The following is a 224,513-nucleotide window of genomic DNA, read 5'->3' as shown; positions in this document are numbered from 1 at the left end:
CGGCCGCTCCGTCCGGCCGCGAGCTTCCCGTGAGCAATGGCGCGTTCGACCACCACGTCCACCATGAGTGGACTCGCACGCGCCCGTGGCTCCGCACGGACATCAAGGAGCGCATCCGCGCCCTGCGCTCCCGGCTGGAGCCCTCCGAGCAGCGGTTGCTGGAGCTGCGCATCGACCGGCGGATGTCCTGGACGGACGTGGCGAGGCAGCTGGCGGAACCGGACGAGCCGATGACGCCCGAGGCGCTCGCCCGTCGTGCCGCCGTGCTGCGCCAGCAGTTCCAGCGCGTCAAGGCCCGGCTCCGCGCCCTCGCGCGCGAGGCCGAGCTGCTCTCCCGCGAGTCCACTCCCGCCTGAAGACGCCGTCACATCCGGCCCGGCGTGACTCTCTCCTCACAGGGTTCACGCAACGCGGAGAGGGGAATGGCCGGAGACCCAGGTCCAAGAACGGGATTGCCACCCAACCTGCGCCCCTTCGCGCGCAGCACGCGCTTCCGGCTGCTGGGGCGCATGGGCGAAGGCGGCATGGGCACCGTCTACCGCGTGCATGACCGCGAGCTGCGGCGAGACGTGGCCCTCAAGGTGATGCGCCAGTCGGGGCCCTCCGCGCTCCTCGCCCTGAAGCGCGAGTTCCGCTCCCGCGCCGGGCTCAGCCATCCGCACCTCGTCCAGTTCCACGACCTCCTCGTCGGTGACGACTACTGCTGCTTCAGCATGGAGCTGGTCGAAGGCCGGGACTTCCTCGGCTGGGTCCGGCCCGAGTTGTCCCGCGCGAAGCGGCTACCCCCCGCGCCACACGAGGCCGGCGTCGTGCTGTCGGAGCTCTCCCCGCTGCTTCCCGAGGCCGCGCCGCGCCTGCGTACCGCGCTCGTGCAGCTCGTCCGCGGTCTTCAGGCCCTCCACGCGTCCGGGCTCGTCCACCGCGACATCAAGCCGTCCAACGTGCTCGTCTCGCCCGAGGGGCGCGTCGTCATCGTCGACTTCGGCCTGGCCACGGAGCTGCTGGCGGGGCCGCTGGCGCGGGTTGGCTCCTCCGCCGCGGGCACGCTGCCGTACATGGCCCCCGAGCAGCTCCAGGGCGGGCCGCTCACCCCGGCCTCGGACCTGTATGCCGTGGGGCTCGTGCTGTACGAGGCGCTCACCGGCTTCCGCCCCTTCCGTAACGAGACGGCCTACTTCCTGACGGGAGACACGGAGCTGCTGCTGGAGCGCAGGCGCGCCGAGCCGCCGCCCGACCCCCGCCAGCTCGCTCCGGGCATCCCGGACGACCTGGCCGAGCTGGCGCTGGCGCTGCTGTCCCTCGCGCCCGGCGCGCGGCCGGACGCCGGTGCGCTCCTGTCCCGGCTGTCGAGGGAGCTGTTTCCCGCCGACGCGCGGCCCTGGGAGGCGGACGCGCTCTTCGGTCCCCCCAAGGCGTCCTTCGTGGGCAGGACCGCCGAGCTGGCCATCCTGGACGACGCGCTCCGGGCCGTTACGCGCCGGGGGCAGCAGCTCACCGTGCACGTCCACGGCCCCTCCGGCATCGGCAAGTCCACGTTGGTGCGGGAGTTCCTCCGGCGCCAGGGCACGCCGCTCGTCCTCAAGGGGCGCTGCCATCCGCGCGAGGTCGTCGCCTACTTGTCGCTGGACCCCATCGTGGACGCGCTGGCCGCGCACCTCTCCACGCTCCGGGGCGAGGCCGTGGAGGCGCTCGTCCCGGAGCACGCCTACGCGCTGGTGCGCCTGTTCCCCGTGCTGGGACGGGTGCCCGCGCTGCGCGGCGCCCCGGTGCCCGACTCGCTCCCCGCCGACTTCGAGCTGAGTCGCCTGGGCGCCGAGGCCCTGAGGGAGCTGCTCTCCCGCCTCGCACGCACGGGCCCGCTGGTGGTGTGGATTGATGACGCGCACTGGGGAGATGCCGACTCGGCGCGGCTGCTGGAGCAGTTGCTTCGCGAGCCCGCGCCGCCCTCGTTCCTCCTCGTGCTCACCCGGCGTGATGGGGCCGACGGCGTCCAGGCGCCGACAGTCGGCGCGAGCCTGCCCGCGTCCCGCGTCCGCGACGTGCCCCTGGGGCCGCTGACGACGGGCGAGGCGAAGGTGCTCGCGCGGCAGTTGCTGGAAGGCACGCACGTGAGCGCGGAGGACCTGCGCTGCCTGGCGGGGCAGGCCGGAGGCAGCCCGTTCGTCGTGGGCGAGGTGGCCCGGTACCTCACGGCCGCCGTCAGCCGGGGCGCGGCGCTCGACGTCACCGCGCCGCTCGACATCCAGCGCGTCCTGGCCGAGCGGCTCCGCGCGCTTCCTCCCGCGCAGCGCGCCCTGGTGGAGGTGGCCTCCGTGGCCGGAGTGCCCGTGCCGCGCGACGTGCTGCTGGCCGGCGCGGGGATGGACGTGGGAGGCCGCCCGCTGGTCTCCGCGCTCTGCGATGCGTCGCTGCTGCGGCTGGGCGGCGGAGAGCACGCGGCGACCGTGACGACGTACCACGACCGCACCCGCGAGGCGGCGCTCGTGCTGCTGGGAGGCGCGTCGCGCGCGCGGCGGCACCAGGGGCTGGCCGAGGCGCTGGAGAAGTCCGGCTCCAGCGACTGGGAGTTGCTCATGTCCCAGTGGGACGGCGCGGGCGAGCCGCGGCGCGCGGGGCACTACGCGGTGCGCGCCGCCGACCGTGCCGCCCATGCCCTGGCCTTCGAGCATGCCGCGCGGCTCTACGCCCGGGCACTCATGCTGCTGGGCGCGGAGGCGGACCGGCCGACGCTCCTGGCGCGACAGGCCGACGCGCTCGCCAACCTGGGGCGGCGGGAGGACGCGGCGGCGCGGTACCTGGAGGCCGCGGACGCGCTCGGCGGTGGAGACGCCGAGCGCGTGCGCACCCTGAAGCGCCACGCGGCCGAGCAGTCCATCCAGTGCGGCCGGGTCCAGGAGGGCTGGCGGCTGCTGCTCTCCGTCCTCGCGGAGCTGGGGGTGTCCGTGCCCCGCGGCCGGAAGCACGCGCTGCTGTCGGCCACCTGGCAGCGGCTCCGCTTCCTCCAGACGCACCGGGAGCCGGAGGCCCGCGCCACCAGCCAGGTGCCCGCCGGGGAGCGTCCCGTGCTGGACGCCCTGTGGACGGCGGCGTGCAGCTTCGCGCAGGTGGACCACGTGCTCGCGGATGCGTTCCGCGTGCGGTACCTGCGACGCGTCCTGGAGCTGGGGGACGCCTCCTCCGTGTGCCGGGCGCTGTCCTGCGAGGCCGCCATGGAGGCGCACCTCAAGGGCGGCTGGATGGACCGCCACTGCCGGAAGCTCATGGCCCAGGCGGAGCGCCTGGCGCGATGGACGGGACGCGCCTGCGACGAGGGCTGGACGTTGCTGGCCCGCTCCATCCACGCCTTCACGCAGGGCCGGTGGCTGGACGCGGTGACCACGTGCGAGCGGGGCGAGACGCTCCTGCGCGAGCGGTGCACCGGCGTCACGTGGGAGCTGGACATGTTCGCCGCCTACCACCATGGCGCGCTGGCGATGCGCGGCGAGCTGGCGCGGCTCGGCGAGCGGCTGGGGTGGTGGCTGGAGGACTCCACGCGGCGAGGGGACGTCTTCGGCATCATCGAGAGCTGTCTGGGCGACTGCGTCCTCCCATGGCTCGCACGCGGCGAGGGCGCGCGGGCCTGGGCGCTCGCGCGGGTGGCGCTGGAGTCGCTGGAGCAGGGCTTCTCGGCCACGGGGGACGAGGCGTGTGCGTACCGCGTGGGGCACTCGCACCGCGTGAGCTACTGCCTGCTCCTGGCCCACGTCCACACCGCCCTGTACGAGGGCCACCCCTGGACGGCCTGGCGGGAGGTGCAGTCGCGTTGGGACGGCCTGTACCGCGCCACGCCGTCGCTGCGCTTCTACGACGCGCACTCGCGGCACGCGCGGGCCCGCGCCGCCCTCGCGGCGGCGGAGCAGCTGGAGGCGCGGCGGTCTCCTCCGACGGAGGTGGAGGCGCGCTGGACGCGGCGCGCGTTGCTGGCGGACGCAAGAGACCAGGCCCGCCGCATCGGCGGGGACCCGCTGGCGATGGCGGAGCCCCTGGCCTCGCTGGTGCGCGCGGGGGTGGCCCGGCTGGAAGGCGACGCGGACGCGGCGCGGACACTGCTGGTCCAGGCCCTGGAAGGCTTCAGTGCGGCGGACATGGCGCTCCACCGGGAGGCCGCGCGGTACGCCCTGGGCGCGCTCCAGGGCGGGCCGGAGGGCGCGCTCTACCAGCAGCAGGCGGAGGCGTGGATGCGCGAGCAGGGCGCGGTGGACCCGCGAGCACTGGCCGCCACGCTGGCGCCCGGCCTGGGGCTCGGGCCCCGCTGAGCGGGGCTCAAGGCTGGGGCCCGGGAGGCGTGGACAGCGTGCCCAGCAGCTCGCGCACCCGCTCCAGGAAGGCCCGCAGGGCCTCCGCGCCGCCGCCCGGAGGCTGGAGGGACGCGAGGAACGGCAGGGCCAGGGGCTCCAGGTGCAGCACGTCCCAGACGTGCGGCAGGCCCGCGGCGAAGAGTCGCGCATCCAGCTCGCGCAGTGGCTCCATCTCCGGCAGCTCGTACTTCTCCGGGTCCCAGATGCGGCAGTACTCGCCCACGGGCGTCACCCGGAACTCCGGTGAGCCGGTCAGCGTTCCCTGCCCGCTGTACTCCGGCACCGGGGGGACCGACGCGGGCCCGGCCAGGTCCCTGGCCCGCGCTTCTGCGGGCTGCTTGTAGGTCAGGTAGTGGTCGATGATGGCGTTGACGGCATGGCGCGCGGACTCATTCGCGGACTCCATGGTGGTCATCCGCGTGAAGGTCTTGAGGTACGTGCCGGCGAAGAGGAGCCGGTCCCAGTGCACCGGGTAGCCGCCATGCGGGGCCTGCCACACGCCCTGGGGAAGTCGCTGCTCCACCAGTGTCTCGGGCCCGAGCGGGTTCCACGGCTCCGTGCCGGGCCGGCGCTCCCAGTCGCCCATGATGGGGATGAGGTAGGGCGCCCGGTTCTCCACGGGGCGCTCCTTGCCCGTGGCCTCGTCGCGCCCGAAGCGGATGTACCGGTCCAGGTGGTACCAGGACGGCTCCGGCAGCATGAACCCGAACTGGCGGGCCTGGGGCAGCGGGGATTGGTGCTGCTCGGTGGCCTGGCGAATCTGCCGCCACACCTCCCGGGCAATCTCGTAGCGGGAGCAGTCCGAGGGACTCTTCTGCCCCGGCTCATTCACATACCAGTTGCCGATGTCCACGCTGAGCACCGCGGCGAAGCCGTCGCGCTCGAGCGCGGGCGGCGTGGCCCAGTACTGCTGGCTGTTGATGGCGGACAGGCCCCAGGGCGCATCGAGGAAGTAGAGGTAGCCCTCGGAGAGGCGCACGGAGGAGGGGAAGAAGAACTGGATGCCGGTGAGCGTCTGGAAGCGGTCCCAGGGCACGTGGCCGGGCAGCACGCCGAGGGGGCGGGGCTGAGCGGGCTCGGCGCCGCGCGGGTTGGGCGGAATCTGGCTGGTGAAGCCGCGCAGCCCTTCGATGACGCCGATGGGCGGCAGGTCCTTCGTCACCTGCTCCGCCGTCACGGCGTCGGTGGCCACGAGGTAGTAGTCCACCGGCTCCAGGGCGCCGAACCTGCCGGGGCCGATGCTGTCCTCTTCCTCCTCCTGAAGGTCCCCGTATCGAATCCAGGCCACGAGGCGGCCCTCGTCGCCGAGCTCGAACCGCGACAGCTTCGCCTCGCGGAACAGGACTCCGAGCGACTCCTCCAGGTAGCGGCGCCAGGGGCGGAACCAGGCCGCCGTCGTGGGCCCGTTGAGGGTGCCGTCCGTCTTGGGCAGCGGCAGCACGTTGTTGAGGTAGAGCTGCGCGAGCGTGTTGCCATTGGTGCGCGCATCCCCCCACATGCCATCGAACGCGGCGAGCACGCGCGGAGCGAACTGCATGTCGCGCTTGAAGGCGGGGCTGTACACGAAGCGGCGCGCGCCCGTCTTCGGCTCGTAGCCCTCCAGGTACTCCCACCAGGAGACGTTCTCGAAGTCGGCCTTCCGGCGCTCGGAGCAGGTGCTCATGTAGCGCCAGATGCGCAGGGTGAACTGGAGCATGTCCGAGAGGGGGTAGCCGGAGGACACGAGGTCCTTCAGGTCCTGGAGCATCTCCACGGCACGGGTGGAGGGCGCGCGGCGCAGGAAGCGGATGCGGCGGCCCTGCGCGGCGATGCCATAGAAGCTGGAGGGGATGAGGTTGTCGAAGACGCGGCGGCCGGTAGGGCGGCCCTCGTCATCGAGGAGGGGCGTCTCCACCATGGTGGAGAAGAGGTGGCGGTAGTACGAGGGGAAGAAGCGGAAGCCGTGCTCGCCGGGCAGGTAGTGCACCACCTCCAGCAGCAGCTCGTCCCTGTCGGCCAGCGGTGGGAGGGGCGCCTCCAGCTCCCGGGCGAACTGCTCCTCCTCCTCCCCCACGATGAGGACGCGCTCGCGCGACAGATGGGGCGAGGCCCGCTCCTCCGAGGTGATGGCGTGATGGAGGAACTCCTTCAGCGCGCCCGCCCTGTCGCGGCGCTCGATGTAGCGCCGCCAGTCCGGCGAGCCGAAGTCCCCGAAGCCCGGGGGCTGCGGGATGCGGATGTGGAGGAAGCCGGGCGACGGGCCGTTGAAGAAGCCGCACCCCATGACGAACTCCTGCACCTGGCCCTGGTTCGCGATTTCCGCTCCCTCTTCGGGAGGGGCGCCCGGGGTGAAGGCGTAGCGGAGCTGGTACCTGGGATTGAAGGCGAAGGCGCCCTCACGGGGGAAGTTTCCCAGGGCGCCCTTGGCCGCGCGCACGAGCTGCGAGCGGGCCAGGCCCCCCACCGCGGGTCCGCTCGCGCGCCGTCCCGACTCGTCGTACTCGCGCGCGGGCTCGTAGACGCACACCCGGAAGCCCCGGCGAGCGAGCTCATGCGCGGCCGTCAGCCCGGTGATGCCCGCGCCGTAGATGTGGACGCGCCCGGGGCTCTCGAGTCCGACGGGCGGGGCAACGGGGTCCTGGTCCTCTGGCTCTCCAGTCATGCGGCGCTCCTTCCCGTCAGACGATGTCCACCATCGCCTCCAGGGGCCCGCGGACCCGTTCCAGCAAACGAGCGCGGGGCCCTGGCGTCGTCCGCCGGCTCAGTCGTCGTGAGCCGCGGCGTTACCGCATCCCCGACGCGCTGGCCTTGAGCAGGGCCTCCAGCCCCTCGCGCACCTTGCGCAGCAGCTCCAGCAGGGGCTCGGCTCCGCCGGCGGTGTCGAGCGACGGGATGAAGGGCATCGCGAGCGGCTCCAGGCGCAGCACGTCCCAGACGTGGGGCATGCCCATGGCGAAGAGCTTCGCGTCCAGCTCGCGCAGGGGCGCCAGCTCCGCGAGCTCGTGCTGTTCGGGGTCCCAGATGCGGCAGTACTCGCCAATGGGCGTCATCCGGAACTCGGGCGGGCCCTTGATGACGTCCCGGTCGTCGATGGGCCTCACGGGCGCCCGCGCCCCGGGGGCCTGCTCCGGGTTCGCCAGGCCATTCCAGTACAGGTAGTGGTCGATGATGGCGTTGACGGCATGGCGAGCGGACTCGTTCGCCGCCTCCATGGTCGTCATGCGGGTGAAGGTCTTCAGATACGTGCCCGCGAAGACGAGCCGCTCCCAGTGCACCAGGTAGCCCCCGTGCGGCGCCTGCCACACGTTGGCGTGTCGTTGCGGCTGCTCCGTGAGGGGCAGCGGCCGGAGCGGGTTCCAGGGCTCGGGGCCGGGCCTGTTGTCCCAGTCGCCCATGATGGGGATGAGGTAGGGGGCGCGGTTCTTGTAGGGCCGCTCCACGCCCGTGTCGGTGCTGAACTGGATGAAGCGGTCCAGGCAGTACCAGGCGGGGTCCGGGAGGGCGAAGTCGTAAGGGGCCGAGTTGGGCAGGGGCTTCTGGTGCAGCTCGGTGGCCTTGCGAATCTGCCGCCACACCTCGTGGGCAATCTCGTGGCGGGAGCAGTCGGCGGGGCTCAGCTGGCCCTCCAGGAACCAGTTGCCGATGTCCACGCTGAGCATGGCACCGAAGCCGTTGCGGTCGAACGTGGGCGGAGTGACCCAGTACTGCTGGCTGTTGATGGCGGACAGGGCCCAGGGCGCATCGAGGAAGTAGAGGTAGCCCTCCGCGAGCCGGAAGGAGGCGGGGAAGAAGAACTGGATGCCGGTGAGCGTCTGGAAGCGGTCCCAGGGCACGAGTCCGGGGAACTCTTCATCCCCGCGGGGCCGAGGCTCACCGGACTCCCGAGGCTTGACGGGGACCTTCGTGGTGAAGCCCTGCAGCCCCGCGATGACGCCGATGGGGTCCAGGCACTTCGTCAAGCGCTCCGCGGCCGCCGCATCGGTGGCGACGATGTAGTAGTCCACCTCTTCGACCGGAGCCGGTTCGTCGGGCCCCAGGCCCACCTCCGGGTTGGAGACCTTCACGTCAGGCTCCGGGTTGCGCCCTCCCTTCCTCGTCCAGAAGGGCGTGAGCCGTTCGGTGTCCTTGTCAAACGTGAGCTCGGTCAGCTCGCCCGCGTGGAACTCGACCTTGAGGTACTCGCGGAGGTAGCGCCGCCACGGGCGGAACCAGGCCTGGGTGGTGGGCCCGTTGAGGGTGCCGTCCGTCTTGGGCAGCGGCAGCAGGTTGTTGAGGTAGAGCTGGACGAGCGTGTTGCCGTTGGTACGCGCATCGCCGCATTGGCTGTCGAAGGCGGCCAGCACGCGGGGCGCGAACTGCATGTCGCGCTTGAAGGCCTCGCTGTACGTGTAGCGGCTCGCGCCCGTCTTCGGGTCGTAGCCCTCCAGGTACTCCCACCAGGAGACCTTCTCGTAGTCGGCCTTCCGGCGCTCGGAGCAGGTGGACATGTAGCGCCACAGGCGCAGGGTGAACTGGAGGGTATCCGAGGCCGGATAGCCGGAGTCGGCGAGGTCCTTCAACTCCTGGAGCACCTCCACGGGGCGGGTGGAGGGTGCGCGGCGCAGGAAGCGGATGCGGCGGCCCTGGGCGGCGATGCCGTAGAAGCTGGAGGGGACGAGGTTGTCGAAGACGCTGCGGCCGGTGGGCCGGCCCTCATCGTCGAGGAGGGGCGTCTCCATCATCGTGGAGAAGAGGTGGCGGTAGTACGAAGGGAAGAAGCGGAAGCCGTGCTCGCCGGGCAGGAAGTGCATCAGCTCCAGCCACACCCCCTCCTTGTCGGCCACGGGTGAGAGGGGCGTCGCGGCCCCGATGTTCTCGAGCTCCCGGGCCTCCCTCGGGCCCAGCAGGATGACGCGGGCGGGGGCGAGCTTCACCTGCCCCTCGAAGGGGTCCCCCGTCAGGAACCTGCGCAGCGCCCGCGCGTTGCGCAGGCGCCGCTTGCCTCCTTCGCTGTCCTCGTTCTCGTCGGGGGCTGAAGGGACACGGAGGTGGAGTACGCCCTGACCTTCGCCGCGGTTGAAGAAGCCGCAAGCGTTCAAGAAGCTCTTCACCCACCCTTTGACGGACTTGGGGACCCTGCTCGATTCCTCGCCCGCGTCGAAGTCCGGGGGGTACTCGAGGAAGACGCGGCTGTCCTCGTGCGTGCCCGCGTCCCTCCCGACGAAGTTGCCTCGGGCCCCCCAGTCCACGCGGAGGAACTGGGTGCGCGCGAGTCCCCCCACGGCCATGCGGCGCTCCACGGGAAGCGGAAGCCCCTCCAGCTGGCCCGTCTCGTCGCACTCCTGGGCGGGCTCGATGACGCGCACCCGGAAGCCCCTCAGGGCCAGCTCATGGGCCGCGGTCAGTCCGGTGATGCCCCCGCCATAGATGTGGACGCGGCCAATGCCCTTCCAGGCGGGGGGATTCTCATAGGTATTGCCAGTCTCCGGCGTGGCGGTGGACTCAGGCTTCATGGGACTCACCTCGCAGTGGGGGACGGGAAGCAACGCCCTCGCGGCACACCGCGCGCAGCCGCGCGAGCAGCGAGGGGAACGAGGGGCAGCGCACCGCCCCATGCACGTAGGTGACGAGCCCCTCGTGCAGCGCCATCAGCGCGGCGAGCGGACCCACCACCTCCAGCGCATCCGTGAGCACGGCCCGGGTGAGTGACAGCCGCGCGTCCAGCACGTCCGCGAGCACGCCCCGGCCCGTCACCAGCAGGGCCTGCGCCGCCGGGCCGGTGGGCTCCACCCGCGCGCTGCCCGGCGCGAAGCCGAGGAAGAAGCGCTCCGCCCCCACGCACACCTCCACGGTGTGTCCCTGGAGCTGCTCGCACATGAGGGCGTGCTGCGCCGGCTGCTCGCGCGCGAGCGCCGCGAAGGACTCCGCGAGGAGCCGCCCCACCGGCCCCTCAGTCCCGGATGAGCTCATGGACACCGGTCGCCTCCAGCTCGAAGGGTTCTCCGCCCACGCACCCGTGCGACACCACGCGGCCGCTGAGCTCGTTGAGCACGGACACGGTGCGGGGCTCGCGCTCGCCCGGGGTGATGACCTGGGCCAGCTCCTCCGCGGCGAAGCGCAGGTGGAAGGTGTCGCCGCCTTGGGCCACCGACAGCTCCATGCTCGCGGGGACGTCGCACGCCAGGCCGGGGGTGAGCAGCGCCATCTCCGGGGGCACCATGAGTCGCCGCGCCGGCTGGAAGTGGCCCTGGTGGAGGACGCGGATGTCCCTGTCCCGGAAGGTGCGCACCGCGCCGCCGCTCCTCCAGAGGAAGAGGGACTGGTAGCGCACGCTCGTCCTGCGCCGGTCCATCATCCGGGCGAAGACGGCGCTCCACGGATGGGCGGCGTCGGCCGGCAGCGCGTGCGCCCACTCCCAGGAGAAGTCCCCGCCCCAGCGGAAGTGGCCCCAGTTGTGGTCGTGGTACGCGGGCGCGCCGTCCACGCGGTGCGTCCTGCTTCCGAGGGTGACGGTGCCCCGCGCCTCCAGCCGGGGGACGACGACCCACGACAGGTGCTCCCCCGGGGCGAGCGGGTGGTTGGTGAAGAGCAGCGGCCGCAGGGTGGGGACCAGCTCCAGCTCGGCCGACAGCGCGTGCTCCCGCAGGCAGACGGCGAGCAGGTAGCGGCCCTGCTCGAAGCGCAGCGTGTTGGCGCCGAAGCGCGCGTCGATGCGGCCGGGGAGGACGTGCACCTCGGACTCGGGGAAGCGCTCCATGCCGCCCACCCACGCGTCGCTCCGGGCGAGCATCGTGAGCCGTGCCACCTCCGCGCGCCGCGGGTCGGCGGCCCACGGGTCGTCCTGGAGGCTGAAGTTGATGAGCAGGTGCGCCGCGCCGGCATTCACGAGGAAGTACTGCCACTCCTTGTGTCCGCCCCGGCCACCGAGCCGCGCGGGCGAGCGCCGGAAGTAGTCGAGCCGGGGCAGCAGCTCCGCGAGCTCTGCCTGCAGCGTGCCATGCGGGTCCTGGCGCCGCATGGTCAGCGCAGCAGCTCCCGGAGTCCCGGCAGCGGAGCGGACGGCGCTTCCGGACACGAGTCCTCGGTGGAGGCGGTCCGAGGCCCGCCGGGCGACGTCGTGCCGGCGCCGACGGCGGGAGCCTCCGCGGTTGGGACGACACGTGGAGCGGTCCGGGGGCCTGCGTCGCGCATGGGCGTGAGCACGGAGCGCAGGTGTCCACGAAACGCGATGAGCCCGAGCACCAGGGACAGGAAGCGCTCTTCTCGGGCGTCGATGTCCCGCCCCACCTCGGGCTCCGGGCATGCGGGGGACGCACCCGGCGGGGGCAGCAGGGCGTCCAGCCGCCGCAGGGCGGAGACGAGCCCCAGCAGCAGGAGCACGGGCAGGTTCTCGTCGCAGTAGTCGTCACGGACTTCATCGAGGCTCGCCATCCCGGGGCTCACCTCCAGGGGGGAAAGAGGACTCGGGCCGCGCGGCGGCGAGGTTGGGGGATTCGGCACCGCGCAGCAGCGCGTCCAGCCACGCCGAGGGCAGGACGGTGTTGGGGTCCTCCTCCAGCATGTCCAGCCCGAGCGCCCCCCACAGCTCGCTGGCATGGCGGATGAGCGGAGACGCGGCGAGCGCGGTGGCCTGGCTGCGTCCCTCCGGCGTGGCCGCGAAGCGCCGTCCCTCGGCCACCAGGGCGGAGAAGGCCGCCTGCGCCGCGACGGGGTGCTGGAGCAGCAGCCGCCGCGCCCGGTGCAGCAGCGCGACGACCTCGCCGGCGTGCGCAGGCGCCCCGGCGTCATCCACCGGCGGCGGCCCTCCGGGCGCCATCCCCGCGCCCGGGGAGAGTGTGCCCTGGAGGACCAGGTGGTGGATGCGATGCAGCTCCTCCCAGATGAAGGACCGCACCCGGAGCGGGTCCAGCGCGTTGGGCGTCAGCGGCGTGCCCAGCAGCAGTCGCAGCAGCTCGTCCATGAGTCCTCCCTCCGCATCACCGGACGCGCGCCAGCACGTAGGCCACCAGCGAGTCGAGCAGCCGGCGGTGCGCGGAGTCGGGCAGCCACTCGCGGCAGGCCTCCAGCCTCCGCTCCGCGTCCTCCGCCCACTGGCGGGCCACGCCCTGGGCATGCTCCAGGCTGCCCTGGCGCTCGATGAGTGACAGCAGCAGGCGCACGTCGGCCTCCGTCTTCACCGGGCCCCGGACCTCATGGGCGCGCAGGGCCTCGCGCAGCCGGGCCTCGCCATGGGGCGTCACCGCCCCTTCCTCCACCAGCCGCGACAGCAGCGCCTCGAGCGAACCGCCGGAGCCTTCCGATGAAGTGGCCTCCGGCTCGTCCGGGCGGGGCAGGCGGAGGATGCGCGCCACCTCCTGCCGCTCCGCCTCGGAGGCGCCGCGCAGCATGTGCAGCAGCATGAGCGTGCGCTTGCCCTCCCAGAGGTCCCCGGCGATTTCCTTGCCGTAGTCGGACTCCTGGCCGCGCAGGTTGAGGACGTCGTCCTGAATCTGGAAGGCGATGCCCAGCGAGCGCGCGAAGCCCGCGAGCGCGTCGATGTGCTCCTGCGGCGCCCGGGCGGTGATGGCACCCACGGTGACGGGGGTGATGAAGCTGTACCAGGCCGTCTTCTGCTCCACCATCCGGACATAGTCGTCATCCGTGACGTCGAGCACGCCGTGGCGAATCCACTCCAGCTCCAGCGCCTGGCCCTCCACCGACTCGCGCGTCATCCGCGCCACCGCCTGGAGGATGCGCAGGGCCGGCCCCAGCCCGAGCACCGCCACGTTGTCGAGCAGCGGCTGCAGCGCGAGGGCCAGCATGGCGTCCCCCACGTTGACGGCGATGGGCAGCCCATGGGTGCGGTGGAGCGTGGGGCCGCCGCGACGCATGAGCGAGCCATCCTCGATGTCGTCGTGGATGAGGAAGGCGTTGTGGAACAGCTCCAGCACCGCCGCCGAGCGCACCACCGCGTCCAGCTTTCCGCCCAGCGCGCGGCAGGAGGCGATGCACAGCGCCGGCCTCAGTCCCTTGGCCTCACGCAGTGGGTAGTCGAGCATCAGCGCGTAGAGCGGAGACGCCTCGCGCTGCCCGGCGGGGATGATGCGCTGGATTTCCTGGAGGGCGAGGACGCGGCAGTCCTCGAGGTAGCCCAGCAGCTCCGCCGACCCCATGAGCACCTCTCCCCGCTCGTTTCGAGGGAGGCGGAGGGTGCCACCTTGTCTCGCGGCGTGGAGCAGTCCCCGGGTAGGGAGGGCTGTCTGGAACTGCTCAGGACGTCAGGGGTGGGACGGGGTGGGGGGCGCACTTCGGGAGGAGCCGCCAGCCCTGGCGGCCCCTCCTCACCGGTGCTTCAGCTCGCGGCCGGCGGAGTCGCGGCCGGCTGCGAGGACTCCTGCACCGTGGCCTGGGCCACGGCCGCGTTGGTGGGCGCCTGGGCGGCCTGGGCCGCCACCTGCGTCAGCAGCCCCGTCATCCGCCGCGCGAAGCGGTTCGGGTCGGAGATGGTGCTGCCCTCGGTGAGCAGCGCCTGGTCGTGGAGCAACTCAATCCACTCCGCCACCTGCGCCGCGTCCGGCTGACGCTCCATCACCGCCTTGAGGTGGGCAATCACGGGGTGGTTCGGATTCACCTCCATGATGCGCTTCACGCGCGGCATGCCCATGCCCTTGCCCCGCTGCTGGAGCAGCCGCTCCAGGTACGCCGGTGAGCCGCCCTCCGGCACCACCAGGCACACCGGCGAGTCCGTCAGCCGGTCCGACACGCGCACCTCGCGCACGGAGTCCTTGAGGACGTCCTTCATCCTCGTGGTGAGCGTCTTCAGCCCCTCCGCGTGCTGCTCCTGCTCCTTCTTCTGCTCGTCGGTGGCCTGCAGCTTCAGGTCCGACGTGAGCGCGGAGACGAGCGGCTTGCTCTGGAACTCGCGCAGGCCCTGCGCGGCCCACTCGTCCACCGGGTCCGTCATGTACAGCACTTCGTAGCCGCGGCTCTTCAGCGCCTCCAGGTGCGGGCTGTCCGCCACCGCCTGCCGGGACTCGCCGTAGATGTAATAGATGGCCTCCTGGCCCTCCTTCATCCGCGACACGTAGTCCGCCAGCGAGGTGAGCCCTTCCTCGCGCGAGCTCTCGTAGCGCAGCAGGCCGCCCAGCTTGTCCTTGTGCTCGGCCTCGGTGGCCAGGCCCTCCTTCACCACCGTGCCGAAGGCCTTCCAGAACTCGCGGTAGTCGTCCGGCTTGTCCTTGGCCAGCTTCTCCAGCAGGTCCACCGACTTCTTCACCACGTGCTTGCGGATGGCGCGCACCACCTGCGAGTCCTGCAACAGCTCGCGCGACACGTTGAGCGGCAGGTCATCCGAGTCGATGACGCCGCGCACGAAGCGCAGCCACTGCGGCACCAGCTCCTCGCAGCGGTCCATGATGAAGACGCGCTTGACGAACAGCCGCACCCCGCGCTGCTGCTGCGCGTTCAGGTCGAACGGCGGGTGCTTGGGCACGAAGAGCAGGCCGGTGAACTGCTGGTTGCCGTCCGCGCGGAAGTGCGTCCACGCCAGCGGCGCCTCCCAGTCGTGCGTCAGGTGCTTGTAGAACTCCTGGTACTGCTCGTCCGTGATTTCGGACTTGGAGCGCTGCCACAGGGCGCTGGCCTTGTTGACGACCTCCAGCGCGACTTCCGTCTTCGCGTCGTCCCCCGTCCCGGTGGTCTTCTTCACCTGGAGCTTGATGGGGTGGCCCACGTAGTCCGAGTACTGCGTAATCAGCGTGCGGAGGCGGTACTCCTCCAGGAACTCCTTCTGGTCCTCCTTGAGGTGGAGGGTAATGGCGGTGCCGCGCGTGGCGCGCTCGGCCTTCTCCACGGTGAAGGAGCCCTTGGCGTCCGACGCCCACTTCCACGCCGGCATGTCCCGGCCGGGGGCGCGGCTGACCACCTCCACGTGGTCCGCGACGAGGTACGCGCTGTAGAAGCCCACGCCGAACTGGCCGATGAGTTGCACGTCCTTCTGGCCGCGCTGGGACAGGGCCTCCAGGAACTCGCGCGAGCCGGAGTGGGCGATGGTGCCCAGGTTCTTCACCAGCTCGTCATGCGTCATGCCGATGCCGGTGTCCTCGATGGTGAGGGTGCCCTTCTCGGCGTCGGGGATGATGCGCAGCTCCAGGGCCGGCTCGTCCGCGAGCAGCTCGGGCTCCGTAATCGAGCGGAAGCGCAGCTTGTCGAGCGCGTCGGACGCGTTCGACACCAGCTCACGAAGGAAGATCTCCTTGTGGCTGTAGAGCGAGTTGATGACCAGGCTGAGGAGCTGGTTGATTTCCGCCTGGAAGGCGTGGGTTTCCCTCTGGGGGGAGTTCTCGACAGTCATGTGGAAAGGCCTCCAGCGCCCCCGTGGAGCGCGAGCGTCGCTTCCCCATAACCATGGAAATGGGCGTGTCGAGGGCGGAAGCCCGGAGGCAGGCCGGCCAGCCAGGCCGGCGGACGCCTCCGGGTCTCCTCCTACCCGTGGTTACGGGGTGGCGTGGATGTGCTGGTAGTTGTAACCGAAGTTGTTGTCCCAGTACGTCTGCCCGTTCACCTCGTAGCGGACGTAGAAGAGCAGCACGTTGCCGGAGATGCCCGGGATGTGGGCCTGCCAGCGCTCGACGCCCTGGGCGTTGGGGCTCTGGATGTAGGAGTAGCCGTAGGTATAGCCGCTGACGTACGAGGCGGCGGCCTCGTGCGAGGTGGCCCAGCCGTCCGTGGTGTACACCACCGTCACGTTCTTCGTGTAGGCGAGGTTCTTCACGTCGATGCTGACGTCCAGCTCCCCGGTGTCCCGCCAGAAGCTGGCGTCCACGAGGACGTTGGTGCGCAGCAGCGGGCCGTCATTCCGGCCGAGGTGGTAGTTGGCGCCGCCGTTGTTGTCCCAGTAGGACACGCCGCCCACGACGAAGCGCGGGACGAACTCCAGGTCGCGGCTGGGCTGCGGGTCGGTGCCCCAGCTGGCGTACTGCTTCGTCACCTTCCACAGCTCGAAGCCCGTGCCCGCGGGGCCCACGTAGTAGGCGGGGAGGTCCACCCAGGAGCCGTCCGGCTGCTTCTGGTGGACGTAGACGAACTTCTCGTAGGCCAGGTTCTTCACCACCAGCGTGTAGCTGACGTCCTGCCAGGACTGCCCGTAGCGGCTGCCCACGGTGCTGACGGCCTTGAGCAGGCGGACCTCGTCCGCGGCGAGGGCAGGGGTGGAGGTGAAGCCGAGGGCCAGCGCGGCCACGAGGGCCAGCAGGGCGCGCCAGCGGGGCGCGGCAGCGGGGGGAGTCGTCATCATGGTGGGGGTTCCTCGCGAGCCCGGGCGCGGGGGCCGGGCACAGGGGGCCTGGGTCATCCAGGCCCGCGCATGTTGGCAGCCCGCTCCGACCTCCGTCGCGTCGCGCCGGGTCAAACCGTTTCGTTGGAATCTTCCAGCTCGCGGGCCAGCCTCGCTTCGTACCTTCGAACGCAGACGCCCACGAACCTCCGGAACCTCTGGATGCCGGGCACCGAGGTGAGGGGTGTCAGGTCTACCGTCTCCAGACGGGGACGGAGCGCACTCGCGAGCTTGCGAGGCTCGACGCCGAGCAACTCCGCCAGGACTCGTCGTGGCTGCATCCGGGCGCGCGCGAGTTGCTCTGGCGTGGGCTCGCGGCCGACGAGCTGGCGGATGATGTCCGGGTCGCGGAAGAGCAACCCCTCCGGCGGCGTCCTCAGGAAAAACACGCGTAGCAGCGAAGCCAGGCCTGAGTGTTTCAGGAAGCCGTAGACGCGGAGCTTGTCGCGCTCCCGTTGATTCGGGCTAGGCTTCCTGGAAGGTCCTATCACCAGGGCAATATCCAGTTCGTTCGTCAGGCGTGAGCCGGCCTCGGTGACGGCACCGTCCCAGCCACCCCCGTTCTTCATCCGGACTCTTGCCGCGAGCTCGGGCCCGAGCAGCTTCTTCAGCACGAGCACTGCGGTGTTGCTCGAGGTGATGACATGCGGAATCACGAGAAGTCCTCCTTCCGGAGCCAGTAGCTCAAATCGCCACGCTCGACTGCCTTGCGCCATTTGATGCGGAGGGCCGCTCGCATTCCGTGCTGAAGCGCAAGGTCGATGTCCGAGCCCTGCCACAGCAGGAGGTTCCGGATGGGGTGGACGCTCACGGCCTCAACCACCGACAGCGAGACCTTGCTGCTGCTGAAGAGAATGCCCACGGCGCCACCGGGGCGACGTTGAAGTTGGAGCGCCAGCTTCGCGATGGGCTCGAAGCCGATGGACTCGGCGTGGTCCTTCGTCTCAACGATGCAGGCCAGTCCATCGGAGTAGATGGCCCCGTCCAACTGCTCGGTGTCGTTGACGTAGGGCCACACGACCCGGGCTCGCTCCAACTGGAAGGCGCGCAGCAGCATGAATTCGAGCGCCCTTCCAGGTGGCCAGTCCTCCAGCGCCTCCCGGGCCTTCACCCGCTCCCACAACACACGAATCTCGACCGGTCCCATCCCCTGCACCCTCCTCGCGTACTCCTTCTCGACCCCCACGCCGCCACCTCCTCTATACAACCTGTGAGGTAGATGAGTCTAGGTACTACCCCTGACATTCCCCGGGTCCGTGGTCAGCCCCTCCAACAGCAATCCCCCTGCCACCCACCCACCACTCGCCACACGGCGGACTGGGAGGGGGCGCGGCGTTGGAGTAGGGAAGGGGCCATGAACCGTACCCTCCTGTCCCTCGTCGGCGCGGCGCTGCTGTCGGGCGCCGCCACCGCCGCGGAGAAGACTCCCGCGCGCGTCCCGGATGCCACCGAGCTGCAGCGCCAGACGGCGCGCTTCGCCCCCGTGGAGCTCAAGGTCGACCTCAAGGCCCTGCCCGACGCCGAGAAGCGCGCCCTGGGCAAGCTCGTCCAGGCCTCGAAGTTGCTCGACGTCCTCTTCCTGCGCCAGCGCTGGGCCGGCAACGAGACGCTGCTGCTGGACCTGCTCCACGACGACTCGCCCCTGGGCCGCGCGCGCCTGCACGCGTTCCTCCTCGACAAGGGACCCTGGAGCAGCCTCGACGAGGCGCGGCCCTTCATCCCCGGCGCGCCGCCCAAGCCGGACTCCGCCAACTTCTACCCGGCCGGCGCCACCAAGGCCGAGGTGGAGGCGTGGATCAAGTCGCTCCCCGAGGCGAAGCAGCACGAGGCCACCGGCTTCTACACCACCATCCGCCGCGGCCCGGACGGCAAGTTCATCACCGTCCCCTACAGCGTCGAGTACCAGGGCGAGCTGGCCCAGGCCGCCACGCTGCTGCGCGAGGCCGCCGCCCTCACGAAGCAGCCCACGCTCAAGGCCTTCCTCACCGCCCGCGCGGACGCCTTCCTCTCCAACGACTACTACGCCAGCGAGGTGGCCTGGATGCAGCTCGACGCCACCATCGAGCCCACCATCGGGCCCTACGAGGTCTACGAGGACAACTGGTTCAACTACAAGGCCGCCTTCGAGTCCTTCCTCGGCCTGCGCGACGAGGTGGAGACGCAGAAGCTGGCGAAGTTCAGCGGCCAGCTCCAGGGCCTGGAGAACGCGCTGCCCATCGACGCGAAGATGCGCAACCCGAAGCTTGGCGCGCTGGCGCCCATCCGCGTCGTCAACAGCCTCTTCTCCTCCGGTGACGCCAACCGCGGCGTCCAGACGGCCGCCTACAACCTCCCCAACGACGAGCGCGTGACGGAGAAGATGGGCTCCAAGCGCGTCATGCTGAAGAACGTCCAGGAGGCCAAGTTCGAGCGCGTGCTCCTGCCCATCGCCAAGGTGGCGCTCACCGCGAAGGACCAGCAGGACGTGTCCTTCGACGCCTTCTTCACGCACATCCTCATGCACGAGCTGATGCACGGCCTGGGCCCGCACAACATCACCGTGGACGGCAAGCAGACCACGGTGCGCCAGGCGCTCCAGGTGGCCTCCAGCGCGCTCGAGGAGGCCAAGGCGGACATCTCCGGCCTGTGGGCGCTGCAGCAGCTGGTGGACAAGGGCGTCATCGACAAGTCGCTGGAGCGCACCATGTACACGACGTTCCTCGCCTCCGCGTTCCGCTCCATCCGCTTCGGCGTGGACGAGGCGCACGGCAAGGGCATTGCCCTCCAGCTCAACCACTTCCTCGACACCGGCGCGGTGAAGGTGAACGCGGATGGCACCTTCGCGGTGGTGCCGGAGAAGATGCGCGCGTCCGTCACCGCGCTGACGAAGCAGCTCATGGAGGTGCAGGGGCGGGGAGACCGCAAGGCGGCCGAGCTGCTGCTGGCGAAGATGGGCGTCGTGCGCCCCTCCGTGCAGAAGGTGCTGGAGCGTCTCAAGGACGTGCCGGTGGACATCGAGCCGCGCTACGTCACCGCCGAGGAGCTGGCGCGCGAGGCGACCTCCTCGTCCGATACCGCCGTGCGGAAGTAGCCACCGGCCGCCGCCCCGTCCGCCGCGCGCCGCTTTTCCATGCGCGGCGGACAGGGCATGGCCAGTTAGCAGGAGAGATGCAGACTCCAGCCCGCCACTCCCGTCCGGCACCGCCCGACCCCTGGGGCGTCGTCCTCGCGCTGTGCATCCTGGGCGCGTGGGCGGGGCACCTCGTCTGGCTCTTCCTGGCGCCCGGGCTGCCGTGGGACGCCCCGCTCACCTGGCTGCACATCGCCCTGCAGGCCTGGCTGTGCACCGGTCTCTTCATCACCGGGCATGACGCCATGCACGGCACCGTGTCCCGCCACCGCTGGGTGAACGAGGCCGTGGGCACGGTCGCCTGCTTCCTCTTCGCGGGGCTGTCGTACCGCCGGCTCGTCGTGAATCACCGCGCGCACCATGCGCAGCCGACGGGCCACGACGACCCGGACTTCTCCACCCGCACCCAGTCCTTCCTGCCGTGGCTGGGCACCTTCATGGTCCGCTACACCACGCTGCCGCAACTGGGCGTCATGGCGGCGAAGTTCAACGTCTTCGTCTTCCTGGGTGTGTCGCAGCCGCGCATCTTCGGCTTCTGGGTGGTGCCCGCGCTGCTGGGCACGCTGCAGCTCTTCTACTTCGGAACCTACCTGCCGCACCGCCGCCCGGACACGCCGGACATGACGCCCCACCATGCGCGCACCCAGTCGCGCAACCACCTGTGGGCCATGCTGTCCTGCTACTTCTTCGGCTACCACTGGGAGCACCACGAGTCGCCCGGCACGCCCTGGTGGCGGCTGTGGCGGCTGAAGGACGCCCGGGCCCGCGAGGCCGCGCTGGACGCGCGGGGTAACCGAAGGGACGGGTCAGCCGTTATACAGGGGCCATGAGCGACAAGCCGCCCGCCGAGCCCCCCAGCTCCGAAGTCACGCCCGAGGCGCTCTACCTGCGCCGCCGCGAGTTCCTGAAGAATGCCGGCCTCTTCGCGGGCACGGCCGCCGCCGTGGCCGGGGGCCTGTACCTGCTGGGCCGCAAGCAGACGCGGCCCATGGACGCCTTCGTCCCCGACGCGGGCCTGATGGAGCTGCCGGTGGCGAAGGCGAAGGGCCCGTACGACACCGACGAGCCGCGCACCCCGTACGAGGACGTCACCACCTACAACAACTTCTACGAGTTCGGCCTGGACAAGAACGACCCGGCCCGCTTCGCGCACACGCTCAAGACCCGGCCCTGGACGGTCGTCATCGACGGCGAGGTCCACAAGCCGCAGACGGTGGATATCGACCAGCTCACCTCGTGGTTCCCGCTGGAGGAGCGCGTCTACCGCATGCGCTGCGTGGAGGCCTGGTCCATGGTGATTCCGTGGCTGGGCTTCCCGCTGGGGGAACTGCTCAAGCGCGTGGAGCCCACCAGCCAGGCGAAGTACGTGGCCTTCACCACGCTGCAGGACTCGGAGCAGATGCCCGGCCAGCGGCGCGGCACCCTGGACTGGCCCTACGTGGAGGGCCTGCGCCTGGATGAAGCCCAGCACCCGCTGACGCTGATGGCGATGGGCCTCTACGGGCGGCAGCTGCCCAACCAGAACGGCGCTCCGCTGCGGCTGGTGGTGCCCTGGAAGTACGGCTTCAAGGGCATCAAGTCCATCGTCCGCATCTCCCTCACCCGCGAGGAGCCGCCCACCACCTGGAACCTCGCCGCGCCGGAGGAGTACGGCTTCTACGCCAACGTGAATCCCGACGTGTCCCACCCGCGCTGGAGCCAGGCCTCGGAGCGCCGCATCGGTGGCGACCTCGAGCGCCGTCCCACGCTGCCCTTCAACGGCTACGCGGACCAGGTGGCGCACCTCTACGCGGGCATGGACCTGCGGAAGAACTACTGAGCCGTTTCCGAGCCTCAGCGAGCCCCCGTCATGGCCTCACCTCCGCACCCCTGGCTCAACCCCGCCCTCACCGTGGGCGGCCTCGCTCCGTTGATGATGCTGGCCGTGCAGGGCCCCCAGGGCGCCCTGGGCCCCAACGCCGTGGAGGCCGCGCTCAACCAGACGGGGCTCCTCGCGCTGGTGCTGCTGCTGGCGTCGCTGGCCTGCACGCCGCTGCGGCTCGTCTTCAAGTGGACGTGGCCCGCGCGCATCCGCCGCACCCTGGGCCTGCTGGCCTTCACCTACGCGGCGTCGCACTTCCTCGTGTACGCGGTGTTGGATCAGGGTCTGAAGCTGGGCGCGATTCTGGAGGACATCGGCAAGCGCCCCTTCATCACCGTGGGCTTCACCGCCCTGATGCTGCTGGTGCCGCTGGCCGTGACGTCCACGAACAAGTGGGTGCGCCGGCTGGGCTTCCCCCGCTGGCAGCGCCTGCACCGGCTGGCCTACGTGGCCGCGGTGCTGGGCGTGGTGCACTTCGTGTGGCGCGTGAAGAAGGACCTCACCGAGCCGCTCTTGTACGCCGCCGTGCTGGCGCTCCTCCTCGCCATCCGAGGCGCCGAGGCGCTGCGAAAGCGCCGGGCCCGTGCCGCGGTGGCGGCTCGGAGCGCGGCGTCGTAGGCGCTGGCGCGGTCGATGCGAAAGCGCAGGGCCCGTGCCGCGGTGGCGGCCTGACGCGGAAGGCGGAAACGAAAACGCCGGACCCCTGCCGCGGTGGCGGCCCGGAGCCCGGCGTCGGGTGCCGCTGGCGCGGCGGGGACTACTTGCGCGGCAGCGGGAGGATGGTGTCCACCAGCGTCATCAGCTGCGCGCAGCTCACCGGCTTGCGGACGAAGGCGCTGATGCCGGCCTTCTGCCCGAGGGCGCGGACCTCCGCCACGTTCGGGTCGCCCGTCATCATCAGGATGGGGACCTTGGACAGCTTGGCGTTGGTGCTCGCGCGAATCTGCGCCGCGAAGTCCGCGCCGTTCATCCCGTCCATGTGGAAGTCGGTGAGGATGAGGTCCACCGGGCCTGACTCGGCCACCTTCAGTCCCTCTTCGGCGGACTCCGCCTCCAGGAACTCGAAGTTGCGGGCCATCAGGTAGATCTTCAGCAGCGTCCGGATGGAGCGGCTGTCGTCCACCAGGAGGACGCGCTGGGGCGCGGCGCCCGCGGCCGGACGAGTCCCCAGAGGTCGGGTCGTCTCCGACGTGGAGCGGTTGGGTACGGGCTCTGGAGAGGGGAGGGTTCCGGCCTTCATCGGATCATCAACCTCAGGTGGGGCTGTTCCCCTGGAAACTTTGTCATGTTGACGGAAGGAGGGGCCGAAGTCAAAGCCGGGAATCTCATGGGACTTCCAGGACGAAGGCCTGGCTTGCCTCTGCGGGGAGTCGTACTTCAGCGGCGATGACGGGGTCCAGTTCATTGGGGACCCGCCACGTCTGGCCGGTGGATTGGATCAGCACCAGGGTATAGCGCCCCTTGGGCATCTCCCTGAGGGGGGCGGGCGCCGCGGCATTGCTGGCGTCCAGCGCCAGCGGCCGCACCACCACCTGCAATTCCTGAATCGGGACGGGCGTCATGCGCGGGTTGCCCTGCTCATCCGTGAGGGCGGCGATGGGGCCGTCCGGGATCAGCCCGGCGGCGAGCACCACGAGGCATGGCTTGCCGTCCAGGGTGCTGTCCGCGTGGACGCAGGGCTCGCTGCCGACGTCGAGCACGCCGTTGCGGTCCAGGTCGTTGTCCTCCAGGAGGCCGGGCGCGGGGCCCGCCAGCTTGCGCACCACCACGCGCGGCCAGAGGTCGGGCACGCCGTCCTTGTTGGCGTCGTCCGGCGCGCCGTCGCGGTTGGCGTCCACGTAGCTGACCATGAAGGCGGGCGGGCGCTGGTCCACCACGTTGCCCTGGAAGGCTATTGGCTGCAGCCTCAGCACCTTGTTGCCGGAGCCCATCGTCCGGTCGCCCTGCACCACCTGGAAGGCGGGCCGGTCCAGCGGCACGCGGGCCGAGTCGGAGAAGCTCACCGAGACGCCCGTGAGGGGCTGGGGCAGGCCTTCCTCGTCCGCCTTGACCTCCAGCGTGAGGGGCGCGCCCGTGCTGGGGTCCACCGCGGCGCCGCCCACGTCGCCCTCGTTGGGCTCGCTGGTGACGCCGTACCAGGGGTTGAAGTCCGGGCGGTGGCAGGGCTGCGTCGCGGTGGTGCCGCAGGTGTCCGCGTCGATGAAGCCGCGCAGCGTGTAGCGCCCCGCCGGCACCAGGCTGAAGGTAAAGGGCGCGGTGAAGGGCCCGGGCAGGTTGCCACCCAGCGCGGGGCCGAAGAGCTGCTCCGAGGGGATGACGGTGAAGGCGATGGGGCGGCCGGTGCCCTGCGGCGGGGGCGGCCGCTCCGCGTCGTAGAGGAACACGATGGCGTTGCCCCGCGCGCGGGACTGCACCACGAGGCTGCCCTCGATGCGGGCGGTGTGGGTGTTCTGCCGGCCGTCCGCGGTGGGGACGATGGGCGGCGCCTCGCAGCCCAGGCCGATGAAGGAGGTGAGGGCGAGGCCGCCGAGGGCCTTCGTCCAGGACAGGAGGGGGCGGCTCATGGAGTCACCGTCAGCGTCGCATAGACGCGCCGCTCGATGCGATTGCCGAAGGGGTGCTGCGAGTGCGCGCCGGCCAGGTGGCTGCCCACCAGCGCCACGTCCACGGTGTCCTTCACCGCCTGGTAGCCCACTCGCGCATTCACGACGGTGTAGGCCGTCAGGGGGTTGGACAGCAGCTGGATGCTCGTGGGGTCCGCCGCGGCGGGCTCACGCTCGATCCAGGTGCTGGCCGAGGTGAAGGCCGCATCCACGCCGAACTCCAGGTCCGCCTTGGTGCGGTAGGTGACACCGGCATACAGCTTGAGCTGGGGAGCCTGGCTACACGGGCCGCACTGGGCCTTCTCCTCGATGTCGGACGTCACGTTCTGGAAGGCGGCGCTCGCCTTGAGGCCGAGGCCGTCCACGGGGGCCATGTTGGCGCCCACCTCCACGCCGCGCGCGGTGTAGACGGCGTCCTCGTTCTGGAAGAACGAGCGGCCGAGCAGGTACGAGCCGGTGCCCGCGTCGTAGGACTCCTCCGGGCTCAGTCGCGTCACGGCGGACAGGCCGATGAGGTCCCTCACCGTGTTCTGGTAGAGGGCCACGTCCCAGTCCACGCCCAGCGTCGGGGCCTCGCCGCGCCAGCCCAGCTCGAAGGCGGTGAGGCGCTCGGCGCGCAGCTCCCTGTTGCCGGTGGTGAGCGCGCTGGCGCCGTTGACGCCCGGCACGGGCACGGGGATGCGGGTGTAGGACTCCAGGAACGTCGGCTCGCGGAAGGCGGACGCCGCGCTGGCGCGGAAGGCCTGGCCCTCGAAGGGGATGAACAGCGCGGAGATGCGCGGCGAGTGCGCCAGGCCCGGCGAGCCCTTGTCCAGCAGCGGGTGCCGGTCCACGCGGTAGCTGGCGACGAGCCGCAGGGGCTCCACCAGCCGCCACTCGTCCTGCACGAAGGCGGCGGCGTGAATCTCCTGGCGCAGCGGTCCCAGGTAGTTCCAGCCCACGCGCTTGAGGCGGCCCTCCACGCCCACGTTGAGCTGGTGCTCGCCGCCCAATTGGAAGGCGCGCGCGAAGAGCAGCTCCGCGTTGAAGAGGTTGGAGCTGAGGCTGGTGCCCAGCGAGCGCTGGCCAATGGCCTCGTACTGCGGCCCCGCGTCACCGGAGATGTGGTTCCAGAACGTCTTCAGCTTGAGCGGCCCCAGCTCCACGTCGCCCTTGGCGTACGCGTTGAGGCCGTCCATGAAGTAGTTGCGCAGGAGGCCCAGCGGATAGATTTCCGTGTTGTAGCGGTGCACGCCGCCGGACAGGCCCACCTTGCGGTCGTCGGCAAAGGTGTAGATGGCGGACAGCGTGCCGCGCGCGCCGCGCATGCCGATGTCCGGGTCCGGGTCCTTCAGCTCCATGTCCGGCCGGCCGCTGGCGAAGTCGCGGCTCCACTTGTCCGCCTGCGAGTACGCCACCGCCGCGCGGTAGCTCAGCGCGCCGGACTTGCCGTGGCTGAGGAACGAGCCCGCCGCGGTGTTGCCGGTGCCGCCAGTGACGGAGAAGCGCGCGCGAGGGCCGGTGCCGGGGGCCTGGGTGATGATGTTGATGACGCCCAGCATGGCGTTGGCGCCGTACAGCGCGCTGCCAGGGCCGCGGATGACCTCGATGCGCTCGATTTCCTCCAGGCCGATGGGGATGGAGGACCAGAGCGTCAGGCCGAGGAAGTCCTGGTACTCGGTGCGACCGTCCACCAGCACCAGCACCTTGTTGGCGATGCGCTGATTGAAGCCGCGCAGGGACACGTTGGCGCTGCCCACGCCCAGCGACATGACGTCCGCGCCGGGCACGCGCCGCAAGAGGTCCGGCAGGTTGGTGGCGCCGGACAGGCGGATGTCCTCGGCGGTGATGACGGTGGTGGCGTTGGGCGCCTCCAGCGAGGACTGGGCACGGCGGCTCGCCGTCACCACGCGCTCCTCGTACGGCACCGCGCCCTCGTCCGCGGCGGCGGCCGAGGCGTCGGCTTTACCCGCCGGGCCCGACGCGACGGTGGTGGGGGCGGGGGCCGCGGCGGGAGCGCCGCCGGTGGGCATGGACTCGGCGCGCTCGATGGCCTTCTCCAGCCGCTCCAGGAGCACGCCCAGCTGCTGCTGCGCCTGGATGCTGGCGGGCGGCGGCGGCATGGGCAGCGCGGACTTGTCGTCCGGCGGGGTGGACGCGGTGGCTTCGCCGGCCTTCAGCTTCTGCTCGAGGACGGCGATGGTGGTGGTCACCGTCGCCGCGTCCGGCGGGTTGCTGGCGAGGTAGCGCTGGTACGCGTCCAGCGCCTCGGTGAGACGGCCGGCGTCGTGGTACGCGCGGGCGATGTTGTAGAGGACGTTGGGGTGCGGCTTGATGGCGTAGGCGGCTTCCAGCTCGGCGATGCCCTCGTCGAATTGCTTCTGGGCAATCAGGCTCATTCCGTTGCGGAAGTGACGGCGCGCTTCCAGACGCGCGTCCGCCAGAGCCTCACTCGCGCAGAGACACAACGCGAGGAGGCCCGCACGTTTCAGGGCTGAGGGGGTTTTCACTGGTACGGGTCGTCCTTGTAGGTCGACGAGCCGGAGGCCTTGCCGGGCTTCGTGCTCGTCTTCTTCTTGGGCTGGAGCTTCTGGAGGAAGCGCGCCTCGGGGCCTTCACCCTCGGCGGTGACCCTGACGGGCTGGTAGCCCGCGAGGCTGAAGGTCAGCTCCGCGCTGGCCTTGCCGCCGTCGCCCGGGGGCACCTCGAGGTTCAGGGGCGTCTCGCCCACGTCCTTCCCACGGTACGTCACACGCGCGCCGCTCGGCTCGCTGGCGATCAGGAACCGCACCGGCTTGATGGAGAGCTCGGCCAGGGCCAGCTCGTCGTCGTCGTCGCCGAGCGTGGAGGGCGCCGCGGCCGCGGCGCCCGCCGAGGGACGCGGGGCGGCGGGAGCCTCCGACGGGGACTGCGCCAGGGCGGAAGGCGGGAGCGGCTGCGGGGGGGAGGGGCGAAACGCGATGAAGGCGGCTGCGCCGACGCCCAGCAGCAGCGAGCCCACGAACAGGCCGATGGCCAGCGGGCGCCGGCTCGGCCCGGACTCCTCCTCCACGGAGATGTCCAGCGCCATGGTGCTGGGGCCGGAGCCGGAGGAGCTGATGGGGCCGCTGATGGGGCCGCTGCCGGTGCCCGTCAGGCGCGAGCCGCTGAAGACGCCGCTGACGCCAATGGACGAGGCCACGCGGCGCATGGCGTCCATCACCTCGTCCATGGACTGGTAGCGCTCCGCCGGCACCTTGGCGAGGCACTTCATCACCAGGGCCTCCACCTCGGCGGGCACGCCATGGCTGGGCCAGATGGAGCCGAAGGCGGGCGGCGGCTCGTTGATGTGCTTCACGATGACGTCGATGCTCTGCGACGCGAGGAAGGGCGGGCGGCCCATCAGCATCTGATAGAGCACCACGCCCATGCTGTACACGTCGCTGCGCGGGTCGGCGACGTTGCGCGCCTGCTCCGGCGCCATGTACTGCGGCGAGCCGAGGATGATGCCGGCCTGGGTGAGCGAGGTGTCCTGTTGAAGGGCGCCCGCGTCGCCGATGAAGGACTTCACGAGGCCGAAGTCCAGCACCTTCACCACGTCATGGTCCGTCTCCTGGTTGAGGACCATGACGTTGGCGGGCTTGAGGTCGCGGTGGATGAGGCCGACCTTGTGGGCCTCGCGCAGCGAGCGCGCCACCTGCTGCGTGATGTTGAGCGCGCGCGCCCACGGCAGCGGGCCCACCTGGGTGAGGAGCTGGCTGAGCGTCAGCCCCTCCAGGTACTCCATGGCGATGTAGTAGATGCCGTCGTCCGTCTTGCCGTAGTCGATGACGGTGACGGTGTTCGGGTGGCGCAGCTTCGCGGTGACGCTGGCCTCCAGGAAGAAGCGCTTCTGGAACCCGGGGTCCTTGCCCTCGCCATACTGCGGGTTGAGCACCTTGAGGGCGACCAGCCGGTCCAGCGGCGCCTGGATGGCCTTGTAGACGCGGCCCATGCCGCCGGCACCGAGGGTCTCCAGGATGCGGAAGCGCTCGTTGAGGACCCGGCCCAGCAGCGGATCCTCCAGCTCGGGCGGGGCGCCATTCGTCGGGGCGTTGCTTTCGATCATGGTTGCCCCCGCCGACCGGGATGGCACGCGACGCTCCGGTCGTACATGCCCGTCGATGCTAGCACTGCAATCCTCCACTGCCCAAGCGACCTGCCGGGTTGGCGCAGTGCGGCAATGGCCGAGATTCCGGCCCGGGAGGCGCAACGTCGGGCAGCGGACACCTCGGGGGGGACGTGCACGTGGCGACGTGGCGCGGGACTGGAGCCTGCCTGCCTGTCCTCCTGCCTACGGACGCACCGGGAGGGGCGCGTTAGGGTGCTCTCCATGAACGCGCGATTGTCCGAGCTGCTCTCCTCCGCGCCGCCATATCCCCGACGGGTGGTGTGCATGACGGAGGAAACGACGGAGGTGCTCTACCGTATTGGCGCGGGGGACCTGGTGGTGGGGGTGTCCGGCTTCACGGTGCGGCCGCCGGAGGCGCGCAAGAAGCCGCGCGTGTCCTCGTTCCTGGACGCGAACTTCGAGCGCATCCTCGACCTGAAGCCGGACCTGGTGCTGGGGTTCTCCGACCTGCAGGCGGACCTCGGCCGCGAGCTGTGCAAGCGCGGCGTGCCCGTGTACCTGTTCAACCAGCGCTCCATCGCGGAGATATTGCAGTCGGTGCGGCTGACGGGCGCGCTGGTGGGCCGGGCGGAGGACGCGGCGCGGCTGGCGGACGAGCTGACGGCGAACCTGGAGCGCCATGCGGAAGCCGCGGACCGGCTGCCGCGCCGGCCGCGCATCTTCTTCGAGGAGTGGCACGAGCCGCTCATCTCCAGCATCCGCTGGGTGTCGGAGCTGGTGGAGCTGGTGGGCGGCGAGGACGTGTGCCGTGAGTCGCGCGCGTCGCACGGCGCGAAGGGGCGCATCTTCGAGCCGGAGGAGGTGGCGAAGCGCAACCCTGACGCCGTCATCGCGAGCTGGTGCGGGCGCAAGGCGAAGCGCGAGAAGATTGCCTCCCGCCCGGGCTGGGCGGAGGTGACGGCGGTGGTGGAGGACCAGCTCTACGAGGTGAAGAGCAGCGTCATCCTCCAGCCGGGGCCCGCCGCGCTGTCGGACGGCGTGGCGCAGCTCGCGCGAATCGTGGCGGCGGTGGCGCGCGGTGAGAAGCTGCCGGAGCTGCGGAAGGGCGACCTGCGGTCCGCGGCGTGACGGCGGGCGAGGCGTCCACGGCCCGCCGTCTTCCGGGGCGCGCTGTCTGCCCGGTCCGCCCCTGGGTCACCTCGCTCGCCTCCCGGGGCGTGCTGTCCGCCCGGTCCGCTCCTGGGTCACCTCGCTCGCCTCCCGGGGCGTGCCGTCTGCCCGGTCCGGCCCCGAGCCACCTCTTTCCCTCTGTGCATCGCGGCGTGAGGTGGGGCCGCGCCGTTCGAGGTTGTCGCTGGCGGCAGACGCGGCCCGTGCCAGGATGCGCCCGTGCCCCTCCCGTTGCTCGCCCTCCTCGCGCCACTCGCCGTGGTCTCAGCCCAGACGCCCCCGGCACCCGCGTCTTCCGAGCCGGCCGTCGCGGCGCCGGCCCGCGCCGTTCCAGAGGAGCAGGAGGACTCTTCAGCATCCCCGGGCGCCGCTTCACGTGAGGACGCCGAGGCCCGGAAGGAGAACTACGAGGAGGCCCTCGTCGCCTGGGCCCTGAAGGCGCAGGAGCGCGTCGCGGAGCCCTCGCCCGAGGGAAAGGTGCTGGAGGAGGTCCTCGTCTCCACCGAGGAGGTCGTCGCGGAGAGCGACCCGTACCCGGGCTTCCTCAACATCTTCCACGTGCGCACCCGCGAGGAGGTGGTCCGCCGCGAGGTGCTGCTCCAGTCCGGCCAGCCGTACTCCACCGCGCTCGCCGACGAGACGGCGCGCAACCTTCGCTCGCTGCGCCTGTTCTCCGTGGTGCGCCTCGTCCCGGTGAAGGGCCGCGCGCCGGGCTCGGTGGCGCTGCTCGTCGTCACCAAGGACATCTGGTCGCTGCGGCTCAACAGCGACTTCTCCGCGGTGGGCTCGCTGCTGCAGTACCTGCGCCTGCAGGGCACGGAGCAGAACTTCCTCGGCCGGGGGAAGAAGCTGGCGGTGGACTTCACGCTGCGGCTGGACACGCTCAGCTTCGGGCAGAGCTATACGGACCCGCGCGTGCTGGGCAGCCGCTGGTCCCTCAGTGAGTCCGCGGCCCTCATCATCGGCCGCGAGAGCGGCAGGACGGAGGGCTCTCGCGGCAGCCTCTCCGTCAGCCGGCCGCTGTACTCGTTGTCCACGCCGTGGAGCACCAGCACCTCCGTGGCGTGGAACGTGGAGACCAACCGCGTCTACCGCGGCGCGGACATCTGGCAGTTGCCGTTCCCCGACGGGCCCGCGGTGCCGTACGTCTACGAGACGGAGGAGGTGGCCGGCGGCGTCTCGTACACCCGCTCGTACGGCCTGCGCTACAAGTGGAACGTGGGCGGCACGCTGGGCGCGTACCACTACGCCTATGACCCGCCGGCCGCGTCCATGCTCAGCGACGCGCAACTGGACTGGTTCCGCCGCAACTACCTGCCGCGCGCCGAGGACGCGGGCTACGCCTCGCTGTCCCTGCGTGCCTTCGAGGCTCGCTACGAGGTGCTGCGCGACGTGGACTCGTACGCGCTCTCCGAGGACTTCCAGATGGGGCACTCGGCGTCCGTGACGGTGCGCTATGCGCCTCCTGTCTTCGGCGCCGCGTCGCACTTCGCGGAGCTCGGGGTGGCCGCGCGCTACCGCTTCCGGCTGGGGGACGCGCTCACCACGGCCTCCGCCGCGGCGGCCATCCGCCGGCAATTGGGCGAGGGCGCGGGGTGGAGCAACCGGCGCTGGGCCACGGAGCTGGCGCAGGTGTCCCCCAAGGTGCTGGGGGGACGCTTCGTGGCGCGCGGGCTCCTGGACGTGAATATCGACGACCTGTTCGACAGGATTACCCTGCTCGGTGGCGGCAACGGGCTGCGTGGCGCGCCCGCGGACGCGTACTCCGGCAAGCGGCTCCTGCTCTTCAACGTGGAGTACCGCACCGCGCCGCTCGTCGTGCGGACGGTGCACCTGGGCGGGGTGCTCTTCTTCGACTCGGGCAGTGCCTTCGACGACAGGCCGGACATGGTGCACACGGTGGGCGTGGGCCTGCGGCTCTTGTTCCCCCAGTTCAACGTGATGCCGTTCCGCCTGGACTTCGGCTACGTGCTCAACGACGACAATCCGCCCGTGGGCAGCCGCTTCTCCATCGCCGGCGGACAGCTCACGGACCTGCGGCCCGGCTTCCTGGACTCGCCGCTGTAGCCCCGGCTCAGGGCAGCTCGGTGCGCAGCAGCTCGCGGAACAGCACCTCCGCCACGTCGCGGAACAGCTCCCCCGAGGCCAACAGCCCGCCGCAGTGGTGCGGCTCGCGCGCCAGCGTGAGCGCCACCGTCTTCCCCAGCACCGCGTCCCAGAACGGCTCCGAGCCCTCCGGCAGGAGGAACTCGCGGATGATGCCCCGGGGCCACGGCAGCACCGTCGTCGGGTCCGCGTCGCTCAGCGTGGTGAAGCAGTCCAGGTCCACGTCGAGCAGCACCTTCTCCGCGCCCTCCAGCACGTCCCGCACCGCGTCACCCGGGGCCGGGTGGTTCCACGCCTCCGCCGCGCGGTCCACCGTGGGCACCACCACCAGCCGGTGCGTGCGCCCCCGCGTGTCCACGTACGTCTCCCCGGCGAACGCGCCGCGGGGCCGGGCCCGCGCAATCAGCAGGGCATCCCCCACCAGCCCCGCCTCCATGGCCGCCAAAAGGTGGTCGTAGTTGCGCACGTCCAGGGCGTACCGGGCGTGCTCGTCCAGCGCCCGCGTCCCCGCCGAGCGGTCCGGCACCGACTCCGGGTGGCGGGGCACCACCGTGTCCAGGTGCCGGTCCAGCGACACCAGCAGCGCGGGCGGGCCGGACTCGCCCAGCGCGAAGGCCCAGGAGGGCAGGGCGAGCCGGTGCGGGTCGAAGACGTACGCGTCCGTCGGCCCCCGCCCGCCGCCCAGCCCCAGCCGGATGACCCCGGCCAGCCGCAGGTGCCGCAGGGCGTCGTCTTCTGTCTCCATGACCTCGGGAATCCTCTCGCCTGCCGAGCGTTTGTGCGGGCCGCGTGGCGGCCGAGTGTAGGCTGCCCCTCACCTTTCCGTGAAAGGAGACCCGCCCACCGCGGGTATTCGACCAAGCATGCGCCAGGTCCTCACTGCAGCGCTCTTCCTCGCGAGCCTCCCCGTCGTCGCCCAGGAGCAGAAGCCCCTACCCGTCATGTCCCAGCCCCAGCGCAAGTCAGACCCATTCCTGCGCCAGTACTCGGAGACGCGCCGCTTCATGAGCGGCCGGCCCGTGGGTGTGAAGATTGCCCCGGACGAGAAGTCCGTCCTCTTCCTGCGCACCTCGCCCACGTCCAACGTGCAGATGCTCTACGCGTTCGACGTGGAGTCCGGGCAGGCCAAGGAGCTGCTCACCCCCGAGGCCATCCTCAAGGGCGCCGAGGAGACGCTCACTCCCGAGGAGAAGGCCCGCCGCGAGCGCATGCGCGTCAGCGCCCGGGGCTTCACCGGCTATCAAATCTCCGAGGACGGCACCCGCCTGCTGGTGCCCCTGTCCGGCCGCCTCTACGTGGTGGAGCGCGCCAGCGGCAAGGTGACGGAGCTGAAGACGGGCGCGGGCACGCTGGACCCGAAGTTCTCCCCGGACGGCAAGCAGGTGGCCTACGTGCGCGAGCACGACGTCTACCGCATCGACATCGCCGCCAACAAAGAGCAGCGCGTCACCAAGGGCGGCACCGCGGCGAAGACGCACGGCCTCGCGGAGTTCGTCGCCCAGGAGGAGATGAGCCGCTTCTCCGGCTACTGGTGGAGCCCGGACGCGAAGTCCGTCGCCTACACCGAGTCCGACACCTCCGAGGTGGAGAAGCTCACCATCGTCGACGTCATGCACCCCGAGCGCGGCGGCGAGGACTTCGCCTACCCGCGCCCCGGCAAGGCCAACGCCAAGGTGCGCCTGGGCGTCACCCCCGTGACGGGCGGCAAGACGACGTGGGTGAGCTGGGACGCGACGAAGTACCCGTACCTCGCCACCGTCACCTGGCCCAAGGGCGGGCCGCTCACCATCCTGGTGCAGAACCGCAACCAGACGGAGGAGCAGCTGCTCGCGGTGGACCCGCGCACCGGCAAGACGACCGAGCTGCTGGTGGAGAAGGACAACGCCTGGGTGAACCTGGAGCAGGACTTCCCGCTGTGGCTGGAGGATGGCAGCGGCTTCCTCTGGTACACCGAGCGCAACGGCGGCCCCGAGGTGGAGCTGCGCAAGGCGGACGGCTCGCTGGACAAGAGCCTGGTGAAGCCGGACGCGGGCTTCCGCTCCCTGGCGCGCTTCGTCCAGAAGGACCGCACGCTCTACTTCAACGGCGGCGCCAACCCCACGGAGAGCTACCTGTGGCGCGTGAAGGACGGCGGCGCGCCGGAGAAGGTGTCCAGCGGCGCCACTGGCCCCGGCACCGAGGGCGGCTTCGTCTCCAAGGATGGCGGCCTCATGGTGCTCAACGCCTCGGGCCCGAAGTCGCTGCCCAAGGTGCTCGTGCTGCGCGGTGACGGCAGCCGCGCGGGCGAGCTGCCCGAAATCGCCCAGGAGCCGTCCTTCACGCCGAACCTCGAGGTGCGGCAGGTGGGCCCGAAGAAGTTCTGGGCCTCCATCGTCCGCCCGCGTGACTTCAAGAAGGGCCAGAAGCTGCCCGTCATCGTCGAGGTGTACGGCGGCCCCACCACCACCGTCGTCCACCAGAACATGGGCGCCCACCTGATGGCGCAGTGGATGGCGGACCAGGGCTTCATCGTCGTGAAGTTCGACGGGCGCGGCACCCCGCTGCGCGGCGCCGCCTGGGAGCGCGAGGTGAAGTACGACTTCGCCACCGTCACCATCGAAGACCAGGCCGCCGCGATTCAGGAGCTGGCGAAGGAGGTGCCCGAAATCGACCTCAACCGCGTCGGCATCGAGGGCTGGAGCTTCGGCGGCTACATGTCCGCGCTCGCCGTCCTCAAGCGCCCGGACGTCTTCAAGGCCGCGGTGGCCGGCGCCCCGGTGGTGGACTGGCTCGACTACGACACGCACTACACCGAGCGCTACCTCGGCGTGCCCCAGGAGCACCCCGAGGCGTACGAGAAGAGCTCGCTGCTCACCTACGCGAAGCAGGACAAGCCCATTGGCAAGCTGCTGCTCATCCACGGCACCGCGGATGACAACGTGTACTTCTTCCACACGCTGAAGCTGTCGGACGCGCTCTTCCGCGCCGGCAAGCCGCACGACTTGCTGCCCCTGAGCGGCCTGACGCACATGGTGCCGGACCCCGTCGTCACCGAGCGCCAGTGGGAGCGGGTGATGGACCACTTCAAGCGCAACCTGTAGCCCGCGCGCCCCGCCTGCTGGAAAGCAAGAGGCCCGGTCCCTGGAAAGGGGGCCGGGCCTCTGTTTCATCTGCCAGTCCGGAAGGAGTGGCCGACGGACGCGTTACCCCGCGGCGCGGACGTTCTGCGCCTGCAGGCCCTTGGGGCCGCGGGTGACCTCGAACTCCACCTTCTGGCCCTCGGCCAGGGTGCGGAAGCCATCCATGTTGATGGCCGAGTGGTGGCAGAACACGTCCTCACCACCGCCGTCCTGGGTGATGAAGCCGAAGCCCTTCGCGTCGTTGAACCACTTCACGGTACCGGTTGCCATTGCACTTCCTCAGTCTTGCGGGGCGGCGTGGGGAGAGCCGCCCGTTCTTCCCGCCCCCCGACTACCGGGAGACACTCCTCTTTGTAGTGAAACGGCCGGCTGGAAGTCCAGCCGGCCGCCCGGAATGCCCGAGTTGCCAAGAACCCGGGACTCATATTCAGCATGTATCGCGCAGGTTTGCCGCGCGGTGAGCCGCGTCGCGTCAGACGTCGAGCAGCAGCCGCTCGGGGTCCTCGATGCACTCCTTCACGCGCACGAGGAACTGCACGGCCTCGCGGCCGTCCACCAGGCGGTGGTCGTACGTGAGGGCCACGAACATGATGGGGCGGATGACAATCTGGCCGTCGCGCACCACGGGGCGCTCGACGATGTTGTGCATGCCCAGGATGCCCGTCTGCGGCGGGTTGAGGATGGGCGTGGACAGCATGGAGCCGAAGATGCCGCCGTTGGTAATCGTGAAGGTGCCGCCCTGCAGGTCCGCCAGGCCCAGCTTGTCGCTGCGGGCGCGGGTGCCGAGCTCGGCCACCGTCTTCTCCAGGTCCGCCAGGCCCAGCTTGTCCGCGTTGCGCACCACCGGCACCACGAGGCCGCGGCTGCCGCTCACCGCCACGCCGATGTCGTAGTAGTGCTTGAAGATGACGTCCTCGCCGTCGATTTCCGCGTTGATCTGCGGGAAGGCCTTGAGGGCCTCGACGGACGCGCGGATGAAGAAGCTCATGAAGCCGAGCTTCACGCCGTGCCGGGTCTGGAACTTGTCGTTGTACTTCTTGCGCAGGGCCATGACCTCGCCCATGTCCACCTCGTTGAAGGTGGTGAGCATGGCGGCGGTGGACTGCGCCTGGATGAGGCGCTCGGCCACGCGCTTGCGCAACGGCGTCATGCGCACGCGCTCCTCGCGCGCGGCGTTGGGGCGGGGGCCGGCGGGCGCGGCCGGAGCGGCGGGCGCCTGCACGGGGGCGGGGGCGGCCGGACGGTTGATTTGACCGAGCACGTCCTCCTTGGTGATGCGGCCACCGGCGCCGCTGCCCTTCACCTGGGTGAGGTCGACCTGGTTCTCCTCGGCCACCTTGCGTGCGGTGGGCGTCATGCGCGTGTCCACCGCCGCCCCCGCGGGAGCGGCGGCGGCGGCGGGAGCGGGCGCCTGGGCGGGAGCGGCGGCGGCGGCCGCGGGCTTCGCGGCCGAGGCGCCGGCACCGGCCTCGATGAGGCCCAGCACCTCGCCCACGCGGACCTTGTCGCCCTCCTTGAAGGAGATGCTGGACAGGGCGCCGGCGGCGGGAGCGGGCACGTCGATGGTGACCTTGTCCGTCTCCAGCACGACGAGAGGCTCGTCGGCGGAGACCGCGTCACCCATCTTCTTGTTCCACTTTCCGACGACGGCCTCGGTGATGGACTCGCCCAGCGGGGGCACTTTCAGTTCAACGGCCATTCTTGGTCCCTCGGAAGATGGCTTCTTCGATGATGAGCTGTTGCTCGTATTCGTGAGTCTTGGGGAAGCCGGTGGCGGGGCTGGCGGCCTCCGCGCGCCCGATGTAGCCCAACTTCAGCGGCTGCTGCGAGCGCGTGGACGCCAGGTCGTGCAGACGGGGGAACATGAAGTGCCAGCCGCCCGCGTTGCGCGGCTCCTCCTGAACCCAGAGGAGCTCCGTGAGCTTCGGCATCTTCGCGACGAGGCCTGCCAGCTCGTCGTAGGGGAACGGGTAGAGCTGCTCCAGCCGGACGATGGCGATGCTGTCGTCCTTGCGCTCGTCCCGGGCCTTCACCAGGTCGTAGTACACCTTGCCGCTGCACAACAGCAGCCGCGTCACGCCCGCGGGCGCCACCTTGTCCAGGATGACCTCCTGGAAGGTGCCCGTGGCCAGCTCGTCAATCTTGCTGGTGGCCTCGGGGCGGCGCAGCAGGCTCTTGGGCGACATGATGACCAGCGGCTTGCGCACGGGGCGCACCACCTGGCGGCGCAAGAGGTGGAAGATCTGCGCGGGCGTGGTGGGGTAGCACACCTGGATGTTGTCCTCGGCGCACAGGTCCAGGAAGCGCTCCAGGCGCGCGCTGGAGTGCTCCGGGCCCTGGCCCTCGTAGCCGTGCGGCAGCAGCAGGGTGATGCCGCTGAGCCGGCGCCACTTGCTCTCGGCCGCGGCGATGAACTGGTCGATGATGATTTGAGCGCCGTTGGCGAAGTCGCCGAACTGGGCCTCCCACGCCGTCAGGCCGTCCGGCACGTCCAGGCTGTAGCCGTACTCGAAGCCCAGCACGCCCATCTCCGACAGGGGGCTGTTGAAGATGTGGAAGGCGCCCTTGCCGGTGACGAACTGGCGCAGCGGCGTGTACTCCTCGCCCGTCTGCACGTCGTGGAGCACCGCGTGGCGGTGGCTGAAGGTGCCGCGCTCGGCGTCCTGGCCGGTGATGCGGACGCTGTAGCCCTGGGCGAGCAGGGTGGCGTAGGCCAGCGACTCGCCCTCGCTCCACTGCAAGTCGCCGCTGTCCAGCATGCCCAGGCGCTTCTTGATGACGGTGCGCTCCACGTCGCGGTGGACGTTGAAGCCCTCCGGCAGCGTGGACAGCTTCTTCAGCGCGTCACACAGCACGTCCTTGGCCACCGCGGTGGACACCTGCGGGGCGCCCTTCAGCGCGCCGCCCTGGTACGGCTTCCACAGGCCCTCGAGCGCGTTGGGCTCCTTGAACTGGCTCTCCTGGCGCGCGCGGGTGAGCGCCGCGTCGAACTCCTGCTGGCAGCGCTGCTTGATGGACTCGGACTCCTCCGCGGAGATGCGGCCCTTCTCCGCCAGCGCGGCGGCGTAGAGCGTGCGCACCGTCGGGTGCTTGCGGATGATGTCGTACATGGCCGGCTGGGTGAACGAGGGCTCGTCGCCCTCGTTGTGGCCGTAGCGGCGGTAGCAGATGAGGTCGATGACGACGTCGCTCTTGAAGGTCTGCCGGTACTCGGCCATCAGCCGCGCCACGTGGACGCAGGCCTCCGGGTCGTCCCCATTCACGTGGAAGATGGGGATGTCCAGCATCTGCGCAATCGCCGTGGCGTAGATGGAGGAGCGCGAGTCATGCGGGTCGGTGGTGAAGCCGACCTGGTTGTTGATGACGATGTGGACCGTGCCGCCAGTGGTGTAGCCCTTGAGGCCGGACAGGTTGAGCGTCTCCGGCACCACGCCCTGACCCATGAAGGCGGCGTCGCCGTGGATGAGCAGGGGCATGACGCCGGTGCGCTCGGTGTCACCGCCGCGGTCCTGCTTGGCGCGCACGCGGCCCTCCACCACCGGGTCCACCGCCTCCAGGTGGCTGGGGTTGAAGGCCAAGGACAGGTGCACCGGGCGGCCCTGGCGGGTGGTCCGGTCCGAGGAGAAGCCCATGTGGTACTTCACGTCGCCGCGGCCCAGGTAGGCCTTGGGGTCCTTCGGGCCGTCGAACTCGCTGAAGATCTGATCCGGCTTCTTGCCCAGGATGTTCGTCAGCACGTTGAGGCGGCCGCGGTGGGCCATGCCGATGACGACCTCCTTGAGGCCCATCGCCGTGCCCACCTCGGTGAGCGCGTCCAGCATGGGGATGAGCGCCTCACCGCCGTCGAGGCTGAAGCGCTTGGCGCCCACGTACTTGGTGTGGAGGAAGTGCTCGAAGCCCTCCGCGTAGGACAGCTGGGTGAGGATGTGGCGCTGGTCCTCCACCGAGAAGTCCGTGCGGTTCTCCGCGTGCTCCATGCGCTGCATCAGCCAGCGGCGGCGGCCGCTGTCGAGCATCTGCATGAACTCCACGCCGATGCTGCCGGTGTACGTACGGTGCAGACGGCCGAGCAGCTCGCCCAGGCGCACGCGCGCTTCCGGGAAGACGTTGTTGCACTCCACCAGCTGCTCGCGCTCGCGGGCGGAGAAGTGGCCGTCGTCCACCATGCCCACGTCGGCCACGTGCTCCAGCGGCGGGCGGGGGCGCTCCAGCGGGTCCAGCTTCGCGCGCAGGTGGCCGCGCAGGCGGAAGGCGGTAATCATCTGGTCGACCTTCGCCTGCAGCCCGAGGATGTCCTGGGCGGGCGCGGCGGCGGGGGCGACGGGGGCCTGCGCCACGGCCTGCGGCGGTGCGGCGGCGGCCTTGCCATTCACCTTGCCAGGGGCGGGGGCCACCGGGGCCGCGGCCGCCTCCAGCAGCTTCGTGCTGAAGATGGGTCTGCCGGCGCCATCATTGCGCTCGAACACCTCGCGCCAGCTGGCATCCACGCTGGCGGGGTCTTCGAGGTAGCGGGCGTAGAGCCCTTCGATGAAGTCGATGTTGGCGCCGGAAAGGAACGTGTCCTGGAAATTCGCCATGGCGGTGTCGTCTTTTACTGGAAGGGCGCCCCGTTGGGGGTTTTTCGCGGCATCTTTGTTGAGCCTCCGAGGCTGCCCGGACGCCGGTCCGCTCAGCGGGAAGCAGGTGGATTCATGCGCCACGTGAGCGCAGCTTCACCCGGGAGCGTCCGGCCCTCTGGGAGCCGTGTCCGCCACCTGCGCATCCGTTCCGTCCCCGGCAGGGCCGGCCGTTGCGCCACGCCTGGCCGCGGAGGTGGGGTGGCGCCCGGGTTTCGTCCCGCTCCTCCCGTCAGGAGTGGTAGGAAGCGCGTTTCCTTCTCTTCCTTCCGACGAGGCCGCCTTTCATGCTGCTCCAAGGCAAGAAGCTGCTCATCACCGGAGTGCTGACGCCCCAGTCCCTCGCCTACGGCATCGCCGAGCACGCGCTCGCGCAGGGCGCGGACATCCTCCTCACCGGGTTCGGCCGGGCGAAGTCGCTCACCGACCGGAGCGCCAAGCGCCTGAAGCCCGGCCTGGAGGTGCTGGAGCTGGACGTCACCAACCCCGCCCACTTCACCGCGCTCACTGAATCGCTGCGCCAGCGGTGGGACCGGGTGGACGGCGTGCTCCACTCCATCGCCTACGCCCCCGAGGACGCGCTCGGCGGCAACTTCCTCAACACCCCCTGGGAGAGCGTGCAGACGGCCTTCCGCATCTCCACCTTCTCCCTGAAGGAGCTGTCGGTGGCCTGCCTGCCCCTGATGACGAAGGGCGGCTCCATCGTCACGCTGGACTTCGACAACCGCATGGCCTGGCCCATCTACGACTGGATGGGTGTGTGCAAGGCGGCGCTGGAGGCCACGGTGCGCTACCTCGCGCGCGATCTGGGCCCCAAGGGCATCCGCGTCAACGCGCTGGCGGCCGGTCCCCTGGCCACCATCGCCGCGAAGGGCATCCCCGGCTTCAAGGCCCTGGAGCAGGGCTGGGGCAAGCAGGCGCCGCTGGGCTGGAGCGCCAAGGACAGCCACGACATGGTGGCCCGCACCGCCTGCGCCCTCCTGTCGGACTGGCTGCCTTCCACCACGGGCGAAATGGTTCACGTGGACGGTGGCTACCACGCGGTGGGGGCGCCGCCGGTGGAGCCGGAGGGCGCGGCCACGGAGTTCCCGGCGAACACCCCCAAGCCGGCGGCCGAGTAGCCGTTTTTCCTCGCATGCACGGACCCCGGGAATTGTCCCGGGGTCATCTGGCACCTGCCCGCTCGCTACCACGGCGGGCCCGGGGTGCCGCTTTCTCCCGTGAGAGCGCTCACGGTAGAGTCCTGAACAGTCGCAGGGGCATCCCGCACAGCGCGGGCCTGCGGAGGAGCCGCATCACAGTGACCACCCACAGCACCAACGTCTTGCTGGTGGACGACAGCCCGACGGTCCGCAACATCGTCAAGATCTACCTGATGAACCTCAAGGTCTCGACCGTGGAGGCCGACGATGCGACCCGCGCGCTGCAGATTCTCCGGCTCGTCCCGGTGAGCCTGGTCATCGCGGACATCAACATGCCCGGCATGGACGGCATCACCTTCGTGAAGGAGGTGCGCGCCAGCCAGATGCCCCAGGTGCGCTCGGTTCCCATCCTGCTTTTGACGGCGGAGAAGAACGCGGACCTGCGCCAGAAGGGCACCGAGGCCGGCGCCAACGCCTTCATCCAGAAGCCGGTGTCCCACCACGAATTGACGGAAACCGTCCGTCAGTTCCTCTCGAAGGCCTGATGCCGTGAGCCTGCCGTCCCTGCTGCTCGTCGACGACAGCGACGCGATTCTCGCGCTGGAGCGCGCCATCCTCTCCGGCCACTACACCATCCACACGGCCAGCAATGGCCGTGAGGCGCTGGAGAAGGTGGGCCGGCTCCATCCGGAGGCGGTGCTGCTGGACCTGTCCATGCCGGAGATGGACGGCGACGAGGTGCTCCAGCGGATGAAGGCGGACCCGTCCACCGCGGGCATCCCCGTCATCATCATCTCCTCGGAGAAGTCGCGCGCCGAGGCGTGCCTGGGCCTGGGCGCGGAGGCCTTCCTCGCCAAGCCCTTCCGCGCGGACGAGCTGCTGCACACCGTGGGCGAGTCCATGGCCAGCGCGCGGCGCCGGGCCCGCACGGGCTCGCTGCTGGTGCTGCGCGTGACGGTGGGGGAGCTGGAGTTCGCCATCCCGCTGGACGCCGTGCGCGAGGTGCTGCTGCACCCGGCGACGCGGCCCCTGCCCACGGGCCCGGCCTACCTGCGCGAGTACGTCGAGGTGCGGGGCCACGCGCTGTGCGTGCTGGACGTGGCGCGCCGGCTGGGCGTGGAGCACAAGCTGGCGCGCGTGGAGCGCATGCTGGTGGTCATCGAGGTGGACGGCGTGGCGCTGGCGCTGGCGGTGGACACGGTGAAGGACCCCGAGGAGTACGCCGCCGCGGACGTGGAGCGGCGCGAGCGCGTGGGCGGGGCCGACCATGGTCCGCTGCGCGAGGGGCTCATCGGCATGCTGCGCTCCGCCGGGCGCGCGCTGCCCATCCTGGACCCCAAGGTCTTCATCGCCCGCGGCCTGCTGCGCGAGCTGCCCACGATGCTGGAGGCCGCGGAGGCCAGGCGGAGCGCATGAGCGGCGAGCTCGACCCGCGGCTGCTCACCCGCGCGCGGGAGGTGGTGGCCGCCATCACCGGCTTCCGCGACGACGCCATCGCCACCGAGGCGATGGAGCGCGTCATGCGGGCGGAGCTCACGCGCGGCCGCTCCGCGGGAGACCTGCTCGGAGAGCTGCTGCACCCGGTGTCCTCGCTGTCCAGCACGCTGGCGCGCGCGGTGCTGGTGGGCGAGACGTACTTCTTCCGCCAGCCGGAGCACTTCCGCTTCATCGCCCAGGAGGGCGTGCCCGGGGCGCTGCGCCGGGGCGCCCTGGCCCTGCGCGGCTGGAGCGCGGGCTGCGCCACCGGCGAGGAGGCCTACTCGCTGGCCGCGTGCCTGCAAGCGTCGCTGCCGCACGGCTTCCCGGTGGAGGTGGTGGGCACGGACCTGCAGGAGTCCAGCCTGGAGACGGCCCGCCGCGCCACCTACGGCTCCTGGTCCCGCCGCGAGTCCGCGCCGCGCCTCTTCCCCCTCTACGTGGAGACGGGGGAGCGCGAGGTCACCATCCTTCCCGTCGTCCGCCGCGTCACCACCTTCGCCCAGGCCAACCTGCTGACACCCCTGCCAGAACGGTTCGGCCGCTTCGACTTCATCCTCTGCCGCAACGTGCTCACCTACTTCACACCGGCCGCGCGTGACGCGGCGATTACCCTCCTGTCCCGCACGCTCAACCCGGGCGGGCTGCTCTTCCTGGGCGCCGTCGAGGCGGACCGCGTCCCCAAGGGCATGGTGCGCGAGGGCCCTCCGGAGCTGCAGGCCTTCCGCCTCCCCGCCCCCGGCGAGCCCGCCGCGCCGTCCTCGCGTCCTCGCGTCGCCGAGAGCGCGCGGGCGCCCGTGCAGGCCCGGCGGGTGGCGTCGGCTCCGGCCGCCGCGCCCGCTCGCGCCGCCGCCGCGCCGCCGCCCGAGCCCTCGCGGCTCCACCTGAATGCGCTGGAGCGCATCGAGGAGGGGGACGAGGTGGGCGCCACCGCCGTGCTGGAGGCGCTGGTCCGCCAGTCGCCGGACTACCTGCCGGGGCTCTTGGAGCTGGCCCTGCTGCGGGAGCGCTCCGGGTCGCGCGAGGCGGCCGTGCCGCTGATGCGGACCCTGCGCACCCGCGCCGAGCGCCTCCCGCCCGACCAGCTGGTGGACGGGCCCGAGGCCCTGCCGGCGCGCTTCTACCAGGCGTCCGCTGACGCCTACCTCAATCAGGGGACGCTGGAATGAAGGTCACCCCGCGGACGATGGAAGAGGCGCAGGAGACGGAGGCGCGCGAGCTGCTCGAGCGGCGCGCGTCCCGCCTGCGCGAGCAGGGCGAGACGGCCGTCGAGGAGGCCGTCCACTGGATTGCCGAGTTCCCCCTGGGCGAGGAGCGCTACGCGCTCTCCCTGGAGACGCTGCGCGCCGCGCTGCCCCTGAAGATGGTGACGCCGGTGCCGCTGTCGGCCCCGCACGTCGTCGGCGTGCTGCGCTTCCAGGGGCAGGTGCTGGCCGCGCTCAGCCTCGCGTCGCTCCTGGGCGGCCACGGCTGGCGGCAGGACCCCGCCGTGCTCCTGGTGGTGGACCGCGGCGACGGCGAGCTGTGCGCGCTGGACTGTGAGGCCATTCCCCGCCCCACCACGCTGCCCATGAGCGCGGTGGAGGCCGCGCGCGTGCGCGCCGAAGGGGCGGTGATGGAGGTCTTCACCCAGGACCGCCAGCTCATCCACCTGATTGACCTGAAGCGCCTGTTCGCCCTGCGCGGGACGGGAGGACGTCATGCCCGTTGATCCGCTGCTGCAAGGACTCGTCGCCGGCTTCGCCGTGGAGGCCCAGGAGGTCATCCAGAAGGTCACCATGGACCTGCTGGAGCTGGAGCGCGACGGCCTGGAGACGGACGCGCTCTCCAAGCTCTACGTGCGGCTGGGCCGCCACCTGCACACCCTGAAGGGCAGCGCCTCGTCGCTGGGCATGCAGGACCTGGGCGACATCGCCCACAAGCTGGAGGACGCGCTCGCTCCGCTGAAGGCCAACCCGCAGAAGATGCCCCGGCCGGTGGTGGACATCCTCCTGCACGGGCTGGACCTCTTCATGCTGCGCGCCCAGGCCCACGCGGACGGGCGCGGGGACGCGCTGCCGGACCCGGCGGCGGCCCTGGCCCAGCTCGTGTCGGAGGCGCCGCCTCCGGAAGAGGCCGCGGCCATGGGGGCGTCCGGCTCCCTGAAGATGTCCGTGTCCGCCGCGCAGGTGGCCACGCAGGTGGAGGTGGAGCCGCCCGCCCCGAGCGCGGCGGCCGAGCCCGCCTCCATGGTGCCGGATGTGGCGCCCGAGTCGGCGGACGCCGGCTGGCGCGTGTCGGCGCGGCAGGTGACGGCGCTGATGCGCGAGGTGGAGCGCCTGCGCGAGGTGCGGCTGCGCTTCGAGGAGCGCGGCCGCGAGCTGGACCGCGTGGTGACGCTGCTGGCGAAGCAGGGCCTGCTGGCGGAGACGGCCGAGGCGCGCTCGCAGCTGTCGGGCACGTCGCGCACGCTGCGCACCGACGGCGAGGAGACGGGCGACATCGTCGAGGCGCTGGAGGAGGGCCTCAAGGCGATTACGACCCGCCCGGTGCGCACCATCCTGGACCCGCTGCAGCGCATGGTGCGCGACTTGTCGCGCCAGCTGGGCAAGGAGGCGCGGCTGTCGGTGGTGGGCTCGGAGCTGTCGCTGGACCGGCGCCTCCTGGAGAAGCTGCAGGGCGCGCTGGTGCACCTCTTGCGCAACGCGGTGGACCACGGCCTGGAGCTGCCGGCCCAGCGCGAGCGCGCGGGCAAGCACCACGAGGGCGCCCTGACGATGCGCATCGAGCAGCAGGGCAACCTGCTCTACCTCGAGTGCGCGGACGACGGCGCCGGCATCGACGTGGAGCGCGTGAAGAAGGTGGCGGAGTCTCGCGGCGTCGTCACCGCCGAGGAGACGGCGCGGCTCAACGAGAACCAGGTGCGAGACCTCATCTTCCGCCCCGGCTTCAGCACGCGCGCGGACGTGACGGACACGTCCGGCCGCGGCGTGGGGCTGGACGCGGTGCGCGCCTCGGTGGAGGCGCTGCAGGGCCGCATCGAAGTGGCCAGCACGCCGGGGCAGGGCACGCGCTTCGTGCTCACCCTGCCGGTGGACCTGGGCAGCTCCCCGGTGCTGGTGGTGCGCGCCACGGAGACGCTGGTGGGCCTGCCCATGCTCGCGGTGGAGGCCACGCAATTGGCCCGCGCGGACTCGCTCCGCCTGGGCAAGCGGCGCGCGCACCTGGAATACCAGGGGCAGCTGTTGCCGGTGGTGGACCTGGGGGCGCGGCTGGGGCTGCGCGCCCTGGCGCCGCCCGCGGAGGGGCAGCCGCTGCTCATCGTGCAGAGCGGTGGCAAGCGCGTGGCGCTCGCGGTGGACGCGGTGGTGGGGGACCGGGACCTGGTCATCCGCCCGCTGCCCTCCGAGGTGCGGGACGTACCGGCCTGGCAGGGCGCGGCCACGCTCAGCCGCGGCGAGCTGCTGCTCATCTGCCGCCCGGACTGGCTGGTGACGGACACGTCGCAGGCGCAGGTGGTGGCGCAGAAGCGGGCGCTGGTGGTGGACGACTCGCTCACCGCGCGCGCGCTGCACCGGGCCATGCTGGAGGCCGGCGGCTTCACGGTGCACCTGGCCGCCAGCGGCGCCCGGGCGCTGGACCGGCTGGCGACGGACAGCTACGACGTCGTCATCTGCGACCTGGACATGGAGGAGATGGACGGCGTGCAGCTCATCGCGAAGCTGCGCGAGCGCAAGGAGACGGCGTTGCTGCCCGTCATCCTCGTCTCCGCGCATGACAGCGCCGCGGCCCGGGAGCGCGGCATGGCGGCGGGCGCGGACGGCTACCTCAGCAAGCGCGAGTGCGCCGCGGGTCGCCTGCTGGCGGAGGTCCTCGACGTGATGAGCCGCAGGGGGAACCGGGCGTGATGGGAAAGCGGTCCATCCGCGTCCTGGTGGTGGATGACTCCCCCACCATGGCCAACACGCTGACCGCGCTCCTCACCGAGGAGCCGCGGATTGAGGTCGTGGGCCGTGCCGGTGACGGCAACCGCGCCGTGCAGCTCGCGCGGCTGCTGCGTCCGGACGTCATCACCATGGACCTGCTGCTGCCGGGGCTGGACGGCCCGGCGGCCATCGCCGCCATCATGTCCCAGTCGCCCGCGCGCATCCTCGTGGTGAGCGCGGTGGCCGAGGAGCGCGGCGTGGACCTGGGCTTCCAGGCGATGAGCGCCGGCGCGCTGGAGCTCATCGGCAAGCCCAACGTCTCCAATGGCGAGGAGCTGCGCAAGTGGGGCCGGGATCTGGCCCACTCGGTGTGCCTGATGGCGGAGGTGCCCGTCATCTCGCGCCGCCCGCGCACCGGCGTGACGCCGCCGCCGCCCACGGGCGCCCGGGTGGACGTCTTCGGCATCGTCGCCTCCACCGGCGGCCCGCCCGCGCTGGCGGACCTGCTGGCCAAGCTGCCCAAGGACTTCCCCGTCCCGCTGCTCATCGCGCAGCACATCACCGTGGGCTTCACCCAGGGCATGGTGCGCTGGCTGTCCCAGGTGACGCCCCTGCCGGTGGACATCGCGAAGGAAGGCGAGCGGCTGGAGCCGGGCCGCGTGTACTTCCCGCTGGACGGGCATGACCTGCTGGTGGACGCGGCCGGCCTGGCGCGGCTGCAGCGCAGCAAGGGCGGTCCGTGCCCCAACGGTGACGTGCTGCTGGCGTCGTTGGCCTCCGTCTTCGGCCGGCGCAGCGGCGGCGTGGTGCTCACCGGCATGGGGGAGGACGGCGCTCGGGGCCTCCTGGCCATCCGCAACGCGGGCGGCGTCACCTTCTCCCAGGACGAGGCCTCGTCCGTCGTCTTCGGCATGCCTCGCGCCGCGATTGAGCTCAAGGCCACGGACCAGGGCGTGCCCCTGACTTCCATGCCCGAGCTCATCCTCCAGAGCTGCTCCATGCCCGGCTTCCGCGGGGGCCCCTCCCGATGAGCCCCTGTTCCCACTTCCACCCGTCCCCTCGAGGGTGCGCTCCTGACGTCGTTTCCCCGGTGGTGATTCCGTGAAACCTTCGCAACCTTCGCTCACCACGCAGTTGAGCCAGCAGTTCCGCCAGTCCCTGGGGCTGGCGCCGAAGTTCATCCTCCTCACCGCGGTCATCAGCGCGTCGCTGGCCCTGTGCCTCACCGCCATCGCCACGCAGCGGCTGGAGAGCGGCCTGATGGCCAACCACACGGAGGAAGGGCAGCTGGTGGCCCGGAGCATCGCCGTGGCCGCCGAGCAGGGCATCACCGCGGGCGACGGCACGCTCCAGCCCATGCTGGACGTCACCCGGGACAGCGACGACCTGGACTACATCTTCGTCCAGGACGCCAGCGGCAATGTCGTGGCGCACTCCTTCGCCAGCACCTTCCCCGAGCCGCTCAAGGCCGCCGTCGTCGAGGCGGGGGACGCGGCCGTGGTGGAGCTGGAGTTCGGTGACATCCGGGTGCGCGCGGTGAACGTCGCCGCCCCGGTGGCCGGCGGCAAGCTGGGCACGGTGCACGTGGGCATGTCCCTGGAGCACATCGCCAGCCAGGTCTCCGAGCTGCGCTGGCGGATGGCGGGGTTCGCCCTGCTGCTGGTGGCGCTGGGCGTGGCGGTGGCCGCGCTGTTCGGCCGCAGCATCGTCCGGCCGCTGCGCAACCTGACGGAGGTGGCGGGCCACATCGTCGAGTCCGGGGACCTCACCCGTCCCATCCAGGTGAAGAGCGGCGACGAGGTGGGCCGGCTGGCCAACTCCTTCGCGCAGATGGTGGGTCGGCTGCGCGAGGTCACCCTCAACCTCCAGCAGGCCGCCACCGCGCTCACCCAGTCCACCGAGCACCTCAACGCGTCCTCCGCCGACCAGGCGCAGACCATCTCCCGGCAGGCCGCCGCCCTCCAGGAGACGCAGGTGACGGCGCAGGAAATCAAGCAGACGTCGATGCTGGCCGCGCAGAAGGCGGAGAGCGTGCTCTCCGTGGCCGAGCGCGCTGACGCCCTGGCCAAGTCGGGCGAGGCCTCCATCGAGCTCACCATGGCGGGCCTCAACGACATCCGCGTCCAGGTGGGCGAGATTGCCCAGAAGATTGTCGAGCTGGGCGAGCGCACGCAGCAGATTGGCGGCATTACGCAGACGGTGAAGGACCTGGCGGACCAGTCCAACATGCTCGCGCTCAACGCGGCCATCGAGTCCGTCCGCTCGGGCGAGCATGGCAAGGGCTTTGGCGTGGTGGCCCGCGAAATCCGCGCGCTGGCGGACCAGTCCATCCAGGCCACCACCCGCGTGCGCGAGCTGCTGGACGACATCGCCAACTCCGTCACGGCCGCCGTGCGAATCACCGAGCGCGGCGCCGAGCGCATGGAGGCGGGCCTCGCCCAGGTGCGCACCAGCGGTCAGAACCTGCGCGAGCTGTCCTCCATCGTCCAGGACAACGCCGCCGCCGTCCGTCAGATTGCCGCCGCCGTGAGCCAGCAGAACGTGGGCATCAATCAAATCACCCTGGCGGTGAATGACCTCTCCAAGATGATGGACGAGACGGTGGCCCGCATCGGCTCCACCGGCGAGGCCGCCACCACGCTGCAAATCATCTCCCAGCAGCTCTCCAGCGCGGTGAAGAGCTACCGCGTCGGCTGAAGTCGCCGGGCCCGCGCGCCCGGAAGCACAAAGGCCCCGACTCCACCTGGGAGCCGGGGCCTTTTCATGTCCGGCGCTCGCGGTGGGGGGCTCCGCCGCTTCGGCAAGAAGAAGGCCCCGACTCCACCTGGGAGCCGGGGCCTTTTCATCTCCCGCGTCTGGCGCCTGCTAGGCCGGCGCCGCCTCGGCGGTGGCGGGCTTCGTCTGCAGCTTCAAGCCGTCGCCCTCCACGTCGTAGCGGGCGACGCCGCCGTCCTTGAGGTCCCCGAAGAGGAGCGCCTCGGCGAGCGGCTTCTTCAGCGAGTTGTCCACGAGGCGGGCCATGGGGCGCGCCCCGAAGGCCGGGTCATAGCCGTGCTCGGCCAGCCACGCGCGGGCGGCGGGCGTGAGCTCCAGCTTCACCTTCTTCTCGTCCAGCATCTTCTGGAGGAGGCGGACTTCCTTGTCCACGACCTTCAGGATGATTTCCGGCGGCAGGCCGGAGAAGAGAATCCACCCGTCGAGCCGGTTGCGGAACTCGGGGGTGAAGGTGCGCTCAATCGCCTTCTTCGCGCGGGTGCCGTCCGCCGGCTTCGCCAGGTCTCCGAAGCCAATGGCCTTGGTGCTCATCTCCTGGGCGCCCGCGTTGGTGGTGAGGATGAGGACGATGTTGCGGAAGTCGGCCTTGCGGCCGTTGTTGTCCGTCAGCGTCGCGTGGTCCATCACCTGGAGCAGGATGTTGAAGAGGTCCGGGTGGGCCTTCTCGATTTCATCCAGCACCAGCACCGCGTACGGGTGCTTGCGCACGGCGTCCGTGAGCAGGCCGCCCTGGTCGAAGCCCACGTAGCCCGGAGGCGCGCCGATGAGCCGGCTCACCGTGTGCTTCTCCGAGTACTCGCTCATGTCGAAGCGCAGGAACTCCACGCCCAGCGTCTGGGCGAGCTGCTTGGCCAGCTCCGTCTTGCCCACGCCCGTGGGGCCGGAGAAGAGGAACGAGCCGATGGGCTTCTCCGGCGCACGCAGGCCGGAGCGCGCCAGTTTGATCGCGCTGACCAGGTCCTTGATGGCCGCGTCCTGCCCGAAGATGACCGCCTGCAGCTCCTTCTCCAGACTCTGGAGCTGGACGCCCTCGCTGGCGGACACGCTCTTGGCGGGAATCTTCGCCATCTTCGCCACGACGTTTTCGACGTCCGCGGCGGTGACGGTGTTGGTGCGCTTGCCCTCCGGCTTGAGCCGCTCGGCGGCGCCCGTCTCGTCGATGACGTCGATGGCCTTGTCCGGGAGGAACCGGTCATTGATGTGCTTGGCGGACAGCTCCGCCGCGGCGCGGATGGCCTCCGGCACGTACTTCACGCCGTGGTGCTCCTCGTAGCGGCTCTTCAGCCCCTCCAGGATGAGGACGGTGTCCTCCACGCTGGGCTCGCCGACTTCAATCTTCTGGAAGCGGCGGGACAGCGCCCTGTCACGCTCGAAGGCGGCCTTGTACTCCTGGAACGTCGTCGAGCCGATGCAGCGCAGCCGCCCGCTGGCCAGCGCGGGCTTGAGCAGGTTGGACGCGTCCATGGAGCCGCCGCTGGTGGCGCCGGCGCCCACAATCGTGTGGATTTCGTCGATGAAGAGGATGGCGTCCTTCTGCTCCTGCAGCGCCTTGAGCACGCCCTTGAGGCGCTCCTCGAACTGGCCGCGGAACTTGGTGCCCGCGAGCAGCGCGCCCATGTCCAGCGAGTAGACGACGGAGTTCTTCAGCGCCTCCGGCACCCGGCCCTCGTGGATGAACAGGGCCAGGCCCTCCGCAATCGCCGTCTTGCCCACGCCCGCCTCGCCCACGTAGAGCGGGTTGTTCTTCCGGCGGCGGCAGAGCACCTGGATGGTGCGCTCCAGCTCCTTCTCGCGGCCGATGAGCGGGTCGATGCGCCCCTCCTTGGCCTCGATGTTGAGCTGGGTGGTGTAGGCCTCCAGCGGGCTCTTCCGGGGAGACTCACCCTCCTCGTCGTCCCCCATGGGCGCGCCGCGGCTGGCCGCGCCCTCGGAGGCCTCGCCCCCCGCGCCCTCTCCGTCCTTGGAGATGCCGTGGGAGATGTAGTTGAGCAAATCCAGCCGGGTGACGCCCTCCTGCTGGAGCAGGTAGAGCGCCTGGCTCTCCTCCTCGCGGAACATGGCCACCAGCACGTCGCCGCCGTCGATGAGCTTCTGCTCGGCGGACAGCGCATGCATGGCGGCGCGGTGGAGCACGCGCTCCACGCCAATGGTCTGCTGGGGCTCGGCCTCCACGCCCTCGGGCAGCCGTTCGACCGTCTCCTCCAGGAAGGAGACCAGCCGCTCCTGGAGGCGCTTCACGTTGGCCCCGCACGCCCTCAGGACTTCGCGGGTCCGCGAGTCCTTCGTGAGCGCGAGGAGCAGATGCTCCAGCGTCAGGTACTCGTGGCGCATCTTCCGCGCCTCTTCGAGAGCGGTGCGGAAGCTGGCCTGCAACTCTTTGGCAATCAGCGGTCCTGCCACGTTTCAACCTTCCTCGGGTTCCATGGAGAGCCGCAGGGGAAACCCATTCTCCTGAGCCGCGGCCTCCACCGTCTTGACCTTCGTTTCGGCGACCTCGAACGTATAGACGCCGGCAACCCCGACCCCGTTGTAATGAACGTGCAGCATGATCTGCACGGCATCCGTCTCCGACTTGTGGAAGATCTCCTTGAGCACGGCGACAACGAACTCCCGCGTCGTGTAGTTGTCGTTGTGCAGGAGCACCTTGTAGAGGGTGGGCCTCTTGAGCTTCTGCTTGGGTGCTGACTCCGTGACGACGGAGGTATCGTGCTCGTGCTTCTGCGCCATGGGTGTGTCGGGCTCCCTTTAATGACGTCGGGAGGGGGGATTTTCAGGCCCCCTCCTTGAAACCGGTTTCTGCCCGCCACTGGGGCAGGCCGCCTTCCACGGCTGCCCGCTCGTGGGCCAGGAAGCCGCGCACGGCGCGGTCCAGGCCGGGGTGGAGGAGCAGGTGCGCACTGTATGTGAGGTGCGGCTCGAATCCCCGGGTGAGCTTGTGCTCTCCGCCGTGGCCCGGCTCGAAGCGTGAAAGCCCCCGGGCGATGCCCTGCTCCACCGGGTGGTACAGGCAGACGTTGAAGTGCAGGAAGGGGTGCTCCTCGAAGCAGCCCCAGTAACGGCCGTAGAGGACATTGGGGCCAGCGAGGTTGAACGCTCCGGCCACCAGCCGTCCTTCCCGGCGGGCCTCCACCCACTCACAGCGGTGCCGGAAGCGGGCGAGCATGCGCGCGAAGAAGTCCGGGGTGAGAAACCGCATGCCCCACGGGTACTTGTCCACCGTGGAGGCATACAGGCGGTAGACAGTCTCTGGGTCCACCTCCGCCAGCGCGTCGCCGCGCAGGGTGCGCACCTCGATGCCCTGGGACGCGGGGGCGCGCAGCTCGCGGCGCAGCTGGGTGCGCCGCTTGGAGTGGAAGCGCTCCAGGAAGTCGTCCAGCGTGCGGTAGCCCTCGTTGCGCCACTGGTACTGGACGCCCAGGCGCAACGCGAAGCCCTGGGCCTCCAGCACGGGCAGCTCCTCCTCGGTGGGGAAGAGGACGTGGACGCCGGACAGGCGCTCGGCGCGGGCGTACTCCTGGGCGGCGGCGTACAGCTCCGCCTCGCGCGCGCGGCGGTCCTCGCCCGGGGCCACCAGCACGCGGCGGCCGGCGGCGGGGGTGAAGGGCACGGTGATGACGAGCTTCGGGAAGTAGCGCAGGCCCGCGCGCTCGGCGGCGGTGGCCCAGGGCCCGTCGAAGACGAACTCGCCGTTGCTGTCGTCCTTGAGGTAGGCGGGCGCGGCGGCGACGAGGCGCGAGCCGCGCCACAGCGTGAGGTGGCGGGGATGCCAGCCCCGCTCCGGCACCGCGCTGCCGCTCTGCTCCAGGCTCTCCAGGAAGGTCCACTCCAGGAAGGGCAGGCCGGCCTCGTCCACCAGGGCATCCCACGTGGCACGGGGGACCTCGGTGATGGAGGGCAGGATGCGCAGGGTGGTGGGCAGCGGGGTGGACATCGCGGCGGGTTCGGGTGGGCTCGGGCGCCGAGCCCCTGGCTGGGTAGCGCGAGCCTATAACGGTGCGCCCCGGGGGCCGCCAGCGGCCGCGCCCCGGACTACTTCCCGCGTGTCAGCTCCGCGGCAAGGAAGCGTCCGGCTTCCGCCACTCCCTCGGCGCCCCGGCGGCGGCCCTCCTCGGTCTCCATGACACGGCGCGCGGCGTCGCCCGCGGTGCCGACCTCCAGGTCCGCGAGGATGAGGAAGGCGCTCCACGCGGGGTTGAGGGTGGCCGCCTTGCCGGGCCGCAGGGGGCGGTCGCCCAGCGTGGCGGCCACCTTCTCCAGCAGCCCGTCGTCGGTGAGCCGCTTCGCCTTGCCGCGCATGGCCTCCCACGCGGCCTCCAGCAGCGCGGGCAGCATGCGCCCGGCGAGCGCGGTGGACAGCCGCTGCGAGGCCTCCTCCTCGTCGATGTTGTGGGCCTGCGCGTAGGTGGGCATCAGCTTCGCCACCACCACGGCACGGGTGGCGAGGTGGGCGAGGCGGGGAGGGTAGGGCACGGACACTCCTGGGGGCGGGCTACCAACGCACCAGCAGACGGTAACCGTCGGGGCTGCGTTCCTCCACGGTGATTCGCGGCTGCACGGACGTCAGCTCCAGCATCCGCTCCAGGCCGCCCGCCATCAGGTCCGGCCGGTTGTAGCGGTCCGTGAGGTGGATGCGGCGGCCGCGCTCGCCCACGGGCGTCAGCGTCACCGCGATGTCCGTGCGGCCCATCATCGCCAGGTAGCGCGGCACCCGCTCCAGGGCGCGCAGGGGGCCAATCATCGGCAGGGCCACCGCGGCGACGCGGCCCACGAAAGTCTCAGCGAAGCCCGTCACGAGCATGCGGCCGAGCTGCCGGTAAGCGCCCTCCTCGCTCAGCTCCGGGTACACCTCCTGGCGTGCCAGGGTGACGGTGCGCTGCCAGAGCTGGATGGGGTAGTCCATCTCCGGCTTCTTGATGTCGTAGCCGAGCGCCGCCAGCTCCGTCACCAGCCGCCCCTCCGCCTTGAGGCCCCGCACGAACAGCCCCTCGAACACGCTCGCGGGCACGCGAGGCGTCGGAACGGGCGTTTCCTGGGAGCGGCGGTGGGTGCTCATCAGCATGTGCCTCCCAGTATACCCCATTCCACTGGAGGTTCTGGAAGTTCTTGGAATTCTTGTTGAAGAGTGGCAGGGCGGAGGAGGGGACGTTTGCTTCTTCGAGAGTCGGGTTGCTATGGGGCAGCCGGCGCCTTAGAGGAAGGGCCTCAGGAGAATTGAATGTCGGTGAACATCCAGCTCGAGTGGACCCCGAACCCCAGCACGCTGAAGTACGTGGTCGACCGGAAGCTGTTGGCGGGCGGCGCGCTGAACTTCACGAACCGGGACGACGCCCAGGCGAAGTCTCCGCTGGCGCACAAGCTGATGGACGTGCGTGGCGTGACGGCGGTGATGATTGGCAGCAACTTCGTGACGGTGACGAAGGGCGAGGAGGGCGAGTGGGACGAGATGAATGACGCGGTCATGTCCACGCTGGACTCGCACCTGACGGCCAACGAGCCGGTGGTGGACGAGGCGGCGGTGGCGGCGGCGCGCCAGGCCTCGTCCGGCTCGGAGGGTGGCTCCATCCAGGCGCGCATCCAGGACATCCTGGACAGCGAAATCCGCCCGGCGGTGGCGATGGACGGCGGCGACATCACGCTGGACCGCTTCGAGGATGGCATCGTCTACCTGCACATGAAGGGCTCGTGCGCGGGCTGCCCGTCGTCCACGGCCACCCTGAAGATGGGCATCGAGGGGCGCCTGCGTGAGGCCATCCCCGAGGTGCTCGAGGTGGTGTCCGTCTGAGGCGCAACGTCAAGGCCTCCCAGGTCCGGCGGGAGCTGTTGCCGGACCAGTCCCCGGCGCTCCTGCGCGAGCTGCACCTGCTCACGCGCGAGGGGAACCTCAACGCGGACGCGCTGCGCAAGCTCAAGCAGGTCAACCACCTGATGGGCCTGTTGCGCCCCGCCATCGAGGACGTGCAGGCGCGCCACCCCGACTCCGTCATGGTGGACGCAGGCAGCGGCAACGCCTACCTGGGCTTCGTCCTCTACGAGCTGTTCCTGAAGGACGCGGAGAAGGGGACGCTGCTGTCGATTGAGGGCCGGCCGGAGCTGACCGAGCGCGCGAAGGGGCGCGCGGAGCGGCTGGGCTTCAAGCGGATGCAGTTCCAGACGGCGCACATCGACCAGGGGCAGTACCCGGAGCGCATCCACCTGCTGATGGCGCTGCACGCGTGCGACACGGCGACGGACGACGCGCTGGTGGCGGCCATCCGCCACGGGGCGGACCACGTGGCGGTGGTGCCGTGCTGTCAGGCGGAGGTGGCCGCGCAGCTCAAGGAGAAGCGGCCGGTGGTGGCGGGCAGCGGCGCCATGTCGCAGCTGTACGCGCACCCGTGGCACCGGCGCGAGTTCGGCTCGCACCTGACGAACGTCATCCGCGCGCTGACGCTGGAGGCCTTCGGCTACCAGGTGACGGTGACGGAGCTGACGGGCTGGGAGCACTCGCTGAAGAACGAGCTGATTCTCGGGCGCAAGGTGCACCGGGAGAACCGCCGCGCCCGCGTGCAGCTGGAGCGGCTGTTGGCGGAGACGGGCGTGGCGCCGAAGCTGACGCGCGAGCTGGGCGTGAAGCCCTCCGTGCAGGCCGCCCCGGAGGCCGGGACGGAGCCGGCTGCGCCGGAATCCCCCGAGGCTCCCGAGCCCGCGGGCGCTTGAGTCCCACGGTGGGCCGCTCCCGAGCGGCCACCGTCCGGGCTGGAGTAGAAGGGCCCTCATGTCAGACACGGTGAAGCGGTCGGAGCTGGTGGCGCTCGTCGACATGGACGGGACGCTCTGCGACTACCAGGGGGCGATGCTCCGGGACTTGGAGCGGCTGCGCAGCCCGGGCGAGCCTCCGCTGACGGCCGAGTTCGAGGACTCGCCGTGGCTGCGGGCGAGGCAGGAGCTCATCCGCGGGCAGCCGGGGTGGTGGGCGCGGCTGGAGCGGCGGCCTCAGGGCTTCGACGTGCTGGAGGCGTTGCGGGCGCTCGAGTTCGAGCTGCACGTGCTCACCAAGGGCCCGGCGAACTCGACGAACGCGTGGGCGGAGAAGCTCCAGTGGTGCCAGGCGCACGTGCCGGACGCGCGCGTCACCGTCACCATGGACAAGGGGCTCGTCTACGGGAAGGTGCTGGTGGACGACTGGCCGGAGTACATCCACCGCTGGCTCACGTGGCGGCCGCGCGGACTGGTCATCGTCCCCGCGCAGCCGTGGAACGTGGGCTTCGAGCATCCCAATGCGCTGCGCTACGACGGCACCAACCTGGCCGAGGTGCGCGCCCGGCTGCGGGCCGTGAGGGACGCGGCGCTGGCGAAGCCCGGTGACGCCTAGAACGGCGCGGGCTGCTCGAAGGTGACGGGCTGGCCCGTGCCCGGGTGCAGGAAGGACAGCGCCTCCGCGTGCAGGAGCAGGCGCTCACCGGGGTGCCCGTAGAGGCGGTCTCCGACGATGGGGGCTCCGAGGCCGAGCGGATGCGCCGCGTGGACGCGGAGCTGGTGCGTGCGGCCGGTGCGCGGGAAGAAGGCCACGCGGGTGCGCTCGGCGGAGCGCTCCAGCACGTGCCACTCCGTCACCGCGGGCTTGCCGTGGACGGGGTCGTGAATCTGCCAGGGCCGGTCATCCAGGTCCACGCGGATGGGGAAGTCGATGGTGCCCCGCTCGCCCTTCACGAGCCCCTGGAGCCAGGCCACGTAGCGCTTGTGTACCGTCCGGTGGAGGAACTGCCGCTGCAGCGTCGCGTGCGTCCTCGGGTCCAGCGCCGCGACGAGCAGCCCCGACGTGTCCAGGTCGAGCCGGTGCACGAGCAGCGGGCCTGTCGCGTGGGGATACCGCGCGCGCAGCCGGGTGAGCACCGAGTCCGTCAGCGACGCCTCCCGGCCGGGCACGGAGAGCAGGCCCTGGGGCTTGTCCACCACGACGAGCCACGCGTCCTCGAAGAGGATGGACAGTCCGTCGCTCGTGGACGCGGCGGGAGCGAAGGCCCTGGGCGGCGCGACGGACAGGCCTTCCAGCATGTACGGCAGCAGGGGCCCGCACTTGTCCCGGCATGCGGCGTAGAACGCGCCGGAGACACGGCCTCCCGAGAGGGGAGGGGCACCCCACCAGAACTCCGCGAGCGCCAGTGGCTGGAGGCCGAGCTTGAAGGCCTGGGCGAGGAGCTTCGGCGCGGCGCAGTCCGCGGCACCCGAGGGGGGCTCGCCGGAGGTGAACAAGGCGCGGAGGGGACGGCGCTCGCCTCTCGCGTTCGGCACGCCGTAGGTGTCGTGAAGGCGCTTCATGAGCGTGCGGCTGACGATGCGGCGCAGCCGCTCCAGGGCCCGCAGCCGCCGCTCCAGTCGCTTCAGCTCCGACGCGAGCGTCCGCTGTTCTTCTTCCTGTGCGGCGTCCAGTCGGCGGGCCTCCGCCTTGTCGCCCCGGCTCTCCTGGTCCAATGCATGAAGCGCCGCACGCCGCGCGGCTTCACCGGGTGACGCGGTGGCCGGCTCCGGCGCCTGACGCTCCGCACGCTGCGCGGCTTCACCGGGTGACGCGGTGGCCGGCTCCGGCGCCTGACGCTCCGCACGCTGCGCGGCCGCATCGGGTGACGCGGTGGCCGGCTCCGACGCATTGAGTGCCGCACGCCGCGAGGCTTCATCGGCTGACGCGGTGGCCGGCTCCGGCTGGCGCGGTGCCAGCTGCGTGAGCGCCAGGGGCTTCTCCGCGGCCGTGAACTCCGCCCTGCGCGCGTGGCGCTGCTTCCGCCGCTCCTCATGCCGGGCCCGCATCGCCGCGCGCTCCGATGCATGGCGCGCCTGCTGCACTTCGAGCGCGGCTCTCAGTTCCACCAACTCCGGCGACGCACGGTGCGTCTCCGTGCGAGCGTGGAGCGCCTTCACCACGGCCTCGCCCTCGGGCTCCAGCTGGCCTCGCACCTCGCGGTCGAACAGCGGAGGCACGAAGCCGGGCACGTCCCACCGTCCCGCGAGCATCCCGGAGAAGGCCCGCAGGTAGCCGATACGTCCGTCCGGCTCTCGCACCACGAGCACGCCGAACATCTTCCCGCCCTCACGGCCCTCCAGCACCGAGGCCGGAATCCCGGGGGCGACAAGCCCCGCGCGAAGCTCCGCCTGCAGCTGCTCCGCGGCCCGCCGGGCGAGCGCCTGGGGCCCCTGCTCGTCGAAGGGGCTCGGAAAGCAGCCCGCGACGTCCGCCGTCGCGGGCTGCGGCTCGAACGGTGTCACCCACGTCTCCACGGCTCATCGGTAACACGAAACCGTGGAGACGCGGCGCCTCACTGGTACTGCCAGTTCGGCTGGTACTCCTTGTAGACGACGAACTCGTCGTCCGCGTACAGCGTGGGCGAGTTGACCTCGAACGTCAGCTCCAGGCCCACCGACTGCGGATGGGCTCCCCAGACGCTCTCGCCGCACGGGTAGTTGTACGACCACCAGTCGCTGCACCAGGTCTGGTACCAGGCATACGACTCGTAGAGCTGGTTGTAGGGCACGAAGCTCGACGGCGCGCTCTGCGCGTAGGTGAACGCCGCCTTCACGGACTTGAGCGTCACGCCGGCATTCGGGTTGACGACGTAGCTCGGCGCGGCGAGCGTGTAGTCGGCCGTCTCCTGGCAGGAGAGAATCTTCCCGTAGTCGTCGTAGCAGCCGGAGTACCAGTTCGCGATGAGGACGGTGGGCTCCGTGTTGAGGTTGAAGACGCCCCACGGAATCGTCTGCACGGGCCGGTAGAAGTCGGGCGCGGCGGTGCCGGTGTGCAGCGCGAAGTCACCCATGTCGATCTGCTGCACGGTGGTGATGGTGCCGGTGAGCGCCAGCGCGCCCTCGAAGTTCATCGGCTCGCGGCGGGCCTGGCCCGTCTTGCCGCCCATGAAGAACTTCACGAAGCCCACCAGCGCGCCGATGTACGGCGCCGCGCTGACCGCCCCCGAGGCGAGGAACGTCTGCGCCGGCGCCACCCACCACGGGTCCGCCGTCGCCGTGTTGTCCGTCTCCTTCTTCACCCGCGCCGCGAGCGCCGCCTTCTGCGCATTCACGTCCTTGTAGTACTTGTGCCCCGCGTTGTACGCGCCCACCAGCGTGGAGAAGGCGTTGGTGTTCGAGGACGACGGCGCCGAGCTGTCGATGACCTGGTTGAGGTTGAGCGAGCCCTCGAGCGCGACCTGGCTGATGTCCATGCCGTGCAGCTCCAGGTGGAGCTTGGCGTCGGGATGGGCGTTGGGGTCATACCCGAACAGCGTGAAGTCCGCCCAGGCCCAGCCATGGTTGATGGCCATGCGGCCCATGAAGTCGTCCTGCTTGGCCTTGTCGTAGTCCGCGAGCGACGCCTTCACCGTGTCCGTGAAGGTCATCAGGCCCGCGGTGCTCGTCGTGCTGCGGAAGGACAGCTCCGCGCGGTACGCCGTGTACGCGAGGTTCTCCGCGTTGTAGTACATGAAGCGCAGCGTGCCCTTGTACTTGTTGTAGAGCGCGAAGAAGGGCATCGCCGGGGCGCTCGTGGGCGTGCCGAAGTCCCGGTACACCAGCATCCAGCCATCCGCCGGGTACATGTCCTTCTCGTCCGTCGCGAGCGGGTGGCCGCTCGTGAAGAAGGGCAGCTGCACGTTGTTGAGCTGGACCGGCGTGGCGCCGTTCTTCGAGTAGTACATGGTGTGGCCGGCCCCGCTGACCGTCCAGTCCCACGTGGGGCTCAGGTTCGGGTCTCCTGGCGGCACATAGCGGCCATTCAGGATGCGGTCCTTCTTCGGCTGGCGGATTTGCGTCTGTGTCTGCACCTGCGTCGGCGCGGCCATGGCCGGTCCGAGCATGAGGATGCCCATCAGCGCCATCGCGCGATGCGCGACGGTACGCGTCGTGCTCATCATGGGGGTTGCTCCGTGTGGAGGGTTGAGCACCCAGAAAACGTGCGGCCCCAGGATTTGTCGCAAGGCGTGACACAGTTGTTGAAGTCACACCCCGGAGCCTGCACACGAAGCGAAGTGCTCCTCGCGCGCGACGTGCGAGGATGACGGGATGATGGAAGGACTCGTCGAGGGAACGGACGGAGTGCGGCGGTGCAGGTGGGCGGGGAGCGCACCGGACTACATCGCCTACCACGACACGGAGTGGGGCCGGCCGGTGACGGAGGACCGGCGCCTCTTCGAGAAGCTCTGCCTCGAGGGCTTCCAGTCGGGCCTGAGCTGGCTCACCATCCTCCGCAAGCGCGCGGCCTTCCGCGAGGCGTTCCTCGACTTCGACTTCACCCGGCTGGTCCACTTCACCGGGCGTGACGTGGAGCGGCTCCTCGGCAACGCGGGCATCGTCCGCCACCGCGGGAAGATTGAGTCCGTGGTGAACAACGCCCGCCGCGCGTGTGAATTGGTGGAAGAGGAGGGCTCGCTCGCCGCCTTCGTCTGGCGCTTCGAGCCCTCCGAGGCCAGCCGGCCCCGCCGCCTCACCTGGGAGGTGCTGCGGAGCATGCCCACCACACCCGAGTCCACCGCGCTCTCCCGCGAGCTGCGCCAGCGGGGGTGGAGCTTCGTGGGCCCCACCACGTCCTACGCCTTCATGCAGGCGATGGGGATGGTGAACGACCACGTGGACGGCTGCGCGCTCCGGCACGAAGCGGAGCGCTTGCGCACGTCCCTGCGCCGGCCCGGGTAGGGGCTACCGCGCCGGCACCGCGCTGTCGTCCAGCGTGCCGGAGCGCAGGGCCTGGTCGGCGACGCCGGACATGCGCTCGGCCAGCGAGTGCACGGAGCGGGTGACGGTCTGCGTCTCGTCCACCACCTTGAGCGTGCGCTGCATCTGCCCGGACAGCTCCTGGATGGCCTGGGCAATCTGGTGGGTGCCCGCGTCCTGCTGGGCCACGGCGGAGGTAATCTGGCGCACGCTCGAGCTGGTATCGCCGATGATGGCGGCCAGCTTCTGGAGCTGCGCGCCGGAGGTGCGCACCGCGTCCAGGCTTCCGCGCACGCGCAGCTCGCCCTGCTCGCTCACCTTCGCGGCCTCGCGCATGCTCGCGCTCACGCCGTCGAGCACGTCGCGGATGCGCTGGGTGGCCTGGATGGACTGGTCCGCGAGGCTGCGCATCTCCCGCGCCACCACGCCGAAGCCCTTGCCGCTGTCGCCGCTGCGCACCGCCTCGATGGCGGCGTTGATGGCCAGCATGTTGGACTGGTCCGCGAGCGTCTTCACCGCGTCCACGATGCCGGCGACCTCCCGGGTCCGCGTGTCGAGCGCGAGGATGCGGCTGGCCATCTCCGACACCTCGGTGCGGATGGCGGAGAGGTCCGACAGCGTGCGCTCCAGGGCCACGCCACCGTCCCGCCCCACCTGCTCGGCCGTTTCCGCGGAGGCGGCCAGCAGGCGGGCCTTGTCGGCCGTCACGTGCGAGCTCTGGCGGATTTCCTCCACCGTCTGCTCCAGCTGCTGGAGCGCCGTCGCCTGGCGGCTGATGCCCGAGGTCTGCTCCTCGCTCGTGGCGCGCAGCTGCTGCGCCACCGCGGCCAGCTCTCCGGCGCCGCTGCCCATGCTGTCCGCGAGCTGGCGCACTTCCTTCCTGCGCGACTCCAGCTGGCGCGTGTGCTGCGCGAGGGACTGCATCACCACCGACGAGCGGCGCCCCACGATGCCCACGAGCGACAGCGTGAGCGCGAGGAAGCCCCAGTGCAGCTGGCTGTCCGCCGTCTCCATCAGGCCGAGCATGGGGAGGGTGCTGTGGACGCAGAAGACGAAGAAGACGCCCAGGCCGACGAGGAAGATGCGGGCGTCGGCGTTGCCGCGCCAGGCCTCGACGGCCGCGACGCCGACACAGACGAGGATGCCGGGGAGCGAATAGAGGACCATGAACGGCAGGATTCGCTGGGCCGCGCCCAGGTCCACGAGGACGAGGACGCCCTGGATGGCCGCTGGCACGGAGACCACCGCGGCGCCGGTGCGGAACCAGCGCATCCGCCCCTCGCCAATCGTGTCGGAGATGAACCACGCGAGGCCCGGAAGGATGCAGTACGAGCCCAGCAGCGTGAGCTGACTGCTGGTGGCGGTCAGGTCCCAGAGCGCGGGGAACAGGGCGCTCGTGCCGAGCAGCATCACGCCCGAGCCACCGGCGAAGATGGTCAGCGCCATCAGCATCCGGTACTGGCGGCGCAGCAGGGCCGCGCCCATGGTGAGAAGGCCGATGGCGAGGAGGAACGTTCCCATGACGAAGGGGGCCAGTCCCGCTCGCGTCACCATGGCGAGCAGCTCATGGCGAGGGCCCACCCGCGCGTCACGTGTCACACCGATGGCGGGTCCGGTTCCCTGGATGCGCAGCAGGAGGCGCTGGCCCTTCACCGAGGGGGGCAGCGGCACCAGGTGCCAGGCCATGTTTTCCATGGCCTCGCGGCCGGCGGGATTCACCTTCCCGCTCGTGTAGATGCGCTGGCCGCCCGCGTACGCCTCGAAGGCGTTGGCGACGGTGCCGAGGTAGAGCGCTGGCTCAAACCACTTCCCCTCGGGCACGGGGATGCTCAGCCACAGCAGCGTGTTCGTGCCACGGCCCGGCGGCACGCGCAGGGCGGCCACGGGCTGCCAGCCTGTCTCCGTGCCCGTCTCCTTCGCCCAGCTGGGCGCCCCGTCGGGGCCGATGGGAGAGTCGCCCCAGCGGAAGCGCCACCCATCCATCGCGGGCACGGGAGCCTGCGCCGTCGCCGCGTGCGCCAGGGGCGCCATCATCAGGACCAGCAGCAGCGCGGTGCCGAGGGCGGCGAGGCGCGGGCCCCTGCGCGGAGGCCCTTTCGCGAAGGACCTCGCGGGAAGGGAGAGGGCGACAGCTGCCGTGGGCACCAGGGAGAAGACGCGGGAGAGACCCATGTAACGAGGGATGGTCCGGCGTCTGAGACATGAATGTAAACAGGGTCTGATACAACCCCCGGATGCCTGCTGGCTCTGGAGCGCACGGCTTCCGCTTCTTCCGGTGTTTCATGTATGAGATTGAGCCGCCCGGCTGGCTGCACACCGTGCGCGAGCGCGCTGCCGCGAGAGCAGGCGAGCGCGGCCCCGGCCACGCTCCGGCGCGTCCCCGAAGCGCGGGACGGGTGGGGCCCTACGCCCCCGTCAGCAGCAGGCGGCAGCGCAGGCCGCCATTGCGCACGGGGAGGCTTCGCGCCCCGGGCAGGTCCAGCGCCTTCATCAGCGCGGCGTCGTCCGGGAGGATGACCGCTGCCCGCCAGCCCGCGAAGCCGCGCCGCAGCGTGTGGCCCAGCGCGCGGTAGAGCCCGGGCAGGTCCTCCGCCTCACCCACGCGCTTGCCATAGGGCGGATTGGCCACCACCAGCCCGGGCCCCGGCACGGGCGCCGCCAGCGTGCGCACGTCCTGGCGCTCCAGCGCGAGCGTCACCCCCGCGCGGCGGGCATTGCGCCGCGCCGTGCCCAGCGAGCCCGCGTTGATGTCGAAGCCGTGGAGCGTCGCGCGCGGAGCGGGCAGGGCCTCCGCCTCCGCTCGCGCCTTGAGCTTTGCCCACGCCGCGGCATCGAAGCCGGGGAAGGACTCGAAGGAGAAGGCGCGCTGCAGGCCCGGTGCGCGGCGCATGGACAGCCACGCGCCCTCGATGAGGAAGGTGCCCGAGCCGCACATCGGGTCCACCAGCGGCTCCGTGCCGTCATACCCCGCGAGCCGCAGGATTCCCGCCGCGAGCGTCTCGCGCAGGGGGGCGCGGCTCACCTCCTGCCTGTAGCCGCGCCGGTGCAGCGGCTCGCCGCTGGTGTCCGCGCTCACGGTGAAGGCGTCGCCCTCCACGCGCACCAGCAAGGTGAGGCCCGCACCGCCTCCCTCCTCGTCGAGCGGGCCCGCGTGCTCCACCGAGGGCAGGCCCCAGGCGTAGGCGGCCGCGGAGAACACCACGTCTGGCCCCGGCACCGGAGAGCGATGCATGCTCACCGACAGCTTCGGCGGCGTGCGCCCGTCCCAGAGGCGTGACAGCTCCAGCGCGCCCAGGTGCTCGGCGAGGGTGTCGGAGTCTCCCGCGCGGAAGGCGCCCAGGCGCAGCAGCACGCGACTGGCGGTGCGCAGCCGCAGGTTGGCCTCCTGGTGCAGGCCGGCCGGGCCTTCCAGCTCCACGCCGCCCTCGACACGGCGCGGCTTCCAGCCCAGCGCGGACGCCTCCGCCTCCAGCGCGGGCTCCAGGCCGGGCAGCGTGGACACATAGATTTGTTCTTCGGCTCGGGGGCTCGTCACGGCGGGCCCCATTGTCCGCGTCCCGGCGCGGGCCGCAACGACTCATTCCGGGACGCGGAGGCCACGCCTCACGGTCCGGGCGCGGCGGGCCGCTCCGGCTCCCGGCTCACCGAGGCGGGCGGAGGGTCCTCCCCGTACACACCGCGGTACTCGGGCGGCAGCAGCGCGGCCACCCGGCGCATCATCGCGTCCACCAGCGCCTGGCGCGCGTCGTCGGCCCCGGCCACCTCCGGCTCCAGGTCCTCCACGCGGAACGGCCGGCCGAAGCGCACGAAGACGTCGGCCTTGAACAGCCGCTCGCCGCCCATGTCCGTGTCGTTGATGGGCATCAGCTTCTCCGTGCCCTGCAGCGCCACCGGCACCACCGGCACGCCCGCGCGCTTGGCAATCAGCGACACGCCCTTCTTCGCCTCCAGCAGCGCGCCCGTGCGGCTGCGCGCGCCCTCCGGGAAGATGAGCACGGACTGGCCGCCCTTGAGCGTGTCCACCGCGCGCCGCATCGCCTCGATGTCCGCCGAGTTGGGCTTGATGGCGATGGTCTCCATCACCTCCGACGCCAGCCGGGTCATCGTCGTGCTCTGCAGCTTCACGCCCGCCAGGAAGAAGACCTGCCGCGGGCGGAAGGCCCGGTCCAGCGTGAAGCCGTCCGCGTTGGACAGGTGGTTGCAGATGAAGAGGCAGGGCTCGTCCGGGATGTTCTCCCGTCCCTCCACCACCTCGTTCGCCAGCGTGTCCCAGACGCGGTTCATCAGCGCGCGCACCACGCGGCGGCGCGCCCGTTCCGGCAGCATCGACATCAGCTCAAAAAGAATGCGCAGCACGCTTCGGTCGCCTCCATCTCGGGACGGCCCGAGAGCATGGCTCGGCTGGAGCCCGGGCGGGCGACCAGGATTTTCCGGGGCCCCAGTCCCGCCACTACCCACCAGAAGATGTAGTCCCGTCCGGCGGCACCAGTCATCACCCACTCCTGCCCGCTGTCCGCCCGCACGGCCGGCCGTCGGGCAGGCAACGCTCCCCACCGACCGCGGGACAGACCCGCTCCGCCCTCTCGTGGCCACGGCCCGCGCGGTACACGACGCGCCGCTTTGCGTCAGACGCGGAGCGTAAAGGCGTCGAAGCGAGGCCCCGGGTTGCGCTAAGGGAAGGGGGCATGAGCGCCGAAGCCACCGTGTCGCGCAGCAGGAAGCCCGTGGAGTACGAGGTCACCGTCGCCCGCGTGCGCATGGACACGCATGACACGGCCACGCTGTTCCTCGACTTCGGCGGCGCGCCGCTGGACTACAAGGCCGGCCAGTTCATCAACATCGACCCGCACCAGTTCCCCGCGCTCGGGCGGCTGTCCGCATACCTCCAGGAGCAGAAGGGCCGCAAGGAGCCGCAGCGCTCGTACTCGCTCGCATCCGCGCCGCACGAGCCGCTGGTGGCCATCACCGTGAAGGACGAGGAGTTCATCCCCGGCCTCACCCGCTACCCGCCGCTCTTGTCGCCCTTCCTCGTGCACGGCCGGCTCACCGGCGCGCGGATGAAGGTGCTGGGCTTCATGGGCCCGTACGTGCTGCCGGACGACGTGGAGTCGCGCACCGAGCACATCGTCCACCTCGTGGCCGGCTCCGGCGCGGTGCCCAACTTCGCCATCCTCAAGGACGCGCTCCACCGGAAGCTGAAGCTGCGCCACACCTTCGTCTTCTCCAGCAAGACGTGGGGCGACGTGCTCTACGGCGAGGAATTGGAGTCCCTGGCGCTCAACCACCCGGACCGCGTGCGCGTGGTGCACACGCTCACCCGCGAGACGGACGAGTCACGCTTCGGCGCCCACGTGCGCAAGGGCCGCGTGGCGGAGGCGCTGCTGGAGGAGCTGATTCCGGACCGCGACACCTGCCTCGTGTACGCGTGCGGCCCGGCGATTACGCCGTGGGACCGGCGCAAGGCGCTGGAGACGCGCACGCCCGCCACGCCGCGCTTCATGGAGACGGTGCTCGGCCACCTCCACGCGCTGGGCATCGGGGACAAGCGCATCAAGCGGGAGACCTACGGGTAGGCCGCCACGGCTCGAGGCGGGCGCGCCGCTTCGTGCCTCCCTCGACACTTCCAGTTGCGTCTGGAAGGTTTGTCGTCATGCCTCCATTCCAGAATCCCGCCACCCCGGACGCGCCCACGGCGCGTCGTGAGAAGGTGGCCATCCTCGGCGGAGGCATGGCCTCGCTCTCGGCCGCCTTCGCGCTGACCGATACGCCGGCGCTTCGCGCGCGCTACGCGCTCACCGTCTACCAGGACGGATGGCTGCTCGGCGGGAAGGGCGCCAGCGTCCGAAACCGCGAAGCGCACGGGCGCATCGAGGAGCACGGCCTGCACGTCTGGCTCGGCTACTACGAGAACGCCTTCACGCTGCTGCGTCGCTGCTACGAGGAGCTCGGCCGGCCTCCCGGCGCCGCGATGCGCACGCTGCGCGACGCCTTCATCAAGCACGGCGCCATCACCGTCGGGGAGAAGACCCGTCGCGGCTGGGAGCACTGGAGCGTCTCCTTTCCGGAGACCTCCGAGTGGCCCGGCGAAGGGCGTCCATTCCCGGGGGCCGGGGAGGCCATCCGCGGCGCCGCGGTCCACGTGCTGCGGTATGCGCTCGCCTGGTGGAAGCAGGGGAAGGGCACGCGCCCCGAGGTCGCCGACGTGGCCGGGCAGCTCGGGGGACTGCTCAAGCGCGTGCTCGCGCTGGAAGGCTCGCTGCTCGTCGGCGAGGCGGCGCGGGGCCTCGCGGACGGTGTCCGCTCACTGCTCGAGCGGCTCCGCTCCCTGGCGCGGCGTGATTTGGAGGCGGACACCGAGCTGCGGCGGGTGTGGGTCGTCCTCGAGTTCAGCGCCGTCTCGCTCATCGGAATCCTGCGCGACGGCATCCTCGGACCGGATGTCGACGTCGAGGCGCTCGACGCACTCGAGTACAGCGACTGGCTCCGCAAGCACGGCGCCTCCGAGCTGACGGTGTCGAGCGGGCTGATTCGCGCCTTCTACCACCTCGCCTTCTGCGACGGCGACGGGGCGGGCGCGGGGCTCGCCGTCCTCGGCATGCTGCGCATGTTCACCTGCTACCGGGGCGCGGTCTTCTACAAGATGCGCGCGGGCATGGGAGAGACGGTCTTCGCGCCCCTGTACGAGGTCCTCCGCCGGCGCGGCGTCCGCTTCGAGTTCTTCCACCGCGTGCAGCGCCTGGAGCTGTCCGCGGACCAGCGGCGCGTGGAGCGCGTCGTCATCGACCGGCAGGCCACGCCCACGGACGGCACCTATCACCCGCTCATCGACGTGGGCGGGCTGCCGTGCTGGCCGGAGCAGCCCCTCTACGGCCAGCTCGTCGAGGGCGAGGCGCTCTCCCGGCACGGCGCGGGCCTCGCCTCCTTCTGGAGCGAATGGACTCCCGTCGAGCAACGGACGCTGCGGCGGGGCGCCGACTTCGACCGCGTCATTCTCGGCATCTCGGTGGGAGCGCTTCCGTTCGTCGCCTCGGAGCTCATCGCCGCGAGCCCGAGGTGGCGGCGCATGGTGGAGCACGTCAAGACGGTCCGCACGGTGTCGGCGCAGCTCTGGACGACCGAGCCCCTCGCGCCGCTCGCCTCCAGCACGGACGCGCCCGTGATGACCGCCTACCAGGTGCCGCTCGAGACCTGGGCGGACATGACACACCTCATCCCCATCGAGGGCTGGAAGGCGGGGGATGGCGTCCAGGGCATCCTCTATGTCTGCGGCCAGCTGGGGCACGGCGATGACCCCGTCGCCGCGAGCGACCCACGCGTCGGCGACCGGGCGATGATGGAGGCCGTCACCCGCGGCGCCGTCGGAGAGCACCTCGCGCACCTGTGGCCGCGCGGAGCCGACGCGCGCGGGGGGCTGCGGTGGGAGCTCCTCTTCGATGCGGAAGGGCGCACGGGCCCCGAGCGCCTGCGCTCGCAGTACCTGCGCGTCAACGCGGACCCCTCGGACCGCTACGTGCTGTCGGTGCCGGGCTCGCAGAAGCACCGCATCGCCCCCGACGCTTCGGGCTTCGAGGGCCTGGTGCTGGCGGGTGACTGGACGCGGACCGGCTATGACCTGGGGTGTATCGAAGCGGCGACGATGTCCGGCCTGATGGCGGCGCGGGCGCTCGGCGCGGAGGTCTCCATCATCGGCGAGGTTCCGCGGCCACGCGCCGTTCCGGAGGTCTCCCTTCCCCTCTACGTCGACCGCCCGGGCGAGATGTCACTGCGCTCGCCCTATGTGATGGAAGACGTGTGGCTGACCGCGCTGGTGCTGCGGGCCCGGCAGGGCGCGCTCGGCGCGCTGTTGGACCGGTACCTGAACGTGCCGGCGCGGGGGCACGTCCGGTACGTGCCCGCGGCGCCCTTCGTCGTGCTCACCTCGGCCTTCGCCGGGCGCGCCTTCTCCGGAGACCCCGAGCATCGCCGCCTCGGCTACATGCCGGAGACGGACATCGCCTTCTGGGTGCCGGCCTGGGCCATGCGAGCGGGGAAGGGCGGGCTCATCCCCGAGCGGCTGGTCTGGTTCATGCCGCACGTCTTCGTCACGACCGGGGCCGCCGCGGCCGCCGGGCGCGAAATCTACGGCTTCCCCAAGAGCGTGGTGGACGTGGAGGTGCGCCGCTCGGGCCGCGCGCTCGAGCACCTGTCGGTGGTGGGGGAGGTCCTCGCGCGGCACGCCCCCGAGACGCGCGGCGGGAAGGCCCGCATCCTGGAGGTGACACGGAGTGATGCCACCCCCGCGCCGGTGCGCTCCGTCTCCGAGGTCATCGGAGAGCTCATCCGGCCGATAGACCCCTCGGGCGGGTGGGCTTCGTCGCTCGCGCGGAGCTTCGCCGTGGATGACGTGACGATTGCGTTCCTGAAGCAGTTCCGCGACGTCCAGCACACCGACCGCGCCTGCTACCAGGCCATCATCGAGGCGAAGGCCTCCGTGCGTGAGTTGCGCGGCTATGGCCCCCTTCCCGGCACGTTCCAGGTGAGCTGGGGCGACCACGCGAGCCACCCCTTCGCGAGCGACCTGGGCCTCGAACCTGGAGGGCAGCAGGCCCTCGCGGCCACCTGGGCCGAGTTCGACTTCGTCATGGAGTCGGGCCGGGAGCTCTTCCGCGCGGGGGGGTGACCCTCCCCGGCACCGTGTCGAAGCATGCGTCGTACATGCTGTCGACCCACATGGTCTGATTTGGAGGGGGGGGGCCGGCCTACTCCATTCATCGCATCGGCCTCTATCGAGTGTATAAGCCTGGATGGCCCTCGAATTGGAGTCCATGTGATGCTGTTACATCGCAATGTCCGGAGCAGCGTCCTGGCGCTCGTGGGGAGCGCGCTCCTGCTGCTGTCCTGCGCGAAGGAGGCCCCGGCGCCCGCTGACGGCAACGCCGAGGCGTCCATCGCCGCGCCCCTGGCGGTGGCTCCCGGCTGGACCCCGACCGCGCCCATGCCCTCCGCGCGCGGGCAGCATGCCGCCGTGCTGCTCGGCTCCGGCAGGCTCCTGGTCATCAATGGCGTCAACAGCACGGGCTTTGTCACCACCGCGGACCTCTACGACCCGGCCACCAATACCTGGACCTCCGCAGGAGCGCCCGGCCTCCTGGGCAACGTCACGCTGGCCGTGCTCCTCTCCAGCGGCAGGGTGCTCGCGCTGACGGATGGGTCCGCGGTCGGGCGCATCTACGACCCCGTGACGGGCGCCTGGACGGCCACGGGCCCCATGGCGGCCACCCGCGGCCTGCCCACCCTCACCGTCCTGGACTCGGGGCGGGTGCTGGTCGCCGGTGGCACGGGGAGCGGAGGCGTCCGGCTCACCTCCGCCGAGCTGTATGACCCCGCCACCAACACGTTCTCCCCCGCCGGCAACATGACCCTGGGCCGGAATGGGCACTCCGCCACGCGGCTCCAGGACGGCCGGGTGCTCGCGGTGAGTGGCTTCGGCGGGGCCGGTGAGGTCCCCGGCGCGGACCTGTATGACCCCGCGACGGGGGCCTGGACCGCCGCCGCGGCACCCATCGTCCCGCGGCACTACTTCACCAGCACGCTGCTTCCCGATGGCCGCGTGCTGATTGCCGGCGGCTTCGCCGACGCCAGCGCCACGACTCACGCGGAGCTGTATGACCCTGCGAGCAACACGTGGACCGCCACGGGCAGCCTGGCCTTCGCACGCTCGGGCCACATGGCCACGCTGCTGCCGGATGGCCGGGTCCTGGTCAGCGGCGGCTCCGAGTTCAACGCGGCTCCGCAGCAGGTCTCGGAAATCTATGACCCCGCCACCGGGCTGTGGTCCGCCGGGGGCACGATGGGGGCCGGGCGGGAGAACCACACCGCGACGCTGCTGCCGTCCGGCAAGGTGCTGGTCGCGGGCGGCTTCACCCAGGCGCCGGGCACGACCTTCTTCGCGAGCACGGAGCTCTACGACCCGGGCGTCAATGCGTGGACTCCGGCCGGCGCGCCAGGCGGCGCCCGGGTGGACCCCGTGGTGGCCCTGCTGCCCACCGGCCGCGTCCTCCTCGCGGGAGGTCGCGACGGCGGAGGCGTCGCCCTGGCCTCGGCGCAGCTCTATGACCGGGCGGCCAACACCTGGTCGTCCGCGGCGGCCCTCTCCATTCCCCGCGAGCGCGCCACGGCGACCGTGCTGCGCACGGGCGCGGTGCTCGTCGTCGGCGGCCTCAGCGGGGGGGCCTCGGTGGCCTCCTCAGAGCGCTACGACGCGGTCGCCAATACCTGGAGCCCGGCCGCGGCGCTCGCCGGCACCCGGCACTTCCACACCGCCACGCTCCTTCCCGACGGCCGGGTGCTCGTCGTGGGCGGGCAGCGCGACGCCACGGTGCTCGCGACGGCGGAGCTGTATGACCCCGCCGCCAACACGTGGGCCCCGGCGGCCTCCCTGGCCACGGCCCGGTCCGCGCATGCCGCCGCGCTGCTTCCCAACGGCCGGGTGCTCGTCGCCGGAGGGCGCAACGGCGGCGGCGCGGCGCTCACCACGGCGGAGGTGTACGACCCGGCCACCAACACCTGGGCTCCCGCCGCCGCACTGGCGCAGGGCCGCGAGGGCCTCACGCTGACGCTGCTGCCGTCCGGGCAGGTCCTGGCGGCGGGCGGGCTCTCGGGCGCCACGGGGCTCAGGTCCACGGAGCTCTATGACGTCGGCACCAACACGTGGGCCGCCGGGCCCGCGCTCTCCGAGGCGCACGGGTACCACACCGCGACGCTCGCGCCCTCGGGCAAGGTGCTGGTCGCGGGCGGCCTGAGCGTGCCGGGCACGTCCGCCATTTCGGCGGAGGTCTATGACTCCACCATCCGCGACTGGACGGTCGTCAGCGCCCCGTCTTCGCGCGGAGGGCTCGTCGCCGTGGCCCTGCCCTCGGGCGAGGTGCTGCTCGCGGGGGGCAACGGGGCGACGGGCGCGGAGCTGTACGAGGACACCGGCGCGCAGCCCGCGTGGCGTCCGGTGGTGAGTCAGCCGGACGTCCTCGTCCTCGCCTGTCCGAGCACCCTCCAGGGCCTGCGCTTCCGGGGCATCTCGGGTGCGAGCGGCGGCACCTACTCCGACTCCCCGACGGACTTCCCCCTGGTGCGCCTGCGGGGCGCCGAGGGCGGGCAACTGCGAACGCTTCCCGCCACGGCCATGTCCGCCACGAGCGCGACGGTGGTCGTCCCCGCGGACGTCCCTCCGGGGCCGTATGCGCTGTCCGTCTTCGCCAACGCCATTCCGGGTGGGCGCATGGTGACGGTGGCCCCCAATGCCGCGCCCACGGCGCAGGCCCAGACGGTCTCCACGGGCCCTGGCGTCCCCGTTGCCATCACCCTCGTGGGGACGGACCCGGACGCGGGGCAGACGCTGAGCTGGACGATTGTCACGCCTCCCCAGCACGGGACGCTGAGCGGCACGCCTCCGAACCTCACGTACACGCCCGAGGCCGGCTACCAGGGCCCCGACAGCTTCACCTTCCGGCTCCGGGACTGCGGCCTCGACAGCAACGTCGCCACGGTGGACATCAGCGTCACGAACACGCCCCCCACCATCACCTGCCCCGCGGACCTCGTGAGTGAAGCGACGCGCCCGGACGGCGCCCAGGGGAACTGGCCGCCCGCCACCGCCACCGACGCGGAGACCGCCAACCCCACCATCACCTATTCGCCTCCCAGCGGGAGCACCTTCCCCTTCGGGAGCACGACTGTCACGGCCACGGCGACGGACGGCTCGGGCGCCACGGCGTCGTGCACGTTCCAGTTCACCGTCGTGGACACGCGGCCCCCCTCGCTCAGGTGTCCCGCGTCGCAGCGGGTGGAGGCCACGAGCGCCTCGGGGGCCACCGCCACCTGGGAGCCGGTGACGGCCTCGGATTCCGTCACGACCAATCCCACCGTGACGTCCTCGGCGGCCCCGGGCAGCACCTTCCCGCTCGGCACCACGGACGTCACCGTCACCGCCACGGACGCCGCGGGCAACACGGCCACGTGCACGTTCCAGGTCATCGTCGCGGACACCACGGACCCGTCCGTGACGTGCCCGGCGGACGTGCAGGTGGCCCCGCAGGCGGCCTCGGGCACGCCCGTGACGTACGAGCCCCCCGTGGTCTCCGACGCCGTCTCCGAGCCGACGGTGGTCGCCTCGCCGCCCTCGGGCAGCAACTTCCCGGCGGGGACCTCGGTCGTCTCCTATACCGCCACGGATGCGGCCGGTAACTCGGCGCAGTGCACCTTCCAGGTGATGGTGCAGGCCCCGGTGGTGTCCATCGCCGGAGGCGGCTGCCAGAGCACGGGCAGCGGGACGGCCTCGTCGCTGGTGCTCCTGGTGGCAATGGCCTTGTGGAGCGGACTGCGCCGTCGCCGCTCCTGAACAGCTCGCACGAACCCCCCCTTCTTCGCGAATGGACCTCTCCTTGCGTACACAGGCTCCGTGCCGGGCGCTGGCCGCGCTGCTGGCCGTCTTCCTCGCCCCCGCCGCTCTGGCCCAGAGCGCCGGGCCCATCATCCCCATCGATTTGGAGCGCCTGCGCTTCAATCCCGCGGGCACCGACTCGATGCTCGTGGACACGGGCCACGTGCTCCCCGAGGGCGGCTTCCGGCTGATGCTCATGGCCGGCTACGAGCGCGGCATCCTGGTGCTGGAGGGCAGTGATGGCGTGGAGCGCCCCATCATCGACTACCGCGTGTCGGGCTGGCTCGCTGGCGCGTGGTCTCCCGTCGACCGGCTGGAATTGTCCGCGAAGCTGCCCGTCATCATCACCCAGGGCGGCAACGGCGCGGATGAGCTGATTGGCGTGACGGAGCCGAAGTCCTTCGGGCTCGGGACGCCGGAGCTGGGCGCGCGCGTCGCGCTGCTTCGCCGCGAGGACGGGGCACCGGTGTTCCTCGGCCTGGGACTGGACGTCGGGCTGCCCGGCGGGACGGCGAGCGCGTTCGGCCGGCAGGACGGCTGGGCCGGCTTCCAGGTCGCGCCCCGGGTGGCCGTGGGCCGCGAGGTGGGCCCGGTGTCGCTGGGCGCCAGCGTGGGCGTGAGGATTCGCTCCACGGAGGTCGAGCCCGGCCGCGACTTCGGCAGCGAGCTGGAGCAGTCGCTGGTGGTGGCCACGCGCGGCGAGGGCCTGCGCGCCGAGGTCGCCCTGCAGGCGGCCGAATCCTTGGTGGAGCCGGATGTGGCGCTGGAGCTGCTCGGGGGCCTGCGGCTGCCGGTGGGCAGCGGCTTCGAGGCGTTCGCCCTGGCGGGGCATGGCTTCACGGACATCCCGGGCACGCCGTCGCTCCGCATCAACGCGGGCATCGCCTGGGCCCACACGCCGCCTTCGCGCGAGGACCCGTGCAAGGGCGGACGGACCCACACGCCCGAGCAGTGCCCGGACCTGGACGACGACGGGGACACGGTGGCCAACGGGCAGGACCGCTGCCCGCTGGAGGCCGGCGCCGTGGACAACCAGGGGTGCCCGGACCGCGACTCGGATGGGGACACCGTGGTGGACCGCCTGGACGCGTGCCCCAACGAGCCGGGGCTCCCTCGCTACAAGGGCTGCCCCGCGCCCGACGCGGATGGGGATGGTGTTCCGGACGACGAGGACGCGTGCCCGAAGGAGCCGGGCGTCGCGGCGAATCGCGGCTGCCCCGTCCAGGAGGAGAAGCCCACCGAGGCGCCGCCTCCCGAGCCTCCGCGCGAGGAGCCGCCGCCTTCCGAGCCCGCGGCCGACCCGGCCGGACCGCCGATGGACCACCACGTCCTCTTCCCGACGGGACAGTACGAGCTCCAGGACGAGGAGAAGCAGCAGCTGGATGCCATCGCGGACCACCTGAAGGCCCACCCGCGGCTGTCGGTCCGCATCGAGGGGCACACGGACAACACCGGTCCGGAGGCGCTCAACCGCAGGCTGAGCCAGCAGCGCGCCGACATGGTGCGCAGATATCTCATCCAGCGCGGCGTCGCGGGCTCCCGCCTGGTCGCCAGAGGGTACGGGGCCGACCGCCCCTTGAACGGGAATGGCACCCCCGAGGAGCAGCGCGAGAACCGCCGCGTGGAGTTCGTGACGAAGTCCTCCGGCAAGGCTCCGAAGCGCTGAGCCGGCCCCCGCGAAGGCCCGCGGGGTGCTTCCAGGCAGGCTGCCAGGGCAACGGCGACCCGGTTTCACCGGGTCGCCTCACCCTCTACCATGGGGGGTGGACGCCCGCGCCCGCGCAGCACGCCCCCTCCGTGCGCCGTCCTGGAGCCTGACCGTGACGCCCGAGCAGCATCTGGAGACCTTCTACCGAGCGAATCGCGAGCGCGCCGTCGAGTACTTCTACGACAGACTCTGCGAGGCAAAGCTCAAGTCCTACGTCGAGGCGCCGCGCGAGCCCACGCTGGCGGCGGTCGGGGCGGCCTTCGACAACCTCATCAACGGGCTCGTGAACCGGACGCCCGAGGCGTACGTCGAGAGCCAGACCGCGGCGTTCAAGAAGCGCATCGCGGCCGGCGTCTCCCCGAAGGACATCCTCGGCGGGCTCAAGTCGGCGGAGACGGCGATGGCCTGGCTCATCGAGCAGGCGAGCGTGGAGCGCCCCGAGTTCGGTCCGCAGCTCAAGCGCGTGGGTCAGCAGTACCTGCTCATGACGCACATGACCGCGATGGCCATCCGCAGCTACCAGCCCTGAGGCGTCCCCGGCGCGCGCGCCGGCGGGGCCGCCTCAGTGCGGCAGCTCCGCGGCGCCTCCCGTGGGCTGGATGTTCTGATTCACGTGGAAGAGGTTGTCCGGGTCGTACCGGTTCTTCACCTCCACCAGCCGGGCGTAGTTGTCGCGGTACGTCGCCTGCACCCGCTCCTGGCCCTCTTCCATCATGAAGTTCACGTAGGCGCCGCCCGCGGAGTAGGGGTGCAGCGCGTTCCAGTAGTCCTTCGTCCAGGTGGAGATGTCCTGCGCCTTGCCCGGCGAAGGGTCCACGCCGACGATGACCTCGGCCCAGCGCGCATCCCGGAAGCTGAACGCGGTGTCGCCGGGGCCCACCCGGTGCACCGCCCCGTCGATGGGGTAGAGGTGCATGGTGGAGTGCATCGTCGGCAGCCGCTCGGCGAACTCCACGTGCCGGGCGATGGCCGCGTCTGGCAACTCCCGCACGAAGTCCGCGCGCCAGTACCACTGCAGGCCGGGCGGGTAGAGCCCGTCGAAGGCGCTCTGCAGGACGGGGTAGGGCATGGGGTGCACGCCGAACAGCGCCGGAGCGAGCGCCCGCACCGGCGCGAACATCTCATCCGCGTGCGCCGGGTCCCCGGTGTAGCACCACACCACCCCGCACATCTTCTGGAGGTGCAGGTGCTCGGGGAAGGGCGGTCCGGGCGGCACGGTCATGAAGGCGAAGAAGCCGCTGAGCTCCTCGGGCGCGGCCGGGAGGAACTCGCGGTACCACTGCATCACCTCCGCGGCGCGCTCCAGGGGCCAGAGGGTGGGCCCGCCGACGATGGTGCCCACCGGGTGGGCCCGGAAGAGGAAGGAGGTGACGACGCCGAAGTTGCCGCCGCCGCCCCGCACCGCCCAGAACAGGTCCGGGTGCTGCTCGGCCGTCGCGGTGACGAAGCGCCCGTCCGCGAGCACCATGTCCACGGCGAGCAGGCTGTCGATGGTGAGGCCGTAGCGGCGCGAGAGGTAGCCCAGGCCGCCGCCCAGGGTGAGCCCGCCCACGCCCGTGGTGGAGATGATGCCCGAGGGGACGGCGAGGCCGAACGCGTTCGTGGCATGGTCCACGTCGCCCCAGACGCTGCCACCGGAGACGCGCACCGTGCGCGCGCTGGGGTCCACCCGTACGCCCCGCATGCGCGACAGGTCCGCGACCAGCCCTCCCTCGCAGATGCCCAGGCCGCCGCCGTTGTGCCCACCGCCGCGGATGGCCAGGGTGAGCTTCTGCTCGCGGGCGAAGCCGACCGTGGCGATGACGTCCGCCACGTCGGCGCACCGGGCGATGAGCGCCGGGTGCTTCTGAATCATGGCGTTGTAGACGCGGCAGCTCTCCTCGTAGTCGGCATCCCCGGGCCGGACGAGCCCGCCCCGCAGCCGGGCCCGAAGTTGCTCCACCAGGTCAGGCGTCATGCCGGGCGGAAGCCCGCCGCCCGCCCGTGCGTTCGCACGCTGGGTGTCCAGGGTCATGGTGCTCTCCCTCCGAGGGGCGCGCGGTTGGGCGCGTCCCCGCACCTCCCAAGCTAGGAATGGCCGGTGCGCGCCCGGGCAGGCACGCGGGGCGGGGCGCCCCGGCACGCCTCGCGCGGTGGCGGCGGGTGCGACGCTCGGCGGCTCCGACGGCGTGAAGCTGGCGCCGTGCCCGCTTCAGCACGCCGCCTGGCTCTCCCCGCCAGACTCCAGGCCCTCCTGGTGCCGCTCTGCGGCCGGCTCCGTGGGCGACTCCGGGTCCACCGGCAGCTCGACGACGAAGGTCGTGCCTCCGCCTGGCGTGTCCTCCACCTGGATGGTGCCGCCGTGCGCCTGGACTATCTGCCGCGTCACGTAGAGCCCGAGGCCGAAGCCGGAGATGTTCGTCCCCCGCACCGCCCGCTCGAACACCTGGAAGATTCGCTCCCGGTCCTTCGGCGCGATGCCCGGCCCCTGGTCCTGCACCATCAGCCGCACCCGGTCCTCCCGGGCCCGCGCGGACACGAGCACGGGCCTGTGCTCGCCATACTTGATGGCGTTTCCCACCAGGTTGGCGACCACCTGCTCGATTCGGGGGCGGTCCCACCGCGCGTGGATGGGCCCGTCCTGCTCGAAGCGGATGGGGATGCGGCCCCGGGACAGCTCGTCGTCGAACCCCGCGAACACGTCCCCCACCACCTCGGACAGCTCCACGTCCGCGAAGCTCAGCTCCATCCGCCCGGTGAGGATGCGCGACACGTCGAGCAGGTTGTCGATGTGCTCCCGCAGCCGGTTCAGCTGCCGGTCCGCCAGGCTGAGCAGCCGGGTGATGCGCGCGGAGTCCGGCGCCGGCCTGGAGCGCAGCGCCTCCCGCTCGACGGACTGCAGGTGCAGCTTGAGCGACGTGAGCGGCGTCTTCAGCTCATGGGAGGCGATGGAGAGGAACTCCTCGCGCGCCTGCGTCGCCTCGCGTGAGCCGCGGTAGAGCCTCGCCGCGTCGATGGCCAGCCCCCCGCGCTGGGAGACCTCCTCGATGAGCGCCAGCTCCGCGTCGGAGTACGCCGGGCGTCCCGGCTCCGGGTAGAGCACGTACAGGCCCAGCACCTCGCCCCGCACGCGCAGCGGCGTCACCCAGGCGGGCGGGGCGCCCGACGAAGGCACCCTGGCGGGGGCACACGCGCCGTGCCCGTCACGCACGGCCGCGAGCCATCCCGAGAGCTGCTCCGGGGAGGCCTCCAGCCCCTGCTCCCGCTGGCGCCGCTCCCGTTGCGCGTCCGCGTCGGCGAACACCGTCCGCCAGTGCGAGCCTCCCTCGTCCGAGGGCTCCTGGACCAGGAGCACGCAGGTGCGCGCCAGCGAGGGGATGAGCAGGTGCGCCACCGTGTCGAGCGTCACCTCGAAGTCCAGCGAGGAGGCGAGCCGGCGGCTGGTGTCCGACAGCAGTCGCAGGGCCTCTTCCGCCCGCTTCCGCTCGGTGATGTCGGTGGCGATTCCGCACACCGCGTGGATGGCCCCGGTCGCGTCCTTGAGCGGGAACTTCTGCATCAGATAGGTGTGCGGCCCGTCGGGCCCCGGGAAGACGTCCTCGGACTCCAGGCGCACGTCCTCCTCCAGCACCTGACGGTCCAACGTCCGGAAGCGCTCCGCCACCTCCGCCGGGAACAGCTCCGCGTCGGTCCTGCCAATCAGCTCCCCGCGCTCGCGAGTGCCCAGCACCTCCGCGAACCGGCGATTGATGCTGAGAATCCGCCCCCGTGCGTCCTTCACGCAGATGAGGGCCTGCGAGCCCTCGACGAGCGCGCTGACGATGTGCATCTGTCCCGCGCGGTGCGCCGCCTCGAGCAGCCGGGCCTGGGTCTTCCGCAGCGCGGCCTCGGCCCGCTTCCGGGGGGTGATGTCCACCACCGTGCCCTCGATGAGGTCGCGGTCCGGGTACCGGGAGGCCGAGAGCGCCAGCCAGCGCAGGCCTCCGTTCCCGTCGGGAAGCTCGACCTCGTACTCGCGGGCCCCGCTGCCCCCGGCGGCGAGCTGGTCGCGCAGCGTCGCCGCCGTCGCTCCGAGCGCATCGTCCAGGGACTGGCCTTTGAGCCCGGCCGGCTCCGCCTGCCCGAACAGGTTCGCCGCCTTCCGGTTGGCGCGGACGAAGCGGCCGCCGGACACCTGCCACAGCCCCACGAGCGCACCCTCGAACACGGCCCGGTGCATCTCCTCGCTCCGCCGGACGGTCCGCACCGAGACATCCAGCGGGAGCACGACGCGGTGGTAGACGAACAGCAGGAGCCCGGTGAACAGGACCAGGCCCGCCAGGAGCGTGGCGCCCTGCAGCCAGCGCAGCCGCTCCAGGGTCTGGTCGCTCCTGCGCTGGAGGCGGGCCACGTACCGGTCGGTCTGCTCGACGAGGAGTCCGGACTGCTTCTGGATGTGGTCGATGTGCGGGTTGTCCGTCAGGTCGCCACGGTCGGAGCGGAGGGCCTTGACGCCCGCGTACTCCAGGTCGTGGAAGCCCTTGTCGAGGGCCCTCAGGGCCTTGCTCATGTCCGGGTCCCTCGTCGCGGGAACGGTGACCTGGAAGCCGCTCGTCTCCACGGTGTCGCCCACGAGCAGGGCCTCCACGCGCTCGTGGAACCGGCGGGCGGTCCGCTGCGCCTTCGCGCGCTCATCCAGGAGCCGCCCCCAGTCCCGCTGGGACAGCCCCACCAGGGCCAGGTTCGTCTCGCGCGTGTACCGCTCGGCCAGCATCCGGAGCGAGCCCGCGACGTTGAGGATGGCGGCGTCCGCGCGCTTGGACCGGGACACCTCGGCCAAGAGTCCCTGCGACACGCCGAGGAAGAGCAGGAACAGGGAGAGCAGCAGGGCAATCCTCAACATCAAGCCGGACCGCAGGTGAGCCAGGTCTCTCCCGAAGCGCATCGCGTCCCTCACCTGAGGCCCAGGAATCCGGTCCGCTGCGCGAGCGCGTGACGACGGCGGATTCCATCGTAATGAGCGTCCTCCACGGGCACGAAGCGGCTGAGCAGCGCCGCGTCGAGAATCCGGCGTCCCTCCGCGTCCTCGTGCATGTGCGTCAGCGCGAAGCCCAGGCGCCTGCGCAGCTCGGGCTCCATCTTCGTGGAGACCACCACCGGAGGGCTGGCCTCGGGGCCCAGCGACTTCAGCACCCGGACCTGGTCGGCGGCCCCGAAGTGCATCTGCCGGTCGTAGTCGAGCACCATGCTGTCGACGAAGCTCGCATCCGCCTTCCCGCTCGCCACCATCCGGATGGACTCCTCGTGCGAGCCCGAGCGGAGGACCTTCCCGAAGAAGCCCTCCGTGAGCCCGCGCTCGATGAGGAAGGCGCGGGGCATGTTGTAGCCGGAGTTGGAGTTCTCCTCGTTGTAGACGAGCGTCGCGCCCTTCAGGTCCTCGAACCGGTGGAAGCCGCTGTCTTCCCGGACGATGAGGTCGGAGAAATAGAGGGGCTGATTCCCGTAGCGGGGGGTCTTCACCACCGGCGCGGCCAGCACGTCGACGAGGGGCTCGGGCCGGTCATGCTTGAGCACGTAGGGGTAGCCACAGATGAAGGCCACGTCCACGGCACCGTCGTCGACCATCTCGTCGATGGTGCCGTAGGAGAAGCCGCTCACGAACTCGACCTGCCGGCCGAGCTGCCGCGAGAGCCAGTCCGCGAGCTGCGAGTAGACGCCGATGCCCGACTCGGACACGAACGCCGCGCTCATCGCGATGCGGATGGGCGGCCCTGCGAGGCGCTGCTCGCGAGGCGCGGTCTCCAGCACGGGAGCACCTGGCTGCCCGGCGGAAGGCGGGCCCCGCGCGTCCTCGCTCCCGGTACACCCGGAGAGCAACAGGACCCAGCCGAGCAGCCCCAGGGCCAGCGGCCCCCTCACGAATCGCGACATCACGTTCCCCCGGTATCTGGGGAAACATCGTCACAGCGAGGACTTCTGCCGAGGGCGAAGGGAGCGTCCGGCCGCTTCCGTGGCGTCAGGGGGCGGGGGCCCTGCGGCCCGGCTCCGCGGGCAGCCACAGCTCGAAGCGGGCGCCGCCGCCGTGCCGGCCCGTGGCGCGCACGGTGCCCTCGTGGGCGAGCACCACGCGCCGGACGATGGCCAGCCCCAGCCCGCGCCCGTTGGCGCGGGTGAGGAAGAAGGGCTCGAAGATGCGGCGCGGGTCGACGTCGGGGATGCCGGGGCCCTCGTCCTCCACCACCAGGCACACGCCGCCGTCCGTGGGCGCCACGGACATGCGCACGCGACCGCCGGTGGGGGACGCCTGCACCGCGTTGCGCACCAGGTGCGTCACCGCGAGCTGGAGCAGCAGCTCGTCGCCTTCGATGGTGGGCGTGTCGGGGGCCTCGTCCACGGTGAAGCGAAGCGTGGGCGCATCCGGCGGGCCGTGGAGCTGCCCGAGCGCGCGGCGCACCAGCTCACCCACCTGGACGGGCCGGGGGCGCGGCTCCAGCGGGCGCACCACGTCGAGCAGGTCCTTGACGATGTCCTCCAGCCGGATGACCTCCTCCTCCAGCATGCCCACCGCGGCCTGGCCGGTGGGGCCCAGGTGGGCCTCGCGCCGCAGCACCGCCACCGCGTTGAGGATGGCGCCCAGCGGGTTGCGCACCTCGTGGGCCACCACGCCCGCGGCCTCGCCCAGCACCGTCAGCCGCTCGCGTGCCACCAGCTCGTTCTGGAGGCGGGACACCTCCTCCAGCCGCACCGCCAGCGTCTGGTGGTGGCGCACGTTCTCCAGCGCGCCGCCCAGCAGCTGCGCGAACAGCTCCAGCGTGCCCGCTCCCGCGGGGGTGAGCGTGGTGCCCTGCACGGAGAGCAGGCCGAAGGGCGCGTCGTCGACGAGGATGGGGGCGTCCAGCGCCTGGGTCTCAGGCGGGCTGAGCTTGCGGATGTTCTCCACCACCTCCGGCGGGTGGATGCGGCTCACCGTGGCGAAGATGTCCGGGTAGAAGGCCGCCTTGCGCCGCTGCAGCACCTCCAGGAAGTGCGGCACGGCGGCGGTGGGAATGCGCACGTCGCCAATGGGCATGCCGTAGAGCTTCTCCGCCGCGGCCACGCTGGCGGCGTTCTGGCGCATGGGGCCGTGCCGGAAGATGTCGCCCTCCAGGCGCATGACGGCGACGTAGAAGCCCTGGCGGTGCACGGCGTCCACGGCCTTCTCCAGCACCGCCTGCTCGTTGCGGCAGTGCAGCATCTCCGCGGCGGCCGTCGCGAGCGCCCCGGTGAGCCGCCGCACGGAGTCCTCGCCCGCCGCGTCCTGCATCAGCACCAGGGTGTCTTCCGGGACGAGCCCCGGGGCGTGGTGCACGCTCAGGGTGTGCTCCTGCCCGTCGGCCCGCCGCACGCGCACCCACCGGGGCTGCTCCGGGCGGGGGCCTCCCCGGGAATACGCCTCATGGAGGGGTTCCACCCAGCCGCGCTCCTCGGGGACGAAGCGGGCGATGAGCTGGGTGACGGGGGTGGCGAGCAGCTCGGCGACCGGGGTGCCGAACAGGGTCGCCATCGCGGCATTGGCGTGCAGCAGGTGCTCGCCGCGGACCACCGCGGCGGCAATGGGGAGCCCGTCGAGCAACCGGTAATCAGCAGAGGGGGAAGACACGGCCGTCATCCTGGGGGGCACCCCGGGCGTCCGCAAGCGACTCCCGGCGAGGCTCGCGCGGCTCTGTGCAATGGGTTTCGTCGTACCCCGTAGGAAAGGGCGAGGGGCAATACCGGAGGTACCGACAATGAGCTTCCTGAGCGTGATGGGCCGCGATGACCTGGAGTTGAAGGCGGTGATGGCGGTGATGGCCGCCTTCGTGATGACCGGGGCGGTGTTCCTCGGACAGATGCTCTAGCCGAGACCCACGCCCGGTCTCACTTCTTCACGGGCTTCGCGCGGACGAGGAACTTCTGGATGAACTCCTTCTCCTCCGCGCGCAGGTGGCTGAGCCGCAGGCCGTAGCCCCGCGGGTTCTTGCCGTCCTCCAGCGAGTTCTCCCAGATGACGGAGCTGCGCAGCGTCATCACCCGCGCCGGGTCATCGAAGCGCAGCGTCAGCTCCACCTGGGTGCCGAGCCGCAGCGGCTTGTCCGTGGCGATGAAGAGGCCACCCGACGACAGGTTGATGATGCGGTGGTCGGTGAAGATGCCCGCGTTCTGCAGCGACACGCGCACGTCGGCGTGGATGCGGTCGTCGGAGCGCCGCTCCAGGCCCACGAACTCGGCGGCGGAGTACGCGGGCGCCGCCGTCGCCTTGCGCACGGACGGGGACGGCGCGGGCGAAGGCAGCGTATGCGTGCGCTGGGGAGGCGCGGCGGAAGGCGCCGGCTGCGGGCGCATCACCGGCGTGGGCGCCGCCGCGACGGGCGCGCGCGCGGGCATGGGCGCCGCGGAGGCCTGCACCACCGGAGGCGGGCGGGCCGGCATCACCGGCGTGGCCGCCACCGGAGGCGCCACGGGCGCCCTGGCCGGAGCCACGGGCGCCACCACGGGCGCGACGGACGGCGCGGCGGCGCCATTCAGGTCCAGCCGGGGCGGCGCGGGGCGGGGCTGCTGCGCGCCCTGCGTGTAGAGCGCTTCCGCCTCGCGCATGCGGCGCGAGAGGAACTCGAAGATTTCCGCCGACACCTTCTTCAGCTCCGGATGCGTGTCCGGGGACATGTGGTCCGGCGTGAAGCGCTTGGCCATGCGGAAGTAGGCCAGGCGCAGCTCGTCCAGGCTCCCGTGCGGCTTGACGCCGAAGATGTCGTGAGCGGACAGGTTCTGCAGGCCGCGCAGCTGCGTGCGCAGCCGCTCCGCCTGCTGCTGCTCCACGGACTGCGTGGGGCGCGCGGCGGCGAACAAGTCACTCAGCTCGGGCAGCTCCTGGAGGGCCACCCAGGTGGTGCCGTCCCGCGAGGCCCGCACCGCCGCCTTCAACCGCCCGGAGGCGATCAGCTCTCTCAGGGCCTGGAGGGCCAGCGGCCCCAGCACGCGTCCGAGGTTGTCCGCAACCCAGTAACCGACAGCAGGAGACGACACGCAGACACCCCGTGAATCAGTGAGCCAGCGCCTGGCGCACGGCCGAGGCGATTTCCAGCGGGTGGAAGGGCTTGCCCACGAAGCCCACGGCGCCCGCGGCCATTGCCTGCTCCACCACGGGCTCGGCGTCCATGCTGCTGATGACCAGGACACGTGTTCCCGGCGAGACGCTCTTGATGGCCCCCAGCACCTCCAGGCCGCTCTTCTTCGGCATGAACAGGTCCAGGAACATCACCGCCGGCTTCTCGCGAGCGGCCACCGCCAGCCCTTCTTCTCCGTCCGCGGCCTCGAGCAGGCGCAGCTCGATGCCTGTCTCGGAGATGACGTCCTTGAGGATGCGGCGCACGAAGCTGTCGTCGTCGACGAGCAGCAGAGTCGGGGTTTCAGCCATGGCGCCGCATGATACGCGGACCTCGAAACATCCGCGCGGGGGACGTGCAGCGCCTGCCTGCCTTTTGGGTTATGGGGGCCGCATGTCCACCGACAAGGCACTCTTCCACTTCGAGTCCCAGAAGCACGCCTACCTCGAGGACCTCAAGGCCCTCGTACGGATTCCCAGCGTCTCATTTCCTGGCTTCGACGCGGCCGAGGTCCGCCGCGGCGCCGAGGCCACCGCGAAGCTGCTGAAGGACCGTGGGTTTGAAAACGTTCAGCTCCTCGAAATCGAGGGGGCGCATCCGTACGTCTACGGGGAGGTGCTCAAGGCACCGGGCAGGCCCACGCTGCTGCTGTACGCGCACCACGACGTGCAGCCGGCGGGAGATGCGAGTGCCTGGAAGAGCCCGCCCTTCGAGCCCGTGGAGCGGGACGGCCGCCTGTACGGGCGCGGCTCGGCGGACGACAAGGCCGGAATCGTCGTGCACACGTCCGCGGTGGACGCGTGGCTGAAGGGCGCGGGCCGGCTGCCCCTCAACGTGAAGGTCATCATCGAGGGGGAGGAGGAGATTGGCAGCAACCACCTGTCCGCCTTCCTCCAGAAGCATGCGGCGCTGCTGAAGGCGGATGCCATCGTCCTGACGGACACTTCCAATTTCGACACGGGGCTGCCGTCCATCACCACCGCGCTGCGGGGGCTCGTCACGGTGGACGTGGAGGTGCGGGGGCTGAAGCAGGCGGTGCACTCGGGGATGTGGGGCGGGCCGGTGCCGGACCCCGTCATGGCGCTGTGCCGGATGCTGGCCACGCTGACGCACCCGGACGGCTCCATCGCCATTGAAGGCATTCGCGAGAAGGTGCGGCCGCTGACGGACGCGGAGCGCGCGAGCATCCACTCGCTGCCGGGCAACGAGGCGTACTTCCGCGAGCAGGTGGGCCTGTTGCCGGGGGTGCAGGTGCTGGGCGGCGGGCAGCACCCGTTCGAGATGAACTGGCGGCAGCCGAGCATCGCCATCAACGCCATCCAGGCCAGCAGCCGCCGGGACGCGCGCAACATCATCTGCGACTCGGCGTGGGCGCGCGTGGGCATCCGCATCGTGCCGGATTTGGAGCCGCGCGACGTGGAGCAGCGGCTGAAGGACCACCTGCGCAAGGTGTGCCCGTGGGGGCTGGAGGTGGACTTCCACACGGAGGGCGCGTCCGGCTGGTGGTACACGGACCCGTCGCACCCCGCGTTCCAGGCGGCGTTCCGCGCGCTGGAGAAGGGCTACGGCGGCAAGGCGGTGGCCATCGGCTGCGGCGCGTCCATTCCCTTCGTGGAGCCCTTCGCGCGCGAGCTGGGCGGCGTGCCCGCGCTGCTCATCGGCGTGGAGGACCCGTACACGTACGCCCACTCGGAGAACGAGAGCCTGCACCTGGGCGACTGGGAGAAGTCCATCCGCAGCGCCATCCACATCTACGAGGAGCTGGCCACGGCGCTGGGCGGCCGCTGAGGTCCTGCCCTCCGGTGGGGGCGATATGTCCGTTTTCCCTTCGCGTTGATTCGCGTGCGGCCCGTCCGGTGGGGCGGAGTCGCGCGCGGGACAACAAAAGGGGACCGGACATGAAGGGCTTCGTGTGGCGTCGGGCCGCAATGGCGGTGGTGTGCTCGTTGCTCGGCTGTACCGCGGAGGTGACGCCGGGTTCCGTGCAGGAGGCACGGGCCGCGAAGCCCTCGGGAGCCGTCGAGGCGTCGCTCGCCACGGAGCGGCCCAGGTTCCCGGACAAGCTGCGCATCTTCAGCAGGGACTTCTTCCCCGAGGGCGTGGCGCACGCGGCGGACGGCACGTTCTACGTGGGCAGCTATTCCACCGGGCAGGTGGTGCGGCAGAGGCCGGGCCTGCCCGTCATGGAGCCGTTCATTCCCGCCAACGGCCGGGCCGTGGCCGGCATGAAGGTGGAGGACGCCACGCGGACGCTGTGGCTGTGCGAGCTGGACCTGACGCAGGCCACGCCCGACAATCTCCGGGCATATGACTCGCGCACGGGCGCGGCGCGCGGGGCCTGGCCGCTGCCGCTCGGGGGCGGGTGCAACGACGTCGCGCTGGACGCGGCGGGCAACGTGTACGTCACCGACTCGTACCTGGGCGTGGTGCGCCGGCTGAAGCGCGGTGGCTCGGCGCTGGAGGCGTGGGCAACGGACGCGCGCTTCCTCGCGCCTCCGGGCTACCCCGGCCTCAACGGCGTGGCATGGCAGGGCGGCTCGCTCTACGTCGCGAAGTACGACAGCGGGGAGTTGTTCCGCATCGGCATCTACGCGGACGGCTCGGCCGGCACGGCGACGCGCCTCACGACGAATGCGCCCATCGGCCTGCCGGATGGCATCGTCTTCCTGACTCCGGGCGTGCTGCTGGTGGTGGACAACGACAATGGCAAGTTCCTGCGCCTGGACCTGTCCGGTGACACGGCCGCGGTGACGTTGCTGGCCACCGGCCTGGACAACCCCACCACGGTGGCGCTGCATGACGGCGACGCGTTCGTCGTCGAGTCCCAGTTCGACCACTTCTTCGGCATCGACCGTACGCCGGCGGACGTGCCTTTCGTGGTGACGCGCATCTGGCTGAGGTAGACCCGGTGACCCAGGGAGGGGGCCCGCATGGCCCCGGCTTCGGGAGTGGATGCCGGCGTCGTCGCCAGCTTCGTGGCGGCCATCGCGTTCGAGGTGCTGATGCCGGTGGCGGTGGTGCTGTGGGCCCGCCGCCGGCTGGGCGTGGCGTGGAAGGCCCGTGGCTACCGCGCCCTGAAGCGGTCCGTGGCCTCCACCAGCGCGGACGTGTTGCCGGGCTCGTTGGCGGAGTGGCCCGCGTCCGGGACGATGACGAGCTCCGCCTCCGGCCACGCCTTGTGCAGCGCCCAGGCGCTCTCCGGCGGACACACCACGTCGTATCTCCCCTGGACGATGACCGCGGGGATGTGGCGGATGCGGTGCACGTCGTCGAGCAGTTGCGTGTCGCTGCGCAAGAAGCCCTTGTTGACGAAGTAGTGGCACTCGATGCGCGCGAAGGCGAGGGCGAAGGTGTCCCCGGCGTTGCGCGCCACCAGCTCCGCGTTGGGGTACAGGCAGCTCGTGCGGCCCTCCCACACGCTCCACGCGCGCGCGGCCTCCTGCTGCGCCTTCGTGTCGCCGCCCATCAGCCGGCGCGCGTAGGCGGAGAGCAAATCGCCGCGCTCCTCGGGGGGAATGGGCGCGAGGTAGTGCTCCCATGCATCCGGGAAGAGGGCGTCCGCGCCGCGCTGGTAGAACCAGTCAATCTCCCGCTGGCGCAGCAGGAAGATGCCGCGCAGCACCAGCTCCGTGACGCGCTCGGGGTGCGTCTGCGCGTAGGCCAGCGCCAGCGTGCTGCCCCACGAGCCGCCGAAGAGCTGCCACCGGTCGATGCCCAGGTGCTCGCGCAGCCGCTCCATGTCGGCGACGAGGTCCCAGGTGGTGTTGTCCTCCAGGCTCGCGTGCGGGGTGCTCTTCCCGCAGCCGCGCTGGTCGAAGAGGACGATGCGGTACGCCTCCGGGTCGAAGAAGCGCCGCTGCCGCGGGTCCGTCCCGCCGCCCGGGCCGCCGTGGACGAAGACCACCGGCTTGCCGTGCGGGTTGCCACACTCCTCGAAGTACACCTCGTGGAGCGATGACACGCGCAGTCGCCCGGTGCGGTAGGGCTCCAGGGGCGGGTACAGCGTACGCAACGGCTTGGAAGAGGCGGACACGGGACTCGCTTCTCACGGATAGGGGGCTTTGCCTTCACCGTACCAGAGCGCCCCCGTCCGCCAGACACCCCTTCACCTCCGCGGCGGCTCCGCCCCGAGGGCAGGGAGACGTCCGTCAGTGGACGCTGGCCCGCTCGCCCTCCAGCCCCTCGGGCTGGATGTGACGGCGAAGTTGCCCGGCCGCAACGCTGACTTTGCGGGCGACGTGGACACTTCCGTGGACTCCCAACCCCCGGAGCGTCCCATGAACATCGCCTCCCTGATGAACCCCCCGAAGGCGCGCGTCACCCCGGCTCGCGAGCCCCGGCTGCGGCTCGTGCGCGTGCAGGCCGCCGTCCTCGCCCAGGGCGCGTGGAGCGCGATGAAGGACAGCGTGCACGCGTTCCGCCACATGCGGGACGTGCTCACCGGCGGCTACGCCGACGTGCGGCCGTAGCGTCCGGAAGAAGGGCCCCGGGCCCGTGGAGACAGGGGCCGGGACAGTCTCAGGAGGGCGCGCCCGGGCTCGGGCTGGTTCCCGGGCTCTTCGGCGCGTCCTCCTTCGGCGGCGGAGGCGGCACGCCCTTGCCCGCGGGCGCCACCATCCGCACCTCGGTCCGGTCATCCAGCGCGAGCCCGTCGCCCTTGGGCTCCGTCTCCGTCACCGAGATGACGTCCCCGCGGTGGAGCTGCATGAAGCGCTCGTTGCGCTCGTTGCGGTGCCGCTCCTGCATCGCCAGGCCCACGCGCCCCTCGGGGCCGCAGCCGATGTAGCGCTTGCGCCCCTTGCCCTCCAGCGGCTCGGAGACGATGCGGAACAGCCTTCCGGGCGGCAGCTCCGGCCACGCCTCGCCCTTGGGCGCCAGCACGAGGTAGCTCATCTTGAGCGCCTCCTTGTGCAGGCTCGCCGCGCGCGCAATCTCCTCCACCACCTTGGGCATGGGCCAGGGCCGCTCGGCGTGGCACCAGTCCGTCTCCTTCACCAGGGCGGGGCACGCGCCCCGGTACATGCACGGCGCGCGCACCGCGTAGCCGCGCTCCACCATGGCGTCGCGCACGTGGAGCAGGCCGCGGCTCGTCTCGCGCAGCGCGGGCTCCATGACGAGCAGGCTGCCGCCGCGCTTCACCTTCGCCAGCGCCGCCTCCAGCAGCGCCGCGCGCGGGGCCGTGGCCGAATCCCCGGTGCCGTACAGCTCGTTGATGACGTGGCCCATCGTAATCAGGTCGAAGTTGCCCTCCGGCAGCGCCGCGCCCTTCTTCGTCGGGTCCCAGTCGCGCGTGGCCAGCGCCTCGCCGGCCTCGGTGGCCAGACTGCGCGCGAGGTTGAGGGCCGCCTTGCTGCGGTCCGCGGCCGTCACCTCGCCCGCGCCCGCGTCCAGGGCCGCGAAGGCCACCGGGCCCGGGCCGCTGCCCAAATCGAGCACCTGCCGGGGACGATTGGGTAGCTCGCCCAGCACCTGCCGCGCCTGGGCGTAGGACACCGGCCAGTAGAAGAGCAGGTAGGCGCCGAGCAGGCGCGGGTCATCCATGTACCGGGCGCCGGCGAGCTGCCGCTCCCGCGTCAGGCCGAGCGAGAGCTGGCGGACGCCCGCGCCCACCTCCTTCACCTCCTGCGGCGTGAGGCGCGTCTCCGGCCCTTCGCCCCTGCCGCGCGAGGCGCGCCACACGGCGATGAGCCTCGGCATCCACCGCTCCAGGTCCTTGCTGTACGCGTTGCTCATCCCGCCGGCACCTTCACACCGTGGCGCGCCACCCGGGGGCGGCCACGTCAATCCGTTGTCATCCCGCCAAGGCTTCAACGGGAAGGTCGCCACCCGGGGGCGACCGCGTTAAACCCTGGTCCCACATGATTTCCGTCCGCGGCCTGCGCAAGCACTACAAAGTCCACAAGCGGCCACCGGGCCTGAAGGCGGCCCTTCGCTCGCTCGTCCACCGGACCTACACCACGGTGAAGGCCGTGGACGGTATCTCCTTCGACATCCGTCCGGGCGAGCGCGTGGGCTTCCTGGGCCCCAACGGCGCCGGAAAGACGACGACGCTCAAGGTGCTGTCCGGGCTGCTCCACCCCTCCGAAGGCGAGGTGTCGGTGGACGGCCACGTGCCGCGGCTCCGGGAGGAGGCCTTCCTCAAGAAAATCATGCTCGTCATGGGGCAGAAGCAGCAGCTCCTCTGGGACCTTCCTCCCGCGGAGACCTTCGAGCTCAACCGCGCCATCTACGACGTGCCCGCCGCCCAGTACAAGCAGACGATGGAGGAGCTGATTGCCCTGCTCGACATCGGGGACCTCATCGGCAAGCCCACCCGGCAGCTCTCCCTGGGCGAGCGGATGAAGTGCGAATTGGCCGCGGCGCTCATCCACCGCCCCCGCGTGTTGTTCCTCGACGAGCCCACCATCGGCCTGGACGTGTCCATGCAGGCCACCATGCGGACGTTCATCAAGGACTACAACGAGAAGTACGGCGCCACGCTCATCCTCACCAGCCACTACATGGACGACGTGGCGGCGCTGTGCCCCCGGGTCATCGTCATCGACAAGGGCCTCTTGTCCTATGACGGCAGCCTGGACGCGCTGGTGCAGCGCATCCGCCCGGAGAAGCGCGTGGTGCTGCGGCTGTCCGAGCAGGTGGACGCCGCGCGCCTAGCCCCGCTGGGCGGCAAGGTGGTGACGCACGAGGCCGGCACCGCGGTGCTCCAGGTGCGCCAGGAGGCCGTCAACGCCACCATCAGCCGCGCGCTGGCGGGGCTGCCGGTGACGGACCTCACGGTGGAGAACGCGCCGCTGGAAGAGGTGATGAGCGAGCTGTTCGCGGAGAACAAGGCCCGCCGCGAGGCGGCGGCCCACGAGACTCCGGCGGGCGCGTCGGTGCCGGCATGAGCTTTCGCAACACGATGCGCGCCATGCCCACGCTGCTCAAGGTCGGCTTCGCCGAGGCGGTGGCCTACCGCGCGGAGATGCTCATCTGGGTGCTGTCCACCACCATGCCGCTGGTCAACATGGTGCTGTGGATGGCGGTGGCCCGCAACGCGCCGGTGGGCCGCTTCGGCCAGGCGGACTTCGTGGGCTACTTCCTCGCCACCTTCGCGGTGCGCCAGCTCACCAGCTCCTGGGCCGCGTGGCTCATCAACTGGGAGGTGCGGCAGGGGACGCTGTCCATGCGCCTGTTGCGCCCCATCTCCCCGCTGTGGGCCTACGCGGCGGAGAACATCGCCGGCTTCCCCATGCGCCTGATGGTGGCGGTGCCGGTGACGGTGCTCGCCGTGGTGCTGGTGGGCAGCAAGGCGGTGCCCCAGCACGCGTGGCAGTGGGGCCTCTTCGTGGTGGCGGTGCTGGGCGGGTGGGCCATCACCTTCCTGGCCAACGTCGCCATCGGCGCGCTGAGCTTCTTTCTGGGCAGCAGCCAGAAGGTGATGGAGGTGTGGCTCGTCCTGTTCTTCGTCTGCTCCGGGTACATGTACCCGGTGGAATTGCTGCCCGCGGGGCTGCGCACCCTCATCAACTGGCTGCCCTTCCGCTACCAGATGGGCCTGCCGGTGGAGCTGATGACGGGCGCGCACGGCTGGCGCGAGGCGCTGATGCTGTTGGGCGCGCAGTGGGCCTGGGTGGCGGCGCTGGGCGTGCTCACCGCGGTCGTGTGGAAGCAGGGCGTGAAGCGCTTCGCGGCGTTTGGAGGGTAGGGGCATGGTGCGGCGCTATTGGCGACTGCTGGGCATCCAGCTCAAGGCGTCCGGGCTGCTGGCGCTCCAGTACCGCGCGGACTTCTTCACGGAGGGGCTTACGTCCCTCTTCTGGACCTTCACCGCGCTGGCGCCGCTGTTCGTCGTCTACGGCGAGCGGCCCGTGGTGGAGGGCTGGGGCTTCGGCGAGGCGCTGCTGGTGGTGGGCTGGTTCACCCTGCTGCAGGGCATCCTCGAGGGCGCCATCAACCCCAGCCTCACCGGCGTGGTGGACCACATCCGCAAGGGCACGCTGGACTTCGTGCTGCTCAAGCCCGCGGACGCGCAGTTCCTCGTGTCCACCCAGCGCTTCCTGCCCTGGCGCGCCTTCAACGTGCTCACCGGGCTGGGGCTGTTCGTCTACGCCTTCGCGAAGCTGGGGCACGGGCCGTCGGTGACGGGCGTGCTGGCGTCGGTGCTGCTGCTGGGCACCAGCACGCTGCTGCTCTACTCGCTGTGGATTCTGACGGTGAGCGCGGCCTTCTTCGTCGTGCGCGTGGACAACCTCACGTACCTCTTCACGTCCATCTTCGACTTCGCGCGCTGGCCGTCCTCCGTCTTCCAGGGCGTGGCCAAGGGCGCGCTGACGATTTTCTTCACGTACGTCATCCCGCTGGCGCTGATGACCACCTTCCCCGCCGAGGCCATGCTGGGGCGCCTGCCACTGCATGCGCTCTTCGGCGCCGTGGGGGGCTCGGCCGCCTTCGCCTGGGTGGCCCGCAGGGTGTGGCTGCGCTCCATCGGCCACTACACGTCCGCCAGCAGCTAGCCCGGGCCGCCCGCCCGCCTGCCTGCCTGCCCCATGGGGCTGGGTGTCTACGACCCCACCCGGTGGAGTGTTCACTTTCGGCGGGTGCAATGGCCTCCCGAGCACGGGGTGGAGTAAAGGCGGCAGAACGTGGGCCCCCGCCCACCTCCCCCCTCAAGTCGGAAAAAAGGACTCCTCCCCATGAATTGCCCTGCTGGGTTCGGCCGCATGGCCGCGCTCGTGATGACGCTCGCCATGGCGGGCTGTTCACACGAGGATTTTGCAGAGTCGCTGGATAATCTGGAAGTCGAGAACGCTGAGCTGAACGGAACGACCTGGTCGGCGGTGGCGAGCATGTCCACGCAGCGTGTGGACCACACCGCGACGTTGCTGCGCTCGGGCCGGGTGCTGGTGGCCGGTGGCCAGACAGCGAGCGCGGAATTGTACGATGCGAAGCTTGGACTGTGGTCCAACGTGGGCTCGATGGTGGCCGCGCGCCGCCGCCACACCGCGACGCTGCTGCCGTCCGGGAAGGTGCTCGTGGTGGGCGGCGACTCCGGCGCGTCCTCCACCGGCACCGCCGAATCGTATGACCCGGCCACGGGCCTGTGGACGGCCACGGGCAGCCTGGACTCGCTGCGCTCCGGCCACACCGCGACGCTGCTGAACACCGGGAAGGTGCTGGTGGCGGGCGGTGAGAATGGCACGGGCGGCGGGCTGGCCACCGCGCGGCTGTACGACGTGGCGACGGGCACGTGGGCGGTGACGGGCAGCCTCTCCACGTCGCGCGTGGGCCACACCGCGACGACGCTGCCGTCCGGGAAGGTGCTGGTGACGGGCGGGCGCAATCGCCCGGGCGGCACCTTCCTGCGGACCGCGGAGGTGTATGACCCGGCCACGGGCCTGTGGACGACGACGGCGCCCATGAGCGGCGTGCGCTCCGGCCACACCGCGACGCTGCTGTTGTCCGGCAAGGTGCTGGTGGCGGGCGGACTGGTGGATGAGTTCACCGCCACGCGCACCTCCGAGCTGTATGACCCGGCCACCGGCACGTGGACGCCCACCGTCAGCTTCCTGCCCATGGAGCGGGCGATGCACACCGCCACGCTGCTGCACTCGGGCGAGGTGCTCGTCACCGGCGGCACCGACGGCGGCGAGCCGTACCTCCAGAGCGTGGCGCTGTACGAGCCGACCAGCAGCCGGTGGTTCACCACGTACTCCATGGGGACGAGCCGGCTCGGCCACACGGCCACGCTGCTGAACACCGGCGACCTGCTCGTCGCCGGAGGCCGTCCTGACGGCGGGCCGGCCACCGCGAGCGCCGAGCGCTACACCCCGCAGACGCCGCCCTGGCGGCTGACGGGCGCCATGACGGCGGCGCGCTACCACCAATCCATCACCACGCTGGACTCCGGCCAGGTGCTGGTGGCGGGCGGCACGGCCACCGGCAACAGCGCGCTCATGGGCGCCGAGCTCTACGACGAGCACACGGGGACGTGGGTGGCGGCGGGCACGCTCGTGACGCCGCGCTTCCTGCACAGCGGCACGAAGCTGCCCTCCGGCAAGGTGCTGGTGGCGGGAGGGCAGGGCAGCTCGTCCCTCTTCCTCTCCTCCGCGGAGCTGTATGACCCGACGACGCATGTCTGGGCGCCCACCGGCGCGCTGGCCACCCCGCGCTCGCGTCACACGGCGACGCTGCTGAACTCGGGGCAGGTGCTGGTGGTGGGCGGGCGGATGAGCTCCAGCTTCAGCAGCCTCCTCAACACCGCGGAGCTGTACGACGCGACGGCCGGCACGTGGCGCGCCGCGCCGAGCATGAGCCTCAAGCGGCTCAACCACACCGCCACGCTGCTGCAGTCCGGCAAGGTGCTGGTGGTGGGTGGCACCACCCCGGACGGGGACACGGCCACGGCGGAGCTGTATGACCCGGCCTCCGACACGTGGGCCGCCACGGGCTCCATGGCGGCCACGCGGTACGGGCACGCGGCGGTGCCGCTGCGCGACGGCAAGGTGCTGGTGGTGGGCGGCTGGAGCGGGCGGGGCGCCGTGGCCACCGCCGAGTTGTATGACCCGTACACCGGCCAGTGGTCCTCGGTGGCGTCCATGTCCGTCGCGCGCTACGGGCCCATGGCCACGCTGCTGGAGCCCTCCGGCCGCGTGCTGGTGCTGGGCGGCGACGGCGGCACCAGCGTGGGCCTCCTGGACTCCTCGGAGGTGTATGACCAGGGCACCGGCCTGTGGACCCCCGCGGGCTCGCTGTCCACGCCGCTGACGAGCGCGGGCGTGGCGAAGCTGCCGGGCTCCGGCCGCGTGCTCGTCTGCGGCGGCCTGGGTACGAGCGGCGCCCTCACCTCCACGGAGCTGTACACGCCCGCGCTCTGAGCGCGCGCCCCGAGGCCTCTGTCCGCCCCCTTCTGTATGGGGGCGGACGACCTGGACTGGGGGTGTGCTTCGACCCGTTGACTCGAATGTCAACCGTGCGAGGGTTGCGCTGCTCTCCCTGGCAATCCGGGAGTCGCAGCTGTTCCAAACCCCCCCTCAGCAGCGTGAAGGAGCCGGTGATGAAGAGGCTTCAGGCGGTCCTCGTGACAGCGGTGTGCGCGGGAGTGCTCGGGCTTGCGCCCGAGGCCCGCGCGGGTGCGGCGAAGACGACGTACCCGGTGGTGTTCGCCCACGGCATGGGCGGGTTCGACGACCTGCTCGGCTACGACTACTGGGGCGACGACTACGGCATGTTCGTGGGGGACGCGTGCGACGCGCTCTTCGAGACGGACTGCAACGAGGACATCGACGCGGGTCAGAAGTCCTTCGTGGCGCAGGTGGCACCGTTCCAGTCCTCGGAGGTGCGGGGGCTGGACCTGGCGAACGACATCGAGGGCTTCATGGCGACGTCGGGCGCGGCGAAGGTGAACCTCATCGGCCACTCGCAGGGTGGCATCGACGCGCGCAAGGCGGCGCGGGTGCTGCGCGAGCGGCGCGGCGTCACGGCGGTGGCGGTGCTGGTGAGTGTGTCCTCGCCGCACCGGGGCTCGCCGGTGGCGAAGTACATCCTGGACCTGAAGCCGGGCGTGACGAGCGTCGTCGCCGCGCTGGCGGAGTACTACGGCAACGTCGTCTACCGGGCGGGCAATGACGCGTTCGCGGGCGCCAAGCAGCTCGTCTACAACGACTACTCGGCCACGGACGGCGTCACCACGGGCATGAAGGCGTTCAACGACAAGTACCCGGTGAGCACGAGCTACGCGGGCCGCTACGTGTCGCTCATCACCGCGCAGAACGGCGTCAACGTGAATCCGGCGCTGTACCTGTTGAGCGAGTTCTTCTTCGACATCGACGGGGACGGGTACTGCGCGAACGACGGCGACAACGACGGCGCGGGCGGCTGCGGCGACGGCGTGCGCAACGAGGCGGATGACGATGGCCTGGTGGGCATCAACTCGCAGCAGATGGGCACCCGGCTGCGCTACTCGGAGTCGACGTTCGGCTTCGACTCGGTGACGAACGACACGTCCGTCGCCGCGGTGACGAGCCTCAACGCGCCGACGAGCGCGCAGATGACGTCCACCTCCAGCGTCATCACCCAGGACCACCTGGACGTCGTGGGCGTGGGGCCGGACACGTTCGACGAGCCGGAGTTCTACGCCGCCATCTTCCAGTACATCGCGACGTACGACTGAGCGGTGACACGGGCGGGGGCCGGGCATGCCCGGGCCCCTGCTAGTGCGCGTCCCGCGGTGCGCGTCGCAGCCAGTACGAGGGGCGCCGGCGCGCGTGGGCAATCGCCAGGACGAACACCCGCTCGTTGAAAACCAGGTACGGCAGGCCGTAGGGAAACCGCTCCATGACGAAGCGGCGGATGCCCAGCGGCTTCGCGCGCGCATCCGGCCAGAGCGGCCAGGTGTGAGGGCTCGAGGCGATGGCCTTCAGGTGGGCCTGAAGGTCCGCGAAGAACTCCGCACCCAGGCCGGCGCGTCGCTCCTCGTACCAGTCCACGACGATGCCCACTTCCTGAGCGGCTTCGGGGTGGAGCTCGATTCGCAGCATCAGCGCCGGGACTTCAGTCGGGCGGTGATTCGGGCCTCGACCTCTTCCCAGGGGACAGTCTTGACGCGGCCCTGCCGGATGTCCTCGGCACGACGCTCCAGCTCCGGAGCCCACTCGGCCTCGGCATTTCCATCGTCCGGACTCTCATCCAGGCTGAGCAGCAGCTTGTGCGCGACCTCGGCGCGCTCCTCGGGAGGAAGCTGGAGCACGTCCTTGAGCAGGTCGTCCTTGGTGGCCATCGACGTGAATCCTACCTGTCCGGAGCCGCGCTGGCATGTCGTGTCGCCTGCCACTGGACTTCCGGGGCTTCACGCCCCCGGCTGCGTCTCCTCCGCCTCCACCCCGTAGTACGCGAGGCACTCCACTTCCCGCCCGCGCACCACGCGCCTGCCGTCGAGCGGGCCTCCATGCGCGGTGACGACGGTGCACTGGCCCTCCTCGTCGTCTTTGTCGAAGTAGAGCACCACCCAGTCCTTCGTGGTGCCCTGCTGGTGCGCCAGCGCCGTGTTGGAGAACAGCGCCCGGATGTTCCACCCCTCCACCTTGCGCCGCAGCACCGGCAGCCACGCCTCACCCGACGGGTTGAACCGGCGCGGAGCAATCCTCCGCAGCTCTCCCGCCGCCGCGCGCCGCCGGTACTCCTCGTCCATCTCCAGCAGCAGTCCAATCTCCGGCTGCGCTCCCTGGGCCGCTGCCGCCTGGAGTCGCGCCGCCCCGCGCCGCTGACGTCCGAGCCGCGCCGCCAGCAGCTCGCGCACCTGCTGCCCGCGCCGGGGCCCGAAGCCCTCCACCCCCTCCAGGCTCCCGTCGTGCGCCGCCTGCTCCAGCTCCTCCAGCGTCCTCACCCCCAGCTCCGCGTGGATGCGGTGCGCCAGCTCCGGGCCGATGCCGGGCACGCTCGCGAGCAGCTGCTCGGGCGACGCTTCGGACTCCAGCCGCTCGAGCAGTCCCAGCGCCCCGGTCCGCACCCACTCCGCCACCGCCGCCGCGATGCTCTTGCCCACCCCGGGCAGCTCGCGAAGGCCCGCCTCACCGTCCGCGGCGAGCACCTCCGCCACCGGCTTCGGCCACTTCGCGATGCTCGCCGCCGCCTTGCGGTACGCGTTCACCCGGAAGGGCATGGCGTCCTGCTCCTCCAGCAGGTCCGCCACCCGCTCCAGCATGTCCGCGACGTCGATGTTGTCCTTCCATTTCGTGCCCATGGCTACCTTGAAGGTGGGACGGCGCAAGGCCAACCGCCAGTCCCGCCCCGGCCCACGTCCAGCAGGGCAGGCGGGCAGGCGAGGCGAGCGGCTCCCCGTCCCAGGGAAAGGCCCGCTCTGCCGCCCGGATTCCGGGCTGGGCACCCGGCGCTCGTTGCGGGCTGCAAGGAAAGACCGCGCGTGATAGTTGGCCTCGGGTCATGACGAACGAGCTCGACAGGGAGGTCGCCCGCAGGCGCACCTTCGCGATCATCTCCCACCCCGACGCGGGCAAGACCACGCTGACGGAGAAGCTGCTGCTCTACGGCGGCGCCATCCACCTGGCCGGCAGCGTGAAGGCCAAGCGCGCGCGCCGCCACGCCACCTCTGACTGGATGGAGCTGGAGAAGGAGCGCGGCATCTCCGTGACGTCGTCCGTCCTCCAGTTCGTCTACCGCGACCATGCGGTGAACCTGCTGGACACCCCGGGCCACCAGGACTTCTCCGAGGACACCTACCGCACCCTCGCGGCGGCCGACTCGGCGGTGATGCTCATCGACGCCGCGAAGGGCGTCGAGCCCCAGACGAAGAAGCTCTTCAAGGTCTGCCGCATGCGCGGCATCCCCATCTTCACCTTCGTCAACAAGCTGGACCGGTACGGCCGTGAGCCCCTGGACCTCATGGACGAGCTGGAGCAGGTGCTCGGCATCCGCTCCTACCCGATGAACTGGCCCATCGGCATGGGGCCGGACTTCCGCGGCGTCTATGACCGCAAGGCCCGCGTCGTCCACATCTTCTCCGCCGAGGGCTCCCACGGCGAGTCGGAGGTCGCCGAGCGCTCGGTCTCCATCGACTCGGACGAAATCAAGAGCGTCCTCACCGAGTCCGAGCTGGCGAAGCTCCACGGCGACATCGAGCTGCTGGACATCGGCGGCGACGAGTTCACCCGCGAGAAGCACGACTCGGGACAGCTGTCGCCCATGTTCTTCGGCAGCGCGATGACGAACTTCGGCGTGCGCCCCTTCCTGGACGAGTTCCTGGACCTGGCGCCCGCGCCCACCGCGCGTCCCACGAAGACGGGCCCCCGCGAGCCCACCAACCCCAAGTTCGCGGGCTTCGTCTTCAAGATTCAAGCGAACATGGACCCGGCGCACAGAGACCGCATCGCCTTCATGCGCGTGGTCAGCGGCCGCTACACGAAGGGCATGAGCGCCTTCCACTCGCGCCTGGGCAAGGAAGTGCGCCTGGCCAAGCCGAGCCAGTTCATGGCCGCCGAGCGCACGGCGATTGAAGACGCGTGGCCCGGGGACGTCATCGGCCTGTTCGACCCGGGGCAGTACCGCATCGGCGACACGCTGGCCGAGGGCGGCACCGACGTGGAGTTCGAGGGCGTGCCGCGCTTCAGCCCGGAGTTCTTCGCGGTGGTGCGCTCCAAGGACCCGCTGCGCCGCAAGCAGATGGAGAAGGGGCTGGAGCAGCTCTCGGAAGAGGGCACGGTGCAGATCTTCCAGCAGCTGCAGATGGGCATGAAGGACCCCATCGTCGGCGTGGTCGGCGCCCTCCAGTTCGAGGTGCTGCAGTACCGCCTGGAGCACGAGTACGGGGCGAAGATTGCCCTGGACCGGCTGCCCTTCAGCCACGCGCGCTGGGTGGTGGGCGCCAACTTCGACCCGAAGTCGTTCGACTGGGAGGGCAACCGTCAGACGGTGCAGGACCGCGACGGCCTGCCCCTGGTGCTCTTCCGCGACGACTGGGCGCTCCAGCACGCCGAGGACAAGCACCCGGAGCTGAAGTTCGTCTCCGAGGCGCCCATGCTCCGGAAGATGGCGGAAGCGGCCACCGGCTCCTGAGCCGGCGACCGCACCGGGGGCGGGTGGCGCTCTACTTGTAGGGCGCCACCGTGCCGCCGCGGAACGCGGAGTCGCGCAGCACCAGGCCCTCCTTGAAGAGGCGCGCGGCCTTGGGGCCGACGAAGAAGCCCTTGGGGTCGCCCTTGCGGTAGGTCTTCTTCACGAACTCCTCAATCTCCAGGAACAGGAGCCGGAACCTGTCCGGCGCCGCATTCTTGCGGCCCGTCTGCGCGGTGATGTCCAGCTCCGCCCAGAACTGGCCGCTGAGCAGCTCTCCCTCCTCGTTGGGGCGCGAGCGCTCCATGAAGATGACGGGCGAGCGCACCTCGTCGATGCGCCAGTAGCCCTTGTCGGGCCCGCGCTTCACCTTGTCCACGATGGCGGGGCCCAAATCACTGGCCACCATGTAGAGGTCCTCGGGCGGCAGCTTGGGGATGTTCTCCATGCTCGCGCGGAAGGTCTGCCAGTCCTCGGGGACGCGCCGCGGGTAGACCTCCAGCGTGAAGCGCTCCAGGAAGCGGAAGAAGGCGACTTCGTCGTCGGGGGACATGAAGAACTGAAGGACGTTGGCCATCGCGCAGCCCTCATACCCCTGAGTGCGTCTTCCGCGAAAGTCCGCCGCGAAGCGCGCTAAGAATCCCGGGCATGGATACCTGGCTGCTCTCCCGAATGCAGGAGCTCCGCGACCTCCAGGGCCTCATCGGCCTGGCCACCTGGGACCAGGAGACGTACCTGCCCGCCAGGGCGGGCCCCGCGCGCGCCCACCAGCTCTCCACCCTCCAGGGGCTGCACCACGAGCGGCTGGTGGACCCCCGGCTGGGCGAGGCCCTCGCGAAGGCCGCCGCCCAGGACGGCCTGTCGGAGGACGCGCGCGCCATGGTGCGCGTGCTCAGCCGCGAGCGGGAGCGCGAGGTGCGCGTCCCCTCCGCCCTGGTGAAGGCCCTCGCCGAGGCCCAGAGCCGCGCCCTCCACGCCTGGCGCGAGGCGCGAAAGGAAAAGAGCTTCGCCGTCTTCCAGCCCGCGCTGGGGCGCCTGCTGGAGCTGCGCCGCGAGCAGGCGGACGCCTACGGCCACGGCGGCGAGCGCTACGACGCGCTGCTGGAGGGCCACGAGCCCGGCATGCGCGTGGAGCGGCTCACCCCGGTGCTGGCCGCGCTGCGTGAGCAGCTCATCCCCATGGTGGGCAAGCTCGCCGCCGCGCGCCGCACCGTGCCCCGCCTCTTCGACGGGCGCCGGTACGACAGGGACGCGCAGTGGGCCTTCACGGTGCGGCTCCTGAAGGACATCGGCTTCGACCTGGAGGCGGGCCGGCAGGACATCAGCATCCACCCCTTCACCGGGGGCACGCACCCGCAGGACGTGCGCCTCACCACGCACGTGGACGAGTCCAACCCGCTGTCCGCCATCTTCAGCACCATCCACGAGGCGGGCCACGGCCTGTACGAGCAGGGCTTCGCCCCCGAGCACTACCGCACGCCGCTGGCCGCCGCGCCCTCCATGGGCCTGCACGAGTCCCAGTCCCGCCTCTGGGAGAACATCGTCGGCCGGAGCCGGCCCTTCTGGGAGCACTACTTCCCAGGGCTGCGCGCCGCCTTCCCGGACGCCCTGTCCGGCGTGGACGTGGAGGGCTTCCACGCGGCCGTCAACGAGGTGAGCCCCTCGCTCATCCGCATCGAGTCCGACGAGGTGACGTACAACCTCCACATCGCCCTGCGCTACGAGCTGGAGCTGCTCCTGGTGCGCGACGAGCTGCCGCTGGCGGACCTGCCCGCGGCGTGGAACGCGCGCATGGAGAAGTACCTGGGCGTCGTCCCGCCCGACGACACGCGCGGGGTGCTCCAGGACATCCACTGGGCGTGGGGCGAGCTGGGCTACTTCCCCACGTACTCGCTGGGCAACCTCTACGCCGCGTCCCTCTACCGGGCCGCGGAGCGCGCCCTGCCGGACCTGCACGGCCACCTGCGCCGGGGCGAGCTCTTGCCCCTGCGCGACTGGCTGCGCGCCAACGTCCACAGCCAGGGCTTCCGCCTGCCGGCCGAGGAGCTGGTGCGGGGCGTGACGGGAAAGGGCCTCACCGACGCGGACTTCCTCGCCTACCTGCGCGAGAAGTACGGCGCGCTGTACGGCGTGACGCTCTGAGGAAGTGTCAGTGGGCGAACAGCAGGGGCCTGCACGCGCGGGCCAGCTGCAGCGCGTCGCGGGCGAGCGCGTAGGAGTCCGGGTCCTCCGCGTCCAGCCACGCGGTACGGGCCACGCGGTTGCCCAGCTCGAAGCACAGGCTGGCGGTGCGGCGGGCCAGCCGGCTCTCCTTCTGCAGGGCGCGCACGTTCAGCTCGCACAGCTCCGCACACTGCCGGAGCAGGCGTACCACCTCGCCGCCCATCGGCTGTCCACGGGCCACCATTCGCGCCATGCCTTCCTCGCAGGACGCCTGGCACTGGAGGCTCGCGGCGATGCAACGGGAGATGTCCGCGCGTGCACCATCCACCCTGGCTCCCAGCATTGCGTGCACCTCCACGAGGAGGACAAAACTATGCACGCGCGCCCTGTCGGCAACCGGAAGTGGGGGGCCCCGGGGTGCGTGTTCAACGGTGGGCCTTGTGAGCGCTCACCCCCCATCCTCTCGGGAAATGAGGCGTCCGCGCGAGCACACATTCCTGCACCGGCTGTCAGTAGCGCGTGAGGAAGCGCTCCAGCCCCGGGCGCAGCGCCGCGCGCTGGGCGATGCACAGGTCCACGCGCTCCAGCGACTGCGCCAGGGTGCGCTCGCCGCCTTCGATGTGCTGCGCGTGCGGGCCGAAGAAGTCGGCCACCTGCTGGCGGTGCTCGGCGTCGCAGAAGAAGCTGCCGGTGGCCAACAGCCACGTGGCGACGTCGCGGGGAAGGCGCTGGCGCAGCGGCTCGAAGTGCTCGCGCAGGAAGCCGAAGGCGCCGGCGCGGGTGGGGGGCTCGGAGAGCTGGCCGAAGAGGATGGGCAGCGCCTCGCGTGCGTCCACCTCCGGGGCCAGCAGCAGCTGCAGGCTGGCGCGGGAGAGCGTCGGGTCCTTGAAGGTGCCCAGCGCGCCGAAGATGAGCTCGCGCTCGCGGCCGCTCGGCGTGTTGCGCAGGGCCTCGCGCAGGCGCTGGTGCAGGGCGGCGTCACCTCCGGCCGCGGCGGTGCCGAGCACGGCGGAGGCCGCGTCCAGGGAGAGGACGCTCCGGTCCTCCAGCCAGCGCAGGGCGAGCTTTCGGGCCTCGGCGCGCAGGGCGGCGTCCTCGCCCACGTTGGCCACCAGCCACACCAGCAGCGGGCGCAGCATGCGCTGGTCCTCGCTCTCGCCCGGGCGAGACACGAAGCCCAGCCGGCGCGCGAGCGGGCCGAAGAGGCCGCGCACGAAGCGCGCGCGGTGCGGCAGGAGCGCGTCGGGGATGAACTCGTCCCGCACGCTGCCCACCACGCCCACCGCGCCCGTCACCAGGTCCGGGTCCTCCGGGCGCAAGAGCCGCGTGGCCAGCGTGAGCGCCTGGGCCACGTCCAAATCACCGCTCGCCACCAGGGCCTGGGCGTCGTCCATCAGCACGCGGCGCTCGGTGACGCTCAAGCCCTGGCCGCCCCGGCGCGCCAGCCGCTCCAGCCCGTCCCCGCGCAGGAGCGCGTGGTAGTAGCCGCGCCCGTCCGCGTTGGGGTGGACCTGCTCCGGGCACGCCTTCGCCTCCTTCAGCACCAGCGTGCCCGTGGGCTCCGCGAGCACCGTGCACGCACGCCCCCCGGTGCCGCCAGCGGTGTAGCGAACGCACACCGGCACCTGCCACGGCGTCGCGTCCTCCCCGCCGGGAGAGCCCAGCGGCAGGTAGCGCCGCTGCGCCAGGGCGAGCTGGGGCGGCGCGCCTTCGGGGCACTGGAGCTCCATGGACACGAGCGGCACGCCGGGCTGGTCCAGGAAGGTGGAGAACGCGGGCCCCACGTCCTTGTCCACGGTGGCGGAGAGGGCCCGGAAGAAGTCGTGGGTGGTGGCGGTGCCGCGCGCATGCGTCTGCAGGTAGCGGCGCACGCCGAGCTGGAAGGCGTCCGGCCCCAGCCAGGACTCGAACATGGCCAGCACCGCGGCGCCCTTGCCGTAGGTGATGCCGTCGAAGGCGCCGTGGATGTCGCCGACGGACTCAATGGGCTGGCGGATGCTGCGGGCGCTGACGAGCTGGTCCTCCGCCATGGCCTGGCCGCGCGCCTCCACGCGGCGCACGTCCCAGCGCCACCCGGGCTGCCACTGCGTGACGACCTTGTACGCGAGCCAGTCCGCGAAGGACTCGTTGAGCCACAGGTCGTCCCACCACGCCATGGTGACGAGGTTGCCGAACCACTGGTGCGCCAGCTCGTGCGCCTGCGTCTCCGCGAAGGTGCGCTGGCGCCACAGCGAGTCCCCCTCCACCGGGCCCAGCATGGACTGCGCGCCGAAGGTGATGAGGCCCGGGTGCTCCATGGCGCCGCCCGGCGCGCCGGGCAGGGCCACCACGTCCAGCTTGGCGAAGGGGTAGGGCGTGCCGAACCACTCCTCCAGTCGCTCCAGCAGCGGCGGGGTGACGCGCGCGGCCCAGGCGGCCTCGGCGGCATGGCCCCGCGGCACCAGCATGCGCACCGGCACGGCGTTGCGGCCCGCCCTGCCCGCGTCCACCACCTCGAAGGGACCCACCGCGAAGGCCACGAGGTAGCTGGGCAGGGGCGGCGTGGGCCGGAAGCGCACCGTCTTCCAGCCGTCCTCGCCGCGCTCCTCGGCCTCCACCGGGGAGTTGGAGAAGGCGCTGTCCTCCGCGCGCACGCGCAGGGTGAGCTGCCAGGGGAGCTTGAAGCCGGGCTCGTCGAAGCAGGGGAAGGCGCGCCGCGCGTACAGCGCCTCGAACTGCGTCATCGCGTACCAGCGCCCGGCGTCCTGCTCGCGGAAGATGCCGGAGTCCTCGTTCGCGAGCGCGCGGCCCGTGTACTCCACGTGCAGTGTCGCGGCGCCGGGGCCCACCGGCTCGTCGGTGATGAAGGCGAGGAACTCCCCCATGGGCAGCGCCGCGACAGGCACCTTGCGGCCATTCACCTCCAGGGTGGCGCCCTCCACGAAGAGCTCCTCGCCATGGAGCCACAGCTCGCGGGTGGCCTCCGTCAGGGTGAGCTCCACGTCCGTCGTGCCGCGGAACGCCTCCCGGCGCGGGTCCAGCTCCAGCGTCACCGCCTGCCGCACCGGGCGGGCCCGCGCGTCCAGCCGCAGCGTCGGCGGAACGAGGGCGCGCGGCCCTTCCTCCGAAGTCATGGCGGAGGGCGCGGCTTCGCGGGCCGCGACGGGCGAGGCCCGCGCCGTGGGGGAGGGCGGCTCCTGCCGCGTGCTCACGCAGCCGGCGAGGGTGAGCGCCGTCAGGAGGCACGTGGCCGCGCCGAGGTGTCCGAGCCGCATCGGGAAGGTCTCCGCTCGCGGGACACGACGGCCCGCGACCGCGGACATTCCACCACTCGCCACCGCGCGGCGATAGCGTCCCGCGCGGGTGTCAGGCGTGACGCGGGTGGACGCGAAGCGGCGGCTCCACCCCGGCGGGGAGAAGATTGCGGTGACGGTGTCACCGCGGGTATCAGCCGTTGAGCACGGGGTGTTTGGCGAGCAGCTCGAGGAGCGCCGGCCCGTACAGCCGCAGCCGCTTCTCGCCGAAGTAGGGCACCTGGGCCAGCTCCTCCGCGTCCTTCGGCGGACGGCCCGCGAGCACGTCGAGGATGGGGTTGGGCAGCACCACGCTGGGCGTCACCTTGCGCTCGGTGGCCTTCTCCACGCGGAACTGCTTGAGGGCGTCCTCGCGCTTGCGCCGGTTGACGTCCCGGGGCCCCTTGGCCTCGCGCTCGGGCTCCAGCTCCCCCTTGCGCGACTTCTCCACCAATTCGCGCACCACGCCGAGCACCTCGTCGCCGTAGGTGCGGACGAAGGAGCCGCGCACACCGGCCATGCGCGCCAGCTCGCGGGGGTTGGCGGGCAGCTTCACGGCGATGTCGCCCATCGCCATGTTGGAGAGCATGCGCCCCATGGGGACGTTCTCCTTCTCCGCCCACTCCAGCCGCTTGCGGTGCAGCGCGTGGGCAATGGCGTTGGCCAGGGCCATCTGCGCGGGGTTGAGCCCGCTGCGCGGCAGCTTGGGCTTGAAGTCCGCGCCCACGTCGGGCCGCGCCACCGCCTCGTCACACAGGCGCACGCAGTCCAGCAGCACCTCTTCCAGGATGTCCGCCTCCCGGCACGCGTCGCGGACGTTGCGGCCCAGCTCGCACAGGTAGCGCACGTCGTTGGCGATGTACTCGCGCATGGCGGCGGGCAGCGGGCGGATGGAGAAGTCGGACTGCTGGTGCTCCTTGGGCAGGTCCACCCCCAGCCGCTCGCGGGCGACGTCGGCCAGGCCCACCTTGGGCCAGCCCAGCAGCGTGGCCGCCCGGTGGGTATCGAACAGGCCCTGCACCCGGACGCCCGCCTCGGCGAGGAACTGCAAATCGCCCTGCGCGGCATGGAAGAACTTGGTGCGCGCCGGGTCGGCCATCAGCGGGGCGAGCAGGCGGGCCTCCACCCCGGGCTGGAGGGTGTCGAAGAGGAAGACTTCGTCGTCGGTGGCGAGCTGGAGGAAGCACAGCCGGGCGCGGAAGGCGTGCATGGAGTCCGCCTCCAGGTCCACGGCAATCTCGCGAGCCTCCTCGAGCTTGCGCGTGGCGCTCTGCGCACCAGCGGAATCCACCACGTCCACGGCACCCTGCGGGTAGGTCGGCATCGGGCTGGGCAGGCTAGCGGACCAGGGCTTCCCTTTGAGGTGTTTTTTCCCGGGCCGCCGCTAGGATGGCCACGCCGATGAACGACGTCCAGCGCCTGGAGAAGAGTCTGCTTGGCCACATGGGCCGGGCTATCGCGGACCACCGCCTCATCGAGGCGGGGGACCGCATCATGGTGGGCGTGTCGGGGGGTAAGGACTCCTACACGATGCTCCATCTGCTGCGGGAGCTGCAGCGGCGAGCGCCCGTGAAGTTCGAGCTGCTGGCGGTGAACCTGGACCAGGGACACCCCGGCTTCCCGGCGGACAAGCTGGAGGGCTACTTCCAGCGCGAGGGCTATGCCTACAAGATGCTGAAGGAGGACACCTACAGCATCGTCCTGGAGAAGACGCCTCCCGGGAAGACGCAGTGCTCGGTGTGCTCGCGGATGCGCCGCGGCATCCTCTACACGGCGGCGGTGGAGCTGGGCTGCACCAAGATTGCCCTGGGGCACCACCGGGACGACCTCATCCACACGCTGCTGCTCAACCTCTTCTTCGCCGGCTCCATCAAGGCGATGCCGCCGCTGCTGAAGAGTGACGACGGGCGCAACGTGGTCATCCGCCCGCTGTGTTATGCGCCGGAGAAGGACATCGCGAAGTTCGCGGAGTTGATGCAGTTCCCCATCATCCCCTGTGATTTGTGCGGCACGCAGGAGAACCTCCAGCGCAAGCGGATGCAGCGGCTGGTGGAGGAGCTGGGCAAGGAGATTCCGAACGTCCGTCAGAGCGTGCTCAACGCGATGATGAACGTGCGGCCGTCGCACCTCCTGGACAAGACGCTCAACCCCGACCCGCTGCACGCGCGGGAAGACGGGGCGCCGACAACGGATTCGAACGACACGCAAGGGAGCGCCAGCCCATGGCTCGAGAGCAGGCAGTAAAAGCGCGCAAGGAGCGCAACGGCGCGCTGGTGGAGGCGATGCTGCTGGCGGCCATGGCCGACGGCCGGGTGTCGCAGCGGGAGATGCAGACGCTGCTCAGCCGCGTGCTGGAGCGGCCGGAGTTCGAGGGCACCAAGCCCGACGAACTGAACGCGCTGGTGGAGACGAGCGCGGCGCGGCTGTCCGAGGCGAACGACCTGGAAGAGGTGCTGGCCTCGCTGCGGCGCAGGCTGCCGGACCACAAGAACCGGATGCTGGCCTTCGGGCTGGCGGCGGCGGTGGCGCTGGCGGACCAGCGGGCCACGCGCAACGAGCTGGGCCTCCTGAAGACGTTCCAGGCCGCGCTGGGCATCTCCGAGGACGAGGTGGCGCAAATCATCGACGTCATCGAGAACGGCGGCAGCCTGGCGGAAGCGCTGGGCGAGCCCCTGGAGCGCCTGTTCGCGGAGGTCATGGTGCTGGTGAGCGCCGCGGACGGGAAGCTGAAGGAGGCGGAGGCCCGGGCGCTGGTGGAGAGCTTCGCGGCGGACCCCCTCTTCGAGAACGTCAGCCCGGAGCGCGCGCAGAACTTCGTCAGCGAGGCGGTGGTGGCGCTGGCCGCGGAGGGGCTGCCCCAGCGGCTCCAGGTGCTGGCGCACGGGCTGGCCACGCACCCTCAGCGGGTGAAGGCCTACCGGCTGGCCACGAAGATTGCCCACGCGGGCGGCGAGCCGAGCCTGGCGGAGCAGCGCATCCTGGACATGCTCCAGGCGACGTTCGGGTTGGCTGACGACGAAGTGGCGCGACTGGGCAGGGAGGGGTAGTTAGGGGACTGCATGACCCTGCAAGTCCCATCCGGCCCCCGGCATTCGTTCCGCTTCGGGCTGCCTCCTTCGCTGGGCAACGAGACGGCGCGGGAGCGCGCGGAGCGGCTCGCGGCGTTCCTCCAGCGGGCCCTGGGCAAGGTGGTGGAGGTGTCCGTGGCGCCCAGCTACGAGACGCTCGCCAAGGACCTGTTGTCCGGGCGGGCGGACGCGGCCTGGGCGCCGCCCTTCGTCTGCGCGCGGATGGAGGCGATGGGCGTGCGGGTGGTGGTGCGCGGGGTGCGCCGGGGCATGTCCTCCTACCGGTCGGCGCTGGTGTGCCGGGCGGGGGCGGGGCTGACGGTGGAGCGACTGAAGGGCACCGCGGCGGCCTGGGTGGACCGGGACTCGGTGGCGGGCTACCTGCTGCCCACCGCGTACCTCAAGGCGCAGGGGCACGAGCCCACGCGGGCCTTCTCCGCGCAGCAATTCACGGGCTCGTACCGGGGCGCGCTGGAGGCGGTGCTGGACGGCAAGGCGGACGTGGCGAGCGTCTTCTGCCCGCCGGCCTCCACGGGCCTGACGTTCGCCACGGGCGTGGAGGACGTGCTGGGGCCGGGCGCGGGGCGCCGGTTCGAGCTGATTGCCTACACGGACGAAGCGCCCAATGACGGGGTGCCCGTGGCCATGGGGCTGCCGCCGGAGTTGGTGAGCACGCTGGAGTCCTCGCTGCTGGGCCTGCAGGCGTCGGCGGAGGGGCAGGCGCTGCTGAAGGACATCTTCAACGCGGAGCGCTTCGAGCCCGCGCCGCGCATGGGCTACCGCGCGCTGTACCGGGTGGCGCTGGCGAGCCTGTAGCGGCCCGTGCCGGCTTGTCGCATTTCTCCAATGCAGGTCCGGGGAGACGACGGCAGGATGCGCGCATGACCGAGCTCAAGAGCTACGAAGGCGGCTGTCACTGCGGGAAGGTCCGCTACTCCGTGAAGCTGGACCTGTCCCAGCCCACGGTGGCGTGCAATTGCTCCATCTGCCAGAAGACGGGGACGGTGCTCAGCTTCGTGCCCGTGGAGAGCTTCACGCTGAAGTCCGGGGAGAAGGACCTCACCGACTACCAGTTCAACAAGAAGGTCATCCACCACCTGTTCTGCTCCACGTGCGGCGTGCGCTCCTTCGCGCGCGGCACGGGCCCGGATGGCAAGGAGATGCGCGCCATCAACGTGCGCTGCCTGGACGGCGTGGAGCTCGACAGCCTGCAGGTGATGAAGTTCAACGGCCGGGACCGCTAGTCCCGCTGGACGATGAAGCGGAGGTCGCCGGGTTCCGGCGAACGCTCCGGCAGGCACCAGACGCTGCGGGGGACCGGGCTTGCTCCCGTCCCTCCAGCAGGGCGGAACCTGGAGCCGGGGCTGCTACCGCTCACCCTCGCCGTGGCCACCACCGCGAGGAGGTGCGCGCCGGGGGGCAGGTGCATCCTCCACCGCCGGCCGTGCGGTCTTCGCCGGTGCGGGCTTCGTGCCCGGTGCCGCCGCCGGTGCCTTGGCCACCGCCGCGCCCTTGCCCTGCACGTGCGAGGCAGGTGCCGGCGCGGCGGGCGCGGAAGCACGTCCCTGCGAACCGGGGCCGGGTGCGCCCGCTTCCGCGCTCCTGCCATGTGCCGCGGGCACGGGCGAAGCCGCGGCGGACGAACCCCCGGGGGCCTTCACCGGTGACGCCGACGCGGACGAAACCGTCCGGCCCTGGGCTCCCGGCACGGGCGCCGCCGACGCGGACGAACCTCCGGGGGCCTTCACAGGCGCCGCCGACGCGGACGAAACCGTCCGGCCCGGCACGGGGGACGCCGAAGCAGAGGAGTTCCCCTTCACCGGCGCCGCCGAGGCAGACGAGCCACCAGCCGGCCGCGCGGGCTTCGCCTCGGCCGCCGGCGCACTGGCCGCGAGCCGCGCCGCGAGCTTCGGGTCGTAGTGGATGACGGTGGGCTCTGCCGCGAAGCGCTCCTCCTCCAGCTCCTCCGCGTACATGTCCTGCATGAACGCGGCGAGGTGCGCGGGGATGGCGTGCAGCTTCTGCTGCATGAGGAACTCCTCCAGCGCGAGCTGCAGCTCACCCGCCGTGGAGAAGCGCTCCTCGCGCTTGCGCGCCAGCGCCTTGAGGACAATCGCGTCCAGCGCCTTGGGAATGTCCGGCACCACCTCCGACGGCGGGACAATCTTCGCCCCCACCACCGCCTTGAGCGTGGCCAGCTCCGTGTCCCGCTTGAACAGCCGCGTCAGCGTCAGCAGCTCGTAGAACACCGTCCCCAGGCCGTACACGTCCGAGCGGTGGTCCAGCGGCTCGCCCCGCGCCTGCTCCGGGGACATGTACGCGTGCTTGCCCTTGATGGTGCCCACCATCGTCTGGGACAGCTTCCCGGACGCCTTGGCCACCCCGAAGTCGATGAGCTTCACGCCGCCGTTGAAGCCCACCAGCACGTTCTGCGGCGACACGTCCCGGTGGATCAGCGCCAGCTTCCGTCCGGACGGGCTGCGCGCGTGGTGCGCCGCGTCCAGCCCCGCGGCCGCGTCCGCGATGATGCGGCACTTGAGCCCCAGGGGAATCACCACCTTGCGCTGCTGCGCCCGCACCCCCAGCGGCCCCACCGCCTCGCCGTGCACGTACTCCATGGCGATGAAGTACTGCCCGTCCACGTCCCCCAAATCGTAGATCTGCGCGATGTTGGGGTGGTTGAGGTGCGCGGCGATGCGCCCCTCGTCGAGGAACATCTGGATGAACTCGTCGTCCTCGGACAGGTGGGGCAACAGCCGCTTGAGCACCAGCAGCTTCTGGAAGCCCACGGGGCCCTTCTGCCTCGCGAGGTAGACGGCCCCCATACCGCCGACGGCGATTCTCCGGAGCAGCTCGTAGCGGCCGAACGTTTCCACGACGACCGCCACGATAGCCGCGCCGGGGCAGGGGGCGGAAGCCCGCGGCGCATCATTTCCCGCGAGGCCCGGACTCCCCTGTCAACCCCCGAGTCCGTGAAACCTCACGGCGTGGCCGGAGGGGCCTTGCACACGCTGCGGTAGCGCACCTCCACGGCCTGTCCGGGCGTGGGCACCGCGTCCGAGTTGAAGACGACGGAGTTGCTCCCCGCGTCATAGGTCCACCGGCTGCCCGGCAGCACCTGCCCCTGGACTCGCACCGTCATCTCCGCCGTGCCCGTGGGGGCCGCGGTGAGCGGGAAGTCCGCCTGCAGGGCGCCGGCGCGCTGGATGACCGAGTCGAGCAGCGGGCGGTAGTCGGAGCGGCAGATGGACTCCACCTGGCCGCCCGTGCCGCGCGCCACGCTGGTGAAGCGGTCCGCCTCGTTGCCGGCGGTGGAGCAGCTGTTGTCCGTGGGCACCAGCGCGTAGAGCTGGCTGCGGTGGGACATGCCCGTGCCCTTCAGCGTCTGGAGGAACTGGATGTAGCTGTCCGGGCTGAAGCCCGAGTTGTCGTCCTCGTCGGCCAGCACCACCACCGCCATGCGGGCGGCCGCTCGGGTGAAGCCCGCGTTGCCGTCGTTCGTCTGCGCGGTGCGTGGGTCATCCATCTGCTCGGACAGCGGCGCGGACAGCGCCGCGCGCATCGTCTCCAGGCCCTGCACCAGGTTGTGGCAGAGGCCCACGTCCAGGTTCCGCTGGATGATGGTGGCCGCGTTGGCGTTGTTGCCGGACACCACGCGCGGGCTGCTGCCGTCCACCGGGAAGAGGCGACCGGCCTCGCCGCCGTTGGCCCCGCCGCCGCACTGCGCGCCCCGGGCGACGAGGCCCGTGCTGGTGACGCCCACGCGCACGTCCACGCCCGCCTGCTTCGCCGTCTGCAGCCAGCTCGGAATCGCCGCCTTCAGGCGGTCCTGGTAGGGCGACATGGTGGTGGTGTTGGACACCACGAAGAGCACGTCCAGCTGGCTGTCGGTGCCCTGCGTGTAGCGGTCCACCTGGATGCCCTCGTGGTTCGTCTCCGCCAGCAGCGGGACGAGGAACGGGTCCGCCTCCGTGTCGGCGCGCAGGTACAGCGGGCTGAAGTGCTGCCCGTGCACGTTGCGGGCGTAGCCCACCTCCAGCTCGAAGCCCTCGCCCGGCCCCAGCGTGCGCGGCGTGATGACAGGCGTCAGCAGGTTGAACTGGCTGCTGGTGCCGTTGCCAATCTGCGCGTCGGACACCGTAATCGGCTCGCTGCAGCGGTTGGAGATGTACGTCTTGCGCGGCGCCGCGGCGCAGTCGTAGCGGATGGGGCCGAAGTCCACGAAGGACGGCGTGGCCACGAGGCAGCTCGCCTTCGACACGCCCTTCAGGGGCAGCGTCACCGTGGGGTAGGCCGGGTTGTTCACCGTCATCTTCAGCTCGCCCGTGTAGCTGCCCTCCGCCGGAGGCCGGAAGGCCACCATGGCGCTGAAGGCCGTGTCGTAGACGACCACGCCGCCGGTGAGCCGGCCGCCGGGCATGAAGAAGGCGCCGCCCGCGTCGTTGGAGAGGTGGATGTCCTTCACCGCGCACTCGGCGCGGCCCGGGTTGCGGAAGTAGAAGCCCAGCACCGCGCCGCGGCCGGGCACCACGTTGCCGAAGTCCATCGCCGGCTGCGGCAGCAGCTCGTACACGCAGGGGCCGCTCGCGCGAGCCCGGCCGGTGAGGACGATGGCGCGCTCCGGGTTGAACATGTCGTCCGAGCGCACGTACAGCGTGGCCTGCCAGCTGCCCTCCGCCTTGGGCTCGAAGTAGACCTTCAGCTCCAGCGCGTCGTTGCCGGGGGCAATCGTCAGCGCGTCCGAGTCCAGCGTGGGCCAGGCGCCGCCCGTCCACGCGTAGCGCTGGGTGCCGCGCGTGGGCACGTCCACGGCGAACTGGGTGCTGGCGCCGTCCGCGCGCACGCCGGTGAAGCGCAGGTCACCGTTGCTGCCCGCGTTGGTGATGCGGATGACCCGCTCCACCTTGCCGCCCACCGGCAGCTCGCCGAAGTCCAGCGCCACCGGCGTCACCGCCAGCGTGGGACGGCCGCCGCGCGCGTCCAGAATCACCTGCGACTGGCGCGCCTTGTCGGACGCGTAGTGCACCGTGAGGTCGCCCACGTTGGGGCCGGAGAAGCGGGCGGCGAACTCCATCTTCACCTCCACCGTCTCGCCCGGCTGCACCGTGCTGCCTTCCGGCTTGGAGAGCGGCTGGAAGGCGCGGTCGCTGGTGGCGAGCTTGGAGATGGTGACCGGGCGCCAGGTGATGTTGCGCGCGCGGGTATAGGACTCGGTGCGCTCGTGCACCGGAATCTGGTCGAACGGCACCGGCGCCGGGTCGAACGCGAAGGCGTTGGCCACCGAGTTGCCCTTCAGGTCCACCACGGAGGGCGTGCAGCCCTCGCAGGAGCGGACCTCCAGGCGCGCGCCCATGGCGCCCAGCGCGCGGGGCAGGTACTTCGTGCTGACCTTCTGCGAGGCGAAGGGCGGAATGGTGATGGTGTCCGGAGTGAACGGGTCCGGATTGTCACCCTGCACCACCAGCGTCAGCGGCAGGTCCACCGGGTTGGTGACGGTGACGTCCAGCGTGCGGTCGCTCTCCACCTCCAGCGTCTCGTAGTCCAGCAGGGGCGGGTACACGCCGATGGGCGTGGGCGTCCCCAGGCCCATGAGGCGCACCTGCGCCTGGGCGCCCTGGTTGGCGTCCGTCGTCACGTGCACCGTTTCTTCGGTATTGCCCTCCTTGAGCGGGTGGAAGCGCACGTGCACCAGGTGCGACTCGCCCGGCTCCACCCTTCCTCCGCCCTCCCCGAGCTCCACCTCATAGGAAGGGTTGCCGGCCAGCCCCAGCGCGTCGAGCGCGAAGAAGGGCACGTAGCCGACGTTCCGGATGCGCACTGCCTTCTCACGCCACTCGCCCACCGGCACCTCGCCGAAGTCGAGCACGTCCACGTCCAGCACCGCCGTTGCCTGCACCGCGCGGGTCTCATCCCCCTCGTGGCAGGCCACCCCGGTGGTGGCGAGCAACGCCAGCGCGAGAAAACGCCCCCTCAGCCCCATCCTCATCTTCCGCTCCCCACCCTTCTCCCAACCCCAACCCAGCCCGGTGCGTGATCCACCGCGCCCTCCCTAATCAATTCGCGTACCAACCGGCGCGCGCGAAACGGGCTCGTGAAATCAAGGGGTTGTGAAAAGGAGTTCCCCGCTTGGGGGAAGGAAGGAAGAGTCTTGCCCTGGAGGGTGAAAGGTTTTTCCCGACCTTTTTGGAGGGAGTTCAGCCTCCCTTCAGGCTCCGCGAAGGCTCCCCTCAGGCTCCGGTGACGAAGTCGGTGACGGCGCGGGCCACATCTTCCGGCTGCTCCATGTGGACGTGGTGGCCGCCGGGGAGCATGAGCGTCGGCCCGGCGAGCGTGGGCAGTCCGTCCAACCGGCGGCGCAGCAGCGCTTCGTCGGGCACCAGACCCTCGGTGCCTCGGAGCAGCCGTACGGGGCACCGGATTCCGGCCTGCACGGCCAGCCACTGCGCCTCGTCGTAGGCCATGCCGAAGCGGCGGCGGTGGCGCGGATCAAAGGTGAAGGCCACGCCGTCCTCGAAGGCCTCCGTGCCGTGGCGGGCCAGGTGCAGCGCGGCGGGCTCGGGCAGGGACGGATTGTTGTCCCGCAGACGCGCGGCGGCGGCCTCCACGCTGGGGTAGCGCTTGCGGTTGGGCGGCCGGCGCGAGTCGTCCAGGAAGCCGCGCAGCCGCTCCAGCGCCAGGGCGGACGCGCCGGCGGTGGGGCCGATGCTCTCGATGAGGAAGACGCTCTTCACCACGTCCGGCCGCGCGGCGGCGTAGGCCATGGAGACGATGCCGCCCAGCGAGTGCCCGACGAGGTGCACCGCTTCCAGGCCGAGCCCGGCGCGCACCGACTCCACGTCCAGCACGTAGTCGCTGAAGTGGTAGGTGCCTCCGCCGCCCACGTGCCCGCTGTGGCCCATGCCGCGGAAGTCCATCAGCACCAGGCGCCAGGCGTCGGGCAGGTGCGCGGTGAGCGCGTCGAAGCTGTGCGAGTGGTCCAGCCAGCCGTGGAGGAACAGGACGGCCGGCGTGCCCGACGCATTGCGCTGGCGCACGTGCAGGGGCAGGCCCTGCGCATCAAGGGTGAGGGACTCGAAGGGTGCGGGCACGGGAGCCTCCTGCCCCGTGCCTTACCCGTTAACGGCCCGCGTGAGAATCGCCGCCTGCGGTGTGGCCGGCGGGTGGAAGGCGGAGTCCTCTACCGGGACTCGGCTGGCGCACGCGGCGGGCCACCCGTGTCTGGCTTCGAGAGCACCATCGCGAGCTGCCGCGCCTGGTTCTCCGTCGCACAGCGGTACTCCTGCATCTTCCCGTTGTCCTTCTCGATACGGAGAACCCAGACGTCGTTCTCCTGCGTCACCGTGGGCCGTTGAGACATGTTGGCGGTTCCTCCCCACCGTGGGGAGAAGCATGTTCCGTGCCGGACAGAAGTCTCCGCCCAAGCGCTCGGAATTCCAGGACAACACCCCAACTCCAGAGGGGCTGGGTGACAAAAATTGTGCAGCCCTGCGACAAAACGGGCGCGCATGACTCGCACTCCTTGCGTAGTACCGCGGGGTCGGGTCGTGCTGGACCCGCACCGGGGACGCATTGTCATTCCATGGCGTCCGGCCACTCCCAGGCGGAGCGGTAGGCGCCGGTGGCCTGGGTGCCCTCGATGAAGCGCGCGTAGAAGGGGTGGCCGCTGAGCGTCGCGGAGTCGCCCACCACGAAGAGGTGCCGGCGCGCGCGGGTGAGGGCGACATTCATGCGGCGCAAGTCGGTGAGGAAGCCGAGCTGGCCCTCGCCGTTGGAGCGGGTGAGGGAGACGAGGATGGCGTCCTTCTCGCGGCCCTGGAAGGCGTCCACGGTGTCCACCTCCACGTCCGGGTGCAGTGCCTCCACGCGCTCGCGCAGGCGGTGGGCCTGGGCGCTGTAGGGCGTAATCACCGCCAGCTCGCGCGGTGACAGGCCCAGGGCGAGCAGGGCCTTCACGCGCGCTTCGATGAGGCCGGCCTCGCCGTCATTGAAGAGGCTGCGCGTGGTGGGCTCCACCTCCTCGTCGAAGCCCTTGCCGGCGGTGTCCAGGTAGATGACGGGCGGGGCATCCACCTCGGCGCCCGGCGTGAGGACGTCCGCGAGCGTGCGGTCCGCCACGGACGGGTGGGCGCGCAGCTCGCCGCCGTACATCTCGCGCGAGGGGAAGTCCATGATGGCCGCGTTCATCCGGTACTGCTCGCGCAGCATGCGCTTGACGCCCTCGCCGTGGTCCTTGAGGAGGCGCTCGAAGAGGCTCACCCCGAGGCCGGCCTTCGCGGCCTCCTGCGAGAGGACGGTGGGCGGCAACTGCTGCGGGTCTCCGGCGAGGATGACCCTGGGCGCGCGCAGGAAGCCCAGCAGCGCGAGGGGCTCGGTGGCCTGGGTGGCCTCGTCCAGCAGGGCCAGGTCGAACTCCTCGCTGGCGAGCACTCCCGAGCCCAGGCTGGCCAGGGTGACGCAGATGACGTCGGCGCGGGCGAGCACGGCGCGCACGGCCTTCTTCTCCAGCGCGCGGGCCTCGTCCAGCATGCCCTTGGCCTCGGTGGAGGAGGCCCGGGCGTTGGAGAAGCGCTCGCGGCTGCGCCCCTGGGTGCGCTGGCGGCGCGCGTAGCCGAGCAGGTCGTAGGCCTCCTCGAAGAGCTCGCGCGAGACGGTGCGGTCCGGGTGGTCCTCCACGACGATGTCCAGCGTGTGCTCCTGGAGGCGCGCGGCGACGCGGGCGGGGTGGCCCACGCGGATGGCGCGCAGGCCCTTGTCCAGGCAGAGCTCCAGCAGGTGGTCCACGGCGGCGTTGCTGGCGGCGGTGCACAAGAGGCGCTTGCCGTCCGCGACGGCCTGGGCGGCGATTTCGGCGAGCACGGTGGACTTGCCGGTGCCCGGCGGGCCGTGGACGAGGAAGAAGTCCTCGGCGGCGAGCGCGCGGGAGGCCGCGTCGAGCTGCTCGGGGTTGAGGGGCCGGGTGGGCTCGAGCTCGCGGGGCTTGTCGAAGCGCGGGGGCTCGTTGCCCAGCACCACCTCGCGCTTGCGGCGCTCGGCGCCCTTGTCCATGGCCTTGATGCGCTGCAGGCCGGCGCGGAGCCTGTCGTAGGTGACGTCGTTGGGGACGATGTCCAGGCGCAGCAGCCCCTCGTGGACATAGGGCGGCGGGGCGCGGTCGAAGGCGAGCTGGATGCGCGTGGCGGTGGCGCGGGAGATGAGGGCGCGGGCGGGCTCCTTCACCTCGGCGCGGCGGGGGAGGACGGCCACGAGGTCGCCGTTGTGCAGGCGCGTGGGCAGGGGCCGCCGGTCGGCGCGGGCGAGGGTGAGCAGGTAGCGGCCACCCAGGCCCACCTCCTCTTCGATGGACTCCAGGTCCAGCACGGACAGGCCGTGCTCCTCGCGCTCGGAGAGGGAGAGGCTCTCGGCGAGGGAGGCCAGGCGGGCTTTCTCGGCCTCGCGTTCCCGGGCGAGGAGCGAGCCGAGGTGGTCGAAGAAGGAGACATCACGAGCCATGGGCACGTCATGCCACCCGGGCGCGGGGACGGCCAGCGTCTCCGCGCGCGCCCTGTCGCCGGGCGTGCGGCGGAGTACGGAAGGAGGGCCGGTGCTCCGTGACGGAAGCACCGGCCCGGTGAGTCATCCGGCGGCTAGATGAACTTCCCGCCGCTCACCACGAGGCCGTAGTCGGCGTCGATGGCGGTGGTCTCCAGCCGCGCGTCCTGGACGAGCTCGTCCGCCAGCACCTCCACCTTCCACGTGCCGGCCGCGGGGTTCTGCAGGAAGACGTTCTCCACCGTGTCCAGCTTGTTGGAGACGCCGCCCGCCGTGGACACGTTGCCCGCCGTCAGGCCGTTGTTGCCCCAGTAGACGACACCGGAGGGAGACGTCACGCGCAGGGACAGGTCGTTGATGCGAGCCCGGGCGGCGCCCACCGTGCCCGCGGGGTCGTTGTAGACCATGGTGACGTTCAGCTCCGTCTGCCCGGTGGCCACGCTGACGTTGTAGGTCCTCCTGCCCAGCGGGGCGAGGACGTCCGTCTCGTTGACGATGCTCGTCACCGCCGCGCGGTCATACAGGCGCTTCACGTCCGCGGTGCCCCAGCCCTGCTTGTTGCGGTCCAGGTCGCCGTTGGCGCCGCCCGCCGGCCAGTTGTAGCGGTAGGCCATGTTGATCATCAGCGCCTTCGCGGTGGCCATCTGCGGGCGGCTGGCGAACACGTCCGCGCCGCCGCCGAAGCCGGCCCACACGCCGTTGTGCCACATCTGGAACAAGAGCCCGAAGTGGCCCGCCGTCTGCGGCGTGGCCGCGCTGGTGCCGCTGAAGTTGTAGTACGACGTGTTGCTCGAGTTGTTCGCCGAGCGGACCGCGTCATAGAAGTACGCGAGGTCCGGCTTGATGCGGCCGTCCGCCGCCGGGCCGATGCTGGCGCCGCTGTTCCAGCGGTCATCCGTGCGGCTGGTGTTGTCGTAGTGGTACATGCCGCCCACGGAGACGATGTTCTTCGCCCACGCCTGCGGCCGCGAGTTGCGCGTGCCGGAGTTGCTCTGCGACTGCGTGCTGAGGATGGGGTGCTTCAGCAGGTAGTCGTCCACCTCGGCGGAGATGGTGGTGTACGTGGTGCCCAGCGTGCTGCCCACGCTCGACGTCTGGAACACGGCGCGGTAGGGGCCGGCCGGGTCGATGAGCTCCTTGTTGATGTCGTAGCGGGACTTGGTGCCGCCGAACTGCGTTGACTGGCTGTAGAGGAAGAAGATGCCCTGTCCCGACGGCAGCAGGCCCCGCGCGCTGGCGTCCACGCCCCGGGCGAAGTTGATGCTGTAGCACGAGGTGCCGTGCGCGCTGCCCGTGGTGGAGGTGCTGTGGACGAGGGGCGGGTTGGCCCACTCCTGGTGCGTGGTGCGCAGCTCCGTGTCGAAGATTTCGCCGCGCACGCCCTGGCCCGTCCAGCCGCGCAGCGTCTCCAGCGCGGCGGCGCCGCCCACCGCGCGCACGTTGTTCATGTCCACCTCGCCGGGGCCACCCCAGCGGTCGATGAACTGCACCGCGTTGGAGCGCACCAGCCGCTCCAGCTGCGGCTGCGTGAGCGTGGCCTCCACGCGCCAGCCGCCCGGCTCCACCAGGTCCACCGTGCCGCCCAGCTTGCGCACCAGGTCCGCCACTTCTCCCTGCCGCGCCGCCCCGTGCTCGCCCACCATGATGGAGTAGCGCTGCGACTCCAGGCGCGCCGCGCGGCCCAGCAGCGCCTCGCGCAGCGGCGCCTCCACGCGGTACTCCGGATGGTACGGGCCCACCCAGCGCACGTAGGGCAGCTCGGCGACGCGCTTGTGCGCGCTCGCGTCCAGCTCGACGAGGAAGGTGTGGTCCGACAGGAAGCGCAGCACCTTGCCTCCGGAGGCCTCAATCGCCGCGCGGAACTCCGGCAGCGGCGTGCCCTGGAACTGCACCAGCCGCAGCGTGTTGTCCGGGTCCGCGGAGAGCAGCCCCGTCGTCAGCGGCAGGGCGCCGCGGACCGGGTCGAACTGCGTGTGCTCCAGGCGGATGAGGTAGCTGGTGGCCTGCACGCGGCCCAGCAGCTCCGCGCCGCCCCGGCTGTAGGCGAAGAAGTCCTGGCGCACGCCGTCCGCGCCTTCCTCCTCCCACGTGTGCAGCTGCACCGCCGTGGCCGGCACATCGAGCGTCCGCAGCGAGCGGACGGCCGCGTCCGTGCGGTGGAAGACGTGCCCCGTCCCGGTGACGAGCGCGAAGCGGCCGTCCGTCCCTCCCTCGAAGCCGGGAATGAGGCGGGCCTTCGCCGCCGCGTCAGCCTCGACGAGCCGCGCCGGCCCCACGGCCTCCGAGGCCCGCGTCACACCCGGCCTTGCGTCCGGCCCCTGCGCCGCGAGCACCGGCAGTGGGACGACCAGGCCCCAGCCCAGGGCCAGGACGGAGAGGGGACGCCAGCAGTCCACATACGACGAGAGGGGAAGCTTCATCTCGGTGTCTCCTTTGCAGCGGGCGGGTTGCGACAGCTCAGGGAAACCAGGAAAAGCAGATGAAGTAGATAATTCAGACAAACACGGAGAGTCAATTCACCCGGCCGGTAGGTGACATCCACTGTTGGCGGTGACACTCAAGGGGGAGGGCGTCAGGCGTCGGAGCGGCGTCGCGTCGAATGAGGCTCCGCCATGGAACTGGTCCTGTTCATCGGCCTGCAGGGCTCCGGGAAGAGCAGCTTCCAGCGCCAGCGCTTTGCGGAAACGCACGTGCTGGTGAGCAAGGACCTGTGGCCCCACGCGCGCCGGAAGGAGGCGAGGCAGCAGCGGTACATCTCCGAGGCGCTCGCGGCGGGACGCTCGGTGGTGGTGGACAACACCAACCCGTCGCCCGAGGTGCGCGCGCCCCTCATCGCCCTGGGCCGGGCGCACGGCGCGCGCGTCGTCGGCTACTACTTCGCGTCGGACCTGAAGCTGTGCCTGGAGCGCAACGCCCAGCGGCAGGGACGGGCGAGGGTGCCGGAGGTGGCGCTGTTCGCCACCGTGAAGCAGCTCCAGCGGCCGGGCCGTGCGGAGGGCTTCGATGCGCTGTACCACGTGACGTTGACCGCGGAGGGCGACTTCCGCGTCGAGGACTGGAAGGAGGAGACCGATGGAACCGGATGAGCTGGCGACCCGCATGCGACAGGGTGAGGTGTTCCACGGCCTGCGCCTGCTGCCGGGGGCGTGGACGGTGCTGCGCGTGGATGGCCGGGGCTTCTCGCGCTTCACGGAGGAGCGCTTCGAGAAGCCCTTCGACCCGGCCTTCCACCAGCTGATGGTGCGCACCGCCAGCGCGCTCCTGGAGGACCTCCAGGGCGTGTACGCGTACACGCAGAGCGACGAAATCTCCGTCCTCTTCCGGCCGGAGTGGTCGCTGTTCGACCGCTCCATGGAGAAGCTCGTCTCGCTGTCGGCGGGCCTCGCCAGCGCCACCTTCACGCTCGCGGCGGGCGTGCCGGCCGTGTTCGACGGCCGCGCGTGGCTGGGCACCAACGAGCGCGCGGTGCTGGACTACTTCCAGTGGAGGCAGTCGGACGGCAGCAGGTGCGCGCTGCATGGCTGGTGCTACTGGACGCTGCGCAAGGAGGGCCGCACGGCGACCCAGGCCACGCGCGAGCTGGACGGCCGCAACGTGGGCTACAAGAACGAGCTGCTCTTCCAGCGCGGCATCAACTTCAACGAGGTGCCGCTCTGGCAGCGCCGGGGCTCCGCCATCTTCTGGGAGCAGTACGTGAAGGAGGGCGTGGACCCGCGCAACGGCCAGCGCACGCAGACGTCGCGGCGGCGGCTGAAGGTGGACTCGGAGCTTCCGATGAAGGAGGCCTACGAGGACTACCTGCGCGGCGTCCTTGCCGTCAGCCCGACGTAGGCGCGCCCAGCGCCAGCACCTTCCACAGCCGGGGCTTGTCGTACTGGGGAGGAATCATCCCCAGCGGCCAGCCCTCGGCGGTGACTTCCGCGTACTGGTAGCTGCGCCCGCCCAGCCGCAGGCGGGTGCCGTTGCCGGGCAGCCCCACGCCCACCGCCGCGTGCGCCAGCGGGTCCGAGTAGAGCAGCACCGCGTCGATGCCCGCCTGCCGCAGCAGCATCACCGCCAGCACCGCCTTGGAGTCGCAGTCCCCGCGGTCCTGCGCGGGCACCAGCGCCGGGGGAAGGATGCCGAAGGGCACGTCGTGCGGCAGCTCGTAGCGGATGCGCTGCACGAAGCCGAGGATGAGCTGCGCGGCCTGCGAGGCGTCCAGCCCGCGCTCGCGGATGGAGGTGACGAAGCGCTCCCCCAGCGCGTGCACCGGCTCCGCGTTGGTGCGCATCAGCTCCTCGTAGATGCAGCGCATGTCCGCGGTGCACCCGGCCGGGGCGTTGTAGGTGAAGCGCTCGGGGCCCGTGGGGCGGTAGCGCAGCCGCCGGCCCAGGGCCGCGTGCGCCTCCTCCAGCTCCAGGTCCAGCTCCGTGCCCAGCCCGTAGGAGACGTAGTGCAGCGGAGGGCTGATGCTCTCCGCCTTCCACTCGTAGTTCTTCGCGCGCTGCGGCGGCGTGTCGGACGGGAGCAGCACCGCGCCCAGGTCCACCACGCGCACGCTGCTCGGAAAGCCCGGCAGGGGCGCGCGCACGTCCATGTCGGCCAGCCGCCCCAGCATGCCCAGCCCGCAGCAGCAGAAGCAGCTGGCCAGGGCGATGCCCACGAGCAGCAGCTTGAACAGCGTCTTCCAGGAACCGGAGCTGGAGGCCATGGGCGCGCCCCTACCTCACGCGGGTGCGCGCAGCGTCCCCTCGGGCAGCTGCGGGAAGGGGATGAGGCCGTTGAGCGCCGCCTGGAGCCCCGGCGCCGTCAGCAGCGCGAGCACCACCAGGATGGCGGAGAGGATGAGCGCCGCGGCGACGTTGCCCTTGCGCACCTCCGCCAGCTCGTCGATGCCGGGCGTCATCCGGTCGAACAGCAGGATGCCCATCGCCAGCACCGCCACGCCCACGCCCAGCGACAGCCCCACGTGCAGCACCGCGACGGCGAGGAGCTTGCCCACCATCAGCGGCTGGAAGGGCGGGGTGCGCACGGTGAGGTCCACCGCGTCCGACGTGGCCTGCACCGCGTGCTGCACCAGCAGGCCCAGCGACAGGAGGCTGGCGGCGTGCACGGTGCCGGCGGCGGCGTTCCCCTGGCGCAGCTCCTCCACGGGGTTGGTGCCGAGGATGCGGCTCAGGCCGCGCAGCCCCAGCCAGATTCCGAGCGCGGCGACGAGGCCGCCGAACACCACCTTGACGAGTCCGACGAGCAGGAGGACGAGATCCATGGAAGGCGCGGCGCCCTGAAGTGGGGCGCCGCGCCGCGGACTCTACCGCTCAGGGCGTGCCGAAGTCCTGCGTCCAGTAGTGCTTGTAGGTGCTCGTCGGCGCGTAGAAGTAGCCGATGCCGATGTGGCGCAGGCCGGCGTTCATGATGTTGTTGCAGTGGCCGGCGCTGTTCATCCACCCGGTCACCACGGCGCTCGCGGTGGCGTAGCCGGCGGCGACGTTCTCCGCGGCGCTCCGGTACGTGTAGCCGGCCAGGTTGATGCGCTGCCACGGCGTGGAGCCGTTCGAGCCGGTGTGGCTCATGAAGTTGTTCGTCCCCATGTCCTTGGAGTGCTTGCGCGCCGCGCAGCGCAGCCGCGTGTCGAGCGTGAGCGCGGGCGCGGGCGGCTTCGCCACGCCGCCACAGGTGGCGCCCGCGGCCCGGCGCTGATTCACCAGGGTGAGCACCTGGGACTCCAGGCTGGCCCAGTTCGCATCCCACGTCGTCACGTCGTCGCAGTACGCGAAGGCGGAGACGGTGTTGGACGGCTCGGACGTCTCCTGGGCGGGGACGAGCGCGCCCTCGCCCGTCTCGGTGACGGGAGACTCGGGAGCACCGCAGCCGCCGAGGACGGCGACACCCAGGAGGAACAGCGGAAGGGAGCGGGAGGCCATGTCGGTTCCTTGTGTGAGGTGAAGCGGCCCGCCTCGGGGGAAGCGGACCGCCCACGCATCCTGCCCGCTCCTCCTGGAGAGTCGAGGGCGGACCTGACTGGGGCCCGCATGCCTGCGTGTTTCCGTCAGCCCATCCTATTGCAGCAGCAATTCAATGGCCTTGAGCAGCTCCACGTCCCTGCCGGTGGCGAGGTCCTCCGCCGTGGGTGCCACCTCGACGTCCGGGATGATTCCCACGCCGTGGAAGGGGGAGCCGTCCGGGAAGAGGACCTCCGCGCCGGTGGAGAGGAAGCGGAAGGCGCCCGGCAGCTGGAGCATGGTGATGTTGCCGTTGGTGCCCGCGCTGCGCTGGCCCACCACCCGCACGCGCTTCTGCGCGACGAGCAGGATGGAGAAGTTCTCCGCCGCGGACACCGTGTGCGGGCCCACCAGCAGGACGATGGGGCCCGTGAAGGACGGCTCCAGCAGGGGCGGGAGGGCGTACTGGAGCCTGTCCAGGTCGAGCTGGTCCGGGCCCGTCCAGCGCCGTGTGCGGAAGATGGCGGAGAAGACGGTGTCCTGGAGGAGGTGCTGGGCGAAGGCGTAGTGGTCGACGCTGGGATAGTCCCGCATGTCCAGCACCAGGCCGCGTGCACCCGAGGCCTCCTTCAGGAGGGGGCGGAAGTCCATGGTGGCGGTGAGCACCTCTCCCGCCAGGTTGATGTAGTAGACGGACGGCGCGCCCAGGTCCCCGAGGAACCCCGCCGGCCGCTGCGAGCCCCAGGGGCCCAGCCTCGCGGCCGCATCGGTGGTGGCCAGGGGCCGCACCGTCTCCGTGCGCTCGCTGCCATCCAGGGCCCGCAGTCCGAGCGTGAGCGGCTCACCCTGCTCGCCCAGCCTGCGCGTGGCGACGTCGAACCGGTAGCCCGGCGTGGCGGCGGAGGTGCGAGCCAGCTCCTCGGCGTACCAGTCGGCCGCAGCCCGGGAGCCGATGTGCACCAGCGTGTCTCCCGGCCGCAGCTCCGGCACCAGCGAGCGGCGCACCACCGGCGCTCCAGCGACCTCCTCCACCAACGCGGGCAGTATCCTGGGGGTGGGAAGGCTCGGGTCGGTGACGAAGCCATGTCCATCCTGGAGGACGGCGGCGAACCGGCGCAGCAGCTGGCGGATGCGCTCGCGGCTCACGGGCGCCGCGTCCACGGCGGCGAGCGTCTCCTCCAGCCGCGCGTCGATGCCGTCCCCGACGATGGCGAAGTAGGGGAAGAAGCGCCGCATGGCCCCGTGGACGATGAGCAGGTCCGCGCGGGCGATGCCGGCGGACTGCCCCGGCGCGGGAGCGGAATGGAGCTGCGGGTTGCGTGGCACCATGCGCGCCCGGGCGCGTGGCACGCTCCGGTCCAGTGCGCCCGGCGCGCCCTGCGTGGGAAGCTCGCGCAGGCTGTCCGCCAGGGCCTCTTGCAGTGGCCGGTCCGCGGGCAGCAGGTCCGGCAGCGGGCCCTCGGTGTCTCCGAGCTGGAGGACGCGGATGGCGAGCCCCTGCGCACCGATGGGCGCCCAGCGGGACTCCGCCGCGGCGGTGGCCACGGGCTCGCCGTAGAGCCAGGCGCGTCCCGCCGCGCGCAGGTCCACCGCGAAGCGCGCCGCCGTGGGAGGCAGGGCGGCGCTCGTGAGCAGCGCCACGGGCAGCTCCACCTGCCCCGAGGGAGCGTACGGCGGAGAGCTCAGCAGGGTCGTGGTGTTCGAATAGATGTTCAGGGCGTTGAACTCGTCCGTCAGCCCCTGGTGGAGGCGGACGCGGTGGCCCATCCGCGCGACGGGCCGGGTGCTGGCGACGCCGATGGCGCGGGCGAGGGCCTCTTCCAGTCCCGGAGCCTCGGTTAGCCCCCGGAGGTCGATGGCCACGGCCCGGGCTCCCGGCGGAAGCCTCACCTCGCCCGGGTGGATGACCGCGAGGTCGCCCAGGTCCTCCACGCTCGCGGCGGGCAGGGGCTCCGCGGCGGTGGCCTCCCTCGCGCACACGTCCTCGAGCGCGTCGGCGTAGGTGCGGGCCGCGAAATCCCAGTCGACGGTGGGGCCGTCCAGCGCACTGGCGAGCGCGGCATCCAGCTCGAAGGCGTGACTGCCCGGGCTGAAGAAGCGCACCAGCGCGTGGGCCGAGGACATCGCCAGGGCAGGGCTCCCGGAACCTGTGGGGCCCGGCGCCACGAGGGGGCACCAGTCGACGGCCACCGGGGGAGTCCCCGGCTCCGGCGTGGGAGCAGCGGGCTTCTCGTCATCCGTACAGGCCGACAGGAGGCAGGCCGCGACGAGCAGCCACCCCATGCGCGGCGCGCCCCTTGCTGTCTCAGGGTTGAGCAGGGTCATGCCCGAAGAACGCAATCACACGTGCGAAGTCTCGGCCAGTGGACGGGAGACTGCGTGGGGCGCCAGCGCACATGGATGAGGAGGTCCATCACGCCACGGCTGCGGGTGGGGAAGCACACCCCCAGCGGGGGCTCACGGCTTCGCGGGAGGTGCCCAGAGCCGGTCGGGCGGCAGCTCCAGCACGGCGGCCGCGGACGCATGCAGCGACGCGGGCTCGAGCCGTCCCTCGCGCGTGGCCTTGCCCAGCCACTCCTGGATGGCTCCTCCGGTGCGCTCGAAGCCGTCGGCCTTGAGGAGTCCATACAGCCCGGCGGCGAGCACGTGCATGCCGTCATCGGCGCGGCGCCAGCGCTCGCGTGCCGGGACGGCGACGCCGAGCCGCTCGTTGATGAGCTGCTCCAGCGCCTCGGCGGTGTCCTCGTCGAAGAGTCCTTCGAGTGTGGTGTAGCCGAAGCTCGGGTCATGGTCCGCGACGATGCGGATGAGCAGCGGGTCTCGCTGCAGCACCTCCATCGCCGCGAGAATGTCGGGGTGCTTCGCGTCGAAGGGCGGGTGCAGGATTTCGTGGGCCGCGTTCCGGATGACCAGCTCGTCCGAGTACGTGAGGTGCGTGAGGAAGCGCTGGCCGATGACCTTGATGCCGTGGGGCTTGGAGAAGTGCAGCAGGTCGATGGCGATGCCCTCCTGGAGCGGGTGGCCCAGGAGCCGCTCCTGCTCGGCGATGACGTCGACGCTGGCCAGCCGCTGCCGCAGCGCCGCCGCGCGCTGCTCCACGCGGTCCCCGAGCACGTCCCGACGGAACGAGGAGAATCCGGAGGCGTCCAGCGCTTCGAGCACGCGTGCCAGTGAGGGACGGGCCGTGATGAACCAGTCCCAGTCCTCGGGCTTCCAGTAGGGGCTGGCGCGGAAGCCGGGAAGCAGCCGTGCCTCGGCGCTCGCGAGCGCGCCGCGCAGGTCCGCGAGCGTCTCCGTGGGGCCCGCGGAGAACACCAGGCAGAGGAACGGACCCATCATCCGGTTCTGCGCCTTCGAGGAGTCCTTGAGCTGCTGGAGCGTGGTGACGGCATCCGCGGAGAAGCCGGGTGTGAACCGGGCGAGTTCCTCGGTGTAGTAGCGCGTGTAGAAGGAATCACCGGACAGGGGATTGAGGAAGCACAGCGCGTCCATGCCCTCGGAGCCGGCGACCTTCCAGCGGGTGCGGGGTGTGGCGGAGGCCACCGGGGCGCTCGGGCCTCGGGAAGCGCAGCCCAGCGTGGCGGCGAGGGGCAGGGTGAGCAGGGCGGAGAGACAATCGCGTCGGTTCATGCCCCGCGGATGTAGTCGCTAGCGCCGGGCCGTTCTTGAATCCAGTTGACCTTCGGGAGGCGGTGGCCCGCGCCTCAGGGCCCCGGGCGTGCGTCCCGTCAGGGCGACCACGTCGCGAGTCATGTGCGCCTGGTCGGTGAAGCCCAGCGCGAGGGCCAGCTGCGCGAGCGGCAGCGTGGAGCGGGGAATCCGTCGCCAGGCCTGGAGCGCCCGCACGTCGGCGCGGTAGCGCTTGGGCGAGACGCCGTAGGCCCGCTTGAAGCCACGGGCCGCCGTCTCCGGCGCGAGGCCCATGCGCTCTGCCCAGTCCGTCAGACTCAGGGTTGGATTGTCGCGCAGTGCCGCGGCGAGCAGGTCGGGCCAGTCCTTCGGACCGGCGAGGGGAGCCATCAGCGACGAGACGACGAGGTCCGCCGACGAGAGGGAGTCCCGCTCGGCCAGCCGTACCACGGCGTCCACGTCGCGCAGCAGCCCCACGGGCACCATCGGCGCGGAGGCGGGAAGCGGCAGGTTGAGGACGACGGCTCCGGTGGTGCCGAAGTGGTTCGCATGCGCCTCGTAGGCGCGGTGGAAGACCACGGAGCCCGCCGCCAGCCTGAAGCGACCGGAGTCCCCTGCCTCGACATAGCCACCGGCCACGACGACGGCGGTGTACCCCGTCACATGCCGGTGGCGCTCCAGTCGGGTCGCCGCCGTGAAGCGCTGCCGTGCTGTGGTCTTCATGGCGGTCATCGGCTCGGACATCCCGGCTTCTCGGTGAGGCGCGTCATCGCGGCGAAGGACTGCCGATTGAAACACGGGTTGCAGGCCCCGCCTTGGGACGTTGGAGGCAATCGTTCCCGAGTGCAACGGAGGGGTAGGGCCTGTGCGATGATTTCTCCACCCACCGCGTCGTCCCCGTGGCGCAACGGCTCGGACCTCGGAGCCCTGGGGACCGTGCAGGGCTGACGACGGCACGCCTTGCGGCGGTGCCAAGGAGCTGTGGTCGTGAATCGAAGCCGGCTGACATCCCGCTGGGGCGTGACGCTCTTCACCATCGGCGCGTTCTTCCTCGTCAACGAGTACGTCCGGCGGTTGCTGCTCCTGGCCCCGATGCAGCTCACGACGCGCAACGTGACGCGGCAGGCCCTGGAGGGGGTCCTCTGTCTCGTCGCGGTCGCGCTCGTGCACCGCCTGCGTCCCGGCGCCGCCTTCCGCGAGGTCGGCTTCGGACGCTCGCCGCTGCGGGCCGCTGTCTTCTCACTGGTGGCCACCCTGCCCATGTTCGTCACCTATGGATACGCCGCGGGCTTCGTGCCGCAGCGGCTCACGGCGGGCTACGTCCTGACGTCGGTGGTGATGGCGGCCCTCGCCGAGGAGGTGCTCTTCCGGGGCTTCCTCTTCGGCCAGCTGCGGCGGCGGGCGGGCTGGTCGTTCTGGGGCGCGGCGCTGGTGGGCATGGTGCCCTTCGCGTTCGGGCACTTCTATCAGGGCTACCAGACGGGCCATGGCGTCTGGGGCCTCGTGGGTGTGCTCGCCATCACCGGAGCGGGACATCTCTTCTTCACGTGGCTGCTGGAGCGCTGGGGCGACCTGTGGGTGCCCATCGGGATGCATGCGCTGATGAACCTGTGGTGGGACCTGTTCGGGGTGGATGCCACCGCGCTGGGCGGCGTCCAGGCCAACGTCGCGAGGTTCCTCACCGTGGCGCTCGCCATCGGGCTTACGCTGCGGCTGCGTCGGGGACGGCCCCACTGGGCGGACGAGGAGCGGAGCCTGGGGGCGGGCCCCCTCGGTGAGACCGCCGCGTCGTGACAGCATGGGCTGGAGCGGGCCCATTCGCTCGTCTACGGTGCGCGTCTTTCCACCGAGGAGACGCGCATGCCGGCATCGGCCGGGGAGGATGGAGCCGAGACGCGCGCATCGGGGCTCCTGCTGCGCAACAAGGCCTTCCGCTCATTGTGGACCGCGCGAGTCATCTCCTTCACGGGAGACTCGCTCAGCCTCGTGGCGCTGATGCTCCATGTCGCCGGGGCCACCGGACAGGCGCTCGCGGTGTCCCTGCTGCTGCTGGTGGGGGACTTCGCGCCCGCGTTGCTGAGCCCCCTCACCGGGGCCATCAGCGACCGGTTCGACCTCAAGCGAGTGATGCGGGTCTGTGAGCTCCTCCAGGGCGTGCTCCTCCTGACGCTCGCGCTCGTCCTGCCGCCGCTGCCGGTGCTGCTGGTCCTGGTGGGGCTGCGCGCGGTCGCCGGACAGGTCTTCCAGCCCGCCTCCCGGGCCGCGCTGCCGGCGCTGGTGAAGGAGCGGGAGCTGGAGGTGGCGAACTCCACCCTCGGCTTCGGCACCAACGCGGCGGAGGCCCTGGGCCCGCTGGTGGCAGCGGCGCTGCTGCCCTTCGTGGGCGTGCGCGGCGTGCTCCTCATCGACGCGGCGTCCTTCTTCTTCTCCGCGCTGCTGCTGGCCTCCGTGCCGTCCCTGCCGCCGGCACCGAGCGAGGCGCATGGCCCTCCGCCGTCACTCCTCCGGCAGGCGCGGCTGGGGCTGGGCTACCTCTGGTCCACTCCCGCCGTGCGCGTCATCGCGCTGGGCTTCTGCGCCGTCGTCGCGTTCAACGGCGTGGACGACGTGGCGCTGGTGTTGCTGGCGAAGGAGACCTTCCTGGCGGGGGACTCGGCGGTGGGGCTGCTGCTGGGCGCGGTGGGTGTCGGGCTGGTGTGTGGCTACGGGCTGCTGGCGCGGTATGGCCCGCGCGTGTCGATGCCGCTGCTGCTCGTGCTCGGGTTCGCGGTGAGCAGCGTGGGCAACCTGCTCACCGGCCTGGCCTGGGCCGTTTCCGCGGCCATCGCGATGCAGACGGTGCGGGGGCTGGGCATCGCGGCGATGGACGTGGCCACCAACACGCTGCTCCAGCGGGTGGTGCCGCCGGGAATGCTCGGGCGGGTCTTCGGCAATCTCTACGGCGCGATTGGCGTGGCCGCCGCGGTGTCCTATCTGGGCGGCGGCCTGCTGCTGGATGCAACCTCCGCCCCGGTGACGCTACTGGTCGCCGGGGCCGGAGGCACGCTGGCCACCGTCCTGGTGGCGCTCACGCTGCCGGGCGCCCTGCGCAGGAGTCTGGCCGCGCGCGACGCCGCGTCCGAGGAGGTCAGACGAGCCGCTTCCCCTTGACGAACTCCGCGCCGAGCAGATTGCCGCGATGGTGGATGGGGTCCAGCATCACCTTGCGAATCCGCCAGCCCTCGGAGGTCTTCTCCACGTCGTGCGTGTAGCGGATGACGAGCGTCCACTCCTGGGGCACGCCGTTCAGCGAGAAGAAGTGGGCGACGTCCGCGTAGGCCATCACCTGGGCCTCCGTGCCGCTCTTGAAGTGGGTCCGCACCGTGTTGGCGGTGGCGTGCTGGACGCGGCTGTAGGGCGACAGGGCGTCACTGCCCAGCTTGCCCATCTCCTCGCGCGCCATGGTGACGGGCTCACCGCCGAAGAGCCGGGTGTAGTCCGCCGTCACCTGGGGCGTGAAGACATTCACCCAGCGGCTCCAGTCCCCGGTGTCCTTGCCGAAGTCGATGGCCTGCCCGTACTCCGCCACCAGCTCCTGGACGGCAATCCAATCCAGCACGTACTGAAGATCCTGGCCCTTCATCATGTTGGTGCACCTCCGTGTAGAGCCCGGAGCTTCCGACGAATGGGGGCGCTACGGAAGGAAAGGCTGCTTCACGGTTGCAGATGCATCGCGACTCCAGCGCGTCTGGAGTCGCGGGTACACGGCGCGGAAGGCGGCGAACCACAGCCCGCCCGCGAGCAGGTCCACGGCGTAGTGGTAGCGCAGCACCAGCGTGGACAGCACGATGACAATGCCAACCGGCAGCAGCAGCTTGAACCGTCGCGGATGCGCGAGCCGGTCATGCTCCAGCAGCACCAGCGTGATGTACGTGTGCAGGCTTGGGAAGATGTCGTAGGCGGACGAACCGCCCGCCACCACGGCCGCGTTCAGCCGCGTCAGCCATCCGCCCTCGATGGGCACGGTGAAGAGCTCCGGCCAGGCCACCGCGGGTCCGAGCCCGGGCACGAGGTAGTAGCCCGCGATGCCCGGCACGTACGCGGAGAAGACGTGGACGAAGAAGCGCTCCGCGCGCGCCCGGGGACCAAGGACGGCCCACGCCATCGCGAGGTGCAGGTACGCGTGGAACGCGAGGTAGCCCCCGCTGAACACGTCATTCACCCACGGGGTGCTCCAGCGCTGGAGCCACACCGCCGGAGTGACACCGAACATGCGCACGTCCACGGCGAGCAGCCACGCGTCGTACGACGGCAGCCCGAGCGCCGGCACCGTGTGCTTCACGGACGCATAGAAGAAGAACGTCGCGGCATAGGCGAGCAGCAGCCGCACGCGGAACACATGGGCGAAGCCATCCAGCCGCGAGAGCAGGGCCACACCGCCCACGAACAGCACCGTCGCCCCAAGCACCTGCGAGGTGACGGGAGCCCCGGTGCCCGCGACGAGCAGGAGCGCCAGGGAGAGGGCCGCGCCGAAGCTGCCCAGCAACACCTCGTGCAGGTACGGCCGCTCAGGCATCCGGGGCGGCGCTTTTCACTCCGCGCACGAGCGAGCCGCTGACGACGCCGCGCACGAACGAGAAGTAGGACGGAATGAAGGGCGCGCCCTGGGCGAGGAGCTCCGAGCGCAGCGTCCGGTGCAGCTCGGGCAGGTTGTACCAGGGCACTCGCGGGTAGAGGTGGTGCTCGAGGTGGTAGTTCTCGTTGCACATGAAGAAGCGAGTCACCGGGTTCGACAGGATGGTGCGCGAGCCGCGGACCGGATGGTTGCTCTCCGCGAGGAACGTGTGCTGGCTCATGCCTCGGATGTTCACGAGCGTGTTGATGACGAGCATCGGCACCACCCATGCGTGGAGCAGCACCGTCCCGGGCACGAAGGCGACGGCGAGCGTGGCGCCCGCCGCGAGCAGCGCCACCTCCAGCTCAATCCACCGGCGCTCGGAAGACGTCCCATGCCGCCAGCCCAGGATGGGAATCATCGTGATGTACGCGGGATAGCCGAGCAGCAGCCGCCCCACGTGCATCAGCAGCTCCAGCCAGCGGCGCCCCGTGTAGTTGCCGTAGTGGTCCGGGTCCCTCCCGCCGCCGAGGTCGATGTGGTGGCGCAGGTGGAGCACCTTGTACGCCGCGAAGTTCTGCAGCACGGGCAGCGCGCACAGCATGCCCCCGAGCCGGTTGAGCCAGCGCCGCCGGGACAGGCTGCCGTGCACTGCCTCATGGGTGAACAGGCTGATGCCGTGCAGGGACGCCGCCGCGATGACGTACAGCACCGCGCGTGCGAGCCACCCGGAAGCCGAGGACTCCCCCGCGAGCCTGACGGCCAGCGCCGCCGCGACGAGGTACAGCGCCAGGAAGAGGAGGAGCCGGGGAACGTGCCGGGCGTCGACCTGCTCCAGCGTGCGCAAGCGTGCGGGTGTGAGGGACTCTGTCGGCAACGGCATGGCTGTTCCGGTGGAGATGACCATGCCATACAGTCGTCGCTTCCGTCGACGCCACCTTCCGCCGTCCCGCCTGCCCGTGAGCTCAACGCCGTACCGACTGAAGTTCGCCGTCGTTCGTGAAGACCCCGAGCTGGAGCTGGCGCTCGTCGAACGCACGAAGGCCCGGGCCGTCCTCACGGTGGCCTCCGGTGGCTGCACCCTCCTCACCCTCGCGCGGCGTCACCCGGGGCTGGAACTGGTGGGCTTCGACTTCAACCCGCGCCAGCTCGCCCACGTGCGCGAGAAGGCCGCCGCGCTCGGTGGCGGGCCGCTGGAGCGCTTCAACGTGGGCAGCGCGGACCCCTCCGGGCTGAACCAGCGGGGCGAGTTCGAGGGCCTCTTCCGGACGCTCCGTCGTTTCATCGAGGAGTTCGTCGCGCCCGCGCGAGAGCTGGCGGCGTTCTTCGAGCCGACCACGCCCGGCACGGAGCGAAGCGCGCTGCTCGCCCGCTGGTTCGCCTCGCCGTACTGGCCGGTGGCGTTCGAGCTGGCCCTCGCGGCCCCGTTCCTCCATGCGATGTTCGGCCCGGCGGCGACGCAGCACGCGGCGCCCGGCTCGTACCCCGGCTACTTCCAGGCCGTCTTCGAGCGGGGGCTCCGCCGCGAGGACGCCCCGCGCAACCCGTTCCTCCAGCACGTGCTGCTCGGCCATTACCGCGCCGAGGACGCGCCGGAGTACCTCCGCGCGGAGCGGCCCGTGCTGCTCACGTTGGTGGAGGGCTCGCTGCCCGACGTCCCCGGGCTGGGACGCTTCGACGTCATCTCGCTCTCCAACATCTTCGACTGGTCGGACGACGCGCTCGTCGCGAGCTGGGCGGCGCTGCTCTCCCGCGAGGCCCGGCCGGGCTGCGCGGTGGTCTGCCGGCAGCTCAACAACCAGAGGAACCTCCGGCGCTTCTTCGAGCCGGCGTTCGAGTTCGACGACGCGCTCGGAGCGGAGCTGCTCGCGAAGGATCGCAGCCTCTTCTACGAGCGCATCGAAGTCGGCTTTCGCGCATGAGCGGCGTGCGCTTCGTGGTGGCCCGTCCCGACTCGCTCGGGCCGTACGTCGAGCGCCTGCGCCGGTTGGAGCAGGGCATCCTCTATCCGCTCGCGGATGGGGCGGACCACTTCTTCATCGACCATGGTCCGGAGTACCACCCGTTCTTCTCGTCCATGGGGGACGCGTACTTCCTGCTCGCCCTGCGCGGCGACGAATTGCTGGGCTCCGTCACCGGGGTGGCCCGGAAGGTCTTCCGTGGCGGCCGTTCGCTGGACGCGCTCTACATCTGTGACCTCAAGCTGGTGGAGCACGCGCGCGGCCAGGGGCTGTCTCGGCGGCTCATCTTCGAGGGGCTCACGCACCTGTTCCGCATTCCGGCCCTGCGCCGCACCCGGTTCCTGTACGGCGCCGCGATGCGAGGCGCGCGAGGCGACGTGATGCGCACCGCGCGAGGGTGGAATCCGCTGCGGATGGGACGGCCGGCGAGCCGGCTCGCGCTCTACTTCGTGCCTCCCGCGAAACTCGCGGCGCTGGAACCCCGGGGGAGCCCCGGGCGTCCCATGGGGGACGGGCTCTGCCTGGGGCCGGCCCCCGGGCGGAGGCTGGAAGGAGCGGGCTGGTGCAGCACGGCGGGAGCCAAGGACCTGCAGCGGCTGTCGACCCGGAGCCCCTGGCCGCTGGTCCACCTGGCCGCGCCTCCGGGTGCCTGGACGCATGGCTGGGCGACATATCTGCGCGCGTGTGGTGAGGAACTGGTGGCGCGAGGTACGGACGCGCTGGCCTGCTTCAGCATCGACGAGCGGCTGGAGGACCACGTCGCCTGGTTGGGTGGCGCGGGCCTTCCTCCTGACTCGGTGTGTACTGTCTATTCACTCGACCTCTCGTTCCCGATGAAAGCGCCAGCATGGGTGCACCTTCCCTCGTCCGAAATCTGAAGCTGCGACAGCGCATCGCCGGGCTGAAGGCGGAGTGGAATGCCCTGGATGGGCCCTACCTGCGGGCGCTGCGGGACGGCACCTTCGAGCGCGACGACTTCGTGGAGACGCAGGTGCAGTTCTTCGGCGCGGTCGCGCACTTCTCGCGGCCCATGGCCATCCTCGCCAGCCGGCTGCCCCGGCCCGAGCAGCGGCTGCCGCTCGTGGAGAACGTCTTCGATGAGCACGGGCGCGGAAACCTGGCGCACGGACATGAGCGGACGTTCCGGCTGCTCCTGGAGCGGCTCGGAGTGGAGGCGGCGCGGGTGGGGCGCGTGCCCTGGCCGGAAGTGCGCGCCTTCAACGCCGCGCTGACGGGGCTGGCCTCGTTCGACTCGCCGCTCACCGGGCTCGCGGTGTTCGGCATCATCGAGGACCTGTTCAGCGGAATCTCGCTGGAGCTGGGACGCGGCATCGTCTCGCGAGGCTGGCTCGACGCCGCGCAGGTGGTGCACTACCCCACGCACGCGACGCTCGACGAGGAGCACGCGGACGGCTTCTACCGCCAGCTCGACGGGCCGTATGGCGCGGATGCCCGGGACGCGGAGGAGATCGAGCAGGGGCTTCGCCTGGGAGGACACCTCTTCCTGAGCCTCTACGACGACCTCTACCGGGCGCGCAGGCGTCGCGAGCCGGGGCTGTAGGCAGGGGCGGGTTCTTCTAATCCGCACCGGCCGGCTGGAACCCCGCGGAGTCATTCCACCTGTCCACACGGAAGAATCGAAGACCTTCGGGTGGCGGTGTGAGCGCAAGGATTCGGTCAACCAGGGAACAGTGGAATACGTAGGTGGAGGTTGACTCCGCCAGCACGAACAGTAGGCGCTGCTCCAGAGGGATTTCCTGTAACGCACCCTCGTCGAGCACGAGCTTGTTGATGCTCAGCACGTCTCCATCCGAATAGAAGGTGCAGTTGGATCGCTGCCGGTCGAGGCAGTGGATTTCGTTGAAGACATGCAGCAGCCAGTACCGTCGGACGTCATCTGGTTTCACCTTCACGTCGGCGGGCACGAGCTGAACCTCGCGGAGACCGAGCGGATCCAGCACTTCCATCACCCGTGTGGAAAACACCGGCTGCGGCAGGCTGTGGTGGTCTACCATCACTGGGTTTCGTGGAGCAGGGGCACTCAGCCGCAGCCGGACTGGCTCGGTAACGACCACGTGCTTGCCCTTTCGGAAACGCCCTCCGTGCTCATCCCATTGCAGCAGGGGATGAGAGTTGTTCGGCGCTGACTCGATGACGAAGTAGTCGGTCTGCACGGCGCTCACTCTCCAACGCGCAGAGGCCGCTTCGCCAGGGGGCGGCCCGTAACTGTGTGCTTCTGGCTGTGGCGTCGTTCCTGGGGGCAGGTCGCGGCGCTGGGTTTCTGCTGGATGCTCTTGATGCCTGAGCAGCCCCGACCTCCAGGCGCGTAGTCGAGCCCGTCCCGGGTCAGTGTCCAGATGAAGCTCGCCACTTTTTTCAGGATCTCCGCACTGAGTTGATCAAGCCTGCGAACGAGAGCCTCAGGGGCGGAGCAGAATGCTCCGCGCTCCAATCGGTCCTCAATCTCCTGAAGTTTTGTCATCACTGCCTTCGGGTAGGGCAGATGCAGGTCGAAGGCATGGCCCTCGGAGTGATTCCCGCGGTGCACAGCGACGTGGAGCTCGCACGCGCTGGCCATCTTCATTGGCAGGAAGACCCCATTCTCCTTGCGGTCGGGGTGGTAGCCGAATCGCGGGCAGTGCTTTGCCCACTGCTCGTTGTCCAGTGCTTCCAGGCAGATGAGGTGGTGCGCGGCGACCGAGAACGGCCCCACGTACCACGGATGAGTTGCCAGCTCCCTTCCTTCAAGCATGTTCCGCCCAAGCACCGCCGAGCTGCCCAGGTTTCCACCGATGCGGCCCTTGGTGTCGAAGGCGTGCTTCTCCTTGCCGCAGGACTCGCACAACTCTACGGGCTTCGATTCCTCACGCGTGTCGACGCGCCCGGCTACGGGGCGAGAGACCTGCGGCTGCATGATGGGAGCCGGCGGCACGTTGTGGTCATTGAGGGTGAACAGGTCGAAGTTCCGCACGACGTTCTTCCCTTCAATCCTCACATCGAAGGAGTAGTTGACCGGGTGCGCCGCCCCCTTCGTCTTGCCCGAGGCAACGCCTCCACCGGCGCTCCCCGCTTCATTCCCGGTGGATCTGCCCAGGCGGGAACTGGAGAGGCCCACCGGGGCACCATTGATGGTGACCGACCGCGAGCCCTTCTCGAGCGAATCGCTCTGCGCGACGTTGGGATACGGCACCGGCACGGGCCCGGCAGGTCCCGGCGTCTTGCAGACGTCCGGAAACCCGGCCACCGTGCCACCACTCTCCTTCGTCACAGGGCTCATCCCGTTGACGAGCGTGGAGTTCTTCTTGGGCATGGCACTCCCCCCGGAATGAAAGGGAGGATGAATCGCTCACGGTGCCAGGCCACATTGCCCTGGGGTGATGTGAGAGAGTGCCGCAACGCACTTCATGGACGACAAGCGCTACCCCATCCCGGCGGGGCACCACCGGGTGGAGCAGGACATCCAGCGAAGCCGCTTCGTCACCACCGCCGCCCACACCCCGACGGTGGAGGAGGCGAAGGCCTTCGTCGCCTGCGTCCGCGAGGAGTTCCCGGACGCGAACCACAACTGCTGGGCATATGTCGTGGGGCCTCCGGGCTCGACGGCCCAGGTGGGGATGAGTGACGACGGTGAGCCCCACGGGACGGCGGGCCGGCCCATGCTCACGGCGCTGCTCCACGGTGGGGTAGGGGACGTGGCCGTGGTTGTCACCCGCTACTTCGGCGGCACGCTGCTCGGGAAGGGCGGGCTGGTGCGGGCGTATACCGGCTGCGTCCAGCAGGCACTGGAGGGCCTCCCCACCACCGAGCGTGTGCGGAAGGTCCGACTCGCCGTCGAACTGGAGTACGCCAGCATCGACGGCGTGCGCCGGCTCCTGCCCGAGTACGAGGCCCAGGTGGTGTCCGAGGAGTACGCCGCCACGGTGGGCTACCGGTTCGAGCTGCCCGTCACCCGCGTGGACGCGTTCCGCACCGCGCTGACCGACCTGACCCAAGGCCAGGTCCTCATCGAGCAGGTGGAGTCCGAAGATTGACCCTGGGGCCCGCAGGGGAGAGCCTCCGGGGCGATGAGCGCAGGCCCCGACCTCTTCTCCGCCTCCGTCGATGTGAACCGCTTCGCGCCCCTGGCCGAGCGGATGCGCCCGCGCACGCCCGAGGACTTCATCGGGCAGGCCCACCTGCTCGGCCCCGGCGCGCCGCTGCGCCAGCTCATGGAGCGCAAGTCGATTGTGTCCTCCCTGTTCTGGGGTCCGCCCGGCGTGGGCAAGACGACGCTCGCGCGCATGCTGGCGTCGAGCGTGGACGCGGAGTTCGTCATCCTCTCCGCCGTGTCCGACGGCATCCCTCGCATCCGCGAGGTGGTGGCCGAGGCGGAGCTCCAGCGCAACCGCTACTCCCGGCGCACGGTGCTCTTCGTCGACGAAATCCACCGCTGGGCGAAGAACGTCCAGGAGCAGGCGCTGCCCCACGTGGAGAGCGGGCTGCTCGTCCTGCTCGGTGCCACCACGGAGAACGTCAGCTTCGAGGTGCGCCCCGCCCTCATCAGCCGGTGCCGCGTCTTCCAGCTCAAGGAGCTCACCCTCGCGGACATCCAGCGCGCGCTCACCCGGGCGCTCACGGACGAGAAGCGGGGCCTGGGGACGCGCAAGCTGACATTGGGTGAGGAAGCGCTGACGCTGCTGGCGAAGGGCGGCGCGGGAGACGTACGCAAGGCGCTCGGCGCGCTGGAATTGGCGGCCAACCTCACCGCCGACGGCGCTGAAATCACGGTGGAGACGGCGCGAGAGGCCGTGGGCACCAGCCTGTCGCGCCACGACAAGGACGGGGACGAGCACTTCGACCTGCTCAGCGCGCTCCAGAAGTCCTGCCGCGGCTCCAATGCGCAGGGCGCCATCTTCTGGGCGGCGAAGCTGCTCCAGACGGGCGACGTCGTGTCGTTGTGGCGCCGGCTCAAGGTGATTGCGGTGGAGGACGTGGGCATGGCCATGCCCGAGGCCATCACCATCGTCCGGGCCTGCGAGGAGGGCTTCCACTCCATCGGCATGCCGGAGGGGCGGCTCTTCGTCGCGCACGCGGTGGTGACGCTGGCCACCGCGAAGAAGAGCAACCGTGCCTACCAGGCGATGAACGCCGCCATGGAGGCGCTGGAGCAGCACCCCAACGCCGGCCCGCCGCTGAACCTCCGCAACGCGCCCACGGAGTTGATGAAGGACCTGGGCCACGGCAAGGGCTACCAGCCCCCGTGGAACTTCCCCAATCACTACGCTCCGGGGCAGACGTACCTGCCCGCGCCGCTGGAGCGCGCCGTCTTCTACCGCCCGAGCAAGGAAGGCTACGAGGCGGAGGTCCACGAGCGCATGACGCAGTGGTGGCGCGACGACAAGGCGGCCAAGGGCGAGTAGTGCTTCAGTCGCCGCGCCGGAGCGGCACGAAGCGCCAGCCGAAGGCCCACGCCGGAACAGCCGTGGCCGCGAAGCCCGCGCCCAGCCCATACAGCACCTCGTCGAGTGGGACGCCCAGGATGCTGCCCGGCAGCAGCACGCTGGGCCTCCACGTGCGCTCGAACACGCCGGGCACGAGCGCGCCGAAGACGAGGCACAGGCCCAGGTAGATGCCAGCCGATACCCACGCTCCGAGCAGACTCGGAACGATGAGGTCCCTGCGCATCAGCAGCAGCGCCGAGGACACGGACACCATCGCCGCCACCGCCGCGTAGAGGATGGACAGGCCCGCCGCGAGCAGCACCCCCGTCACCGCCATGGCCAGCGCGAAGGCCCCCACGGCCCGTGCCCATGCCTTCACGGGCCTGGCGTGGGGCACGAGCGTGCGGCGGAACGCCACCGCGTAGGCCGTGGAGGAGAAGGCGCCCAGGCCCGCGACGAACAGCACGTCCTCGATGCCGAAGCCCAGGCGGTCCGCCAGCCCGAAGAGGAAGCGGGGCGTCCAGTACTCCGGATAGAAGAGCCACTCCGTCGCAGCGAAAGGCAGGGACACCACGACGACCCGCTTCAGCAGCGGGCGCAGGTCCGGACGCGTGAGCCAGACACAGCTCCCCGGCACCAGGAACAGCACCGACAGGAGGAGGAACTCGTAGGGCACGGCGGCCTCAACGCAGCGCCAGGGCGACGAGCGGGAGGGCCACCATGGCCGTGGTGGCGGTGATGGCGGCGGCCACGCGGACCAGGATGCGCCGCGAGCCGGGAGGCGCGGGACGGGTCAGCACCACGCCCAGCGCCGCCAGCGCTGGCACCAGCAGCCACAGGTCCGCGCGCAGTCCCACGGCCTCCAGTCCGAAGGGAGCCAGCACCAGCGTGAGGGCATTCAGCGCCAGGATGACCCACGCGGCGCGCTCGCCTCCCACCCGCGCCGGCAGGGTGAGCTTCCGGCTCTCCCGGTCCGACGGCTCGTCGGGCAGCGCGGTGGCGATGGCGCAGGCCAGGTGGGTGGGCAGCAGGCACGCGATGAGCCACCACGGAAATCGTTCGAGCGCTCCTCCCTGCGCGAGGTAGCCGTAGAGCGGGAGCACGCCACTCACGCCCACCATCTGCAGAACTTCACCGCCGCCCCGGTAGGACAGTCTCGTGGGCGGGTAGCTGTACGCCCACAGCAGTGCCAGGGCCGCCAGCGCCAGGAGCACGAGCAGCGGCGCTCCTCGCGTTGCCGCCAGCACGGTGCTGACCGTCACCAGTCCCACGGCACAGACGAGCGCGGCGATGCCGAGCGCCCGGGGGGAGAGCCGCCCTTCCACCAGCACGCGCGAGCCGCCGGAGAAGAGGGTGGCCGTCTGGTTGCGGCGGTCCGTCTCCTGGTCCGCCCAGTCGTTGGCGTAGACGATGAAGAGCTGGTCCAGCACGCCGAAGAGCTGGACGCCGAGCAGCGTCGCGACGTCGAGCGAGCGCCCCGTGAGGCGAACGGCGACGAGCTGCCCGAGCAGCAGCGGGAGCGCGATGTACGACTGCGACGGCAGCCGCGAGGCCTGCAGCCAGGCGCGAAGGGCCGTCACGAGGTGCGGCCTCGCGACAGGCCCAGGCGGAGCGCCGCCTCCGTGCGCAGGTCTCCGAATGGCAGGTGCCACCGGGGGTCTCCATCCAGCCGCCACGCCTTCACCGGGATGAGGTCTTCCCGGGCCAGCGTCTGGTGGAGCCGCGTTTCCTCGTCGGGCTCGCGCGAGAAGCCGAAGGGGTTGCGGAACTCCGAGCCCTGGAGCCGCGAGTACTTCGCGTCATTGCTGGCGACGAGCGCGAGCATCTCCTGCCGGCGCCCTTCGAGGTACTCGAGGAAGGTGGCATCGAAGGGGCGGATGGCGGCGCGCTGCTCCGGCTCGCGCATCACCCAGCGGGCCCAGTCGTAGCCGAAGACGAAGTCGTGCGCGTACCGGAAGCGCAGCGCGGACCGGGCGCCGAAGCCGCGACACAGGGCCACCACGCGGCGCGCGAAGGCCTCCATGTCTCGCGGTGTTCCGGCCTCCCAGAGGCAGCGCACCGGATAGTCGAGGTCCCAGAAGATGTTGTCCGGGAAGTCCTCCGCGAGCGCCTCGACGATGTCGCAGAGTCCCTGGGTGAAGGCCCGCAGCCGCGCCTCGTCGCCCTGGCCCGCGGTCAGCTGCTCGGCCAGCTCACACGGCGTCGGCGCGCGAGCGCGGTCCGGCGCGAGCGAGGCCCGCGCGCCGAGCAGCGGCTCCAGGCGCTCCAGCCGGGAGCGCAGCGTGTTCTCCAGCCGCCTCATGCCGGCGCCCCTCCAAGAAGCCCGAGGCCGTCGAGCAGCACGAGTCCGGACAACGCGAGCGTCCCCCACCAGATGGCCCGGTGCAGCTCCAGCTTGTACGCGGACTGCGCGCCGAAGGCGTTCGTCACCGCGCCGGAGCTGCGCCTCCATACGCGTGCCCCGAAGAGGAGCACCACCCCGGCCGCGGGCAGGACGGTGAGCGGCGGGGCCACGCGGGGCATCCACGGCGCCGCGAGCCAGAGGAGCGCGCCGAGCACCAGCAGCACCTCCGAGCCCCGGCGCGCGGAGGCGTTGCCTCGGACCGAGGCCCACGTGCGCTTGCCTCCGGCGCGGTCGCTCTCCTCGTCGGACAAGCCGCTGGCCAGGGCGCTGGAGAGCGACAGCGCGAGCAGGCCCGGCGCCAGCGCCACGAGCCACGGCGGAGCCCACAGGCCGCACTGCGCATACGCATGCAGCGCGGGGAGCACGCCGCCGACGCCCACCATCTCCAGCACCTCGCCACCGCCCCGGTAGTTGAGCCGCAGGGGCGGCAGCGAGTAGGCGATGAAGACGAACAGCGCCAGCGCGGCAATCGGCGCCAGCAGCGGACGCTCCAGGGCGGCACCGGCCACCATGGCCAGCAGGAGCGCCACCGCGCCCGCGCCCAGTCCCGCGGCGAGCAGCGCCTCCGCGGGGAGGATGCCGTCCGGAATCGTCTTGGGCGAGCCGGCCTTGGGGAACATGCGGCGCTTGAGCGCGTCCACCGCGCGGTCGCCCCAGTCGTTGAGCAGGACGATGAAGGCGACGTCCGCCACCATCCACAGCGCGCCGAAGGCGAGCGCTCCCACGGAGAGGCGTCCCGCATGGGCGGCGCCCACCGCCTGTCCGAAGAGGGCGGGGACGAAGACCTTCGGCCAGCTCGCGGGCTTGAGGGCGTACCACCACCGCTCCGCAAGGCCCATGGTCTCGACGTGCATGCGTCCTGTGTCTCTCCCGAGGCTCGGAGGTTCTGCCCTCCGGTGGGCAGCGTCAATGATTCGCTTCCCGCAACCGCCAACCCCCGAACCTGTGCGGCGTCGCCATGGACGCCTCCGGACACTGCGCACCGTGCGCTCGTTTGCCAGCGGCGTGTCGCGCCCTTTGTGCTTGCTCGTATTCCGGGCGCTTCCTATCTCCGGGAGAGGCCCCTTCCCAGGAGTCCCCATGGCCGCCCCCACTTCGCCTTCCGGTCCCACCAATCGGCTGGGCCAGGAGCCCTCGCCGTACCTGCGCCAGCACGCCCACAACCCGGTGGACTGGTTCCCCTGGGGCGAGGAGGCGCTCGCGCGGGCGAAGGCGGAGGACAAGCCCATCCTGCTGTCCGTGGGCTACTCGGCCTGCCACTGGTGCCACGTCATGGCGCACGAGTCCTTCGAGTCGCCCGAGACGGCCCGGCTGATGAACGAGGGCTTCATCAACATCAAGGTCGACCGCGAGGAGCGGCCGGACCTGGACCAGATATACCAGGGCGTGGTGCAGCTGATGGGGCAGGGCGGAGGCTGGCCGCTCACGGTGTTCCTCACGCCGGACCTGAAGCCCTTCTACGGCGGCACCTACTTCCCGCCGCAGGACAAGTACGGACGGCCCGGCTTCCCGCGGCTGCTGGCCTCGCTGCGCGACGCGTGGGTGAACAAGCAGGACGAAATCCAGAAGCAGGCCCGGCTCTTCGAGGAGGGCCTGGGCGAGCTGGCCTCCTACGGCCTGGACGCGGCGCCCGGCGCGCTCTCCGCGGAAGACGTGGTGGCCATCGCCCGGTCCATGTCCCAGCAGGTGGACCCGGTGCACGGCGGCTTCGGCGGCGCGCCCAAGTTCCCCAACCCGATGAACCTCGCGCTGATGCTGCGCGGGTGGCGCCGGGGCGGTGGGGCTCCGCTGAAGGATGGCGTGTTCCGCACGCTGGAGCGCATGGCCCTGGGCGGCCTCTACGACCAGCTCGGCGGAGGCTTCCACCGGTACTCGGTGGACGAGCGGTGGCTGGTGCCCCACTTCGAGAAGATGCTCTACGACAACGCGCAGCTCGTGCACCTGTATGCGCAGGCGCAGCAGGTGGAGCCCCGGCCGCTGTGGCGCAAGGTGGTGGAGGAGACGGTGGAGTACGTCCGCCGCGAGATGACGGACACGGGCGGCGCCTTCTACGCGGCCCAGGACGCGGACAGCGAGGGCGAGGAGGGGAAGTTCTTCGTCTGGCGCCCGGAGCAGATTCAGGCGTCGCTGCCGGAGTCCCGGTCCGAGCTGGTGCTGCGCCACTTCCGCGTCACGTCCGCGGGCAACTTCGAGCACGGCACGACGGTGCTGGAAGTCGGGCTCCCGGCGGCGGAGCTGGCGAAGCAGTGCGGACTGTCGCTGGAGCACGTGGAGCGGGAGCTGGCGGCGGCGAGGCAGGCCCTCTTCGACGCGCGCGAGCAGCGGGTGAAGCCGGGGCGGGACGACAAGATTCTGTCGGGTTGGAACGGGCTGATGATTCGCGGGCTGGCGCTCGCCGCGCGCGTCTTCGAGCGGCCGGACTGGGCCCGGCAGGCGGCGGCCGCCGCGGACTTCGTGCTCGCGAAGATGTGGGACGGGGCGCGGCTGGCGCGCTCGTACCAGGACGGACAGGCGCGCATCGACGGCTTCCTGGAGGACTACGGGGACCTGGCCTCGGGGCTGACCGCGCTCTACCAGGCGACGTTTGACGTGAAGTACCTGGAGGCGGCGGACGCGCTGGTGCGGCGCGCGGTGGAACTGTTCTGGGACGCGGAGAAGGCGGCGTACCTCACCGCGCCTCGCGGGCAGAAGGACCTGGTGGTGGCGACGTATGGCCTCTTCGACAACGCCTTCCCCTCGGGCGCGTCCACGCTGACGGAGGCGCAGGTGGAGCTGGCGGCGCTCACCGGGGACAAGCGGCACCTGGAGCTGCCGGAGAAGTACGTGGCGCGGATGCGCGACGGGCTGGTGAAGAACGCCATGGGGTACGGCTACCTCGGGTTGGCGGCGGACGCGCTGCTCGACGGCGCGGCGGGCGTCACCTTCTCCGGAACGCGCGAGGCGGTGGCGCCGCTGCTGGCCTCGGCGAACCGGGTGTACGCGCCCACGTTCGCCTTCGGCTGGCGGGAGCAGGGAGCGCCGGTGCCGGCGCTCCTGAAGGACCTCTTCGAGGGCCGCGAGCCGGTGGGCGGCAGGGGCGCGGCGTACCTGTGCCGGGGCTTCGTCTGCGAGCGGCCCCTCACGGACGCGGAGGCCCTGGCCCAGCGGCTGGCGGTGACTCCAGCGGGAACCTGAGCGCCGCCGCGCCAGGCCCTGGCGCGGGGCTGGCGCGCCTTGCTCGCTGCTTCGGTGGGGCCTGAGCACCTCGCTCGTGGCTCCGGCGGAGGCGTGGCGCTCAGGGCCTCGAAAGTAGCTCCGCGCCGCGTGCTCAGGGCGACATCGGGGCCGCGGCTTCTTCCTCCTCCTCGGCGCGAGGGTAGTCCGCCGGGCGGGCCATCGCCGCGTCGACGTCGTTGAGCGAGTAGTCGTCCACGGTGAGGATGCCCACCCTGTCTATCGACATGCCGAGGCTCAGCCGCCGGGCCGCGCTGGGCACTGCCGGCGTCGTCCACTCGGCGCGGGTGTAGCTGCTCACGGCCGGCAGCAGCGGGCCCTGCGTCCAGTAGTCCCAGACGCCCGCGCTGTCGCGGTAGTACGCCTTGAAGCGGACCGACGTGGTGGCCTTGTACCAGGCGGAGATGCGGTAGCGGTGGCCGCTCGTGGCGGCCGGGGCGCACGTGCCGCTGTCCTGCAGGCTGATGAGCTTGCGGTCGCCGCTGGTGTAGCTGGTGATTCGCACCTGCTGCGCCCAGCTCCCGCTGTGCGCGTCCGACGTCCGCGTCCACGTGAAGGTGTTGGTGCCGAAGCCGCCGCGCTGCCAGCAGTCCGGCGTGCCGTCGCCGTTGCTGTCTGCCTCCAGCGACGGGTTCTGGAAGAGCTGCGAGGACGTGGGCGGCCAGGAGACGGGCGGCTTCAGCGCGCCGCCGATGACGGTGTCCATGAGGGCGACGGTGGTGCCCCGCGAGACGCGGGGAGCCAGCCAGTCGAGGAACGCCGTCAGATTGGCCGGTGAGATGGAGTACTGCTGGGGCGGGTCGCACGGCGAGCAGATGTGGTGGAAGACGATGGGAATCCATCCGCCGCCGGAGTTCTCCGCGTTGAGCACCCAGGCCTTCAGCGTGTCCAGCGAGGTGGTGTTCTGCACGGAGCCGTGCGTGCGAATCGCGTACGCATCCGCGGGAGGCACGGGCTCGCCGTAGGGATTGCTGCTGCTGCCGCCGGGCGAGCGCAGGCCGCCACTCTCCCGGGCCGAGTTGTAGTTGCAGTCGATGACAATCTGCCGCGTGACGGAGTCCTTGTCGCCGAACGGGTAGGCGAAGGACGTCACCCGGAAGCCGGTGTTGAGCAGGGCCACCCGGTCATTGCAGATTTCCCTGCGCTGCGCGTCCGCGGAGAGCGACGTGAGACGCGGATGCGTCAGCGTGTGGCCGCCAATCTCATGCCCGGCGTCCCGGAGGGCGCGCAGCTGGGTGAGCGTCAGGCGGCCGGACATGCCCAGCCTGGCGCTGTTGATGTAGAAGGTGCCGCGCATACCCCGTGCTTCGAGCATGGCCGCGGCCTGGAACTGGTTGGCCAGACAGTCATCGAAGTTCAGCGAGACGATGACCTGCCCCGGCGCCAGCGCGCGAGTGGTGGTTTCCATGATGCCCCCCTCTGGTGGCGGTGTCGGATCAGCCTGAAGTTGGGCACGAGGGGTGTTGCGGGCACATGCTTGGGTCCAAACGCACGCGGGGCGCGGAAGGCCGTTTCCAGGCCCCGCGCCCCGCGAGTCACTCACGTGTGCGAGTGAGGACTAGAACAGCCGGATGGTGCTCGGCTGGCCGCCCGAGCGCACGCTGCGCAGCTGCTGCGCGCTGCCGTACACGTTGGCCTCCGCGCAGGAGCCCAGCGCGCCGATGTAGCGCACGTTGATGCTGTCCACGGCGCCGCGCGGGCGCACGATGATGCCGCTGAAGCGCACCAGCGTGTTGCGGTCGTCGGAGTCGAACGGCGTCTCCGGGTTCTTGAAGCCCACCGTCAGCGTCAGGCCGTCCGCGGACACCTCGGTCGTCACCGTCTCGGAGGCGTTGTTGTTCGGCTGGTCCGTCACGAAGCGGCCCATGTTGCCGTCGACGTCGATGTCCGTGGTGAGCAGCTGCGCCACCTGGCAGTCCGCCGTGCGCGGCGCGACTTCCACCGGCCGGTTGAACGTCACCACCAGCTTGCCCGCGGCGCCCAGGAGCGCGTCCGGGTCATCCGCGTTGGAGAACACCGCGTAGAAGCTCTGGTCCGTCGCGCCGGAGCCGCTGATGGCCATCGCCTGCTCCGGCTGGCTCATGCCCGCGGTGATGTCCGCCTGGCCCGACAGCACGCGGCCGTCGACCGCGCCGCTCAGCACCGCCTCGCAGTGGTACGTGGCGCCGTTGACCAGCTGCGCGCCCGGAATCACGGCGATGCCGTTGGCATCCGTGGTGGCGCTCACCGTCGTGCTGCCCGTCGCCTCCGGCGGCAGGAAGCTGCCCGCCGTCTGCAGCGTGTTCGTCTGGTCCAGCCGGTACTGGCAGTTCACCTTCACGTCCGGCACCGCGCGGCCGTCGAGATTCACCAGGAAGCGGTAGTCCACCGCGAAGCCCGTGGGGAACATGCGGAGGTTGACCACCTCCTGCGCGCTCTCCTGCTCGAAGTCGTTGCTCCACGTCTGCATGGTGTAGCGCCCCATGAAGCGCTCGTAGCCCGGCGCCTGCGCGAAGATGGGGAACTCCTCGCCCAGGGGGATGCCCTCAATCTGGTAGCAGCCGTCCGCCTCGATGCTGTTCTCCTGCGTCAGGTCGCCCTCGCCACAGGGCTTCGCCCGGCGGAACTCGCCGCGGATGACGGCGTACACCTGGGACTTGGACGCGTCGTCGTCGTCGAGGTTGTTCTTGCCGTCGTTCGCCTGGAAGAAGTTCATGCGCTGGCCGCTCTGGCCATCCACCACGAACCCGACAACGCGACCCTCGCCACCGCTGCTGCAGCCCGTGGCCGCCGCCAGCGTGAGCACCACGAACGCCTTCTTCAGCTTCTGCATGTTGGCCCCCCTCTGTGTGTGTTGAGGCAGGGCCGCTGAATAGTCGAAGTGTCAACGCATCGCCAGTGGGCGCCCGGACGGGGCGCCTACACCCCGGGGCCGGCTCTACCCGGCCCACGGGTGCGTGCTGGCGCTCACTTCACGTCAGTCACCTTCAGCGCGCCGATGAGGGGGGTGATTTCGGCGTTCCCCTCCTCGCCGAAGGCGAAGTGCGTGGCGTCCGCCACCACCTGGTTGAAGGTGGGGTCCATCTGGGTCCACTCGCCCACGTAGGCCTCCACCCACTCATGCCAGTAGAGGGCGGGCACGCCGTCCTGGTTCACCATGTAGATGACGCCGTCCACGCGCCGCGCGGGAATGCCCGCCGCGCGCAGCAGGGCCACCGCCAGCAGCGAGTGCTCCGTGCAGTCCCCGCGCCGCTGGCTCAGCACGTCCGTGGCCCGGTCCGCGCTGGCCCCGTAGTCCTTCTCCAGATTCGTGGCCACCCAGGTGTTCACCTTCTGGGCCGCGCGGTACGCGTCCTTCTCGTCGCCGACAATCTTCTTCGACTGCTCGCGGATGGCCGGGGAGTCGCTCTCCACGATGATGGAGGACTTGAGGTTGTCCCCGCCGTCCGGGTCCGCCAGCGGCCGGGGCTTGCGGGCCTTCTCCGAGGGGGCCGCCGCCGACAGCGTCACCTCCACCCTGCCGTCGGGCAGGGGCTTGAAGTGCTGCCGGTACGTCTCCTCGCGGAACTTCTCCGGCAGCCCCTGCACCACCAGCGTCACCTTGCCGGGCACGGCGCGCGCGGACTCGGGCAGCGGCCTGGGGAGCACCACGCGGGTGAGGCCGAACACCTCCACCAGGTCCAGGCGCTTGGCGACGGGCTCCGTCTCCTTGCGCGCCTGCATCGTCTGGCCGAAGTCCACCAGCACCGTCTCTCCGCGCTGGGTGATGAACGAGGTGACGGGCACCTTCTCCTTCTCCGATAGCGTGCTGACCTTGCTCAGCTTCACCTTCACCCCGTTGATGACCCGCTGCTCCGGGGGCTCCACGGTGGTGGTGAGGCCGTAGGTCTCCAAATCCAGCCCGTCCAGCGTGAAGCCCGTCATCTTCGCCTTGCGCAGCAGGGCCACGCGCGCCGAGTCCGCGTCCTCCACGTGCTCCTTCGGGGTGGGCAGCTTCGGCAGTTCCTCGTCCGGGCGGCCCGGGCGCTTGCGCACCACGCGCATGCCGTCGGGCAGGGCCGTGCCCTCCAGCGACTGGTCTCCGCCGTCCCCCTTCTGCGTCACGGTGAAGGACAGCAGGCGCCCGCCGGGCTTCGCCTCGTAGACGCGCTCCTCGCGGTGCACGCGCTCGGACACGCGCGTGGCCACCATGGCCTTGAAGACGAGCTGGTTGGTGGCCTTCACCCGCGCGGGCTCGCCGGGCAGCAGCTCCAGGTCCGTGAAGAGCCAGCCCACCTTCTTGTCCATGAGGTAGAGGCCGAAGTACTCTCCCCCCTTCGGACGGGGGGCCTTCACCACGTCCGACAGCTCGGCCTTCGCCGGGGCCGTCGTTGACGCCGCGGCCCGGGCCGCAGGCTTCGGCGCGGACGCGGCGGGAGCCTGGGCGAGGACAGGCGGCGCGCCCGTCAACAGGGCGCACAGGGACACGGCGGCGAGGGACGTCAGGCGGAGCGGGCGGGTCATCACGCCCCTTCTAACGAGGGAAGGGGCCGTTGTCTTCAACCGCCCCGCGCCGCGTCCCTCACGGGACTACATCCGCTTGGTGAGGATGATGAGGTCGTCCCCCACCTTGTAGAAGTCGCGGATGCGCGCCTCCTCGCCGTACTTCATGGAGGCGTAGAAGCCGCGGGTGGGGCCGTAGGCCTCCGTGGCGCTCGTCTCCACGCGGATGAGGCGGCCGTTGCGGCGGCGGATGTCGCCCTCCATGGCGGACACCAGCGCGGCGCCCACGCCCTGGCCCCGGACCTCCGGCGCGGAGGCAATCCAGTACAGGTCGTAGGTGTCCTCCGTCATCGGCGTGGGGCCGTAGCAGACGTAGCCGACCAGCTGCCCGCCCCGGTCCGCGACGATGATGGAGTAGTCCGTGTTGCCCGGCGTGAGCGCGATGCCGACCAGCTCGATGGCGACCTCAACCTCCTGCGGCGAGAAGGTTTCGATCTTTCGAATCAGTGCGGCGAGGGGCTCCTTGTCCTTTGCGACGAGTGGCCGGATATCCATGTGCTCTCTCGAGAGCGACCTCCACGAGCCGGGCCGCCAGGGCCGCATAGTCCATGCCCGCGGCCTTGGCGGCCTTGGCGAACCCTGCGCTCGGATGAAGGTCACAGTTGGGGTTGATGTCGATGACGTAGGGCATGCCCTCCGGGGAAACCCGGAGATCGACCCGTCCATAGTCCTGACAGTCCAGTGCTGCAAAGGCTTCTAGCGCCACTTGCACGCAACGCGCCTCCAGCGTCACGTCCACCTGGCAGGGCCCGCTGGTCGTGTCGCGGTACTCGTCCGACTCCGGCTCCCACTTGGCGGTGTAGGAGACGATGTTCGGCCGTGCCTCGAAGGTACGGCCGAAATGAATCTCCGTCAGCGGCAGCGGCTGGCGCGGCTGGTTGCCCAGCAGCGGCACGTAGATTTCGCGCCCGGGAATGAACTGCTCCACGAGGGCCGGCTGATGGAAGGTGCGGAGCACCGCGTCACAGGCCCGCACCAGCGCGGCGCGCTCATGGACGACGGAGTCGGCCGTCACGCCCACGCTGGCGTCCTCGCGCGCGGGCTTGACGATGAGGGGCCAGGGCAGGTCCACCGCCAGCGCGTCCTCCAGCCGGCTCACCACGCGGAAGGCGGGGGTGGGCACGCCGCGCGCGCTCAGCACCTCCTTGGCCTTCGGCTTGTGGAGCGCCAGCCCGAGCGACAGGGCGGACGAGCCGGTGTAGGCCAGCCCCAGCGCGTCGAGCAGGCAGGGGACCGCCATCTCCCCGCGGCTGTCCGCCGCGAGCGACTCGCAGAGGTTGACGACGAGGTCCGGCTGGCGCCGACGCAGGGTGTCCACGAAGTCCAGCCGGTCGCCTTCGATGGCGAGCGGCTCGGCCAGGGTGTCTCCTCGGGAGAGGGCCTCGGCCAGGGCCGAGGCGACGCGAACGACATCCTCGCGGGCCTCCCGTCCGGGGTCGTCCTCGAGGAGGTCGTGGTCGCGGTTGTGCAGCAGAATGATGTGCATTCGGAAGTGGGCGAAGGGTTAGCACGTCCCCCGAATTGATCCCAGTCCGTGGATGACGGTCGGCTACCTCCTGGGCTACCTCCCGGAGGGGTATGAAGTACGGTTGGCTACCTCCCGGAGAGGTATCCAGGAGTATGGAAAGAGAACCATGCGCATCCGCGACCCCATCCACGGCACCATCCCGGTGAGTGACTCGGAGAAGGCCGTCATCGACAGCCGGCACTACCAGCGGCTGCGCTACGTGCGCCAGTTGGGCTTCGGAGACCTCGCCTTCCCGGGGGCCACGCACACCCGCCACATCCACTCCCTGGGGGCCATGCACGTGGCCTCGCGCGTCTTCGGCGCGGTGGCCTCCCGCTCGTCGCTGCCGGACGATGTGCGGGAGCGCTTCTGTGCGGCCGTCCGGCTGGCGGTGCTCTGCCACGACCTGGGGCACATGCCCCTGTCCCATGCCTCGGAGCGCATCGCCCCGAAGCGCTCGCTCCTGCGGCTGCCCTCCTGGCTGGACTCCGCGGCGGAGGGAGAGCAGGCCACCCACGAGGACTACACGGCGAAAATCCTGCTCGACAGCTCGCTGACGCCCATCATCGAGCGGCACTTCGGCTCGCTGGGCATCACCCCCATGGCGTCCGTGGCGCTGATTACCGGCGCGAAGCCGCCGAAGGACCCGGGCTTCACGCACCAGGGCGTGGACTGGACGCCGCTCTTGCGCGCCATCGTGTCGGGGGAGCTGGACGCGGACCGGATGGACTACCTGCTGCGGGATTCCTTCTACACGGGGGTCAACTACGGTCGCTACGACATGGATTGGATCATCGGGAACCTCAACCCGGCGGTGAAGGACGGGCGGGCGTACCTCGCGCTGAGCCGGGCGGCGGCGTTCGCCTTCGAGGACTTCCTGCTCAGCCGCTACCACATGTTCGTGTCGGTGTACCTGCACCACACCTCGGTGAACTTCGACTACATGCTGCGGCGCTACTACGAGGAGTCGCCCGGCGAGTTCGAGATTCCGTCGGACCCGGAGGCCTTCCTCCTCTGCGACGACGCGGCGCTCTGGTACACGCTGCGCCGCTCGAAGAACCGCTGGGCGGAGCGCATCAGCCGGCGGCAGGGCTTCAAGCTGCTGGCCCAGTTCACCGAGCGCGACACGGGCTACGATTTGGACGTCCTGCGCAGCGCGCTGGTGACGCACAACTTCGAGCACTATGTCGTCGAGTCGATGAACGTGCTGAGCAAGTACGCCTCCGGCGCGGGGAGCAAGGGGCCGAGCCTGTTCATCATCGACGCTTCCACCGGGCGGCTGACGGAAGTGGCGCGCTACACCCCCCTGTATCAGCGCTACAGTGGCGCGGTGCGCCTCAGCCGGCTGTACGTGCGGCCGGACCAGGCGGACAAGGCACACGAGCTGATGGGCCGGCTCCTCGGCCAGACGGTGCAACCATGAGTGAGCGTCTCCCCGGTCTGGGCCTCGGCCTGGACACCAGTCACACCCCCGTCGAGCCGCGCGCGTCCTCGGTGGCGGTGCTCTACCGGCGCGCGGGCGCGGGCGTGGAGGTGTTCTGGGTGAAGCGCGGCAAGCAGCTTGCCTTCGCGGGTGGCTTCTACGCCTTCCCGGGCGGGAAGCTGGACGCCGCGGACGCCGAGGTGCCCGTGCGGGGCGCGACGGGAGAGGAGGCCGCGCTGCGCTCGGCCGCCGCGCGCGAGCTGTTCGAGGAGGCCGGCGTGCTGGTGGCCGAGGGCGCGGAGGCGCTCCCGCCGGAGCGGCTGAAGGCGCTGCGCAAGGCGCTGCTGGCGGGGGAGCGGGGCTGGGGCGACCTCTTGAAGGCGGAGGGGCTGGAGCTGCGCGCGGACGACTTCCGCGCCGCGGGCCGGTGGGTGACGCCGCCGTCCCTGCCGGTGCGCTTCGACACGCGCTTCTATCTGGTGGAAGCGCCGGAGCACTCGCGCGCGGAGTGGTGGCCCGGGGAGCTGTCCGAGGGGGCGTGGGTGACGCCCGCGGAGGCGCTGGCGCGGTGGGGAAACGGCACGGCGCTCTTGCACCCGCCCGCGCTGCATGCCTTCCAGGTGCTCGGCGCCTTCACGGACGAGGCGGAGGCGCGGGCGCGGATGACGACGCCGCCGTTCTGCCCGGGCTACGTCGCCCAGCGCATCGAGTTCCAGCAGGGCGTGCGCGTCATGGCGCTGGAGACGCCCACGCTGCCGCCGGCCGCGCACACGAATGCGTACGTGCTGGGCAACGGCGAGCTCTTGGTGGTGGACCCGGGCGCCTCGGACGTGAAGCAGTACGCGAGGCTGCTGTCGCTCCTGTCGGGGCTGAAGGCGGAGGGCTTCAAGGTGGTGGCGGTGGTGCTCACCCACCACCACGGGGACCACGTCGGCGGGGCGCGCGCGGTGAAGGAGCGGCTGGGCGTGCCGCTGTGGTGCCATGCGCTCACGGCGGACCGGCTGGACTTCCCGGTGGAGCGGCTGCTGGAGGATGGCGAGGTGCTGGAGCTGGCCGGCGACGTGCCGCAGCGCTGGCGCGTGCTGCATACGCCCGGACATGCGCGGGGCCACGTCTGCCTGGTGGACGAGCGCAGCCGCGCGGCGGTGGTGGGGGACATGGTGGCGGGCGTGGGCACCATCGTCATCGACCCGCCCGAGGGCAACATGCGCGAGTACCTGACGCAGCTCGCGCGGCTGCGGGATTTGCCCGTGACGACGCTGTACCCCGCGCACGGCCCGCCGCTGCCGGACGGGCCCGCGAAGCTGCAGGAGTACCTGGACCACCGCGCCCTGCGCGAGTCGCTCATCCTCCAGGCGGTGCCGCCGGAGGGGGCCACGCTGGCGCAGGTGGTGTCCACGGCCTACGCGGACACGCCGCCGCTGTTGCACCCGGTGGCCGAGCGCAGCGCGCTGGCCACGCTGGAGAAGCTGATGGAGGAGGGCCGGGTGCGCGAGGAGTCGCTCCAGTACTTCCGCGTGTAGTCGCGGCCCTTCAGAAGCGGCCCATCAGCCCCAGGCGGGGCCCGTGCTCCGTCATGCCCGCCAGGGGCACCACCCGGACCTGGGACGGGCGGGAGATGGAGGGCGGGGGCGCGGCGGGCCCGGACGCCTGGGACAGCTCGTAGCCCACGGTGGCGCCGGCGACGGGCATCACCAGCAGCGCCAGCGAGAGCGCGTCACTGTCGCCCGAGTCCAGCAGCAGCGAGCCCAGCAGCGCGCCGCCCCAGCCCACGAGGCTGCCGCCCGCGGTGGCGAGGAAGGTGCCCCTGCCCCCCACGAGCCGGCCGCCCAGCCACGTGCCCGCGGGGATGCCAATCAGCACGCCGGTGAAGCCGCCCACGAGCGACACGACATTGCACTCGTCGCAGCCCACCGTGGGCAGCGCCAGGACGTAGCCCGTCACCAGCCCCACCGTGCCCGCGACGATTCCACCGGCGGTGCCTCCCACCAGCTCCAACGCCACGCGGGGCACGGGGTCCTCGGCGGGCACGGCGGCGCGGCCGGGACGGGACGGCCTGCTCGCGGTGGTGGGGGGCTCCTCGCCCCGGTCCGACGGCTCGCGGGGGTCCTCGCCCTCGGGAGGCGGCTGGCGGGACGGCCGGTCCGAGCTCCCGGGCGGAGGGACGGGGATGAGCGGCGGCGGGGTCAGCTCGGAGGCGGGGGCCTGGGCGGGCTCGGCTTCGGACGCCTCGGCGGGCGCCTGCTGTCCCCAGGCGGCACGGGTGCCCGCGAGGACGAGGACGGCCAGCCAGGTGGAGAGCGCGCGCGGAGGCTTCACCGGGGCGACGCTACCGCAAGGCGGGGCCGGCCGTCGCGTCAGCTCGCGGAGACCTCGGGCACGCGCGGCGAGCGGCTCCGGCGGCGCAGCAGCAGCCAGACAAGGGGGGCCGCGGCCAGCAGCGCCTGCGGGACGAGCGACACCGCGTCCGGGTAGATGCCGAGCAGGTCCACGGTGATGAAGCGCAGCGGCACCAGCGGCAGGGCGTCCACCTCCTGCAGCGAGTGCAGGCCCTTGCCCAGCAGCATGACGGCGGTGACGACGAGGATGACGGTGGACGCGTTGAAGAGCGTCTTCATCGGCAGCCGGTAGCCCACGCGATTGACGAAGAGGACCAGCACGAGGATGGCCACCACGCCGAGCAGCGCGCCCCAGGCCACGCCCGCCGGGGAGTCCAGCGCGAGCCCCTGGAGGAAGATGGCCGTCTCGAAGCTCTCGCGCAGCACGGCGGTGAAGGAGATGAAGAACAGGCCCGCGAGGCTGCCGCGCCCCAGCGCCCCCTGCATCTTCGAGCGAAGCTCGCCCATGAACTGGCTCATGTTGGAGCGCGCGTTGAGCCACAGCGCGGCGTACAGCAGCATGCCCACCGCGAGCAGCGCGGCCACGGCCTCCATCCACTCGCGCTGCGCGCCGGCCAGCAGGTGGCGGCCCAGCACGTAGGCGAGGGCGCCGACGACGAGCGCGGAGATCCACCCGGCGTGCACCACGCGCACGTGCTCGGTGGCCTTCATCTTCTTCAGCGCCGCCAGCAGCGCGGCGACGATGATGGTGGCCTCGAAGCCCTCGCGCAGCATGATGAGCAGCGTCAGCCACATCGTGGACATCAGGTCCGCCGCGCTGCCCGTGCTCCGGCGCGCCTGGTCCAGCAGGGAAATCAGCTCGCGTCCCTCGTCCTGCAGGTGGGGGCTGCCGCTGTCCGCCGCCATCCGTGCCTGGAGGAAGGCCTTCTCCAGCCGCGCCACCAGCGCCGGGTCTCTCGAGCTCAGCTTGGGCTCCACCGGCTCCAGGCCATTGAGGTACGCGTCCAGCAGGGCCGCCTTCGCGGCGGCGCCGTTTCCGGCGGCGCCCTGGCGCATGGCCTCTTCGATGCCCTCGCGCGCCAGGAGCAGCGAGCGCTCCTCGTCCGCGTCCGGCAGCTTGCGGCGCAGGCACGCGAGGTGCTCCTGGCCGTACTCCTTCACCAGGGCGTCATCGGTGGAGTTGGCCAGCCGCTCCAGCGAGGCGCTCGGAGGCGTGCCCTCGCAGGCGGGCAGGCGCAGGGTGAAGACGAAGAAGGCCAGCGACCAGCGCTCCTCCTCGGAGAGGGTGGGGTAGGCCGGCATCGACGTGCCCGGCACGCCGAAGCTGGTGGTGTTGAAGGCCTTGTAGGGGGTGAGGCCGCCCATCAGCTCGGCGTCCTGGAAATTGGCGGGGGCGGGCTCCATGTTCGCGGCGATGGGCACGTCCGCGTGGCCGTCCACGCCGTGGCACGCCGCGCAGTTGGTCTTGTAGAGCTCCTCGCCGCGCTTCAGGTCCGGCGGGCGGCGCGGGCTGCGGGCGAGGCCGCCGGCCAGCACCAGGTCCTCCACCAGCGTGCCGCAGTCCCGGCTGACGCCCGGCGCGTCCTGGGCAAGGTCCACCCGCGCCTGGATGGCCTGCACGCGCGGCAGGAACGCCTCCGCGGAAGGCCCGAGCGCCTTCGCCGCGTCCACCGCCTCCGCCGCGAAGCTCTTCTGCTCCGCCAGCTCGAACTCCGACTGGGACTCGATGGCCAGAGGGTAGTCCGCCTCCAGGTACTGGAGGATGCCGATCAGCCGGTGCCAGGTCCGCTCTTCCGAGGTGCCCTCGGCACGGGCCGACAGGGGCAGCACGAACAGCAGGCACAGTACGGACAGGGCAGCGCGATTCATGGCCCCCGGTCTACCAGCCGAGGGCCCGTATCTCAATCTTGAGAGTCAATATCAAAATCACGGCGCATCAAGCACCCGATAAGGCGGGGCGGTCCGGTCCGGTCCACTGCTCCACCTGGAGCGAGCGGATGCGCAGACGGTCCAGCTTCCAGTCCCCGCCGCGGAGCCGGCCAATGGCCAGGGCGCCGATGGCGAGCGCGCCGACGCTGAGCGCCCCCATGGTGAGGGCGCCCAGGGCGGTGGCGCCCGAGGCGAGCGCGGGGAAGGCGCGGGGCCGGGGATGGCGCCGGGCTCGGAGCAGGGAGGCGAGTCGCAGGGAGACGGTGAGCGCGGCGCCGTTGGCGGCGGTGAGGGCGGCGGCGCTGGCCAGGGCCGCGACGCGCCAGGGAAAGTCGGCGGGACGGGTGGTGATGGCGGTCTGCATGCCGTGGAAGTGGGCATGTGCCGACAGGGTGCCAGCAGCCGGCGTGCGGAGCGCCCGTCGGGACGGGCACTCCCTGGGCGTTCGAGATGTCAGGGGACAGGTGGAAAAGGGCGTCCATGCCCCCATGGACCTGGATGTGCCCGCCCCGAAGCCCGCCGCGCCGCTGAAGATGTACATCCTCATCCGCGAGTCGGTGCCCACCGGGCACGCGGTGCTGGCGGCGGCGCACGCGTCGCTCGCGGCGTACCTGAAGTTCAAGGACACGCCCGAGGTGGCCGAGTGGCTCGCCGGTCCGTTCTACAAGGCAGTGTGCCGGGTGTCGGACGCGGAGTTCGAGCAGGGCCGGGCCTGCGAGGACCATGTCGTGCTCACCGAGTCCTCCCTGGGCGGGCAGGAGGTGGCCATCGCCTTCCGGCCCCGGCGCGAGTGGCCGAAGGCGTTCCGGTTCTTCCGCCTGTTCAAGTGACGCGGACGCGCCTCGGCGCACGAAGGTGAGGCGCACGTGGAGGCCCCGGCGCGTGCTGTACGGGGCGTCAGCGCACGCACGAAGGCGAGGCGTGCGTGGAGGCCACTGTGCGTGCTGGACGGGGCGTCAGCGCACGCACGAAGGTGAGGCGCGAGTGGAGGGCACGGCGCGTGCGGGACGGGCTCACCGCTCGTACGTGAGGAACGCGTGGGGCAGCTCGGCCTCCGGGTGCTGCTCATCCTCGACGAGCCGCCAGCCGGACAGGTCCACCTCGGGGAAGTACGTGTCGCCGGGGAACTCGCGGGCGATGCGTGTGAGGTAGAGCCGGTTCCAGCGGTCCATTGTCTGCGCGTACAGGTCCGCGCCACCGGCGATGAACACCTCGCCGTCGCCACGTGCCCCGGCCAGCGAAAGCGCCTCGTCCACCGAGTGCGCCACCGTGACGCCCGGGGGCGCGTAGTCCTTCTGCCGGGTGACGACGATGAAGGTGCGGCCCGGCAACGGGCGGCCGATGGACTCGTACGTCTTGCGGCCCATGACCAGGGTGTGGCCCATGGTGAGCTTCTTGAAGCGGGCCAGGTCCGCGGACAGGCGCCACGGGAGCTGGTTGCCGGCGCCGATGACCCGGTTGGAGGCCATGGCGACGATGGCGGACAGTCTCATACAGCCACGGGCGCCTTGATGGCGGGGTGCGGCTCGTAGTCCTCGAGCGTGAAGTCCTCGTACTTGAAGGCGAACAGGTCCTTCACGTCGGGGTTGATGCGCATGCGGGGCAGGGGACGCGGCTCGCGCTGGAGCTGCGTCTTCGCCTGCTCCACGTGGTTGAGGTACAGGTGCGCGTCGCCCACGGTGTGGATGAACTCGTGCGCCTTCAGGCCCGTCACCTGCGCCACCATCATCGTCAGCAGCGAGTACGAGGCGATGTTGAACGGCAGCCCGAGGAAGATGTCCGCGCTGCGCTGGTAGAGCTGGCAGGACAGCTTCCCGTCGGCCACGTAGAACTGGAAGAGCACGTGGCAGGGCGGCAGCTTCATGGAGGGCAGGTCCGCCACGTTCCACGCGCTGACGATGTGCCGGCGCGAGTCGGGGTTCTTCTTCAGCCCCTCCACCAGCCCGTTCATCTGGTCGATGTGTTCACCGTTGGGCGCGGTCCACGAGCGCCACTGGTGGCCATACACGGGGCCGAGGCTGCCGTCCGCGTTGGCCCACTCGTCCCAGATGGTGACGTTGTGCGCCTGGAGCGAGCGCACGTTGGTGTCCCCCGCGAGCATCCACAGCAGCTCGTGGAGGATGGACTTCACGTGCAGCTTCTTCGTGGTGACGAGCGGGAAGCCCTGCGTGAGGTCGAACCTCAGTTGGTGGCCGAAGACACTGAGCGTGCCCGTGCCGGTTCGGTCGCCCTTCTTCGTCCCATGGTTGAGGACGTGGTCGAGCAGGGAGAGATATGGCCGCATACGGCCATGTAGGATCGGCGCCAGTCTGGATCAAGTCTTTGACGTATCCGTCCGCCTTCCCGTGGACGACGCCCGCGCGCTGCCGTTACAAGCCGGCCAACGATGAAGATCTATACGAAGAGTGGAGACGCCGGAGAGACGGGGCTGTTCGGTGGCGGACGCGTCCCCAAGGACGACGAGCGCGTGGACGCATACGGCGAGGTGGACGAGCTGAACGCCACCCTCGGCCTGGCGCGCGGCTTCCCGATGCCGGCGGACATGGACGCGCTGCTGCAGCGCCTCCAGGACCAGCTCTTCACGCTGGGCGCGGTGATGGCGACGCCCGCGGACACCAAGGCGTCCTCGTACATTCCCGAGCTGAAGGCGGAGTGGACGGCGGACATGGAGCGCGTCATCGACGGCTTCGAGGCCGAGCTGCCGAAGATGACCCACTTCATCCTCCCCGGGGGCACCCAGGCCGCCGCCGCGCTGCACCTGGCGCGGACCGTGTGCCGCCGCACGGAGCGCCGCACGGTGCCGCTGCTGCGCGAGGGGAAGATTCCGCAGGCCGTGGTCGTCTACCTGAACCGGCTCTCGGACCTGCTGTTCGTCATGGCCCGGCTGGCGAACCACCGGGCTGGCGTCCCGGACGTGAAGTGGATACCGGAGAAGAGGAGCACGCCGTAGAAGACGCCCGATGAACTCGCTGCCCACCTCCCAGCTTCGCGAGCTCGCCAGCCTCGTTGGCTTCGACCTGGTGGGCTTCGCGCGCGCGGAGCCGATTCCGCCCACCTTCCTGATGGAGTGGGTGGAGTCCGGCTACGCGGCGGACATGGACTGGATGGGAGAGCGGGCCGCCGAGCGCCTGGATGTGCAGAAGCTGCTCCCGGGCGCACGGACGGTCATCTCCTTCGCGAACAACTACTGGCGGGACGACGCGCAGACGGTGGACTCGCCGATTGCCCGCTACGCACGGGGGCGTGACTACCACTCCACGCTGCGCGACAGGATGAAGGCCTTCCGCAAGGCGGTGGTCGCCATGTTCCCGGGCGTGGGCACCTACGGGAGCGTGGACAGCGGCCCGCTGATGGAGAAGGTGTGGGCCGCGCGCGCGGGGCTGGGGTACGTGGGGAAGAACGGCTGCTTCATCACCGAGCCCTATGGCTCGTGGGTGCTGCTGGCCACGCTCATCCTGGACGTGGAGGTGGATGCGTACGGGGAGGGCCCGGCGGCGGACCGGTGTGGTTCATGCCGCCGCTGCCTCATGTCCTGTCCCACGGGAGCGCTGGTGGGCAACGGCCGCGTGGACGCGCGGGCGTGCCTGTCCTACCAGACGATTGAGAACCGCGAGCGCGAGGTGCCCGAGGCGTTCCGTCTCAAGTTCGACAACCTCATCTTCGGCTGCGACATCTGCCAGCAGGTGTGTCCGCTCAACCGGCGTCCGGTGTTCGCGGAACACCCACGCTTCGCGCCGCGAGCGGTGGCGGAGCTGGGCACGCTGGAGCTGGCGGGGCTGACAGCGGAACAGTATGAGCACCTCGTACCCGGTACAGCGCTGGCACGGGCGCGGTACGACGGGCTCCGCCGCAACGCGGTGTATGCGCTGGGCGTCGCGAAGCGGGCGGATGCCCGGCCGCTGCTCGAAAAGCTCTGCGGCGACACGAGCGAGTTGGTACGTACAGCGGCGCAATGGGCGCTCAGCCAGCTCGACCCCTGACCTCCACCGCTGCCTCCTCCTCGCTGGGCCTGGTGTACGCAGGCATGTGCGTCCAGGTCGTCATCAGCGCGGGTACGTACCTCGCCGGCAAGCGGGCGATGACGGAGCTGCCGCCGCTCACGGTGGTGATGTGGCGCTTCATCCTGAGCGGCGCGGTGTTCGTGTTGCTGCTGGGGCTGACGCCGGGGCCGAAGCTGCCGCCGCGCCACGAGTGGAAGCGGGTGCTGGGACTGGGGCTCTTGGCGGGGCCGGTGAACCAGGCGTTCTTCTTCTATGGCCTGTCGAAGTCCTCGGCGGCGCACGCGGCGCTGTTCTATTCGCTCACGCCGCTGGGCGTGTACCTGCTGAGCCTGGCGCGAGGGCATGAGCGGGCGTCACTGCGCGCGGTGGGAGGCATCGCCACGGCCTTCGTGGGCGTGGTGGTGCTGCTGCTGGGACGGGGGCTGGCGGACGCGAGCGGCTCGTTGATGGGCGATTTGCTCATCCTCGGCGCGGTGGTGGCGTGGGTGGGGTACACGACGGAGGGCAAGCCCTTCGTGGCAGCGCACGGGACGATTCGCGCGACGGCGTGGAGCATGGTGGCGGCGACGCTGATGATGCTGCTCATGGCGCCGTTCATGGCGAAGCCCGCCGAGGTGATGGCGGCGAGCAACGCGGCGAAGGGCTCCATCGTGTACCTGGGGCTGCTCACGTCGGTGGTGGCGTACCTCATCTGGTACTACGCGCTGTCGAAGGTGCCGGCGTCGAAGGTGGCCATCTTCTCGAACCTCCAGCCGCCGACCACCGCGGTGGCCGCGTGGCTGCTCTTGGGCGAGGCGCTGCACTGGGAAATCGCGGTGGGCGGTGTGCTCGTGCTCGCGGGCGTGCGGTTGACGCAGACGGCGCACGTGCGGCCTCCGCCGTCGGCGCCGCTGCCTCCGGAAGGTGAGCGGCAGGCCGCGTAGGCGCTGCGCCGGAACCCGCCCGCGCGCTGGGTTGACACCCGGGGCACGCCGGCTATCGTTTCCCCCCATGATGATGTCCAAGCACATGCGGTTCGCGGTGTTCCTGGGCGCCTGAGGCGCTTCGAGAACCCTGACCTGGCGTGGCCCGTTGGCCCGCCTTTCTCGGCTGCCCTGCCGTGGCGGCCATGCGAACCCATTGGACACACTCATGACTGACCCCAAGCCCGCGCTCTCTCGAGCGCAGCTCGACTCGTTCATCAACGACGGCTTCGTCCGCGTCGACAACGCCTTTCCCCGTGCCGTGGCCGACGAGGCCCGCGCCATTCTCTGGGCCGACACCGGCTGCGACCCGGACAATCCAGCCACCTGGACCCGTCCGGTCATCCGCCTCAACCAGTACGCCCATCCGCCCTTTCGGGCTGCCGCCAGCACCCCGCTCCTTCACGGCGCCTTCGACCAGCTCGTCGGGCCCGGACGGTGGCGGAAGCCTGGCGCACTCGGCACCTTCCCCGTCCGCTTCCCGTCAACGGAGGACCCGGGCGACGCCGGCTGGCATGTCGATGTCTCCTTCAACTTCGAGCATCCCGACTTCATGGAGTGGTGCGTGAATGTCTCCTCCACGGGCCGTCTCCTGCTGATGCTGTTCCTCTTCTCGGACGTGGGAGAGGACGATGCCCCGACCCGCATCCGGGTGGGCTCGCACCTCGACATCGCGCGCCAGCTTGCGCCTGCCGGTGAGGCGGGGCTAAGCCTGCGCGAGCTCGCCGCCGACAACTTCGCCCGAAGCGCCCACCGGCGCGAGGCGCTGGCGACCGGTCCGGCTGGCACCGTCTACCTCTGCCATCCCTTCCTGGTGCATGCGGCCCAGCCGCACCGGGGCACGAGGCCGCGCTTCATGGCGCAACCCCCGCTCCTCCCCGCCGAGCCGCTGAAGCTCGAACGCGCGGACAGCGAATACTCGCCCGTCGAGCTCGCCATCCGGCGCGCGCTGACCCTCGCCTGAGCACCACCGGGCGGCCCGAGAAGGTTGGGGCGGCGTGCTGCTGCGAAGGCACGCCGCCCGACGACGGCCCACCGGGTGCCTCGACAGTCACGGGTCCGCGGTGGCCCAGGCCTCGGCGACCTGGAGCATCTCGCGGCCGCCCTCCAGGCCAATCTTCAGGCACAGCAGGCCCGAGGAGGTGCACTCCATCAGACCCCATTGCCAGACCGCATCCGGGGCCGCGCCGGTGAGCGCCACCAGCCGGTCTCTGCGCGCCCGCCCCAGGGCCACGGGGTCTCCGGCCAGCAGCTCGGGCGTCCACTCGCGCATGAGGACGCCCAGGTCGTAGGCCTTCTCGATGAAGAGCCCGTCCGGGTCGATGAACTTGAACCGGTCCGCCCCTTCGCCGGGAGCCCGCAGCGTGTTCCACGAGTGGGCGTCGCCATGGCCCAGCACCGCTGACTCGGGGGTGTACGCCCGCCGCCGCGACTCCGCGAAGGCCTGGGCCCTGGCCACCAGTCGCTCGGAGCACGGCCGCCCCAGCTCTTCCCAGAGCTCCAGGATGAAGGCCTCCAGGCTGTCTGCCTTCCCCGCCCCGGTGATGAAGCCCATCGGCTCCGAGGGCTTCGACCACGCCGCGTTCAGGGTGGCGCAAATCGCCGTCATCTCGGCCTCCGGCGACCATCCCAGGGTGGCCAGCGGCGCGCCCAGCCGCTCCAGCAGCATCGCGCCCCGCGCACGCTCATGGCGGTAGACCTCGCAGTAGCCGCGTCCCTGCGCCGCCAGCAGCGCGTCGAGCTCGCGCACCGCCGGGTCCTCCTGCGACCCGGCCACCTTCAACACCGCTTCCCGGCCGTCCTCCAGCGCCACCTCCATCACCAGGCCTTGCGTGCCGCCCGTCAGGACGCGGCCCGGCACCAGCCCCCAGTCCGCGACCAGTCCGTCCACCACGCCCGGCAGCGCCGCCAACCAGGCCGCTCCGGCCGCGCCTTCCGACAGCGCCCTGAGCCTCACGGGCTCCGGGATTTCGAGCGGCACGGGAGGTGGACGGGTGGGCATCGGGTCCTCAGTCGCCGTTCGGGTCCCAGTCGGAGATGTCCTTCTTCGGCGCTGGCGCGGGCGCCGGTGTCTGGCGGGGCGGCGCCTTCGTCGTCGTCGCGGGCTTGCGCGACGGTGGAGGCGCCGCAATCACCGCGGGCTCCTCATCCAGCAGCGGGTCCTTCGCCTCGGTGCTCGCGGCGGGCGTCTCCGGCTCGGACTTCGCCGGCGCGCTCTTCCCCCCGGACTTCGCCACCGGCGCGGGCTCCGGCGGCGCGTCCAGCGGCTCCAGGCCCTCCAGCCCCAGTGACTTCTCGGGCTCCGGCTCCGCGTCCGAGGCCCGGTACCCGCTGCGCTGCGAACCCGGAGAGGAGCTCCCCGTCACCATCTCCTCCGCGTTCGCGCGGCTCGACGTCGCCCGCGAGCCCGAGGCACGCGATGGGGCCGGCGCGGGCGGCACCTCCTCGCGCCGGGGCGGCACTTCCTCGCGCGCCGCCTCCGAGGCCCGGTACGACTCCCGCCGCTCCGGCTCACCCTTCGGGTTGGACGCTGGGACATCACCGTACGGGTCGTCCCTGCTCGAGCGCTTGGGCGCCGGGTCGTCGTCTCCGAACGGGTCGTCCTCCTGGCTCTTCTTCGTCTTCTTCCGCGCCGGCTCGGACTTGCGGGACGGGCGCGCATCGTCGTTCGCCACCCCGGGCGGCAAATCCTTCAGCGACGAGTGCCGGTTGGCGCAGTGGTCCAGCGTGTCCTGGCACTCGGCCATGCACGAGGTCAGCTTCTTGATGGTGCGCCCGCTGCCTCCGTACTCGATGGCGCAGTCCTCCTTGCACGAGGAGTAGTCCTCCTGGCAGCCGGTGGGGACGGCGGCGGCCGCGGGGGCGGAGGCGAAGAGCAGGGCGAGGAGCGGGTAGGCACGCATGACGAATGCGAAAACTACCAGTCTTCTCGCCTCACGGCGCCAGGGGCCCGCGCTATGGTCCGCGTTCGCGGCACTCATGCCTAGAGGAGGCACATGGCTGTCAGGGTGGGCATCATCGGGAGCCACGGACTCGGACAGACGCTGGGTGTCCTCGGTCGGGGGGAGTCCCACACCCTGGAGACGCCCTTCGGCCCCCACGCCGGCCCCATCATCACCACCGAGCTGGACGGCGTGTCCGTGGTCTACGTGTCCCGCCATGGCCCCGGCCACATCTACAACGCCACCCGCGCCCCGTACCGCGCCAACCTCTTCGCGCTGAAGCTGCTCGGCGTCACCCACGTGCTCGCCACCGGCACCGTGGGCAGCCTGCGCGAGCACCTCCAGCCGCTCCAGCTCGTCCTGCCGGACCAGGTCATCGACCGCACCTACCGCCGGCCCTGCACCTTCTACGACGACGTCGCCGTCCACGTGGAGCTGGGCAGCCCCTTCTGCGCCACGCTGCGCGCCGTGCTCGCCGCCGCCGCGGACCCGCGGGGCCCCACCGTCCACCCCGACGCCACCTACGTCTGCGTCGAGGGGCCCTCGCTCAGCACGCGCGCGGAGAGCCTCCTCTACCAGTCCTGGGGCGGGGACCTGGTCGGCATGACGGTCATGCCCGAGGCCCGGCTCGCGCGCGAGGCGGAGCTGCACTACGCGCTGGTGGCCCTGCCCACCGACTACGACTCGTGGCGGCCGCCGCCTCCGGGCCAGGCGCACGAGGACCTGCTGACGCAGGTCTCCCACAACGTCCAGGCCGCCACCGTCAGCGCCGCCGCCCTCATCCGCCGCGCGCTGCCCCGGATTGCCGAGCCCCGCGGCAACGGCTGCCGCTGTGACACCGCGCTCGCGCTGGCCATCGCCACCGACCGGGCCCGCATCCCCGACGAGGTCCGCACCCGGCTTCGTCCACTGCTGGGCAGATACCTCCCACCCAACGTCGCCTGAGCGGCCCGAGCGGCGCCTGTCCGGCCGGGCGCCTGCCTGCTCGCCTGCTGCCAATCCTCCCCACCGTTCCCACCTTCCTCGCCCCGGGGGGAGAGGCGAGCGAGGAGGGGAGATGCGATTGTTCAGGCTCAAGTACCTGACATGGCGCGAGTTCGGCCGGCGCTTCGTGAAGGAGTTCCAGGAGGACACCGTCACCGACATCGCCGCCCAGCTGTCGTACTACCTGCTCTTCTCGCTGTTCCCGTTCCTCTTCTTCCTCTTCACGCTCGTCGCCTACCTGCCCTTCGCACCGGGCGCGGTGGACGCGATGGTGGACCGCATCCGTCCGCTGGTCCCCGGGGACGCGCTGGAGCTGGTGACGGGCCACCTGCAGTCGCTGGTCAACCAGCCGAGGCCGAAGCTGCTGACGGCGGGCCTCATCATCGCCCTGTGGACGGCGTCGCGCGGCGTGGACGCCCTGCGCAAGGCGCTCAACCTGGCCTACGACGTGCCCGAGTCCCGCCCCATCTGGAAGACGCAGGGGCTGGCCATGCTGGTGACGCTCGTCGGCACGCTGCTCATCCCGCTGTCCTTCACCATCTTCCTGCTCGGCGGACGGCTGGGCGCGTGGGTCGCCGACAAGCTGCAGCTCGTCGACGAGTTCTACCTCGTCTGGTCCTGGCTGCGCTGGCCCTTCACCGCCTCGCTGGTGATGCTGGCGCTCGCGCTCTGCTACTACCTGCTCCCCGACGTGAAGCAGAAGTTCAAGTACATCACCCCCGGCTCCATGCTGGGCACGGGCATCTGGCTGACGAGCACCTGGGGCTTCACGCAGTACGTGGAGCACTTCGGCAAGTACAACGTCACCTACGGCTCCATCGGCGGCGTTGTGGTGCTGCTCTTGTGGCTCTACATCTCCGGGCTCGTCTTCATCCTCGGCGGCGAAATCAACGCCATCCTCGAGCACGCGTCCGCGGAGGGGAAGGAGAAGGGGGCGCGCGACTTCGACCAGCCCGCGCCGCTGGAGCCGCCCGTCATGACGCCCGGGGCGGCGAAGAGCGCCAGCAGCGCGAAGAAGTCGCGGCTGGCGCGCTTCCGGTGGAGGCGGCGGGTGGCCCGGGGCCAGTCCCCCGAGCCCACCCTTCCGGAGCTGGAGCGCGAGCCCCCCTCCCACCTGCACTGAGCGCCGCGCGGGCTACTTCTTGCCCAGCTTCTGGTGGATGGCCGGCAGCCCGCCCGGGCTGTTGTTGCTGCCGCGCAGGTTGTTCTGCGAGATGACCTTCTGCAGGTGCGCGATGCGGTCCTGGTTCGTGGGGTGCGTGCTCAGCCACTTCATGAAGGCCGGCGAGTCCCCCTGCTCCTTCTGCAGCTTCTGGAAGAAGGTGATGAGCCCGCGCGGGTCATAGCCGGCGCCGGACGTGTAGCGGGCGCCGTACTCGTCGGCCTCGGTCTCCTCGCTGCGGCCGTGCGCGAGCATCGTCCCGCCGCCCACGAGCTGCGCCGCCACGGTCGCCACCGCGCCCGGGTTCTTCCCCAGCGCCGCCTGGGTGACGGCCTGCAGGCCGAGCTGGTTCACCATGGCGCGCGCGGAGTGGCGGCCCACCACGTGGCCCGCCTCGTGCGCCATGACGCCGACCAGCTCCGCCTCCGTGTCCGCCGCCAGGATGAGGCCCGTGTAGACGTACAGGTAGCCGCCCGGCGTGGCGAACGCGTTCACCATCTTCGGGTCGTCGATGACGTTGACCTTCCACTTCACGCCCGGCCGGTCCTTCGTGGCCTGCCGGAGGACGGGCGCGGAGATGCTCTTCACGTAGTCGACGACGGCGGCGTCCTGGACGTACTTGATCTTCTCCTTCGTCTCGAGCTCCTTCTTGACCTCCTTGCCCAGCTCCTCCTCCTGCTCGTCGGAGATGAGGGTGGACGCGATGGCCTTCTCCGCCTGGATGCGCTGCTTCGCGCAGCCCGTGGTGAGGCCCATCGCCAGGGTGAGGCCCAGTACCATCGAGAGGATTCGTTGCATGACCGGGTGTGCCTTTCGTTCCATGAGTTGATTCGTCGGGAGCGGGCCCCGACTCTTGGGCAGCGCCCGCCTCCGGGCAAGCGTCGCGTGGGGCTTCGTCCTCCAGGGACGTGAAGCGGACCGAATCCATCCAAACACCGGCGGCGCTCCAGCCCGTGCCCCCACCGGGGGGCCCGGCGAGCCTTGCGGCACCGGGCTCCGGTACGGACTCTTGAAGTTACGGGTGCCCCGCGCGCGGCGCCCGGGGAGGCGCGGATGTCACGTCCCGTATGGGTGGGCTCGCTGGGCTTCGGCCTGGTGAGCGTCCCGGTGAGGCTCTACAGCGCTGTCAGCCCGAAGCAGGCGCAATTCCACCTGCTGCACGACGCGGACGGCGCTCGCATCCAGAACAAGCGGGTGTGCTCGGCGGACGGCGAGGAGGTGGCCTACGAGCACGTGGTGAAGGGGTACGAGCTCGAGGACGGCCGCCGCGTGACGGTGACGCGCGGGGAATTGGAGGCCTTCGCCCCGCAGTCCAGCCGCGTCATCGAGCTGGAGGACTTCGTGGAGGCGGGGGAGATAGACCCCATCCACTACGACACGCCCTACCACCTGGTCCCCGCCGAGGGGGCCGAGCGCGCGTACTCGCTGCTGGTCTCCGCGCTGCGCGAGGCGGGCCGCGTGGGCATCGGCCACTTCGTGCTCTACCAGAAGGGACACCTGTGCGCGGTGCGCCCCCATGGCCGGGGGCTGCTCCTGTCCACGCTCCACTACGCGGAGGAGATGGTGTCCCAGGACAGCCTCGCGGAGCTCTCACACGTGAGCGAGCATCCGCAGCCGCGCGAGCTGGAGGCGGCGCTGCACCTCGTCGAGGCCCGCGCCACGCACTTCGAGCCCCAGCGCTACCACGACGTCCACCGCGAGCGGCTGCTGGCCTTCATCGAGCGCCGCGCGGCGCGCACCCGTCCGAAGACGGCGGAGAAGTGGCCCGTCGTGCACGCGGGGGCCACCGCGGGGCCTCCGTCGCAGAGCGATTTGCTCGCGGCGCTGGAGCGGAGCGTGGCCGCGCTCCGGGCCGGCCAGCCGCTGCCGCCCGAAGAGGGCTCGCTGCGACTGCGCCCACAGGCCGCGGCGCGCGAGGTCCGGGAGCGGCGCGGCGGAGGCGAGGCCTCCACGTCCAGCACCCCGGAGCCCCGGCGGAAGAAGGACGACGGCGGCGAGCCGTCGGCCTGAGCCTCCCGCCGGGCGGAAAGAGGACGACGCGCTACTTCAGACGGCCTTCGCAGGCGTCGTAGTCGATGTTGGAGAAGTACGCGTCCACGTACTTGCCGCGCTCGTTCGCCTTGTAGTCCGGCGTGAAGGCGTGCTCCCACGCGTCCATGATGATGATGGGCTTGAAGCCGGCGATGTTGTTGGTCTCGTGCAGGGTGATCCAGTGGTTGGACAGCCACCCGGTGCGCGGGTCCTGGAACGTCACGGCCCAGCCGATGCCCGGCATGGTGGCCACGGCCTTGAAGTCCGCGAACCAGTTCTCGAAGGAGCCGAAGCTCTCCTCCATGGCCTTCTTCAGCTTCGCCGGCGGCGTGGCGCCCGAGCCACCCGGCTTCATGTTGCCGAAGTAGTACTCGTGGAGGACCATGCCGTTGTACTCGAAGCCCAGCCGGCGGGTCATCTCCGCGTAGGCCGGGTTGGTGCCCGCGGCCTCGCCCTTGAGCTGCAGGCCCGAGAGCGTCTCGGTCAGCTTGTTGGTGCGGTTGACGTAGCCCTCGTACAGCTTGAAGTGCGTCTCGAGGACGGCGTCGCTGAGCCCCTTGAGGCCCTTGAGCTGCGGGAACTGCATCGGCGTGTACTTCTTCTGCGGAACGTCCGCCATGCTGCCTCCAGCGAATGGGTGGTGTTGGGTCGGAAGCCCGCCTCATAACGGAGGCGGGGCTTCCCGGCGCGGGGAACTTCACGCCGGTGTGCGCGGTACGACAAGTAAGAAATGCGCACGCCCCGCTCGCGGTGCTATGTGCCGGAGCGGATGCCTGAGCTTCCGGAAGTGGAGATTGCCCGGCGCAACCTGGTGCGCTGGTTCAGCGGCCGGAGGCTCGTCCGCGCCGAGGCCGACGACACCCGCATCTTCCGCGGCGCCGAGCGCCGCCACTTCGCCGAGCTGTCCGGCCGCCTGGAGTCCCTCGTCCGCCGGGGCAAGTACCTCCTCTTCTCCTTCGAGGAAGGACGGGGCCTGCTGGGCCACCTGGGGATGACGGGCAAGTTCGTCCGCCGCACGGAAGGGCAGGGTGAGCCCTACAGCCGCGCCCGCTTCCACCTGGATGACGGGCACGTCCTCCACTTCAGTGATCCACGCATGTTCGGCCGGCTGGAGCCCGCCCCCGCCGCCGGGCTGCGGGAGCTGGAAGTGGTGAAGGCCCTGGGCAGGGACCCCCTGGCGGACGGCCTCACCGCGGGCCAGCTCGAAAAGGCCGTGGCCCCGTCCCGGCAGCCCCTCAAGGTGGCGCTGATGGACCAGGCCCGAATCACCGGCCTGGGCAACATCCACGCCGCCGAGGCCCTCTTCCGCGCCGGAATCCACCCCTCCCGGGAGCCCGCGTCCCTCACCCCGGAGGAGTGGAAGCGTCTGGTGGGCGCCATCCGGGCCACCATCGACTTCGGCCTCAAGGAGCAGGAGGGGGAGGAGCCGGTGTACCTGGAGGAGGGGCGCTCGGAGAACCCGTTCCTCGTCTACGGCCGGGCAAAGGGCCCATGCTCCCGGTGCGGGAGCCCCGTCGAGTCCTTCACCCAGGCCGGCCGCACCACCCACTTCTGTCCGAAATGCCAGCCCCGCTCAGGCGTTCACGCGACGAAGCCCCGGGCCGGTAAGCGTTGACACCCCCATGTCCCGTGGCTTGAATCGCCCGCCTTTCAGACCCGGCCGCCCCGCGCGGCCCTGGAGAATGTTGCCCATGTCTCACGCCCTGCTGGCGGCGCTGCTCGTCGCTTCGTCCACGGCCACCGCGCAGACGCCGGTGCCCGACGGTAGCGCGCCCGCGCCCGCCGCCACCGAGGCCGCGCCCGCCGCGCCCGCTTCCCCCTCCGCCGAGCCGCCTCCCGCCGCCCAGGGGGACTCCGTCAGCCGCGAGGACCTGGACGCCGCCAAGCAGGAGCTGCGCGAGGAGATTCGCGCCGAGGCGGCCAAGCAGTCCGTCGACTCCAGCGAGTGGAACGAGGAGTTCCCCGAGGAGAAGCGCAAGCTGGAGGTGTTCACGCTCGACGGCTACTTCCGCCTGCGCCCCACGCTCTTCTACAAGTTCGACCTGGGCAAGCAGCCCGGCCAGGAGCTCTTCCCGCGCTCGCCGCGCAGCGCCGGGGAGAACACCCAGTCGTTCGCCACCATGCGCCTGCGCATGGAGCCCGTGTTCAACGTCTCCGAGCAGGTCAGCCTCAAGATGGAGGTGCTCGGCCTGGACAACGTGGTGCTGGGCTCGCAGCCGGACAACCTCTACCCGGGGGACCAGCGCAACCTCTTCGGCGTCTTCTCCGAGAGCCAGGACTCCGCCGTCGACATGCTGGAGGACTCCATCAAGATTCGCCGCGCCTACGGCGAGGTGAAGACGCCGGTGGGCATCCTGCGCTTCGGCCGCATGGGCAGCCACTGGGGCCTGGGCATGCTGCGCAACGACGGTACCTGCTTCGACTGCGACTACGGCGACACGGTGGACCGCGTCCAGTTCGTCACCAACCCCTTCGAGGGCTGGTACGTGACGCCCATGTTCGACTTCAACTCCGAGGGCGTCGTCGACGGGCGCGGCTCGCAGGGCGAGCCGGTGGACCTGACGCAGTCGGACGACAGCCACAGCTGGGTGCTCGCCATCGCCCGCCGGGACACCGACGCGGTCATCCGCTCCAAGCTGAACAACAACCAGAGCGTGCTCCAGTACGGCCTGCACTTCACCTACCGCACGCAGAACTGGGAGTACGACGCCAGCACCGACAACGGCACCGGCACGGGCTTCATCCCCCGCTCCGCGTCGCTCTACATCCCGGACCTGTGGCTGCGGTACGAGGAGCGCAACTGGCGGCTGGAGTTCGAGCTCGCCGGCACGTTCGGCAACATCGGCAACCGCGCCCTGGACGTGGGCGGCATCAACGACCCCACGCAGAACCAGAGCCTGCGCGTCGCCCAGTTCGGCGGCGTGGCGCAGGGCGAGGTGAAGGTGGCCAACAACAAGCTGTCGCTCGGCCTGGAAGTGGGCTTCGCCTCCGGCGACAAGGCCCCCGGCTTCGGCAACTACCCGGCCCGACCCGGCTCCGGCACCAACGGCTTCACCGAGCCGGGTGACTCGGAAGGCCCGCAGTTCCGCTGCGGCTCCGGCGGCTGCTCCGACAACGCCATCCGCAACTTCCGCTTCAACCGCGACTACCGCGTGGACCTCATCCTCTGGCGGGAAATCATCGGCGGCATCACCGACGCGTTCTACGTGCGGCCTTCCGCCAAGTACACGCTGACGGAGGGCTTCGACCTGTACGGCCGCCTCATCTACTCGCAGGCGCTCTACTCGGAGTCCACCCCGTCCTTCACCAGCAGCGCGCTGGGCGTGGAGGCCAACGTCGGCGTGGACTACAAGACCGAGGACGGCTTCATCGCGGGCGCGGCGTACGGCATCCTCTTCCCGATGAGCGGCCTGCAGGAGTTCGACAGCACGCTGCGCGCCGAGTTCGAGACGCCGCAGACCATCCGCGGCTGGCTGGGCATCAACTTCTAGCCATGCGCCGAGTCCTCTCGTCCGTGTGTGTCGCCACCGGCCTCGCGCTGGTGCTGGTGGCGTGTGGCATCAAGGGCTCGCCGAAGCCGCCCGAGCCGCCTCCCGCGCCTCCCACGGAGACGCAGCCGCCTCCGGCGGACACCACCCCCCGCGGCCCCATCGAGCCCTCGGGGCCGTCCGTCTCCCCGATTCCGGACGCGGGGCCCGCCGTCCCGGGCACCGAGCCGACCCCGTGAACCACTTCCACTGGCGCAAGGGCGTGCTGCACGCCGAGGGCGTGCCGCTGCCGGCCATCGCGGAGTCGGTGGGCACGCCCACCTACGTGTACTCGGCGGCCACGCTCACCCGGCACTTCCGGGTGGTGTCGGAGGCCTTCGGCGCCACGCCGCACCTCATCTGCTACTCGGTGAAGGCGAACTCCAACCTCGCCATCCTCCGGCTCTTCTCCGGGCTGGGGGGCGGGTTCGACATCGTCTCCGGCGGCGAGCTGGCCCGGGTGAAGCAGGCGGGCGGCGCGGCGGACAAGACGGTGTTCGCCGGCGTGGGCAAGACGCAGGAGGAGATGGAGGCGGCGCTGGCCGCGGGCATCCTCCTCTTCAACGTGGAGAGCGCCGAGGAGCTGGACGCCCTGGACGCGGTGGGCCGCCGCCTGGGCCGCCGCGCGCCCTTCGCGCTGCGCGTGAATCCGGACGTGGACGCGCGCACGCACCGCTACATCTCCACCGGGCTGAAGACGTCCAAGTTCGGCGTCCCCTTCGAGGAGGCCGTCGCCCTCTACACGCGCGCGAAGAAGCTGAAGGGCGTGCGCGCGGCCGGGCTGGACTGCCACATCGGCTCGCAGCTCACCCAGGCCTCGCCCATGCGCGCCGCCCTCACCAAGGTGGCCGGCCTCTACACGCAGCTGAAGGCGGCCGGGCACCCCTTGGAGTACCTGGACGTGGGCGGCGGCCTGGGGATTACGTACACGGACGAGACGCCTCCGTCTCCCGAGGAGTACGCGCGCACCGTCCAGGACGCGACGAAGGGCACCGGCGCGCACCTGGTGCTGGAGCCGGGCCGGGCGCTGGTGGGCAACGCGGGCGTGCTGCTCACCCGCGTGCTGTACCGGAAGAAGACCCCGGCGAAGCACTTCGTGGTGGTGGACGCGGGCATGAACGACCTCCTCCGCCCGGCCCTCTACGAGGCCCACCATGGCCTCCAGCCGCTGGTGAAGCGGCGCGGGAAGGCGGTGGAGGTGGACGTCGTGGGGCCGGTGTGTGAGTCCACCGACGTGCTGGCCCGGGCCCGGCCCCTGGTCCTCCCCCAGGCAGGCGAGCTGTATGCCTTCATGAGTGCCGGGGCTTACGGGATGAGCATGGCTTCCAACTACAACTCCCGTCCCCGTCCGGCCGAGGTCATGGTGGATGGGGAGGCGTGGAGGGTGGTTCGCGAACGGGAGCGGCTCGAGGACCTCTGGCGCGGCGAGCGGGCCTGAACATATAAGCGCCGCCATGAAGACCTTCGAAGGCTCCATGACGGCGCTGGCCACCCCGTTCCGTGACGGGGCGTTCGACGAGCAGGCCTACCGGGCCCTGGTGCGCTACCAGGTTGAGGGTGGCACCAGCGTCCTCATCCCCATGGGCACCACGGGCGAGTCGGTGACGATGACGCCCGACGAGCGCGCCCGCGCGGTGAAGGTGGCCGTGGAGGAGTCGAAGGGGCGCGCGGCGGTGGTGGGTGGCGCCGGCTCCAACAGCACCGCCGAGGCGATTGAGGGCGTGAAGCGCGTGCGCGAGACGGGCGCGGACGGCACGCTCATCGTCACGCCGTACTACAACAAGCCCACGCAGGCGGGCCTGGTGGAGCACTTCCGCGCCATTGCGCGCGCGCACCCGGGCTTCCCGATTGTCGCCTACAACGTGCCGGGCCGCACCGGCGTGGACATGCTGCCGGAGACGGTGCAGCGGCTGTGCGACCTCCCCGAGGTGGTGGCCATCAAGGAGGCCACCGGCAACATGTTCCGCGCGCTCGAAATCCTCGAGAAGTGCGGCGAGCGGATGACGCTGTTGTCCGGTGACGACTTCACGGTGCTGCCCTTCATCGCCTGCGGCGGCAAGGGCGTCATCTCCGTGTCCTCCAACGTGGCGCCGCGGATGATGGCGGACATCGTGGCCCAGGCGCGCGCGGGGAACATCGCCAAGGCGAGAGACCTCCAGGTGCGGATGAACAACCTGCACCGGCTGCTCTTCGTGGAGTCCAACCCGATTCCGGTGAAGTGGGCGCTGCACGTCATGGGCCTCTTCGGTCCGGAGCTGCGCCTGCCGCTGGTGCCCATGAGTGAGCCCCACGCGTCGAAGCTGCGCGACGAATTGCGCACGCTGGGGCTGCTCAAGGGCTGAAGGCCCGACACCCGATGGTCCGCCAGGAGCGCCGGCACTCATGATTCGCACCGTCATCACCGGAGTCACGGGCCGCATGGGCAGCACGCTGCTGCGCCTGGCGCGGGACGCGGAGGACTTGAAGGTGGTGGGCGCCACGGAGCGCCCGGGCGGCGCCGCCGTGGGGCTGGACGCGGGGCTCGCCGCGCGGCAGGGGGCGCTGGAGGTGCAGGTGATGGACGACCTGGCCCGGGCGCTGGACGCGGCGAAGGCGGACGTCGTCATCGACTTCACCAGCGCCGAGGTGAGCGTGGCCCACGCGAAGGCGTGCGCGGCGCGCGGCGTGGCGCTGGTGGTGGGCTCCACCGGCTTCACCCCGGAGTCCACCGCAGCCCTGGCCGAGAGCGCGAAGTCCATCCCCGTGGTGGCCGCGCCCAACATGTCCGTGGGCGTCAACGTGGTGTTCCGCATGGCGGCGGAGCTGGCGCGGGTGCTGGGCTCCGGCTTCGACGTGGAGGTGCTGGAGGCACACCACCGCATGAAGAAGGACGCGCCCAGCGGCACCGCGCTGCGGCTGGCGGAGGTGCTGGCCGGGGCGCTGGGGCGCTCACAGGAGGACCTCACCTTCGCCCGTCACGGCATGGTGGGCGCGCGGCCCGCGAATGAGATTGGCGTGCAGACGCTGCGGGGCGGGGACGTGGTGGGCGAGCACACGGTGTTCTTCTTCGGCGAGGGCGAGCGCATCGAGCTCACCCACCGGGCCACCAGCCGGGACCAGTTCGCCCTCGGGGCGCTGCGCGCCGCGCGCTGGGCGGTGGGCCGGGCGCCAGGGCTCTACGACATGGCCGACGTGCTCGGCTTCCAGAGGACTTCATGACGACCGCGCGCTACTGCCGTTTCCTGCACGAGGGCCGTGCGCACCATGGCCGCGTCGAGGGCAACGAGGTGGTGGTCCTCTCCGCCGCGCCCTGGGTGGGCGCGAAGGACACGGGCATCCGCCGCTCGCTGGCCGGGCTGACGCTGCTGGTGCCGTCGGACGCCTCGAAAGTCGTCTGCATCGGCCAGAACTACCGCAAGCACGCGGAGGAGATGGGCAAGCCCGTCCCGCCCGAGCCGCTCATCTTCATCAAGCCCTCCACCGCCCTCAACGGCATGGGCTCGCCCATCCGGATTCCCAAGGCGAGCCAGGAGGTGCACTACGAGGCGGAGCTGGCGCTCGTTATCGGTGAGCGCGTGCGCAACGCCGACGAGGCGACGGCCGCGCGCGCCATCTGGGGCCTCACCTGCTTCAACGACGTGACGGCGCGAGACATCCAGAAGCGCGAAATCCAGCACACGCGCGCCAAGGGCTACGACACCTTCGCCTGCGCCGGGCCGTGGGCGGTGACGGGCCTGTCCCCGCTGGACTTGCGAATCGTCTGCCGGGTGAACGGGCAGGTGCGCCAGGACAGCCGGACGTCCGACATGATCTTCAGCCCCGCCCGCCTGGTGTCCTTCATCTCCCAGGGCATGACGCTGCTGCCTGGTGACCTGGTGAGCACGGGGACGCCGTCGGGCGTGGGGAAGCTGGAGGCGGGGAACACGGTGGAGGTGGAGATCGAGGGAATCGGGACCCTGGTCAACCCGGTTGAGATGGAGCCGTGAGCGACACCGTCTATGTGGGGCTGGGTTCCAACGAAGGTGACCGCGAGGCGCACCTCGTTGCCGCCCTGACCGCGCTGTCCCGCATCGACGCGGTGGCGGTGCTGAGCTATTCGTCTCTCTTCGACAGCGCCCCCGTGGGGCCGCCGCAGCCGCGCTACCTCAACGCCGTGGTGGCGCTGGAGTGCGGCCTGTCGCCCCAGCGGCTGCTGTGCATCCTCCAGCAGATAGAGAAGGACCTGGGGCGCCACCGCGAGGTGCGCTGGGGTCCGCGCACCATCGACCTGGACATCCTCCTCTGGGAGGGCCAGGTGGTGGCCGACCCGAACCTCCAGGTGCCCCACCTGGAATTGCACAAGCGCCGCTTCGCGCTCGAGCCGCTGGCCGAGCTGGCCCCGGAGCAGAAGCACCCGGTGCTGGGCGTGACGGTGAAGGAGCTCCTCGGGAAACTCGCCCCGCAGGATGTCCGCAGGAGCGAGGCCACGTGGTGGCCCGAAGCGAGCTACTCGAGCAACGACTCATGAACCTGTCCCTTGCCCTGGCCACCGCGGCGCTGCTCGCCGCCGAGCCGACGAATCTCCCGCCCGGCCACCCGACGGTCCCCCCGGGGACCACGGCGTCGCCCGCCCGCACGCCCGCCGCTCCTGGTGCCAGCGCCCTCCCCGAGGGGCACCCCCAGGTGGACGGCGCGCAGCCCGGCGCCGCTGCTCCTTCGGGTGCGCTGCCCGAGGGCCACCCGCCCATGTCGGGCACCGGCCGCGCGCCGCCGTCTGCGGACGAGCTGCTGCGCCAGCTCGACTCCACGGAGGGGCTGCGCGACAGGGAGAAGACCTTTGAAATCGCCTCGTCGCTGGGGCGGCTGTACTACGTGAACGGCCGCAACACGGACGCCGTCATCTACCTCCTGCAGGCCGAGGCGCGGGCGAAGCCGGCGCGCGACGTGTTCCTCGCGCAGCGCAAGAAGCTGGGCAAGGCGGCCGTGCCGTCGTCGGCGGCCGCGGGCTGCGGCTTCTCGGCGGGCACACCGGTGGAGGACATGACGGCGGCGGCGCAGGAGCGCGCGAAGAAGGGCGACGCCGCGGGCGCGGCGGCCTGTGCGCGCGCGGCGCTGGCACCGGCGCTGGACGTGGGGATGATGCGGGCGAACGCGCTCTTCCTCTCCGGTGACGTGGACGGCGCGCTGGCGGCGTACGCGGCCGTGCTGGAGGTGGAGCCCTCGCACGAGGAGGCCCTCTACGCGCGCTCGGCGCTGCTGTTCGAGACGAAGGGCGAGGACGTGGCCGCGCTGAAGCAGGCGCGCGCGGGCTTCGACGCCATGGTGGCCGCGCACCCGGACTCGCAGCGGGCGCCCATGGCGAAGCGGCTGAGCACGCTCGCGGAGGAGACGGTGAAGGCCGGCGGCCGCAAGAAGCTGCTCGCCTCGCGCGCGGAGGACCGGCGCATCCGGCTGTCGCAGGTGGCCACGGCCCCCGCCGCGGCGGACGCGCCGCGCCCGCTGTCTCAGGAGGCCATCGACGCGGTGCAGAACACCGAGCGCACGCCGGAGCTGGAGCAGGGCCTGGCGAAGCTGGTGGACGAGGGCGAGGAGCACCTGTCCAAGGGCCGCTACCAGGAGGCGCTCGCCAACTACACGCGCGTGGTGCCCTTCCAGCCGGAGAACGGGCGCGCGAAGGCGGGCATGGCGTGGGCGCTGGTGGGCCTGGGCCGTCCCATGGCCGCGCGCGTGTGGGGCGTGGCCGTGCAGGCCGACCCGGCCGCGGTGGAGAAGCTGGGTGACACGCTCAAGAGCAAGGGCGACGAGAAGGGCGCCAAGGCGCTCTGGGAGAAGCTCGCCGCGGACGCTCCGAACTACCCCAACAAGGCGTCCCTGCAGGCCAAGCTGGGGCAGTAGCGCACCGATAGCGGGGCGGCACGTCCCGGTGCTTCCATCCGGAGCGCCGACGTGTGGCGGCCCGCCCGTTTCGGCGCTTCCATCCGGAGCGCTGGGGCGTGGAGTCCGCTGGAGTTCCGAGGGACGCCCGCCGCGCGGGTCAGACGAACTTCGCGGCCAGCAGGTCCTGCACGTCGAGCAGGCCCACGGCGTGGCCTTCCGCGTCCACGACGGGCAGCTGGTCCACCTTCAGCTCGCGCATCTGCGCGGTGGCGGTGAGCACCAGCGTCTCCGGCGTCACGCAGCGCGGGCGCTTGCCCATGACGTCGCGCACCGGCACGGTGAAGTCGGTGAGCCCGGCCTCCACGCGGCGGCGCAAGTCGCCGTCCGTGAAGATGCCCACCAGCAGTCCGGCCTTGTCCACCACGCACGCGGCGCCCGGCCGGCCCGGCGTCTTCGTCATGACGCCCACCACCTGCGACAGGGGCGCGGTGTCCAGCACCAGCGGGTTGGCGGGGCCGCTGCGCATCAGCTCGAACACCCGCTGCACGGAGCGCCCCAGCTTCCCGCCCGGGTGCAACAGCGCGTAGTCCTCCGTGCCGAAGGGCCGCGAGCGCAGCACCGCCATGGCCAGCGCGTCCCCCAGCGCATGCAGCGCCGCGGTGGACGCGGTGGGCACCAGCCCCATGGGGCAGGCCTCTTCAATCCGCCCGATGTCCAGCACCAGCTCGGAGCCGCGCGCGAGCGGGCTCTCCGCGTCACCCGTGAGGGCGATGACGGGCGTGGCCATGCGCTTGAAGGCGGGTAGCAGCCGCACCAGCTCCTCGGTGGAGCCGCTGTTGGACAGGGCGAGGATGACGTCCCCGCGCCCCACGCGGCCCAGGTCTCCGTGCACCGCCTCCGCCGGGTGCAGGTACACCGAGCGGATGCCCGTGGACGCCAGCGTGGCGGACAGCTTCTGGCCGATGTGGCCCGCCTTCCCCATGCCGGTGACGACCACCTGGCCCGTGCACCCACGCACCAGCGTCACGGCGCGGAGGAAGGAGTCGCCCAGGCGCTCCGTGACGTTGAGGATGGCGCGGGCCTCGGCCTCCAGCACGCCCCTCGCGTAGGCGAGCGTGGCCTCGGCATCAGGGGCAGGCACCTGGGCAGGGCGCCCGGGGAGGGCGCGCAGGCGGGGCTTCTTGGCGGCGGAGCGGGGGGCGCGGGCCATGGTGTTGGCCGGACCTTCTACACGCCACCCTCCACGGTGGCCACCCTTGACGCGTGGGGGGGCATCGGTTACGCGCCTGCTCGCCTGGGCTTTTCGGCCCGGCTACATCCACCTTCATTCAATCGCAGGTTCTTTCCCAGGAGAGGGGACGAGATGAAGTTCTTCATCGACACCGCCGACGTCGAGGAGATCCGCAAGGCCCATGCAATGGGCTGCGTGGACGGCGTCACCACCAACCCGTCGCTCCTCGCCAAGGTGGGGCGGCCCCTGGAGGAGACCATCCGGGAAATCTGCTCCATCGTGGACGGGCCCATCAGCGCCGAGTGCGTCTCGCTGGAAGCGGACGAGCTCGTGAAGGAAGGCCGCGGCCTCGCGAAGATTCACGACAACGTCGTCGTGAAGGTTCCCATGGGCGTGGAGGGCATGAAGGCCGTCAAGGTGTTCACCGCCGAGGGCATCCGCACCAACGTCACCCTCTGCTTCTCCGCCAACCAGGCCCTGCTGGCCGCCAAGGCGGGCGCCACGTACATCTCGCCCTTCGTCGGCCGGCTGGACGACATCTCCCAGGACGGCATGGAGCTCATCTCCAACATCCTGGAAATCTACCGGAACTACGACTTCACCACGCAGGTGCTGGTGGCCAGCGTGCGCAACCCCGTGCACGTCCTCCAGGCCGCCCGCATGGGCGCGGACGTGGCCACGCTGCCCTTCAGCGTCATCGCCCAGCTCGCCCAACACCCGCTCACCGACGCGGGCATCAAGAAGTTCCTGGCCGACTGGGAGAAGGTCCCCAAGGCGTCCAAGCCCCCGGCCGCGCGCTAGCGCCCCTTCGCCCACCGGCCGCGTCGCCCGGTGGGCGTGAAGGGCACCGGAAAACACCACGGCCACCGGCTCCTCCAGAAGGGAGCGCGGTGGCCGTCGTGCTTCCAGCGCCGGGGCCCGTCAGGTGGGCCCCGGCCGTCCGGCCGCCGTCAGTTGACGTTCACCGGAACCTGGAAGGTGACGCCGGAGTACTGGTTCCCGTACTTCACGTCGAGCATGCCATCCTCGGAGGGAGTCGTGTCGGACGTCGGCGCGCCCGTCACCTTCAGGGTCGCCGTGTTGCCGCTCCGGAAGGTCGACAGCTGGTAGCGCCGCATGCACCGCGCCTTGTCGGCCGTGCTGCCCGCCGTGACGCTCTTGCCCGGGTCGCAGGCACCGCCGAAGGTGTAGCCCGGCGCCGAGGCGCTGGTCTGCGTCTCGAGCAGCTGATGGGAGATGCTCACCCCGTAGTGGCGGCTGTTCAGCAGCGGGTCGACGGCCACCACGTCGGCTGAGCCCTTCGCGGTGGTGAGGCTGGCGGTGATGGTGGCGGTGTCCGGGGAGATGGGGTTCAGGTAGGCGTCCGACATGAGCAGGTTGTAGCTCCTGCTGGTGCCGCGGGCGTAGACCGCGTTGGCGGGGGTGGGCAGCCCGGTCGCCCGGGCGCTCCCGACGACGGAGGAGAACCCCGAGTAGAGGATGTGGGTGGAGCGCCAGATCTGGATGTCGCCGTCCCAGCAGCCGTTGGGGCCGTCCCAGCGGCCGTTCTTCGCCTGGCGCGCGCCGGTGGCGCAGTCCAGGCGCTCGGTGTCGATGAACGGCTCGCCCCGGTCGTAGACCTGGTTGTCGTTCTCGTCCACGAAGGGCTCGGCCACGTCCACGAACCACTCGCCCACGTCCCACTTGCCGTTCTTCACGCCGTCGGAGACGCCGGAGCCGTCATAGAAGGCCTCCTCGCCCGAGGTGACGGCGATGACGGTGACGAGCATGTCGCGCGGGTTGAGGGCGCCGTTGGTGGGCTCGCCGGTGATGGGGGCGACCTCGGCCGGCGGCCACTTGCCGGCGGTGCTGAACTTCGTGACGACCTTCCCGTTGCCCTGGGTGCCGCCGCCCGTGCCGCCGCCCGTGGCGCCGCCCTCGGTGGAGACCGGGCTGCCAATGGAGCCGGCCTCGGCGTACCAGCTCACGCTGGTCTTCAGGGTGACGGGGTTGCGGAAGCGGTCCACGAGCTGCGCGGTGCAGTCGGTGGTCAGGTCCTGGCGCGGCGGCGTCTCCGTCGCGTTGGCGGCCAGGTTGACGCGGGTGCACTCCACCACGAAGCCCTCGTCCGACGGACGCGCACCCACGATGGGCGTGCCCAGCGAGACGGCCGTCAGCGCGGGGTTGCCCACGGTGGCGCGCACGGTGGCGATGCCCACCTCGTCGCCGGACTGGAGGGTGGTGGTGGCCTTGCCCTCTTCATTCGTGGTGGCGCTCACGGGGTTGACAATGGCCCCGCCCACGCCGCGCACGTCGAAGTTGACGATGACGCCCGGCACGGGGCGCTGGTTCAGGTCCACCACCACGAACGTCACCGGCGTGGAGGTGTCCAGGTTGGAGGAGCGGATGCCCAGCTGCGCCAGGGTGCTGGCGGACTGGTAGACGAGGTTGGCCGGCGGGCCCGGCGGCGTGGTGGTGGTGCCCGCGTCCGTGCCGGCGTCGGTGTTGCCCGTGCCCGCGTCCGTGTTGCCGGTGCCGGCGTCGGTGACAGTCTGCCCGACGACCTGGAGGACGGCGACGTCGCTCTCCTCGCCCCACTCGGCGCTGATGCTCACGGTGAGCTGGCAGCCGGTGTCCTGCGCGCGCACGCAGCGGAAGTTGGTGCTGGCCTTGCCACCGCTCAGCGTGAGCGTGACGCTCTTGCTGTCGTTGTCGAAGGTGCCGGCCGCGGCGGTGAGCGTCACCTCGCCGGTGCCGTCCCCGCCATTGGCGTCCCGGGTGGTGACCCGGACGCTCGTCGTCTGACCCTGGTCATTGATGGTCGTCGGCGTCAGGTTGACGTTGAGGTAGATGCCCCCGGAGTTGGTGTCCCCCTCCTCGACATCCCCCTTGCACGCGGTCAGACCCGCGACCAGCACCAGAGTGCTGGCGATCTTCAACAAACGAAACATGTGGCTGTCCCCTCCCTGGGGGCCGAATTGGCGGCCGGGAATTATTCCCCTGACGTCAGGCTCCGTCAAACGCCTGACAGTGCAGGGGAAAGGCTGGCATGAGCGGGTGGGATGCCGGCGCCGGCCTGGGATTGGCGCATAGGACTGGCGATTTCGCGGCGCGGCATGTATTCGTTGACTCCCGAATCAACGAGCAGCCCGAGTCACGAGGAACCGCATGGAATTCCAGCTCACCGACGCCCAGCGCGCACTCCAGGAAGCGGCGCGCAAGTACGCCCGCGAGGTGGTGCGCCCCAAGGCCGCGCACTACGACGAGACGGCCACCTTCCCCCGGGACTTGCTGTCCACCGCGTGGGAGCTGGGCCTCTTGAACATGGCCATCCCCTCCGAGTACGGCGGCGTGGGCCTGTCCCACCTGGAGCAGGTCATCGTCGCGGAGGAGCTGAGCTGGGGCTGTGCCGGCGTGGCGACGTCCATCATCGCCAATGACCTGGCCAACCTGCCCATCATCCTCCACGGCACCGAGGACCAGAAGAAGCGCCTGCTGGGCCACTTCTCCGAGCGGGTGAAGTTCTCGTCCTTCTGCCTCACGGAGCCGGAGGCGGGCAGCGACGTGGCCAACATGCAGACCACCGCCGTGCGCGACGGGGACCACTACGTCCTCAACGGCGCCAAGTGCTTCATCACCAACGGCGGCCAGGCCGAGCAGTACACGGTGTTCGCCACGGTGGACAAGGCGAAGAAGCACAAGGGGATTACCTGCTTCGTGGTGGAGGGCCGCCCCAAGGGGCTGACCCCCAGCAAGCACGAGAACAAGATGGGCCAGCGCGCCAGCGAGACGGTGTCGCTGACCTTCGAGGACGTGCGCGTCCCGGTGGCCAACCGCATCGGTGAGGAGGGCCAGGGCTTCGCCGTGGCCATGGCCACGCTGGACAACAGCCGCCCGCTCACCGCCATGTTCTCCGTGGGCATCGCCCGCGCCGCGCTCGAGTACTCCATGGAGTACGCCAGCCAGCGCAAGACGTTCGGCAAGCCCATCATCGAGCACCAGGCCATCCAGTTCATGATCGCCGACATGGCCATGAACACCCACGCGGCGCGCATGCTCACCTACGAGAGCGCGTGGCTCCTGGACGAGGGCAAGCGCAACACCCTCCAGTCCAGCTACGCCAAGAGCTTCGCCGCGGACATGGCCATGAAGGTCGCCACCGACGCGGTGCAGGTCTACGGCGGCTACGGCTACATCAAGGAATACCCCGTGGAGAAGCTGATGCGCGACGCCAAGCTCATCCAGGTCTACGAGGGCACCAGCCAGGTCCAGCGGCTCGTCATCGCTCGGGAACTGTTCAAGTAGAAAAGCGGAACTGGGGCTGGCGGCCGTTTCCCGTTGCCGCCGTGACTCCCGGATGCCTATTAACCCTGACTGTTCGCGCGCCGCGTCAACCCGGCCCGTACGGACTGTTTCGCAGACTTCAATCGTCTCCCGGTAAGGAGAAGCACCACCGTGAAGATCCTCGTCACCGCCAAGCGCGTGGAAGACCCCGAGTCGAAGATCAAGGTCAAGCCGGATGGCTCGGGCATCGTGCAGGAGGGGCTCAAGTACAAGATCAACCCCTTCGACGAGATTGGTGTCGAAGAGGGCTTGCGCCTCGTCGCGAAGCACCAGGGCGAAGTCGTCGTGGTGTCCATCGGCGGCAAGGAGGTGCAGGAGCAGCTCCGGCACGCCCTGGCCATGGGCGCGCACCGCGCGGTGTGGGTGAACCACACCGGCCCCCTGGACCAGCTGGGCATCGCCGGCCTGCTCCAGAAGGTCGTGGAGAAGGAGAAGCCGGACATGGTCATCCTCGGCAAGCAGTCCATCGACGATGACCAGAACCAGGTGGGCCAGTACCTCGCCGAGTTCCTCGGCTGGGGCCAGGCGACGTTCGCCTCCAAGGTGGAGTCGCTGGAGAGCGAGCAGGAGAAGAACAAGGCGCCCGCGCTCATCGTCGGCGCCGACGGCAAGACGGTGCGCGTGGTGCGCGAAGTGGACAACGGGCTGGCCACGCTGGAGTGCCAGCTGCCCGCCATCGTCACCACCGACCTGCGCCTCAACCAGCCGCGCTACGCCAGCCTCCCCGGCATCATGAAGGCCAAGAGCAAGCCGATTGAGGAGCTGACGCCGGCCAAGCTGGGCGTGGACGTCACGCCGGCCATCCAGGTGCTGAAGATGTCGGCGCCTCCCGCGCGCAAGGCGGGCATCAAGGTCGCCGACGTGCCGGCCCTGGTGGAGAAGCTCCACAACGAGGCGAAGGTCGTCTGATTCGAACCCGGATTCGAACCTCTTAGAGATTACGGAGTCACGCAGATGCCAATCGTTCTCATCATCGCCGAGCAGCAGCCGGACGGGCACCTTCGCAAGGCCACCTTCAACGCCATTGGCGCCGGCAAGCAGCTGGCCGACAAGGCCGGCGGCGAGCTTCACGTCGCCCTGGTGGGCAAGGACCCCGGCAAGGTCGCCGACGAGCTCAAGGGCTACGGCGCCAAGGCCGTGCACGTGGGCGCGGCCCCCGAGCTGGAGCACTACCTCGCCGAGACGTACGCCCCGGCCCTGGCCGCGCTGGCCCAGGAGCTGAAGGCGGACTACGTGGGCATGGCCTCCACGGCGCAGGGCAAGGACCTGATGCCGCGCCTGGCCGCGCGCCTGCGCGCCGCCATGGCCACGGATGTCATGGCCTTCAACGGCGGCGGGGCCGACGTCACCTTCAGCCGCCCCATGTGGGCCGGCAACGTCTTCGCCGAGGTGAAGCTCACCACGCCGGTGAAGGTGTTCACCCTGCGCGCCACCGAGTTCACCGCCGCCCAGGGTGGCCAGGGCGCCGCCGAGGTGAAGACCTTCACCCCGAAGGTGGAGGCCTCCAAGACGAAGTTCGTCGACTTCAAGGAAGTGAAGAGCGCCCGCCCCGAGCTGACCGAGGCGCGCGTGGTGGTCTCCGGCGGCCGCGGCACCAAGGGCGACTTCAAGGAGATTGAGGCCCTGGCCGACGAGCTGGGCGCCGCGGTGGGCGCGTCCCGCGCGGTGTGCGACGCGGGCTGGGTGCCCAACGACTTGCAGGTCGGCCAGACGGGCAAGGTGGTGGCTCCGGCGCTCTACATCGCGGCCGGCATCAGTGGCGCCATCCAGCACCTGGCGGGCATGAAGAGCTCGAAGACCATCGTCGCCATCAACAAGGACCCCGAGGCCCCCATCTTCCAGGTGGCGGACTACGGAATCGTGGCGGACCTCTTCAAGGTCCTGCCCGAGCTGCGCACCGAGCTGGGCAAGCTGAAGTAGTCAGCACCCGGTACGCCGGTTTCCGAATCAAGAGGGGCGGACGTGGGGACTCTCCCCGCGCCGCCCCTTCGCTTTGCGGGCTACAGCTCGATGTCGCTGTCGCGCTTCTCGTCCCCGGGCGCGTCGGGCGCGTCGGGCGCGTCCGAGTCCCGTCCGGGCGGCTCGGCGCCGAAGGGCGGCTCGGGAGGGACGGGCGGCTTCGGCGTGGGGGGCGGCATCCCGTCCTCCCCGGGCTCGTCCCCGAGCGCGCCACCGGGCTCGTCGCCGGGCTCGTCACCGGGCTCCTGTTCGCCGGGCGCGTCGTCCCGCAGGTCGATGACGGTGCCGTCCTCCACCTCCACGGCGAGCTTGCGGTAGTGCCACTCCGCGCCGCCCTCGGACTGCTCCGCGTCCACCTGCAGGGTGCCGTCCGCCTTGGGGCCGTCGAGGGGAATGGTGAAGCGGGCCTCGGTGCGGCCGTTGTCGGAGCTCACGGAGGACTGCCTCGGCAGGCCGGGGTCGATGGGCGCGCCCAGGGCGCGCTGCACCTGGGCGTCACCGGTGGCCAGCGCCACCGCCTCCGTGTACGCCCCCATCTTCGACAGCGAGGAGAAGCCCGCATAGGCGAGGACGGCGCCCAGGCAGCCACACGAGGCCACGATGCCCAGGCACCCCACGGGGACCATCCACTTCCAGTTGCGACTCCACCAACCCCGCTGGGGCACCAGGGAACCCTCGGGCACCGTGTCCATGGACTCGTCCTTCCTTCGTGCGCACAGATGACAGGCGCGGGAACCCCCTCATATCGGGCCCGGGCGGGGCGCGGTAGAAACCCGCACGGGCCGGTGTCAGCCACGAAATTCGAAGGCCAGGGACATGCCGTCTCGGAAAACCCCCTCCACCGACGTCCTGCTGGGTGTGCTGGAGGCCCTGCCTCCCGGGCAGCGGCTGTGGGTGCACGGCGTGGGCGGCAGCCTCCACCCCCTGTTGCGCAGCGGGGACGCGGTGCGCGTGCTGCGCTGCGGGCCCGGCGCGCTGGCGCGGGGGGACGTGGCGCTCCTGCGGCAGGCCCGGAAGCTGGTGGCGCAGGTGGTGGTGTCCACGCGCCCGTGGCGGACGGCTCCGCTGCTGGGGGGCGCGGACGCGCCGGCCGGGGGGGTGCTGGGGCGGGTGGTGGCGGTGAAGCGCGGGGAGTGGGTGGTGCCGCTGCCCCGGCCCTTCCGGCCGGCGTTGTGGATGACGCAGCGGACGCTGGCGGCGGTGTGGGCGCGGCCCGGAGGGCGGGTAGTCTACCGACGCGTGCGGGACTTCTTCTTCTCCGGCTGGTCGAGACCCTTCCGGCGCCGGCTGGTGGGGCCGCTGGAGGTGCGGCTGCTGGGGACGGGGGATCTGGACGTGCTGCTCGCCTTCGCGGGCGAGCGGCTGGTGGTGTCCACCGGCTTCTTGCGCCGCCAGCTCCGCGAGCGGTGGGGGGTGGAAGCGCCCGCCCGGCGCGGGGCCGCCGCGGGGGCCTTCGACGCGGAAGGGCGCATGCGGGGCTTCGCCTGGGTGGACGCCTACCGTCAGGAGGCGTTGCCGTTGGACGGCGTCTGGGTGCGCTCCCTGGTGGTGGCGCCCCAGGCCCGGCGCATGGGCGTGGCCACCCGGCTGCTGGGCTGTCTGCTGGACGAGGCCCGGCGCCAGGGCGAGGTCCGCGTCCACGCGGACGTGGACGACGACAACACCGCCTCGCTGCGGACCTTCGCGAGGCTGGGCTTCCGGCCCGCCCCCGCGGAGCTGACCCGGCAGGCGAACGAGGCCTGGGACGCGGCGGGCCGAGCCAAGGCCCTGGTGGTCCTGGAGCGGGAACTGGCGCCGTGAGGTGGCGGGGGTTGCGTCAGGCCCCTGGGTGGGCCAAAAGCACCCGACTCTCGCCCTTCCCGCAGTGACGTCCTGAGCACCTCGACTCCAGACACCCTCGACGGCTCCCGCCCGGAGCGCACGCAGCGGCTCCATGCGGACGGCGCGCTGGCCCTCATCACCCTCTTTTGGGGCGTCACCTTCGTGGTGGTGAAGGACGCGCTGGGGCATGGGGACCCGTTCTCCTTCCTCACGCTGCGCTTCCTCGTGGGGGCGGGCGTGCTGAGCGCGCTGGCGGGGCGGCAGGTGCTGAGCCCCGTCAACCTGCGGCGCGGCTCGGTGCTGGCCGTCTGCCTCTTCGCAGCCTACGCGCTGCAGACGGTGGGGCTCACGCTTACCACTCCGTCGCGCTCGGCCTTCATCACCGGGATGTGCGTGGTGTTCGTCCCGCTGCTGTCGCTGGTGCTCTTCAAGCGGGTGCCGAAAGTCACGTCGCTGCTGGGCGTGGTGCTGGCGGCGGCGGGGCTCTACTTCCTCACGCGGCCGGAGGCGGGAGGGGAGGGCGGCGGGCTGGCCCTGGGCGACGTGCTGACGCTGGGCTGCGCCGTGGCGTACGCGTTCCACATCATCCTCACGGAGCGGTACGCGCCGAAGGAGGGGGTGATGGGGCTGGTCGCCGTGCAGCTGTGGGGCGTGGCGCTCTTGTCCGCGCTGTGCCTGCCCTTCGTGACGCGGCGGGTGGAGTGGACTCCGTCCTTCGTCGCGGCGGTGCTGGTGTGCGGCGTGCTGGCCAGCGCGGTGGCCATCAGCGTGCAGACGTGGGGGCAGGCGCGCACCTCGGCGGTGCGGGCGGCGGTCATCTACTCCATGGAGCCGGTGTTCGCCGCGGGCTACTCGGTGGCGCTGGGCTACGAGGTGCTGGGCTCGCGCGAGTGGGGCGGCGGCGGGCTCATCCTCCTGGGCGTGCTGGTGTCCGACGTGGGTGCGGCGGCGTGGAAGTGGTGGCGCTCGAGGGCACGCGGCTCGTAGGTCTCCGGTGGAGGACCCGCCGGGGCGGGGTGCGCTGGCGGCGGTGGGGGCGGGCGACGCGCGGTGCCCCGACGGAAGCCGCGGTTCACCCCTCCTGGCGGGTGGGCCTGCCCGGCAGCCGGCCGGGCGGGGTGGGGAAGTGAGGAGGGCCAGCGGCGCCGGGACGCGCTATATCCCTGGCCCTTCCCATGAGTGTGGAGCTGCGCCGAAACGGGATGCACCTGACGGGCACCCCCCTGTCCCTGGACGCGAAGCGGAAGTCTCCGCTGTGCTTCGTCAGCCATGGCCACTCGGACCACATCGCCCGGCACGAGCGCACCATCGCCACGGCGGCCACGCTGCGCTTCATGACGCACCGGCTGGGCCCCGTGAATGCGCCGCTCGCGGTGCCCTACCGCCAGCCTTTCGATTTGGGGCCGCTGGTGCTGGAGCTGCTGCCCGCGGGCCACATCCTCGGCAGCGCGCAGCTGCGGGCCATCCGCTCGGATGGGAAGCGCATCGTCTACACGGGTGACCTCAACGTCGCGCCCTCGCTCACCGCCGAGGCGACGGAGGTGGCCGAGTGCGACACGCTCGTCATCGAGTCCACCTTCGGCCACCCGCGCTACCGCTTCCCGCCGCGCGCGGAGGTGCTGGGGCAGGTGGAGGAATGGATTCGCAAGCAGCTCGAGCGGGGCGCGGTGCCGGTGCTGCTCGGCTATCCGCTGGGCAAGAGCCAGGAGGCGATGAAGCACCTCGCCGGCCGGGGCTTCCCGCTGGTGGCGCACTCCTCCATCTACGAGGTGGCACAGCTCTACGCGGAGCTGGGCGTGCCGATTGAAAACCTGCGCCTCTTCAGCGGCAAGGTGGAGCCGGGCGAGGTGCTCTTCATTCCGCCGCACCAGGCGCGCGGCGGGGCGCTGGCGGCCTTGTGGCCCAGGGCCACGGCGGTGCTGACGGGCTGGGCGGTGGACCGGGGCGCGGCATATCGCTACGGCGCGGACGTGGCCTTTCCCCTGTCGGACCACGCGGACTTTCCCACCCTGATGTCCTACGCGAAGGCGACGGGTGCGAAGGAGGTCATCACCTGCCACGGCTTCGCGGAGGAGCTGGCGCAGGCGCTGCGGGACGGTGGCATCGACGCGCGCCCGCTCGGCGGGAAGCCGCAGCAGCTCAGCCTGCTCTGAGTTAGAAACGCGTCCATGGCTTCCCGCACCCCGCAGCTGTCCGGGCGCACCGTGCGCGTCCTCGTGTGCACCGAGAAGAAGAGCTTCGTCACCCGCGAGCTGGCGGAGACGAAGGTGACGTTCGAGGGCATCGAAGGCGACAGGCACGCGGGGCTCACGCGGGCCGCGGACGTGCGCACGCCGTGGTTCCCCAAGGGCACGCCTGTCCGTAACACGCGACAGCTGTCGCTGGTGTCCACCGAGGAGCTGGCCGAGGTGGCGCAGACGCTGGGCCTCCCCAAGGTGCTGGCCTCCTGGCTGGGGGCCAACCTGGAAGTGCAGGGCGTGCCCACGCTGACGCAGCTGCCGCCGGGGACGCGGCTGTTCTTCCCCGAGGACGCGGTGCTGGCGGTGGAAGGAGAGAACGAGCCGTGCACCGGCCCGGGGCGCGTGATTGAGGCGCACCACCCGGACACGGAGAAGCTCGCGAGCCGCTTCGTGAAGGCCGCGTGGCAGCGCCGGGGCCTGGTGGCCTGGGTGGAGCGGCCCGGCGTCATCCGCGCGGGCGACGAGGTGCGGGTGATGCTGCCCAAGCCGGTGACGTACGTGCTGCCGGAGAAGCCCGCGCGCAAGAAGCTCGGGTAGTCGTCAGTCGCTGGAAACACCACGGGGCCGCCAGGCCCGGGAAGCTCCCGAGCACAGCGGCCCCGCGGGGCTCATCCTTCACCGGTCCGTCAGACGTCCGGCGACTGGACGATGAGCTTCTCCTTGCCGCACACGTCACAGCGCACGTGGACGAACAGGTCGTCGTCGCTGTCCTCGGGCACCTCGCCCTCGGGCACGCCGAGCTCCGCCTTCGCCAGCGCCGGCACCTTCGCGGGGATGTCCTGGGCCTTCAGCGCCTGCACGAAGGTCATCTCCCGGTCATGGCACTCGCGCGTCTCCGGCCCGTTGATCCACGCCGGCTCCATGCCCTCCGGCAGCCGGCTCACCAGCTCCAGGTTGGACACGGACTCGGCCAGGTACGCCAGCCGCCGCAGCCGCGACTCCTCCGGCAGCGCGGAGAAGACCTGGAAGCCCTCGAACAGGGCGTTGCGGTCCTCGCCCGTGGCCGCCTGCGCCAGCTCCATCGCCGCGTCGCTCGACTCCAGCGCCTCGTCCCAGTTGTTCTCCGGGTTGAAGCCCGCCTCGAGCAGCGACGTGTAGAGCTGCGTGGCCGCCAGCCGGCGCCGCGCCTCCTGCAGGTGCTCCACCACCTCGTGCGTCAGCCGCAGCTCCAGCAGCGCGCCCGTGGTGCGGGGGTCAATCTGCCCCGTGAGGTCATCCACCTGGACCTCTTCCAGCAGCGCGGCCTTCAGCACCTGCGCCGCGGAGAAGCGGGCCAGCGGCACCACGCCCACCTCGCGCAGGTACATGGCCGACACGGCCGCGTCCTTGGCGCCCATCCGCAGCGCCTTCTGCGCGCGCTCCACCACGCCCGGGTCTGCGGCAGGCTTCTTGTTCTCCAGCCGCGTCTTCACCGCCTCGCGGTACAGCGTCTCCAGCGAGCTGCCCGGCGGCAGCCGCTGCGGCAGGAGCGGGCGCAGGCCCGGCACGTCCAGCACCCACAGCGGGGGCATGGCCATGCGCTTGAGCGCGCGGAAGAAGAGCGAGCCCGGCGGGTCCTGCGGGCGGAAGGGCGGCAGCTCGTCGCCCGTCGGCTCGCCCTGCATCATCGCGGCGGCCTGCTGACCCAGCGCCTTCTCGCGCTGCTCACGGGTGAACGCGGTGATGCCCTGGGCCGGGGGCGGCGGGGGAGGTGGGGCCTCCTCGCCGTCCAGGCCGACGACGCGGTCCATGTCCACGTCGTCCATCTCCACGTCATCCAGGCCCTTGGCGCCCGTGAAGTCGCAGCGCAGGAGCTTCAACTTCTCGAAGGTGGCCCCCTCCAGGTTGGCCCCCCGGAAGTCGCAGTCCTGGAGCCGCCCGCCGTGGAAGTAGGCGTTGGACAGGTCCGCGTCCCGGAAGTTGACCTTGGACAGGTCGCACCGCTCCCACTCGGAGCCGATGAGGCCCAGGCCGGACAGGTCCGTGTTGGCGGAGAAAAGTTGGGTAAAGGTTGCGCCGGTATGGTCGGTTGAGACCTGACCGGACTTGCGCATCCGGTTCCATTCCGCCGAACCACTCTGAAGAAGCTTCTCGATACTCGGGGCTTTCGCCATGGACCGGGGATTATTCGTATGGTCTGGTCGCCGCGCCAGCACAAATGATCGAGTACCGAATCGAAGCCGACACCGCCGGGATGCGGCTGGACAAGCTCCTGCGCAAACGGCTCCCCAATGTTCCGGTGAGCCACCTCTTCAAGATGATTCGCACCAAGAAGGTGCGGGTAAACGGGAAGCGCGCCCAGCCTGAGCAGTTGCTAGCCGAGGGAGACGTGCTCACCATCCGCGGCGACGAGCAGCAGCTCACGGCCGACGACCGTCCGAAATCGGACCGTCCAAAGCCCCCGCCCCCGCCGGTGGACCCCAGCCGGCTGGTCATCTTGAAGGAGGACGACTGGCTCATGGCCGTGGACAAGCCCAGCGGGATGGCCGTCCATACCGGCAGCGGCATCACCGGCGGAACGCTGGTGGACTATGTGCGCGCCTACCTGGGCCCCAAGGCCGTCCGCAACGACTTCACCGCCTCTCCGGCCCACCGGCTGGACCGGGAGACCTCCGGCGTCATCCTGGTGGCCAAGCGCCGCCCGGCGATGGTGCACTTCACCGAGGTCTTCACCCACGGCCTGTCGAAGAAGCGCTACCTCACCCTGGTGAAGGGAAAGATGCCCAAGGACTCGGGCGTCATCGACCTGCCCCTCTCGGAGCACCAGCAGACGGCCGAGTCCAAGGCCCGTCGCGGGGTGAACATGCAGGAGGCCCTCACCCGGTGGAAGGTCGTCAAGCAGTCGGGCGACGCAGCGCTCCTGTCCTGCTCCATCGAGACGGGGCGCACCCATCAGATAAGAAGGCATCTGGCCGCCATCGGACATCCGGTGGCGGGTGACAAGAAGTACGGAGACTTCGCCTTCAACCGCGACGTGCGGGCGCGCTGGGGGCTGAAACGTTTGTTCCTGCACGCCGAGCGCATTGAATTTCCGCACCCCGAGGGCGGTGTGAAGGTGGCCGTGGAGGCCCCCCTCGCACCCGAGCTGAGGGACGTGCTCAAGCGGGCCGCACTGGTGCCCTGAAGCCCGCAAGGTTCCGAAACGCGTATGGCCGACCCCAAGACGACTGACCGCAGCCGCTCGAAGCTGGTGCTCGACGGCGTTCCCCCCGGGCGCTGGTGGAAGTTCCTCCTCAAGGCCGCCGGCTGGCTGGCCCTGACCGGAGCCACCGCCGCCGTGGTGGCCGTGACGGCGGTGTACTACGTGTACGCGGACGGGCTGCCCGCCATCCCCAAGGTGGACGAGTACTGGCCGCCCATCGTCACCGAGGTCTACACCGACGACGCGGTGCTGGCCGGCGAGTTCTACAACGAGCGCCGCAAGGTGGTGCCCTACGAGCGCATTCCCAAGCGGCTCGTCCAGGCCTTCATCGCCAGCGAGGACTCCAGCTTCTTCGACCACTTCGGCGTGGACGTGCTGGGCACCACGCGCGCCGGCTTCAAGACGGTGACCTCCAAGCTGGGGCTGCGCGCCGGCGGCATGCAGGGTGGCTCCACCCTCACGCAGCAGACGGCGAAGGCCGTCCTCATCTCCGCGGAGGGCTACAAGAGCGCCACCGCCAAGACGCTCACCCGCAAGATTCGCGAGGCCATCCTCGCCCTGCGGCTGGAGCAGGCGCTGACGAAGGAGGAGATCCTCTACCTCTACCTCAACAACGTCTTCCTCGGGCACCACAGCTACGGCGTGCAGAGCGCGGCGGAGAACTACTACCGCAAGGACGTGCGGGATTTGACGCTGGGGGAGATGACCCTCATCGCCGGCCTGCCGCAGGCGCCCAGCCGCTACTCGCCCTTCCTGCGCCCGGAGGCCGCCCGCAAGCGCCGCTCCTACGTGCTGCGCCGCATGCTGGACGAGGGCATGATTTCGCAGGCCGAGCACGACACGGCCAACGCCGAGCCGGTGAAGGTGTACCCGGTGGAGGACGTCTTCCACGAGTTCGCGCCGTACTTCGTGGAGCAGGTCCGCAAGGACGTGGTGGACCGGTACGGCAACCCCGTGCTGCTGAAGGACGGCCTGAAGATCTTCACCACCATGGACAGCGAGCGCCAGCGCGCCGCGCAGGACGCGGTGATGGACGGCCTGCTGTCCGTGGACAAGCGCCAGGGCTGGCGCGGGCCGGTGCAGCAGCTGGCGTCCCCTGAAGCCATCACCTCGTTCCTGGACCGCGCGAAGAAGTCCATGGGCAAGCAGGAGCTGGTGGACAACCGGCTCTACGTCGCCGTCGTCACCGCGATTGACGGCGATGGCAAGGGCGCGGACGTGCAGGTGGGCCCGCACCCCGGCCGGCTGCCGCTCTTGGGCATGCGCTGGGCGCGCAAGGTGAACCCGGAGGGCTACTACCCGGCGATGATGCTCTCGTCGGTGAAGAAGGCCATCGCCGTGGGCGACGTCGTCGTCGTGCGCCACGTGACGAAGAAGGACCTCACCGACGACAAGGAGCAGTGGGACAAGAAGCTGGCCGAGGAGATTCCGGAGGAGGGCGTGAAGCTCTTCCGCCTGGAGCAGACGCCCGAGGCGCAGAGCGCGCTCGTCTCCATCGACCCCCACCGCCAGTACCTCACCGCCATGGTGGGCGGGTACGACTTCGACGACAACGAGTTCAACCGCGCGTTCCAGGCCTGCCGCCAGCCGGGCAGCTCCTTCAAGCCCTTCGTCTACTCGGCGGCGCTGGAGCAGCTCAACTGGACGGAAGCCACCGTCATCGTCGACTCGCCCATCGTCGAGCACGACCCGGACAACAAGGTGTCGTGGAAGCCGGCGAACTACAGCGAGGAGTTCGTGGGTGACGTGCTCCTGCGCACGGCGATGATCAACTCCATGAACATCCCCGCGGTGAAGACCTTCGCCGCGGTGGGCGTGAAGAACATGGCCGCGTGGAGCCAGAAGCTCGGCATCTCCACCCCCATGAACATGGACTTCTCCGCCGCGCTCGGCTCGTCGTGCGTGTACCCGTTCGACCTGGCCAACGCGTACGCGACGTTCAATCGCTACGGCCGCAAGAAGCCCACGTACTTCATCCGCAAGGTGGAGGACCGCTGGGGGCGCACGCTGGAGGACCACACCGCCTTCGACGACCCGTGGGCGCCGCTGCAGGACCGCGTGGCCGCCGGCTACGCGCGCCTCTTCGAGCCCGGCGAGCAGGTGATGGCCCCCGAGACGGGCTTCATCCTCACGCACCTGCTGCGCGGCGTGGTGCTCCAGGGAACCGGCGGCCCGGCCACGAAGCTGGGCAAGCCCGCCGCCGGCAAGACGGGCACCACCAACGACTCCTTCGACGCGTGGTTCGCCGCCTATACGAGAGACCTCGTGACGGTGGCGTGGGTGGGCTACGACTTGAACCCGCACCCGCTGGGCCGCTACGAGACGGGTGGCCGCGCCGCGCTGCCCATCTGGCTCAACTACATGAAGCGCGCGCTGGAGGGCCGGCCCCAGTCCGAGTTCTTCCCGTGGCAGTCGATGGACCTCGTGAAGCTCTACATCGACAAGAAGACGGGGAAGATTTCCTCGCCGGGCGCCAAGGGCTCGGAGCTGATGTTCTTCAAGAAGGGCACCGAGCCCAAGGACGCCGTGCCCGACAAGAACCAGGTCGACGTGGACCAGTTCATGATGGGCGCGCAGTAGCGAGGAGTCGAAGCTGAAGCACCGTGGCCCCGCGGCCCCTCAGGGGAAGCGGGGCCTTCGTGTTTCTTCAGCTCAGCGCTTCGCGCCCTCGCGGAAGCGGCGCGCGGGCTCCAGGTGTCGCTCCAGCGCGTCGCGCAGGCTGGCGGCATCCGGGCCCGCCTCCAGCACGGAGCGCGTGGCGGTGGGCACCACCTGCAGCTCGCGCCCGGCGAACAGGCGCTTCAAATCATCGAAGCCGGCGCCCTGCGCGCCGATGCCGGGCGTGAGCATCAGCGTGCCGCCGAGCCGCTCCACCACGCCCCGGTCGCTGTCGGGGAGGGTGGCGCCCATGACGGCGCCCACCACCGGCGGCGCCCCCGGGCCGGGCTTCTCGTTCAGCTCGCGGATGCCGTCGGCCAGGGCCTCCGCCACGGTGCGGCCGTCGGCGCCGGTGGACGTCTGCAGCGACGTGCCCTCCGGGTTGGACGAGCGCACCACGATGAAGGCGAAGGCGCTGGCCGCGCGTGCCAGTTCAATCGTCTTCACCAGGGCGCCGAAGCCCAGGTACGCGGAGAACGTGGCGGCGTCCGCCTGGTACGCGCTGTTCGGGCCGAAGAGGCTCTGCGCATACGCGTCCATGGTGGAGCCGATGTCGCCGCGCTTCACGTCCAGCAGCGTGAGGGCGCCCTGCTTCTTGAAGCGCTTCATCACGTGCTGGAGCACCTTCAGGCCGTCCGGGCCGTGCCGCTCGAAGAAGGCGCTCTGCGGCTTCACCAGCGCGACTGTGTCCCCGGCGGCGTCGGCCAGCCGGTCGCAGAAGTCGCGCAGGCCCTGGGCGGTGTCGGGCAGCCCCCAGCGGGTGAGCAAATCTTTCGACGGGTCGATGCCGAGGCAGAACGGCGAGCGCCGGTCGGCGAGGGCGTGGAAGTTGTGGGAGAAGGACGGGGGGAGCGTGGTCACCGGTCTGCCTCCGGAAGAAGCGGGTGGGGGACGTCAGCGCAGCCGGCGCGCGGCGGCGTCGAAGAGGGGGTTGGGCAGCACCTTCACGAGGCGCGTGGGCAGCGCGAGCTGCCAGGGGAAGGTCAGCTCCGTGTCGCCGCGGAGGATGCCCTTGCCCATGAGCTCCACGGCGGCGTCCGTCTCCATGAGGAAGGGCATGGGGAAGTCGTTCTTCGCCGTCATCTCGCTCTTCACGAAGCCGGGGTAGACGCAGGTGACGCGCACGCCGGTGCCGCCGAGGTCCACGCGCAGGCTCTCCATGAAGGTGGCGAGGTACGCCTTGGACGCGGAGTAGGCGGCATGCCCCGCCAGCCCCCGGTACGCCGCGAGGCTGGAGATGCCCACCACGTGTCCGCGCCGCCGCTCCACCATCTGCGGCAGCACGGCCGTCAGCGTGGCGGTGGCGCCGGTGACGTTGGTGTCGATGATGGCGCGGACCTTCTCCCACTGCAGGCGCTTGCCGTGGGTGACGCCGCCCACGCCCGCGTTGGCCACCACCAGGTCCAGCCCGCCGCACTCGCCGTCGAGCTCGCGGATTCGCTCCAGCGTCGCGTCCGCCTGCGTGACGTCCAGCTCCAGGGGCTCCACGGTGGCACCGGCCGCCTGGGCCTCGGCGGACAGGGCCTTGAGCTGCGGCAGCCTCCGTCCGGCGGCGAACACGCGCAGGCCCCGCTTGGCCAGCCACAGCGCCAATCCACGTCCCAGGCCGCTCGAGGCGCCCGTCACCAGCGCCGTCCGGTAGCTCATCTCCGCCATGCAGTGCTCCTTGCCGTGCGCCCTGGCTTCTCGCACGGTTGGACGCGGGGTGGGGCACAAATCCGTGCGAGGGCTGGCGCCCCGTCGCTCCCTCGGAGGGAAGTCCTACCCGGGGGGCAGGCCGTGTGGACTGGCGGGCGCGCGCCGGGCCCGGCAGGGCCCTCGGACGTGAACGGGGGCTGCGCCGCCAGGCCGATGGCATGCGGACTGCCCGTGCCGCACCTTATGGGCTCCGAGGAGGGCCTGGGCATGACGCCATGGAACTGCGTGATGGCGGTCGATGACGACGCTGACATCCTGCTCGCCTTCAAGGACGTGCTGGAGATGGAGGGCTACTGCGTGCTGCTCGCCCGCAGCGGCCGCGAGGCGCTGGACCTCCTGCGGCGGGGCGCGCGGCCGTCCGTCATCCTGCTGGACCTGATGATGCCGGACATCAGCGGCTGGGAGTTCCGCGAGCTGCAGCTCGCCGATGCCCCGCTCGCCGCCATCCCCGTCGTCGTCGTCTCCGGGCAGGGGGTGAGTGCGCGCGACGTGGCCGCGCTCGGCGTGGACGGATACCTCAAGAAGCCGGTGGACCTGGACCAGCTGCTGGGCACCGTGGCGCGCTACGTGCGGCGCACGCAGGTCCAGCCGCAGCATGCGTGAGGCGCCGGCCCGCTCGCCTACAGCATGGGCCAGTACGGGCGCAGCGCCTCGCGGCTGGCCCTGAGCGCCTGCTTCGCGTCCGCGTGCGTGGGCCCGGTGGGGAAGGTGTCCTTGCGGCCGGCGAGCACCTCCACGCAGGCGTGCACGGACTGGGACAGCCCCTCCAGCGAGTAGCCCCCTTCCAGCAGCAGCACGAGCCGGCCGTCGCAGACCCGCTCGGCCAGCGACTTCACCGCCGAGCACATGGCCGCGAAGCCGCGCTCGGTGAGGTCCATGCCGCCAATCGGGTCATGCTGGTGCGGGTCGAAGCCGGCGGAGACCAGCACCAGCTGCGGCCGGTACGCCTCCGCCACCGGGAGGAGCAGCTCCTCGAAGAGCATGCCGTAGTCGGCGTCCGAGTTGCCGCCGGGCAGGCCGATGTTGACGGTGTAGCCCTCGCCTTCCCCCACGCCCACCTCGGGGGCCGCGCCGGTGCCGGGGTAGTAGGGGTACTGGTGCACGGACTGGTACAGGACGTCGCGCCGGCCCCAGAAGGCCGCCTGGGTGCCGTTGCCGTGGTGGACGTCCCAGTCGAGGACGAGGACGCGCTCGGCGCCCAGCCTGCGCCCGGCCTCCGCGGCGACGGCCACGTTGTTGAAGAGGCAGAAGCCCATGGCCCGGCCCGGCTCGGCGTGGTGCCCCGGAGGCCGCACCAGCGCGAAGGCGTTGCGCGCGCGGCGCTTCATCACCTCTTCCACCGCCTGCACCGACGCTCCCGCCGCCAGGCGCGCGGCGTCCACGCTGTCCGGCGACACCCGCGTGTCCGGGTCGATTTGCGCCTCGTGCCCGCTCAGGAGCTCCAGCCGGGCGAGCAGCTCCGGGGTGTGCACCGAGGCCAGCTCCGCGTCCGTGGCCGAGCGGGGCGCCGCCATCACCGTGCCCGGCACCGGCGCGCTGGCCAGCACGCCCAGGATGCGCTGGAGCCGCGCGGGGGACTCCGGGTGGCCATATCCCGGTTCGTGCCTCTGGAAGAGCGGGTCGGTCAGCAGCAGGGTAGCGGTCATCACGTAGAACCTTACGCATCCGGGCGTGGGGAAGTCAGGTCCCCGGCGAGCGGAGGGGCGACGGCGGGGCCCCGGTTCTTGCTCTGCCGGTGATTCAGTCCCTACAGTGCCCGGGCTTGACTGCCCGCTTCAAGAAACCCGGCCTGCGAAGCCTCCTGCTCGGCTCCTTCGCCCTGGTGCTCGCCCTCATCCTCGGGACGCTCTTCTTCGTCGTCCGGTCGGAGGTGGAGGACTATCTCGAGCGCCGCCTGCTGACGCACGGTAAGGACAAGGCGCAGCAGGTCGCCAGCGTTCTGGAGGCACAGCCCGCCGCGAGCCTACCGTCCAACCTGGAGCGCCTGCACGGCGGGGATGTCGACTTCGCCGTCCTGGCCCTCGTCGCCGAGGATGGTCGGGTGGTGTCCACCCACCCCAGGTCCCCCCCTTCCTGGTTCGAGCAGGAATTGGCGGAACGTCCGGCAGGCGCGCCGCTCAACGGCTTCCGCTTCACCAACGGCAACCGGGGGGTGACAAGCCCGGTGTCGGAGCGCGAGAGCGGCAAGGGGCAGGTGCTGGTGGTGGTGGACTTCTCCGTGCTGGACGGGGTCGTTTCCAAGCTGCGTCAGGTCGTCCTGCTCGCGTTCGGCATCGGCCTGGCGCTGTTCATGGTGGTGGCCTTCATCATCTCCCGGGCATTCATCCTCGTGCCGCTGGACGCGATGATGACCATGGCGCGCAGGCTCGCGGAGGCGGACCTCACCGGCCGCGTGGACGTGGCCACCGAGGACGAGCTGGGGAAGCTCGCCGAGGCGCTCAACCGCATCGCCCAGAGCTGGCGCGACACGCTGGGCCGCGTGCGCGGCGTGTCGGACGTGGTGGCCGGCGTCATCGAGCAGATCCACCGCACCGGCACCACCGTGTCCTCCGGCGCGGGCACCGTGCAGGCGCGCGTGGAGGAGACGTCCTCCTCCATGGTGGAGATGATGGCCTCGCTGCGCGGAATCGCCGAGAACGTGGAGGTCCTCTACCAGAGCGCCGAGGAGAGCAGCTCCTCCATCATGGAGATGGCCGCCACCAACGACGAGGTGGCGGAGAACGTCCAGGCCATGGCCGCCAGCGTGGAGGAGACCACCAGCGCCATCGAGGAGATGACGTTCTCCATCAAGGAGGTGGCCAAGAACATCCAGGAGCTGTCCGCCTCCACGGAGGAGACGTCCTCGGCCATCAGCCAGATGGATGCCGCGATTGGCCAGGTGGAGGCCAACGCCAAGGAGACGGCCCGCCTGTCCGAGCAGGTCTTCGAGGACGCGCAGACGGGCGTGGAGTCACTGCGCAAGACGCTCACCGGCATCGACCGCATCAAGGAGACCAGCCGCAGCGCGGCCGGCGTCATCGACAGCCTGGGGCGGCGCATCTCCGAGATTGGCAACATCCTCAACGTCATCGACGACGTGGCGGAGCAGACCAACCTCCTGGCGCTCAACGCCGCCATCATCGCCGCGCAGGCCGGCGAGCACGGCAAGGGCTTCGCCGTCGTCGCGGAGGAAATCAAGGACCTGGCCGAGCGCACCGGCGCGTCCACGAAGGAAATCGCCGAGCTCATCCGCAGCATCCAGGAGGAGAGCCGCAACGCCGTCGTGGTGATGAACCAGGGCGTGCGCAACGTGGAGGAGGGCGTGCAGCTGGGCCGCGAGGCGGAAGGGGCGCTGCGTAAAATCAACGACAGCACCCAGAAGTCCACGCAGATGGTGAAGGCCATTGCCCGCGCCACCGTGGAGCAGGCGCGCGGCAGCAAGCAGGTGACGGCCTCCATCCACCGCATCAGCGAGACGGTGTCCCAGATTTCCAAGGCCTCCAACGAGCAGGCCAAGGGCGGCGAGCAGATCATGAAGAGCGCGGAGAAGATGAAGGCGCTCACCGCCCACGTGCAGCGCAGCAGCCAGGAGCAGGCGCACGGCAGCAAGCAGATTACGCGCTCCATCGAGAGCATCAACGAGATGGTGACGCACCTGAACCGCGCCCAGAAGGAGCAGACCAAGGGCAGCGAGCAGGTGCTCAAGGCGGTGGAGACCATCAAGGGCGTGTCCGAGCACCAGACACGCTCGGTGCGTCAGCTGGAGGAGGCCATCGACAACCTCCAGCGGCAGGCGGAAATCCTCCGGGCCGAGGTCCGGCGCTTCCGCGTGTAGGCGTGCGCAGCGGGCGGGAATGGCTTAGGAAGGGGGACGCATGGCCACACAACGGCAGGTCTCCGAGCGCGCGGTGGTGTTCCTCATCGGCGCGGTCCAGTTCGTCAACATCCTGGACTTCGTGATGGTGATGCCGCTGGGCCCGGACTTCGCGAAGGGCCTGGGCATCGCCGCCTCGCACATCGGCACCATTGGCGGTGCGTACACGGCGGCGGCGAGCGTGGCGGGGCTGGTGGGGGGCTACTTCCTGGACCGCTTCGACCGGCGCAAGGCGCTGGCGGTGTCCATGCTGGGGCTGGTGGTGGCCACCGCGGCGGGCGGGCTCGCCACGGGGCTCACCACGCTGCTGCTGGCGCGCGTGGTGGCCGGCATCTTCGGCGGGCCGGCCACGTCGCTGTCCCTGGCCATCATCGCGGACCTGGTGCCGGTGGAGCGACGCGGGCGGGCGCTGGGCTCGGTGATGGGGGCCTTCTCCATCGCCTCCATCGCCGGCGTGCCGCTGGCGCTGTGGCTGGCCGAGTGGGGCAGCTGGCGCACGCCCTTCCTCGTGGTGGCGGGGCTGGGACTGCTCGTCGCCGCGGGCGCCATCTTCTACCTGCCCCCGGTGCGAGGACACCTGGACTCGGGGAAGCCGGTGAACGCGGTGAGCGTGGGGGCGCTGCTGTCGCGCGGCGACGTGCAGCTGTCCTACCTGATGACGGCGGTGGTGATGATGGCGAGCTTCGTCATGGTCCCCAACATCTCCGCCTTCGTGCAGCAGAACCTGGGCTACCCGCGAGAGAGCCTGGGCTTCGCGTACTTCGTGGGTGGCCTGGTGAGCTTCGTCACGCTGCGCGTGGCGGGCCCGCTGGTGGACAAACATGGCGCCTTCATGGTGGGCACCGTGGGCTCCGTGCTGGCGGTGGTGTCCACCTACGTGGGCTTCGTGAACTACCCCCGGTGGCTGTCGGTGCCGGTGCTCTTCATGGCCTTCATGCTGTCCATGGGCATGCGCAACGTGGCCTACAACACCCTCGCCTCGCGGGTGCCGGAGAATCCGGTGCGCGCGCGCTTCATGTCCCTGCAGTCGGCCATCCAGCACATGGCCGCCGCCGTGGGCTCCTTCGTCAGCGTGCAGATGTTGACGGACCTGCCGGACGGCACCCTGGGAGGCATGTCGCGGGTGGCCGGGCTGTCCATGGTCATGACGCTGATGGTGCCCCCGATGATGTGGGTGGTGGAGCGGCGGGTCCGCGCCCGGGAGCAGGCCCGGGCCCTGGCCGTCCCCCCGTCCATGGGAGGCGCCGTCCCCCTGTCCCCCGAGGCCTCCCCCCACTCGTAGCGGGCGCCTCCAGGCCGCCTGGCTGCCTGCCACCCTCCCACGGTGCCGGGCGGACGCATGGATGTGACGAGCGGTTGCGCCAGCCCGTCCGGGGCGCGATAACCCGGGCTGCTTTCCCGGGAGCGCGTCAGGACATGTTCAACATCGGCGCAGGCGAGATGGTGCTCATCGCGGTGGCCGCGCTGCTCATTCTCGGGCCGAAGCGGCTGCCCGAGCTGGCGCGTGGAATCGGCAAGTTCATGCGTGAGTTCCGGCGCCAGACGGACGAGGTCCGCAACGTCGTGGAGCGGGAGTTCTACTCCATGGACCAGGACATCGCCGCGCCCACGCCCCCCGTCCGCCCCGGGACGCCCTTTGGCAACACGCCCCCGCCCTCGGTGGCCCTGCCCGAAGCGCCCGTCTTCCCGCCGGACGCCGCCCTCGCGGGCCCGGAGGCCCCGGCCCCCGAGGCCGCCATCCCCGTCCCCTCCACCGGGACGCAGGTGCTGGAGATGGACGCCGCCGGGCCCCGGCCGCTGGAGCCCTCGCTCCTGCACGAGCCCGCGCCCGTGCCCGCGGCCCCGGCCGAGCCGGTGGCGCTCACCCCTGATACGCCGGTCCCCGTTCCCGGCACGGTGGCGCGCAACGCGCCGAAACGGAGCTGAGCCCTGAGTCCCCCGCCCGTCGCCTCCGAGCCCGAGCTGCGCATGAGCCTCATGGAGCACCTCTCGGAGCTCCGCTCGCGCCTGTTCAGGTGCACCATCGCGGTGCTCGTGCTGGGCACCGTCTCGCTGGTGTTCGCCCGGCCCATCTTCGGCCTGCTGATGCGGCCGGTGCTGGACGCGCTGCCCGAGGGCAACCGCGCCCTCATCTACACGTCCGGCATCGAGGAGATAAACGTCCTCATGAAGGTGGGCGTGTACTGCGGCATCTTCCTCACCACGCCCGTCATCCTGATGCAGATCTGGGGCTTCGTGTCCCCGGGGCTGTACCCGGAGGAGCGCCGCTTCGCCGCGCCCTTCGTGGCGTTCGGCTCCATCGCCTTCATCCTCGGCGCGTGCTTCTGCTACTTCGCGGTGCTGCCCTCCATGTTCAAGTTCCTCCTCAACGAGGAGGAGACGCTGGCGCTGGAGCAGCGGCTGGACACGGCCCGGCTGCGCGCGGATGACGCCCTGCGCTTCCTGCGCGTGGGCGACGCCGAGCGGGCGGGCGCGCTCGCGAAGGAGACGAGTGAGTCGCTGCGAGCGACTGGCGAGGGCCAGGTGCCCGAGCCGCAGCAGGCCCCCGCGGTCAGCGTGGAGCTGAAGTCGCGGATGGAGGCGATGGGCGTGCTGCTGGACGCGGCGGCGGACGGCTTCGGCGCTCCGGCGCGGGGCGTGCTGCGGCAGGCGGTGGAGAAGCGGGTGGAGGCGGTGGCCGCGTACGGCCGTCAGGACTACGTGGCGGCGGCGGCGGCCCTGGACAGCGCGGCCGGCCTGCTGGCGGGCATCGCACCCACGCGCACCGAGGAGCTGGCGGGCCTGTGGAAGCTGGAGAAGGAGCTGTCCGCCGGGTACGCGCGCCACGACGCCGCGCGGTGGACGCGGCCCATGCTGTCCATGCACGAGCAGCTCTCCCTGGTGCTGCTGCTCATCCTGGCCTTCGGCATCATCTTCGAGCTGCCGCTGGTGATGGCGCTGCTGGGTGTGGTGGGCGTCGTCCAGTCGAGGTGGCTCTTCAAGTACCAGCGCCATGCCTTCGTGGTGTGCCTCATCGCCGCGGCGGTGATTACCCCCACCGGTGACGTGGTGAACCTGTCGCTGATGGCGGGCCCCATGCTGGCCTGCTACGAGCTGGGCGTGCTGCTCGTGTGGCTGGTGGAGCGGCGCCGGGCGCGCAACGCGACTGAAACCGGCATCACCCCGGCGTCGTAGTCCGTGGAGGCGTCGATGCGGGGCTCCCGCAGGCAGTTCCTGGCGAACCTGCGCTACCTGCGGGCGCTCATGCGGCGCTTCCGCACCACGCTGGTGCTGTCGGCGGCCCTGTTCCTCCTGGGGCCGCTGCTGTTCTGCTGGCGCTACGCGCCGACGGACGGGACGCCCCTGACTTTTGGCGAGGCGCTCCACCACGTCTACTTCCTGCTCTACGGCCAGCCCTCGCTGCCGTACGTGCACGACTGGCTCATCGAGCTGCTCAACCTGGTGATTCCGCCGGTGGGAATCGCCCTGGTGGTGGATGGCGTGGTGCGCTTCGCCTACCTCTTCTTCGCCCGGCACAAGAACGACAAGGAGTGGATAGAGGTGGTCTCCGAGACGATGAAGGGACACGTCGTGGTGTGCGGGGCGGGGCGGGTGGGCTACCGCGTCGTCGCGCAACTGCGGGAGATGGGCCGGGACGTGGTGGTGGTGGAGAAGCGCGAGGACGCCGCCTTCGTCTCCGCGCTGCGCGACGAGCAGGTGCCGTTGCTCATCGACGACACGCGCAGCCCGCTGTGCCTGCCGCGCACCAACGTGAAGAACGCCTCCGCCATCGTCTGCGCCACGGACGACGACCTGGCCAACCTCAACATCGCGCTCGACGCGCGCCGGCTCAACCCGGACATCCGCGTGGTCATCCGCCTGTTCGACGATGACCTGAGCGGCAAGGTGCGCGACACCTTCAAGGCGGAGGCGCTCTCCAGCTCGTCGCTGGCCGCGCCCGCCATGGCGCTGGCGGCGATGGACCCGCGCATCGTCCACTCGTTCCACCTGGGCAAGCACCTGATGGTGGTGTCCCAGTTCGACGCGCGCGAGGGGCTGCCCGGGCTGAACATCGCCAGCGTGCGCGACAGGTTCGGCGCGCTGACGCTGTCGCTGGTGCGCGGGGCGCATGAGCGGCTCAACCCGAGCGGTGACGAGGTCGTCCAGGCCGGGGACGTGCTGACGCTCCAGGCGTCCTATCCGGACTACCGCCGGCTGCGCGCCTTCACCTGTGAGTCCGAGCCGCCGACGTGGTCCCACCACGCGCCGCCGGAGGTACCGGGGCATCGCAGGGTGGGGTGAGCGGGCCATGAAGCGCGTGGCCGTCATCCCGGGAGATGGCGTCGGGCCGGAGGTCATGCCCGAGGCGCTGCGCGTGCTCTCCCGGCTGGACGCGTCGCGCTCACTCCAGCTGGAGACGTTCGACTTCGGCGCGGAGCGCTGGCTGCGCACCGGAGTGGGAATGCCGCCGGGGCAGGTGGACGTGTTCCGCCAGGACTACGCGGCCATCCTCTTCGGCGCGGTGGGAGACCCGCGCGTGCCCGGCCAGGTGCATGCGCGCGAAATCCTGCTGGCGCTGCGCTTCGGGCTGGACCTCTACGTCAACTTCCGGCCGTGCCGCCTGCGCCACGAGCGCCTGGGGCCGCTCAAGGGCCGGGGCCCGAGCGACGTGGACTTCGTCATCTTCCGGGAGAATACCCAGGGCTTCTACACGGGAGGCGGCCGCATCGAGCGCGAGGGCGCCGCGGACGAGCTGGCCGTGGCCGAGGAGTCGCACACCCGCGCGGGCGTGGAGCGCCTGGTACGCGCCGGCTTCGCATGGGCGCGCTCGGCGGGACGGCGCAGCGTGACGCTGGGGGACAAGTCCAACGCGGTGCCCGCGCACGCGCTGTGGACGCGCACCTTCCGCGCGGTGGCGCGCGACTACCCGGAGCTGGAGGCGCGGCACCTCTATGTGGACGCGCTGGCCATGGAGCTGGTGCGCCACCCGGAGGACTTCGACGTCATCGTCACCACCAACCTCTTCGGCGACATCCTCAGTGATTTGGGCGCGGCGCTCATCGGCGGGCCGGGGCTGGCGCCGTCCGCCAACCTGAACCCGGACTCCACGCCGCTGTTCGAGCCCGTGCATGGCTCGGCCCCGGACCTCGCGGGCCGGGGCGTGGTGAATCCGCTCGCCATGCTGCTGACGCTGGCGCTGATGCTGGAGACGCTGGGCCACCTGGAAGACGCGCGGCGCGTGGAGCGCGCCGTGGATGCCGCCATCGCCTCGGGCGAGGTGACGGCGGACCTCGGCGGCGGGCTCACCACGACGCAGGCGACGGACGCGGTGCTACGCCACCTGGACACGGGCCGCTGAGCCCAGGCCCTCGGGGAGCGCGAGCGCGCGGGTGAGGAGCGCGGCCATGGCCTCCCACTCCACGAGGAAGCCGTCGTGTCCGTACGGGCTGGACAGCACGGCGTGCTCGGCATGGCGGCCGTGCTCGCGCAGGCGCCGGGCCAGCGCTTCCATGTGGTGCGGGAGGAAGAGCTGGTCCTGGTCGATTCCCACGCACAGCGCGCTCGCCCGGATGCGCGGCAGGCCCCGGTCGATGCAGCGCGAGAGGTCGTGGTGGTCCATGGCCCCCAGCAGCGCCAGGTATGCGCGCGCGTCGAAGCGCGCCTCCAGCTTGCGGCCCTGGTGCTCCAGGTAGCTCTGCACGGGGTACAGCGCGCGCGAGGACCACGCGGCGGGCCGGGCCTGTCCCCGCTCCAGTCCCGCTTCCGCACGGTAGGTGAGCATGGCGAGCTGCCGCGCCAGCTCCAGCCCCCGGTGCGGCGCCTCGGGGAAGCCCGGGTCCAATAGCAGCGCCTGCCGCGCCACGTGGTTGAAGCCCACCACCCAGGACGTGGCGGACTCGGCGGTGGCGATGGGGGCCATGCGCGCGAAGCGCTCCGGCGCGAGCGCCGCGAGGCAGAGGACAATCATCCCTCCCAGCGAGCCGCCGGTGACGAGCGCCACTTCATCCACGTCCAGCGCGTCCAATGCCAGGAGGATGCTGCGCGCCTGGTCCCACGGCGTAATCGTCGCGGGCAGCCGTGCCTCGTCCTGGCGCAGGTCTCCCTTGGCGACGGCCGGCGGCGGGCCGAAGCGCACGTCGTCGAGCCGCCCCGGGAAGCCCTCGTCGGCGGGACCGGTGGTGCCGTAGCAGGAGCCCAGGTTGTTGAAGCACAGCAGCCGCGTGCGCGACGGGTCCAACGCGCGCCCCGGGCCGATGAGGGGCTCCCACCAGCCGCCTTCTCCGCCCGCGCGCATGTCGCCGGTGAGCGCGTGCACCACCAGCACGGTGGGGACGCGGGCGGGCGCGCGGGCGGGGCCTCGGGGACGGGCGCGCTCGGCCGCCTGACGCTGCTCGGCCACGGTGCGGCGCACGACGCGCAGGGTGCTCGCGCGGGCTTCCTCTTCGGGGAGGACGCGGGCGCGGGAGTGGAGCCAGGGGAGGTCCTCCTCGGGGCCCCACCACCAGCCGCGGACGAGGTGATTCGAGACGCGCGCGCCGGCCTCGAGCCTCATGTCGGGCAGGGCGACGTCGAAGAGGCGCGGTGTGGGCGCGGGAAGGGGCGAGCTGGGCGTGGGCATGGGACGCGGATTCCTCTCGGTGGAAGGGGCGAGGGGAGAGCGCGCGTCCAGGAACGACGAAGCCCACCAACCCTCGCGGGTGGGTGGGCTCCGGTGGCTCGTCAGGGTCGGTCCGACGGACGTCAGCCGACGCTGGCGGGCTGGAGCCCACCCGGCATCGACATTCGACACATGGACGAGAAGTGCGTCATTCGCGGGTACGGATAGTCCCGGGCCCGCCGTGAGTCAAGCCGCGCCTCCATGACGAGCGTTGCGTGGAGTTCACTCAATTCCGGGGATGTCAGGGCCTCCTGGAAGGCTCCGTCCTCCCTGGCGCTGTTCCAACACACCCCTGGAGGTCGCTCCCGATGAAGCACTTGCTGCTGCTCGCGGCGCTCGCCGTCGCGCCGACGGTGTCCGCGAAGCCCAACTCGCCGCTGTACGCCACCGGTGCCGGTCCGGGCGGAGGCCCGGCGGTGAAGACGTTCGACCCGAACACCAACGGCAACTGGGTCTCCTTCTATGCCTACGAGTCCACCATGGGCACGGGTGTGGAGATGGCCACCGGCCGCGTCACCACGAACTGGCGCCCGGACATCGTCACCGGCACCGGCGAGGGCGGCGGCCCGCTGGTGAAGGTGATGGACCCCAACACCGGCGCGGTGCTCAGCCAGTTCTTCGCGTACGACTCGAACTTCCGCGGCGGCGTCTTCGTGGCCACGGGCGACGTGGACGGTGACGGCTACGACGAGGTCATCACCGCGCCCGGCCGTGGCGGCGGCCCGCTGGTGCGCGTGTGGAAGATCAACGGTGGCCCGTACCTCATGCACGAGTTCTGGGCCTATGACCCGTCCTTCACGGGCGGCGTGCGCCTGGGCGCGGGTGACGTCACGCGGGACGGCATCGCGGAAATCGTCACCGTCCCTGGCCCTGGCGGCGGCCCTCATGTGCGGGTGTTCAACCGCTGGGGCGGCGAGCTGTACGGCTACATCGCGCAGGTGCCGCGCAAGCCCTGGGACAACAGCCACTACACCAATGGCTACCGCGTGGCGGTGGGCAGCGACCCGTGGGGCACGCCGGAGCTCTACGTGTCCGGCAGCCAGTGGCGGTTCTTCACGCACTACCAGCGGAGCGATGACTGCCAGATTCCCCCCATCTTCGTGTCGCCCAACTTCGTGCGGAAGGCGTACTGGGTGCTGACGCCGTACGTCCACGTGCTGCGCATCCCGGACGGCGCGAAGCTGGCCGAGTTCTCCACCGAAGCCCTCAACACCGGTTTCCTGGGGCAGGAGGTCTCCTACGCGGACTACAAGAACCTCTGCGAGCCCGGTTACATCTCCTGCAACGTGTTCTCCTACCCGCTGGCGAACAATGGCGAGCCGGACTACTCCGCGCCGGTGGCCACGCTGCAGCAGGCGGGCGCGGGGCCGCGGGTGCTCGCCGGCAGCCCGCAGCTGAAGCTGGGGCAGGGCGTCGCCGCCTGCTACTACGACACGATGTTCGCCCCCGGCACGCTCAAGCTCTACGAGCGGTGGGGCGCGGCGCTCTGGTCCTTCCAGCCGTATGGCCACTTCTACGGCGGCGTGCGGCCAGGGACGAACAACGACTGAGGCGCTTCGCGTAGCGGTATCGAGGTCAGAGGGGATGCCGGCGAAGACGTGCATTCCCCCTGCTTCACGCGCCTCCCGCGCATGCACCCGGTCGCCGCTCGAGCCGGTCCGGGGGGAGGTCGGAGGCTCCCTGTTCAGAAATGTCGGGACATTTCGCCGCGCAAACCCCCCGACATTTCCGAACAGGACGGTCCCGCTCCCCTCCCGGGAGAGGCCGCGCGTGCATGCTGGCAGGCAGCGCATGTCCGCGCGCCAGGTCGTGGTGGGGTCGTCAGGCCGCCGACGTGGTGACGAGGTGCGCGTTGGCCGTGTATGGCGCCAGCGCGCCGATGTGGCCAGGGCGAGCCTTCACGCGCTCCATCCATGCGGTCACGGCGGGGTAACGCCCCAGGTCGAAGCCGCCCTCGGGCGCCACGTGCGTGTACGCATACAGCGCGACGTCCGCGACGGTGGGGCGCTCGCCCACGAGGAAGGTACGTCCGCGCAGGTGGCGCTCCATGGCCGCGAGCGCCTCCTGGCCGCGCTCCGTGCGCAGGCGCAAGGTCTCCGGGTGGCGCGAGGCACGCCCCGTCAGGTGCCAGAAACGCACGGTGCCGACGTTGGGCTCCACGCTGTTCTGCTCGAAGAAGAGCCACTGGTGCACGTGGGCCTGCTCGAAGGCGTCCTCCGGCAGCAGCGGCGTGCCGCGCGCGAGGTAGAGGAGGATGGCGTTGGACTCGGCGAGGAAGCGGCCCGGCTCGGGCTCGAGCACGGGGATGCGCCCGTCGGGGTTCTTGTTCCGGAGGAAGTCCTCGGTGTGGCTCTCGCCCGCGAAGATGTCCACGGGGACCAATTCGTACGGCCGGGCGAGCCAGGAGAGCAGGAGGCGGACCTTGTAGCCGTTGGCGGAAGGGGCGTAGTCATAGAGGCGCATGCAGGGTGGCTCCGGGTGGTGCGGACGCGAGGCAGGGTAGGGAGCACGCCCCGGGCGGACGACCCGCTCCTTGCGGCCTTCGGCGGCGGCGGGCGGGCGCAAGAACCGGGTTGTTCGTAAGCGCCTCGGCGGCCATACCAATGTCCAGGAGCGACCCCTTCCAAGGAACCGTGGCATGGCGACCAGCGACTACGCCCGAATCGAGCAGGCCATCCTCTATCTCGACGCCCATGCACGCGAGCAGCCGTCCCTGGACGACGTCGCCGCGCACGTGGGCCTGAGCCCCTTCCACTTCCAGCGGCTCTTCACGCGCTGGGCGGGCATCAGCCCCAAGCGCTTCCTCCAGGTGCACACGCTCAGCTCGGCCCGGCGCCTGCTGGCCGAGCGGCGCAGCGTGCTGGACACGTCCTATTCCGTGGGCCTGTCCGGAGGGGGGCGTCTGCATGAGCTCTTCATCACCCTCACCGCGATGACGCCGGGCGAGTTCAAGCTCGGTGGCGAGGGGCTCACCGTGCGGTACGGCATCCACCCGTCGCCCTTCGGTGACTGCCTCATCGCCGCCTGCGAGCGCGGCATCTGCGGCCTGCACTTCCTCACCGGCGAGTCCGCGGAAGAGGCCCTGGCGTCGCTGCGAGCGCAGTGGCCCCGCGCCGCCTTCGTGGAGTCACGCGAGGACACCGCGTCCTGGGCGGAGCGCATCTTCCCCGCCGAGCCTCCCCGCGAGCCCACGCCGCTGTCGGTGCTGGTGAAAGGAACGCCCTTCCAGGTGCAGGTGTGGCAGGCGCTGCTGCGCATCTCCCCGGGTCAGGTGGCCACGTACGAGGACATCGCCCGCGCGATTGGGAACCCGAAGGCGGTGCGCGCGGTGGGCTCGGCAGTGGGGGACAACCCGGTGGCGCTGCTCATCCCCTGCCACCGCGTGCTGCGCAAGACGGGCGTCTTCGGCGACTACCGCTGGGGCCCGACGCGCAAGCAGGTGATGCTCGCGTGGGAGTCGCTGCGCTACGGCGCGGAGAACGACGGCGGCGCGGCGCGGGCCGCGGAGGCCTGAGGCCCGCTCAAGAACGCTGGAGCTTGCGAAGCGCCTCGAGGGCTTCGTTGAGCCCGACGAGGAGGAACAGGAGCAGCGTGGCGGCGAGCGCGGCGTTGATGAGCCAGTTGTTGCGCAGCGGCCCGACCCAGGCCCGCCGGTTGTTCATCCACAGCAGGGTGAAGGCGAGCAGCGGCATGAACAGCGCGCCCACGATGGCGTAGGCGAGCTGCGCGCGCTGCAAGGGGGCCCACAGCATGGGCAGGGGCACCAGGGCCAGCGCCACGAGGTACAGGCGCCAGGCCCGCGTGGTCCGCAACTCCACCTGCACGGCGGGCTGCTTGCGGTGGATGCGGAGGTAGTCCGCGAACAGGTAGGGGACACCCTCCCAGACGCCGAGCAGGCTGGTGAAGACGGCGCCCCAGAAACCGAGGAGGAAGAGCCAGTAGCCCGCGGGGCCGATGACCTCGCCGAGCCGCTGCGCGAGCAGGTTGGCCACCTTGAGGCCGCTGCCCTCCAGCCGCAGCGTGGAGCCGATGAGCACCATGCCGATGCCGAACAGCCCCGTCAGCGAGTAGCCCACGGCGAGGTCGGCCTGGCACGTCTTCAGCCACTGCGCGCCCTCGCGGCCCTTCTCGCGAATCCAGTAGCCGTAGGAGAGCAGCGTCACGGTGCCGCCCACGCCGCCCAGCAGGCCCAGCACCCAGCCCGCGCCGCCCTTCGGGATGGAGGGGATGACGAGCCCGCGCGCGGCCGCGCCCCAGTCCGGGCCCGCGCCCACGGCGGCGAAGAGGACGGCGACGAACATCAGGCCGGTGCACGCGGCCATGAGCTTCTCGAAGAGGCGGAAGCCGCCGAACCAGACCAGCCCCAGGCCGACGAGCGAGTGCACCACGCCCCAGATGCGCCGGGACGTCTCCGCGTCACTGCTCAGCGGCCACAGCGCGTCGCCCGCGGCGCCGCAGGCGGAGATGAGGGCGCCACCGGTGAAGAAGCTCCAGCCGAGCAGGTAGATGAAGAAGAGGTAGCGCAGGCCCGAGCCGAACCGCGCCCAGCCCTCCAGCACGGTGGTGCCGGTGGCGAGCTGCCAGCGGGCGACGCCTTCGTTGAGGAAGGCCTTCAGCACCGAGCCGACGAGCGCGGCCCAGAGGATGGACACGCCCACCGTGGAGCCACCGAGGCTGGCGGTGAGCAGGTCTCCAGCGCCGACGCCTGTGGCGGCCACGAGGATGCCAGGGCCGAACCGCGCCAGCAGCCCGAGCCGGGCTGGAGGTGCCGTGGCGGGAGACTGCGCTGGAGGAGGGGCGTTGGCCGTCATGAGGGGCGGGGAACGCTAGCTGCCCCTTCCCCGTGAGGCCAGCACCGCACCGGCGCTCGCCGACCCAGTCAGGATGCGGGTGGGGCTTGCATGGAATGGACGTGACGAGTCCCTGCCCGGTGGGCGGCACAGGACCGGAAGGAACGTTCATTCCAACCCGGCGGCCTCCCGAAGGCGCGCATGCCGCGCCTTCATGTGTCTTGCATCAGGACATCCGTGCCACGAGCTTGAGCGGCAGGTTCCGCAGCAGGAAGCCGACGGCCGCCCACGGCCAGCCCGGCACGTACGCCTTCACCGGCTCGCGCTCAATCGCCTTCACCAGGGCGCGCGAGCCCTTCTCTGAGTCCACTGCGAACGGGAGGTTCTTCGCCCCCGCGTTCAGCTCCGTGTGGATGTAGCCGGGGTAGATGGTGGTGACCTTGATGCGCGTGCCGAGCAGCTCGGCGCGGATGCCCTCCGTCAGCGTGGCGAGGCCGGCCTTCGTCGCGGCATAGGCCGTCAGGTGCCGGGGCAGCCCGCGCATGGCGCTCATGGAGGAAATCGTCACCAGGTGTCCCTGGCCCTGCTTGCGCAGGATTCCCACCGCCGCCTCGCACTGCGCGAGCGCGGCGACGAAGTTCGTCTGCGCCGTCTGCACGTTGGTGGCGAAGTGGCCGGTGCCAATCCGCTTCCCCTGGCCGACGCCCGCGTTGACGATGATGCGGTCCAGGCCGCCAAGCTCCTGCGCGAAGCCGTCGAACACGCTGAACACCTGCGCGTGGTCATTCACGTCCAGCGCCCGCACGGAGATGGTGATGCCCGGGTGCTTCTGGAGCAGCTCCGCCTTGAGCGCGTCCAGCCGCTCCGTGCGGCGCGCACAGAGGGCGAGGTTGCGTCCCATGGCCGCGAACTCGCGCGCCATGCCCTCGCCCAGGCCGGAGGAGGCGCCGGTAATCAGGATGTTCTTTCGCATGGGAGGCGGGCCTTCAGCGGTAGGTGAGGAGGGCACGCTGCGTGCCCTCGAAGTGGCCGTGCTCGTTGAGCGTGGACAGGAACCGGGTGCGCTCGCTGTAGACGACCTTGGTGACGCCGCAGTTCGCCAGCGCAGTGTTGAGGCGGAAGGCGTGCTCGTCCGGAATGCGCAGCAGGTCCTGGCAGATGGCCGTAATCGGTCCGCCGGAGGTGAACACCAGCGCCGTCTTCGACGCGCCCAGCTCCTGAATCAGCTCCTCGAGCGCCCGGATGCAGCGGTCCCGGAACGTGGGCCAGGGCTCGGCGTACTCGTCATCGTGCCGGCCGCTCACCCAGCGGGCCACGGCCACCGTGAACAGCTCCTGGAACGCACGGCGCGGCTCCGAAGCCCCGGCGATGTCCTGCATCAGCAGCGTGCGGTCCGCGTAGCGCGGTGTGTGGCGGACGATGAGCTCGTCGAGGTCGAACTCGTCGAAGGCCGCCAGGCGCTTCGGGCTGTTCTCCACCTTGAGCGCGGCGAGGCACGCATCGGCCGTCTGCCGGTGGCGCGCCAGCGTGCCCGTCACCACGGCGTCCACGCGCGGGATGCGCGACCGCAGCGCCTCCCCGAGCACCCGCGACTGCGCCACACCCGTCTCCGAGAGCTGGTCATAGTCCGCGGCCCCGAACGAGGCCTGCCCATGGCGGACGAGGTACACGACGCCCATCAGCGCGCTCCCTTCGTGCGGATGAGCCGCTCACAGCGCAGGCCGAGGTAGTTGGCCAGCACCCAGAAGTTCTTGAACGCCGGGTTGCGCGTCTGCTTGTGGTGATAGCGGTAGTAGATCTGCTGGATGATGACCACGAGCCGGAACAGGCCGTAGACCTCGTAGAAGGTCCAGTTGCCCGGCTTCAGCTTCATCTTGTCGAGGTAGTACTCCACCACCTCCTCGCGCCGGAGCATGCCGGGCAGGTGCGTGGGCTGGCGCCGCGTCATGCGCAGCATGAAGTTGTCATCCGCGTGGACCCAGTAGGCCAGGGCGTTGCCCAGGTCCATCAGCGGGTCGCCCAGCGTGGCCATCTCCCAGTCGAGCACGCCGATGACGCGCGTGGGCTCGGCCGCGTCGAGCACCACGTTGTCGAAGCGCCAGTCGTTGTGGATGACGCAGGTGGCGACGTCGTCCGGCGTGTGGGCCTTGAGCCAGTCGCGCACGTACTTGAAGCTCAGCACGTTCCAGGTGCGCGCCTTCTCGTACCGGTCGGACCAGCCCTCAATCTGCCGCTTCGGATAGCCCGGCCCCTTGCCCAGCGAGGAAAGCCCCACGGCCGCCGCGTCCACCTGGTGCAACTCCACCAGCTTGTCGATGACGTTGAGGCACAGCTGCCGCGTGGTGGCCTTGTCGAGCTGCAACCCGCGCGGCATGTGCTTGCGCGGGATGATGCCCTCGATGCGCTCCATGACGTAGAAGTCCGAGCCGATGACGGACGCGTCCTGGCACAGGCCCACCATGCTGGGCACGGCCGGGTAGGCCGGCTTCAGGGCCTGCTGGACGTTGTACTCGCGGGACATGTCGTGCGCGGACTTCGCCTTCGTCCCCGCCGGAGGCCGGCGCAGGATGAGGTCCCGGTTCGCGTACTTCAGCCGGTACGTCCAGTTGGAGGCGCCGCCCGAGTACTGGGTGACTTCCGGCATGCCCTCCAGCGAGGGGACGCGGGCCTTGAGCCAGGCGTCCACGGCGGGGACATTCAATTCCTCGCCGGGGCGGACGGCGCCGGCCGGGTCGATGGGGGTGGTGGAAGGCATGACGCGTTCTCTCCCTCAGGTCGTCGGTGCGGGGCCGGGGGGCGGGCGCATCCGGGCGGTGCTCTTGCGCATGACCTTGGCGTAGATGTCGCGCGGGAGGAAGCGCTTCAGGAGCCAGGCCCTGCGCCCCTCCGCGTGGGACAGGACGTAGAACCGCCGCTTCTCCACCGCCTGGAAGACGTCGTTGGCCACGTCATCCGCGGTGATGGCCGAGCGCTCCAGCAGCCGCGCCATGGTGGCGCCCAGCCTCGGGTCCGTGGTGCGCAGCGAGTCGCCCAGGTTCGTCTTGAAGAACGACGGGCACACGACGCTGACGCCGATGTTCGCCTCCGCCAGCTCGTTGTGCAGCGTCTCCGACAGCGAGACGACGGCCGCCTTGGTGGCGTTGTAGCTGCTCATCATCGGCACATCGAGCAGGCCTGCCATGGAGGCCACGTTGACGAAGTGCCCATGTCCCTGCCGCCGGAACACGGGCGTGAAGACCTTGCAGCCCCGCACCACGCCCAGCAGGTTGATGTCGATGATCCACCGCCAGTCGTCGATGGACACGTCCTCGATGGCGCCGGCCTGCGCGACACCGGCGTTGTTCACCACCACGTCCACGCCGCCCCAGCGGGACTGGAGCTCTTCCGCGGCGGCGCGCAGGTCCTCCTCGCGCGTCACGTCGCAGCGCAGGAAGTGGCCGTCCCTGCCCAGGGCGGCCAGTGTCTCCGCGCCCCGGGCCTCGTGGAGGTCGGCGATGCAGACCTTCCAGCCCGCGCGCGCGAAGCGCAGGGCGATGGCCTTGCCGAGTCCGCTCGCGCCGCCGGTGATGAAGATGCGCTGGTCGGCCATGGCGGTCAGCTCCGGGAGTGGCCGCGCTTCGCCAGCTCGATGCGGGCGATGAGCCCCTTGTGGACCTCGTCCGGGCCGTCCGCGAGCCGCAGGGTGCGCGCCTGCGCGAAGAAGCCCGACAGCATCGTGTCCTGGGACACGCCCGCGCCGCCGTGAATCTGGATGGCGTCGTCCACCACCTTCTGGAGCACGTTGGGCGCGGCGACCTTGATGGCGGAAATCTCTGTCATCGCCCCGAGCGCGCCCACCTGGTCCATCTTCCACGCGGCATAGAGCGTCAACAGCCGCGCCTGGTCGATGGCCACGCGGGCCTCGGCGACACGCTCGCGGTTGCCGCCCAGGTTGAGCAGTTGCTTGCCGAAGGCGGTGCGCTGCATGCCCCGGTCAATCATCAACTCCAGCGCCTTCTCCGCCGCGCCGAGGCACCGCATGCAGTGGTGGATGCGGCCGGGCCCGAGGCGGCCCTGGGCAATCTCGAAGCCCATGCCGGGGCCGGAGATGATGTTGGAGAGGGGCACGCGCACGTTGTCGAAGTGCACCTCGCCATGCCCATGCGGGGCGTCATGGTCGCCGAACACGGGCAGCATGCGGCGGATGTTCACGCCCTTCGCATCCATGGGCACCAGCACCATGGAGTGCTGGTGGTGGCGGTCGCCGCCGGTGTCGGGCGTGCGGGCCATGAAGATGATGACCTTCGCGTTCGGGTGGCCCAGGCCGGAGGACCACCACTTGCCGCCGTTGAGGACGACGTCATTGCCGTCCACGACGGCGGTGGCCTGCATGTTGGTGGCGTCCGACGAGGCCACCTCGGGCTCCGTCATGCAGAACACGGAGCGGATTTCACCCGCGAGCAGCGGGGTGAGCCAGCGCGCCTTCTGCTCCTCCGAGCCGTACTTCCAGAGCACCTCCATGTTGCCGGTGTCCGGGGCGCTGCAGTTGAAGACCTCGGGGGCGATGAAGCTGCGGCCCATCTCCTCGGCCAGGGGGGCGTACTCGAGGACGCTCAGGCCGGCGCCGAGCTTCGCGTCGGGGAGGAAGAGGTTCCACAGCCCCTCCGCCTTCGCGCGGGCCTTCAATTCCTCCATCACCGCCGGCACCTTCCACGTCTTCCAGTCGCCGCCGTGGCAGGTGGCATTCACCTCCTCGCGGTAGCGGGACTCGACGGGGTCGACGTGCTCGCGCATGAACCGCTTGATGCGCTCCAGGTAGTCCTTGGTTCGGGCGCTCGGCTCGAAGTCCATCGCGGGTCCTCCTCCAGCTTGAGTCTTCCCATCCTCCGTATCCGGCCTTGATGCATCCAGTGAATGTTGGTCATGTGTTCCCATGAACCCAGTTCAGGATTCCGCCCGGCTGGCGCGGCTGGACCTCAACCTCTTCCGGGTGTTCGACGTCGTGCTCCGGGAGCGGAACCTCACCCGGGCCGCGGAGGTCCTCTTCCTCAGTCAGTCGGCGGTGAGCCATGCGCTCGCCCGACTGAGGGACCAGCTGGGGGAGCCGCTCTTCGTGCGCGAGGGCCGGGGCGTGGCGCCCACGCCCTTCGCGGAGCGGCTGGCGCCGGAGATTCGCGAGGCGCTCGCACTGCTCGACGGCGCCGTGCACCACACCCGCGGCTTCGAGCCCCGGCGCGACGTGGGCCACTTCACGCTCGCGATGAACGACCTGCTGGAGCCGTCCATCCTCCCGCACCTCGTGACACGGCTGCGCGAGCGCGCACCGGAGGCGCGCGTCGCCAGCGTCCGGTTGGACCGGGCGCGGCTGGAGAGAGACCTCGCGTCGGGGCGGTTGGACCTGTCCATCGACGTGGAGCAGCCCACGGGCGCGGACCTGCGGCATGCTCCGTTGCTGCGCGACACCTTCTGCGTGGTGAGCCGGCGGCGGCGCAGGCTGGACGTAGCGGCATACATGGCCGCACGGCACGTCACCCGCTCTTCCCGCCGCACGGGGCTGGCCGTGGAGGACCTGGTGCTCAGCCGCCTGGGCTACCAGCGCGAAGTCACGGTGCGCTGCCAGCACTACGAGGCCGCCTTCCACATCGTCTCCGGCTCGGACCTGCTCCTCACCATGCCCCGGCGCCGCGCGGAGGCGCTGCACGCGCTGCTGGGCAACCACATCCTGCCCATGCCGCTGGCGCTGCCTCCGCTGGAGCTGCACCTGTACTGGCACCGGCAGTTGGACTCGGAGCCGCGCAACAAGTGGCTGCGCGGCGAGTTGCTGTCTCTCGCTGGGGAACTGGAGAAGCGGGCGCGGTAGCGAGGGCCCTCACTGGCGGCTTCGAGGTCGAACGCCAGCGCGGGGGAGCCCTGGGGCCGGAAGTGTGGCACCCGCCGAAAAGCGCTCGCACGTGACTTCCGGCACATGTGCACCCGGGCAGGGCTCTTCATATTGCCTCGCATCACCCGCCGTATCTCGAGGCATCCCGTGAAGCTCCTGCTCGCCGCCGTCCTGCTGCTGGCCGCCAACGTTCACGCCGCGACGCTCACCCTGGACCTCCAGGGCCTGAGCAAGAAGTCCGGCCACGTCCTCATCGCCGTGCACTCCGACGCGGCGTCGTTCAACGACAAGGGCCGGCCCGCGGCCGTGCGCCGCGTGGAGGTGACGGACGCGAAGCTGACCGTCACCATCCCGGACCTCGCGCCGGGGGACTACGCCGTGAGCCTGTTCCACGACGCCAATGACAACAACAAGCTCGACACCAACTTCATCGGCATCCCCCAGGAGGGCTACGCCTTCAGCAACAACGTGGGCGCGCGCGGAAAGCCCTCTTTCGACGAGGCGAAGTTCACGCTGAGCGCCGAGGGCACGACGCTCACCCTCAAGGTGTTCTGAGGAGGCGCGCCATGGACCGTCGCACCCTGCTGCAGGGGATGGGCGCCGCGCTGCTCACAGGCTGCGCCTCGCGTCCGCGTCCCGCCACCGCGCCGCCCGCCGCCCCCGACTGGGCCCTGGGCTGGCGCTCCGTGACGACGGACGCGCTGGCACCGGTGGACGCGCGCGTGGAGGGCCGCTTCCCGGACGCGCTGCATGGCACGCTGTACCGCAATGGCCCCGGCCGCCTGGAGCGCGCGGGCCAGCGCGTGCGTCACTGGTTCGACGGCGACGGCCTGGTGCAGGCGTTTCGCGTGTCTCCGCGCGGCGTCACGCACCAGGGGCGCTTCGTGTCGACCTTCAAGTTCCAGAACGAGGAGCGGCTGGGGCACTACGCGCTGGGCACCGACGCGCTGCCCGCGCGCGGCAACGATGCGCACAACACGGCCAATACGTCGGTGCTCATGGTGGGCGGGGAGCTGCTCTCGCTCTGGGAAGCGGGCTCAGCGTACCGGCTGGACCCCGTGACGCTCGAGACTCGTGGCACGAAGGACTGGTCCCCGGAGCTCACCGGCCTGCCCTTCTCCGCGCACCCGCTGCCCGAGCGCGACGGCAGCTACTGGAACTTCGGCCTCGCTCCGTACGCGGGCGAGCACGGCCTGATGCTGCTGTACCACTTCAGCGCCGACGGACGGATGCTTCAGTTCGCACATCAGCCCATGCCCCTTCCCGGCTACGCGCACGCCTTCGCGCAGACGGAGCGCCACCTCATCGTGGTGCTCGCGCCGCTGCTGTGGGCGCGAGAGCGCGGCGTGACGTGGTTCGACGCGGAGGCATGGCAGCCGTCGCTGGGCACGACGGTGCTCGTGGTGGACAAGGCGGACCTGACGCGCATGGTGCGGCGGGAGCTGCCCGCGGGCTTCGTCTTCCACTTCGGCCAGGCGTGGGAGGACGGGGACCGGCTGCGCGCGCATGCCTGCTGGTACGAGGACTCGCACTTCATGCACCTGACGGTGGACCAGGACGTCCAGGGACGGGGGAATGGTCTCCCACCGGCGCGGCTGGCAGAGCTGGAGATTCCCCTGGGCGCGGGAGCGGGCCGCATCACCCGCAGCCCCTACGCCGCGGAGTTCCCCGTCGTGGACACACGCGTTCCGGGCCGGCGCGGGAGCGCGCACTTCGTCACGCTCGAGAGCGAGGCTCCGGCGCTTCCGCACGGCGGCGCCATCGCGCGCATCGACGTCGAGCGCGGCAAGGTGCAGCAGTTCGACTACGGCGCGGGCGTCATCGCCGAGGAGCACCTCTTCGTGCCAGCGGGGCCGCGCGAGGGCCAGGGCTGGCTGCTGGGCACGTCGCTGGACTGCGTGAGCGGCCATACGCGGCTGGCGGCCTTCGACGCGGAGCACCTCGACGATGGGCCCGTGGCGCTCGCCACGCTGCCGCGCGCGCTGCCGCTGGGCTTCCACGGCACGTTCCTGAAGGGGTGAGCGGCGGGGGCGCACGCGCCGGGCGGACGGGAAGCGCCCGGCTTCGCGGCGCGGTACACGGGAGGGACGTCGCCGGCCCTCCCGTGGAACCTCACCCGAGGACTACGAGCAGTAGTTCGCCCAGTCACACGAGCGGACCTGCTGGTTGATGGGCAGCAGGTGGGGGCCATTGTCGTAGTTGTTCCAGGCATCTCCGCAGCAATCGGCGTCGGACACCCAGCCCGCGCAGTTGATTTCATAGACCTGGAACTTCTCGGACTTGTTCGGCGAGCCGCAGCTGCTGACGTCCTGGAACACCTGCTGGCCGGTGAGCTCGATGGAGTAGTAGCCGGAGTGCCAGTCCTTGTCGGTGTCGCAGACATTGGCGCTGACCGGCTGCCAGATGGCGTTGTCCGTGTCGCAGACGGTGCCGATGCCGTCGCCATCGCAGTCGGCCTGGTTGGCGTTCGGGATGAACTTGCAGTTGTCCACGTAGTCGCTGATGCCGTCGCCGTCGCGGTCAACCGTGCAGACGCCGTAGTCCCAGCACGTCATGTTGTTGCCGAACTCGTCGGTGCCGCACCACTTGTCACAGGGAGTCGTGGGCGTGCAGCTGGTGGGCGAACAGGTGAAGACCCGCTGCTCCGTGCTCTCCAGCGTCTCGGGGGCCTGCGGCTCCTGGGAGTCGGAGTCCGCCATCGGGCCACAGGCAACCAGGGCCAGGGAGCCCACCACCATGATGAACTTCATCGCGTTGCGCATCGCACCACCTCGAAGAAAGGAGGAGGCGCCCGGGGGAGGGAGCGCGTTCTACCCGGGATTCGTGCGGGGTTGCAAATGGAGGCGGGTTGCGACTTACGGCGGCCCTGCTCAGGCGGGAGCGCTGACCGGGGTGACGGGGCCACGCTGGCGCCGGAGGGCCAGCAGCAGCGCTCCCAGGCCGAAGAACATGGTGACCAGGGCGACGACGCCGCCAAGGTACGGCACCCGCCGCAGGAGCGTCAGCAGGACGAGCCCCGTCAGCAGGGCCAGCACCAGCGAAGGGCCGTGCTTGCCGAAGCGCTCCAGCAGCTGCCGGCCGATGAGCATTCCCACCACGGGGAAACTCGCCAGGAGCGCCAGCGCGTAGAGCCCCAGCACGAACACGCCGAGCCACCAGCCTCCCACCACCAGGCCCACCCCGAAGAAGAGGGAGGCGACGATGGGGGCGGCCACGAAGGCCACCAGTCCCAGGCCCAGGCTCTGCCACGGCCGCTCCTTCAGTACCGTCGGTGCGCTTCGCGCGAGCCTGGGCACCAGGAGCGCCAGCAGCAGCCCCAGCGCGAACAGCCCGATGATGGAGCGCACCCAGAGGTAGAGCACTGCGAGCGCGGTGCTCCCCGTGCTCTGCTCGTGCGCCGGGATTTGCTCCAACTTGCCGGCCACCAGGCCAGGAGGAATCGGCACCGCGTGCTCGGCGGTGATGCTCAGGTCTCCGCCGATGCTGGCCCCCTCGGCGAAGTTCAGTGTGTTGACCTCGGCATCCACGCTGCCCTGCACCGGCGCACCCAGCGTGACTTCCTGCGAGGCGACCTGCAAATCCCGCCCCACGGGTGTGCGGATGTCCACCCTGTTCCCGGCGATGAGGAGGTCCCCCGGGATGTTCCCCTGGGGCACCAGGCGCAGCTGGTTGCCGGCGAGCAGCGCGTCCTTGCCCACCGTGGTGCTCAGGAAGAGGTTGTTCGTGGCGCTGCGGAGGCTACCGCCCACCCGTCCCTTCGCCACCGTCTCCGCCGCCGCGGAGAAGACGTCGCCCTCCACGTTGCCCTGGAGCGTGACCTTCCGCGCCGCCGTCACCACGTCGCCGCGCACCGTCCCCTGGATGTCCACCTCCTGGGCGAAGACATACAGGTCATCGTCGATGACCTCCTGCGCGCCCACCACCACCTTGTCCCCCGTGCGCACGTCCGCGGCCCGCGCGACGCCGGGGAACGCCATGCCCAGCACGAGCATGGCGAGCACCCAGGCGGCCGGTGCCCGTCCCCCTCCGTGTGACTGCATGGACCTGACCGTGGACATGGCGCGCTCCCGTGCTGGTGGCCTTCAAGGCAACCGCTGGGGACGCCCACTTCCAGGAGCAAGGCGGAGCGGGCAGGGGACGACTCCTGCGCCTGGAGTGCCCCCCGGTCGGCACACCGGGGGGCCAGCGCTCACGCCTCGATGTCGAACGCGAGCGACGCCCGCTCTCCCGGCTCCACGTGCAGCAGCCCTTCACCGGTGGCGAGCGCCCCGGCCGCCGCCGTCCAGGGCTCCACGCAGACGAAGTCCTTGCCCTGTAGCGTCCACACCACGAGCAGGCGGAACTCCGGGCTCCAGGACAGGTGCACCGGCCGGCTCCCCGGCCCGCGCTCCAGCTTCGTCCCCGGGCCCGAGTGGTCCCTCAGGTGCAGGTCCACCTCGTCCCGCGTGAGGTCCAGCCCGGTGAAGGGCACCTCGCGCTTGAGGCGGTTGTCCCAGGCGTGCGTGGCGTTCGTCTCCACCGTCGCGCGCGCCTTCAGCGCCTCCGGCACCCGGAAGTAGGGGTGGTAGCCCAGGTGCAGCGGCAGGGGCCGCCTGTCCCGGTTCTCCACGTCGAAGTCCAGCGTCAGCCGCGTGCCCACCAGCGAGAAGGCGAGCTGCGCGTCGAACTCCCAGGGGAACTGGCGCAGCGTCTCCTCACTGGAAGAGAGCGCCACCACCAGGAGGGACTCCTCCGCCTGCCGCACCTTCCACGGCAGCCTGCGCGCGAAGCCGTGCTGCGGCAGCGAGTACGTCTTGCGGTCCGCGGGGTACGTGTCCCCTGGCAGCGGCCCGGCGATGGGGAAGAGGACGGGAATGCCTCCACGCACGTTCTTCGCCGGGTCGGCGACGGTGGCCTCGTCGAGGTAGAGCACCTCGTCGCCATCCACCGTCATCCGAGTGACGAGGGCGCCGCGCGAGGGAATCACCTCCACGCGGCACCCGCCGTCCACCAGCGCGTACGTGTCCAGGCCTGCGATGCCGGGAAACGGACCGCTCATACGCTCCTCAGATGGCGCCCTCGTGCGGGTCGCTGTCCATGAAGGGGTACGCCACCTTCGTGGGAGGCACGAAGTTCTCCTTGATGGTGCGGGGGCTCGTCCAGCGCAGCAGGTTGAGCGCCGAGCCCGCCTTGTCGTTGGTGCCCGACGCGCGCGAGCCGCCGAAGGGCTGCTGGCCCACGACGGCGCCCGTGGGCTTGTCGTTGATGTAGAAGTTGCCCGCCGCCTGGCGCAGCTCGCTCAGCGCCGTGTCGATGGCCTTGCGGTCCCGGGCGAACACCGCGCCGGTGAGGGCGTAGGAGGCGGCCTGGTCGACCTCGCGCAGCGTCTCCACGTACTTCGCATCCGGGTAGACGTGCAGGCCGACGACGGGCGCGAAGATTTCCTCACGCATGATGCGGTGCTTCGGGTCCGCGAGCTGCACCAGCGTGGGCTTCACGAACCAGCCCTCCTTGCGGTCCACCTCGCCGCCGGCGACGACGGTGGCGTCCTTGTCGCTCTTGGCCAGGTCGATGTAGCCGGAGGTCTTCTTGAAGGAGCGCTCGTCGATGACGGCGCCCATGAAGTTGCGGAAGTCCGTCACGTCGCCCATGCGAATCTCGCTGATGAGCGCCTGGAGACGGGGCTTGAGCTTCGGCCACATGGACTCGGGGACGAAGATGCGGCTGGGCGCGGAGCACTTCTGGCCCTGGTACTCGAAGCCGCCGCGGACGATGGCCACCGCCAGCGCCTCCACGTCGTCCGCCGCGGACGGGTGGGCGACGATGAAGTCCTTGCCGCCCGTCTCACCCACCAGCCGGGGGTACTGCTTGTACTTGGAGATGTTCTCTCCCACCGTCTTCCACATCGCGTTGAACGTGGGCGTGGAGCCGGTGAAGTGGATGCCGCCCAGGTGGGGGCTGGCCAGCACGGGGTTGCCCACCGTGGGGCCGTCACCCGGCAGCATGTTGATGACGCCGTCGGGCAGGCCCGCCTCGCGCAAGAGCTCCATGACGTACCAGGCGCTGTAGGCGGCGGTGTTGGACGGCTTGAAGAGTACCACGTTGCCCATCAGCGCCGGAGCCACCGCCAGGTTCATGGCGATGGACGTGAAGTTGAACGGCGCGACGGAGAAGACGAACCCGTCCAGCGGGCGGTAGTCCGTCATGTTCCACGTCTGCGGCGCGTTCTCCGGCTGCATCGCCAGAATCTGCTCGGCGAAGTGGACGTTGTAGCGCAGGAAGTCCACCGCCTCGCACGTGGCGTCGATTTCCGCCTGGTGGGCCGTCTTGGACTGACCCAGCATGGTGGCCGCGTTGATGATGGGGCGGTAGCGCGTGGCCAGCAGCTCCGCGGCGCGCAGGAAGATGGCGGCGCGCGACTGGAACGGCATGCGCGCCCAGTCCTCCTTCACGGAGAGCGAGTTCTGGATGGCCTTCTCCACGGTGCCGGCGTCGGCCTCGTGCAGCGTGGCCAGCACGTGCGAGTGCTTGTGCGGCATGCGCACCGAGTCCGTCTTCCCGGTGCGCACGTGCTTGCCACCGATGAGGACGGGAATCTCTATCTGCTCGGCGCTCATGCGCTTGAGCGTGGCCTGCAGCTCACGACGCTCCGGCGAGCCGGGCGCGTAGGAAAGGACGGGCTCGTTCTTCGGAGCCGGGACGCGGGTGGTGGCGTTGATCACGCGGGCTGACCTCGGGACGGAAATGAAGGGCAGGGGAGCATAACCAACCCACCTCGCCAGGACAGCGGGGAAGCAGGCGGGATGTGTCGAGAACCCCTGGATTTTCCAGGAGACCCCTGTCCGACGGGTGACATTGGCTGATGGACTCTATGCACGGGTACGATGTGCGTCATGCGCATCCTGCCTCGCAGCCCCGAGCTTCCGTCGGCCCCCGGCCTGTCCGCGCTGGAGGACGCGATTCGCAAGGATTTGGAGCGGCTGGAGTATCCGCGCCGGCCGTGGGTGCTGCCCCGCTGCACG

At 70.9% G+C, this 224,513-nt stretch carries 190 protein-coding genes and 1 pseudogene (2 of these 191 running past the window's edge); 92 read left to right on the top strand and 99 right to left on the bottom strand.

All coding sequences use genetic code 11. The annotated features are described in order from the left end of the window. Both ACX9TP_RS38890 and ACX9TP_RS38885 read left to right on the top strand, forming a co-directional pair. Positions 1-356, top strand: partial view of an RNA polymerase sigma factor gene (locus ACX9TP_RS38890; protein WP_482975725.1) — the 3' portion only. It extends 271 nt beyond the left edge of the window; the window shows 356 of its 627 coding nt (coding positions 272-627); its start codon lies beyond the left edge, outside the window; it ends in the stop codon at positions 354-356. 96 nt (positions 357-452) lie between these two features. Further along, positions 453-4,295 (top strand): serine/threonine-protein kinase, encoded by a 3,843-nt coding sequence (locus ACX9TP_RS38885; protein ID WP_482975724.1) that lies wholly within the window; start codon positions 453-455, stop codon positions 4,293-4,295. A 7-nt stretch (positions 4,296-4,302) separates the two neighbouring features. Here ACX9TP_RS38885 and ACX9TP_RS38880 read toward each other — a convergent pair whose 3' ends face one another. From ACX9TP_RS38880 to ACX9TP_RS38830, 11 genes are all read right to left on the bottom strand, one after another. Further along, positions 4,303-6,978 carry an FAD-dependent oxidoreductase gene (locus ACX9TP_RS38880; RefSeq protein ID WP_482975723.1) on the bottom strand — a complete coding sequence of 892 codons (2,676 nt, stop codon included), beginning with the start codon at positions 6,976-6,978 and terminating at the stop codon, positions 4,303-4,305. 121 nt (positions 6,979-7,099) lie between these two features. After that, positions 7,100-9,808, bottom strand: coding sequence for an NAD(P)-binding protein (locus ACX9TP_RS38875; RefSeq protein WP_482975722.1), 2,709 nt, complete (start codon positions 9,806-9,808; stop codon positions 7,100-7,102). Beyond that, complete coding sequence (locus tag ACX9TP_RS38870; RefSeq protein ID WP_482975721.1) at positions 9,798-10,265, bottom strand: sterol-binding-like protein; 468 nt, start codon at positions 10,263-10,265, stop codon at positions 9,798-9,800. The genes ACX9TP_RS38875 and ACX9TP_RS38870 overlap by 11 nt, the downstream gene beginning before the upstream one ends. Then, the gene (locus ACX9TP_RS38865) at positions 10,246-11,313 is read right to left on the bottom strand and encodes a hypothetical protein (protein ID WP_482975720.1); all 1,068 of its coding nucleotides are present in this window, start codon (positions 11,311-11,313) and stop codon (positions 10,246-10,248) included. The genes ACX9TP_RS38870 and ACX9TP_RS38865 overlap by 20 nt, the downstream gene beginning before the upstream one ends. A 2-nt stretch (positions 11,314-11,315) precedes the next feature. Further along, a complete protein-coding gene (locus tag ACX9TP_RS38860) occupies positions 11,316-11,726 on the bottom strand; it encodes a hypothetical protein (RefSeq protein WP_482975719.1) in 411 nt (136 codons plus the stop codon). After that, entirely contained in the window at positions 11,710-12,255 is a 546-nt protein-coding gene (locus ACX9TP_RS38855) for a hypothetical protein (RefSeq protein WP_482975718.1), read from the bottom strand. Before ACX9TP_RS38855 ends, ACX9TP_RS38860 begins: the two co-directional genes overlap by 17 nt. A 16-nt stretch (positions 12,256-12,271) precedes the next feature. Further along, positions 12,272-13,447, bottom strand: coding sequence for a polyprenyl synthetase family protein (locus tag ACX9TP_RS38850; RefSeq protein WP_482975717.1), 1,176 nt, complete (start codon positions 13,445-13,447; stop codon positions 12,272-12,274). Between the two features lie 179 nt (positions 13,448-13,626). Then, positions 13,627-15,627 carry a molecular chaperone HtpG gene (gene htpG / locus ACX9TP_RS38845; RefSeq protein ID WP_482975716.1) on the bottom strand — a complete coding sequence of 667 codons (2,001 nt, stop codon included), beginning with the start codon at positions 15,625-15,627 and terminating at the stop codon, positions 13,627-13,629. Between the two features lie 141 nt (positions 15,628-15,768). Then, complete coding sequence (locus ACX9TP_RS38840; RefSeq protein ID WP_482975715.1) at positions 15,769-16,569, bottom strand: endonuclease; 801 nt, start codon at positions 16,567-16,569, stop codon at positions 15,769-15,771. A 110-nt stretch (positions 16,570-16,679) separates the two neighbouring features. Then, a complete protein-coding gene (locus ACX9TP_RS38835; RefSeq protein ID WP_482975714.1) occupies positions 16,680-17,264 on the bottom strand; it encodes a hypothetical protein in 585 nt (194 codons plus the stop codon). Next, a complete protein-coding gene (locus ACX9TP_RS38830) occupies positions 17,261-17,755 on the bottom strand; it encodes a hypothetical protein (RefSeq protein WP_482975713.1) in 495 nt (164 codons plus the stop codon). The genes ACX9TP_RS38835 and ACX9TP_RS38830 overlap by 4 nt, the downstream gene beginning before the upstream one ends. A 207-nt stretch (positions 17,756-17,962) precedes the next feature. Here ACX9TP_RS38830 and ACX9TP_RS38825 point away from each other — a divergent pair, with 207 nt between their 5' ends. The 4 genes from ACX9TP_RS38825 (at position 17,963) to ACX9TP_RS38810 (ending at position 22,196) form a co-directional block, all read left to right on the top strand. Next, complete coding sequence (locus tag ACX9TP_RS38825) at positions 17,963-19,678, top strand: dipeptidyl-peptidase 3 family protein (RefSeq protein WP_482975712.1); 1,716 nt, start codon at positions 17,963-17,965, stop codon at positions 19,676-19,678. 77 nt (positions 19,679-19,755) lie between these two features. Continuing rightward, positions 19,756-20,547, top strand: coding sequence for a fatty acid desaturase (locus tag ACX9TP_RS38820; protein WP_482975711.1), 792 nt, complete (start codon positions 19,756-19,758; stop codon positions 20,545-20,547). Continuing rightward, the gene (gene msrP / locus ACX9TP_RS38815) at positions 20,544-21,536 is read left to right on the top strand and encodes a protein-methionine-sulfoxide reductase catalytic subunit MsrP (protein WP_482975710.1); all 993 of its coding nucleotides are present in this window, start codon (positions 20,544-20,546) and stop codon (positions 21,534-21,536) included. The genes ACX9TP_RS38820 and msrP overlap by 4 nt, the downstream gene beginning before the upstream one ends. Before the next feature lie 30 nt (positions 21,537-21,566). Further along, complete coding sequence (locus ACX9TP_RS38810; protein ID WP_482975709.1) at positions 21,567-22,196, top strand: protein-methionine-sulfoxide reductase heme-binding subunit MsrQ; 630 nt, start codon at positions 21,567-21,569, stop codon at positions 22,194-22,196. A 139-nt stretch (positions 22,197-22,335) separates the two neighbouring features. On the opposite strand, the gene ACX9TP_RS38805 is transcribed toward ACX9TP_RS38810, so the two are convergent. From ACX9TP_RS38805 to ACX9TP_RS38790, 4 genes are all read right to left on the bottom strand, one after another. Beyond that, positions 22,336-22,818, bottom strand: coding sequence for a response regulator (locus ACX9TP_RS38805; protein WP_482975708.1), 483 nt, complete (start codon positions 22,816-22,818; stop codon positions 22,336-22,338). Between the two features lie 85 nt (positions 22,819-22,903). Further along, positions 22,904-24,142: a hypothetical protein gene (locus ACX9TP_RS38800; RefSeq protein ID WP_482975707.1), complete on the bottom strand. Its 1,239-nt coding sequence runs from the start codon at positions 24,140-24,142 to the stop codon at positions 22,904-22,906. Beyond that, entirely contained in the window at positions 24,139-26,670 is a 2,532-nt protein-coding gene (locus ACX9TP_RS38795; protein ID WP_482975706.1) for a TonB-dependent receptor plug domain-containing protein, read from the bottom strand. Before ACX9TP_RS38795 ends, ACX9TP_RS38800 begins: the two co-directional genes overlap by 4 nt. After that, entirely contained in the window at positions 26,667-28,247 is a 1,581-nt protein-coding gene (locus ACX9TP_RS38790) for a serine/threonine protein kinase (RefSeq protein WP_482975705.1), read from the bottom strand. Before ACX9TP_RS38790 ends, ACX9TP_RS38795 begins: the two co-directional genes overlap by 4 nt. A 264-nt stretch (positions 28,248-28,511) precedes the next feature. On the opposite strand from ACX9TP_RS38790, the gene ACX9TP_RS38785 reads away from it, so the two are divergent. Then, positions 28,512-29,378, top strand: a complete 867-nt coding sequence (locus ACX9TP_RS38785) for a cobalamin-binding protein (protein ID WP_482975704.1) — start codon at positions 28,512-28,514, stop codon at positions 29,376-29,378. Between the two features lie 300 nt (positions 29,379-29,678). Next, entirely contained in the window at positions 29,679-31,487 is a 1,809-nt protein-coding gene (locus ACX9TP_RS38780) for a BamA/TamA family outer membrane protein (protein ID WP_482982286.1), read from the top strand. A 7-nt stretch (positions 31,488-31,494) separates the two neighbouring features. Here the strand turns inward: ACX9TP_RS38780 and ACX9TP_RS38775 are convergent, their stop codons facing one another. Then, positions 31,495-32,271 (bottom strand): hypothetical protein, encoded by a 777-nt coding sequence (locus ACX9TP_RS38775; RefSeq protein WP_482975703.1) that lies wholly within the window; start codon positions 32,269-32,271, stop codon positions 31,495-31,497. Between the two features lie 118 nt (positions 32,272-32,389). Here ACX9TP_RS38775 and ACX9TP_RS38770 point away from each other — a divergent pair, with 118 nt between their 5' ends. After that, the gene (locus tag ACX9TP_RS38770) at positions 32,390-34,606 is read left to right on the top strand and encodes a DPP IV N-terminal domain-containing protein (RefSeq protein ID WP_482975702.1); all 2,217 of its coding nucleotides are present in this window, start codon (positions 32,390-32,392) and stop codon (positions 34,604-34,606) included. A gap of 102 nt (positions 34,607-34,708) precedes the next feature. Here the strand turns inward: ACX9TP_RS38770 and ACX9TP_RS38765 are convergent, their stop codons facing one another. The 3 genes from ACX9TP_RS38765 to ACX9TP_RS38755 all read right to left on the bottom strand — a co-directional run bounded on the left by ACX9TP_RS38765 (position 34,709) and on the right by ACX9TP_RS38755 (position 39,222). Next, positions 34,709-34,915 (bottom strand): cold-shock protein, encoded by a 207-nt coding sequence (locus ACX9TP_RS38765; protein ID WP_120526528.1) that lies wholly within the window; start codon positions 34,913-34,915, stop codon positions 34,709-34,711. A gap of 202 nt (positions 34,916-35,117) precedes the next feature. Next, on the bottom strand, positions 35,118-36,344 hold the full coding sequence (gene odhB, locus ACX9TP_RS38760) for a 2-oxoglutarate dehydrogenase complex dihydrolipoyllysine-residue succinyltransferase (protein ID WP_482975701.1): 1,227 nt from the start codon (positions 36,342-36,344) through the stop codon (positions 35,118-35,120). After that, positions 36,334-39,222 carry a 2-oxoglutarate dehydrogenase E1 component gene (locus ACX9TP_RS38755; protein ID WP_482975700.1) on the bottom strand — a complete coding sequence of 963 codons (2,889 nt, stop codon included), beginning with the start codon at positions 39,220-39,222 and terminating at the stop codon, positions 36,334-36,336. Before ACX9TP_RS38755 ends, odhB begins: the two co-directional genes overlap by 11 nt. 326 nt (positions 39,223-39,548) lie before the next feature. Between ACX9TP_RS38755 and fabI the strand changes: the two genes are divergently transcribed. From fabI to ACX9TP_RS38715, 8 genes are all read left to right on the top strand, one after another. Next, positions 39,549-40,382, top strand: a complete 834-nt coding sequence (gene fabI, locus ACX9TP_RS38750) for an enoyl-ACP reductase FabI (RefSeq protein WP_482975699.1) — start codon at positions 39,549-39,551, stop codon at positions 40,380-40,382. A 179-nt stretch (positions 40,383-40,561) separates the two neighbouring features. Then, positions 40,562-40,948: a response regulator gene (locus ACX9TP_RS38745; protein ID WP_163998002.1), complete on the top strand. Its 387-nt coding sequence runs from the start codon at positions 40,562-40,564 to the stop codon at positions 40,946-40,948. Positions 40,949-40,952: 4 nt separating this feature from the next. Next, a complete protein-coding gene (locus tag ACX9TP_RS38740; RefSeq protein WP_482975698.1) occupies positions 40,953-41,819 on the top strand; it encodes a response regulator in 867 nt (288 codons plus the stop codon). Next, positions 41,816-43,048: a CheR family methyltransferase gene (locus ACX9TP_RS38735; protein ID WP_482975697.1), complete on the top strand. Its 1,233-nt coding sequence runs from the start codon at positions 41,816-41,818 to the stop codon at positions 43,046-43,048. The genes ACX9TP_RS38740 and ACX9TP_RS38735 overlap by 4 nt, the downstream gene beginning before the upstream one ends. Next, complete coding sequence (locus ACX9TP_RS38730) at positions 43,045-43,590, top strand: chemotaxis protein CheW (protein WP_482975696.1); 546 nt, start codon at positions 43,045-43,047, stop codon at positions 43,588-43,590. Before ACX9TP_RS38735 ends, ACX9TP_RS38730 begins: the two co-directional genes overlap by 4 nt. Beyond that, positions 43,580-45,766: a hybrid sensor histidine kinase/response regulator gene (locus ACX9TP_RS38725; protein ID WP_482975695.1), complete on the top strand. Its 2,187-nt coding sequence runs from the start codon at positions 43,580-43,582 to the stop codon at positions 45,764-45,766. Before ACX9TP_RS38730 ends, ACX9TP_RS38725 begins: the two co-directional genes overlap by 11 nt. Beyond that, entirely contained in the window at positions 45,766-46,815 is a 1,050-nt protein-coding gene (locus tag ACX9TP_RS38720) for a chemotaxis protein CheB (protein WP_482975694.1), read from the top strand. Before ACX9TP_RS38725 ends, ACX9TP_RS38720 begins: the two co-directional genes overlap by 1 nt. A gap of 70 nt (positions 46,816-46,885) precedes the next feature. Further along, the gene (locus ACX9TP_RS38715; protein WP_482975693.1) at positions 46,886-48,481 is read left to right on the top strand and encodes a methyl-accepting chemotaxis protein; all 1,596 of its coding nucleotides are present in this window, start codon (positions 46,886-46,888) and stop codon (positions 48,479-48,481) included. 168 nt (positions 48,482-48,649) lie between these two features. Here the strand turns inward: ACX9TP_RS38715 and clpA are convergent, their stop codons facing one another. The 5 genes from clpA to ACX9TP_RS38690 all read right to left on the bottom strand — a co-directional run bounded on the left by clpA (position 48,650) and on the right by ACX9TP_RS38690 (position 53,612). Further along, positions 48,650-50,959: an ATP-dependent Clp protease ATP-binding subunit ClpA gene (clpA, locus tag ACX9TP_RS38710; protein ID WP_482975692.1), complete on the bottom strand. Its 2,310-nt coding sequence runs from the start codon at positions 50,957-50,959 to the stop codon at positions 48,650-48,652. Positions 50,960-50,962: 3 nt separating this feature from the next. Then, the gene (locus ACX9TP_RS38705; RefSeq protein ID WP_163998010.1) at positions 50,963-51,286 is read right to left on the bottom strand and encodes an ATP-dependent Clp protease adaptor ClpS; all 324 of its coding nucleotides are present in this window, start codon (positions 51,284-51,286) and stop codon (positions 50,963-50,965) included. A gap of 43 nt (positions 51,287-51,329) precedes the next feature. Next, complete coding sequence (locus ACX9TP_RS38700) at positions 51,330-52,490, bottom strand: GNAT family N-acetyltransferase (protein ID WP_482975691.1); 1,161 nt, start codon at positions 52,488-52,490, stop codon at positions 51,330-51,332. Positions 52,491-52,588: 98 nt separating this feature from the next. Next, on the bottom strand, positions 52,589-53,029 hold the full coding sequence (locus tag ACX9TP_RS38695) for a hypothetical protein (protein WP_482975690.1): 441 nt from the start codon (positions 53,027-53,029) through the stop codon (positions 52,589-52,591). A 19-nt stretch (positions 53,030-53,048) separates the two neighbouring features. Continuing rightward, on the bottom strand, positions 53,049-53,612 hold the full coding sequence (locus ACX9TP_RS38690) for a DUF2378 family protein (RefSeq protein WP_482975689.1): 564 nt from the start codon (positions 53,610-53,612) through the stop codon (positions 53,049-53,051). A 162-nt stretch (positions 53,613-53,774) separates the two neighbouring features. Between ACX9TP_RS38690 and ACX9TP_RS38685 the strand changes: the two genes are divergently transcribed. The 3 genes from ACX9TP_RS38685 (at position 53,775) to ACX9TP_RS38675 (ending at position 55,910) form a co-directional block, all read left to right on the top strand. Beyond that, the gene (locus tag ACX9TP_RS38685) at positions 53,775-54,341 is read left to right on the top strand and encodes a NifU family protein (RefSeq protein ID WP_482975688.1); all 567 of its coding nucleotides are present in this window, start codon (positions 53,775-53,777) and stop codon (positions 54,339-54,341) included. Between the two features lie 143 nt (positions 54,342-54,484). Then, positions 54,485-55,255 (top strand): class I SAM-dependent methyltransferase, encoded by a 771-nt coding sequence (locus ACX9TP_RS38680; protein ID WP_482982285.1) that lies wholly within the window; start codon positions 54,485-54,487, stop codon positions 55,253-55,255. 58 nt (positions 55,256-55,313) lie between these two features. After that, positions 55,314-55,910 carry a 5' nucleotidase, NT5C type gene (locus tag ACX9TP_RS38675; protein WP_482975687.1) on the top strand — a complete coding sequence of 199 codons (597 nt, stop codon included), beginning with the start codon at positions 55,314-55,316 and terminating at the stop codon, positions 55,908-55,910. Here the strand turns inward: ACX9TP_RS38675 and ACX9TP_RS38670 are convergent. Continuing rightward, positions 55,907-57,799: an RluA family pseudouridine synthase gene (locus ACX9TP_RS38670; RefSeq protein ID WP_482975686.1), complete on the bottom strand. Its 1,893-nt coding sequence runs from the start codon at positions 57,797-57,799 to the stop codon at positions 55,907-55,909. The two genes, ACX9TP_RS38675 and ACX9TP_RS38670, sit on opposite strands and share 4 nt — an antisense overlap. 50 nt (positions 57,800-57,849) lie before the next feature. Continuing rightward, complete coding sequence (locus ACX9TP_RS38665) at positions 57,850-59,436, bottom strand: hypothetical protein (protein ID WP_482975685.1); 1,587 nt, start codon at positions 59,434-59,436, stop codon at positions 57,850-57,852. Between the two features lie 148 nt (positions 59,437-59,584). Here ACX9TP_RS38665 and ACX9TP_RS38660 point away from each other — a divergent pair, with 148 nt between their 5' ends. Continuing rightward, positions 59,585-60,214, top strand: a complete 630-nt coding sequence (locus ACX9TP_RS38660; RefSeq protein WP_482975684.1) for a DNA-3-methyladenine glycosylase I — start codon at positions 59,585-59,587, stop codon at positions 60,212-60,214. 3 nt (positions 60,215-60,217) lie between these two features. Here the strand turns inward: ACX9TP_RS38660 and ACX9TP_RS38655 are convergent, their stop codons facing one another. From ACX9TP_RS38655 to ACX9TP_RS38645, 3 genes are all read right to left on the bottom strand, one after another. Next, positions 60,218-62,404: a methyl-accepting chemotaxis protein gene (locus ACX9TP_RS38655; protein ID WP_482975683.1), complete on the bottom strand. Its 2,187-nt coding sequence runs from the start codon at positions 62,402-62,404 to the stop codon at positions 60,218-60,220. 232 nt (positions 62,405-62,636) lie between these two features. Further along, complete coding sequence (locus tag ACX9TP_RS38650) at positions 62,637-63,779, bottom strand: THUMP domain-containing class I SAM-dependent RNA methyltransferase (RefSeq protein WP_482975682.1); 1,143 nt, start codon at positions 63,777-63,779, stop codon at positions 62,637-62,639. 56 nt (positions 63,780-63,835) lie between these two features. After that, the gene (locus ACX9TP_RS38645; protein ID WP_482975681.1) at positions 63,836-64,588 is read right to left on the bottom strand and encodes a lysophospholipid acyltransferase family protein; all 753 of its coding nucleotides are present in this window, start codon (positions 64,586-64,588) and stop codon (positions 63,836-63,838) included. A 329-nt stretch (positions 64,589-64,917) separates the two neighbouring features. On the opposite strand from ACX9TP_RS38645, the gene ACX9TP_RS38640 reads away from it, so the two are divergent. From ACX9TP_RS38640 to ACX9TP_RS38620, 5 genes are all read left to right on the top strand, one after another. Next, the gene (locus tag ACX9TP_RS38640; protein ID WP_482975680.1) at positions 64,918-65,805 is read left to right on the top strand and encodes a ferredoxin reductase domain-containing protein; all 888 of its coding nucleotides are present in this window, start codon (positions 64,918-64,920) and stop codon (positions 65,803-65,805) included. Between the two features lie 77 nt (positions 65,806-65,882). Then, positions 65,883-68,891, top strand: a complete 3,009-nt coding sequence (locus ACX9TP_RS38635) for an NAD(P)-binding protein (protein WP_482975679.1) — start codon at positions 65,883-65,885, stop codon at positions 68,889-68,891. A gap of 150 nt (positions 68,892-69,041) precedes the next feature. Further along, positions 69,042-72,605: a Kelch repeat-containing protein gene (locus ACX9TP_RS38630; RefSeq protein WP_482975678.1), complete on the top strand. Its 3,564-nt coding sequence runs from the start codon at positions 69,042-69,044 to the stop codon at positions 72,603-72,605. A gap of 43 nt (positions 72,606-72,648) precedes the next feature. Beyond that, positions 72,649-74,313, top strand: coding sequence for an OmpA family protein (locus ACX9TP_RS38625; protein WP_482975677.1), 1,665 nt, complete (start codon positions 72,649-72,651; stop codon positions 74,311-74,313). 154 nt (positions 74,314-74,467) lie between these two features. After that, positions 74,468-74,884 (top strand): hypothetical protein, encoded by a 417-nt coding sequence (locus ACX9TP_RS38620; protein ID WP_482975676.1) that lies wholly within the window; start codon positions 74,468-74,470, stop codon positions 74,882-74,884. A 33-nt stretch (positions 74,885-74,917) separates the two neighbouring features. Here ACX9TP_RS38620 and ACX9TP_RS38615 read toward each other — a convergent pair whose 3' ends face one another. The 6 genes from ACX9TP_RS38615 to ACX9TP_RS38590 form a co-directional block, all read right to left on the bottom strand. Continuing rightward, positions 74,918-76,369 (bottom strand): FAD-binding oxidoreductase, encoded by a 1,452-nt coding sequence (locus tag ACX9TP_RS38615; RefSeq protein WP_482975675.1) that lies wholly within the window; start codon positions 76,367-76,369, stop codon positions 74,918-74,920. Between the two features lie 177 nt (positions 76,370-76,546). Next, positions 76,547-79,258 carry an ATP-binding protein gene (locus ACX9TP_RS38610; RefSeq protein WP_482975674.1) on the bottom strand — a complete coding sequence of 904 codons (2,712 nt, stop codon included), beginning with the start codon at positions 79,256-79,258 and terminating at the stop codon, positions 76,547-76,549. 8 nt (positions 79,259-79,266) lie between these two features. Next, complete coding sequence (phnD, locus tag ACX9TP_RS38605; protein ID WP_482975673.1) at positions 79,267-80,244, bottom strand: phosphate/phosphite/phosphonate ABC transporter substrate-binding protein; 978 nt, start codon at positions 80,242-80,244, stop codon at positions 79,267-79,269. Between the two features lie 85 nt (positions 80,245-80,329). Next, complete coding sequence (locus ACX9TP_RS38600; protein WP_482975672.1) at positions 80,330-81,961, bottom strand: sensor histidine kinase; 1,632 nt, start codon at positions 81,959-81,961, stop codon at positions 80,330-80,332. A gap of 248 nt (positions 81,962-82,209) precedes the next feature. Then, positions 82,210-83,355: a TIGR02266 family protein gene (locus ACX9TP_RS38595; protein ID WP_482975671.1), complete on the bottom strand. Its 1,146-nt coding sequence runs from the start codon at positions 83,353-83,355 to the stop codon at positions 82,210-82,212. A gap of 16 nt (positions 83,356-83,371) precedes the next feature. Then, positions 83,372-83,746, bottom strand: a complete 375-nt coding sequence (locus tag ACX9TP_RS38590; RefSeq protein WP_163998034.1) for a response regulator — start codon at positions 83,744-83,746, stop codon at positions 83,372-83,374. A gap of 82 nt (positions 83,747-83,828) precedes the next feature. On the opposite strand from ACX9TP_RS38590, the gene ACX9TP_RS38585 reads away from it, so the two are divergent. Next, entirely contained in the window at positions 83,829-85,223 is a 1,395-nt protein-coding gene (locus ACX9TP_RS38585) for a M20/M25/M40 family metallo-hydrolase (protein WP_482975670.1), read from the top strand. A 110-nt stretch (positions 85,224-85,333) separates the two neighbouring features. Further along, a complete protein-coding gene (locus ACX9TP_RS38580; RefSeq protein ID WP_482975669.1) occupies positions 85,334-86,338 on the top strand; it encodes an SMP-30/gluconolactonase/LRE family protein in 1,005 nt (334 codons plus the stop codon). A gap of 161 nt (positions 86,339-86,499) precedes the next feature. On the opposite strand, the gene pip is transcribed toward ACX9TP_RS38580, so the two are convergent. Beyond that, positions 86,500-87,468 carry a prolyl aminopeptidase gene (pip, locus tag ACX9TP_RS38575; RefSeq protein WP_482975668.1) on the bottom strand — a complete coding sequence of 323 codons (969 nt, stop codon included), beginning with the start codon at positions 87,466-87,468 and terminating at the stop codon, positions 86,500-86,502. 244 nt (positions 87,469-87,712) lie between these two features. Between pip and ACX9TP_RS38570 the strand changes: the two genes are divergently transcribed. Beyond that, positions 87,713-87,904 carry a hypothetical protein gene (locus ACX9TP_RS38570; protein ID WP_482975667.1) on the top strand — a complete coding sequence of 64 codons (192 nt, stop codon included), beginning with the start codon at positions 87,713-87,715 and terminating at the stop codon, positions 87,902-87,904. Between the two features lie 49 nt (positions 87,905-87,953). Here the strand turns inward: ACX9TP_RS38570 and ACX9TP_RS38565 are convergent, their stop codons facing one another. After that, positions 87,954-89,168: a small ribosomal subunit Rsm22 family protein gene (locus tag ACX9TP_RS38565; protein ID WP_482975666.1), complete on the bottom strand. Its 1,215-nt coding sequence runs from the start codon at positions 89,166-89,168 to the stop codon at positions 87,954-87,956. Positions 89,169-89,293: 125 nt separating this feature from the next. Here ACX9TP_RS38565 and ACX9TP_RS38560 point away from each other — a divergent pair, with 125 nt between their 5' ends. The 5 genes from ACX9TP_RS38560 to ACX9TP_RS38540 all read left to right on the top strand — a co-directional run bounded on the left by ACX9TP_RS38560 (position 89,294) and on the right by ACX9TP_RS38540 (position 95,586). Continuing rightward, complete coding sequence (locus ACX9TP_RS38560) at positions 89,294-90,322, top strand: ABC transporter ATP-binding protein (RefSeq protein WP_482975665.1); 1,029 nt, start codon at positions 89,294-89,296, stop codon at positions 90,320-90,322. Next, a complete protein-coding gene (locus ACX9TP_RS38555) occupies positions 90,319-91,122 on the top strand; it encodes an ABC transporter permease (RefSeq protein ID WP_482975664.1) in 804 nt (267 codons plus the stop codon). Before ACX9TP_RS38560 ends, ACX9TP_RS38555 begins: the two co-directional genes overlap by 4 nt. 4 nt (positions 91,123-91,126) lie before the next feature. Then, the gene (locus ACX9TP_RS38550) at positions 91,127-91,930 is read left to right on the top strand and encodes an ABC transporter permease (RefSeq protein WP_482975663.1); all 804 of its coding nucleotides are present in this window, start codon (positions 91,127-91,129) and stop codon (positions 91,928-91,930) included. Positions 91,931-92,110: 180 nt separating this feature from the next. Beyond that, positions 92,111-94,291: a Kelch repeat-containing protein gene (locus ACX9TP_RS38545; RefSeq protein ID WP_482975662.1), complete on the top strand. Its 2,181-nt coding sequence runs from the start codon at positions 92,111-92,113 to the stop codon at positions 94,289-94,291. A gap of 179 nt (positions 94,292-94,470) precedes the next feature. Next, the gene (locus ACX9TP_RS38540; protein ID WP_482975661.1) at positions 94,471-95,586 is read left to right on the top strand and encodes an esterase/lipase family protein; all 1,116 of its coding nucleotides are present in this window, start codon (positions 94,471-94,473) and stop codon (positions 95,584-95,586) included. 40 nt (positions 95,587-95,626) lie between these two features. Here the strand turns inward: ACX9TP_RS38540 and ACX9TP_RS38535 are convergent, their stop codons facing one another. The 3 genes from ACX9TP_RS38535 to ACX9TP_RS38525 form a co-directional block, all read right to left on the bottom strand. Next, a complete protein-coding gene (locus ACX9TP_RS38535; protein WP_482975660.1) occupies positions 95,627-95,953 on the bottom strand; it encodes a type II toxin-antitoxin system RelE/ParE family toxin in 327 nt (108 codons plus the stop codon). Beyond that, entirely contained in the window at positions 95,953-96,192 is a 240-nt protein-coding gene (locus ACX9TP_RS38530) for an addiction module protein (RefSeq protein ID WP_482975659.1), read from the bottom strand. Before ACX9TP_RS38530 ends, ACX9TP_RS38535 begins: the two co-directional genes overlap by 1 nt. A 69-nt stretch (positions 96,193-96,261) precedes the next feature. Next, entirely contained in the window at positions 96,262-97,155 is an 894-nt protein-coding gene (locus ACX9TP_RS38525; RefSeq protein WP_482975658.1) for a helix-hairpin-helix domain-containing protein, read from the bottom strand. A 200-nt stretch (positions 97,156-97,355) separates the two neighbouring features. Between ACX9TP_RS38525 and ACX9TP_RS38520 the strand changes: the two genes are divergently transcribed. Beyond that, positions 97,356-98,984: a peptide chain release factor 3 gene (locus ACX9TP_RS38520; RefSeq protein ID WP_482975657.1), complete on the top strand. Its 1,629-nt coding sequence runs from the start codon at positions 97,356-97,358 to the stop codon at positions 98,982-98,984. Positions 98,985-99,015: 31 nt separating this feature from the next. Here ACX9TP_RS38520 and ACX9TP_RS38515 read toward each other — a convergent pair whose 3' ends face one another. After that, entirely contained in the window at positions 99,016-99,558 is a 543-nt protein-coding gene (locus tag ACX9TP_RS38515) for a hypothetical protein (RefSeq protein WP_482975656.1), read from the bottom strand. A gap of 71 nt (positions 99,559-99,629) precedes the next feature. Between ACX9TP_RS38515 and ACX9TP_RS38510 the strand changes: the two genes are divergently transcribed. Then, the gene (locus ACX9TP_RS38510) at positions 99,630-101,123 is read left to right on the top strand and encodes a carboxypeptidase M32 (RefSeq protein WP_482975655.1); all 1,494 of its coding nucleotides are present in this window, start codon (positions 99,630-99,632) and stop codon (positions 101,121-101,123) included. Between the two features lie 7 nt (positions 101,124-101,130). On the opposite strand, the gene ACX9TP_RS38505 is transcribed toward ACX9TP_RS38510, so the two are convergent. The 3 genes from ACX9TP_RS38505 to ACX9TP_RS38495 form a co-directional block, all read right to left on the bottom strand. Continuing rightward, on the bottom strand, positions 101,131-101,487 hold the full coding sequence (locus ACX9TP_RS38505) for a four-helix bundle copper-binding protein (RefSeq protein WP_163998050.1): 357 nt from the start codon (positions 101,485-101,487) through the stop codon (positions 101,131-101,133). A gap of 166 nt (positions 101,488-101,653) precedes the next feature. Continuing rightward, a complete protein-coding gene (locus ACX9TP_RS38500; protein ID WP_482975654.1) occupies positions 101,654-104,398 on the bottom strand; it encodes a M1 family metallopeptidase in 2,745 nt (914 codons plus the stop codon). 172 nt (positions 104,399-104,570) lie between these two features. After that, positions 104,571-105,740: a ribonuclease D gene (locus ACX9TP_RS38495; protein ID WP_482975653.1), complete on the bottom strand. Its 1,170-nt coding sequence runs from the start codon at positions 105,738-105,740 to the stop codon at positions 104,571-104,573. Positions 105,741-105,805: 65 nt separating this feature from the next. Between ACX9TP_RS38495 and ttcA the strand changes: the two genes are divergently transcribed. The 4 genes from ttcA to ACX9TP_RS38475 all read left to right on the top strand — a co-directional run bounded on the left by ttcA (position 105,806) and on the right by ACX9TP_RS38475 (position 108,728). Beyond that, positions 105,806-106,660 (top strand): tRNA 2-thiocytidine(32) synthetase TtcA, encoded by an 855-nt coding sequence (gene ttcA / locus ACX9TP_RS38490; protein WP_482975652.1) that lies wholly within the window; start codon positions 105,806-105,808, stop codon positions 106,658-106,660. Further along, positions 106,639-107,463: a TerB family tellurite resistance protein gene (locus tag ACX9TP_RS38485; protein ID WP_482975651.1), complete on the top strand. Its 825-nt coding sequence runs from the start codon at positions 106,639-106,641 to the stop codon at positions 107,461-107,463. Before ttcA ends, ACX9TP_RS38485 begins: the two co-directional genes overlap by 22 nt. 12 nt (positions 107,464-107,475) lie before the next feature. Further along, positions 107,476-108,300: a phosphate/phosphite/phosphonate ABC transporter substrate-binding protein gene (locus tag ACX9TP_RS38480; RefSeq protein ID WP_482975650.1), complete on the top strand. Its 825-nt coding sequence runs from the start codon at positions 107,476-107,478 to the stop codon at positions 108,298-108,300. A gap of 65 nt (positions 108,301-108,365) precedes the next feature. Further along, positions 108,366-108,728 carry a GFA family protein gene (locus ACX9TP_RS38475; protein WP_482975649.1) on the top strand — a complete coding sequence of 121 codons (363 nt, stop codon included), beginning with the start codon at positions 108,366-108,368 and terminating at the stop codon, positions 108,726-108,728. 123 nt (positions 108,729-108,851) lie between these two features. On the opposite strand, the gene ACX9TP_RS38470 is transcribed toward ACX9TP_RS38475, so the two are convergent. The 6 genes from ACX9TP_RS38470 to ACX9TP_RS38445 form a co-directional block, all read right to left on the bottom strand. Then, complete coding sequence (locus tag ACX9TP_RS38470) at positions 108,852-110,372, bottom strand: serine/threonine protein kinase (RefSeq protein ID WP_482975648.1); 1,521 nt, start codon at positions 110,370-110,372, stop codon at positions 108,852-108,854. Positions 110,373-110,464: 92 nt separating this feature from the next. After that, positions 110,465-113,470, bottom strand: a complete 3,006-nt coding sequence (locus ACX9TP_RS38465; protein ID WP_482975647.1) for a choice-of-anchor D domain-containing protein — start codon at positions 113,468-113,470, stop codon at positions 110,465-110,467. 241 nt (positions 113,471-113,711) lie between these two features. Beyond that, positions 113,712-114,572: an alpha/beta fold hydrolase gene (locus ACX9TP_RS38460; RefSeq protein ID WP_482975646.1), complete on the bottom strand. Its 861-nt coding sequence runs from the start codon at positions 114,570-114,572 to the stop codon at positions 113,712-113,714. An 89-nt stretch (positions 114,573-114,661) separates the two neighbouring features. Further along, positions 114,662-114,841, bottom strand: a complete 180-nt coding sequence (locus tag ACX9TP_RS38455; protein ID WP_482975645.1) for a hypothetical protein — start codon at positions 114,839-114,841, stop codon at positions 114,662-114,664. A gap of 215 nt (positions 114,842-115,056) precedes the next feature. Further along, positions 115,057-116,973: an AAA domain-containing protein gene (locus ACX9TP_RS38450; protein WP_482975644.1), complete on the bottom strand. Its 1,917-nt coding sequence runs from the start codon at positions 116,971-116,973 to the stop codon at positions 115,057-115,059. Between the two features lie 134 nt (positions 116,974-117,107). After that, a complete protein-coding gene (locus ACX9TP_RS38445; protein ID WP_482975643.1) occupies positions 117,108-119,432 on the bottom strand; it encodes a S8 family serine peptidase in 2,325 nt (774 codons plus the stop codon). 192 nt (positions 119,433-119,624) lie between these two features. Here ACX9TP_RS38445 and ACX9TP_RS38440 point away from each other — a divergent pair, with 192 nt between their 5' ends. Both ACX9TP_RS38440 and ACX9TP_RS38435 read left to right on the top strand, forming a co-directional pair. Further along, positions 119,625-120,098 carry an AAA family ATPase gene (locus ACX9TP_RS38440; RefSeq protein ID WP_482975642.1) on the top strand — a complete coding sequence of 158 codons (474 nt, stop codon included), beginning with the start codon at positions 119,625-119,627 and terminating at the stop codon, positions 120,096-120,098. After that, positions 120,085-120,843: a tRNA(His) guanylyltransferase Thg1 family protein gene (locus tag ACX9TP_RS38435; RefSeq protein ID WP_482975641.1), complete on the top strand. Its 759-nt coding sequence runs from the start codon at positions 120,085-120,087 to the stop codon at positions 120,841-120,843. The genes ACX9TP_RS38440 and ACX9TP_RS38435 overlap by 14 nt, the downstream gene beginning before the upstream one ends. On the opposite strand, the gene ACX9TP_RS38430 is transcribed toward ACX9TP_RS38435, so the two are convergent. The 6 genes from ACX9TP_RS38430 to ACX9TP_RS38405 all read right to left on the bottom strand — a co-directional run bounded on the left by ACX9TP_RS38430 (position 120,830) and on the right by ACX9TP_RS38405 (position 127,289). After that, positions 120,830-121,705, bottom strand: coding sequence for a transglutaminase-like domain-containing protein (locus tag ACX9TP_RS38430; protein ID WP_482975640.1), 876 nt, complete (start codon positions 121,703-121,705; stop codon positions 120,830-120,832). The two genes, ACX9TP_RS38435 and ACX9TP_RS38430, sit on opposite strands and share 14 nt — an antisense overlap. A 15-nt stretch (positions 121,706-121,720) precedes the next feature. Continuing rightward, positions 121,721-122,263, bottom strand: a complete 543-nt coding sequence (locus ACX9TP_RS38425) for a DUF350 domain-containing protein (RefSeq protein WP_482975639.1) — start codon at positions 122,261-122,263, stop codon at positions 121,721-121,723. A gap of 49 nt (positions 122,264-122,312) precedes the next feature. After that, complete coding sequence (locus ACX9TP_RS38420) at positions 122,313-122,918, bottom strand: CAP domain-containing protein (protein WP_482975638.1); 606 nt, start codon at positions 122,916-122,918, stop codon at positions 122,313-122,315. Positions 122,919-123,053: 135 nt separating this feature from the next. Further along, positions 123,054-125,219, bottom strand: coding sequence for a S41 family peptidase (locus ACX9TP_RS38415; RefSeq protein WP_482975637.1), 2,166 nt, complete (start codon positions 125,217-125,219; stop codon positions 123,054-123,056). A gap of 174 nt (positions 125,220-125,393) precedes the next feature. After that, entirely contained in the window at positions 125,394-126,566 is a 1,173-nt protein-coding gene (locus tag ACX9TP_RS38410) for a hypothetical protein (RefSeq protein WP_482975636.1), read from the bottom strand. Positions 126,567-126,584: 18 nt separating this feature from the next. Further along, on the bottom strand, positions 126,585-127,289 hold the full coding sequence (locus tag ACX9TP_RS38405; RefSeq protein WP_482975635.1) for a helix-turn-helix domain-containing protein: 705 nt from the start codon (positions 127,287-127,289) through the stop codon (positions 126,585-126,587). Positions 127,290-127,553: 264 nt separating this feature from the next. On the opposite strand from ACX9TP_RS38405, the gene ACX9TP_RS38400 reads away from it, so the two are divergent. Further along, a complete protein-coding gene (locus ACX9TP_RS38400) occupies positions 127,554-128,360 on the top strand; it encodes a CPBP family intramembrane glutamic endopeptidase (RefSeq protein WP_482975634.1) in 807 nt (268 codons plus the stop codon). A 66-nt stretch (positions 128,361-128,426) separates the two neighbouring features. Continuing rightward, on the top strand, positions 128,427-129,716 hold the full coding sequence (locus ACX9TP_RS38395; protein WP_482975633.1) for an MFS transporter: 1,290 nt from the start codon (positions 128,427-128,429) through the stop codon (positions 129,714-129,716). Here ACX9TP_RS38395 and ACX9TP_RS38390 read toward each other — a convergent pair. From ACX9TP_RS38390 to ACX9TP_RS38380, 3 genes are read right to left on the bottom strand one after another with little or no spacing between them, the layout of a single operon-like run. Continuing rightward, positions 129,694-130,191: a nuclear transport factor 2 family protein gene (locus ACX9TP_RS38390; protein ID WP_482975632.1), complete on the bottom strand. Its 498-nt coding sequence runs from the start codon at positions 130,189-130,191 to the stop codon at positions 129,694-129,696. The two genes, ACX9TP_RS38395 and ACX9TP_RS38390, sit on opposite strands and share 23 nt — an antisense overlap. A gap of 48 nt (positions 130,192-130,239) precedes the next feature. Further along, positions 130,240-131,121, bottom strand: coding sequence for a phosphatase PAP2 family protein (locus ACX9TP_RS38385; RefSeq protein WP_482975631.1), 882 nt, complete (start codon positions 131,119-131,121; stop codon positions 130,240-130,242). Then, positions 131,114-132,043, bottom strand: a complete 930-nt coding sequence (locus tag ACX9TP_RS38380) for a fatty acid desaturase family protein (RefSeq protein WP_482975630.1) — start codon at positions 132,041-132,043, stop codon at positions 131,114-131,116. The genes ACX9TP_RS38385 and ACX9TP_RS38380 overlap by 8 nt, the downstream gene beginning before the upstream one ends. A gap of 22 nt (positions 132,044-132,065) precedes the next feature. Between ACX9TP_RS38380 and ACX9TP_RS38375 the strand changes: the two genes are divergently transcribed. The 3 genes from ACX9TP_RS38375 to ACX9TP_RS38365 are packed head-to-tail and all read left to right on the top strand — an operon-like array spanning position 132,066 to position 134,682. After that, the gene (locus tag ACX9TP_RS38375) at positions 132,066-133,082 is read left to right on the top strand and encodes a DUF3419 family protein (RefSeq protein ID WP_482975629.1); all 1,017 of its coding nucleotides are present in this window, start codon (positions 132,066-132,068) and stop codon (positions 133,080-133,082) included. Continuing rightward, complete coding sequence (locus ACX9TP_RS38370; protein WP_482975628.1) at positions 133,079-133,999, top strand: GNAT family N-acetyltransferase; 921 nt, start codon at positions 133,079-133,081, stop codon at positions 133,997-133,999. The genes ACX9TP_RS38375 and ACX9TP_RS38370 overlap by 4 nt, the downstream gene beginning before the upstream one ends. Next, positions 133,969-134,682, top strand: coding sequence for an iron-containing redox enzyme family protein (locus tag ACX9TP_RS38365; protein ID WP_482975627.1), 714 nt, complete (start codon positions 133,969-133,971; stop codon positions 134,680-134,682). Before ACX9TP_RS38370 ends, ACX9TP_RS38365 begins: the two co-directional genes overlap by 31 nt. A 16-nt stretch (positions 134,683-134,698) precedes the next feature. On the opposite strand, the gene ACX9TP_RS38360 is transcribed toward ACX9TP_RS38365, so the two are convergent. The 3 genes and pseudogenes from ACX9TP_RS38360 to ACX9TP_RS38350 form a co-directional block, all read right to left on the bottom strand. Further along, positions 134,699-135,295 (bottom strand): imm11 family protein, encoded by a 597-nt coding sequence (locus ACX9TP_RS38360; RefSeq protein WP_482975626.1) that lies wholly within the window; start codon positions 135,293-135,295, stop codon positions 134,699-134,701. A 5-nt stretch (positions 135,296-135,300) separates the two neighbouring features. Beyond that, on the bottom strand, positions 135,301-135,873 hold the full coding sequence (locus ACX9TP_RS38355) for an AHH domain-containing protein (RefSeq protein ID WP_482982284.1): 573 nt from the start codon (positions 135,871-135,873) through the stop codon (positions 135,301-135,303). A 147-nt stretch (positions 135,874-136,020) separates the two neighbouring features. Continuing rightward, positions 136,021-136,431: pseudogene (locus tag ACX9TP_RS38350) on the bottom strand (PAAR-like domain-containing protein); the annotation flags it as partial. Between the two features lie 94 nt (positions 136,432-136,525). On the opposite strand from ACX9TP_RS38350, the gene ACX9TP_RS38345 reads away from it, so the two are divergent. After that, entirely contained in the window at positions 136,526-137,152 is a 627-nt protein-coding gene (locus ACX9TP_RS38345) for a YigZ family protein (protein ID WP_482975625.1), read from the top strand. 33 nt (positions 137,153-137,185) lie between these two features. Continuing rightward, positions 137,186-138,520: a replication-associated recombination protein A gene (locus tag ACX9TP_RS38340; RefSeq protein ID WP_482975624.1), complete on the top strand. Its 1,335-nt coding sequence runs from the start codon at positions 137,186-137,188 to the stop codon at positions 138,518-138,520. Positions 138,521-138,524: 4 nt separating this feature from the next. Here ACX9TP_RS38340 and ACX9TP_RS38335 read toward each other — a convergent pair whose 3' ends face one another. Genes ACX9TP_RS38335 through ACX9TP_RS38320 form a run of 4 tightly spaced genes read right to left on the bottom strand, consistent with a single transcriptional unit; the run spans position 138,525 to position 141,799 of the window. Beyond that, entirely contained in the window at positions 138,525-139,217 is a 693-nt protein-coding gene (locus tag ACX9TP_RS38335; RefSeq protein ID WP_482975623.1) for a lycopene cyclase domain-containing protein, read from the bottom strand. 7 nt (positions 139,218-139,224) lie between these two features. Next, positions 139,225-140,121, bottom strand: coding sequence for a UbiA family prenyltransferase (locus tag ACX9TP_RS38330; protein WP_482975622.1), 897 nt, complete (start codon positions 140,119-140,121; stop codon positions 139,225-139,227). After that, the gene (locus ACX9TP_RS38325; RefSeq protein ID WP_482975621.1) at positions 140,118-140,843 is read right to left on the bottom strand and encodes a ferrochelatase; all 726 of its coding nucleotides are present in this window, start codon (positions 140,841-140,843) and stop codon (positions 140,118-140,120) included. Before ACX9TP_RS38325 ends, ACX9TP_RS38330 begins: the two co-directional genes overlap by 4 nt. Next, positions 140,840-141,799, bottom strand: coding sequence for a UbiA family prenyltransferase (locus tag ACX9TP_RS38320; protein WP_482975620.1), 960 nt, complete (start codon positions 141,797-141,799; stop codon positions 140,840-140,842). The genes ACX9TP_RS38325 and ACX9TP_RS38320 overlap by 4 nt, the downstream gene beginning before the upstream one ends. 226 nt (positions 141,800-142,025) lie before the next feature. Here ACX9TP_RS38320 and ACX9TP_RS38315 point away from each other — a divergent pair, with 226 nt between their 5' ends. Beyond that, positions 142,026-144,119, top strand: coding sequence for a thioredoxin domain-containing protein (locus ACX9TP_RS38315; protein ID WP_482975619.1), 2,094 nt, complete (start codon positions 142,026-142,028; stop codon positions 144,117-144,119). A gap of 133 nt (positions 144,120-144,252) precedes the next feature. On the opposite strand, the gene ACX9TP_RS38310 is transcribed toward ACX9TP_RS38315, so the two are convergent. From ACX9TP_RS38310 to ACX9TP_RS38290, 5 genes are all read right to left on the bottom strand, one after another. After that, entirely contained in the window at positions 144,253-145,566 is a 1,314-nt protein-coding gene (locus ACX9TP_RS38310; RefSeq protein WP_482975618.1) for a polysaccharide deacetylase family protein, read from the bottom strand. Between the two features lie 150 nt (positions 145,567-145,716). Beyond that, on the bottom strand, positions 145,717-146,970 hold the full coding sequence (locus ACX9TP_RS38305) for a hypothetical protein (protein WP_482975617.1): 1,254 nt from the start codon (positions 146,968-146,970) through the stop codon (positions 145,717-145,719). 134 nt (positions 146,971-147,104) lie between these two features. Next, the gene (locus ACX9TP_RS38300) at positions 147,105-148,640 is read right to left on the bottom strand and encodes a transglutaminase domain-containing protein (protein ID WP_482975616.1); all 1,536 of its coding nucleotides are present in this window, start codon (positions 148,638-148,640) and stop codon (positions 147,105-147,107) included. Between the two features lie 66 nt (positions 148,641-148,706). After that, positions 148,707-149,174, bottom strand: a complete 468-nt coding sequence (locus tag ACX9TP_RS38295) for a GNAT family N-acetyltransferase (RefSeq protein ID WP_482975615.1) — start codon at positions 149,172-149,174, stop codon at positions 148,707-148,709. Then, positions 149,086-150,165, bottom strand: a complete 1,080-nt coding sequence (locus tag ACX9TP_RS38290; protein WP_482975614.1) for a D-alanine--D-alanine ligase family protein — start codon at positions 150,163-150,165, stop codon at positions 149,086-149,088. Before ACX9TP_RS38290 ends, ACX9TP_RS38295 begins: the two co-directional genes overlap by 89 nt. Before the next feature lie 148 nt (positions 150,166-150,313). Here ACX9TP_RS38290 and ACX9TP_RS38285 point away from each other — a divergent pair, with 148 nt between their 5' ends. Next, on the top strand, positions 150,314-151,609 hold the full coding sequence (locus ACX9TP_RS38285) for an HD domain-containing protein (RefSeq protein ID WP_482975613.1): 1,296 nt from the start codon (positions 150,314-150,316) through the stop codon (positions 151,607-151,609). Continuing rightward, positions 151,606-153,132, top strand: coding sequence for an MBL fold metallo-hydrolase (locus ACX9TP_RS38280; RefSeq protein WP_482975612.1), 1,527 nt, complete (start codon positions 151,606-151,608; stop codon positions 153,130-153,132). The genes ACX9TP_RS38285 and ACX9TP_RS38280 overlap by 4 nt, the downstream gene beginning before the upstream one ends. A gap of 10 nt (positions 153,133-153,142) precedes the next feature. Here the strand turns inward: ACX9TP_RS38280 and ACX9TP_RS38275 are convergent, their stop codons facing one another. The 3 genes from ACX9TP_RS38275 to ACX9TP_RS38265 all read right to left on the bottom strand — a co-directional run bounded on the left by ACX9TP_RS38275 (position 153,143) and on the right by ACX9TP_RS38265 (position 156,241). Then, positions 153,143-153,928, bottom strand: a complete 786-nt coding sequence (locus tag ACX9TP_RS38275) for a GlsB/YeaQ/YmgE family stress response membrane protein (RefSeq protein WP_482975611.1) — start codon at positions 153,926-153,928, stop codon at positions 153,143-153,145. A gap of 38 nt (positions 153,929-153,966) precedes the next feature. Beyond that, on the bottom strand, positions 153,967-155,817 hold the full coding sequence (locus ACX9TP_RS38270) for a cytochrome c/FTR1 family iron permease (RefSeq protein WP_482975610.1): 1,851 nt from the start codon (positions 155,815-155,817) through the stop codon (positions 153,967-153,969). A 67-nt stretch (positions 155,818-155,884) separates the two neighbouring features. After that, positions 155,885-156,241, bottom strand: coding sequence for a hypothetical protein (locus ACX9TP_RS38265; RefSeq protein ID WP_482975609.1), 357 nt, complete (start codon positions 156,239-156,241; stop codon positions 155,885-155,887). Between the two features lie 124 nt (positions 156,242-156,365). Here ACX9TP_RS38265 and ACX9TP_RS38260 point away from each other — a divergent pair, with 124 nt between their 5' ends. Further along, positions 156,366-156,707, top strand: coding sequence for a hypothetical protein (locus ACX9TP_RS38260; protein ID WP_482975608.1), 342 nt, complete (start codon positions 156,366-156,368; stop codon positions 156,705-156,707). A 183-nt stretch (positions 156,708-156,890) separates the two neighbouring features. Here the strand turns inward: ACX9TP_RS38260 and ACX9TP_RS38255 are convergent, their stop codons facing one another. Further along, positions 156,891-157,370, bottom strand: a complete 480-nt coding sequence (locus ACX9TP_RS38255; protein ID WP_482975607.1) for a dihydrofolate reductase — start codon at positions 157,368-157,370, stop codon at positions 156,891-156,893. Further along, positions 157,367-158,161: a thymidylate synthase gene (locus tag ACX9TP_RS38250; protein WP_482975606.1), complete on the bottom strand. Its 795-nt coding sequence runs from the start codon at positions 158,159-158,161 to the stop codon at positions 157,367-157,369. Before ACX9TP_RS38250 ends, ACX9TP_RS38255 begins: the two co-directional genes overlap by 4 nt. Before the next feature lie 102 nt (positions 158,162-158,263). On the opposite strand from ACX9TP_RS38250, the gene ACX9TP_RS38245 reads away from it, so the two are divergent. The 4 genes from ACX9TP_RS38245 (at position 158,264) to ACX9TP_RS38230 (ending at position 161,804) form a co-directional block, all read left to right on the top strand. Then, on the top strand, positions 158,264-158,827 hold the full coding sequence (locus tag ACX9TP_RS38245) for a cob(I)yrinic acid a,c-diamide adenosyltransferase (protein ID WP_482975605.1): 564 nt from the start codon (positions 158,264-158,266) through the stop codon (positions 158,825-158,827). Positions 158,828-158,837: 10 nt separating this feature from the next. Continuing rightward, entirely contained in the window at positions 158,838-159,857 is a 1,020-nt protein-coding gene (gene queG / locus ACX9TP_RS38240; RefSeq protein WP_482975604.1) for a tRNA epoxyqueuosine(34) reductase QueG, read from the top strand. 44 nt (positions 159,858-159,901) lie between these two features. Beyond that, entirely contained in the window at positions 159,902-160,801 is a 900-nt protein-coding gene (locus ACX9TP_RS38235; protein WP_482975603.1) for a DMT family transporter, read from the top strand. Positions 160,802-161,009: 208 nt separating this feature from the next. Further along, positions 161,010-161,804: a phytanoyl-CoA dioxygenase family protein gene (locus ACX9TP_RS38230; RefSeq protein ID WP_482975602.1), complete on the top strand. Its 795-nt coding sequence runs from the start codon at positions 161,010-161,012 to the stop codon at positions 161,802-161,804. Positions 161,805-161,891: 87 nt separating this feature from the next. Here ACX9TP_RS38230 and ACX9TP_RS38225 read toward each other — a convergent pair whose 3' ends face one another. Together ACX9TP_RS38225 and ACX9TP_RS38220 are read right to left on the bottom strand one after the other, a co-directional pair. Continuing rightward, positions 161,892-162,842, bottom strand: a complete 951-nt coding sequence (locus ACX9TP_RS38225; protein ID WP_482975601.1) for an aminoglycoside phosphotransferase family protein — start codon at positions 162,840-162,842, stop codon at positions 161,892-161,894. A gap of 7 nt (positions 162,843-162,849) precedes the next feature. Next, complete coding sequence (locus tag ACX9TP_RS38220; protein WP_482975600.1) at positions 162,850-163,743, bottom strand: hypothetical protein; 894 nt, start codon at positions 163,741-163,743, stop codon at positions 162,850-162,852. 93 nt (positions 163,744-163,836) lie between these two features. On the opposite strand from ACX9TP_RS38220, the gene ACX9TP_RS38215 reads away from it, so the two are divergent. Together ACX9TP_RS38215 and ACX9TP_RS38210 are read left to right on the top strand one after the other, a co-directional pair. Then, entirely contained in the window at positions 163,837-164,727 is an 891-nt protein-coding gene (locus ACX9TP_RS38215; protein WP_482975599.1) for an MTAP family purine nucleoside phosphorylase, read from the top strand. A 112-nt stretch (positions 164,728-164,839) separates the two neighbouring features. Continuing rightward, complete coding sequence (locus tag ACX9TP_RS38210; RefSeq protein ID WP_482975598.1) at positions 164,840-165,889, top strand: YihY/virulence factor BrkB family protein; 1,050 nt, start codon at positions 164,840-164,842, stop codon at positions 165,887-165,889. A gap of 12 nt (positions 165,890-165,901) precedes the next feature. On the opposite strand, the gene ACX9TP_RS38205 is transcribed toward ACX9TP_RS38210, so the two are convergent. Further along, positions 165,902-166,726: a M48 family metallopeptidase gene (locus tag ACX9TP_RS38205; RefSeq protein WP_482975597.1), complete on the bottom strand. Its 825-nt coding sequence runs from the start codon at positions 166,724-166,726 to the stop codon at positions 165,902-165,904. Between the two features lie 255 nt (positions 166,727-166,981). On the opposite strand from ACX9TP_RS38205, the gene ku reads away from it, so the two are divergent. Beyond that, positions 166,982-167,938, top strand: a complete 957-nt coding sequence (gene ku / locus ACX9TP_RS38200) for a non-homologous end joining protein Ku (protein WP_482975596.1) — start codon at positions 166,982-166,984, stop codon at positions 167,936-167,938. Between the two features lie 31 nt (positions 167,939-167,969). Here ku and ACX9TP_RS38195 read toward each other — a convergent pair whose 3' ends face one another. Continuing rightward, the gene (locus ACX9TP_RS38195) at positions 167,970-168,578 is read right to left on the bottom strand and encodes a superoxide dismutase (RefSeq protein WP_253986506.1); all 609 of its coding nucleotides are present in this window, start codon (positions 168,576-168,578) and stop codon (positions 167,970-167,972) included. A 150-nt stretch (positions 168,579-168,728) separates the two neighbouring features. On the opposite strand from ACX9TP_RS38195, the gene mutM reads away from it, so the two are divergent. The 9 genes from mutM (at position 168,729) to ACX9TP_RS38150 (ending at position 177,339) form a co-directional block, all read left to right on the top strand. Continuing rightward, a complete protein-coding gene (gene mutM / locus ACX9TP_RS38190; protein WP_482975595.1) occupies positions 168,729-169,574 on the top strand; it encodes a bifunctional DNA-formamidopyrimidine glycosylase/DNA-(apurinic or apyrimidinic site) lyase in 846 nt (281 codons plus the stop codon). A 76-nt stretch (positions 169,575-169,650) separates the two neighbouring features. Further along, a complete protein-coding gene (locus ACX9TP_RS38185; protein WP_482975594.1) occupies positions 169,651-171,450 on the top strand; it encodes a TIGR04551 family protein in 1,800 nt (599 codons plus the stop codon). Between the two features lie 2 nt (positions 171,451-171,452). Next, positions 171,453-171,686 (top strand): LPS translocon maturation chaperone LptM, encoded by a 234-nt coding sequence (lptM, locus tag ACX9TP_RS38180; RefSeq protein ID WP_482975593.1) that lies wholly within the window; start codon positions 171,453-171,455, stop codon positions 171,684-171,686. After that, positions 171,683-172,924 carry a diaminopimelate decarboxylase gene (lysA, locus tag ACX9TP_RS38175; RefSeq protein WP_482975592.1) on the top strand — a complete coding sequence of 414 codons (1,242 nt, stop codon included), beginning with the start codon at positions 171,683-171,685 and terminating at the stop codon, positions 172,922-172,924. The genes lptM and lysA overlap by 4 nt, the downstream gene beginning before the upstream one ends. Before the next feature lie 16 nt (positions 172,925-172,940). Continuing rightward, positions 172,941-173,828, top strand: coding sequence for a 4-hydroxy-tetrahydrodipicolinate synthase (dapA, locus tag ACX9TP_RS38170; RefSeq protein WP_482975591.1), 888 nt, complete (start codon positions 172,941-172,943; stop codon positions 173,826-173,828). Positions 173,829-173,868: 40 nt separating this feature from the next. Next, the gene (dapB, locus tag ACX9TP_RS38165) at positions 173,869-174,684 is read left to right on the top strand and encodes a 4-hydroxy-tetrahydrodipicolinate reductase (protein WP_482975590.1); all 816 of its coding nucleotides are present in this window, start codon (positions 173,869-173,871) and stop codon (positions 174,682-174,684) included. Continuing rightward, complete coding sequence (locus ACX9TP_RS38160; RefSeq protein ID WP_482975589.1) at positions 174,681-175,451, top strand: fumarylacetoacetate hydrolase family protein; 771 nt, start codon at positions 174,681-174,683, stop codon at positions 175,449-175,451. The genes dapB and ACX9TP_RS38160 overlap by 4 nt, the downstream gene beginning before the upstream one ends. Continuing rightward, the gene (gene folK / locus ACX9TP_RS38155; RefSeq protein WP_482975588.1) at positions 175,448-175,972 is read left to right on the top strand and encodes a 2-amino-4-hydroxy-6-hydroxymethyldihydropteridine diphosphokinase; all 525 of its coding nucleotides are present in this window, start codon (positions 175,448-175,450) and stop codon (positions 175,970-175,972) included. The genes ACX9TP_RS38160 and folK overlap by 4 nt, the downstream gene beginning before the upstream one ends. After that, entirely contained in the window at positions 175,969-177,339 is a 1,371-nt protein-coding gene (locus ACX9TP_RS38150; RefSeq protein WP_482975587.1) for a tetratricopeptide repeat protein, read from the top strand. The genes folK and ACX9TP_RS38150 overlap by 4 nt, the downstream gene beginning before the upstream one ends. Positions 177,340-177,478: 139 nt before the next feature. Here the strand turns inward: ACX9TP_RS38150 and ACX9TP_RS38145 are convergent, their stop codons facing one another. Further along, entirely contained in the window at positions 177,479-178,531 is a 1,053-nt protein-coding gene (locus ACX9TP_RS38145; RefSeq protein ID WP_482975586.1) for a KpsF/GutQ family sugar-phosphate isomerase, read from the bottom strand. Positions 178,532-178,684: 153 nt separating this feature from the next. Between ACX9TP_RS38145 and fsa the strand changes: the two genes are divergently transcribed. Continuing rightward, entirely contained in the window at positions 178,685-179,353 is a 669-nt protein-coding gene (fsa, locus tag ACX9TP_RS38140) for a fructose-6-phosphate aldolase (protein WP_482975585.1), read from the top strand. A 149-nt stretch (positions 179,354-179,502) separates the two neighbouring features. Here the strand turns inward: fsa and ACX9TP_RS38135 are convergent, their stop codons facing one another. Continuing rightward, positions 179,503-181,482: an Ig-like domain-containing protein gene (locus tag ACX9TP_RS38135; protein WP_482975584.1), complete on the bottom strand. Its 1,980-nt coding sequence runs from the start codon at positions 181,480-181,482 to the stop codon at positions 179,503-179,505. A gap of 217 nt (positions 181,483-181,699) precedes the next feature. On the opposite strand from ACX9TP_RS38135, the gene ACX9TP_RS38130 reads away from it, so the two are divergent. The 3 genes from ACX9TP_RS38130 (at position 181,700) to ACX9TP_RS38120 (ending at position 184,795) form a co-directional block, all read left to right on the top strand. Further along, positions 181,700-182,836, top strand: a complete 1,137-nt coding sequence (locus ACX9TP_RS38130) for an acyl-CoA dehydrogenase family protein (RefSeq protein ID WP_482975583.1) — start codon at positions 181,700-181,702, stop codon at positions 182,834-182,836. Positions 182,837-182,986: 150 nt separating this feature from the next. Continuing rightward, positions 182,987-183,784, top strand: a complete 798-nt coding sequence (locus ACX9TP_RS38125) for an electron transfer flavoprotein subunit beta/FixA family protein (protein ID WP_482975582.1) — start codon at positions 182,987-182,989, stop codon at positions 183,782-183,784. 45 nt (positions 183,785-183,829) lie between these two features. Beyond that, the gene (locus tag ACX9TP_RS38120) at positions 183,830-184,795 is read left to right on the top strand and encodes an electron transfer flavoprotein subunit alpha/FixB family protein (protein WP_482975581.1); all 966 of its coding nucleotides are present in this window, start codon (positions 183,830-183,832) and stop codon (positions 184,793-184,795) included. A gap of 80 nt (positions 184,796-184,875) precedes the next feature. On the opposite strand, the gene ACX9TP_RS38115 is transcribed toward ACX9TP_RS38120, so the two are convergent. Further along, the gene (locus tag ACX9TP_RS38115; RefSeq protein ID WP_482975580.1) at positions 184,876-185,526 is read right to left on the bottom strand and encodes a cytochrome c oxidase assembly factor Coa1 family protein; all 651 of its coding nucleotides are present in this window, start codon (positions 185,524-185,526) and stop codon (positions 184,876-184,878) included. A 124-nt stretch (positions 185,527-185,650) separates the two neighbouring features. On the opposite strand from ACX9TP_RS38115, the gene ACX9TP_RS38110 reads away from it, so the two are divergent. The 4 genes from ACX9TP_RS38110 to ACX9TP_RS38095 all read left to right on the top strand — a co-directional run bounded on the left by ACX9TP_RS38110 (position 185,651) and on the right by ACX9TP_RS38095 (position 189,432). Next, a complete protein-coding gene (locus tag ACX9TP_RS38110; RefSeq protein ID WP_482975579.1) occupies positions 185,651-186,634 on the top strand; it encodes a GNAT family N-acetyltransferase in 984 nt (327 codons plus the stop codon). Between the two features lie 183 nt (positions 186,635-186,817). Continuing rightward, the gene (locus ACX9TP_RS38105) at positions 186,818-187,642 is read left to right on the top strand and encodes a DMT family transporter (RefSeq protein WP_482975578.1); all 825 of its coding nucleotides are present in this window, start codon (positions 186,818-186,820) and stop codon (positions 187,640-187,642) included. A gap of 188 nt (positions 187,643-187,830) precedes the next feature. After that, positions 187,831-188,808, top strand: coding sequence for an MBL fold metallo-hydrolase (locus ACX9TP_RS38100; RefSeq protein ID WP_482975577.1), 978 nt, complete (start codon positions 187,831-187,833; stop codon positions 188,806-188,808). Positions 188,809-188,823: 15 nt separating this feature from the next. Next, the gene (locus ACX9TP_RS38095) at positions 188,824-189,432 is read left to right on the top strand and encodes an MOSC domain-containing protein (RefSeq protein ID WP_482975576.1); all 609 of its coding nucleotides are present in this window, start codon (positions 188,824-188,826) and stop codon (positions 189,430-189,432) included. 89 nt (positions 189,433-189,521) lie between these two features. Here ACX9TP_RS38095 and ACX9TP_RS38090 read toward each other — a convergent pair whose 3' ends face one another. Then, entirely contained in the window at positions 189,522-190,988 is a 1,467-nt protein-coding gene (locus ACX9TP_RS38090) for a pentapeptide repeat-containing protein (RefSeq protein ID WP_482975575.1), read from the bottom strand. A 44-nt stretch (positions 190,989-191,032) separates the two neighbouring features. Here ACX9TP_RS38090 and ACX9TP_RS38085 point away from each other — a divergent pair, with 44 nt between their 5' ends. Next, positions 191,033-191,998, top strand: a complete 966-nt coding sequence (locus ACX9TP_RS38085; RefSeq protein ID WP_482975574.1) for an RluA family pseudouridine synthase — start codon at positions 191,033-191,035, stop codon at positions 191,996-191,998. 24 nt (positions 191,999-192,022) lie between these two features. Next, positions 192,023-194,596 carry a penicillin-binding protein 1A gene (locus ACX9TP_RS38080; protein ID WP_482975573.1) on the top strand — a complete coding sequence of 858 codons (2,574 nt, stop codon included), beginning with the start codon at positions 192,023-192,025 and terminating at the stop codon, positions 194,594-194,596. Between the two features lie 72 nt (positions 194,597-194,668). On the opposite strand, the gene pyrF is transcribed toward ACX9TP_RS38080, so the two are convergent. Both pyrF and ACX9TP_RS38070 read right to left on the bottom strand, forming a co-directional pair. Beyond that, on the bottom strand, positions 194,669-195,535 hold the full coding sequence (pyrF, locus tag ACX9TP_RS38075; protein ID WP_482975572.1) for an orotidine-5'-phosphate decarboxylase: 867 nt from the start codon (positions 195,533-195,535) through the stop codon (positions 194,669-194,671). A gap of 33 nt (positions 195,536-195,568) precedes the next feature. Then, positions 195,569-196,330, bottom strand: a complete 762-nt coding sequence (locus ACX9TP_RS38070; protein WP_482975571.1) for an SDR family oxidoreductase — start codon at positions 196,328-196,330, stop codon at positions 195,569-195,571. Positions 196,331-196,579: 249 nt separating this feature from the next. Here ACX9TP_RS38070 and ACX9TP_RS38065 point away from each other — a divergent pair, with 249 nt between their 5' ends. Then, positions 196,580-196,975 carry a response regulator gene (locus ACX9TP_RS38065; protein ID WP_482975570.1) on the top strand — a complete coding sequence of 132 codons (396 nt, stop codon included), beginning with the start codon at positions 196,580-196,582 and terminating at the stop codon, positions 196,973-196,975. Positions 196,976-196,992: 17 nt separating this feature from the next. Here ACX9TP_RS38065 and ACX9TP_RS38060 read toward each other — a convergent pair whose 3' ends face one another. After that, positions 196,993-198,018 (bottom strand): histone deacetylase family protein, encoded by a 1,026-nt coding sequence (locus ACX9TP_RS38060; protein ID WP_482975569.1) that lies wholly within the window; start codon positions 198,016-198,018, stop codon positions 196,993-196,995. 116 nt (positions 198,019-198,134) lie between these two features. Between ACX9TP_RS38060 and ACX9TP_RS38055 the strand changes: the two genes are divergently transcribed. From ACX9TP_RS38055 to ACX9TP_RS38030, 6 genes are all read left to right on the top strand, one after another. Beyond that, on the top strand, positions 198,135-200,186 hold the full coding sequence (locus ACX9TP_RS38055; protein WP_482975568.1) for a methyl-accepting chemotaxis protein: 2,052 nt from the start codon (positions 198,135-198,137) through the stop codon (positions 200,184-200,186). A 40-nt stretch (positions 200,187-200,226) separates the two neighbouring features. Then, positions 200,227-201,507, top strand: a complete 1,281-nt coding sequence (locus ACX9TP_RS38050; RefSeq protein ID WP_482975567.1) for an MFS transporter — start codon at positions 200,227-200,229, stop codon at positions 201,505-201,507. Positions 201,508-201,641: 134 nt separating this feature from the next. After that, on the top strand, positions 201,642-202,151 hold the full coding sequence (locus tag ACX9TP_RS38045) for a twin-arginine translocase TatA/TatE family subunit (RefSeq protein WP_482975566.1): 510 nt from the start codon (positions 201,642-201,644) through the stop codon (positions 202,149-202,151). 42 nt (positions 202,152-202,193) lie between these two features. Continuing rightward, positions 202,194-203,399, top strand: coding sequence for a twin-arginine translocase subunit TatC (tatC, locus tag ACX9TP_RS38040; RefSeq protein WP_482975565.1), 1,206 nt, complete (start codon positions 202,194-202,196; stop codon positions 203,397-203,399). A 15-nt stretch (positions 203,400-203,414) separates the two neighbouring features. Beyond that, positions 203,415-204,506, top strand: coding sequence for a potassium channel family protein (locus ACX9TP_RS38035; protein ID WP_482975564.1), 1,092 nt, complete (start codon positions 203,415-203,417; stop codon positions 204,504-204,506). Between the two features lie 7 nt (positions 204,507-204,513). Further along, on the top strand, positions 204,514-205,563 hold the full coding sequence (locus ACX9TP_RS38030) for an isocitrate/isopropylmalate dehydrogenase family protein (protein ID WP_482975563.1): 1,050 nt from the start codon (positions 204,514-204,516) through the stop codon (positions 205,561-205,563). Here the strand turns inward: ACX9TP_RS38030 and ACX9TP_RS38025 are convergent. Beyond that, entirely contained in the window at positions 205,537-206,823 is a 1,287-nt protein-coding gene (locus ACX9TP_RS38025) for an alpha/beta fold hydrolase (RefSeq protein ID WP_482975562.1), read from the bottom strand. The two genes, ACX9TP_RS38030 and ACX9TP_RS38025, sit on opposite strands and share 27 nt — an antisense overlap. Before the next feature lie 347 nt (positions 206,824-207,170). Between ACX9TP_RS38025 and ACX9TP_RS38020 the strand changes: the two genes are divergently transcribed. Next, positions 207,171-208,412: a hypothetical protein gene (locus tag ACX9TP_RS38020; protein WP_482975561.1), complete on the top strand. Its 1,242-nt coding sequence runs from the start codon at positions 207,171-207,173 to the stop codon at positions 208,410-208,412. A 271-nt stretch (positions 208,413-208,683) separates the two neighbouring features. Here ACX9TP_RS38020 and ACX9TP_RS38015 read toward each other — a convergent pair whose 3' ends face one another. Next, positions 208,684-209,325 (bottom strand): glutathione S-transferase family protein, encoded by a 642-nt coding sequence (locus ACX9TP_RS38015; protein ID WP_482975560.1) that lies wholly within the window; start codon positions 209,323-209,325, stop codon positions 208,684-208,686. 175 nt (positions 209,326-209,500) lie between these two features. On the opposite strand from ACX9TP_RS38015, the gene ACX9TP_RS38010 reads away from it, so the two are divergent. Continuing rightward, positions 209,501-210,376, top strand: coding sequence for a methylated-DNA--[protein]-cysteine S-methyltransferase (locus ACX9TP_RS38010; RefSeq protein WP_482975559.1), 876 nt, complete (start codon positions 209,501-209,503; stop codon positions 210,374-210,376). A 7-nt stretch (positions 210,377-210,383) separates the two neighbouring features. On the opposite strand, the gene ACX9TP_RS38005 is transcribed toward ACX9TP_RS38010, so the two are convergent. The 6 genes from ACX9TP_RS38005 to ACX9TP_RS37980 form a co-directional block, all read right to left on the bottom strand. After that, positions 210,384-211,673, bottom strand: a complete 1,290-nt coding sequence (locus ACX9TP_RS38005; RefSeq protein WP_482975558.1) for an Nramp family divalent metal transporter — start codon at positions 211,671-211,673, stop codon at positions 210,384-210,386. A 205-nt stretch (positions 211,674-211,878) separates the two neighbouring features. After that, entirely contained in the window at positions 211,879-212,625 is a 747-nt protein-coding gene (locus tag ACX9TP_RS38000; protein WP_482975557.1) for an SDR family oxidoreductase, read from the bottom strand. A 13-nt stretch (positions 212,626-212,638) separates the two neighbouring features. Then, entirely contained in the window at positions 212,639-213,331 is a 693-nt protein-coding gene (locus tag ACX9TP_RS37995) for a histidine phosphatase family protein (protein WP_482975556.1), read from the bottom strand. After that, the gene (locus ACX9TP_RS37990) at positions 213,331-214,407 is read right to left on the bottom strand and encodes a phosphotransferase family protein (protein WP_482975555.1); all 1,077 of its coding nucleotides are present in this window, start codon (positions 214,405-214,407) and stop codon (positions 213,331-213,333) included. Before ACX9TP_RS37990 ends, ACX9TP_RS37995 begins: the two co-directional genes overlap by 1 nt. 15 nt (positions 214,408-214,422) lie before the next feature. After that, a complete protein-coding gene (locus ACX9TP_RS37985) occupies positions 214,423-215,241 on the bottom strand; it encodes an SDR family oxidoreductase (RefSeq protein WP_482975554.1) in 819 nt (272 codons plus the stop codon). A 5-nt stretch (positions 215,242-215,246) separates the two neighbouring features. Continuing rightward, the gene (locus ACX9TP_RS37980; RefSeq protein WP_482975553.1) at positions 215,247-216,482 is read right to left on the bottom strand and encodes an acyl-CoA dehydrogenase family protein; all 1,236 of its coding nucleotides are present in this window, start codon (positions 216,480-216,482) and stop codon (positions 215,247-215,249) included. An 82-nt stretch (positions 216,483-216,564) separates the two neighbouring features. Here ACX9TP_RS37980 and ACX9TP_RS37975 point away from each other — a divergent pair, with 82 nt between their 5' ends. The 3 genes from ACX9TP_RS37975 to ACX9TP_RS37965 all read left to right on the top strand — a co-directional run bounded on the left by ACX9TP_RS37975 (position 216,565) and on the right by ACX9TP_RS37965 (position 219,533). After that, positions 216,565-217,491: a LysR family transcriptional regulator gene (locus ACX9TP_RS37975; protein ID WP_482975552.1), complete on the top strand. Its 927-nt coding sequence runs from the start codon at positions 216,565-216,567 to the stop codon at positions 217,489-217,491. Between the two features lie 168 nt (positions 217,492-217,659). Next, positions 217,660-218,067 carry a DUF2141 domain-containing protein gene (locus ACX9TP_RS37970; RefSeq protein WP_482975551.1) on the top strand — a complete coding sequence of 136 codons (408 nt, stop codon included), beginning with the start codon at positions 217,660-217,662 and terminating at the stop codon, positions 218,065-218,067. A gap of 11 nt (positions 218,068-218,078) precedes the next feature. Continuing rightward, on the top strand, positions 218,079-219,533 hold the full coding sequence (locus tag ACX9TP_RS37965) for a carotenoid oxygenase family protein (protein WP_482975550.1): 1,455 nt from the start codon (positions 218,079-218,081) through the stop codon (positions 219,531-219,533). 102 nt (positions 219,534-219,635) lie between these two features. On the opposite strand, the gene ACX9TP_RS37960 is transcribed toward ACX9TP_RS37965, so the two are convergent. The 4 genes from ACX9TP_RS37960 to pruA form a co-directional block, all read right to left on the bottom strand. Further along, positions 219,636-220,274: a thrombospondin type 3 repeat-containing protein gene (locus ACX9TP_RS37960; RefSeq protein WP_482975549.1), complete on the bottom strand. Its 639-nt coding sequence runs from the start codon at positions 220,272-220,274 to the stop codon at positions 219,636-219,638. A gap of 108 nt (positions 220,275-220,382) precedes the next feature. Beyond that, positions 220,383-221,570, bottom strand: a complete 1,188-nt coding sequence (locus ACX9TP_RS37955; RefSeq protein ID WP_482975548.1) for a DUF8173 domain-containing protein — start codon at positions 221,568-221,570, stop codon at positions 220,383-220,385. A gap of 131 nt (positions 221,571-221,701) precedes the next feature. Continuing rightward, positions 221,702-222,550, bottom strand: a complete 849-nt coding sequence (locus ACX9TP_RS37950; protein ID WP_482975547.1) for an aldose epimerase family protein — start codon at positions 222,548-222,550, stop codon at positions 221,702-221,704. Between the two features lie 7 nt (positions 222,551-222,557). Next, on the bottom strand, positions 222,558-224,213 hold the full coding sequence (gene pruA, locus ACX9TP_RS37945) for an L-glutamate gamma-semialdehyde dehydrogenase (protein ID WP_482975546.1): 1,656 nt from the start codon (positions 224,211-224,213) through the stop codon (positions 222,558-222,560). A 171-nt stretch (positions 224,214-224,384) separates the two neighbouring features. On the opposite strand from pruA, the gene ACX9TP_RS37940 reads away from it, so the two are divergent. Then, positions 224,385-224,513, top strand: partial view of an FAD/NAD(P)-binding protein gene (locus ACX9TP_RS37940; RefSeq protein ID WP_482975545.1) — the 5' end (the start) only. It continues 1,317 nt past the right edge of the window; only the first 129 of its 1,446 coding nucleotides appear in the window; the start codon lies at positions 224,385-224,387; the stop codon falls past the right edge of the window.

Source organism: Pyxidicoccus sp. M15, from assembly GCF_056858435.1.
Note: the sequence above shows the minus strand (reverse complement) of the source record. Positions and strands in the feature narration are given on the sequence as shown.

Excerpts from the sequence above, each read along its gene's own strand:
- ACX9TP_RS38880 (WP_482975723.1), bottom strand. The coding sequence starts at position 6,978 with ATGACTGGAGAGCCAGAGGACCAGGACCCCGTTGCCCCGCCCGTCGGA.
- ACX9TP_RS38875 (WP_482975722.1), bottom strand. The coding sequence starts at position 9,808 with ATGAAGCCTGAGTCCACCGCCACGCCGGAGACTGGCAATACCTATGAG.
- ACX9TP_RS38870 (WP_482975721.1), bottom strand. The coding sequence starts at position 10,265 with ATGAGCTCATCCGGGACTGAGGGGCCGGTGGGGCGGCTCCTCGCGGAG.
- ACX9TP_RS38865 (WP_482975720.1), bottom strand. The coding sequence starts at position 11,313 with ATGCGGCGCCAGGACCCGCATGGCACGCTGCAGGCAGAGCTCGCGGAG.
- ACX9TP_RS38860 (WP_482975719.1), bottom strand. The coding sequence starts at position 11,726 with ATGGCGAGCCTCGATGAAGTCCGTGACGACTACTGCGACGAGAACCTG.
- ACX9TP_RS38855 (WP_482975718.1), bottom strand. The coding sequence starts at position 12,255 with ATGGACGAGCTGCTGCGACTGCTGCTGGGCACGCCGCTGACGCCCAAC.
- ACX9TP_RS38850 (WP_482975717.1), bottom strand. The coding sequence starts at position 13,447 with ATGGGGTCGGCGGAGCTGCTGGGCTACCTCGAGGACTGCCGCGTCCTC.
- htpG (WP_482975716.1), bottom strand. The coding sequence starts at position 15,627 with ATGACTGTCGAGAACTCCCCCCAGAGGGAAACCCACGCCTTCCAGGCG.
- ACX9TP_RS38840 (WP_482975715.1), bottom strand. The coding sequence starts at position 16,569 with ATGATGACGACTCCCCCCGCTGCCGCGCCCCGCTGGCGCGCCCTGCTG.
- ACX9TP_RS38830 (WP_482975713.1), bottom strand. The coding sequence starts at position 17,755 with ATGGGACCGGTCGAGATTCGTGTGTTGTGGGAGCGGGTGAAGGCCCGG.
- ACX9TP_RS38825 (WP_482975712.1), top strand. The coding sequence starts at position 17,963 with ATGAACCGTACCCTCCTGTCCCTCGTCGGCGCGGCGCTGCTGTCGGGC.
- ACX9TP_RS38820 (WP_482975711.1), top strand. The coding sequence starts at position 19,756 with ATGCAGACTCCAGCCCGCCACTCCCGTCCGGCACCGCCCGACCCCTGG.
- msrP (WP_482975710.1), top strand. The coding sequence starts at position 20,544 with ATGAGCGACAAGCCGCCCGCCGAGCCCCCCAGCTCCGAAGTCACGCCC.
- ACX9TP_RS38810 (WP_482975709.1), top strand. The coding sequence starts at position 21,567 with ATGGCCTCACCTCCGCACCCCTGGCTCAACCCCGCCCTCACCGTGGGC.
- ACX9TP_RS38805 (WP_482975708.1), bottom strand. The coding sequence starts at position 22,818 with ATGAAGGCCGGAACCCTCCCCTCTCCAGAGCCCGTACCCAACCGCTCC.
- ACX9TP_RS38800 (WP_482975707.1), bottom strand. The coding sequence starts at position 24,142 with ATGAGCCGCCCCCTCCTGTCCTGGACGAAGGCCCTCGGCGGCCTCGCC.
- ACX9TP_RS38790 (WP_482975705.1), bottom strand. The coding sequence starts at position 28,247 with ATGATCGAAAGCAACGCCCCGACGAATGGCGCCCCGCCCGAGCTGGAG.
- ACX9TP_RS38785 (WP_482975704.1), top strand. The coding sequence starts at position 28,512 with ATGAACGCGCGATTGTCCGAGCTGCTCTCCTCCGCGCCGCCATATCCC.
- ACX9TP_RS38775 (WP_482975703.1), bottom strand. The coding sequence starts at position 32,271 with ATGGAGACAGAAGACGACGCCCTGCGGCACCTGCGGCTGGCCGGGGTC.
- ACX9TP_RS38770 (WP_482975702.1), top strand. The coding sequence starts at position 32,390 with ATGCGCCAGGTCCTCACTGCAGCGCTCTTCCTCGCGAGCCTCCCCGTC.
- ACX9TP_RS38765 (WP_120526528.1), bottom strand. The coding sequence starts at position 34,915 with ATGGCAACCGGTACCGTGAAGTGGTTCAACGACGCGAAGGGCTTCGGC.
- odhB (WP_482975701.1), bottom strand. The coding sequence starts at position 36,344 with ATGGCCGTTGAACTGAAAGTGCCCCCGCTGGGCGAGTCCATCACCGAG.
- ACX9TP_RS38755 (WP_482975700.1), bottom strand. The coding sequence starts at position 39,222 with ATGGCGAATTTCCAGGACACGTTCCTTTCCGGCGCCAACATCGACTTC.
- fabI (WP_482975699.1), top strand. The coding sequence starts at position 39,549 with ATGCTGCTCCAAGGCAAGAAGCTGCTCATCACCGGAGTGCTGACGCCC.
- ACX9TP_RS38735 (WP_482975697.1), top strand. The coding sequence starts at position 41,816 with ATGAGCGGCGAGCTCGACCCGCGGCTGCTCACCCGCGCGCGGGAGGTG.
- ACX9TP_RS38730 (WP_482975696.1), top strand. The coding sequence starts at position 43,045 with ATGAAGGTCACCCCGCGGACGATGGAAGAGGCGCAGGAGACGGAGGCG.
- ACX9TP_RS38725 (WP_482975695.1), top strand. The coding sequence starts at position 43,580 with ATGCCCGTTGATCCGCTGCTGCAAGGACTCGTCGCCGGCTTCGCCGTG.
- ACX9TP_RS38720 (WP_482975694.1), top strand. The coding sequence starts at position 45,766 with ATGGGAAAGCGGTCCATCCGCGTCCTGGTGGTGGATGACTCCCCCACC.
- ACX9TP_RS38705 (WP_163998010.1), bottom strand. The coding sequence starts at position 51,286 with ATGGCGCAGAAGCACGAGCACGATACCTCCGTCGTCACGGAGTCAGCA.
- ACX9TP_RS38700 (WP_482975691.1), bottom strand. The coding sequence starts at position 52,490 with ATGTCCACCCCGCTGCCCACCACCCTGCGCATCCTGCCCTCCATCACC.
- ACX9TP_RS38690 (WP_482975689.1), bottom strand. The coding sequence starts at position 53,612 with ATGAGCACCCACCGCCGCTCCCAGGAAACGCCCGTTCCGACGCCTCGC.
- ACX9TP_RS38685 (WP_482975688.1), top strand. The coding sequence starts at position 53,775 with ATGTCGGTGAACATCCAGCTCGAGTGGACCCCGAACCCCAGCACGCTG.
- ACX9TP_RS38680 (WP_482982285.1), top strand. The coding sequence starts at position 54,485 with ATGGGCCTGTTGCGCCCCGCCATCGAGGACGTGCAGGCGCGCCACCCC.
- ACX9TP_RS38675 (WP_482975687.1), top strand. The coding sequence starts at position 55,314 with ATGTCAGACACGGTGAAGCGGTCGGAGCTGGTGGCGCTCGTCGACATG.
- ACX9TP_RS38665 (WP_482975685.1), bottom strand. The coding sequence starts at position 59,436 with ATGATGAGCACGACGCGTACCGTCGCGCATCGCGCGATGGCGCTGATG.
- ACX9TP_RS38660 (WP_482975684.1), top strand. The coding sequence starts at position 59,585 with ATGATGGAAGGACTCGTCGAGGGAACGGACGGAGTGCGGCGGTGCAGG.
- ACX9TP_RS38655 (WP_482975683.1), bottom strand. The coding sequence starts at position 62,404 with ATGGGTCTCTCCCGCGTCTTCTCCCTGGTGCCCACGGCAGCTGTCGCC.
- ACX9TP_RS38650 (WP_482975682.1), bottom strand. The coding sequence starts at position 63,779 with ATGGGGCCCGCCGTGACGAGCCCCCGAGCCGAAGAACAAATCTATGTG.
- ACX9TP_RS38640 (WP_482975680.1), top strand. The coding sequence starts at position 64,918 with ATGAGCGCCGAAGCCACCGTGTCGCGCAGCAGGAAGCCCGTGGAGTAC.
- ACX9TP_RS38635 (WP_482975679.1), top strand. The coding sequence starts at position 65,883 with ATGCCTCCATTCCAGAATCCCGCCACCCCGGACGCGCCCACGGCGCGT.
- ACX9TP_RS38630 (WP_482975678.1), top strand. The coding sequence starts at position 69,042 with ATGCTGTTACATCGCAATGTCCGGAGCAGCGTCCTGGCGCTCGTGGGG.
- ACX9TP_RS38615 (WP_482975675.1), bottom strand. The coding sequence starts at position 76,369 with ATGACCCTGGACACCCAGCGTGCGAACGCACGGGCGGGCGGCGGGCTT.
- ACX9TP_RS38610 (WP_482975674.1), bottom strand. The coding sequence starts at position 79,258 with ATGCGCTTCGGGAGAGACCTGGCTCACCTGCGGTCCGGCTTGATGTTG.
- phnD (WP_482975673.1), bottom strand. The coding sequence starts at position 80,244 with ATGTCGCGATTCGTGAGGGGGCCGCTGGCCCTGGGGCTGCTCGGCTGG.
- ACX9TP_RS38600 (WP_482975672.1), bottom strand. The coding sequence starts at position 81,961 with ATGACGGCCGTGTCTTCCCCCTCTGCTGATTACCGGTTGCTCGACGGG.
- ACX9TP_RS38590 (WP_163998034.1), bottom strand. The coding sequence starts at position 83,746 with ATGGCTGAAACCCCGACTCTGCTGCTCGTCGACGACGACAGCTTCGTG.
- ACX9TP_RS38585 (WP_482975670.1), top strand. The coding sequence starts at position 83,829 with ATGTCCACCGACAAGGCACTCTTCCACTTCGAGTCCCAGAAGCACGCC.
- ACX9TP_RS38580 (WP_482975669.1), top strand. The coding sequence starts at position 85,334 with ATGAAGGGCTTCGTGTGGCGTCGGGCCGCAATGGCGGTGGTGTGCTCG.
- ACX9TP_RS38570 (WP_482975667.1), top strand. The coding sequence starts at position 87,713 with ATGAACATCGCCTCCCTGATGAACCCCCCGAAGGCGCGCGTCACCCCG.
- ACX9TP_RS38565 (WP_482975666.1), bottom strand. The coding sequence starts at position 89,168 with ATGAGCAACGCGTACAGCAAGGACCTGGAGCGGTGGATGCCGAGGCTC.
- ACX9TP_RS38560 (WP_482975665.1), top strand. The coding sequence starts at position 89,294 with ATGATTTCCGTCCGCGGCCTGCGCAAGCACTACAAAGTCCACAAGCGG.
- ACX9TP_RS38555 (WP_482975664.1), top strand. The coding sequence starts at position 90,319 with ATGAGCTTTCGCAACACGATGCGCGCCATGCCCACGCTGCTCAAGGTC.
- ACX9TP_RS38550 (WP_482975663.1), top strand. The coding sequence starts at position 91,127 with ATGGTGCGGCGCTATTGGCGACTGCTGGGCATCCAGCTCAAGGCGTCC.
- ACX9TP_RS38545 (WP_482975662.1), top strand. The coding sequence starts at position 92,111 with ATGAATTGCCCTGCTGGGTTCGGCCGCATGGCCGCGCTCGTGATGACG.
- ACX9TP_RS38540 (WP_482975661.1), top strand. The coding sequence starts at position 94,471 with ATGAAGAGGCTTCAGGCGGTCCTCGTGACAGCGGTGTGCGCGGGAGTG.
- ACX9TP_RS38535 (WP_482975660.1), bottom strand. The coding sequence starts at position 95,953 with ATGCTGCGAATCGAGCTCCACCCCGAAGCCGCTCAGGAAGTGGGCATC.
- ACX9TP_RS38530 (WP_482975659.1), bottom strand. The coding sequence starts at position 96,192 with ATGGCCACCAAGGACGACCTGCTCAAGGACGTGCTCCAGCTTCCTCCC.
- ACX9TP_RS38525 (WP_482975658.1), bottom strand. The coding sequence starts at position 97,155 with ATGGGCACGAAATGGAAGGACAACATCGACGTCGCGGACATGCTGGAG.
- ACX9TP_RS38520 (WP_482975657.1), top strand. The coding sequence starts at position 97,356 with ATGACGAACGAGCTCGACAGGGAGGTCGCCCGCAGGCGCACCTTCGCG.
- ACX9TP_RS38515 (WP_482975656.1), bottom strand. The coding sequence starts at position 99,558 with ATGGCCAACGTCCTTCAGTTCTTCATGTCCCCCGACGACGAAGTCGCC.
- ACX9TP_RS38510 (WP_482975655.1), top strand. The coding sequence starts at position 99,630 with ATGGATACCTGGCTGCTCTCCCGAATGCAGGAGCTCCGCGACCTCCAG.
- ACX9TP_RS38505 (WP_163998050.1), bottom strand. The coding sequence starts at position 101,487 with ATGCTGGGAGCCAGGGTGGATGGTGCACGCGCGGACATCTCCCGTTGC.
- ACX9TP_RS38500 (WP_482975654.1), bottom strand. The coding sequence starts at position 104,398 with ATGCGGCTCGGACACCTCGGCGCGGCCACGTGCCTCCTGACGGCGCTC.
- ACX9TP_RS38495 (WP_482975653.1), bottom strand. The coding sequence starts at position 105,740 with ATGCCGACCTACCCGCAGGGTGCCGTGGACGTGGTGGATTCCGCTGGT.
- ttcA (WP_482975652.1), top strand. The coding sequence starts at position 105,806 with ATGGCCACGCCGATGAACGACGTCCAGCGCCTGGAGAAGAGTCTGCTT.
- ACX9TP_RS38485 (WP_482975651.1), top strand. The coding sequence starts at position 106,639 with ATGGCTCGAGAGCAGGCAGTAAAAGCGCGCAAGGAGCGCAACGGCGCG.
- ACX9TP_RS38480 (WP_482975650.1), top strand. The coding sequence starts at position 107,476 with ATGACCCTGCAAGTCCCATCCGGCCCCCGGCATTCGTTCCGCTTCGGG.
- ACX9TP_RS38475 (WP_482975649.1), top strand. The coding sequence starts at position 108,366 with ATGACCGAGCTCAAGAGCTACGAAGGCGGCTGTCACTGCGGGAAGGTC.
- ACX9TP_RS38465 (WP_482975647.1), bottom strand. The coding sequence starts at position 113,470 with ATGAGGATGGGGCTGAGGGGGCGTTTTCTCGCGCTGGCGTTGCTCGCC.
- ACX9TP_RS38455 (WP_482975645.1), bottom strand. The coding sequence starts at position 114,841 with ATGTCTCAACGGCCCACGGTGACGCAGGAGAACGACGTCTGGGTTCTC.
- ACX9TP_RS38450 (WP_482975644.1), bottom strand. The coding sequence starts at position 116,973 with ATGGCTCGTGATGTCTCCTTCTTCGACCACCTCGGCTCGCTCCTCGCC.
- ACX9TP_RS38445 (WP_482975643.1), bottom strand. The coding sequence starts at position 119,432 with ATGAAGCTTCCCCTCTCGTCGTATGTGGACTGCTGGCGTCCCCTCTCC.
- ACX9TP_RS38440 (WP_482975642.1), top strand. The coding sequence starts at position 119,625 with ATGGAACTGGTCCTGTTCATCGGCCTGCAGGGCTCCGGGAAGAGCAGC.
- ACX9TP_RS38435 (WP_482975641.1), top strand. The coding sequence starts at position 120,085 with ATGGAACCGGATGAGCTGGCGACCCGCATGCGACAGGGTGAGGTGTTC.
- ACX9TP_RS38430 (WP_482975640.1), bottom strand. The coding sequence starts at position 121,705 with ATGGCCTCCAGCTCCGGTTCCTGGAAGACGCTGTTCAAGCTGCTGCTC.
- ACX9TP_RS38425 (WP_482975639.1), bottom strand. The coding sequence starts at position 122,263 with ATGGATCTCGTCCTCCTGCTCGTCGGACTCGTCAAGGTGGTGTTCGGC.
- ACX9TP_RS38420 (WP_482975638.1), bottom strand. The coding sequence starts at position 122,918 with ATGGCCTCCCGCTCCCTTCCGCTGTTCCTCCTGGGTGTCGCCGTCCTC.
- ACX9TP_RS38415 (WP_482975637.1), bottom strand. The coding sequence starts at position 125,219 with ATGGGGTGGCTGCTCGTCGCGGCCTGCCTCCTGTCGGCCTGTACGGAT.
- ACX9TP_RS38410 (WP_482975636.1), bottom strand. The coding sequence starts at position 126,566 with ATGAACCGACGCGATTGTCTCTCCGCCCTGCTCACCCTGCCCCTCGCC.
- ACX9TP_RS38405 (WP_482975635.1), bottom strand. The coding sequence starts at position 127,289 with ATGAAGACCACAGCACGGCAGCGCTTCACGGCGGCGACCCGACTGGAG.
- ACX9TP_RS38395 (WP_482975633.1), top strand. The coding sequence starts at position 128,427 with ATGCCGGCATCGGCCGGGGAGGATGGAGCCGAGACGCGCGCATCGGGG.
- ACX9TP_RS38390 (WP_482975632.1), bottom strand. The coding sequence starts at position 130,191 with ATGATGAAGGGCCAGGATCTTCAGTACGTGCTGGATTGGATTGCCGTC.
- ACX9TP_RS38385 (WP_482975631.1), bottom strand. The coding sequence starts at position 131,121 with ATGCCTGAGCGGCCGTACCTGCACGAGGTGTTGCTGGGCAGCTTCGGC.
- ACX9TP_RS38380 (WP_482975630.1), bottom strand. The coding sequence starts at position 132,043 with ATGCCGTTGCCGACAGAGTCCCTCACACCCGCACGCTTGCGCACGCTG.
- ACX9TP_RS38375 (WP_482975629.1), top strand. The coding sequence starts at position 132,066 with ATGCCATACAGTCGTCGCTTCCGTCGACGCCACCTTCCGCCGTCCCGC.
- ACX9TP_RS38370 (WP_482975628.1), top strand. The coding sequence starts at position 133,079 with ATGAGCGGCGTGCGCTTCGTGGTGGCCCGTCCCGACTCGCTCGGGCCG.
- ACX9TP_RS38365 (WP_482975627.1), top strand. The coding sequence starts at position 133,969 with ATGGGTGCACCTTCCCTCGTCCGAAATCTGAAGCTGCGACAGCGCATC.
- ACX9TP_RS38355 (WP_482982284.1), bottom strand. The coding sequence starts at position 135,873 with ATGCTTGAAGGAAGGGAGCTGGCAACTCATCCGTGGTACGTGGGGCCG.
- ACX9TP_RS38345 (WP_482975625.1), top strand. The coding sequence starts at position 136,526 with ATGGACGACAAGCGCTACCCCATCCCGGCGGGGCACCACCGGGTGGAG.
- ACX9TP_RS38340 (WP_482975624.1), top strand. The coding sequence starts at position 137,186 with ATGAGCGCAGGCCCCGACCTCTTCTCCGCCTCCGTCGATGTGAACCGC.
- ACX9TP_RS38325 (WP_482975621.1), bottom strand. The coding sequence starts at position 140,843 with ATGAGGCGGCTGGAGAACACGCTGCGCTCCCGGCTGGAGCGCCTGGAG.
- ACX9TP_RS38320 (WP_482975620.1), bottom strand. The coding sequence starts at position 141,799 with ATGCACGTCGAGACCATGGGCCTTGCGGAGCGGTGGTGGTACGCCCTC.
- ACX9TP_RS38315 (WP_482975619.1), top strand. The coding sequence starts at position 142,026 with ATGGCCGCCCCCACTTCGCCTTCCGGTCCCACCAATCGGCTGGGCCAG.
- ACX9TP_RS38310 (WP_482975618.1), bottom strand. The coding sequence starts at position 145,566 with ATGGAAACCACCACTCGCGCGCTGGCGCCGGGGCAGGTCATCGTCTCG.
- ACX9TP_RS38305 (WP_482975617.1), bottom strand. The coding sequence starts at position 146,970 with ATGCAGAAGCTGAAGAAGGCGTTCGTGGTGCTCACGCTGGCGGCGGCC.
- ACX9TP_RS38300 (WP_482975616.1), bottom strand. The coding sequence starts at position 148,640 with ATGACCCGCCCGCTCCGCCTGACGTCCCTCGCCGCCGTGTCCCTGTGC.
- ACX9TP_RS38295 (WP_482975615.1), bottom strand. The coding sequence starts at position 149,174 with ATGGATATCCGGCCACTCGTCGCAAAGGACAAGGAGCCCCTCGCCGCA.
- ACX9TP_RS38290 (WP_482975614.1), bottom strand. The coding sequence starts at position 150,165 with ATGCACATCATTCTGCTGCACAACCGCGACCACGACCTCCTCGAGGAC.
- ACX9TP_RS38285 (WP_482975613.1), top strand. The coding sequence starts at position 150,314 with ATGCGCATCCGCGACCCCATCCACGGCACCATCCCGGTGAGTGACTCG.
- ACX9TP_RS38280 (WP_482975612.1), top strand. The coding sequence starts at position 151,606 with ATGAGTGAGCGTCTCCCCGGTCTGGGCCTCGGCCTGGACACCAGTCAC.
- ACX9TP_RS38270 (WP_482975610.1), bottom strand. The coding sequence starts at position 155,817 with ATGAATCGCGCTGCCCTGTCCGTACTGTGCCTGCTGTTCGTGCTGCCC.
- ACX9TP_RS38265 (WP_482975609.1), bottom strand. The coding sequence starts at position 156,241 with ATGCAGACCGCCATCACCACCCGTCCCGCCGACTTTCCCTGGCGCGTC.
- ACX9TP_RS38260 (WP_482975608.1), top strand. The coding sequence starts at position 156,366 with ATGGACCTGGATGTGCCCGCCCCGAAGCCCGCCGCGCCGCTGAAGATG.
- ACX9TP_RS38255 (WP_482975607.1), bottom strand. The coding sequence starts at position 157,370 with ATGAGACTGTCCGCCATCGTCGCCATGGCCTCCAACCGGGTCATCGGC.
- ACX9TP_RS38250 (WP_482975606.1), bottom strand. The coding sequence starts at position 158,161 with ATGCGGCCATATCTCTCCCTGCTCGACCACGTCCTCAACCATGGGACG.
- ACX9TP_RS38245 (WP_482975605.1), top strand. The coding sequence starts at position 158,264 with ATGAAGATCTATACGAAGAGTGGAGACGCCGGAGAGACGGGGCTGTTC.
- queG (WP_482975604.1), top strand. The coding sequence starts at position 158,838 with ATGAACTCGCTGCCCACCTCCCAGCTTCGCGAGCTCGCCAGCCTCGTT.
- ACX9TP_RS38235 (WP_482975603.1), top strand. The coding sequence starts at position 159,902 with ATGTGCGTCCAGGTCGTCATCAGCGCGGGTACGTACCTCGCCGGCAAG.
- ACX9TP_RS38230 (WP_482975602.1), top strand. The coding sequence starts at position 161,010 with ATGACTGACCCCAAGCCCGCGCTCTCTCGAGCGCAGCTCGACTCGTTC.
- ACX9TP_RS38225 (WP_482975601.1), bottom strand. The coding sequence starts at position 162,842 with ATGCCCACCCGTCCACCTCCCGTGCCGCTCGAAATCCCGGAGCCCGTG.
- ACX9TP_RS38220 (WP_482975600.1), bottom strand. The coding sequence starts at position 163,743 with ATGCGTGCCTACCCGCTCCTCGCCCTGCTCTTCGCCTCCGCCCCCGCG.
- ACX9TP_RS38215 (WP_482975599.1), top strand. The coding sequence starts at position 163,837 with ATGGCTGTCAGGGTGGGCATCATCGGGAGCCACGGACTCGGACAGACG.
- ACX9TP_RS38210 (WP_482975598.1), top strand. The coding sequence starts at position 164,840 with ATGCGATTGTTCAGGCTCAAGTACCTGACATGGCGCGAGTTCGGCCGG.
- ACX9TP_RS38205 (WP_482975597.1), bottom strand. The coding sequence starts at position 166,726 with ATGCAACGAATCCTCTCGATGGTACTGGGCCTCACCCTGGCGATGGGC.
- ku (WP_482975596.1), top strand. The coding sequence starts at position 166,982 with ATGTCACGTCCCGTATGGGTGGGCTCGCTGGGCTTCGGCCTGGTGAGC.
- ACX9TP_RS38195 (WP_253986506.1), bottom strand. The coding sequence starts at position 168,578 with ATGGCGGACGTTCCGCAGAAGAAGTACACGCCGATGCAGTTCCCGCAG.
- mutM (WP_482975595.1), top strand. The coding sequence starts at position 168,729 with ATGCCTGAGCTTCCGGAAGTGGAGATTGCCCGGCGCAACCTGGTGCGC.
- ACX9TP_RS38185 (WP_482975594.1), top strand. The coding sequence starts at position 169,651 with ATGTCTCACGCCCTGCTGGCGGCGCTGCTCGTCGCTTCGTCCACGGCC.
- lptM (WP_482975593.1), top strand. The coding sequence starts at position 171,453 with ATGCGCCGAGTCCTCTCGTCCGTGTGTGTCGCCACCGGCCTCGCGCTG.
- dapA (WP_482975591.1), top strand. The coding sequence starts at position 172,941 with ATGAAGACCTTCGAAGGCTCCATGACGGCGCTGGCCACCCCGTTCCGT.
- dapB (WP_482975590.1), top strand. The coding sequence starts at position 173,869 with ATGATTCGCACCGTCATCACCGGAGTCACGGGCCGCATGGGCAGCACG.
- ACX9TP_RS38160 (WP_482975589.1), top strand. The coding sequence starts at position 174,681 with ATGACGACCGCGCGCTACTGCCGTTTCCTGCACGAGGGCCGTGCGCAC.
- ACX9TP_RS38150 (WP_482975587.1), top strand. The coding sequence starts at position 175,969 with ATGAACCTGTCCCTTGCCCTGGCCACCGCGGCGCTGCTCGCCGCCGAG.
- ACX9TP_RS38145 (WP_482975586.1), bottom strand. The coding sequence starts at position 178,531 with ATGGCCCGCGCCCCCCGCTCCGCCGCCAAGAAGCCCCGCCTGCGCGCC.
- fsa (WP_482975585.1), top strand. The coding sequence starts at position 178,685 with ATGAAGTTCTTCATCGACACCGCCGACGTCGAGGAGATCCGCAAGGCC.
- ACX9TP_RS38135 (WP_482975584.1), bottom strand. The coding sequence starts at position 181,482 with ATGTTTCGTTTGTTGAAGATCGCCAGCACTCTGGTGCTGGTCGCGGGT.
- ACX9TP_RS38130 (WP_482975583.1), top strand. The coding sequence starts at position 181,700 with ATGGAATTCCAGCTCACCGACGCCCAGCGCGCACTCCAGGAAGCGGCG.
- ACX9TP_RS38120 (WP_482975581.1), top strand. The coding sequence starts at position 183,830 with ATGCCAATCGTTCTCATCATCGCCGAGCAGCAGCCGGACGGGCACCTT.
- ACX9TP_RS38115 (WP_482975580.1), bottom strand. The coding sequence starts at position 185,526 with ATGGACACGGTGCCCGAGGGTTCCCTGGTGCCCCAGCGGGGTTGGTGG.
- ACX9TP_RS38110 (WP_482975579.1), top strand. The coding sequence starts at position 185,651 with ATGCCGTCTCGGAAAACCCCCTCCACCGACGTCCTGCTGGGTGTGCTG.
- ACX9TP_RS38100 (WP_482975577.1), top strand. The coding sequence starts at position 187,831 with ATGAGTGTGGAGCTGCGCCGAAACGGGATGCACCTGACGGGCACCCCC.
- ACX9TP_RS38095 (WP_482975576.1), top strand. The coding sequence starts at position 188,824 with ATGGCTTCCCGCACCCCGCAGCTGTCCGGGCGCACCGTGCGCGTCCTC.
- ACX9TP_RS38090 (WP_482975575.1), bottom strand. The coding sequence starts at position 190,988 with ATGGCGAAAGCCCCGAGTATCGAGAAGCTTCTTCAGAGTGGTTCGGCG.
- ACX9TP_RS38085 (WP_482975574.1), top strand. The coding sequence starts at position 191,033 with ATGATCGAGTACCGAATCGAAGCCGACACCGCCGGGATGCGGCTGGAC.
- ACX9TP_RS38080 (WP_482975573.1), top strand. The coding sequence starts at position 192,023 with ATGGCCGACCCCAAGACGACTGACCGCAGCCGCTCGAAGCTGGTGCTC.
- ACX9TP_RS38070 (WP_482975571.1), bottom strand. The coding sequence starts at position 196,330 with ATGGCGGAGATGAGCTACCGGACGGCGCTGGTGACGGGCGCCTCGAGC.
- ACX9TP_RS38065 (WP_482975570.1), top strand. The coding sequence starts at position 196,580 with ATGACGCCATGGAACTGCGTGATGGCGGTCGATGACGACGCTGACATC.
- ACX9TP_RS38060 (WP_482975569.1), bottom strand. The coding sequence starts at position 198,018 with ATGACCGCTACCCTGCTGCTGACCGACCCGCTCTTCCAGAGGCACGAA.
- ACX9TP_RS38050 (WP_482975567.1), top strand. The coding sequence starts at position 200,227 with ATGGCCACACAACGGCAGGTCTCCGAGCGCGCGGTGGTGTTCCTCATC.
- ACX9TP_RS38045 (WP_482975566.1), top strand. The coding sequence starts at position 201,642 with ATGTTCAACATCGGCGCAGGCGAGATGGTGCTCATCGCGGTGGCCGCG.
- tatC (WP_482975565.1), top strand. The coding sequence starts at position 202,194 with ATGAGCCTCATGGAGCACCTCTCGGAGCTCCGCTCGCGCCTGTTCAGG.
- ACX9TP_RS38035 (WP_482975564.1), top strand. The coding sequence starts at position 203,415 with ATGCGGGGCTCCCGCAGGCAGTTCCTGGCGAACCTGCGCTACCTGCGG.
- ACX9TP_RS38030 (WP_482975563.1), top strand. The coding sequence starts at position 204,514 with ATGAAGCGCGTGGCCGTCATCCCGGGAGATGGCGTCGGGCCGGAGGTC.
- ACX9TP_RS38025 (WP_482975562.1), bottom strand. The coding sequence starts at position 206,823 with ATGCCCACGCCCAGCTCGCCCCTTCCCGCGCCCACACCGCGCCTCTTC.
- ACX9TP_RS38020 (WP_482975561.1), top strand. The coding sequence starts at position 207,171 with ATGAAGCACTTGCTGCTGCTCGCGGCGCTCGCCGTCGCGCCGACGGTG.
- ACX9TP_RS38015 (WP_482975560.1), bottom strand. The coding sequence starts at position 209,325 with ATGCGCCTCTATGACTACGCCCCTTCCGCCAACGGCTACAAGGTCCGC.
- ACX9TP_RS38010 (WP_482975559.1), top strand. The coding sequence starts at position 209,501 with ATGGCGACCAGCGACTACGCCCGAATCGAGCAGGCCATCCTCTATCTC.
- ACX9TP_RS38005 (WP_482975558.1), bottom strand. The coding sequence starts at position 211,673 with ATGACGGCCAACGCCCCTCCTCCAGCGCAGTCTCCCGCCACGGCACCT.
- ACX9TP_RS38000 (WP_482975557.1), bottom strand. The coding sequence starts at position 212,625 with ATGCGAAAGAACATCCTGATTACCGGCGCCTCCTCCGGCCTGGGCGAG.
- ACX9TP_RS37995 (WP_482975556.1), bottom strand. The coding sequence starts at position 213,331 with ATGGGCGTCGTGTACCTCGTCCGCCATGGGCAGGCCTCGTTCGGGGCC.
- ACX9TP_RS37990 (WP_482975555.1), bottom strand. The coding sequence starts at position 214,407 with ATGCCTTCCACCACCCCCATCGACCCGGCCGGCGCCGTCCGCCCCGGC.
- ACX9TP_RS37985 (WP_482975554.1), bottom strand. The coding sequence starts at position 215,241 with ATGGCCGACCAGCGCATCTTCATCACCGGCGGCGCGAGCGGACTCGGC.
- ACX9TP_RS37980 (WP_482975553.1), bottom strand. The coding sequence starts at position 216,482 with ATGGACTTCGAGCCGAGCGCCCGAACCAAGGACTACCTGGAGCGCATC.
- ACX9TP_RS37975 (WP_482975552.1), top strand. The coding sequence starts at position 216,565 with ATGAACCCAGTTCAGGATTCCGCCCGGCTGGCGCGGCTGGACCTCAAC.
- ACX9TP_RS37965 (WP_482975550.1), top strand. The coding sequence starts at position 218,079 with ATGGACCGTCGCACCCTGCTGCAGGGGATGGGCGCCGCGCTGCTCACA.
- ACX9TP_RS37960 (WP_482975549.1), bottom strand. The coding sequence starts at position 220,274 with ATGCGCAACGCGATGAAGTTCATCATGGTGGTGGGCTCCCTGGCCCTG.
- ACX9TP_RS37955 (WP_482975548.1), bottom strand. The coding sequence starts at position 221,570 with ATGTCCACGGTCAGGTCCATGCAGTCACACGGAGGGGGACGGGCACCG.
- ACX9TP_RS37950 (WP_482975547.1), bottom strand. The coding sequence starts at position 222,550 with ATGAGCGGTCCGTTTCCCGGCATCGCAGGCCTGGACACGTACGCGCTG.